Source organism: Sorangium sp. So ce119, from assembly GCF_051524405.1.
Taxonomy (GTDB): domain Bacteria; phylum Myxococcota_A; class Polyangia; order Polyangiales; family Polyangiaceae; genus Sorangium; species Sorangium cellulosum_G.
This window is the reverse complement of the sequence record NZ_CP150311.1, coordinates 747,617-978,302: the sequence shown is the minus strand read 5'-3', so window position 1 is coordinate 978,302 and position 230,686 is coordinate 747,617. Positions and strand designations below refer to the sequence as shown.

Below are 230,686 nucleotides of genomic sequence, written 5' to 3'. Positions count from 1 at the left end.
GACAAGAAGGACAAGGTCGTCTCGCGCAAGGCGAGCGACGACGAGCCGTTCGCGGCGCTGGCGTTCAAGATCATGAACGACCAGTTCGGCAACCTCACGTTCTTCCGCGTCTACTCCGGCACGACGAAGAGCGGCGTCAGCGTGCTCAACTCGACGCGCGGCAAGCGCGAGCGGTTCGGGCGCATCCTCCGGATGCACGCGAACAAGCGCGAGGAGATCGACGTCTGCTACGCCGGCAACATCTACGCTGCCGTGGGGCTCCGCGACACCCGCACCGGGGACACGCTCTGTGACGAGAAGCACCCGATCGTGCTGGAGCGGATGGAGTTCCCTGACCCCGTGATCTCGATCGCGATCGAGCCGAAGACCAAGGTCGATCTCGACAAACTCGGGCTCAGCCTGCAGAAGCTCGCCTACGAGGACCCCTCGTTCCGCACCTTCACGAACGAGGACACCGGGCAGACGATCATCGCCGGGATGGGCGAGCTCCACCTCGAGATCATCGTCGACCGCCTGAAGCGCGAGTTCAAGGTCGACGCCAACGTCGGCAAGCCCGAGGTCGCCTACCGCGAGACCATCGCGAAGAAGGCGACGGACGTCGAGGGGCGCTTCGTCCGGCAGTCGGGCGGACACGGCCAGTTCGGCCACGTCCGGATCGACATCGAGCCGGCCGAGCGCGGCGCGGGCTTCGTGTTCGAGAACGATATCGTCGGCGGCATCATCCCGAAGGAGTTCATCCCCTCGATCGAGAAGGGCATCCGGGACGCGATGGGCCGCGGCGTGCTCGCGGGCTACCCCGTCGTCGACATCAAGGTGCGGCTCCACTTCGGCAGCTACCACGAGGTCGACTCCTCGGGCCCCGCGTTCGAGGTCGCCGCCTCGATGGCCTTCCAGGACGGCGCCAAGCGGGCGGGCCTCGTGCTCCTCGAGCCGATGATGGCCGTCGAGGTCGTCTCTCCCGAGAACTACCTCGGGGACGTCATCGGAGACCTCAACTCGCGACGTGGCCGCATCCTCGACATGGGGCAACGCGCGAACACCCGGGTGATCCGAGCGGAGGTACCGCTCGCCACCATGTTCGGTTACGCGACCGACGTCCGTTCAAAGACGCAGGGCCGCGCAACCCATTCGATGCAGTTCTCTCATTACGCACCGGTTCCAGCAGCGATCCAGGAAGAGATCGTCGCCAAGCAGCGAGGTTAAAGATACGCCATGGCCAAGGAGAAATTCACTCGTACGAAGCCGCACGTGAACGTGGGCACCATCGGTCACATCGACCACGGCAAGACCACGCTCACCGCGGCGCTCGTCAAGGTGCAGTCGAAGCGCCAGCTGGCGAAGGCGATCTCGTACGCCGATATCGCGAAGGGCGGGACGGTCCGTGACGAGACCAAGACGGTGACCATCGCGGCGGCGCACGTGGAGTACGAGTCGGTCAACCGCCACTACGCGCACGTCGACTGTCCCGGGCACGCCGACTACATCAAGAACATGATCACCGGCGCGGCGCAGATGGACGGGGCGATCCTCGTCGTGTCGTCGCTCGACAGCGTGATGCCGCAGACGCGCGAGCACGTGCTCCTCGCCCGCCAGGTCGGCCTGAACCACATCGTCGTGTTCCTCAACAAGTGCGACGCCGTGGACGACCCGGAGATGCTCGACCTTGTCGAGATGGAGGTCCGCGAGCTCCTGTCGAAGTACAAGTTCGACGGCGACAACGCGCCGGTCATCCGGGGCGCGTCGCTGCCGGCGCTTCAGGGCGACCCGAAGTGGGAGGAGACGATCCAGCAGCTCCTCAACGCGCTCGACAGCTACATCCCCGAGCCGGTGCGCGACATCGACAAGCCGTTCCTGATGGCGATCGAGGACGTGTTCTCGATCAAGGGCCGCGGCACGGTGGCCACGGGCCGCATCGAGCGCGGCATCATCAAGGTCGGCGACGAGGTCCAGATCATCGGCTTCAAGGACACGAAGAAGTCGGTCGTGACCGGCGTCGAGATGTTCCGGAAGCTGCTCGATCAGGGTCAGGCGGGCGACAACGTCGGCTGCCTCCTCCGCGGCGTGGAGAAGGAGGAGATCGAGCGCGGCCAGGTGCTCGCGAAGCCCGGGTCGATCACGCCGCACACGAAGTTCACCGGTGAGGTGTACGTCCTCAAGAAGGAGGAGGGCGGGCGCCACACGCCGTTCTTCACCAACTACCGGCCGCAGTTCTACATCCGGACGACGGACGTGACCGGCACGGTGAACCTCCCCGAGGGGGTGAAGATGGTGATGCCGGGCGACAACATCACGATGACGATCGAGCTCATCGCCCCGGTCGCGCTGGAGGAGCAGATGCGCTTCGCCATCCGCGAGGGCGGCAAGACGGTGGGCGCCGGCGTCGTCACCAAGATCCTCGCGTAGGAAGAGCAACATGGCTGATACAACGAAGATCCGGATTCGCCTCAAGGCGTTCGACCACCAGCTTCTCGACAAGTCGACGAGCGACATCGTCGAGACGGCGAAGCGGACCGGCGCGCACGTCGCGGGACCCATCCCGCTGCCCACCGAGATCCGCCGCTACACGGTGCTCCGGGGGCCCCACGTCGACAAGAAGTCGCGCGAGCAGTTCGAGATCCGGACTCACAAGCGGCTTCTCGACATCATCGAGCCGACTCAGCAGACCCTCGACGCGCTGATGAAGCTCGACCTTTCGGCCGGCGTCGACGTCGAGATCAAGAGCTAGGAGTCCAGGTACCATGAAGGTTACCGTTTACAACCTCAAGCGGGAGCAGGTCGGCGAGCTCGACCTCTCGGACGAGGTCTTCGGGACCGAGGTGAAAGAGCACCTCTTCTACGAGGTCGTGAAGGCGCAGCTCGCGTCCCGCCGCTCGGGCACCAAGGCCACCAAGGAGCGGAGCGCGGTCGCCGGCTCCACGAAGAAGCTCTATCGCCAGAAGGGCACCGGCCGCGCTCGCCAGGGCTCGATCCGCGCGCCGCACCACGCGGGCGGCGGCATGGCACACGCCCTGGAGCCGAAGGACTGGTCGTACCGTCCGCCGCGCAAGGTGCGCATCGGCGCCCTGAAGAGCGCGCTCTCCCTCTTCGCGAAGGAGGGCCGGCTCATCGTGCTCGACAGCCTGGAGGTCCCCGAGGTCAAGACCAAGGCGATCGCGGCCACGCTCACGACGCTGCAGGCGGATCGGAAGTCGCTGGTCGTCGACACGGCCGGTAACGAGAAGCTGGTGAAGAGCCTCCGCAACCTGGAGAACCACCAGTACCTGCCGCCGGAGGGGGTCAACGTCTACGATCTCCTCAGGCACGACCACCTCATCGTCTCGAGGGACGCCGCCAAGGCGCTCGAGGCGCGTTGCCTTCGCTAGTCAGGGGAGTCCGCCATGCAGCCCGAGCAGATCATCCGCCGGCCCATCATCCTCACGGAGAAGTCGAGCCGGCTCCGCGACCAAGGCAACAAGGTCATCTTTGAGGTCCGCCGCGAGGCGAACAAGATCCAGATCAAGGACGCCATCCAGACGCTCTTCAAGGTGGGCGTGGTGGACGTCAACACCATGATCATGCGCGGCAAGGAAAAGCGCATGGGGCGCGGCTATGCGAAGCTGCGCAATTGGAAGAAGGCGATCGTCACCCTCAAGGAGGGTGACGAGATCCAGTTCTTCGACGAGAAGGCGGAATAGCCATGGGAATCAGATCCTTCAAGCCGACCTCGCCGGCGCGGCGTTACTACTCGGTCAGCGACTTCAAGGAGATCACCAAGGTCGAGCCCGAGCGGTCGCTGCTCGAGCAGCAGACGTCCACCGGCGGCCGGAACAACAACGGCCGGATCACGTCGCGGTTCCGCGGCGGTGGTCACAAGCAGCGCTACCGGATCATCGATTTCCGGCGCGACAAGATCGGCGTCCCGGCGAAGGTCGCCACCATCGAGTACGACCCGAACCGGACGGCGCGCATCGCGCTGCTCCACTACGTGGACGGCGAGAAGCGCTACATCTTGGCGCCCGACGGCCTCGCGGTCGGGGCGACGCTGCTGGCGAGCCGGAACGCGGACATCAAGCCGGGCAACAGCCTGACGCTCCGCTTCATCCCGCCCGGCACGTCGATCCACAACGTCGAGGTCAAGAAGGGCAAGGGCGGCCAGCTCGTCCGGTCGGCCGGCGTCGCTGCCCAGCTCATGGCGAAGGACGGCGACTACGCGCAGATCCGCCTCCCGAGCGGCGAGATCCGCAAGGTCCACCTCGATTGCCGCGCCACGATCGGGCAGGTGTCGAACTCCGACCACGCGAACATCAGCCTCGGTAAGGCCGGTCGCTCGCGCTGGCTCGGCCGCCGGCCGCACAACCGGGGTGTCACGATGAACCCGGTCGATCACCCGATGGGCGGCGGTGAGGGCCGGACGAGCGGCGGGCGCCACCCGTGCTCGCCGTGGGGTCAGCTCGCCAAGGGGCTCAAGACGCGGAACAACAAGCGCACGGACTCGATGATCGTCCGGCGGCGCGGGACCAAGGGTTAGTCATGCCGAGGAGCATCAAGAAAGGGCCCTTCATCGACGGTCACCTGCTGGAGAAGATCCAGGCAGCCCAGGCGACCAATGCGAAGAAGGTCATCAAGACGTGGTCGCGCCGCTCGACGATCCTACCCGAGTCGGTCGGCCTGACGTTCGCCGTGCACAACGGGAGGAAGTTCGTCCCCGTGTTCGTGACGGAGAACATGGTCGGCCACAAGCTGGGTGAGTTCGCCCCGACGCGCACGTTCCACGGTCACTCCGGGGACAAGAAGTCCAAGGTCGCCAAGGGCGGCCCTGGCGGTCGCTGATCTCTCCGCGGCCAGCGCGAGAGCATCGACGGCAAGCGGGCGGGATCGCAGCAGCGATCCCGCCCGTTCGTCTTTGGAGCGCGGCGCGGACGCCCGGCCGACCTGGAGCCGCTTCAGAACGCGCCGCGCACGCCGACATAGCCGGGCGCGACGAGGAGCTGTGGTGAGGCGGTGGCGCCCTGCGGCTCGCCGGCGCCGCCGCCGGTGAAGCTCAGGATGAACAGCGTCGTGCCGGTGACGAGCCCGAGCGCGCCGACCACGAGGCCGACGTTCGCGACCGTCTTCTGGGTCTTGCCCGCGTCGACGTCGTCCTGGCGCTCGATGGGGCAGGGGCCTCGGCACGTCTCGGCGAGATCGCTGTAGGTGCTGTTCGCCATCAGCCCGGCGATCGTGAACACGCCGAGCCCCGCCACGCCCACGCCGCCGGCGACGTAGGCGTAGGGTCGCAGGTACTCCCTCGGCGAGGGCGACTCCGGCGCGGGCGGGATCGAGCCCTCGTCGAGGAGCATCGCGTTGTCGTCAGGGGCCCCGGGCGGGGCGCTCGCGTCGGCGTCGATCGGCAGCGTCTTCGCTTCGCCCGGCGACAGATCGACGGTCTGCGGGATCGAGGTGATCCTGGTGCGCAGGACGATCTCGGCCTTGCCGGGCTTGACCGGGTACGGCTTGCCCCACCGCTCGCGGGGGACCTCCTTGCCGGCGATCGTGAGCGACGTCGCCGACTCCGGGCGCGCCACCGTGACCGTCACGAGCGCGATCTTGCGCGTGAGCTCGTCTCGCTCCAACTGCGCCGTCTGCTCCGTCTGGGCGTAGCGCGGCTCGGTCTTCGCGCGCGCCGCGGCCTCCGCCGCGACCCCCTCGAACTCGAGGTACGCCTCCGTATAATCGCCGAGCTCGGCGAGGCAGCGCGCGATGTACAGGCGCGAGTTCGGGCTCGCCACCGCGGCGTACGAGGCCCGGAACTGCTCGAGCGCGAGCGCGTAACGCCTGCTCTCGAAGAGGGCAGCGCCCTTCTTGAACAGGCTCTGCGCCCTCTCCACCGCGTCCGGCGCCGGCGTCGACGCGGCGTCGTCCGCGGCCGCCGCGGGCCCGGGGAGCGTGCACAGGCAGAGGCAAGACGCCGCACCGAAGAGCAGCGCACGGAGCCAGGGTCGAGATCGCACGGTGTTCAGATACCCGAGGGGTTGTACTTCTTCTTGGTGGTCGGTTTGCCGGTCGCTGCGGGCTTGGGCGCAGGCTTCGTCGTCGTGGAGGTCGTCCGGGGGCGCGCCGTCGCCGCTGGGCGCGGCGGCTGCGGGGCGGCTGCGGGCTTCGGCGTCGCCGCGGCCCCCTGCGCCTGCGCCGTCTGAGGAGGCTTCTGCGTCGCCTCGGGAGGCGGCTCGGCGGCGGGCTTCGGCGGCTCCTCCGGAGCCGGCGGTGATGGCGGCTGCGCCGCCTGCGGGGGCTCCGCGGTCGCCGGGGTCGCCGGCGGGGCGGCGCTGGCCGCGGGCGCGGCGTTGTCCGCCGTCGCGGTCGCGGGCAGCGCGTCGACGCGCGCCTTGCCGATCTCGGTCGTGTTGCGCTCGTCGCCGCTGCGCGCGACAAGCGCGATGGCGCCGATCGCCACGCAGAACATCGCCGCGCCGGCCACGATGAGCTGCAGCCGCTTGTGCCGCTGCGCTGTCTCGTACGAGCGATCGACCGCCGTGACCTCACCGACGTCGTTGGCCAGGCTCCGGGACCCGCCCCTCGCGAACCGGGCGCTGAGCGCTGCGGCCCTCGAGGCGGGCGGATCCGCCGCCGCGAGCACCTTCGACGCGGGCGTGCCGGCCGCCGGGAGGACCCGCCGGACGGACGCGCCGAGCGGCTTGCCCTCGCGGGGAGAGGCCGGCGCGCCCGCCGCCTCCGCCGGCCCGCCGAGCGGGAGATCGGCTTGAAGCGCCGGCGCGATGATCAGCCGCGGCGGGGTCTGGGGCGGCTGCGCCGGCGCCGCCATCTCCTCGATCGAGATCGGCTCCAGGCTGATGGGGCTCTCGTCTTCCTGCGCCGCAGGCGGGGAGGCTTGCGCTGCGTTCGACCTCGGACCGGCGGCAGCCGCGGCCGGCGCCGCGCCGGCGACGCCGAGCGCGCGCTCGCTCGATCCCGGGCTGACGTCGGCGAGCGAGGCCTGGAGCTCCGGAGAGATCGCCGGGCGGGGCTCCGAGTTCTGCGCCGCGCCGGCGTCGACCGCCGCGATCGCATCGCGGAGCTCCTGCGCGCGCCTCGCCTGGGTATCGCCGATCGCCAGCCGCACAAAGGCGGCCACGTCCTCGTCGGTCGTGGGCTCGCCGAGGCTCGACGCCACCTGATCGATGGCCCGCTGCATCTCGGCGCACGTCGAGAAGCGGTTGTCGCGATCCTTCTCGAGCGCCTTGAGGATGATCCTCTCGAGCTCGGGGTGGATCGCGCTGTTCAGCTCGCGCGGCGGGAGCGGGGCCTTGATGGTGATGTTCTCGACGGTCGAGAGCTCGGTCTCCGCGCGGAACGGGTGCATCCCCGTCGTGAGCACGTACAGCAGCGCGCCGAGCGAGAAGATGTCGCTCCGGCGATCGATGGGGAGCCCGCCGAGCTGCTCCGGCGAGAGGTACGGCGTCTTCCCCTTGATGATGCCCCCGGCGCGCGTGATGTGCAGGCGCCCCTTCGACTTCGCCACGCCGAAGTCGACGATCTTCACGAACCCGGCGGTCGAGATGAGCACGTTGGCCGGCGAGATGTCGCGGTGCACCAGATCGAGCAGCGCGCCGCTGTCGTCGCGGAGCTCGTGCGCGTTGTGGAGCCCCGCGCAGATCTGCGAGGCGATGCGGAGCACGATCCGCTGCGGGATGCCGCCGAGCTTCTTCGCGGCCTTCTGGAGCGTGCCGGCCGTCTCGCCGTCGACCCACTCCATGACGATGTAGAGGACGTCGTCCTCCTCGCCGAGGTCGAGGATCTCGACCACGTTGGGGTGACGGACGCGCGCCGCGACCCGCGCCTCGTCGAGGAACATCGACTCGAAGTCGGGGTCGTCGGAGACGTCCGGCAGCATCGTCTTGATGGCGACGATCTTCCGGAAGCCGCGGGTGCCCTGCAGGCGCGCGGCCCAGACGGCCGCCATGCCTCCCTTGGCGACCGGAATGAGGATCTCGTAGCGGCCGAGGGTGCTCCCCGGGCCCAGCCGATCCACGGCCGACGCAGCGCGGCCCCACAGTTTCGTCGGGCCCTGCGACCCGGTCGGCGTGTGGAGCGTCCTGGAGATCGGCGGCAGGTCGACGCCGCGCGCGCTCTCCGGCGTCACCGCGGTCAGCGGCGCGGGCGCCGCGCCTGCCGAGACGACGGTCGACGCGGATGACGGAGCCTTCTGCGTGGCAGGCGTCGCTGGCGCGGCGGCCGGCGATGGGGCCGCAGGCACGGGCGTCCGCGGAGGCGCGGCTGCGACGGGCGGGGCGGGCGTGGCGGGCGCCGTCGCTGCTGCGGGGCCGCGCGGCATGGCAGGCGCCGCGGGCACCGCCGGCACTGCGGGCGCCACGGGCGCGCGAGGCGTGATCGGCGCCGCGGGCACGGCGGCTGCGCGGGACGCGGTCGGCGCCGCGGGCGCGCGGTGCGCGGCAGGCGCCGGCGGCACCGCGGGCACCCCAGGGACCCGCGGCGGCGGACGGCTCGACGATGTCGCGGGCGCGGCGGCCGGGGACGCCACGACGGAGGTCTTGCCCGGGACCTCGGGAGGCGCCGGCACCGCCCGAACTGCCGGCGGGCGCGGCGGCCTCGGGGGCCCCGGCGGGACAGGCGTCGGCCGCTTCGGCGCCGCACCCTCGGCGGGCGTGGGCGTCACGCGGGCCGTCGCGAGGCCGTCGCCCGCATCGCCGGGCCGCGGTATTGCCGCCCGCTCCTTCACCGCGGCCGCCGGCGGCGTCGGTGTCGCCGCGGTCGCCTCGGGGCCGGCCACCGCGGCGCCGCGGCTCTCCGTCCGCTCGCTCGACGGCTCGATCCGCGGAAGGGTCTCCGCAGGGGGCCGCGGCGCGGGCAGGCCGCGGGCAGGGCCTTCATCCACCGAGCCCCACGCGGTGTCGACGTCGGCGTGCGCCACCCCGGCGCCCGCCGGCGCCGCGCCGTTCGACGCGCCCGCCGCCCTGGTCGCCATGCCGTTCTTCAGCGCTGCCGCGCCGCCCGACGGGCGTAGCTGGCTCGCACCGCCCACGGCGACCGGCGGGGTGCCCGGCGTGGTCGGCGCCCCGCGCGGGCGCGGAGACGGCGCGGTGATGCCGTGCCGCGGTCCGTCGCCGCGGGGGGACAGCGCCGCCTCCGGGATCGCCAGGCCCACCAGCGTCGCCCCGCGCGCGCGTGGCGCCGGCCGCGACTCGGTCGCGCCCGCGACGCCCGCCATCGCCGCGGCGATCATCGTCCTGCGCGGCTCGATCGTCCTGCCGGCCAGCCGGCTCAGCGCCGCGGCCACGTCCTCCGGCGCGGCGATGCGGCCCGCGCCCGCGGCCTCCAGCGCCGCGAGCATCGCCGACGCGCTCTCGAAGCGGAGCGCCGGATCGCGCTCGAGCGCCGTCCGGACGACGTCGCCGACCTCGGCCGGGACGACGCCCGCGAGCGGCGGGATGGGCGCCGTCAGCACCTTCTGGATGACCGCCGTCTCCAGCTTCGACGAGAACAGCCGCTGCCGCGAGAGCAGCTCCCAGAGGATCACGCCGACCGAGAAGAGATCGGCGCGCGCGTCGAGCGGGGCCGCGGTGTGCGCCGCCATCGCCTTGACGCGCTCCGGCGCGGCGTAGGCCAGCCGATCGGGGTTCCTCGTCCCCATCGGCGCGAGCCCGGAGATGGCCCGCGCGACGCCGAGCCCGCCCACCCGCGTGACGCCGTCGACGCCGACGAGCACGTGCGTCGGGTTCAGCTCGCCGTGCACGAGCGCCGGCTCCGCCGCGTGCGCGGACGCGAGCGCGCGCAGCACGTCGGCCGCGATCCGGAGGGCGACCGGGAGCGGCAGCCCCTCGGCGCCGGCCGCCGACACCAGCGCGCCGAGCTGCTCGCCCTCCACGTACTCCGAGACGATGAAGACCTCCCCGTCGGCGATGCGGGCGTCGAGCACCGAGGCAACGTTGGGAAAGCGGAGCTGCTGCGCCGCGCCGGCCTCGCGGAGGATGCTGTCGGCGGTCTCGGACTTCTTCGTGAGGTGCCGGTAGATGCGCAGGATCGTGACAGGCGGCGCGCCCTTCGCGTCGCCCTCGGACGACGCGCGCGCGAGCCACGTGGAACCGATGCCGCCGCCGGACAGCTCTTTCAGCAGCTCATAATTGCCGAGTCGCGAAGCAGAGCCCGCACCGGGCGGCCTGTCGAGCGCCATGGGACTTGCATGCTATCAGGACGGCAGAAGCTGGATCCAGCGTTCATGGCCGGTTACACGGCGGGTTGGCGCGTGTCCGGAGCGCCCTGTCAGGCGAGCTTCGCATGCAGCGCGCGCGGCGCGACGCGCACGCTGGCCAGCGCCGCGCGCCGCGACGCCCTCGCCTCGGCGAGCGCTCGCGCGCGCCTCGCAGCTCGTCCCGCGGCTTGACACACGCCCGCGCGGAGCTCCAGGAAATCCCGCGAGATCGCCGCCAGGAGCGGACGCGGCCGCGGCGCGATCACGCCCGCGACGATGGTCGCTGGCGCCTCCGCGCGCACAGGTGCTCGGGTGTGGGGAGCTCGGCGCGCGCCGATCCCGCCAGCACCGCGCGCGGCAGATCGGGCCAGGCAGAGGCGATCAGAAACCGGAATTGCAAAGGAAAAGCGCGACGTATGTCATGCCCGCGTCAGGGACGACGGTCCGTCGAGCTCAGGGCTCCGATGCGCTGCTCGGGACGGGATGAACGGTCAACGTCACGAACCGGGTGCGGCGCTCGTGGCTGGAGAACGCGCTCGCCGCGACCGGGATCCCGTGCCGGAGCGCCACGGCCACGTGAGGGCCCGGATCGACCCGGATCGCCCGCGACGGCTGCGCCACCTTGCCGTCGAGCAGCACGGTCACGCCCTCGGTCGCGCCCGCGAGGTTCAGCACGATCCTCGGCATCCGCCCCTCGAGGTCCTGGAGGCGCGCGTCGATCTCGGCGAGCACCGCCGGCGTCGCGGGCCGCGCGGTCGCGCGCGCGTCCTGGTACGTCTGCTCGGCCTTTCGCAGCCGGCCGAGCCGTTCGTGGCAGAGCCCGATGTGGAACGTGACGTTCGCGGTCGGCCGGCGGCGGGCGATCGCCTCGAACCGATCGAGCGCGTCTGCCCAGCGTCCAGCGCCCTCGAGGGTCAACCCCCGCGCGAACTGGAGCCGCAGCGCGCGCGTCGCGCCGTCGTCCTGCGCGTCGGTCGCGCCGTCGTCCTGCGCGTGCAGCCATGAGGGGGAGAGCAGCGCCCAGCAAATGAGCCCGAGCGCGGCGGCGCGCCGGCGGGAGCGCCTGCGCAGAGCGGAGGTGGGTGCGGCGTTGATCATCAGAATCCAGGGCTCGTGATGCGGGAGCGCGAGGCCCCGCGCGGCGCCTGCGAGCGCGGGGGCTTGTCCTCGGAGGCGGCCGCGATCTCGGCGCTCACCGGGTCCGTCGAGGCGAGCTCGGGCGAGCCGGGCGCGCCGTCGCAGGTCGCCGCCTCCTGGGCCGGCGCGCCGCTGCTCGCCTTCCCGGGCGCGCCGTCGCCGCGCCGGGACGCGGCGCCGCTCCCGGCGAAGGCCGCGGCCAGCACGGGGCGGAGGCTCTCGCGCGCCGCGCCCCCGGCCTCCGCGTCCGTCTGCTCCCGCAGCGCGGCCGAGGTGAGCGCCGCGACGAGCGCCGCCGCGCCCGCGAGCCGGAGCGTGAGGCTCGCCGCCGCGCGCCGCCGGGCGTCCGGCAGCGGCGCGACGCCGAGCGTGCGCCCGAGCGTCGGCGCCTCGCGCCACCGACGCGCCTGCGGCCGCGAGGCCCAGAGACGGCCGAGCGCGCGCAGGGCGAGCCTCGACGGCGCGGCGCGCGCGATGAGCTCTGGCAGCGCGTCGCGCACGAGGCGCTTCCGCGGCGCGGCGCGCGCGATGAGCTCCGGCGGCGTGTCGATCGCGATGAGCCTCCGTGGCGCGGCGCGCGCGATGAGCTCCGGCGGCGCGGCGAGCGCGCCGCGCGGGCGCGTCGCCTCGACCGACCGCGAGCCCGCGGACCGCGGCGAGAGGATCACGAGCGGCGCGGGCGCGCTCGCGCCGAGGTCGTCGAGCGCGGCCTGCAGATCCGCGCGCAGCGAGGCCGCGTCCAGGTAGCGCCGCGCCGGGTCCTTCTCGAGGCAGCGGCCGACGATCTTCCGGAGGCGCGGCGGGATCGACGACGGGAGCGGCGCCGGCTCGGTGTCGAGGATGCGCCGGAGGACCGCGTGGTGGTTGCCTCCCCTGAACGGCTGCGCGCCGCTGAGCGCCTCGTAGAGCATGACGCCCACCGCCCAGAGATCGGCGCGCGCGTCGATCGTGCGCTTGCCCAGCACCTGCTCGGGGCTCATGTACGAGGGCGTCCCGAGGAGCTGCCCCTCGATGGTGAGCGCGTCGCCCGCGCCGGTGAGCTGGCTGATGCCGAAGTCGACGATCTTCGGTACGACCCCCTCGCCGGGGACCATGGCCATCACGATGTTCTCCGGCTTGATGTCGCGGTGCACGACGCCCTCGGCGTGGGCGGCCGAGAGCCCGCTGCACACCTCCATGAGGACGGGCACGACCTCCTCGGGCGGCAGCGGCCGGTTCGGGATCAGGCGGTCCGCGAACGGCGACCCGCGCAGGAGCTCCAGGGCCAGGAAGAGGTAGCCCTCCTCCTGGAGCTCGCCGGCGTCGACGACGCCGACGATGTTCCGGTGCTGGAACTTGCCGATGATCTTCGCCTCACGGACGAACCGCCCGATGACCTGCTCGTCCTGGATCGCCGGGGACAGCTTGAGCGCGACGTCCCGACCGATGAGCTCATGGCGCGCCCACCAGACGCTCGACATCCCGCCCGAGCCGATCGGCTGGATCAGTCGGAAGCGACCTCCTGCAACGTCTCCGGCATGCAGCATGTGCCCCCTTCGCCCATCGCGCGTGAGAGAAGCCTTCACGCCGACCAAGCACGAGAGCCGAAAAGCACGAGCAAGGCCACCGGGCTGGATCCGCCGTCGCCGTCGGACGGAGCGTGCAGGCGAAACCGCCCGTCAGGGGCGGTATCGCTCGAGGATGTCGTTCGAGAGCTTCACGCCGAGCTCCCGGTAACCGCGGAACGTCAGGTGGACCCCATCGCGGGACGCGCGCGGCGGGCGCTCGCGGTACCAGGCCTCGATCGAGCCCCTCCCGCCCATCGCCTCGTACGTGTCCCAGAACGCGCAGCCGCCCTCCTGGGCGGCGTCGCGCAGGGCGTCACGGATGACGGGCGTGCGCTCCGGCGCGTCCTTCCGGTCCGTGGGCGCGAGGACCAGGCAGTCGACGTCGGGCTCGACCCTGCGGGTACGGGCGAGCAGCTCCGCGAGCTGCTTCGCGTAGAGGGACGGATCCGTGGTGACGTCGCCGGCCTCGTTCGTGCCGTACTCCAGCACCACGAGCTCCGGCGAGCGCCGCGCGAGCTCCGCAGCCCAGGCGAGCTCGCTCCACCGCAGCGCCGTCGCCAGCCGGGCGCCGTTGATGCCGAGCGTGTCGACCACCACCCCGGGTCTCGCCTCCGGGTCGGTCTCGACGACCAGCCCGCAGAGCTCGGGCGCGCCCGACGGCACGACGCCGAGCTTCGTCGCGCCCACGCTCGCCAGCTTCGCGTGCTGCAGCGCGCCGGGGGCGTCGCCCGGGGCTGCGCGGAGGATCTCGCTCGGACCGCCCTCGATCGTCACCGCGAGCTCGTCGGTCGGCGCGCTGGAGCGAAAGCACACGTCCCAGAGCAGCCGCGTGGAGGGCCCGGCCCCGGTGACCGCGATCTCGGCGCGCACCGGGCCCCTGTGCGCGCTGAAGAGGATCCCCCCGAGGCCGAAGACGCCGTCGTCCACCGGCGTGGAGCCGCCCGGCGTCTTCGGGCGCGTCCGCCACTTGCCCTCGGTCGTGAGCCGCGCGCCGTCGTGGCGGTAGGCGGCGTAGCCGAGGTGCACGAAGCCGAGCCCGCCGTCGCCGAAGCGCCGCTGCAGCGCGGTGCGGAGCGCGCCGCTCCAGAAATCCGCGGCGGCGTGCGAGTCGCCGAGCCAGGCGACGCGCACGTGGTCCTTGCGGCGCCCCTGCTCCATCGCGCGGAGCGCCGCGAAGAAGTGGGCGTAGGGCCCGTCCTCGGGGCGCACCAGATCCAGCTCCGGCGGGCGCGCCGGCGCCGGATCGGCCCGGCGCGGCGCGGTCGCGTCAGGCGCAGCGGAGTCGGCGCTGCGCGGCGGGAGCGCCGCCGGCGAGGGGGGCGTGGGGGCCACCTCGGGCGTCGGCGGCGCGACGTGCTCGCGGGTCGAGCTGCAGCCGAGCGCCGCCGCGACGAGCTGCGCCGCGGTCACGAGCAGCGCGACGCAGGAGCGCCGCCGCGGGGCGCGCGGGAGAGCCGCGCTGCGCCCCGGGACCTCCGCGCGGGCCGCGGAGCACGCCGCGCCGCTCACGACAGCGGATCCTCGATGTCGAGGTCGGCGTCCGCGCTCGCCTCGATCTCCTGGCGCTCGCGCCGCTCGCGGACGCGCTCCTGGACGGCGCCGACGAGCACGTCGACGTACGACTCGAAGGGCGGGCAGGCGACCCCCGCGCCGGCGAGCACGAGGTCCGCGTTCCGGGCGTCGTAGCGCACCGGGGTCATGAGCTGCTCGACGAACGCGCGCGGGCTGCGGACGAAGCGCTCGATCCCGGGCGTGCGGAGCAGCGCCTTGGCGAGGTTCGACGGGATGTGGCCGCGCGCGGCCCGGCGGCCGCTCGCCCGGGCGATGAGGTCGAAGACCCGCCGCGCCGAGAGCGGGTGCGGGTCGGCGACGTGGAAGGTGCGGCGCGGCGCGAGCCGGTGCAGCCCGATCGCGTGCGTCGAGCGGACCACGAAATCGATGGGGACGATGTTGAGCGGCACGTCGCCGCGACCCGGCATCGGGATCGCCATGTCGGCCGGCGCCGCCATGATGAGCAGCACCAGGAGGTACAGGCCGTCGAGCCTGTCGATCTCCCCTGTCGCAGAGTCACCCACCACCGTCGTCGGCCGGACCACCGCCACCGGCACGTGGCGCATCGCCCGCCGCACGAGCACCTCGGCGCGCATTCGCGTCTCCTCCACAGGATTGCGGAACGCCTGACCGGCCTCGAGATCATCCTCGTACACCGTACCGGTCCGGTCGCCCGCGACGAACGCGGTCGATTGAAGGACGAGGCACTGGAGCGAGGCGCAGGCGCGCGCGAGCTCGAGCACCTCGGCGGTGCCGACGACGTTGACGGTGTGGGCGGTGCTCCGGTCGGCGCCGGCGTGGCTCACGGACGCGAGGTGGTGGATGCGGTCGACCTCGCGGGCGAGCTGCCGGAACTCGACGCCCGACAGCCCGAGATCCATCGCCGTGACGTCCCCCTCGAGCAGCACCACGCGCTCGCGGTCCGCCGCCGGGAGCGCGTCGCGCTCCGCGCTCGCCTGCGCGGACGACTTCGCGAGCACCACGGCGTAGACGAGCGTGCGCGGCTCCGACGCGAGGATGTGCTGCAGCATCTTCCGCGCGATGAACGAGGGGAAGCCGGTGATGAGCACCACGCTGTCGTGGCCGGGGCGAGGCATCGGCCGGAGCTTACCGCAGCAGTGCGCCTGCTCCGCAGCTTTCCGTTGACGCCGCCTCGGACGAGCGCGGAGCGACGCGGGCGTACGCTGCAGCGCGCCCCGGGGCGCGGGCTTCCCCTATCAGCGACGGCGGTCCGACGTATAATCGCCCGGCTGATGCGCCCGGGAGTCACGGTCGCGGACCGTTTCAGGATCGAAGGCCTGGCGGGATCGGGCGGGATGGGCTCGGTGTACCGGGCCACGGACCTGACCGACGACAGCCCCGTCGCGCTGAAGGTCCTGCACCGGGGGGCCGAGCACCAGGAGAGGCGGCTCGAGCGCGAGGCGCGGCTGCTCGCGGAGCTGCGCCACCCGGGGATCGTCCGTTACGTGGCGCACGGGGTCACCGGGGATGGGCAGCGCTACCTCGCGCTCGAGTGGCTCGACGGCGAGGATCTCGCCGCGCGCGTGGCGCGCGAGCGCCTCGGCGTGGACGGCGCGGTGGCGCTGCTGCGGCGCCTCGCGGGCGCGCTCGGCGCGGCGCACGCGCGGGGGATCGTCCACCGCGACGTCACGCCCGGCAACATCTTCCTGCCGGGCGGCGCGCTGGAGGCCGCCAAGATCGTCGATTTCGGCATCGCCCGCGCCGTCGCCGGCGCTGGACCCGACTCCGTGCCTGGTGGCCTGCCCGCGCGCGCGGGCAGCGTCGGCGTCCTCCGGCAGGGCGAGCGCGCGGGCGCGCGCAACGGGGTGACGCTCGGGACGCCGGGGTACATGGCGCCCGAGCAGGCGCGCGGCGGCGCGCTCGTCGACGCCCGCGCGGACGTGTTCTCGCTCGGGTGCGTGATCTGGCACGGCCTCACCGGCCGGCCGCCGTTCGCCGGCGATCAGGTGATGGCGATCCTCGCGAAGGCCGCCCTCGTGGGCCCGCCCCGGCTGTCCGAGCTGCGGCCCGACGTGCCGGCCGCGCTCGACGACCTCGTCGCCTGGATGCTCGAGAAGGAGCCGGACGGCCGCCCGCGGGACGGGAGCGAGGTCCTCGCGAGCGCGGCGGAGCTCTGCGCCGCCATGGAGCAGGCGAGGGACGCCCGCGACGACGCCGCGGCGAGCGTGCGGCCCGCGCGGGCGCTGGCCGAGAGCGTCGCGGTCGAGCAGCGGCTCATCAGCGTGGTCCTCATCCATGGCGCCCTCGCGAGCGACGTTGCCGCGGCGGCGCCCGCCTCGGACACCGCGACCGGCGCGCCGCGGGCCGAGCTCCCCGAGCTCGCGCCGGAGGCCGCTGCGCCGCGCGCCGGGCCCCACGAGCCCGCGCCCAGGGCCGCGACCGAGGCGGCGATCCGGGCGGCGGTCGCGCCCTTCGGCGGTCGCGTCGACAGGCTCGCTTCCAGGTGGCTCGTCGTCACGCTCTCGGACGGCGAGGCCGAGCCGCAGGCAGCGCCGCCGCGCGCCGCCGGGGCGGCGCCGAGGACGCCGACGGACGAGGCAGCGCGCGTTGCGCGCTGCGCGCTGGCGCTGCGCGCGCTGCTGCCCGCGCACCTCTCCGTCGCGCTCGCGATGGGCCAGGACGCCGCCTCGGGGCGATGGCCCGCGCGGCAGGTGATCGAGCGCGCCGCGGCGCTCCTCGGCGCCCGCGCGCGCGGCGGGCCCGAGCGCGCCGCCGGCGGCGCGAGGGGCGGCGCGCCCGCGCACGGCGGCGTCCTGATCGACGACGTGACGGCCGGCCTCCTCGCGCTCGGCCGCCCCGAGGTGGAGCGCCTCTACGCGGAGCTCTGGGCCGGCCGCGACGCCATCGAGGTCGGGCTCGACGGGCTCTCCCGCGGCGCAGAGGGGGAGCTCGTCCGCGAGGCGCCCGGCCAGGACGCCGCGGCGCGGGCGCGCGTCGACGGCGGCGCGGCGGTGCGCGCCTTCTGCCTCGAGGAGCTGATCCGGTCGATCGCCCGCGGCGACGCGGAGGCCTCGCCCGAGACGGTGCTCGCGATGGCGCACGCCCGCCTCGACGACCTGCACCCGGCCGTGCGGCGCATCCTCCGCGCGGCGAGCATCTTCGGCGAGGCGTTCTGGCGCGGCGGCGTGGCCGCCCTGCTCGGCGGCGCGCAGAGCGCCCCGGAGCTCGACCGGTGGCTCTCCGAGCTCGTCGCGCGCGCGTTCGTCGAGCGGCGCCCCGCGTGCAGGTTTCCTGGCGAAGAGGAGTACGCGTTCCGCCACGCTCGCCTCCGCGAGGCCGCCTACGCGACGCTCACCCGGGGCGACCGGCTCCTCGGCCACCGGCTCGCGGGCGCGTGGCTCGAGCAGGTCGGGGAGCTCGACGCGCTCGCGCTGGCGGAGCACTTCGACCACGGCGGAGAGCACGGCCGGGCGATGCGGTGGTTCCTGCGCGGCGCCGAGCAGGCGCTCGCGCGCGGCGATCTCGCCGCGGCGATCGCGCTCGCCGAGCGCGGGGCGCGGCACGGCGACCTCTGCGACCGGCTGGCCGACGCGGATCCCGACGAGGAAGGCGGCGCCTCGGCCGGCCCGCGCAGCGCGCGCGGCGGCGAGACGCTGGGCGCGCTGCGCCTTGTCCAGGCGGAGGCCCACCGCTGGCGGGGCGAGCTCGAGCAGGCCCAGCGCTGCGCCGCCCAGGCGGCGCGGCGCCTGCCCCGCGGCGCGCCGCTCTGGTTCCGCGCCGCCGACGAGCTGATGATCGCGAGCGGCCGGCGGGGCGACACCGTGCTCACGACCGCCTGGGCGAAGGAGGTCGCCGCGTGCGGCGATCTCGCCGCCGAGGGGCCCGGCGACGAGGGCGCGCGGCGCCCGGAGGTCCGCGCCGAGCCGCCCGCGGCGGGCGTCGCGGTAGACCCCCGGGCGGCGCGGGTGATCGCCCTGTGCTCGGCGGCGCGCCAGCTCTTCCCCGCGGGGCGCTACGCGGAGGCGAACGCGCTGATCGCGCGGGTCCGCGCGCTCGCGGCGGATCACGCGTCGCTCACGCCGCGCGTCGCCGCCGAGGTGCACCGGCTGCTCGGGGCGCGGGCGCGGCACGTCGGCGATCCCGCGGGCAACCTCGCGGGCTACGCGGCCGCCATCGACGCGTTCGAGCGCGCCGGCGACGCCCGCGACGCGTGCAGCGCCCGCGTCAACCTCGGCTTCGCGCTCCTCGAGGTCGGCGACGTCGCGCGGGCCGGCGAGGAGCTCACCGCCGCGCTCGAGGCGGCCGAGCGCATGGGCCTGCGCGCCGTCGCGACGCGCGCCCGGCAGAACCTCGGCCGCGTGCTCACGGCCCGGGGCCAGCTCGACGAGGCGCTCGCGCTCGCGCGGCAGGTCATCCTGGAGTGCCGCGGCCAGGGCAACCTGCGCTTCGAGGGCGGCGCCCGCGTCCACGCCTCCCTCATCGCCCACGCGGCCGGCGATTTCCGCGCGGCCGAGTCCGACGCCCGCGGCGCCGCGGAGCTCCTCGAGGTGGCGCCGCCGTCCCGCGCCGGCGCCCTCGCCGCGCTCGCGCGCGCCCTCACGGCGCAGGGGCGCGTCGACGAGGCGCTCGCCGCGTCGCGCGAGGCCTCCGAGCTCCTCGCGCGCCACGGCGGCATCGAGGAGTTCGAGTCGCTGGTCCTCGTCGCCTTCGTCGAGGCGGCGCGCTCCGCGGGGGACCTCGAGGGCGCTCGCGCCGCCGCGGCGCGGGCCCGCGGCCGGCTCCTCGCCCGGGCCGCCGCGATCCCGGAGCCCGCCCTGCGCGAGAGCTTCCTGCACCGCGTCCGCGAGAACGCGATGCTGCTCTCGCTCGCGCGCATCTGTCTCGGCGAGTCCTCCGTGGTCGTCGCCGCCCGCCGCGCCTCGAGGCCCTGACGCGCCGCTGCGCCCGCGTCGCGCCTCGTCGCAGCCCTGGGCCTCCTCTCGGCCCCCGGCGCCGCGCCTCGGCCGCGGCGCGCCGCGGTCCCGCCGCGCCGCGCCGTCCGGCCATTTCGCAGGTTCGTGGTCGCTCGCGGCAGGAAGGCGCTACGGTTCGTTCGTGATCGTGCATCCGACCTCCTTCCTGCGCCGCCGCGCCGCCGCGGCGCTCCTGGCCACCTTCGTCGGCCTGAGCGCGGGCGCGCTGGGCTGCAAATCGCCGGGCGCGCCGGCCGACGCCGGCGTCGTGGGCCTGAGCCCCGTGCCCGCGCCGGTGGGGCTCGTCGCCGAGGCGTTCCTCCCGACGCCCGACGCCACGTGGGCCAAGGTGCGCGCCCTCGTCGGCGGTTCGGCGGCGCTCCTCCCGGGCAGCGCCGGCGCCCTCACCGCGTCGCTGCTCGGCCTGCCCATCGCCGTCGCGTCCGAGATCGACGGCAGCGTGCCGGTGCTCGGCGCGGCCGTCGAGGCCCCCGACCGGCCGCGCCCCCGGGTCGCGATCGGCATCCACGTGAAGGACGGCGGGCGCCTGATCGACCAGCTCACGCGCGGGGAAGGGGCGCGCTTCCGCGCGGCGCCCGACGCGGCGACCTCGATCGCGCTGCTCGAGCCGCTGCAGGGGACGAGCCCGACGGCCCTCGGCGTCCTCGGCAACTACCTGCTCGTCGCCGAGAGCGCGGGCGATCTGACCACCGTGGGCCCGTATGTCGCGCGGACGATGCCGCAGGCCCAGGTGCCGAAGGAGGACCTCGCGGTCGAGATCCCGCGGCCCGCGATCGAGGGGCCGGTGCTCAGGGCGGCGCGGAGCGCCTGGGACCAGGCCCGCGGGCCCGACGGCGCCCCGCGCCCCACCGCGGTCCCGCTCGCCCCGGCGGTCGAGGGCGCGCTCGCGATGCTCGGCGATCTCGAGCGCGCGCGCGTCACGCTGGTGCTCGACGAGAACGCGCACCTGCGCGTCTCCGGGACGCCGAAGGCCGGGGACGGCCCGGCGTCGAAGGCGTCGACCGATCTCGCGGTGGGCGACGTGAAGCCGCTGCTCGAGCTGCCCGCGGACGCGCTCGCCGGGATCGTGGTCCGCGATCGGGCCGCGTCGCGCGCCGAGAACGTCCCCAAGCTCGTCGACGCCCTCGCGGGGCTCGTCGAGGGCGGCCTCCCGCCCGCGGAGCGGGAGCGGCTCGGCGCCGTCATCCGCGCGGCGTCGGACGCGCGCGGCGACTGGTTCGCCGGCGGGCTCCGGTTCAACGAGGCAGGTCCCACGGCGTTCGTGCGCGCCGCGGTGGGCGACCGCGCCAAGCTCGAGACCGCCGTCCAGGATCTCCTCGGGATCGGGGAGATCCAGCCGGTCAGGGCCGCGCTGCAGCGGGAGGGGCTCCGGATGTCCACCGGCAAGGCGGAGCTCCCGCAGCTCGAGGGCGAGGTGCGGCGCGTGCGGTTCGAGCAGACCGCCGCCGCGGGCCAGCCCGGCGCAGGCCAGCCGCCGGCGCGCAAGGGGCCCGCGGGCGCCTCGGCCGACAAGCGCGGGGCCGGCGCGCCGGGCGCGTCGCAGCCGCCGCCGACGATCGAGCTGCTCTACATCGTCCGCGACGACGGCCTGTTCGCGTCGGTCGGCAACGACCCGGCCGCGGGGCTCCGCAGCGTGGTCGCGGCGCCCCAGGGCGAGCGCCTCGGCGGGGTGCCGGCCATGAACGCCGCGCTGGCCCCGCTCGGCTCGGACATCGCGTTCGCGCTGGTGGTCGATCCGCTGCGGCTCGTCGCGAGCCGCCTCGGCCAGCCGGGCGCGGGCGATCCGGCGCCCGTGGTGATCGCCGCCGGCGCCGCGCCCGCTGCCGCCGGCGCCCCCGCCGCGCTCTGGGCGCGCGCCGACATCGCCGCCACGGCGATCCGGGAGCTCATCCGCCTCGGGGGCGTCTTTTGACGAGCGCGGCGCGCGCCGGCGCGCTCGCGGTCCGCGGGCTCCATGCGCTCCTGATCGCGCTCGCCGCGGGGTGCACCGCGAAGGCGGGCGCCGACTGGGTGCACGACGGATCGAGCGAGCCGCGGATCGCGCGCGGCGGCGGCGGCTGGCTCCACGCGCCCGCGTCCGACGACGGCGGCCGCGACCGGGGCGCCGGCGCTGCGGGCGATCCGCAGGATCGCGCGCGAGCGCGCGTCGCCGGCGCGCCAGGCGAGGCGCCGGGCGATCGGCGCGGCGCCGCGGAGGCGGACCTCGGGCAGGACGGGCCCGCGATCCTCGTGCGCGAGCACGGACGGCCCGCGCGCGCCGCCGACGCCGCGCAGGCGGTCCGAGCGACGCGCGCGACGTCGACGACGCCGGATTCCGGGCCCGGGCTGTTCCGGAACACCTACTACGACTTCCCGACCGAGGGCGACGGGCCGAAGGACGCGGCGCTCTACGACGCGGCCTGCGCGCCGCTCGCGAGCGTCCCGCGCGCGTTCCACGACCAGGTCTGCGTCCAGGGGAGCGGCCGGCTCGCCTCGGGCGACACGGTGAGCTTCGCGCGGCGTGGCTGCGCGTGCGCCGACGTCTGCCCGCGCACAGGCCAGCAGGTTTGCTTCGAGCGGCTGGACCCGCGGCGGTTCCCCTACGGCCGGGGCGCGACCGGGCGCCCGATCACCCCCCTGCGCACGGTCGCGGTCGACTCGAGCGTCATCCCGCTCGGCACATCCCTCTACGTGCCCGAGCTTGTCGGCCTGCCGCTCCCGGGCGGGGGCCGTCACGACGGCTGCTTCGTCGCCGAGGATCGGGGCATCAAGGTCGTCGGGCGGCAGATCGACGTCTTCACCGGCGATCCCGCGGTCACCGCGCGCCTCAACGCCCTCTTTCCGTCGAACCGCGGCGTCCGGCTCGTGCTCAACGACGCGCGTTGTCGGGCGGTCGTCGCCGCGCCCGGGCCCTCCTGACCGGGCGCCCCGCCCTCGGAGCGCCGGGGGCCGGGCGAGGGGCCCGCCGACGGTAAGGTCGGCCGCCCTCCCGCGCGAAATGCGCGTGAAATCCGGAGCCTGGTGAGGGCGCGGAGGTGATACGATTTGCCGCCTTCCGGTGGCCAAATGACCTCACGCGGCGTCATCCCCGAGTCCGTTTTCCCTCCGCCCTCGGAGGTCACGGACGCGCCGGACGAGAAGCAGCGGGCGCGCGCCCGCGTCGGGATGACCGTCAAGAACAAGTGGCGGATCGACGCCCTCCTCGGCGTGGGTGGCATGGCCTCGGTGTACGCCGCCACGCACCGGAACGGCTCGCGCGCCGCGCTGAAGATCCTCCACGCCGAGTTCGCGCGCGACGTCGGCATCCGCGAGCGGTTCCTGCGCGAGGGGTACGTCGCCAACAAGATCGATCACCCCGGCCGGGTCGCGATCCTCGACGACGACATCACCGAGCAGGATGAGCCGTTCCTCGTCATGGAGCTGCTCGACGGCGAGACCGTGCAGCAGCTCTGGAAGCGCAAGAGCCGGAAGCTCCCCGCCGCGGAGGCGCTCTGGATCGCGGGGGAGGTGCTCAACACGCTCGAGAGCTTCCACGCCGAGGGCATCGTCCACCGCGACCTGAAGCCCGCGAACATCTTCATCACGAAGGACAACGCGGTGAAGCTGCTCGACTTCGGCGTGGCCAGGCTGCGCGGCGCGCCCGGCGACAAGACAAAGGCCGGCACGGCGCTCGGGACGCCCTCGTTCATGGCGCCCGAGCAGGCGATGGGGCTGACCGAGGGGGTCGACGGCCGGGCGGACCTCTTCTCGATCGGGGCGACCCTGTACGCGGTGCTCAGCGGCCAGCGCCTCCACCAGGGGCGCTCGGACAACGAGGCGTTCATCCTCGCCGCGACCACGCCGGCGCCCTCGCTCGCGCGGATCGCGCCCGAGCTGCCCGCCTCGGTCATCGGCCTCGTCGACAAGGCGCTCGCCTGGGATCGGCGCAACCGCTACGAGTCGGCCGCGCAGATGCGGCAGGAGGTGCTGCGCCTCCTCGAGGAGCTCGGCGCGTCCGCGCCTCGCCGCAGCGCGCCGCACAGCACGCTGCGCCCCCCGCCGGACGACTCGCCCACGGCCGTCGGGCTGCGGCCGCCCGAGGAGCCCGCGCCCGAGGAGGAGCTGGGCGACGCGGAGCCGGACGACCCCGCGGTCGCGCGGCTCACCGAGGTGTTCCGCCGCGTGGAGCGGCTGCTCCCGGCGGTGCGCCACTACGGCTGGAGCCATCCGGACGCGGACAACAAGCTCCGGGCGGCCTTCCAGGCGATCGTGGAGGCGCTGCGCGCCGACGCGAACCTCGTCCACTGGGCGCTCTCGCCGTACGCCTTCGAGCACCGCCGGCGCACGGTCTGGGAGCCGTCGCACCCGCTGGATCTGGTCCCGTACAACCTCTTCGCGGCCGGCGTGCGGCGCGTCCAGCTCCTACCTGGCATCACGGAGGACGAGCTGCGCGCGCTCTGCGAGGTGCTGCTGCTCGATCCGCTGCGTGACCTCGCCCCCGAGGACGACGTCGCGGCCGCCCTGTGGGAGCGCCGCCTCGAGCATGTGCGCTACGACGTGGTGAGCGTCTTCGTCGAGGGCGACGCGGCCGACCGCGAGCAGTTCTGGCACGAGGCCGACGACCTCGAGGGCATGGCGCGGCGCGCCGCCGAGGAGAAGGCGAACCGCGCCGAGGCGGCCGCGATGGTGATCGACACCGACGCGGCCGCGCTCAAGGCCGCGCGCCGCGCCGCGAGCGCGCTCGCGCTCGACCCCGTCGCGCAGCGCGCGCTCGGCACGCAGCTCGTGCTCAGCCCGGACCGCTGGAGCGAGCGCTTCGTCGAGGTCGTGGCGGACGCCTTCCTGAACGCGAAGCGCTACCAGGACGTCGAGCTCGTGACCGAGCCGATGGCCGCCTCGGCGCGCGATCTCATCCTCGCGCGCCGCTTCGACACGCTCTTCGCGATGCACGACGCGGTCGAGAAGGCGCTGGACGCGCTCGCGCCCAGGCAGCAGGGCGGCGCGCTCGCGGCGGAGTTCACCCGCGGCATGTTCCCGCCCGACACGATGCGGCTGCTCCTCCGCGAGGCCACGCGCGTCCTCATGACGGGCACGCCGGGCGCCGCGGCGCCGCCCGCCCCGGTGGATCTGGATCTCGTCGCGCAGCGCCTCGCGCCGGTGCTGCAGCGGCTCGGCCCCGAGTACCTGCCGGTCGCGATGGAGGTCGTCGGGCAGGTCGGCCACGAGGCCCTGCGCCGCGCGCTGCTCGGCCACCTCGAGCGGACGCTGCCCGGGCACGAGGAGGGGGTCGTCGACGCGCTCATGACGCTGGATCTCGACGTCACCCGCCCGATCCTCAAGATGTTCGCCGCGTCGCGGACGCCGGGCGCCCTGGGCGCGCTGAAGCGGCTCTCCGGGTGCGCGAACGCGGCGCTCCGCTGCGAGGCGATCGCGCACCTCGCGACGAGCCCCGAGCAGATCAGGGACGAACTGCTCTCGCTCGCCGAGTCGGCGCCGCCCGACGTGCGCGTCGCGGCGCTCCGCACGCTGGCGCACCACCAGGTCCGCGCGGCCGGCCCGCTGCTCGTCCGCCGCGTGCAGGACAGCTCGTTCCATCAGCTCACGCTCGACGAGCGGCGCGAGTTCCTCGGCGCGCTCTACACGCTGAACCCGGCGCGCGGCGAGTCGGTCGCCGTCGAGCTGCTCCAGCGGCACGGCCTGCTCGCGGACGACGCGGCGGAGCAGACGCGCTGCCTGTCGGCGGAGCTGCTCGGCCGCGAGGCGTGCTCGCAGGAGGCGCTCGACGCCGCGCTCGCGGCCGCGAAGCGGCGACCCTGGAACAGCCAGCCGCTGCGCGACGCCGCGACCGCCGCCGCCGAGGCGATCGCCGGGCGCCTCGGCAAGCGGATCTCGACGACCGGGGAGCTGCCGTGACCGCGCCCCAGATCGACGTCATCAGCCAGAACATGTCGGAGAACATCCGGCGCGAGCAGGCGCGCGATCTCGCCGCCAGCGTGGTGCAGGCGCTCTTCCGGTTGGTGAAGCTCTCGACGCTGCACTCGATCGACAACCAGGCCATGGTGCGGCAGGTCGAGGAGACGGTCTCGCTGATCCAGGACTTCGGCCAGCGCTCCGGCCACAACGTCTCCATCCTGTTCACCCGCGGCTCGGTCTTCGTCTCCGGGCAGCTCCTCAAGGCGAACCGCGCCGTCTACGAGGGCGCGCTCGAGCTCGGGGACATCCTGGCCCGCTGCGGCTACTCCGAGATCGGCGTCGCCAAGGACGTCCGCGCGAGCGACCTCTACGCGCTCGCCTCCGCGCTCGCCGAGGCCCTCCGGAGCAGCAAGCCGGCGCTCGTCGACCGCCCGGCGCCGCGCGTCCGCCTGCGCGCCGTGGACGAGGCCGTGCTCCGCCGCGAGGTCTCGATCGATCGCGAGGGCGACGAGGCAGCGGCCATCGTGCGGACCTACGCGACGGCGATCGTGATCATCCGCCGCTTCTACGACGACCTGCGGCAGGGCCGCTACACGCTGCGGCAGGGCGTCAAGCGCATCACGCAGCGCCTCGTCGACCTCTCCGCGAACGAGACACCCGCCTTCCTCGGCGTCACCGCGCTGCGCAACCAGAACCACGACGACGCGGGCCGCGCGGTGAACACCGCGATCCTGAGCCTCGCGATGGCCCGGCAGATCACGAGCGACGTCGTGCTCCTGCAGCGGCTCTCCATGGCGGCGCTGCTCTTCGACACCGCGCGGCCGCGGCTCACCGGCGCCGCGAAGAGCGGCGCGGGCGGGCTCGTCCCGCAGCTCAGCGAGCAGCAGGACGCGGACGTCCCCGCGGGCACGGCCGCCGTGCTGACCGCGCTCGGCCTCGTGAACGAGCCCAGCGTGATGCGCACGGTGGTGGCCTACGAGGCGCACTGGGTGCGGCGGCAGCCGGCGCTCGGCCCGGTCTACCGCGGGCTCCGCCAGCCGACCTTGCAGGCGCGCATCCTCGCGACCGCGCGCGCGTTCAACGACCTGTTGACGGCCGCGCCCGGCGAGGCGCCGCTCTCCGCCGACGAGGCGATCGCCAAGCTCGAGCAGGAGGCGGCCGATCCCGCGGACCGCACCGTGCTTCGGCTGCTCGTCGGGGCGCTCGGGATCTTTCCGACCGGCACCCTCGTGGAGCTCTCGACCGGGGAGGTCGCGCTGGTCGTCCAGACGCCGTCGCACCCGGCCCGCTACTCGCAGCCGCGCGTCCGGCTCGTGCTCGACGCCTCGGGCGGCCCCATCGCCGCGCGCGCGCTCGAGGTCGATCTCGCGGAGCGGCCCCGCCAGGGCGAGCCGACGCGGCACATCCGCCGGATCGTCGCGACAAGCGACGACCCCGCCGTCGCCTCGATGCGCGCCTACGCGGCGGTCCAGGAGGCGCCGCAGGCGTCGCACCGCGCGCCGGCGAGCGCGGCGGACCCGCCGGCGATGCGCACCATCCCGGTGCCGCCGCCGGCGTCGCCCCTCAACCACCTGCGCATGCCGCCGCTGCAGCCGATCACGCGGCCCTCGTCGCCCACGCTGCCGATGACCAGCGCGCCGGCGGGGCGGAGGACGCAGCCGCGGCCCGGCGACGCCGGCCGCGGGCCCGCGTCGTCGCCCGACGCCGCGCAGCTGCCCGACGACGGCGGCGCGGAGGCCAGGATGCTCGCGGACCTGCCGCCGGCGCCGTCCGGCAAGCGCTCGCCGACCTTGCGGCCGGGGCGCACCACGGCGCGCTGGCCCGATCCACCGCAGCAGCAGGAGCCCGCCGCCGCGGAGGACCCGTACGCGCTTCCGGGCGCTCAGCGAGAGGAGTCGTGGTCCGTGCAGACAGACAGCGAGCCTGACGAGGTCCCGGAGGAGAGCGCGCGCTCGTCCACGCCGCGCACGCGCGGCTGGGGAGAGCAGCCGCCGCGGCGCGATCGCAGCCCGGAGTCCGAGCTGCCGCCGTCGGCCATGGCCGGCCCGATCGCCGTGCTGTCGCTGCCGGCCGATCCGCCGACCGCGGAGGGCACGCTCGCGCGCACGCCGCTCGTGCACCTGCTCGTGTACATGCTCGACCGGCGCCTCACCGGCACGACGTGCTTCGTCGACCCCGACGGCGTCCGCCACGGCATCTTCTTCAGCGACGGCGTGCCGGCGAAGATCTGGACCGGGACGATCATCGCCCCGCTCGACCGGGTGATCGTCGAGCTCGGCCTGCTCGACGAGGCGACGCTCCGGGAGACGCTCCGCGACATCACGAAGCGGCGGGTGCTGCACGGCCGGCTGCTCGTCTCCCGCGGCCTGCTCGACCGGGAGACGGTCTTCGCCGTGCTCCGCCAGCAGCTCGTGCGCAAGCTGGTCGCGCTCTACGACCTCTCGCCCGCGACGCGGTACGCCTACTACGACGGCCAGAACCTGCTGTCGTCCTACGGCGGCCCGGAGCTCATCGGGTGCGAGCCGCTCGCGGTGATCATGGCGGGGGTCCGGCTCCACGCCGACGATCCGCTGATCGACGCGACGCTCGATCGCATCCAGAGCCGGCCGCTCGGCCTCCACGTCGAGGCCGAGATGAAGCGGTTCCAGCTCCACCGCGACGAGGCGGCCGTGGTCGACCTGCTGCGCACGCGGCGCATGACGATCGCCGAGCTGGTCGGGGCCGGCGTCGCGCAGGAGCGCGTCGTGCGGCTGACGATCTACGCGCTCGCGATCACGCGGCACCTCGATCTCGGCGCCCCCGGCCGGCGCCCCGTGGGGCTCGGCCGCGACCGCGCGGCCGGCGCTCCCCCGGCCGACGCGGGGCAGGCCCCGCAGCGCGAGCCGCCCGGCGCGGCGGCGCGCTCGCCGCGCCCCACCTCGGGCTCGACGGTCCCCGGGCCGCGCCCGGCGCGCGGCGAGGCCGAGGGCCGCGCATCGCCGAGGCACCCCGACGACGCCGCGGCGCCGTCGAGCAGGCGATCGGGATCGCCGTTCGCCGAGCCGGTCGCGCCGCGCCGAACGACGACCGCGCCGCCCCCGTCCGCGGCGCCGGAGGCGCGCGGCGCCGCGGGCTCCGGGCCGGCGGCGTCGTTCGAGCCGCGCGCGTCCGGCGGCGATCCTGGCGGCGCGCCCCGCGGCGCGGATCCGAGGGCGCCGAAGCCGCCGCCGGCCGCTCCCGGCGCCCGCGCGCAGCCGCAGCCGCAGCAGGCGCCCACCGTGAAGATGGCGGTCGTCGGCGCGGAGGGCAGGGCGGCGCGCGGGGGAGGGCGCGCCGAGGCGGCGGCGCCTCCGCCGCCGGCGCGCGCCCCCGAGGCGGCGAGGCCGCAGGCGCCCGCGAAGCCGCAGGCGGCCGCGGCGCTCGCGCCGGATTTCCCGCCGCTGCCGCGCGCCGGGCTGAGCCCCGAGCTCGCGGCGCGGCGCGCCGACATCGAGGCGCGCGCCGCCTCGATCGACGGCGAGAGCTTCTTCGAGATGCTCGGCGTCGCGGAGGACGCCCCTCCCGAGCGCGTGCAGGGCGCCTACTTCGCGCTCGCCAAGCAGTGGCACCCCGACCGGACGCCCCCGGAGTTCCAGGACGTCAAGCCGCTGGTCGCGCGCGTGTTCGCCCGCATCAGCGAGGCGTACCAGACGCTGAGCGATCCGAGGCGGCGCGCCGAGTACCTCCAGGGGCCGAAGGAGGCCCCGTCGCCCGCGGAGGACGAGGAGAAGATCGCCCGCGTCGTCGACGCCGCGCTCGAGTTCCAGAAGGCCGAGGTCCTGCTCAAGAAGAACGATCTCGTGGGCGCCGAGATCCGCGCGCGGCGCGCGCTGAACGAGGACCCGGAGCAGCCCGAGTACATGACGCTGCTCGCATGGATCCAGGCGCAGCGGCGCGGCGAGCCGCCCGCGCTGGCGGAGGGGGCCACGAGCGCGCACTACGACGATCTGATCCAGACGCTCGACGCCGTGCTGCAGAAGGAGCCCCGCTACGAGCGGGCGCTCTTCTACCGCGGCATGCTCCTCAAGCGCTCCGGGCGCGTCGACAAGGCGATCCGCGATTTCCGCCTGGCGGCCGAGATCAACCCCAGGAACCTCGACGCCATCCGCGAGGTCCGCGTGCAGGAGATGCGCAGCCGGACGACCAACGACCCGACCCCCGCGGGCGGCCTCCTCGGCAAGCTCTTCAAGCGCTGAGCGCGCCGCCAGCGCTCGCGCGCGCCGCCGCAGAGGCCCGCGCGTCCACGTCGGCCGCGCGTCAGCGCGCCGCCGCGCGGACCGCGCCGAGCGACCGCAGCGCGCGGCAGACCGTGTCCTCGCGGCAGGGCCCCACGCGCCCCGCGTGCGCCGGCCAGGGCACGTCGCGCACGCGGTGGAGATCGCGCACGTCGGGGCCGCGCCACGGGCCGAGCGCCCGGTCGACGCGCGCCTCGCGCTCGTTCGTGGCCGGCAGCGAGAGCTGCACCTGCGGCACGATGCCGACCTTCTGCACCGGCGCGCCGTCGGGCAGCGCGTAGAGCAGCGTGGTGAGCCGCAGCACGCCGACGTGGGCGTCGTCGTCGAGGTACTCCTGGGCGCACCCCTTGCCGTAGGTGCGATCGCCGATGACCACGCCGCGCCGGTAGCTGGCGATCGCGCCGGCGATCATCTCCGCCGCGCTCGCGGAGTCGCCGTCGACGAGCACCGCGAGCGGCCCGCTCCACCCGCGCTCCGGCGGGACGTCGGGCGAGCGCTCCACCTCGACGCCCCCGTCGCGGCGCCGCATCGGGAACAGCGGCACGCCCGGCAGGAACAGCCCGAGCGCGGCGATCGCCCCGTCGGTCGAGCCGCCGCCGTTCGCGCGCACGTCCAGCATCACGCCCCGCGTGTCGCCCTGCGCCCGCGCCCGGGTGAGCGCCGCCGCGACCCTGTCTCCGAGGTCGTCCGGCACGTCCGGGATGGTGATCACCGCGACCTTGCCGTCGCCGTACCGCACCACGTCGAGCGGCAGCTCCGAGGGCCCCGGCTCTGCCGGCTGCGGCCCGGTCGCCTGCGGCGCGACGGTCAGATCGAGCGGCGCCGCGGCCCCGCGCCGGAGCACCGCCACGCGCGCGGTCGTCCCGGGGCGCACGTCGGCGAGCACGGCGAGCTGCTCGGCCTGCTCGACGCTCATGCCGGAGATGGGCAGGTCCTGGATCCGGAGCACCACGTCGCCGTCCGCGAGCGGCGCGAGCGCGCCCCGGTCGATGCGCACGCCGATCGCGGTGCGCGTCATCTCCTGCCACAGGCGGGCCGGCGGGTGCGCCTCGAGGTCGAGATCGTAGATGGAGACCTCCTCCTCGAGCGGCGCCCACGCTCCGTGCGCGTCGAGCTGCGGCACGTACGCGCGCACCGCCGCCGCGATCACCGCGCGCGCCCAGCCTTCGTCGCTCATCGACGGCGCCGTGCGCTCCCGCACGGCGTCGGCGTAGCGGGCGAGCGGCTCGCCGAAGCGCGCGCGCAGCCCGCCGACCTCGCGGCCGAGCTCGCGCGCGAGGTCCCGGGCGCTCCGCGTCACCTCGCCGTCCTCGAACGGCGCCGAGGACATCAGCTCCCACGCCGCCGCGAGGGTCGCGGGCGGGCTGGCCAGGCCGCGCTGGTAGCCCTCGCCGAAGATCCCGTCGAGCTCGCGCGACCACCGGGCGAGCTCCTGACCCACGCGCAGCGCCACGGGGCACGGCCCGCTCCCCACCGGCGCATGCAGCTCGGCCAGGAGCGCGGCGGCGTCTCGCCGCAGCGACGCGCCCACGGGAGCGTCCGGGGCGACCGACCACAACCCGTGCGGATCCAGCCAGTCGGAGGTCGCTTCGGCAAACTTTGCGGGATCGACGTGGAGCGGCGGGGCGGCCAGCGTGGTGCGGGCCTGGGCGATGATGGCGCGCGCCTGATCGCAGCCGAGCGAGGTCGGCGCCCCGGTCGGCACGGCGATGCCGCGGTCGAGCGCGTTGGGGTCGCAGCCGGCGCCGTCGATCTCCTCGTCCGCCGGCGACAGGGCGTGGAGCAGGGGCCGCGCGATCCCGCGCTGCGCCTTCGCGAGGGGCGGTTCGGCCTCGCGCGAGAGCAAGGCGAGCGTCGCCAGGCTTGCGGCGATGCACGCGACGGAGCTCGCGACGCGTGTCCTCACTGCTCTCCGAATACCACGACGCCGGGCGCAGGGGCAGGGGCGACCGCGGCGGCGACGAGGACCGGCGCGCCTGTCATCGTCGCCGTCGCCGTCGTCATCGTCGCCGTCCTACCCGCGCCCGCGCGGGCCTCCTGGGCGGCGCCGGCGGCCCTGCCGACCCCCGGGCGCCGGAGGCTCGGCGCTGGTGTCGTCCGCTTCCGCCGCTCGCGCGCCGTGGATCTGGGCTCACCGCCGCGCATTCGTGCTCCTCCGCTTTCCCGCAAAGCTTTCGCGTCCCTCCAAGGATCCGAACACGTTGCGCATTCCAGCGCAAAAAAAGGCGATTTCCTAAGGTTTATCCCGGCATCCCGCCTGCATCTGCCCCGGTGCCGCCCACCGGCTTGCAGGGGTCTCCCAACCCAGTCCTCCTTGATCGGGCGCGCGCGGCGGAGAGCAAAGAGACCATGAACACCACCTGGGATCGCGCGGCATTCTCGGCTTATCGTACAGAGCTCGCGAACTACGCCACCCTGAGCCCGGAGGCCGAGCGGGAGCTCGCGCTCCGCTGGCGCGCTGGTGATCGGGGCGCGGGCCGGCGCCTCATCGAGGCGTGCTTGCCCTTCGTCATGACGATCGCGCTCGAGTACCGGCGGTGGGGGCTCCCGATGGAGGACATCGTCCAGGAGGGGAACATCGGCCTCCTGAAGGCGGCGGAGCGCTTCGATCCGGACCGCGGCTGCCGCCTGGCCACCTACGCGGCGTACTGGATCCGGGCGGAGATCCGCGAGCACGTCGCGCGGGGGTACCGGATCGTGCGCCTCGGCTCGTCGAAGAGCGAGCGCCGCGCGCTGCGGATCTACCGCAAGACGCACGAGAAGGACCCGGCGGTGCTGGCCGAGCTGAGCGGCCTGACGGAGGAGCGGGCGACCGAGCTGCTCCCGCTGCTCATGGCGCGCGACGTCAGCCTGGAGCGCTCGCCGACCGAGGACGGCGTGGCCCCGGTGGATCGGCTCGCGTCGAGCTCGCACACGCCGGAGGAGGAGGCCTGCGACGCCGACGAGCGCGAGCAGCTCTCGCGCGCGCTGCTCCAGGTCGTGAACGAGCTATCGCCGCGCGAGCGCCGCATCATGAACCAGCGCTGGCTGACCGACAGCCCCGTGACGCTCGAGCAGCTCGGCGCCGACTTCGGCGTCAGCAAGGAGCGCGTGCGGCAGATCGAGGAGCGCGCGAAGAAGCGGATGCGCGCCCGCATCGAGGAGATCACCCGGGAGCCGAACGGGGAACCGATGGCGAAGAGCGCGTGACACCGCGGCGGCGGCCGCGCCCCCTGCGCGCCCCGCGGGGGCCGTCCGCCGCGCGACGCTCGTCGGAGAGCGCCTAGATCTCGATGACCGTGCCCTCGCGGGCGGCGATGGTGTTCGGGAAGAGCTCCCGGGCGCGCATTTCCTTCTCGCGCACCATCGCGTCGGTCTGGTTCGGGTCGTGGTGGTGCAGGACGAGCTGCTTGGCGCCGCACGCCTTCGCGAGCTCGCAGCCCGCGACGAACGTGGCGTGACCCCAGCCCGTCTTCGGGCCGCCGCCCACCTCGCCCGCGTACTCCTCGGGCGTGTACATGGCGTCGAAGATCAGCACGTCGGCGCCCATGGCGAGCTTCTTCAGCTTCGGGTCCACGATCGCGTAGTGCTCGGAGTCGGTGATGTACACGACGACCTTGCCCTCGTGCTCGACGCGGTACGCGTACACGCCGTTCGGGTGGTTGCCGCGCGCGTTGGTCACGCGCACGTCGTCGTTCGGGCCGATCGTGACCACCTCGCCCTCGTAGAGATCGCGGAAGGTCATCGCGGCGCCCATCTCCGTGAGGTGCACCGGGAAGCTCGGGTAGTCCATCTGCCCGGCGAGCGTCTCCTCGAGCGTCCGGGAGACGTTCAGGCCGCCGTAAAGATGTATCTTGTTGCCGCGCACGAACGCCGGCGTGAAGAAGGGGAAGCCCTGGATGTGATCCCAGTGCACGTGACTGAAGAACATCCAGGCTTCGAAGGGCATCTCCTTGACCAGATCCTGGCCGAGGAGACGGAGCCCCGTCCCGCCATCGAGGATGACCAGCGTCTCGCCGGCACGAATCTCGTAGCAGCTCGTGTTGCCGCCGACTTCGACCGTGCCTGCACCGGGCGTGGGGATGCTTCCGCGAACCCCCCACATCTTGATCCGCATCCTGCCTCGCTCGCTGAACCCCGCCCGTTTCAAGGTAGAGCTATTAGATTCCGAGCGCGGGCAGCGTCAAGCCGCCTGGTGCTCCGGGAGCAAGGAAGGTCGCAGACGTGGAGACCTGGCCGGGGGAGCAGGGGCACGGCGCCAATGTAGTTGCGGGGTAGTCGCCGGCCCCGCGGCGGCCCGCGGAGGCGCCCGAACAGGCGGCGGCGCGGGCGAAGCGCGGGCGGCGGCGCCGGCGAAGCGCGGGCGGCACCGAACGCCGCGGCCGATGGGCTATGGTCGGGCCCATGCCGCTCCAAGCGGACGCCATCGTCGTCCTCGGCTGCAGGATGCTCCCGTCCGGGCGCCCGGCGGCCCCCGGCGCGCGCCGCGCGGCGACCGCGGCGCAGGCCTACCGCGAGGGGGTCGCGCCGCGGGTGATCGCCAGCGGCGGGCGCCGCTGGGGCGCGCAGATCGAGGCGCGCGTGCTCTCCGCCGAGCTGCGGCGCGCCGGCGTCCCGGCGGAGGCGATCGTCCAGGACCTCTGGTCGCTGACGACGCACGAGAACGCGATCTTCAGCGCGGCCCTCCTGCGCCGCATGGGCGCGCGACGGGCGGCGATCGTCACCTGTCCCTGGCACATGGCGAGGGCTCTCCAGAACTTCCGCGAGGTCGGGATCGACGCCTGCGCGCTGCCGTCGCCGCACGTGAGCGCGCCGGCGGTTGCGCGCGCGTGGCAACGCGGTCACGAGGTGGTCTCCATGTGGCTCGACGCGCGCGCGATGCGCCGCCGGCGGATCCTCAGCGAGAGCGCCGACTGGCTGCTCGACGCCGCCCGGCAGGGTGAAACGTGATCATGCCGCGAAGGCGCTCCTCCTCTCTCCTCGCGCTGCTCGCGCTGTCCCAGCCCCTCGCCGCCTGCGACGGGCAGCCGGCGTCCGGCCCCGCGCCCGACGCGGGCAGCTCTGCGGCGGCTCCGGCCGCCGCCGGCGCGGCGCAGGATCGGCTCGGCGCCCTCCTCGCCGCCGAGCAGCGCCGCGCCGCCCTGGAGGTGAGCCCCGCCGACCAGCAGAGCCGCGACGTCGACGTGCGGCGCGCCGCCGCGCGCGCGCTCGCGCGCATCGGCGGCGACGCGGCGCGGCCCGGGCTCGTGCGGGCGCTCGCCGACGAGGACGACGAGGTGATCGCGTGGGCCGCGTACGGCCTCGGGTCCTCTTGCAAGGAGCACGAGGGCGAGACGGTCTCGATGCTCGTCGCGCGTGCTCTTGCCCGCGACGCCGGCCCGGGCCTGTCGGCCGCACCGAGCGCCGCCTCCGCGGGACCTCCGCGGCTCGACGCGGGCGGCGCGCTCGCGCGAGCCATCGGGCGGTGCGGCGCCGAGGCGTCCGAGCCGACGCTGGTCGCGTGGCTCGAGGGGCCGCGCGAGCGCGCGGTCCACGCGGCGTACGCGCTCGGCGATCTCGCGGCGATCAAGCTCAAGCTGCGGGAGGAGACGCTCGTCGCGCTGCTCAACCTCGCCTCGGGCAGCGCGGCCAGCCCGCCGGTGCCAGAGGCGCTCTACCCGATCGGGCGGCTCGAGCACGTCCCGCTCACGGTCATCCCGCGGATCCGCGACGTCGCCGCCGCGCGGCTCGCGGAGGCGGGCGACGCGCGGCTCTTCGCGGTGCGCGCGCTCGGCAGGGGAGGGGAGGCGGCCGTCGGCGAGCTCGCCCGCGTGCTCACCACGCGCGGCGTGTTCTCCGCGAGCGAGCGCGCCGAGGCCGCGCGCGCGCTGAAGCGGCTCGGCGCGCCCGGCCAGCGCGCGCTCGCCGACGCGGTCGCCTCGCTCGTCCCGAGCGCGGACCCGATCGCGCTCACGGGCCTCGTGAGCGAGGACTTCGGCGCGCTGCTCACCGCGCTCGAGGCGCTCGGCGCGGCGGGCGCCGCGCGCAAGCCGCTCCGCGACCTCGCCGCCCTGCCGCCGCCGCCGAGCGCGCCCGCGGCGATCCTCCGCCGCGTCGCGTGGCTCCGCTGCGGCGCGGCCAGGCTCCTCGCGGGCGAGAACTTCCGCGATCCGCTGCTGCTCGGCTGCGACGTCACGGCGCCGGACGACCCGGAGAGCAAGCCGGACGCCGGCGCGCCGGTGCGCGGCTCGATCGGCGCGCGGGCGGTCGTCGAGGTGATCGGCCGCGGCGCCATCACGGGCGCGCGGCTCGCCGCGTTCCGCGCCTACGCCGGGTCGGGGGATCTGCGCGCGCGGGAGGCCGCGATCGAGCTCATCGCCTCGCACGAGGAGATCGCCGGGGCGCCCGAGCTGCTCGCGAAGGCGCTGGCTGCAGAGGCGCCGGGCCTCGTCGCCGCCGCGGCCGAGGTGATCGCGCGCCAGCCGCAGCGCGCGTCGGAGGCCCCGGGGCAGGGGAAGCGCAAGCGCAGGGCGGGGCGCGAGGGGAAGGACGCTCCCGCCGCGGTGACGTCGCCGGCGATCGAGGCCGCGCTGATCGCGATCCTCGATCGCCCCGCCGCGCGCGACGACCCGGAGCTGATCGGCGCTGTCATCGACGCGGCGGGGGCGCTCGCGCTGAGGCCGGCCGAGGCCCGCCTCGAGGAGCTCTGCAGGTCGAGCTACCCCACGACGCGGGCGCGCGCGGGTACGGCGCTCGGCGTGCTCAGGGGCCGCAAGGTCGCGTGCGACGCCGGGCTGCCGGGCGACGCGGGCGCCGCGGGGCGGCCGCTCGTCGCGCCGCCGGTCGGCGAGGTGCCGTCCGAGGCGTCCGCGCTCGTGCGCGAGCCGGCGGTGCTGACGTTCGACACGGACGCCGGCGAGCTCACGATGACGCTCGACCCTGCGCTGGCGCCGATCGCGGTGACCCGCTTCGTCGACCTCGCGCGCCTGGGATACTACGACGGCAAGATCGTGCACCGCGTGGTGCCCGGCTTCGTCACCCAGTTCGGCGCGCCGTTCGGCGACGGCGCCGGAGGTCCTGCCGGCAGGCCGGCGCTCCGCTGCGAGACGTCGCCGGTGCCGTTCGAGCCGCTCCGCGTCGGCGTCGCCCTCGCCGGCCGCGACACCGGATCGAGCCAGCTCTTCGTCATGCACGCGCGCGCGCCGCACCTCGACGGACAGTACGCGGCCGTCGGCGCCGCCGCCGGGCCGTGGGCGGCGCTCGTGGATGGAGACGTCATCCGGAGCGTGAAGGTGCGGAACTGATCGCGTGCGGCGCGCGCGTGTCGCGCCGCACGCGCCACGCGTGGCGCGCCATGCGGTGACGAACGTGCGACATGCGTCGCGCGGCGTGCGGCGTGCGGCGCGCAGGCGGCGTGGACCGCTCTGCCGCGGCGGGGGCATCCATGTCGATTGACAACCGCCCCCGACCGGCGCTTTACAGTTTAGCGTGGTAATTGCCTCCTTTTTGGCCGTGGCGGTGCTCGTGTACACCTACTTCGGGTACCCGGTCGTTATCGGCGTGCTCGCGCGGCTGTGGCCGGCGCAGCGGAAGGAGGATCCGGGCTACCTGCCGACCGTGACGGCGTGCATCCCCGTCTACAACGCGGCGTCGTACCTTCCGGCGAAGGTCGAGAGCCTCTTCGCGCTCGACTATCCCAGCGACAAGCTGGAGGTCCTGCTCTACTCCGACGGCTCGACCGACGACACGGTGCTCGTGGCCCGGCAGCTCGCCGAGCGCGATCCGCGGGTGAAGGTGATCGTGAGCGATGCGCGGCGCGGGAAGCCGATCGGCGTGAACACGATGCTCGGCGTCGCGACGGGCGAGGTGTTGCTGATGACCGATGTCCGCCAGCCCCTCGTGCCCGGCGCGCTGCGGGCGCTCGTGCGGCTGCTGGCCGACCCCAACGCGGGCTGCGTCTCCGGCAACCTCGTCCTGAAGGGCTCGGCGGGCTCTGGGGCTTACTGGCGTTACGAGAACTGGATCCGCCTCCAGGAGGGGCGGTTCCGGAGCATGGTGGGGGTGACCGGTCCCATCTACGCGATCCGGCGCGCCGACATGGGCCAGCTCCCGGAGGGCGTCATCCTCGATGACATGTGGGTGCCGATGCGGCTCCGCCTCGAGGGCCGCGCGATCCTCTTCGCGCAGGACGCGATCGCGTACGACGACGCCTTCGGCGACGAGCGCGAGTTCGGCCGCAAGGTGCGCACGCTCGCGGGCAACTACCAGCTCTTCTCGCTGCTGCCGGCGCTCCTCGTTCCGTTCAGGAACCCGTCCTGGTTCGAGGTCTTCTCGCACAAGCTGCTTCGCCTCGTGTGCCCCTGGGCGCTCGTCGCGCTGCTGATCACGTCGACCGTCGCCTGGCTCGGCGCCGAGACCAGCGGCGACGTGTCGTGGACGCTCTACGCGACGCGCGCGCTGTTCGGGGGTCAGGCGGCGTTCTATCTGCTCGCCGTGCTCGGGGGCGCCGCGGGCAAGCTCGGCGCGCTCGCGCGCACCTTCGTGGTGCTCAACGCGGCGGCGGTGGTCGGCCTGTGGCGTTTCCTCCGCGGGTCGCAGAAGGTCACCTGGTAGCGCGAGGGCGCGAGGGCGCTCGGCGGCGCGAGGGCGCTCGACGGCGCGAGGGCGCGCGAGGACGCGACGGCAGCGAATGCGCGACGTCGTGAGCGCGGAGCCGTGACCTCGCCGGTCACGGCTCGATCAGACCGACGAGCTCGTGGACGACGCGCTGCGATCGGTAGAGAGCGAGCGACGACGGGAACAGCCGCTCGACGCCGTCCGGCGGCAGCGACTGGAACCTGACCGGCGCGGGGAGGACGTCGAGGCCTGCGCGCTCGAACATACGGAGCGACCGCCGCATGTGCAGCGCGCTCGTCACGACCACCGCTTTCTCGGCCGAGAGCCCGCGGGCGATCCGGGCCGAGTGGATGGCGTTCTCGCGGGTGTCGCGCGACTCGGTCTCCAGGATGATCTTCTTCCTGGGCACGCCCAGCTCGACGAGCAGGTCGGCCATGCTGCCGGCGAGCTCGGTGGGCGCGCGCTGGACGTCCCGTCCCGAGATGATCACGTGGCCGAAGCCGTGCTCGCGGTAGACGCGCACGGCGCCGAGGCTGCGCTCGAGGCCAGCCGCCGACTGCCGTTCCATGGCGGGCTCGCCGAACTCGTCGGCGTCGATCCCGGCGGTGAGGATGATCAGGACCCGCCGCTCGGGCGGGGTCCCGGCGAGGTTTGCGCGCAGGTCCCTCGGCGGCGTGCTGATCCGACGCGCGAGCGAGCTCGAGACCCAGGGCATGGAGAGCAGCCACAGCGCGAGCCAGGCGCTCCACGCGAGGGTTCGGCCGACCTTCGACCGGCGCGCGCGGTAGCTCCAGTCGCCGCCGGAGAGCGCGAGGCCGAGCCCCGTGGCGACGAGGATCAGGAACAGGGGATCGACGAGGCGGGAGATGGGCAAGGCGAGGCTCGCCGTGGGGCGCTCGGTACGTGTCTATGCTGGCGCCGGGCAGCGAGGCGAGCGAAAAACGTCGCGCGAGGACGCGGGACGGACGCGCTCAGGGCCTCGCCCGTGTCCCGGGCGAGGCATCCTCTTCATCTGGTGGGTTGATGCTCAACGCGGCCGGTGCGCTCGCCGGCGCCGGGCAGCGGCGGAGGCGAGGGCGAGCCCTGCGAGGGCTGCGGGCAGCCACCGGTCGTGGCCGTGGCCGGGCGTCCGGCAGCCGCATCCGCCGTCGTCGCGGGCTCCGTCGGCGGCGCCGCCGGTCGGGTTCCCGCCGACGCCGTCTCCACCGCTGCCACCGTCACCGCCGCCGCTGCTGCTGCTGCCGGTCGTGTCGGGCGGAGCTCCCAGATCGATCGGCGCGTCCTCGCTTGCGACGAGGATGGGCGGCGCCTCGCCGGTCTCCTCGTAGATGGCCATGAGCTCTTCTCCCTTGTTGTCCGTGACGTTCGCGGATCGCAGGAACTCGACGTACTCTCTGATCATCGACTGGTAGTAGACGCGCGCCGAGAGCGTCTGGGCGCCGAAGGCGTCGGCCGGCACGGTGAGCGTGAACCTCGCCTCGTCGTGGTTGCGGTATCCGCCGTTCCCGTCGCTGAAGTCGATCTCCTGGCTCGGCTGGGTGGTCTGCGACGGCACGAAGCCCTTCGGCGGGATACGGGTGTCCGAGATGATCATGTCGTGGAGCGCGAGGTGGTCCCCCTTCTCGCCGGCGCCCGCCTCGCTGTTCCACCGCCCGTGCACCGCCCGGTACTCGTGGGTCGCCGGCGCGTGCTGGATCTCGCCCGTATCGGCGTCGTAGCCGCCGATCAGCGGCCGCTCGACCCCGGCCTCATCGACGAGGAACACGGCGATCCAGGCGCGCCGGCTGTCCGCGTAGCCCGTCGGGAACTTGTGACCGGTGAGGTTCTCGACGCGCACGGCGACGGTGATCTCGCCCCCGGGTTCAGCCTGCTCGGGGGCCTCCACGAGCGTGACCGAGGCGGCGGAGGCGAGGCTCTCGAGGGTGCGGTCCAGCGCGAGCTGGAAGGAGGTGGCGCGCTCCGCGGCGCGGGTCGGGTCGGCCGCCATGACGGCCTGGATCCCCCAGTGATTGCCGCCGACGATCAGGTGGTCGCGCGGGTCGGTGCGGAGCGGCGCGTTGTCGGCGACGGTCCACTCCCCGGCCTTCCTGCGCATGTGGCAGTCGATGCAGCTCTTCTCGCTCGGCTTACCATCGCCGAAGTCGCTGGAGGCCCACTCCTCGTAGGTCGTGTCGAGAGGGAACTCGATGTTCGTGTCCTGCCCGCTCGCGTCGCGCAGCATCACTTCCGGGTTCGTGACCTGGTGACATTGGCCACAAAACCGGGAGTCGGCGAGCATGGGGGCCTGCTCGCCGACGTGAGACCTGGAGGCAATGTTCTCGTAAGGGCCGTACATGACGGGTGTGTTGATGAACCCAGCGGCCTCCGGTGAGTGATCGAAGACGAGCTGCGCATTCCCGAGGAAGTACGACTCAGTGTCATCGGGGCCCTTGGTCGGCAGCGCGCGGTGGCAGACGTTGCAGCTGACGCCTTGGCCGTCGACGACCACGCCGTCGCCGCCGGCATCGGCGTCGAATCCCGAGCCGTCCGGAGGTGTCGCCCTCCCATTCAGGAAGCCGATCGGTGAGTGGCAGCGCAGACAGAAGGTGCCGATCCCCGCGGCGTCCTGGTTCGCGATCGTCAGGGCCGCCTTGAAGACGGGATCGCGCCAAGCATTGGCCATCATGGTGCCTGCCCATGTGTCCATGGGCATGTAATCCCGAGCGTCCTCGGATTCTGCTAGATGGCAGCCGTCGCAGCGCTCGGCGGTGCCGAGGTTGTTCGGTTGTGGCATGTCGCTCGGCGTGGTGCCCTGGAGGTCATCGATCCCGGCCGCTGCCTCATGGCTTAGCAGCCCGATCGCGAGCGCCCAACCTGCCGCCAATTTGAAGGTTCTCTGCATGGATCAAGTCCAGACTTGTCAAGCTGCGCTTCAGGAATGTTACCAGCGATGACCCATCGCGCGCGTCCCTAGGGACGCGGTGCAATCTATTCCGGATCGATCCGGAAGACGCTCCCTCCATAGGAGACGACGTACAGCTCGCCGGCTGCGTCCTCGCCGAAAGAAGCCAGACCCTGGATGGTGCTCTCGGAAGCGAGGTCCTGGCTGAGCGAGCTGCTGGGCTCGATGAGGCTGTCCTTCCAGGTGAGCATCCAGATCCTGTCGGTGGCGAAATCGCCGAACAGGTATTTGCCGCGAAGCGCGGGGATCCTGCTGCCACGGTAGACGTATCCGCCGGTCACTGAACCGTCGCCGCGGTTGTGATCGTAAGAGTGGACGGGCGGCGTGATCGTCGGCGACGTGCACCCCGGCGGCTCGTCTGCCTTGAGGCAGGTGCTCCCTTCGGTGACGCTCCATCCGTAGTTCTTGTTGCCCTGGCCGCGCGGCTCGATGTTGATCTCCTCGAAGAGTCGTCCGCCGACGTCGCCGATGTACAGATCACCTCTGCAGCGATCGAAGGTGAAGCGCCACGGGTTGCGCAAGCCGTAATCCCATACGTCCGGATCTCCACCGGTGAGATTGCCGTCCGGGGGCGTCGGATACCCGTCGACGTCGATGCGCAGGATCTTGGCGTATTTGACGCTGATGTTCTGGCCGTTGTTGTTCGGGTCCGGATTGCTGCTATCGCCGCCTCCGTCACCGACGCCGATGTAGAGCATGCCGTCGGGGCCGAAGGCGAGCATCCCGCCGTTGTGATTGCCCACGAGCACCGGTATCGAGAAGAACTCGCGTTGTGACTGCGGGTCCGCTTGATCCGGGTTGCCCGTCGAGCGCCTGTACTCCCGGAGGACCAGCGTGCGTGACCTCGTGTTGAAATAGACGAAGAATCTGCCGTTCTCCGCGTAGTCCGGATGAAACGCGAGCCCGAGGAGCCCTCGTTCGTCGTCGTTGCCGGGGGTTTGATAGACTTCCGCGGCGATATCGAGGAACGGAGCGCTCTGCACCGCGCCGCCGCTGACCAGGCGGATCTTTCCACGCTGCTCCACCACGTAGAGCCGGCTGGCGTCTTCCGGCTCGCTCGTCGCGAACAGAGGAAGCTCGAAGCCGCTCGCTACTTCCGTGAGCTTGAGCGGCGGCACGGTCCCGCCCGGCTCGTCGCAGTCGATGGTCCCGTGCCCACCGGCGCCAGTCCCGGTCGCAGGGCCGGCTCCGGTTCCGCTGGTCCCGCTGGTCCCGCTGGTCCCACTGGTCCCGCTGGTGCTCGATCCCGATCCGCTGCTCACCGGCGCGCCCGTCGACGCGCCGCCCCCGGAGCCCGGTCCGCCGGGACCGGATCCTCCACCGCCGCCTCCTCCCCCGCCAGCTCCGGTCTCGCTGCCCCCGCAGCCATTCAGGGTGACGCCCAGCCCAAGGAGGGCGGCTGCGATCGGCATGAAAGACAAAAGGAAACGCTTCTGGTCCATCATGCCGTAGGAGGCTATCCGAACAGCGCGCCCCTTGGTATAACTTTCCACCGCTTGGCGCCGCGTCTCCGCCCTGCCAGAAGCATCCGGAACCGGCGGGCGCGACTACAATGCAAGACCCTTCCCTACTGTTGCTCGAGATCCTGTCGCGCCGGATTCCGCCGGCCGCTGCATCCTGGTTGGAGCGCGTCGAGGCGGTGACTGGTGTGCGTCAGGGGGCAGAGCGCGCCGCATCGACGCACGACGCGTCTGCCTGGTTCGATCGCGACCGCTTCCTGGCGACGTTCACCGCGGCGGCGCGCGCGTTAGGGAAGGCGCCGCTCGTCCTTCAAGCGGACGAGCGGGACGCCCTGAAGGCTGCCGGCGTGTCTGCGGCGATCGACGGCTGGCGGCTCGATGAACTCGGCCGGGCAACGATGATCGCGCTGGTTTCGAGGGACCTGCCCGCATCGGATCTCGATCCGCTGCTGTGGGCCTGTTACCAGCAGGGCGACAGCCGGGAGCGGCAGGCGCTCCTGCGGGCCTTGCCGTTCGTGACCGGCGCGGAGCGCTTCGTCCCCCTCGCGGTGGATGCTTGCCGTACGAACGAGCTGCCCGCCTTCGAGGCGATCGCCTGCGAGAATCCTTACCCGGCGGCTCACTTTCCGGATCTCAATTTCAATCAGATGGTCCTCAAGGCCATGTTCATGGGCGTGGCGCTCGCCCGGATCGTCGGGCTGGAGCAGCGGCGATCGAGCGAGCTCGCCAGGATGGCGGAGGACTTCGCGAGCGAACGGAGGGCGGCTGGCCGGAGCGTCCCGGCCGACATCGGCCTGCTCTCCCTGGAGCACGAGCACGAGCGCGCGACGCGGATCCCCGAGTGAGGCCGCGCGAGTCGGAGGGACCAGTGAAGCTATTCGATCCTCATATCCACATGACATCGCGAACGACGGACGACTACCAGGCGATGGCCGCCGCGGGCATCGTCGCCGTCCTCGAGCCCGCTTTCTGGCTCGGCCAGCCGAGGACACACGTCGGCACGTTCGAGGACTACTTCGCGTCCCTGCTCGGCTGGGAGCGCTTCCGGGCCAGCCAGTTCGGCATCCGCCACCTCTGCACGCTGGCGCTCAACCCGAAGGAGGCCAACAACCCCCGCGTGGCGCAGGGCGTGATCGACCTCTTGCCGCGCTACCTCGACAAGGAGGGCGTGGTCGCTGTCGGGGAGATCGGGTTCGATGACATGACGCCCGAGGAGGAGAAGTACTTCGTCCAGCAGGTCGAGCTCGCGAGAGAGCACGATCTTCCTATCCTCGTGCACACGCCGCACCGCGACAAGAAGCGCGGCACCGAGCGGACGCTGGCTCTCGTGCGGGAGCTTCGGTTCCCGGAAGAGCGCGTGCTTGTCGACCACAACAACGAGGAAACGCTGCCGCTCGTGCTCGCGACCGGCTGCTGGGCCGGTCACTCCATCTACCCGAACACCAAGATGGACGAGGACCGGATGGTCGCGCTGGTCAAGAAGTATGGCGCGGAGCGGATCCTGATCAACAGCGCGGCGGATTGGGGCGTGAGCGATCCCCTGAAGGTGCCGAAGACGGCGGCGCGGATGCGCGAGAACGGGATCGCCGACGAGGTGATCGAGCGGATCGTGTGGAAGAACCCGCTCGCCTTCTTTGCCCAGAGCGGTCGCCTCGATCTGACCGAGTTCGGCGAGACGCCCGCCGTGGATCAGCGCGCGCTGTTCGAGGGCAATTCGGTCTTGCGGGGGCAGACCCCCGTCGTGCAGAGCTGAACGAGCAGACCCATGCACCGCACCGTCGTCCTCAACGTCGTAGGGCTCACCGGCGAGCTCCTCGGCGACGCCACGCCGAACCTGCAGCGGCTCGCTCGGGAAGGCGCCATGCGTCCCCTGCAGACCGTGCTGCCAGCGGTCACGTGCACGGTCCAGTCGACCTTCGCGACAGGCCTCCTCCCGAGCGGTCACGGCTGCGTCGCGAACGGCTGGTACTTTCGCGATATCGCCGAGGTGAACCTGTGGCGCCAGGCGAACCAGCTCGTGGCGGGAGAGAAGATCTGGGAGGCTGCGCGCCGGCGCGACCCGACGTTCACCTGTGCCAAGCTGTTCTGGTGGTACAACATGTACAGCTCGGCCGACTACGCGGTGACGCCGAGGCCGATCTACTGGGCGGACGGGCTCAAGCTGCCGGACATCTACACGGAGCCGGCGTCGCTGCGCGATGAGCTCGTATTCCGGCTGGGTGAGTTCCCTCTGTTCAACTTCTGGGGGCCGAACGCGGACATCCGATCGACGGAGTGGATCGCGCGGTGCGCGCGCCACGTGTATGACACGCGACGGCCAACGTTGACGTTGGTCTACCTCCCGCATCTCGACTACAACCTGCAACGGCTGGGGCCGGATCACCCCGAGATCAAGAATGACCTCCGCGCCGTCGACGCTGTCTGCGGCGAGCTCATCGAGCATGTGCAGAAGGACGGGGCGCGCGTGATCGTCCTGTCCGAGTACGGCATCACGCGCGTGTCCGGGGCAGTGCACATCAACCGAACGCTCCGAGAGCAGGGGCTACTGCGCGTTCGTGTTGAACGTGGGCTCGAGAAGCTTGACGCCGGCGCGTCCGAGGCATTTGCCGTGGCAGACCACCAGGTGGCGCATGTCTACGTGCGTCGTCCGGAGAGGATCCAGGAGGTGAAGGCGCTCCTCGAAGGGCTGCCCGGGGTGGACTTCGTTCTCGACGCTGAAGGCAAGCGTGCTTCCGGGCTGGATCATGCGCGGTCGGGCGAGCTTGTCGCGGTCTCACGAGAGGACCGATGGTTCAGCTACTATTACTGGCTTGATGATGAGAAAGCCCCAGAGTTCGCGAGGACCGTCGACATCCATCGCAAGCCAGGGTACGATCCTGTCGAGCTCTTTGCTGATCCCGAGCTACGCTTCCTGCCAGCCAGCGTAGGCTGGCGGCTCCTCAAGAAGAAGCTCGGGCTACGCTATCTGATGGACGTGGTCCCGCTCGATACGGCACTGGTGAACGGATCTCACGGGCGCGTGAGCGAGCGTCTGGATCGAGGGCCGCTGGCCATTTCCAGTTGTGGTTCGCTGCTGCCAGATGAGCGTGTTCTTGCCGTCGATGTCAGCAGGATCGTGCTCGATCATCTCTTTGACTGATGCTCGTACCCGCGATTTCGTGCAGCAGTCCCACGTGGTCGGCATGATGTGACGTGATGCTAGATTCCAAGCCTCGCGAGGAACAGAGCGTCAGCCTCTGCCTCCAACGTGCCCGTCTCGAAGTCAATCCCGCTAGAAAATGAGCCTGTAACGACGATCTCGTTGCTCGGGTCTGTCTCGACAGCGACGCCGAACGAAATTCCGTGGGCTCCGTAGGATTTCGCCCAGAGCGTGTTCCCTGACGCATCGAGCTTGAGCACCCATGGAGACGGAAGCTCGTAATGTTCCAGGATCTCGTGGTCCACCCTCAGCTCTTCGGCGAACTCGCCGATGAGTACAAGGTTGTTGGAGCTGTCAGCGCTGATGCCGGCTATCGCGTTGTGGCCGGTTCCTTCGAAGTCGCGGCTCCATCTGTGGTCTCCCGACGTGTCGAACTGCGCGACAAAGAAGGCGGTGTGTCCTTCCGGTGACGTGAGGATCCGGTCGTCTCCGAATTCGATGCTTTCGCCGTAGTTTCCCGTCGTCGAGATGTTTCCCAGCGTGTCGACGTCCAGCGCAGACGGATGGCCGTTCGCGAAGCTATGGCTCCAGGCGGGGGTGCCGTCTCTGTCGAGCTTGGCCAGGAACATTCCGGAGCCATCGAGCTCCGGCAGGTCGCCGAAGGTGATCGCAGCCCGGTGCTCGCCAGTGATGATGACGTTCTCGCCTCGGTCGACGGCAACGTCGATCAACGCGTCATCGTCGGAGCTGCCGAGCTTCCGCACCCATCCTCCTTGCTCGGCGCTCGTGGAGCCTGTGCTCCCGTCGAGCTTGGCGACGTACATGTCCAGCGTGTTCGCGGGAACCGATACGAGGGTTGTGTCGTCGAGCTCGATGTTGCCCCTGAACGTCCCTGCAATGATGACGTCCCCGTGCGGGGTGCTCTTGATCTTCGGACGAACAGTCCTGACAAACTCCTCGAACGTGCGTTCGTTGATGGGGTTCGCTGGGAAGCTGCGGCTCCAGGCGTGCTTTCCGCTGTTGCTGAATTTTGCAACGAAGACACCAGGACCGACGTCGAAGCCGCCGAAGTTGATCGTGCCGCTGCTGACGCCAGTCACGATGACGTTGCCGGAGGCGTCCACGCTCACGGATGTCGCTTCCTGAGCCGCTGCGTCGCCGAACGTGTGACTCCAGAGATGATTTCCGGATCGGTCAAAGGCGGCGACGAACGCGTCTGCTTCGCCGGCGCTCGCGAGTGGCTCAGCGCCGAACTGTATGGACTCGAAGAAACGGCCTGCTGCGATGATACTCCCTTCTTTGTCCGTCGCCAGGGAGTGGGCGACTGCTTCCTTGCCGAAGGACTGTGCCCACAAGGTGCAGTCGAACCCATCGCAATTTTCATCCTCGTCGAACGCGCAGCTCTCCTGGTCAGGCAATTTTTCGTTCTTGCACGCGCCCCACGCGCTTCCATCGCCATTGCAGGTCCGTAGGCCAGATCTGCACGATCCGACGTCTGCCGTGTCTTCCGGGCCGCTATAGCATTGCTCCATCGTCCTGGGAGTACATACGCTCGCGCTGTCGTCCCCGCCTGGGCCCTGAGCCCCCGAGCCGGAGGCGTCTTCGAAGTCGTCAAGGCCGAGGACGAGCGCGCATCCGGACCCTGCGAAGATGAGCGCAAGGAGACCAGCCTGAAAGCTTCGAGCGCGATGTGACATGATGGAACTTTTCTCCGGTGGATCGAGATGTTGTATCCCGGTCTTGATCAAAGATGAGGCTGGCTGAGCTGCCGACCCAGATGCCCGTCCTCACGTCCCCCTGACCACCCGCTGCATCGCCAGCGTCAGCGGGAACCCCAGCATCGCCAGCGCCGCCGCGCCGCCGGCCCCCGGCGCGCCCGTCCTCGCGATGAGCACCGCGTCGAGCAGCGAGATCCCCGCGATGAGCGTCACCACGGCGCGCGGGATCCGGTCCTTCCGCGTCCCACGGAGCAGCCCGACCGCGTGGATCACGCAGCCGACGAGCGCCCCGTAGGCGACGATCCCCGTCATCCCCGTGAGCGGCGTCCCCATCGTATAGAGAAACGGCACCGCCATGAAGCCGAGCGCCCACAGGCTGCGGGCCGCCAGCAGGTTCTCCTGCTTCGCGATCGCCGTCAGGCCGATCAGGTAAAACAGCAGCGCCATCCCCCCGCCGAACAGCGCGATCCCGAGCTGCCCCCCGGCCGCGAGCGCCGCCGTCACATAGGCCAGCACGCGGCACAGCCCCATGAGCGCCGGGCTCAGCGGATTGCCCTTGTGCCAGGCGTCGTACAGCACGATCGCCCCCGCGAGCAGCGCGCTCGCCACGGCCGGCGCGGCGCCCCGGCTCTCCGCGTACCCATGGCCGCCGACGATCAGCACCCCCGCGCCGAGCAAGCCATACCCTACCGCGAACACCTCGCGGGCGCTCACGAGGCCGGACGGGATCGGCCGCTCCGGGCGCTCGCGCGCGTCGATCTCCCGATCGAAGGCGTCGTTCAGGAACATCCCACCCACGTACATCAGCGACACCGCCAGCCCCACGAGCGCCACCTCGCGGGCGCGCAGGCCGGCCCCCGACAGGGCCATGCCGCAAAGCACGTTCGTCCAGACCGTTGGCAGGTTCGAGACGCGGCCGAGCCGCAGATACACCCGCGCGCGTGACGTCATCGTCATGCTCCTCCTCCGCCAGCCGCACCGACTCCAGCGCCGACGCCATCGCCCGCGCCCGATCCGCCCCGCACCATCCGCTCCTCCACCCAGCGGAGCTCCCTCGACACCGCCTCGACCACACCCCCGCGCCGCTGGTCCTCCGGAAGGACATCCCAGGTGTAGGTCTCGACCTCGAGGTGCTGCGTCGCTGGCTGCTCGCTCAGGTGCGACAGCAGCGCCGCCAGCTCCGGTTGCGTCGTCCCGAGCGCGCCCTCGATCCCCCGGAAGACCGGCACATGGAAGTGGACGCGCCACTCCTCCGGCCTCGACCCCGGCGGCGCCGCCGGCGCGCCCTCGAGCGCGGCCAGCGCCTCGGGCAGATCCAGGTAGCGAACGAGCTCGCCCCCGCCGCCGCCCGCGCCCCCGCCGCCGCCCGCGCCCCCGCGCCGCTCGACCACCTGGTGCAGGTACACGACGTCCTCCGCATACGCGCGCAGCCTCGACATCGTCGCCGGATCGCGCTCCGCCACGCGCGCGCGCAGGCCGGCGCTGATCTGCACCTTGTGCACGCCGATGCCCGCCGCGCGGAGCGCCGCGAGCGACGCGGGCGCGTCCTCGAACTCCACCGCCATGTGGCACGCGTCGAAGCAGAGGCCGAGGTGCGCCCGCAGCGCCTCCTCCGCGTCCGGAAGGCTCATGCCGGTCAGCGCCGCGAGCTCCCGCGCGCGCTCCCGCGCGAACACGCGCTCGGTGAAGAAGGCGATCGCCTCGGGCGTCGTCTCGAGGAAGCAGCACGGCTCCGGCTCGAGCGCCAGCGCGATCCGCTTGCCCGTGCGGCGGTGAACGTCGACGAGGTGCGCGGCGTGCCTCACCAGCCGCCGCGCCATCGCCTCGGCGTCGTCGGGCGCGCGCACCCGCGGCCGGAAGGCGCCGGGGACGGTGCTCACGCTGCCCATCAGGCCCTCCTGGGCCGGCAGCAGCGCGGCCAGGAGCGTCGCCAGGCGATCGCTGTACGCGAGGCGCTCGTCGTCGAGCCAGTCGGGCAGGTACACGCGCTCCTTCACCGGCGCGCCGTGGAACCGGCCATAGGGGAAGCCGTTCAGCGTGAACACGTAGAGGCCGTTCCGCGCGAGGAAATCGCGGAACGCCTCGAGCTCCGCCGGCGCGGCGAGCTCCGCGGCCGCCCTCGCCGAGAGCCGCAGCCCCACCCCGCACCGCGGGCGCTCGACGCCGCCGCCCGCCCCTCCGCCACCTGCGCCGCGTCCGCCGACCGCGCCCCCTCCGTCGCGCGGCGCGCCTCCCCCGCCGCCGGCCGCGCGCGACCAGATCGCGAGCAGGTGCGTCTCCAGGCTCTGCTTCACCTCCGCCCACGTCTCGCCCGGGTGGATGTTGGTGCAGTACGTGAGGTGCGGCGCCCCCGCGCACGCGAGCCTCACGACCGCGCCGCTCCCGCCGCGCCGGCCGCCGCGTGCGTCCCCCGCCTCCCGGCGCGCTCGCGCAGCCGCGCGATCGCCGCGACGATGTGCCGCTCCTCCATCGCGTGCACCTCCCGCGCGCGCCCGACGTCCTCGAGCAGCGTCACCGTGAGCTCGCCCCCGAGGTGCTCGCGGAACTCGTCGAGCCCATCGAGCACGCAGAGCCGCTCGCCCCGCTCACCGCCCCCGCGCGTGAGCGCGAGCGCGTCGTCCCACAGCGCGAAGCCGAGCGCCTCGAGCGTCGAGAGCACCGCGGCCGCCGTCGCCTCGCTGCAGAGCCCGGCCAGCTCGGCGTAGACGGTGTCGATCGCGATCCCGATCGCGACCGCCTCCCCGTGACGCAGCCGGTGCCTCGTGAGCGACTCCAGCTTGTGCGCAGCCCAGTGCCCGAAATCGAGCGGCCGCGCGCTCCCGAGCTCGAACGGGTCGCCCGCGGTCGCGATGTGCTGGAGGTGGATCTCCGCCGACCGACGCACCAGCGCCGCGAGCGGCGCGAGCGACCCCGACGCGAGCGCGGGCGCATGCTCGGTCAGCCACGAGAACAGCCGCGCGTCCCGGATGAGCGCGACCTTCACGGCCTCCGCCATCCCGGCCACCTTGTCGCGCAAGGACAGCGTCTCCAGGAAGCGCGGATCGATGAGCACCGCGAACGGCGGCGCGAACGTGCCGAGCAGGTTCTTCTTCCCGAACGCGTTGACGCCGTTCTTCACGCCGACCCCCGAGTCGGCCTGGGCGAGCACCGTCGTCGGGATCCGCACCACCCGCACGCCCCGGTGCACCGTCGCCGCCGCGTAGCCGGCCATGTCGAGCACCGCGCCGCCCCCGACGATCATCACGAACGACTGCCGATCCATCCCGAGCGCGTCGAGCCGCGCCTGCAGCGCCGCCGTCGCCGCGCCGTCGTTCTTCGACGCCTCTCCGCCAGGGACCACGATCGGCTCGGCCACGAGCGAGAGCCGCTCCGCGCGCGCGCCGACGTACCGCGCGATGTCCTCCGCGATGGACGGCCAGGCCGCGGCCACGCCGCCGTCGATCACCGGCAGCACCCGGTGCCGCCGGCGCGGCTCCCTCGCGGCGATCGCGGACGCGAGATCGTCGTTGCTCGGCGAGAAGACGCCCTCCGTGAAATAGACAGGGTACTCGAAGGGGACCGCGATCCGTTGGAGATGAAGCAGCATCAAAGCCGAGCTTTCAGAGCGACCATCGGGCCGTCAAGCCGGTTCCTCGCGAGGATCCCGCGCCTTGTCGCGGGATGAAAACTTCCCCTTGGCGGCGGACGGCCTTCCTGCAATGCTGGCGCCGCTCGGTGAGAACCGCGCAACCGCGCGGCCGTACCGCCGAGATCGCCACGATCGAAACCCCGTACTGCCTGACTTCCTCCTCGATGCAGACGCCTATGGAAGGCACAGCCCGTCCCACGAAACGGTCGTTCATGAGAGGAACGCTTGTGGCTGCGGCAGGGCTCGCGCTCGCCGCGCTCTCCGCCGGGTGCTCGCCCACGTACATCTACAATCCGGCGAACTACGCGAAGGAACACGACCCGCGTAAGCACGAGTACGTGATCGGGGTCGGCGACCAGCTCCGGGTCAACGTCTGGCGCATGTCCGACCTGTCGAGCGACGCGCTCGTCCGGGCCGACGGCGTCATCACGATGCCGCTCATCGGCGACGTCTTCGTCTCCGGCAAGACCCCGACCCAGGTGCGCGAGGAGCTGAAGAAGCGGCTCTCGGAGTTCGTGAAGGACGAGACCGCCGTGATCACCGTCGCCGTGACCGGGATCAACAGCTACCGGTTCGTGGTCAGCGGCAACGTCGCGCGCGCCGGCATCTACGCCTCGAACTACTTCGTCTCCGTCTCCGAGGCGCTCGCGCTCGCCGGCGGCCCCAACCAGTTCGCCTCGACGGACCAGATCCTGCTCATCCGCATGGATAGCCCCGGGAAGTTCCGGCACATCCCCGTCAATTACGACGATATCGCCTCGCGGAAGCGGCCTGAGCAGGACCTCGTGCTCAAGGCGGGCGATACCGTCTTCGTGCCCTGATCGTGGCCGGCTCCTCCGCGCTCGCCCGCAAGGCCGTCCTTGGCGCGGTCTGGACGATCGCGACGGGTCTCGGCTCGCGCGTGCTCGGCCTGATAGGCACCCTCGTGCTCACCCGGTTCATCGCGCCGGATGTGTACGGCGAGGTCTCGGCCGCCTCCGTCGTCATCATGACGGCGCATTTCCTTTCGAGCCTCGGCATCGGGCAGTACATCGCGTCGCGGCCGAACCTCGACCGCCAGATGCTCTTCAACGCGACAGTCTACTTCCACGCGGCGGGGGTGGTCGCCATCGGCCTCATCTACCTCCTGCGGGAGCCGATCGCGGTGCACCTCGTCGGCGCGCCGGGGATGCTCGAGTTCATGCCCGGGCTGATCCTCGCGATGTTCATCGACCGGCTCTGGTACGTCCCCGACCGCCTGCTCATCCGCGAGATGCAGTTCCGGAGCGTCAGCCTCCGCAACGCGGCCGGCGAGCTCACCTACACCGCGGCGTCGGTCGTCCTCGCGATGCGCGGCTGGGGCGGGAACGCCATCGTCGTCGCCACGCTCCTGCGCGCTGTCGTGCGCGTGGTCACCACGGTCCCGGCCGTGAAGCTCGCGGAATGGCTCACGCCGAGCCCCCTCTCGCGCGAGAAGGCGCGCGAGCTGTTCGCCTTCGGCATCCCGCTGAACTTCGGATCGCTGGCGAACTTCGGGGCGTCCAAGTGGGACAACCTCGTCATGATCCGCCTCTTCGGCGAGCACGTCGGCGGCCTCTACAACCTCGCGTGGAACCTCGCCGACATCCCGGCCTCCCAGGTCGGCGAGCGCATCGGCGACGTGCTCGTCCCGTCGTTCTCGAAGCTCGAGCCGGAGCAGCGCAAGACCGCGCTCGTCCGCGCGCTCACGCTGCTGTCGCTCCTCATCTTCCCGCTCGCGGTCGGCCTCGGCGCGGTCGCCCCGACGATCCTCGACGACACCTTCTTCAACGAGGCCTGGGAGCCGGCCGGCCCGCTCCTCGCCGTGCTGTCGGCGCTCGGCGTCACCCGCCCGATCGGCTGGGTCATGTCCTCCTACATGCAGGTCTACGGCCGCACGCGGACGATCATGATCCTCGAGTGGCTCAAGGTCGGCGCGATCATCGGCGGCATCGCGCTGCTCGGATCGTTCGGCGGCGTGCTCTGGGCCTGCGCCGGGGTCGGCGTGGCGTTCGGGGTGCACGCTCTGGCGAGCCTCTGGGTCGTCCAGCGCGCCGACGGCGTCCCCTACATGCGCCTGCTGCGCCCGCTGATCCGCCCGCTGATCGCCTGCCTGCCCATGGTCGTGGCCGTGCTCGCCGTGCGCTACGGCGTGCGGCAGCTCGGGCCCCTGCCGCGCGGGTTCCGCCTGGGCGCCGAGGTGGTCGCGGGCGGTCTGGTCTTCATCGCGTCCGCGCTGTTCATCGCGCGGCAAGCGTCGCGCGACTTCCTCCAGCTCGCCCGCGAAGCGGTGCGCCGCCGCCGCTGAGGTGTTTCCCGATGCTGAGGTGTTTCCCGACGTCACCGGCCCACCTCCATCAGCGGGACCGCTCCCCGACGGCGCCGGAGATCCGCTTCGACACTCGAGCGAATTTTGGGGTCCTGTGGTAGCGTCGGGCCCCTCTCTTCGAACATGGGTCGGGATCCGCGTGGCGGTTCCCCTCCACCACTGGAGATAAACGGAAATGGCAGAGACGCATCCCGCTGCGGTCGAGAGCCTCCTGGCGAAGATCACCTCACGCGAAGCCCAGGTGGGCATCATCGGCATGGGTTATGTCGGCCTGCCGCTGGCGCTCACGTTCATCGAGAAAGGCTTCCGCGTGCTGGGCTTCGACGTTGACCCCGAGAAGGTCACCGCGCTCGGCGAGGGGAAGAGCTACATCAAGCACCTCGATCCTGCGCGCGTGGCGGCGGCATCCAAGACGGGTCGATTCGAGGCGACGGCGGACTTCGCGCGGCTCAACGAGCCCGACGCCATCCTCATCTGCGTCCCCACCCCGCTCACGGCCCAGCGGGAGCCCGACATGAGCTACGTCGTCGGCTCCTCGCAGAAGATCAAGGAGCGGCTGCGCAAGGGGCAGCTCGTCGTGCTCGAGTCCACCACGTACCCCGGCACGACCGACGAGCTCGTGAAGGGCATCCTCGAGCAGTCGGGCCTGCGCATGGGCGAGGACTTCTACCTCGCGTTCTCGCCCGAGCGCGAGGACCCGGGCAACCGGGATCACAGCACAGCGACGATCCCGAAGGTCGTCGGCGGCGTCGACCGCGCCTCGCTGGCCCTGGCGCAGGCGCTCTATTCGCAGGCGATCGCGCGCACCGTGGCGGTCTCCTCCGCCCGCGCGGCCGAGGCGGCGAAGCTGACCGAGAACATCTTCCGCGCGATCAACATCGCCCTCGTGAACGAGCTCAAGGTGGTCTACGACTCCATGGGCATCGACGTCTGGGAGGTGCTCGACGCCGCCTCGACCAAGCCGTTCGGCTTCATGCGGTTCAACCCGGGCCCGGGCTGGGGCGGTCACTGCATTCCGCTCGACCCGTTCTACCTCGCCTGGAAGGCGCGCGAGTACGGCGTGTCGACGAAGTTCATCGAGCTCGCCGGCGAGGTGAACGTCGAGATGCCGCACTACGTCGTCAACAAGCTCCAGCTCGCGTTGAACGATCGCGGCAAGGCGCTCAAGGGCACGAAGGTCCTGCTCCTCGGCGTCGCCTACAAGAAGGACATCGACGATCCGCGCGAGAGCCCTGCGTTCGAGATCATCGAGCTCCTCCGCCGCCTCGGCGCCGTGCTCAGCTTCCACGACCCGCACGTGCCCAAGCTGCCGCGCATGCGCACCTGGCCGCACCTGCCGGAGCTCTCGTCCCTGCCGCTCAACGAGGACACCCTCAAGGGCCACGACGCGGTCCTGCTCGTCACCGACCACTCGGTGGTCGACTACGACCTGGTGCTCAAGCACGCCGCCCTGATCGTCGACACCCGCGGCGTCTACCGCGCGGAGAACCAGAAGGTCATCAAGGCGTAGGGGAGGGCGCCCGCGCGGCGCCTTCTGCCCACCTGCACGGCGCGCTCCCGTCCGCCGCGCGCGCGCAAAGGTGGCGCGGCGCGGCGCGGGCGGCGCGTGCCGGTCCTCGCGACCGCGGGCCGCCCCACGCCGCGCGTCGGCTGCCTCGCCCGCAGCACCGCGATGTGTCGCGAAATACCCGCGCTGTGGGCGGCGCTCGGCGGGGCTGCTCGCGCCGCGCCTTCTGGTTACAGGTCACGGACGAGGCGCTTTCCGCGGTCGCGAAATTGCCAGCATCCCCTTGATGTCAGGGCGCCGGTTCGGTACCCATCGAAGACGGTCCATGTCCACGCCGCCGCCCATGGTCGGGCCAGGTCGAACGATGTCGCCTGCAGATGAGAGCCTGGGCGCTGCGCCATCGAGCTCGGATTGGAAGGGGCACCTGGAGATCCGCCTCGGCGATCTCCCGGGGACGCGGCGGCCGCTGACCGAGTCCCATATCGTCATCGGCAGGGCGCCGGGCGTTCAGCTCACGCTCGACCACTACACGGTCTCCCGGCGCCACGCGGAGCTCTTCTGCGATCCGTTCGGCAGGTGGTGGATCCGCGACCTCGGCAGCACCAACGGCACGCTCGTCAACGACGAGCGGATCAACGAGAAGGTGCTGAAGCCCGGCGATCGCATCGGGATCGGCGACTACATCCTCGAGTTCCAGCTCACGGCGCGGGCCCCCCGCGTGCCGCTCGAACCGGGCGGCCTCCATTTCGAGGAGGACAAACCGACCGCGATCCGCAAGCTCGGGGAGCTCGACCCGCCGCGCATCGCCGCGAAGCACCTGTTCACCCTGATGGACCTGTCGCGTCGGCTCCTCAGCATCGAGGACGCCACGGACCGGTTCGACGCGCTCTGCCAGCTGATGGTCCGCGAGGACTTCCACGGCAGCATGGCGCTCGCCCTGCGGCTCCGGCAGAACGGCGCGCTGACGATCCTGTCCGGGCCGCACCGCCCGTTCCAGTCGCTCCGGCGCGAGGACTCTGTCGCGCCGCCGTACATCTCGCGCCGCGTGCTCGCGGCGGTGCAGGACACGCGCGAGCCGGTGCTCGCCGGCAACCTGGTGAGCGACAGCGCCACGGTCGAGCTCACGATGTCGCGCGACGTCATGGCGCTCTGGGTCGTCGCGTGCCCGCTGCGGGTCGAGGAGCAGCTGATGAACCTGCTCTACGTGACCTTGCCGCCCGACTTCGGCAGCGTCGAGTGGCTCGGGCTCATCGCGCTCGCGGCCGAGGTCTACCAGCAGGCCGAGTCGGCCTGGGAGGCGCGGCGCCACGCGCAGGCGCACGCGGCGATCGAGCGCGAGCTCGAGATGGCGCACCAGATCCAGCGGACGTTCGTGCCGAAGCGGCTGGAGTTCAAGGCGCTGGACGTGGCGCTCGGCTTCGAGCCGTGCCGGTGGGTCGGCGGCGACTACGTGGACATCGTCCCGATGCCCGACGGCCGCCTCCTGCTCGCGGTCGCCGACGTCTGCGGCAAGGGGCTCCAGGCCGCGCTCATCGGGTCGAGCGTGCACACGATGGTGAGGGCGACGGTCGACGCCGGCCGCGGGATCACGGGCATGATGGACCGGCTGAACGCCTACCTCTGCGAGTACCTGCCGGAGCAGTCGTTCGTGACGATGGTGGCCGTCGCGCTCGACCCGGCGACGGGCCGCATGGAGTGCGTCAACGCGGGGCACCCGCCGGCGCTGGTCGCGACCGCGGAGGGCGGCCTGCGGCACCTCCAGGCGGCCGTCAACCCGGCGCTCGGGATCGGCCTCGTGCCCATGGAGGCGCACCAGAGCGTGCTCGCGCCCGGCGAGGTGCTCGCGATGTACACCGACGGGCTCACCGAGCTGCGCAACTCGTCCAAGCAGATGCTCGGCCTGCACGCGCTCGGCACGGGCTTCGCCAAGCTGTGCGCCACCAGCGCCGGCCGCCCGGTCGCGTCGATCGCCGACAAGCTCACGCAGATGCTCGAGGAGTTCCGCGGCGATCAGCTCCCCGAGGACGACAGGGCCTTCCTCCTCGCGCGCCGCACCTGAGCGCGCGCCGAGCGGCAAACCGGCCGCGCTGGGGGCGTGAGGACGGCGAGGACGGCCGGGCAGGCCGGTGAGGCCGCTCAGGCGACAAGGCGTCAGCGCGCGGCGTCGCCGGCCGCCGCCGGCTCCGAGCCCTCCGGCGGCTCGATCGGCTCCGGATCCCGGTGCGGCGGGCCCACGGGCCCCGCCGAGCCGAAGGGCTGGGTCATCGAGATGCGCGAGCCCGCCTCCATCCGCCGCGGGAACGCGCCCGACACGGACACGAGCAGCGCGTTGCGCACGATGCGCGTGTCCCCCGCGGTCCTCGCCGCGGTGTGCTGGTTCGTGTGCTGGTAGCGGAGCGCGAGCGCGAAATCGGGGATGACGATGACGGGGCTCCAGAGCAGCGCGACGTCGGTGAGCACCGCGGTCGTGTTCGGCCCCGTGACGAGCTCTCCCTCGCCGTTCCTCTCGAGGGGCCGCGCGAGCTGCACGCCGGCCGAGCCCTCGACCGACAGGCGCCAGGAGGGGCGGAGGATGGGCGCGGCGGCGCGCAGCGTGAGCTGGTGCGAGAGCTGGATCTGCTGCAAGAAGACGTTGGGCGCGGCCGCGTACGTGTACGCGAGCTCGGCCTCGCCCCTGTCGTGCGTGTAGCGCAGCGCCGCGAGCCCGGCCGGACGCACGAGCGACACGGCGTCGCCCTTCAGGTCGGTGGCGACGACCCCGCCGACGTCGAGCTGGCTCGAGAAGCGGCGGCCGAGGTCGTGCTGCCAGCTCGCCACGAGCGTGCTGAGGAGCTGGTCGCGGTCCTCGTACACCTCCGGGGCCTCGGGGTCGGCGTCGGGGTTATCCACCTGGACGTTGTCGAAATGGGTGTAGCCGACCGAGAGCGCGAGCGACGCGATGTCGTGGCGGAAGATCCGCTGCGCGCTCAGCGTGTTCGCCGCGCTGTACGTGCGCTGCGGGGGGTCCAGGAACGGGTTGTAGACGAGGAACGTCGCCGCCTGGCCGAGCTGCCAGACCGGCGAGGGCTGGAACGAGAACCCCTCGTTGACCGACCCCTGCACGAAGTTCGTCGTGCCGCCCTCGGTGCCCGTGATCGTCGTGGTCCCCGGCGCCTGCTCGAGCTGGAAGGTGTTGAGCTGGCCCTGCGATCCGGCGGCGCCGAGCGTCAGCGTCGTCCTCGGCGACGTGACGAAGCGGCCGGACCACATCGCCATGTTCGAGTACGAGTTCGCCTCCGAGTTCAGGAAGAAGAAGCTCGCCGCGAAGGTGTAGGACAGCGTCTGCGAGGTGCGCGGCGTCGTGTACGTGAAGATCAGGCCGGGGCTCACGGTCCCGAAGCCGTCGGCCTCGGGCCCAGGCCCGGCCGGCGGCTCGGCCGCGGAGCTCACGTTGTCGGTGACGCCGAGCGACCCGGTGAAGACGCCCTGGAGGTACGCGTCCTGCGCTCGGGCGTCGTGATGGGTGAGGATCGCGCAGCCGAAGGCCGCGACCGCAATACCTCGTCCGGAGCGCATGAGGGCCGCAAGGTAACAATGGAGGCGGCGCGAGGCTACGCCTCCCCCACCTTTCGACGCGGGAAGCCGCCGGCCGCGCGCCGAGCGCTCAGGCGTCGAGCAGGACGACACCGAGGATGGGCGCCGGCCGGAGCTGCTCGATGGCCTGGCGGATCGCCTTGCGGGTCGACTTCTTGACCAGGGACGTCATGACCACGCCGCTCACCGAGTCGGCGATCACGTTCACGTCCATGCTGCCGAGCACCGGCGGCGTGTCGATGATGATGTAGGAGTAGCCCGCGCGCTTGAGGCTCTCGATCGCGCTCGAGAACGCCACCGCGTCGAGGATCGGCGGGCGCTCCTTGCTCGGATCGACGGCCAGGATGTGGACGGGCGTCTGGAGGGTGAGCCTCGGGTCGGGCGACCTGCTGCCCGACGGCCCGTTCCGGTCCGACGACTCGGCCGAGTCGTCGCTGGGCGCCACGGCGGGCGCCGGCGCGGCCTGCTCGACGACGACCCAGGGCGCGTACCGGTTGCTGACGTGGCGCTGGACCTGCTCCGAGAAGCAGCTCGGCGGGTCGAACCGCAGCGCCCTGGCGATGCCTGGCTTGCGGATGTTCGCCTCGACGAGGAGGATCCGCCCGCGGACGGTCTCGCGCAGCGCGAGCGCGAGGTTGATGGCGCAGGTCGTCTTGCCCTCGCCCGGCGACGCGCTGGTCACGGCGATCGTGGTCCCGACGCCCGACGGCAGCTTGCGCCGGAGCGTGCGGTAGGCGTCCGCCTGCGGCGAGTACGGGGCGTGGACCATCACGATGTTCGGATCGACGGCGTCCGGCATCGGGAACGGGCGCACGGTGATCTCGCCCGGGCCGCCGAGGGACTCCTCCGGGAGGAGCCCGGCGGTCTCCGGCCCTGAGGGCAGGGAGCGCATGTGCTCGATGTGGAGCGACGGCGGCTCCTCGAACGTCGGGTCGAGCGACTGAAGCTTCGCGTCCACGGCGTGGTGCGCCGGGGTCGACACCACGCGGTTGAAGATGAGCGAGGGCGGCGAGGCGAACGTGCTGGTCCCCGTGCGCTCCAGCGGCCTCTCGGGCGGCGGCTGCTGCGGCGGCGGCTGCGGCGGAGGCACCTCGCGCACCGTCACCGCGGGCGGCACCACGCGATCGAAGACGAGCGACGGGGGCGAGGGGAACGTCCCGCTGAACGAGCGCTCGAGCGGCGGCGACCCCGCCGGGTGCGCCGGCGCGTCGCGCACCCCCACATCGCGCGCCGGCGGCGCGATGACGCGCTCGATCGGCACCGGCCCCGACGCGCCAGGGCCGCTGGACACGAGCCCAGGGCTGCTCAGCGTGGCGCTCAGATCGATGACGCGCGTCACCCCGGAGGGCACGCCGGGCCGCTCGGGGCCGGGCGGCAGCGCCGGCGCGTGCACGCCGTGCACCGCCACATGGCCCGGGTGCCCGCCGTGGTCCGCGGGCGCACCCCCCGCAAGGAACAGCGTCGCGGCCGACGGCCCCCGGGGGGCCGCCGGCTGCTGCATGCCGGGATGGACGCCCGGCATCGGGCCGGGGCCGAGGCGTAGCCCCATCCCGTGCGGCGGCTGCGCGTGGCCCGAGGGCGGCAGCTCCTGGCGGATGGTCGGCGAGTCGAACGCGGCGTTTGGGTCCTCGTGGCTGGAGCTCGGGCGCTCCGCCGAGACCACGTCCTCGGCGTCGTTCGCGAGGCGCAGGACGCGGGCGATCATCTCCTCGCGCACGTCCGGATCCGGCGCGATCGACCGCCAGTTGCCGACCACGTTGCGGAGCCGGCGCGCCTCGATGACGAGGGCGCGGACCCGCGCGGTCTGCTCCGCGCGACTCAGGAAGTCGCAGACCTGATCGAGCGCCCGCTCCAGAGAAGCGACCGGCGGGGGCTTCCCCGGCTCAGCACCGCCTGTCTCAGCCACGGCGGCCTCGGGACGCGCGCGTGGCGGCCGGCACGATGACGAGCACCGGAGCGAGCGCCATGCGATCGATATCTTCCATGTCGTAAACCCGATCGTCGAACACGATGCCACGCGCCGCGGCGGCCGCGATGCCGGCCGCAATGGACATGAAGAGCCCGCCGATGGCAAGGATCAGCCGCGAGGGGCTCGAGGGCGCGCTCGGCCTGTACGCCGGGTCGAGCACCTCGATCTGCGCCGAGTAGCCGCCCTGCTCCGAGCTCGCGGCCATCTCCGCGCGGAACGACTTGCCCTCGAGGTCGGCGAGCCGCTGCTGCGCCCGCGCCTTCTCCCGGCTGAACCGGGACCACTCCGTCTCGGTGTTGATGATCGCCTTCGCCGTCTCGCTCGCGTCGGCCGCGTTCCCCTTCTTCGCGCCCCTGCGCGCCGCGATCTCCCGCTCGAGCGCGGCGAGCTGGGACTTGATCTTCGCCTTCTCGGCCTCGTCGGTCGCGGCGACCTCCACGATCGGCTCCGGCGGCGGCGGCAGGATGAGCGCCTCCTCGGCGCGCCGCAGCGCCGCCTCGGCGTTGCTCACGCGGGCCGCCGCGGCCCGGACGTCGGGGTGCTGCTCGGTGAAGCGGGACTGCTTGTCCGCGAGATCCCGCCGCGCGGTCGCGAGCTCCTGCTCGGCCTGATCCCGCTGCCGGACGAGGGCGGGGGACGGCGCCCCCCCCGGGGAGCTCGGCGCCGCCTGCTCGGGCTTGCCGGTGAGCCGGGCCCGCAGGCGGGGCACCTGCCGCTCGAGGGCCTCCAGCGTCGGGTCGGCGCCGGTGGTGCGGCTCTGCTGCGCGCGGATGGCGGCGCCGGTCTGCGCGCCGCCGGGCGCGGCCGTCTCGGCGGCGAACTCGGGGTGCTGGGCCAGGAACGCCGCGAGCTCGGCCTCTGCCTTCTCGACGTCCTGCTCCGCGCGCTTCAGCTCGGCGTCGAGGAACTCGTTCGTCAGCTTCGCCTGCGACCTGCGCATCCGCGTCGTCTCCTCGACGAGGATGTCCGCGAGCCGCTGCGTCACCTCCTGCGCCTGCTCGCGCGTCTCGCCTTCGGCCGAGATCGCGAAGGTGTCGGTCGAGCGGGCCTTGAAGGTGATCTTGAGGCGGAGCCGGTCGACCGCGTCGACCATGCCCCGCTTCTCGAGGACGTCGGGAAAGAGGTTGAACTCGGTCACGACCTTCTCGAGGTTGGAGCGCGCGAGCAGCGTCTCCTTCAGCCGCGCGGAGAGGGTGCGGAGCGGGTCGGGGCCGTCCGGCCCGAGGTACGTCGCCTTCACGCCCTCCCGGTAGAAGATCACGGTCTCGGAGCGGTACGCGGGCTTCCTCGACTGGACGACCAGCACCGTGAAGCCCACCCCCGCGAGCGCCACGAGCACCGCCACGTACCAGTGCGCCAGGGTCCGGTTGATCATCGCGCTGATGCTGGGCGGCTGCGGGCCCGCAGGCCGCGCCGACGTATCAGCGGGAAGCGCCCCGAGCGGCTCCTGGGGCGGGGGAAGCCCGGCGGGCTGCTGGTTCATCTTCCAGTTGTCCATTAGTCCCCGCTCCTCGAAGGTTGGCTTGCGCCGCTCGGCCCGGAGCGCAACCACCCCGGTCCGGCAGACGGCTGCCTATGGTAGACGTGTGCTGCCCGAGCGCCAGCTTGTTGCACGCGGCCCTGTGCGCCGCGTCTCTGCGCTTACTCTGCGCCTACTCCATGCCCCGCCACGCTCGCGGACAGGCGTGGCCGCGGTCCAGCGCCGGCGCGACGCCTTCGTCGACGCCGCGCCGCCCTTGCCTGCGCTGCCGCTGTGGCCAGGTCGGCGGCGAGCACGCCGCCCCAGACGTCACGTCGGGAACACCCGGTCGAGGCGCAGCAGGCGGAAGATGGCGCGCGGCTGATCCCTCAGCCCCACGATGCGCACCTGGCCGCCGTTCGCGCGCACCCGCTTGAACAGCGAGACGATCACGCCGACGCCAGAGCTGTCGATCAGCCGGAGCGACGAGAGCTCGAGCGTGATGTTCTGGCGGTTCTCGGCCACCAGCTCGTCAACCAACGTCCTGAACTCCGGTGCGGTCACTGCGTCGAGGGTCCCCTCGAACTGCACGACCGTCTCATTGCCGTTATCGGTCCGCGTATAGCTCATTGGATTTTGATTCCCCCAGCGGCGCGGGCTGCGCCCGATCGGGAGACGCTCCGCATTCGGAAACTGCTCGTCCGATGCCCCGTCGCCTCGGCGAAGTCGACATCGGAATCCTCTTGTTCACTGCTGCCTTCGCTGCCGTCCCCGGCGATGCACGAGCTGCCCTCCCGCCGCTTCACCAGGCGGAGGACATTCGGGCTGCCGGGATGGTAGTCGACCTCATCCATGAAGGATTTGATGATGAACAGCCCCATCCCGGACTCGGGGAGGTCGTCGATGGGAGGGTTCTCGATGGCCGCGGGATCGAAGCTGCACCCCGTGTCCATCAGGCGGATGACGATGCCGTCCGCGTCGGACTCGATCTCGATGTCGACGTCGCCCGGCGGGCCAGCGCGGTATCCATGAATCGCGATGTTGTTGAACGCCTCGCCGAACGCCGAGACGGTCTGGGCCTCGAAATCCTCCTGGCTCAGGCCGGGCGACCCGCCCTCGACCCTCCCTGGCGCGGCCATCTTGCAAGCGGCCGCCACCACGCGGAGGGCGAGGTGGCGATAGGTCAACGAACCTGGTACTCGGAGTCGGATCACGCCCAAACCTCCATCCGAGCTTGTACCCTACCACGTTCTGAACTATGGGAGCCACAAGGTAAACAGTGACACCTGGCGTTCGTGTAGCGAAACGTGCGATCGACATCGCGGGCTCGCTCGTGGGTCTCACGCTGACCCTCCCGCTCTACCCTCTCATCGGCGCGGCCATCTACCTCGAGTCGCCCGGGCCGATCTTCTACATGCAGCGCCGTGCCGGGATGCTCATCGGCACGGAAGTACGGGACGGCGTCGCCTACCCGCGGTTCGTCGAGTTTCACATGCGCAAGTTCCGTTCCATGCGCGTGGACGCCGAGAAGATGACCGGGCCCGTGCTCGCCCAGCAGGACGACCCGCGCATCACCCGCGTCGGGCGCTTCCTGCGCAAGACGCGGCTCGATGAGATCCCGCAGTTCTGGAGCGTGCTCATGGGCGACATGAGCATCGTGGGGCCGCGCCCCGAGCGGCCGGAGCTGCTCGTGAACCTCGCGCTCGCCATCCCGTTCTTCGAGGAGCGCATGCGCGACATCAAGCCGGGCATCACGGGCCTGGCGCAGGTCTCGCTGGGCTACAGCGGGCGCGCCCCGGCGGAGAGCGAGGTCGCGGCGTTCGAGGCGACGCTGACCAACCCGTTCGGCCTCGAGGAGGCGGAGGGCGCCGAGGCCGACGACATGCGGATGAAGCTGCTCTTCGACCTCGCGTACGCCGCGTCGCTCGAGAAGCTCTCGACGTTCCTCCAGATGGAGCTGTCGATCATCCTGAAGACCCCGCTCGTGATGGTCCTCGGCCTCGGGCGCTGAGCCCGGAGGCCGGCCGCCCCGCGCCCCCGGCGCCCGCCTCGCGGCGGCGCCGGCCCCGCGCGTCAGCGATCCCTGATGGGGCGCTGACCGGCGGGGCTAAGCCCTCCTGCTCAGCACGAAGATCACGAGCACCAGGAAGAGATCGGCCAGGATGAGCCGGTACACGTCGCGCTTCTCGAGGCGGATCGAGAAGTTCGGGTCGACGCTCTTGATGGCGCAGTACAGCGCCCCGGCGAGGCCGAAGTAGATCCAGAGCACGTAGTGGTAGGTGAACGAGAGGAAGAAGATCCCGACCATCATCCCGCAGAACCCGGCCATCACCGCCATGGACCAGGCGCGGATCACCGCGAAGTGGGCGCCGTGCTCGTACCGCTTGAGCGCGACCAGCGAGATCTTGAGCGTGAGATAGATCATCGCGGTCCACGCGAACATCCCGAGCGGGCCGAGCTCCGAGAGCGCGAGGAGGTAGGCGTTGTGGGCCGTGAGCCAGTGGTGCTCCGTGAACTGGCGGTAGCCCGCGCCCATCAGCGGGAACATCCGGTAGATCAGGAGGCCCTCGGAGAGGATCTCCGTGCGCTCGTTCGCCGACTCCTCCGCCTCGCCGCCGCCGCGGCCGCCGAGGAGCATGAGCGGCGCGGCGAAGACGGCGCCGAAGATCGCGCCGCGGACGCCGTACTTCTTCACGAAGTAGACGCCGAGCACCGTCGCGAAGACGAGCTGGCCGCCGCGCGACTGCGTGAGGATGATGGCGGTCGCGATCACGAGCAGCGACGCGAGGACCAGGAGCGCGCGCGCGAGCGATCGCTTCTGCTCGAAGAGCGCGAAGCTGAACGGCAGCACGATGCCCGAGGTGAGCGCGAGCTCGTTCGGATCCTGGAGCACGCCGCGCCAGCGCACGCGGCCGTTGATCGTCGACGTCTTGAAGAGGCCGACGCGCTCGCACAGGTACTCGGCCTCGGGATCGGCGCCCGGCCCCTCGCGGCAGTCCACGCGGGCCTCGCAGGCGCGGCCGTCGGGGATGCCCGCCTCGCCGCGCGAGCCGCCGATGGTCTGCGTCATCGCGAGGCACTGAAACGACGAGAACCCCTGGTGGATGGCGACGCCCGCCACGAAGAGGCCCATCACGAGCACGGTGCCGGCGAGCTTCTGGAAGGCCTTGAAGCCCTCGGGGCTGTGCCCGATGAGGAAGAACAGCACGAACGTCACGCTGATCGAGACGAAGCCCTCGGAGAACTCGCCGGGGTTCCGCAGGCCGAGCGTGAGCACGCACCAGAGGTAGACGACGATCGCCCACCGGAGCTGCGGGGTCGCCTTCAGCCGGACCTTGCCCAGGGCGAGGTCGAGGCCCATGCCCATGAACGCGAGGCCGAGCCACAGGTAGAGGAACGGCAGGTTCTCGAACCGCTCGTCCCACTCCTGCGGCCTGCCGTAGATGAAGATGATGAGAAGGATGACCCCGGGGAGCGCGAGCATGTCGAGGGTCCTCAGCGAAGACGCGGTTCGGGTGGAGGGCGACGTTCCGGAGAATCGCGGCCCGCGTCAAGCATGTCGCGCTCGCTCCTCCAGGCGGGAAGGCCGGGCGCGCGGCGTCACGTGCTGAGGCCCATGCGGCGCACGGCCCGGTTCAGGAACGGCACGAACTCGTCCGCCGCCTTCTCGTTGCCCTCGCGCGACGGGTGGTTGTCGGTGCCCCCCTCCGAGCCGTACTGCGAGAAGTTGGACTCGCCCCTGTTCGTGAGCACGTCGTAGTAGTCGAAGACGACCACGTTCTTCTCCGGATAGGTGCTGAGCCAGCCGTCGGGCGACTTGACCCAGTTGTTGAACGAGCGGGCGTGGTCGGCCTGGCGCTGCAGGACCTGGGCCTCGGAGGGCTTGCCGAGGATCTGCTTCGCGGTCCACTTCCAGGCGGGCTCCTTCGAGCGCTTGAGGACGTTCGCGGGGGCGGTGACGTAGACGAACAGCGTGTCCTTCCGCTTCGCGAGCTCGGGCAGGAGAGACGCCAGCGTGGCCTTCGCGTTCCAGACCGTGAGCTCCGGGCCGGCGGGGTTGCCAGGGGCGGTGCCCTCGCCGACAAAGCGGTTGTTGGGATAACAGGACTTGAAGACGACGATCCGGTTCACCACGCCGTCCGGGTGCATCTGATCGTTCATCGCGACCCGGAGCACCTTGTCCATCCTGTCGCGGAACTTGGGCGCCCAGTGGAAGAGGTCGGTGTCCTCGCCGATCGCGCTGCCGTAGGAGGCCTCGTGGACGCGGTAGCCCTGCTCCGTGAGCTTCTTCTTGAGCCCGCCGCCGTTCGGGTGCGTCTCGTAGACGCACGAGGCCTTCTCCTTCTCGGGGCCCGGATCCGTGAGCATCTGGCCGCCGACCGAGTGGTGGATGAAGAGCAGATCCAGCGGGGCGTCAGGCCGGGCGCTCGAGTAGCCGGACAGATCGAGCGAGCCGGCCTTCGCGATGGGGCCCGTCGCGGCGGGAGCGCTGCCCTCGACAGGGATGAACAGGGCGCCCAGCGCGACGACGAACGCGCCGGCAGAGACGAATAGCTTCTTGCTCATGACATCTCCGTAGAAGACGTGGCGGGGGAACCTAAATTATCGCAGCGCGCCGCGCCGAGGACAAGCCGGCGCCCCGCGGGGGCGGTTTCAGAAGGAGAGGACGCCGCCCTCGTCGGCCTTGGTGGCCGAGCCGGGGCGGATGGTGATCTCGTCGCCGCCGCTGCCGGGCTTCTTGCTCACGTCGTACGAGGCGCCGGGGGTGAGCCCCGTGACGAGGTGCCTCGTCACGCCGGCGGGCGCGGTGTACTGGACCTGGGACACGGCGCCGAGGTCGACCGGGAACAGGACCAGGGTGCCCTTCACCGCGGCGCCCGCGAAGGGCGTGCCCTGCTTCGTGCGCACGACCGTCGCCGGGTCCGCCGCCGCCTTGCCGGCGGCGCCCTGGAGCACGTGGAGGAAGCGCGCGTCCCTCGGCATCGGGGACGGCGGCTCGGTCCGCAGGGTCGCGAGCATCGACTCGAACTCGGCCGGCTTGGTGTCCCAGGTGCCCGTCGGCTTGTACGGCTCGGCCGTGACGACGGGGTTGTCGGGCAGCAGCGCGGTCACGAAGAGCTTCTGCCCCTTCGGCGTCGTGACGGTCGCGAGGTTCCCCGCGACCTGCGCGACGCTCGGCGTCTGCAGGAAGAAGCGCTTGAAGCGCCCCTCCTTGCCCGTCGCGGCGCGGTCGTAGATCACGAGGTGATCCGGCTTGAGCCACACGAGCGCGCGGCTGACGTGCTTCACGTCGCCGATGTTCTCGTAGTCGGAGTTGTAGAGCGGGGTCGCGTCGCCGAGCACGTAGACGTGGTCCTGCGCGAAGCTCTTCGCGAGCACCCGGGGATCGTGCGTGTGCACGAGCGGCCACTGGGAGCCGCGCTTCCAGAGCTCGCCGCGGTTCGGGTCGTCGTGGCGGCGGTTCCGGTCGTTCTCGACGGCGAGGGTGTTGTGCTGCTCGGAGTTGCCGAAGAAGGCGCCGTACCCGATGCGCTCCTTCGTGAGCCACTCGCCGCCGCGGTAGAAGCCGAAGCTGAGGCCGTCGCCGTGCTGGTGGTCGATGTGCTCCCAGCCGAGCTGGTAGTGGAGCCACGTCGCGTCGGGCCCCCAGCTCGTCCGCGCGAACACGTGGCCGAGGCCGGCGCCGTAGTGCGTGAGCGGGATCGAGGGGCGCGGGTCGGTCGGGGTCACCGCCGGGTCGAGCAGCAGGAAGTACAGGATCGAGTGCCGCTTGTGCACCTGGCCGAGCGTGGAGCGGGCGCGCCGCGCGAGGCCCGCGGCGCCGCCGGGGCCCGAGTGGATGGCCATCCAGCGGAGCGCGTTCAGGCGCTCGGCGTTGCCGCCGTTCTGGGCGTGGAGGCCGAGCGCCGCGAACGGATCGATGTGATCCGTGTACTCGTAGCGCTGGCCGTCGCCCGTCCACGCGGCCTCGTGGGTCGGCCCGATGCGGCCCTGGGGCGTGGCGGGGCTCAGGCTGTGGAGGTGGGCCGGGATGAACTCGTGCCAGAAGGGGTTGCCGTCGAGGTGCACCTGCGGGCCCCACTTCGCCGGATCGGCCTCGCCCGCGGTCTGGATGGCGAGGAGCGTCTCGCTCACGTAGGCCAGCGTCGCGGGGCCGTACTGGAAGCCCTCCGGCGGCACGCCGCCGCGCGCGTCGTTCCGGAGGACGCTGTCGGTCATGTAGAGCCACGCGCCGGCGACGTTGGCGAAGTAGTCCCGGAGCCGCGGGTAGGCGCCCTTGTGCTTCTGATCCGGCGGGTCGTCGGCCTCGTCGAACGCGAGCGACATCAGCGTGAGGTTGCGCATGTGCGACGTGAAGTAGTTGTTCACGGCGTACCGGCGCTTCCTCGGCTCCTTCAGCATCACCGGGTCGTTCAGCTTGCCGATCGGCTCGGGGTGGGCGTGGCTCGTCGTCGTCGACCTGAGCTGCTCCTCGGCCCAGCGCAGGAAGACGGGCCGTATCGCCGCCTTGTCCTCGGCCGAGAGGTACCCGTAGATCCAGTCGACCGTGAGGCCGAACGACTCGCCGGACCAGCGGGCGCGGTCGCCCGTGGAGAACCTGCGGTTGAAGGGGTCGCTCTGATCTCCCTTGTTCACGCGCTCGACGATGTAGAGGAGGATCTTGCGCGCGCGAGCGGCGTAGTCGTTGCGGGCGGCCTCGTCGCTCGAGATGAGCGACATGAAGGCGAACAGCTCGGCGTGCGCCTCGCAGTAGACGCGGCTGAAGGCGCAGTCGCCCTCGGAGGGGATCTGGCCCTTGTCCATCGCCGCCACGGCCTCGGCCGTGACGGTCGCGAGCTCCTTGAACAGGGGGTTCGCCGGCGTGGCGCGCGCGCGCAGCTTCGGCAGGTCGGCCTCGCGCACCCAGAGCCGCGGGTGCCCCTTGACCGGCGCGGCCGGCGGCGCGGGCGGCGCCTGGAAGCGCGGCGCCGCGACCGCGAGGGCCGCGACGCCGGACTGCGTCTCCTCGGCGCCGGGCTGCGCGCCGGGCTGCGCGCCGGGCTGCGCGCCCGCGCCGCTGTGCACCGCCGGGGGCCCCGGGGTCTGCCGCCGGTCGCAGCCGGCGAAGAGACCCGCGAGGCCGAGCGCCAGCGCGAGCGGCGCGAGCGACCGCCCGCGCGTCATGTCGCGCGTTCCCGGAGATACGCGAACGTGCGCTGCAGGCCCTCCTCCGTGGGGACGAGCTGCTTCCAGCCGAGCGCCTTCAGCTTGGTGTTGTCGAACCGGTTCCCCTTCCAGGAGGTCGAGCTCTTGTACGGGGTGAAGACGGCCGGGAGCTGCCCCTTCGAGTAGGCGTGATAGCGCTCCACGAGCTTCGATATCCCGGTGAGGGCGACATAGGGCACCGAGATCGAGCGGATCGGCTTCACCTCGCGCTTGTAGCGGGCGAGGTAGACGTCGGCCGTGGGCAGGTCGTCGTCGTGGACGTTGTAGACCTGCCCCTTCGCGACCTCGCTCCGGCCGGCGATGGCGATCGCCTCGGCGCAGTTCTCCACGTACGAGAGCGGGAGGATGTTGCGCCCGCCGAGGTGCAGGAACACGCCGAACAGGCTCATCCCGACGCGGCCGGAGAAGGCGTTGCCGCCCGGGCCGTAGATGACGCCGGGGCGGAGCACCGTGAGCGGGAAGCCGTAGCGCGCCTGGTACTCCCAGAACAGCTTCTCCTGCCGGAGCTTCGCCTGCGAGTAGAGGTCCCGCTGCGCGGGCCGCGACTCGAGCGGGGTGTTCTCGTCGACGATGTACCCGCGCGGGAGGTCGGCCACGCCGTAGACGCCGAAGGAGCTGATGAGGATGACCCGCGGCGATCGGCCGGTGTGGACCAGCGCCTCGAGCAGGTTCTTCGAGGCGACCACGGTGTTCAGGAACATGTCCGCGGGCGCGCCGCCCATGGCCGCGGCCACGTGGTAGACCACGTCCACGCCCTCGACCGCGCGATCGGCGGCCTCCTTCGTGGCGAGGGAGCCCACCACGACCTCGAGGGGGACGCCCCGGCGCTGCTCGATCTCCTCGAGGCGCGCGCGGTTGCTCGCCGGGCGGACGAGGCAGCGGATGTCGGTCTCGCCGTGGGCGAGCAGCCGGTCGACGAGGGCCGACCCGAGGAAGCCGTTCGAGCCAGTGACAAGGACTTTCATGTACGCGCCTTCTCCTGCGGGACCTGCCGGAAGATCTCATCCATCATCCACGCGACCCGGATCATGTCCCGGTACGAGATCGGCAGCTCCGCGCCCCGGGTGATGCTGTCGTAGAAGAGCCCGATCAGGCGGTTCATCCCCGAGAAGAAGTGGAAGTCGCTGCGGGCGAACCGCACGACGTTCTTGCCCCCTTCGCGCAGATAGGAAAGGGCCTGATCAAAGGCGGGCACGACGCGGCCGATGGCGCTCGGCAGCTTCGGCGACGCGTCGAGCGTGACCGTGCGGCTCGTGAAGTCGACGTGGAGCGTGTTCTTCGTGCCGTAGACGCGGAGGAAGTGCCCGGGCGGCCGCGCGTGGGACGAGAAGGTCCCGTACGCGCTGACGCGCGCGCCCTGCACCGTGACGCGGAGCTCGTCGAGCATGTCGTCGCGCGCGTCGCCGAAGCGCTTCTCCCGGAGCGCGTAGGCGGTCGCGGTGACCTTCGGCTGCTCGTCGTCCACGAACTCGACGACCTTGTTGAGCAGGTGGTCGATGTTGTTGTGGAACAGCTTGCCCGGGAGGCGGTGGACCCAGTGCGAGCCGTCGCCGAGGAGCGCCGCGCCGAAGGGGCCGGAGAGGTTGTAGCCGAAGCAGCTCTCCACGTGGACGGGGTCGCCGATCACCCCCTCGCCGATGAGGCGCCGCATCTCGACCGCCGGCGGATCGAACTGGTACTCCCAGCCGACCGTCATCTTCTTCCCGGCGGCGGTGCAGAGCTCGATGAGGCGCCGCACGTCCGAGAGGTTCAGCGCGGTCGGCTTCTCCACGTAGACGTGGGCGCCCGCCTCGATGGCGCGCCGCGCGAGGAACAGGTGGGACTGCGGAGGGGTGGTGATGTGGACGACGTCGGGCTTCTCGACGTCGAGCATCCGGTCGAACGAGTCGTAGTGGCTCGGGATGCCGTAGCGCACCGCGATCTGCTCGGCCATCAGGAGCTCTAGGTCGCAGACAGCGACGACCCGGGCCCGCTCCGGCATCTTCTGGATCTCTTCGATGTGCCCGTCGGCGATCTTGCCGCAGCCGACGATCGCGATTTTGAGGGTCATGGGGCGGCGGAGCGTACCGCAACGGGGCAGCCGAGAGCTAGGCTCTCGGGTCGCTCGTCGCGCGGCGAGCGTCGTCGGGGTCAGGCCGCGCGCGGGATCGACGCAGGACGCGCGCGATCACGTGTGGGTCACGCGCGGTGGACGTGCCTGGTGACGATCGCGGCGGCCTCGGGTAGGCTGCGCGGCGCATCATCACAAGGAAGGGCGGTGATTCGTGCGCGTGCTTCATGTTCTTCATACGTCGCTGCCTGTCATTGCGGGGTACACGATCCGCAGCGACTACATCATCAAGCATCAGGCCGAGCACGGGATGCGTCCGGCGGTGGTGACCTCGGCGCAGCAGGGGTCCGGGGACGCGCTGAAGGAGGAGATCGGCGGCATCTCCTACTGGCGGACGCGCGAGCCGTCCGGCAAGAAGCTGCCGGTCGTCCGGGAGCTCTCGCTCGTGCGGGCGCTGGAGGCGCGCGTCGAGGACGCGATCCGGGAGTTTCAGCCCGATCTCGTGCACGCGCACTCGCCCATGCTGGTCGGGCTGCCGGCGCTCGCGGCGGCGCGCCGCTTCCGGCTGCCGCTCGTCTACGAGGTGCGCGACCTCTGGGAGAACGCCTCGGTCGATCGAGGCAAATTCGCAGAGGACTCGGTGCCTTACAAGATCGCGGCCGGCCTCGAGAGCATCGTCTACAAGTACGCTGACGCGACGGTGACGATCTGCGAGAGCCTGAAGAACGCGGTCGCGCCGCGGGTGCGCAGCACGGACGCGCTCTACGTCGTGGGCAACGGCGTCGACTCGGACAAGTTCGCGCCGCGGGAGGCGCCGCCCGGCGCCTGGGAGCGCTTCGGGCTCGCCGGAAAGCGGCTCATCGGGTACGTCGGTACGTTCCAGCCGTACGAGGGGCTCCAGACGCTCATCGCGGCGATCGGCGACATCGCGCGGGAGATCCCGGACGCGCACGTCGTCATCACCGGGGCCGGCGGCCAGGAGATGGAGCTCAAGGCGTTCGCCCGCGAGAGAGGGGTGGAGTCCAAGGTGACGTTCACCGGGCGGGTGCCGCACGACGAGGTGTTCAACATCTACGCGATGGCGAGCCTGCTCGTGTATCCGCGCATCCGGACCCGGACGACCGCGCTCACGACGCCGCTGAAGCCCCTCGAGGCGATGGCCATGGCCCGTCCCGTGATGGTGAGCGACGTCCCCGCGATGGGAGAGCTCGTGCGCTATGGCGAGACGGGGTTCGTCTTCAAGGCCGGCGACAGCGCCGACCTCACGAGGCGGTGCGTCGAGGCGCTGAAGGACCCGGCGCGCCTCGAGCAGGTCGGCAAGAACGCGCGCGAATGGATCCTCAAGGAACGACAATGGCCCACGCTGCTCTCGCAGTACGCGACCATCTACGAGAAGGCGATCGCCGCGCGCCGCGGGCAGGGCAAGGCGCACGTCGCCGAGGCGCGCACGGCGTGAAGGGCCGCGCGCGCCGGCGCGTCGCCCCGCGCCGGGCGCGCTCCCCCCGCGGATGAGCGGGGGGCGGCGCGGGCGGCGCGGCGTGTTTCCAGGAAGTACGCCGTCCGCCCCGCGCCGGGGCGCCGCCGTCTCCCGCCTCCCTGCGCGCGCCTCTCATGGCCGACCGCCGGCATCGCGGCCGCCCGGGGGGCGCGATCCCGGGGCTCGCCTCCTGCAATCCGGGGTATGATTGCGCGGCCCCATCCCGCCCCTTCGGGCACTGGCAGGAGGTCTCTCAACGTGTTCGAGATCAAAGTCGACCGGATCCACGCCATCGTGGATTTCGTCCTCGAGGGTCGTGTCCGCCTCGAAGAGATGGAGAACTTCGTCAGCGAGCTGAGGAAGGCGTGCGAGGGCCTGCAGGGCCGGGAGATCAAGATCAAGGCCGATGTCCGCGGCTTCCGGCCGATGGCGCCCGAGGTCGCGGAGAAGATCCGCGCCGTCCAGGAGTTCGGCCTGGAGCTCGGGGTGATGCGCGTCGCCGAGATCATCGAGAGCGACATCGTGGCGCTCCAGCTCAACCGCGTGGCGCGCGAGAGCGGCACGGACAAGGTCCTCCGGCGCTTCTGGGACGAGGACGCCGCCCACGAGTGGCTCCTCCACGGGGATCCGGAATAGCGGTCCGCCGCGCAGCCGATCGTCAGGCGGCGCCGGGTTGCCTCGGGTCAGCCGTCCTGCCAGGGCTCTGCCTCGCAAGGGGGAGAGCTCAACGCAAAGGCGCAAAGACGCAAAGGCGCAAAAATGCCTGAATTTATTGGTTTTTTTTCTTTGCGCCTTTGCGCCTTTGCGTTGAATTCTCGCTCCGGATCCCTGGCCGGATGCTGGTGCGCTAGCGCAGCGGCGGCGGATCGCACGGGTGCGGCGGCCGGTACCGCTTCAGGACCTCGGCCACGGCGTCGAGCGGCAGGGCGGGGGCGTGGTGGCCGCTGTGGCCGGTCATGTCGACGCCCGCGCACATGGCGTTGAGGATCGCCTCCTCCACCACGTCGACGGTGGCCTCGTAGAGGCCGTCGATCTCGGTGTCGAGGACGAGCTCGGCCATGTGACGCCCGGGCGCGAGGGGGTGCACGCTGAGCGAGCGGCTCGATCGAGGCGCGCTCCACTGCTCCATGGCGACGCGCGGCACCCGGTTCGCGGTGCTCCAGGTGAGGACGATCTCGCCGGAGTTGTTGGCCGCGTACCCGCCGGTCCGGCCGATCGCCAGCGCGGCGCGCCGCGACACGCGCGCGAGCTGACGGTGGATGAGGGGGGCGTCGGTCGCGACCAGCACGATGATCGAGCCGGCAGGGCCCCGCCGCGGGACGTGGGCGAAGCGGTCGCTGATGAGCCGGCCCACCGGGACGCCATCGACGCGGAGCAGCTCGCGGTCGCCGAAGTTCGAGAGCACGAGCGCGCCGACCATGGCGTCGACCCCGCCGACCGGCACGCAGCGGCTCGAGGTGCCGATCCCGCCCGCGAAGTGGAAGGTCTGCATGCCGGTGCCGGCGCCGACGCACCCCTCGGCCACGGCGCCGCCGCGCACGTTGTCGATCGCCTCCTCGACGTCGGCCTGCGCGACGTGCCGCCCCACGGTGTCGTTGAGGAAGCTGTCGTCGCACTCGGCGACGACAGGGATCACGACGTCGTACTCCTTGCCGATCTGCGGGTGGCGATGCAAGAGCCACGCGACGGTCGCGTCGAGGACGCGGCCGACGCAGAGCGTGCTGCAGAGCAGGATCGGGGTCTCGCACAGGCCCCACTCGTTGATCTGCGAGAGGCCGGTCACCTCGCCGGCGCCGTTCAGCACGTAGCTGGCGGCGAACACCCGATCGAGGAACAGATCGCCGTCGGCCGGCATCACCGCGGTCACGCCCGTGCGCACCGGGCCGATGCCGGGGACGAGCTCGCCCTGGCCCTCGATCTTGGTCACGTGGTGGACGCGCACCCCGGCGACGTCCGTGATCGCGTTCTCGGGCCCGGTGGGAAAGCGGCCGATCGCGACGCCGAGGTCGCGCAGCCGAGGGCGCCGGATCGGGGCCGAGGGCGCGCTCACGGGCCAGCGACCTCCCGGCTCGCGGGGGGGAGGGGGGCGAGCTCCGCGGCGAGCGACACGGACCCGGCGAGCGCAGCGTCCGGCGCGGGCTGGGAGGCCGGCTCGGCCGCGCCCGTGGCGCCGGTGGCGCCCGCTGCGCCGGTGGGCGGCGCGGCGGCCGGGGCCGCGGTGGAGCCGGCCGACGCGCCGGCCGCGGGCGCCGCGACGAGGGCTGACTGCGGCGAGGCGGCGCGGGCCTCGCGGTGGCGCTTGAGGCAGCCGGCCATGATCTCGCCGATCAGCGACCGGTAATCCATCCCCGCCACCTTCGCGATCACGCAGAGGTCGCTGAAGTCGGGCGTCAGGCCGGGCAGGGGGTTGATCTCGATCACGTACACCCTGCCATCCTTTGCCATGCGCAGATCCACCCTGGCAACGTCGCGGCAGCCGAGCGCCGCGAACGTGTCGCGCACGACCTTCTCGATGCGGCGGAGCTCGGACGGCGTGACCTGCGCCGGGCACTGGAATCGCACGCGCGGCGTGTCCGTCTGCTTCTCCTCGTAGCCGTAGACGGGGTAGGTGGGCGGGTCGACGAAGACGACCTCCATGGGCGGCAGCACCTTCGGGCGCCGCTCGCCGAGCAGGCCCACGGTGAACTCGCGCCCCGCGATGTACTCCTCGATGAGCGCCGGCTGGTGGTAGCGATCGACGAGCTGCTTCGCCGCCGCGCGCGCCGCGGCCTCGTCCTTGACGACGGACGCGGAGGTGATCCCCTTCGAGGTGCCCTCGGCGTTGGGCTTCACGATCACCGGGTAGCGGAACGGCTTCAGCTTCTCGCGCCCGGTCGTGACCACCTGCCACTCGGCCGTCTCGATGCCGGCGGCCCGCAGGATCTGCTTGGTGAGGCCCTTGTCGAGCGCGAGCGAGAGCGTGGTCGCGTCCGAGCCGCTGTAGGGGATGCCGAGCAGCTCGCAGAGCGCGGGCACCTGCGCCTCGCGGCCGCGGCCGCGGAGCCCCTCGGCGATGTTGAAGACGACGTCGACCCCCGCGGCGGTGAGCGCGCGCGGCAGATCCGGGGTCGCCTCGAGCGAGACCACGGTGTGGCCGTAGCTCTCGATGGCGTTCGCGATCGCCTGGATGGTGCGCGGCGAGTCGAACTCGGCCTCGGAGTCGTACGCGGTGCCGGCGCCCGGCTTGCCGGTCGAGCCTCCCTCCGCCGCGGCCGGCTCGCCCCGCTTCATGTTGTAGGTGAAGCCGACGCGGAGCGAGGTCCGCTTCGCCCGGCGCGGCGCGTTGCTCTCCAGGAGCGGCAGGAGCCCGCGCCGCTGGCAGGCGCTCCGGACGATGGCCCGGATCACGCCGTCGAAATCGACGCCGCGCTGCGCGGCGGCCACGAACACGCTGGCGCCCGGCTGGAGCGTGGGCAGCCCGTCGACCTCGAGGAAGTGCACGTCGTGGCCCTGGTTGCGCGAGGACGACGGCGTGACCCGGAACTCGCAGCGGGCGTGGTCCTTGAGGTCGAGCGCGCGCACGACGCGCGCGGTGAGCGACCGGATGCGCTCGATGGTCTGCGGGGGGAGCTGCGCGGGCCGGCGGGTGACGTGCTCGGGCTTCGCGTGCTTCAGGTTGAAGTCGTAGACGTTGTAGCTGCCCGGCACCTGGGGATCGATCACGAACTCGACGGGCGTGAGCACCCCCTCGGGGACGCCGGCGCCGTTCGGGCGCGCGCCGCCCGCCTCCTTGAGGCCGTCGACGAAGGAGCACGCGACGTCGATGCCGGCGACGTAGTGCTCGACGAGCAGCCCCGCCTCGAAGCGCGCGAGCTGCCGCTCGACCACCTCGGCGAGGTGGTACGCGTCCTCGCAGACGCTCCACTCCCGGTAGATCCCCTTCGAGGAGCCCTCGAAGTTCGGCTTCACGATGACGGGGAAGCTCACGTCGTCGAGCGCGCCGCTCTCCAGCGTGGTGCGGTTGACGAGGCGGGCGCGCGGGGTGGCGACGCCGTAGCTCGCGAGGACGCGCTTCGTGAGCGACTTGTCGAGCGCGACGTTCAGCGCGTAGGCGTCGGAGCCCGTGTACGGGATGCCGAGCTCGTCGAAGAGCGACGGGTAGAACGCCTCGCGCGTCTTGCCCTTGTGGCCCTCGGCCGTGTTGAAGATGAGATCCGGCTGGAGCGCCTCGAGCCGGGCGAGGACCCGGGACGCGGGGCCGCTGACCTCGATGCGCTCCACCTCGTGCCCTGCCCGCTCGAGCGCGCCGGCGATGGCGGCGATCGTCTCCGGGCTGTCGAACTCTGCTTCCTCGGCGGATCCCGTGATCTTCAGGTTGTGCGTCAGCGCGATGCGCATGGTCTCTCCTGTGCCGCTCGTCCCGGCCGCGTCTCCCCCGGTGCTCTGCCGGGGGCGCATGCGCGTGCGAGGTTACGGCCAGCGCGCCGGGTTTGCGGCGGAAAAAGCGGGGAAGCGTGGCGGCGGTCTGTGGGCTGGGCGGGCTCCCGCTCGGGCGGAGGCCGTGCTAGCGACGCCGTGTGGACCGTTTCGCCGCACCCGACGCCTACCCCCCTCCGCCGCCCGAGCCAGGCCTTCCTTACGAGGAGCTGAACGAGCCGCAGGCGCGCGCGGCCCGCCACGCCGAGGGGCCGCTCCTCATCTTCGCCGGCGCGGGCAGCGGCAAGACGCGCGTCATCGTGTACCGGATCGCGAACCTCATCGTGACGCACCGTGTTCCGCCCTACCGGATCCTCGCGGTGACGTTCACGAACAAGGCGGCGTCCGAGATGAAGCGCCGTCTGGAGGGGCTCATCGGGGCCGACATCGTGAAGGACCTGTGGGTGGGCACCTTCCACGCGGTGTGCGCGCGCCTCCTGCGGCGGCACCACGAAGCGGCCGGGCTCGAGAAGAACTTCGTCATCTACGACGACGACGACCAGCGCGCGGTCATGAACCGGGTGCTGAAGGAGCTCAACCTCGACGATCGGCGCTATCCGCCGCGCCAGGTGCTGTCGCGCATCCACGCCGAGAAGCAGGAGGGGCGGGGGCCCGGCGAGTTCGAGCGGAACGGCTACTTCGACGACGCGATCGCGCGGTGCTTCGCGGCGTACGAGCGGCACCTCAAGGCGGCGAACGCGGTGGACTTCGACGACCTCCTGCTCTCGGTGCTGCGGCTCGCGGAGGACCCGGCGAGCCTCGCCGGCGAGGATCTCCGGGGGCGCTTCCGCCACGTGCTCGTCGACGAGTTCCAGGACGTGAACCAGGTGCAGTACCGGCTCGTCCGCTCGTTCTGCAAGAGCCACGACAACCTCTGCGTTGTCGGCGACGACGACCAGAGCATCTACCGCTGGCGCGGGGCGGACGTGCGGATCGTGCGCGGCTTCCGGCGCGACTTCCCGCACGCGACCGTGGTGAAGCTGGAGCAGAACTACCGCTCGGTCGGGCACGTCGTGCGCGGCGCGCTCGGCGTGATCCGCCACGCGTCGGATCGCGAGCCGAAGGAGCTGTGGACGTCGAACCAGGACGGCGCGCAGATCGACGTGGTGGCCGCCGACAGCGAGCACGACGAGGCGGCGTGGGTGGTCGAGTGCGTCCGCGAGCTGATCGCGCAGGGCGTGTCGCCGAACGAGATCGCGGTGTTCTACCGGATCCACGCGCAGTCGCGCGTGCTCGAGGAGGTGCTGCGCGAGGCGCGCATCCCGTACCAGATCATCGGCGGCACGCGCTTCTTCGAGCGGGCGGAGGTGAAGAACCTGCTCTCGTACCTGCGGGTGGTGGTCAATCCCCGCAGCGACGTGGATCTCAATCGCATCATCAACGTGCCTGCGCGCAAGATCGGCCAGAGCACGGTCGACAAGCTGATCCAGGCGGCCGACGCGCTCGGCGTGTCGCTCTACGAGGCGATCGAGCCGCTCGTGGGCGGCGCGGTGCCGCCGTCGGCGGTGCCGCGGTCGGCGCTGCCGACGGGCCGGCTCGAGCCGCTCGCCTCGGCGGCGAAGCGCAGCCTGCTCGGCTTCCGCGACCTGATGCAGGGGCTCATGGCGGAGATGCCGCGCCTGTCGCCGAGCGAGCTCGCGGAGGAGGTGCTCGCGCGGTCGGGCTACGCGAGGATGCTCGAGCAGGACGACAGCGTCGAGTCGGAGGCGCGGCTCCAGAACCTGCGCGAGCTCGTGCAGTCGATCGTGGACTACGAGCAGGAGGCGATCGCCGCGGGGGAGGACGCGACGCTGTCGGGCTACCTCGAGCGCGTGAGCCTTGTGTCGGACGCGGACGCGCTCGTCGACATGCCGAAGGTCGCGATGATGACGATCCACGCCGCGAAGGGGCTGGAGTTCCACGCGGTGTTCCTGACGGGCATGGAGGAGGACCTGTTCCCGTTCCGGAGCCAGGACCCGAACCGGAAGGGCGATATCGAGGAGGAGCGCCGGCTGGCTTATGTCGCGATCACGCGGGCGCGGCAGCGGCTCTGGATCACGCACGCGGCGCGGCGGGCGATCTTCGGCCAGACGCGTTACTGCCTGCCGAGCCGCTTCCTCGCGGATCTCCCGCCCGCGTCGGTGCGCCCGATGGCGACGCCGACCAGCATGATGGCGCAGCGCCGGATGGACGTGGTGGGCGGCGGCGGCGGGTACGGGGCCTCGGCGGGGAGGTTCGGCGGATCGGGGGAGCGCTCGTGGGAGGGCCGGGGCTCGTGGGAGGGCCGCGAGCGGAGGCCCGCGGCGCAGGCCGAGGAGCGGCTCGCGTGGTCGCGGTTCCCGCGGGAGGGCGAGCCGGCGAGGGCGCCCGCGCGCGACGTGGATCGCGCCGAGCGGGCGCCGGGCGAGCGGTACGTGGAGCGGGAGGCGGTCGATGCGGGCGGCGAGGGCGGCGAGGGGCTCGCGCTGCGGCGCGGGATGCGGGTGTTCCACGAGCGGTTCGGGCCGGGCGTGGTGGAGAGCGTGGATCCGGGGGCGGATCCGATCGTCACCGTGAAGTTCTCGGGGTGGGGGAAGAAGCGGATCAAGGCGGCGTTCCTGAGGGCGGGGACGTGAGGGGAGACGGGCGGGGAGTCAGGAAGTTCGCGGTCGGCGAGGCGCGTTGTCGGGGCCGGAAGTCGCATTGCCGATTTCTGTGCGAATTTCTCATGGCGTGATGGTGTATCTTGCGGAATCGAACTCCCTCGAACAGGTGAATCGCCGCACGGGTTGATGTGGGATCAGGGCGAGTGGACGGCAGACCCGTCTGTGCGTCTCCGCTGCTTCCACGCCCGCCTTCCTTCTGGTACGTGAGCGTACCCCGGAGGTCGGATCGAGGGCGCTCGCGCGAGCTCTCGCCCGGGGCGAAAGGGGTATTCCCATGCACAGGAACATCCGTCATGCCGTCGCGTCGGCGCTGGCCGTCGCGCTCCTCTCGACATCGGCAGGCGTCATGGCCGCGCCTCCGTCCGGCGCCCGGGACCGGCTCGTCACGCAGGCGCACACCGCCGTGGACGAGGGGCGCCTCGCCGACGCGCGCGATCTGTGGATGGCGGTGTGGAAGCTCGAGCGCTCCCAGGTGGCGGCCTGCAACATCGGCGCGCTGTCGTTCCGGATCGGTGACATGCCTGCCGCCGTGCGCTGGCTGTCGCTCTGCAAGGAGATCATGCGCGCGCCGAGGACCCCCGACGAACGGGCGCTCCACGAGTCGCGGCTGGTCGACCTCGCCCGCGCGCGCCAGCTCGCCGGCGAGCTCCGCATCGTCGCGCCTGCGGGCGCGACGGTCACGATCGACGGCGCGCCGGCCGAGATCGAGGGCGACAAGCCCATTCCCGTCGAGCCCGGGCGCCGCGTCGTGCGCGCGGCGCTGGACGGCAGGACGGCCACGGCCGAGGTCGACGTCCCGCGCGGCGAGACACGGGAGGTGAGATTGACCTTCTCCCCGCCCGCACCGCAGCGCCCCGAGCCGGAGGCGCCGCGCGCGGCGCCCGCGGGCCCCGCGGCGCCGCCACCGGCCCGCCCGGGGCCGAGCACAGCCATCGTCGTCGGCGGCATCGGGCTGGCCGCCTCGTTCGCGGCGCTCGGCGGCGTGATGCTCGTCGGCGCGGAGAAGCGCGAGGAGGCCATCCTCGCCTCCGCCCGGGCCGCGGGCCCGAACGGCTGCTTTCGCCTGAGCGGGCCAGTGTGCCAGCACGCCGCCTCGGCCCGCGACGACATGCGCACCTTCCGGGCGATCGGCGTCGCCGGCGTGATCACCGGCGGCGCCGTCCTGGCCGCCACGCTCGGGTACACGTTCTACCCGCGTGGCCAGGCCGAGGTCAGGGTGTCTTTGGAAGGCTTTACGGTATCCGGCGTCTTCTGACCACGAAATCGACATCGATCCTGCACGATTGGCGCTGACCGGAAATCGGCGCCTGCGGCGCACGCACTGGCGAAAACTTGCGTGACCGCCGCGGGCCGAGCGCGGCATAGTGGGCCCGTTCGAGGATCAGGCCAACGGCACTTCGGCGGATTGGGGCCGCCGGGGTGCCGGTCAACCCAGCCTTGTGCCGGAGGACTGGACGCACGATGAGCTCTGTCAAGCTTTGTGCCGTGGGACTTTTTTTTCTCACGGTCTTGCCGCTTCCTTTCGCCTGCGGCGGCGAGCCGTATGTGGGGGGCGACTGCGCGACAACGAACGACTGTCAATCGGACGGTCAGACGGCGCCGGGCACGGTCTGCATCAACGAGCGCTGCGAGTGCGCCGAGCCGGGCAAGGTGGTCTGTTGCGCGCGCGGCGAGGAGGCGCCGGACTGCTTTCAGATGTGCCGGCCCTGCGAAGAGTGCGCGGAGGGGACGGCGGAGTGCTCGGGCGTTGTCGATCCGTCGGAGCGGTGCGAGAGCGACGCGAAGTGCCCGGGGCCGCCGGATCCGCGGTGCGGCGCGGGGCGGTGCGTGGAGGGGAAGTGCGAGCTCGAGATCAAGGCGGGTCGCCTGGCCTCGCAGCTCCGCGGCGACTGCAAGCAGGACGAGTGCACGGAGGAAGGGATCGTGGTCAGCGTGCCTGCGTACGACGTGTACAACGACGGCAACCAGTGCACGAACGATCTCTGCGATTACGACCGGCCGCTGAACGCGCTGTTCGACGGCGTGATCTGCCCGATCTCGGGCGCCGGGAGGTGCCATGAGGGGCGGTGCGTGGAGTGCCTCGCCGAGGATCCAACGCTGCACTGCGCTGCGGGGCTGGCCTGTGACGGGGTGTTCTGCGTGCCGGCCCACTGCGTCAACATGGTGTTCGATGCCGGCCGCGGAGAGACCGCCGAAGATTGCGGTGGACCGTGCAAGCCCTGCAACGTCGGGGAGAACTGCGGCTCGGGGACAGACTGTGAGTCCAAGGTCTGCGCGATGGCGCACTGCAAGGCGCCGACGTGCGACGACGGGGTGAAGAACGGCGACGAGACCGGCGTGGACTGCAGCGGGAGATGCCCCCGCCGCTGCCCCAACGGCAGAGGCTGCGAATCTGGCGAGGACTGCGCCAGCGGCGTCTGCTGGGCCGGCGCCTGCGAGCCGCCCTCCTGCAAGGACGGCGTGGAGAACGGCGACGAGCTGGGCGTGGACTGCGGCGGCAAGGCGTGCGACGCGGCGTGCCCGGGGTGAGCGGTTCGCTGAGCATCGGCCGTCGATCGAGCGCTGCACTGGCAAGGAGCACGAGGAGATGAAGTACACGGAGGACACGGGCAACGCCCACCGCTGCCACCCGGACCCGTGTTCGGCGCGCCTGCGTGCGGATCCATCCCGCCGCAACCGTGCGCACCGCGCGCTCAGGGAAGCGGAGTCGCACCTTGGTAGGGGCACACCCACTTCGGATGGCCCGCCGCTCGCATTGCGTCGCTCGTCATGGGCGTCAACCGTTTCGTCGCCACAGGAATATGTGTCCCATCACTTCTATGCTGCATCGCCTCATGCCTGTTGGCGTCATCATCCGAGGTGACTCCGGAGTCGGGCGAGAGCTCGCAGCCGAGCGAATCGGCGGAGATCGAAACGGCCCTGACAGAAAGTCGTCCGGATGAGGCAACAGATGCGAATGGGGTGCTGAACATCATCCGCTGTCCCAAATCCGAAGACGGTATGGCATGCATGATGCGGTGCGCGGAGGGCGGCATCTCGTGCGCAGCGAGGCTGCGGCATCCGTACAAAGGCGATATCGGAGCGGGAGATCTGATCCAGTGCAGAAAGGTCGCAATAGTCAGCAGTTGCTGGTATTACTACTCCAATGGCGATGTGTGCAAATTCGTCACGGGTGGACTCAAGCTGTGTCGTTACGAGGGGGGAAGGCCCTGAAGGAAAGCGTGGAGGGTGAGCTCCGCCTCTCGCGCGAGACGACGCCAGTTGGCACCGAACAGCGATTCAGCGCAGGCGAAGGCGAGCTGGCGCAGCTCGGGTGGCCGCTCACCGCCGGATAGCGCTGCGGCGCCTAGCGCGTGGAGCCGACGCATCCGATCGACATCTTCCACCGTGATGGTCGTGGGTCCCTGCATACGTCCGTCCACATGGTCCATCATCGCAAGCTCGACGGCGTTCATGGTGTTCTCCCAGGCAGTCGGACAAATCCCTGGATCGAGATCGCCGCGTTCGATTGCGCGCGTGAGGACGTGGATATAGCCGACCGCGAAGAGCTCGGCATGATACGCCCAGTCGAGCTCATCTACTATATCGTCGACATCAGGCCGTTCATCATCGGTCATGAGGTTGATCTACTCTTTATCCAGGGATCTGCCAGCCGCGGCAGCGTTCACACCTTGCGCATGCGGTCGCCGCAGATCCGGGCTCGCCCATCATCCCAGCATGAGCTTGGCACCCTCTCGTTCCCTTCCAGCTATATCCACACCTCACCCAGCAGCGGCAGCACGCCCATCTTCACGTCGCGCGACGCGCGGCCCAGGCGCTCTGCGAGGCGCTCCCCCTGCATCGCGGGGAGCGCGACGGCGGGGCGATCCAGCGGAAGAAAGAAGTTGTCCCAGTGGGAGAAGAGCACCGCGCGCGGCGACAGGGCGCGCGCGACGCGCTCGGGGAAGGCGCGTGAGGCGGTCCAGCCGGCCACGCAGAGCAGGAGCAGGTCGGGCTCCCGGCAGTCGAGGCTCGCCTCGACGAGCTCCGCGCTGCCCAGGTGGACGATGAGCCGGCCCGCGACCCGGATCTCCACCGCGAAGACAGCGCCACACCGGTAGCGCTCGGCCCGGAGCGGGATCTGGTCGCAATCGGAGATGTCGCCAGGGAAGGCGACGCGGCCGAACATCAGGCGGGAGTGGGCGCTCGGCAGGAATCGCAGCCGGAACGGGCCGACCTCGGCGACGACCGGCTCGCCGCCCGGCGCGCGCTCGACGTCGCGCGCGCGCGATGGAGGGACGCCGGAGGCGCGGCACAGCGACACCGCGGAGCGGGAGCCGAAGACGGTGGCCCCCGTGCGGAGCGCGATCGCCGGGATGTCGAGCGCGTGATCGAAATGGGTGTGGCCGGCGATGATCGCGTCCGCGCGCGGCGCGTGGCGCGCGACCGCGGCGACGTCGGGGACGAGCCGGCCGAGCACGCAACGGCGGAGCGAGGCGCGCGTGAGATAAGGATCGATGAGCACGACCGCGCCGGCGTGCTCCACGGCGAACCCCGCGGCGCCCAGCCACCGCACCCGGACGGCGCCGGACGGCGCGAGCGACCGCGGAGAGAAGGTGTCGGCGATCATCGGCGCGCGCTCCCGCGGTCGAGCGGCGGGGTGAGCCCGCGCGGCTTGGTCCTCGTCCTCGTCATCTCCATCGACGCGCCAGTGTCCGTGTTTCGAGCGACCGGGGTTCGACCGCTCGGTTACGATTCCGGCTCGTGGCAGACCGAACGCGCGCCGGCAACATCGCCGCCCTCGCCGCGCTGTACTTCGCGCAGGGGATCCCCTTCGGATTCCAGGCGACGGCGCTCCCCATCTTCCTGCGGGCGAGCGGCGTCTCGCTCTCCGCCGTGGGCTTCTCGGGGGCGCTCGCGCTTCCCTGGGTGGCCAAGGCGCTCTGGGCGCCGCTCGTCGACCGCTTCGGATGGGAGCGGATCGGCCGGCGCCGCTCGTGGATCCTGCCGCTCGGGGCGCTGCTCGCGCTCACGTGCGCGGCCGCCGCGTTCGTGCCGCCGTCGCGCCACCTCGGCGCCCTGCTCGCGCTCGTCTTCCTGATGAACCTGCTCGCAGCCACCCAGGACATCGCGGTCGATGGGCTCGCGATCGACCTGCTCGGGCGCGGCGAGCTCGGCCTCGCGAACGCCGCGCAGGTGGTCGGCTACAAGGTCGGGATGCTCGTCGCCGGCGGGCTGCTCGTGTGGGCGAGCGCCTGGATCGGCTGGCGCGGCCAGTTCGGCGCGATGGCGGCGCTCGTCTTCCTCTCGGCCCTCGCCTCGCTCGCGCTGCGCGAGCCGCCGGCGAGCGAGATCGAGGCGCGCGATCGCCGCTCGGTGCGCGAGGTGCTCGCGACCGTCGCCGTCGCCCTGCGGGCGCCGGGCGCGCTCCGGGTCGTCGCGTTCCTCGGGACCTACAAGCTCGGCGAGGCGATGGTCGACATGATGTTCAAGCCGTTCCTCGTCGACGCGGGCTTCCCGCCGCACCGGATCGGCCTCTGGGTGGGCACCTACGGTCTGGTCGCCTCGATCGCCGGCTCGCTCGCGGGGGGCCTCCTCGCGCAGCGCCTGCCGCTGCTCGTCGCCGTCGGGGTGACCTCGGCGCTCCGATCCGCCGCGATGGCCGGCGAGTGGGCCCTCGCCGCGTCGGGCCCACCGGCCGCCGAGGCCGTCATCGCCGTGACCGTGGCCGAGCACCTCTTCGGCGGGGCCCTCACGACCGCGGTGTTCGCCTTCATGATGTCGCGCGTGCGGCGATCGGTCGGCGCGACGCACTACACGCTCCTGGCCAGCGTCGAGGTCCTCGGGAAATCGCCCGCGGTGTGGCTGTCGGGCGCCCTCGCCCAGCGGCTCGGTTATGCAGGGCTGTTCGCCCTGGGGACCGCGCTCTCGGTCGCCTTCCTCGGGCTGCTCTGGCCGCTCCGGACGCGGAGCCCGGGCGAGGGGTGAGCGGGTCTCGTTGCGCATGAACGCTGATGACCCGTGCGCCCATTTCATGATATAACGAGACAGCGCTACGGCTAACAGCTTCAAGAACATCTCGTGATCGCGCTCGTCCGACTCCGCGCGTCGATCGCCCCGCCGGCGGCCCTCATCCGCCTCGGGGTGGGCGAGGTCCTCCCGGGGCGACGAAGCTCGAGGTCGGCCACGATCCGGGAGGCGAACGCCTCGTGACGGCCGTGCCGCCGTACCTTCATGCCGCGCGCGCTGGTTGACGAATAACGACTTATGCGGTCCGCGCTTCGCGCGCAAACGCAACAGTTTATCAGCATCGCCCACGCTTGGTAAATACATTTTCTAATCTATGACGTGCGGCAGTTCGCCGCACGTCGCGGCGCCGTTTTGCGGGCGCCCCAACGAGGAGCTCTCTCATGAAAACCGCCTATCCGTCGATCTTCTCTGCGTTCGCGCTCGCCTGGATGATCTCCGGCTGCATGGCGGCAGCCGAGCCGCAGGAGGATAACGACGCCGCCATCGGCGAGGGCGCGGCGGCGCTCGTCGCCTGCTCGGTGCTGCCCTCCGGGAACATCGTCACGAACGGCAGCTTCGAATCGCCGAACGTCTCGTCCGGCAATTCGTCGGTGTACAGCTCGATTTCCGGCTGGCAGGCTGCCTTTGGTCAGATCCAGGTCCATGACCACACGAACGGCATGAACCCCGCGCAGGGAAGCCAGCACGCCGAGCTGGACGCCCAGAGCTCGAGCGGCATCTACCAGAACCTCACGACCATCCCGGGCGCGACCTACGAGCTCCGGTTCGCCTTCGCCGCGCGCCCGGGCACGAACGCGAGCCATAACATCCTCGGCGTCACCTGGGGCGGCCAGCCGGTCGCCACGCTCACGACCGCCAGCACCGCGTGGGTCTATTACACCTATACCGTCGTGGCCTCCGGCACGACGACGCGGCTCCAGTTCAACGATCTGGGCATCTCGGACGGCCTGGGGACGCTCCTCGATCACGTCACCGTGGTCGCCGCCGATACGGATCACGACGGCGTCTTCGACTCGTGCGACAACTGCCCGGCGGTGCCCAACCCCTCCCAGGCCGACGCCGACGACGACGACATCGGCGACGCCTGCGACGCCCCGTCCGAGCCCCAGTGCGCCGTCGTGCAGCGCGGCACGTACGGGGCCGTGCGGGATGCGCATGTCCAGCCCGGGGTCTCGTGGCCGTACGGCGACTACCCGTACATCGTCTTGAACACGCTGCCGGAGGGCGTGCAAACGGGCGTGCTGGCCTTCGATCTGTCGTTCATCCCGGCGGGATCCGACGTCGAATCCGCGACCCTCTCGCTCTCCCACCCGTGGAAGGCGAGCGCCGGCGTCATCGAGGTGCACCGCGTGAACGGCCCCTGGCAGGAGTCGACCCTCCACGCCGGCAACTTCCCCGGGTACGACGCGGCCGTCGAGGCGACGATCCCCACGGTCGCCGCGGACGCCGTCGCGGCCGCCGACGTGGCGGCCCTCGTCCAGACCTGGGTGGATGGAGCCCAGCCGAACCACGGCCTCGCGCTCCAGGATCCGAACGGCCGGACCGACATCCGGTCGAGCGAGCAAGTGAACGTCGCCCTCCGGCCGAAGCTCGAGGTCTGCTACACGCCGGCCCCGTAGCGGCGGCTCCGGCCGAGCCGCCGAGGGCCGCGCCGGGGCACGATCGCGCAGACGCCCCGGGCGATCTCGGGGTGTCGATCGGCACGCCGGACGCCGGCCACCTCCTCCGCGCTGGTTTGCCGAGAACCTGACGCCGCGCTCCGCCTTTGATAGCTAGCGGAGCCGCGGTGATCTCGCGAAGGAAGCTCGTCCTCGGTCTCGCCGGCGCCGCCGGCGTCGCCGCCCTCGCGTGGGCGCGCTCCCCCGGCCCCCCGCGCGATCGCGCGGCGCGACGCGCGCTCAAGCTCCCGATCGCGCCGAGCGGCTGGCCCCTTCCGGGAGCCCGCGTGGTCGCCCCCGCCGCCGTCTTCCCACCGGACTTCGGGGTCCGTCGCATCTACCTCGACCCGGGCCACGGCGCCCCGGGCAACGCGGGGAACCTCTCCTGCTTCTGCGTCGAAGAGCAGGAGTTCACGCTCTCCGCGGCGCGCGCGCTCGCCGAGCGGCTCAACACCACCGGGCGCTTCGAGGCGCGCGTGGGCAGGACGGCCGACCGGCCGCTGCCCTACCAGGAGCGCGCCGAGGACGCCGCGCGGTGGCGCGCCGAGGCCTTCGTCAGCGTGCACTCGGACGTGCGCGGCAGGATCGAGACGTGGTCGCCCGCGCCCGGGCGGACGTGCCCGCTCAACCTCGCCGCGCCGGGGTTCGCCGTGCTCTGGTCCGACGAGGGCGAGCCGGCCCTCTGCGCCCGCCGGCTCGCCCTCGCCCGCGCCTTCGCCCGGCGCATGGCGGAAGCGGGCCTCATGCCGTACCGCGGCGCCGCCTACAGCGGCCTGTACGAGCCCGACAGCGCCCAGGCAGGCGTCTTCGTCGACCGGCACCCCCCGGGGCAGCGCATCTTCGTGCTGCGACGCCCCACCATGCCCTCCGTCCTGATCGAGACGCACCACGCGCTCGACGCCCGCGAGGCCGCGCGCTGGACCGAGCCCGCCACGCTGGACGCCTTCGCCGCCGCCACCGCCGCCGCGCTGGCCGACACGCTCGGCGGGGGCGGCGCGCTGGCCGAGACGCTCGGCGGAGGCGACGCCCCGGCCTCTCGGCCACCCACCTGAGCAACCCCGGCCGCCGCCCGCCCGGGCGCCGCCCGCCCCGGCCGCCGCCCGCCACCGGCCCTCGCCGTGCCCAGCGCCGCGTCAGGACGCCCGCGCGTGCGGGAGCACCTCCGGAGGCTCCAGGCGCATCGGGCGGAGCCGCAGGCAGAGCGCGATCGCCTCGTCGAGCGTGCTCACCAGGTAGAACTCCAGCGAGCTCCGCACCTCGGCGGGGAGATCGTCGAGATCCGCCTCGTTGTCCGCAGGGATCAGGATCTCGAAGATCCCCGCCCGGTGGGCCCCGAGCACCTTCTCCTTGATGCCCCCGATCGGCAGCACCGTGCCGCGCAGCGTGATCTCGCCGGTCATCGCGATGTCGCTCCGCACGGGCCTGCCCGACAGGGCGCTCACCAGCGCCACCGCCATCGTCAAGCCCGCGCTCGGCCCGTCCTTGGGCACCGCGCCCGCCGGAACATGGAGGTGGACGTCGCGCCGCTGCAGCCGATCGAGCGGCACCCCGAGCTCCGCCGCGTGCGCGCGCGCGTAGCTCAGCGCCGCCCGGCCGCTCTCCTTCATGACGTCGCCGAGCTGCCCCGTCAGGACGAAATCGCCCTTGCCGGGCATCACGCTCGCCTCGACGTGCATGATGTCGCCACCGGTCTGCGTGTAATACATGCCAGTCGCCACGCCCGGCTGATCGTGCTGCAGCCTTCGCTCCGGGCGCATCCTGGCGCGACCGAGCAATTCCTTCACGTCATCTCCGGTGCCCACCACCGCCCGCTCGCTCTCCCCGCCCGCGATCCTGCGCGCGGCCTTTCTCGCCAGGGCGCCGAGGGTCCGTTCGAGCTGCCGCACGCCCGCCTCGCGCGTATATCCGCTGATGATCTCGCCGAGCGCCGCGCCGGTCACGCGGAGCTGCTCCTCGCGCAGCCCGCACTCCCGCCGCTGGCGTGGCAGCAGGTACCTCCGCGCGATCTCGTGCTTCTCCTGCTCCGTGTATCCGGCGAACAGCGCGGTCTCCATCCGGTCGAACAGCGGCGCGGGGATCGTCTCCCGGAAGTTCGCCGTGCAGATGAACAGCACCTCGGACAGGTCGAACGGCAGGCCGAGGTAGTGATCGACGAAGCCGTCGTTCTGCGCAGGATCGAGCACCTCGAGCAGCGCCGCGCCAGGATCGCCCTGGAAGGAGGCGCCGAGCTTGTCGACCTCGTCGAGGACGATCACCGGGTTCTTCGACCCGACCCGCTTGATGCCCTGGAGGATGCGGCCCGGCATCGCGCCGACGTAGGTGCGGCGATGACCGCGGATGTCGGCCTCGTCGCGCGCGCCGCCCAGCGAGACGCGGACGTACTTGCGACCGAGCGCCCGCGCGATCGACTCCGCGATGGACGTCTTGCCGGTCCCGGGCGGGCCGAGGAAGAGCAGGATCGGGCCGCGGGAGATCGCGCGGCTCCGCTCTCCGTCGCCCCGGGCCTGCTCGACGCGCAGCTTGCGGACGGCCAGGAACTCGAGCACCCGGTCCTTCACGTCGTCGAGGCCGTGGTGATCCTCGTCGAGGATCGCCCGCGCCCGATCGAGGTCCACGTGGTCCTCGGTGCGCTGGTTCCAGGGCAGATCGGCGACGAGCTCGAGCCACGTGGTCAGGACCTGCGCCTCGGGCGATGTCTCCCGTCCCATGCGCCGCAGCCGCGCGAGGTCGCGCCGGGCCTCCTGGAAGATCTCCGGCGGAGGGCTGGCCCGCTGCAGCTTGTGCTCCAGACGTGCCGCGACGTTCTCGTCGTCTTCCTCGCCGAGCTCCCTCTGGATCGCGCGGAGCTGCTCGCGCAGGTAGAGCTCCCGCTGCCGCTCGCCGAGCTCCTCCTCGACGGTGGTGCGGATCTTCTCCTGGGTCTCGACGATGCCGATCTGCCGATAGAGGTGCAGCGCGAGGCTGCGCATGCGCTCTTCCGTCGAGAGGGTCTCGAGCAGCGCCTGCTTCTCGGGGGTCGGGAGGTCCAGATAGAAGGCGATGTGGTTCACGAGCTCGGCCGGGCCGAACATGCTGCCGACGAACTGCTTGAGGACGTCCTCCGGCGCGCCGCGGTGACGGCCGTACTCGACGGCGCGCTCGCGCACCTCGCGCGAGAGCGCCTCCAGGGCGCTGTCCTCCTCTGGACGGAGCGGGAGATCCGCGAGCTCGATGACAGGGGCGCGGATCACGCCGTCGACCTCCGTGTAGCGGGGCGCGGCCGCTCGCCGTTCGCAGCAGAGCACGAGCTGGAGGCCCGACCCGAACCGCTGCACCTGGGTGATGCGGGCGATCACGCCGATCGAGAAGAGGCCGGCCGTGGTGGGCTCCTCGGCGGCGTCGCGCTGGGCGACCGCAAAGATGCGCTTGTCTTCTCCCTCCATCCGGAGGGCGGCCTCCACCGCGCGGAGCGTCTTCAGCCGTCCAACCGTGATGGGCGTCGCTATCCCAGGGAAGAGGACGGTGTCGCGCAACGAGAGCACGGGCAACGATCGGCGCTCGGGCATGGTCCGGGGATCGTGCGAACCTCATGCCATGGAGGACCGTACCGAAAACTCCTTTTCGGCGCGGAAGCATCGAGAATCGCGGTCAGACTTGCGCGGAGCGATGGTAGGGTCCGCTCCCGATGCCCGCAGACACCTTCACGTTTCAGGCGGACGACGGTCGAGAGCTCTTCGTGTACCGCTGGCTCCCGGACGACGGGGCGCGCGGCATCTTCCACATCGCGCACGGCATGTCCGAGCACGCGGGCCGCTACGCGCGCCTCGCGCAGGCGCTCTGCGCCGCCGGGTGGGCCGTCTACGCGAACGACCACCGCGGCCACGGCAGGACGGCGCGCGGCGACGACGAGCTCGGCTTCTTCGCGAGCCAGGGCGGCTTTCAGCGGGTCGTCGGCGACATCGCGCAGCTCATCGCCCGCGAGAAGGGCGAGCACCCGGGGCTGCCGGTCGTGCTCTTCGGCCACAGCATGGGATCGTACCTGGTGCAGGAGTACCTGATCGAGCGCGGCGGCTCGATCCAGGGCGCGGTGCTGTCGGGGTCCTCGGGCAAGCCGAACGCGCTCGTGAACGCGGGCCGGCTCATGGCGCGGGCGGAGCGGCGGCGGCTCGGCGAGCGCGGCAAGAGCGCGATCCTCCAGGCGATGAGCTTCGACAGCTTCAACAAGGCGTTCGCGCCGACGCGCACGGGCTGCGACTGGCTCTCTCGCGATCGCGATGAGGTCGACAGGTACATCGCGGATCCGCGCTGCGGCTTCGCGGCGACGGCGTCGCTCTGGGTCGACGTGCTCGACGCGATGGTGGAGATCGCGCGGCCCGAGCGGCAGGCGCGGATCCCGAAGGAGCTGCCGGTGTACGTGTTCTCCGGGTCGCGCGACCCGGTCGGCGGGCCGCTCAAGGGGGTCGCGCAGATGCTCGAGGCGTACCGCGCCGCCGGCCTCCGCAACGTGACGCACCGGTTCTATCCCGGCGGGCGCCACGAGATGCTGAACGAGATCAACCGCGAGGAGGTCACGCGGGATCTGCTCGCGTGGCTCGCGGCGGAGGTGCAGGGCGAGGCGGCGGCCGCCGGCGCCGGGGCCGCGACCGGCTGACGGCGGAGGGGCGGATGGGGAGCAAGGGGCGGCCGTACCGCACGCTCGCGGTGGACGGGTTCGAGGTGCTCATCGGGCGGGGGGATGAGGACAACGACGCGCTGACGTTCGATATCGCCGAGCCGCACGACCTGTGGCTGCACGTGGCCGGCGGCACGCCGGGGAGCCATGTCATCGTGCGCAATCCGGATCGGGGGGAGGTGCCGCGCGAGGTGGTGGAGCGCGCCGCGGCGGCCGCGGCGTGGTACTCGAAGGCAAGGGGCGCCGCGAAGGTGGAGGTCCACGTGTGCCGGGTGGCGGATGTGAGCAAGCCGCGCGGGGCGCCCGCGGGGACGGTGCAGCTCGCGCGGTGGAAGAGCGTGCGCGTGCGGCCGGAGATCCCGGGGTGAGCTGAGGCAACCCGACCGGGAAGGCAACCCGACCCAGGCAACCCGACGCAGGTTGGGGGCAACCGGCAACCCGACCCAGGTTGGGCAACCCGACCCAGGTTGGGCAACCCGACCCAGGTGGGCAACCCGACCCAGGTTGGGCAACCCGACCCAGGTTGAGGGGCAACCCGACCCAGGTTGGCGGCCGGCTGGCAACCCGACCCAGGTTGGCGGCCGGCGGCGACCCAGGTTGGGGCGGCTGGTTGCAGGTTGGGGCGGCTGGTTGGGGGCGGCTGGTTGGAGCGACCCAGGGTGGGGCGGCTGGCGGGGCGGCGACGACCGGATACAGGTCGGCCTGAAGTATCCCAGCACGCTCCACCACCAAGGTGGCGGAAACCGGCGGAAATCGACATCCGCCACCCATCGGCCAGGGCAAGTACTTGAAATGATTCACCTCGCCTCTCGGCACATGGTTTGTTGACGTGCTCCGGCCATGAGCCAGCCTCGCCAGATCGCTCCAGGCGCGACCTACCTCATCACCCGCCGCGTCGTGCGCCGACACCTCCTCTTCCGACCTGATGCGGCCATCAACCAGCTCCTGGTTTACGCCCTCGCGGTCTCGGCCCGCCGCTACGGGGTGGAGGTTCATGCGGTTTGTGCGATGTCGACCCACCTGCACCTCGTGGTGACCGATGTGCAAGGTGTCCTGCCGCGCTTCTTGCAGTTTTTTCATCGTCTCGTTGCGCTCGGTACGAAGGTGCTGCGCCAATGGGAAGGACCGGTATGGGACCATGAAGCGACGAGCCTGGTCCGGCTTCTGACGCACGCCGCGATGGTGGAGAAGATCGCCTACGTCCTCGCGAACCCTGCGGCCGCTGGCCTCGTCCGCCATGCGAAGGAATGGCCGGGGGTCAAGGTACACGCGGGTGAGCTCGGCCTTGGCATGCTGCACGCGCCGCGTCCTGTGGTGTATTTCGACCCGAAGAACCCGCAATGGATCGAGGAAACGACGCTTCCGCTCACACTGCCGCCCGGCATTGAACATGATAGCGCGGAGGCCTTTCGTCGTGAGGTCGCTGACGAGATCGAGCGACAGGAAGCGCTGGCGCATGCGGACGTGCAGCGGCAAGGGCTCGGTTTTCTGGGAGCCGAGCGAGCCAGCAATGTTTCGCCTTACGAGCGTGCCACGAGCTTCGAGGCGCTGCGCGACCGCAATCCGACGTTCGCAGTCGGCCGTGAGCAGGGGGACGCATGGCGAACCGCTGCGGCCGCGGTGCGTTCGTTTCGCGCGTCGTACCGCGCGGCGCTCGGACAATGGTGTGCTGGCGTGCGCAGCGCGCTATTTCCGGCGGGGACGTGGTGGATGCGCGCGTTTCACGGCGTCCTCGTGAACGAAGCGGTGATCGTGGTGTAGAACCGCGCGCGGGAGCGCGGCAGCGAGACGGGTAGGGGTGGATGACGGCTTCGATGTGTTGTCGGGGATCCTCCCAGGGCGCCGCGACAACCCGGGTTGGGTATCCCCTTGGGTCACCTGGGTCGGGTCGCTGGGGCTGGCTCGTCCTTGGTCAACCCGGGTCGGATCGCGCCCCCTTTGCGTCATCCCGGGTCGGGTAGCTCGCCGCTCGCCGCCTTTGGGTCAACCCGGGTCGGGTCGCTCCTTTGGGTCAACCCGGGTCGGGTCGCTCATCCCGGGTCGAGTCGCTCAACCCGGGTCGGGTCGCTCGGGTCGGGTCGCTACCCCGCTACCCCGGGTCGGGTCGCTCTCAACCCGGGTCGGGTCGCTCACTTTGGATCGGGTCGGTACCCGGGTCGGGTCGCTCTGGTCGGGTCGCTTTCGCGGGTCGGGTCGCTGGTCGCTCAACCCGGGTCGGGTCGCTTTGGGTCGGGTCGCTCCGTCGGGCTGGGTCGCTTTCGTCGAGGCTGATTGACAATGCCCCCGCGGCTCCCGCATCCTGACCCCCCGATCACCTCCAAGGCCCGAGGCCGCAGGAAGATGCCATGAGCACCGTTCTCCACCGTCTGGACCAGTGGGCCAACGAGTCCCCCGACGCGCCGGCCCAGCGCTACAAATCCCAGGGTGAATGGAAGACGCTGACGGCGCGCGAGTACCGCGACCGGGTTTACCACCTGGCGCTGTTCCTCGAGTCAAAAGGCTTCGACGCGAGCCAGATCGGGGCCATTCTCTCGTACAACTGCCCGCAGTGGGTGCATGCCGATCTGGCGGCGCTGCTCATCGGGGGCAAATCAGCGGGCCTCTACCCGAACTCCACCGCGAAGGACATCCAGTACATCCTGAGCCACACCGAGGCGACGCTGCTCTCGGTGCAAAACAAGGAGTACTTTCAGAAGATCTCCGGGGCAAATGGCGATCATGCCATGCCCGACAGCGTGCGTTGGATCCTCGTCTTCGACGGCGACACCTCGATCTCTCCAAAGGCGATCTCGTACGAACAGGCGCTCGCCGAGGGGCGCGCGCTCGCCCAGCAGCCGGGCGCGAAGACGTACGCCGACTACCTGGCGAAGATCGACCCGAAGGCCGGCGCGTTCCTGATCTACACCTCGGGCACGACGGGCAACCCCAAGGGGGCGATGCTCTCGCACGACAACCTGGCGTTCACGTCCGACGTCGTCGCGAAGTACTGGGGCCTTCCGTTCGCCCGCGGCTCCATGTTCTCGTTCCTCCCGCTCTGCCACATCGCCGAGAAGCTCCAGTGCGTGGGTGTCGGCATCACGCAGCGCTCCACGGTCAACTTCTGCTCGAAATTCGAGAACGTCTCGACCGAGCTCCCGGACGTGCAGCCCACGCTGCTGCTCTGCGTGCCGCGCCTCTGGGAGAAGATGATGGAAGGCGTGATGGCGAAGGTGCGCAGCGGCAAGGGCGCGAAGAAGAAGCTGGCCGAGTGGGCGCTCTCGGTCGGCGCCCGCGTCGCCGAGGCGAAGTACGCCGGGCGCGCGCCGAGCCCGCTCGATCGCGTACAGCTCAAGCTCGCCGACAAGCTCGTGCTGAGCAAGGTGCGCGCGGCGCTCGGCCTGGGCAAGGCCGAGATGCTCGCCTCGGGCGCTGCGGCGCTCGCGCCGCACATCTCGACGTGGTTCCGCGCGCTCGGCCTCGAGATCCTCGAGGACTTCGGTCAGACCGAGTCGACGGGCGTCATCTGCATGACCGAGCCGGGCGTCGAGAGCGCGGGCACCGTGGGCAAGCCCGTACCGGGCCTCGACTTCAAGCTGGCCGAGGACGGCGAGATCCTGACGCGCGGCCGGCACGTGTTCGTGGGCTATTACAAGGACGAGGCGGCGACCCAGGCCACGCTCGAGGACGGCTGGCTGCACACCGGCGATCTCGGCGAGTGGAACGAGCGCGGGCAGCTCAAGATCCGGGGCCGCAAGAAGGAGATCCTCAAGACCTCGGGCGGCAAGATGATCGCGCCGCTCCCGATCGAGGAGAAGCTCAAGGCGGCCGAGATCATCAGCCAGGTGTGCATGGTAGGGGACGGCCGCAAGTACCTCTCGGCGCTGATCACCCTCACCGAGGTGAAGCTCGCCGAGCTGAAGGACCGCGGGGTCCTGAACGGCGACGCGATCACGAGCGCCGAGGTGGTCAATCAGGTGAAGGCGCACATCGACGCCCTGAACGCGGATCTCGCCAGCTTCGAGCAGATCAAGAAGTTCACCGTCATCGGCCGCGAGTTCTCGGTCCAGGACGGCGAGATGACGCCGACGCTCAAGATGAAGCGCAACGTCATCGAGCAGCGCTTCCGCGGCCTCATCGATCAGATGTATTCCGCCGACTGAAGGAGGCGGGGGACCCCCGCGAGCGCAGAGCGGAAGCCGGGAGATGGATGTGGTCAGCGGCTTCCGCGGGGGCCAGGCAGCCCGAGTTGCCCGGCCCCCGCCGTATCCGCATCAGCCCTTGGCGAGGTACGCCTCGAGATCGTCGGCGCCGCCGACGTACTGCCCATCGACGAAGACCTGCGGCGTCGACGACTTCCCGCTCACGGCCCGCAGCCGGCGCGGCGAGGCCGACACCTCTTCATAGGGCACGCCCCGCTCGTCCAGGAGCCGCTTCGCCTTCGTGCAGTAGCCACACCCGGGCTTCGTGAAGATCAGCACGTCGTGCGGCGCCTTCGACTGCGGATCCAGGTACTTGAGCATCGTGTCCGCGTCCGACACCTCGAAGGGATCCCCCTCGACCTCGGGCTCGATGAACATCTTCTTGATCACGCCGTCGTCGACCAGCATCGAATAGCGCCACGAGCGCTTGCCGAACCCGAGGTTCGCCTTGTCGACGAGCATGCCCATCTTCTCGGTGAACTCCCCGTTCCCGTCGGGGAGGAACTGGACCTTCTCGGCGTGCTGGGCCTTCCCCCACTCATCCATCACGAACGCGTCGTTCACGGACACGCACGCGATCGCGTCCACCCCGCGGCGCTTGAACTCGCCCGCGAGCTCGTTGTAGCGCGGCACATGGCTGCTCGAGCAGGTCGGCGTGAAGGCGCCCGGCAGCGCGAACACCACCACCTTCTTGCCAGAGAACACGTCCTTGGTGGTCACGTCCTTCCACTGACCGTCGACACGCGTGCGAAACGTGACATCCGGGACGCGCTGCCCTTCGAGGTTCTTCAACATGACTCTCGTGCTCCTCCAGTGCTTTTCTGGTTGCGATCGGGGACGGCAACCCTTGTTCAACGTCGTGCGGCGCCCGTGCGGGCTCGCCGCGCCGGCGAGAACTTAACCCCTCGCTCCCACGCCGGCCACCCGTTGCGCGTGATCCCGAAAGCGCGCGCCCGCGGCGTTGATGCGGCACAGCCCGCTGTGGCGCTCTTGCACTCGCCCGCCGTCGGAAAAGGCCCGACAGGCGGTCCCGACGCAGGGCCTCTCCCACGCGGGCGCGCACCCTCGTCCTTTGCGAGGGGCGCGGAGGCGAGGGGTCAGCCGCTCCGCGGCGTATCCACCGCGCGCCACAGGTACCAGCTCGCCACGGTGCGGTAGGGCCTCCAGCGCGCGCCGTGCTGCTCGAGCGCCTTGCGCGCCGGCAGGTCGCCCTGACCGAGCGCGATCGCGAAGCCCTTGCGGATGCCGTAGTCGTCGACGGGCAGCACGTCCGGGCGGCCGAGGCGGAACATGAGGAGCATCTCCACCGTCCACCGGCCGATGCCGCGCACCTGGGTGAGGCGCTCGACGAGCTCCTCGTCCTCCATGCCGCGGGCCTCGGCGAGCGTGGGGAGCTCGCCGTCGGCGGCCCGCCGCGCGAGGTCGCGGAGCGCGAGGAGCTTCGCGCGCGAGAGGCCCGCGCCGCGGAGCTTCTCGTCCGGGGCGCGCAGGATCTGCTCGGGCGTGGGGCCCTCGTGCGCGCGCGGGAAGAGCGCGCGGACGCGCGCGAAGATGGTCGCCGCGGCCTTGCCGGTGAGCTGCTGGTAGACGATCGACTCGGCGAGCGCGCCGAAGAGGCTCGACGTCCGGTCGAGCTGCATGCGGAACGGGCCGACCGCGTCGATGAGGCGCGCCAGCGCCGCGTCGGACGCGCGCACGTGCTCGACCGCGGCGTCCGGATCGAAGCCGAGCGCGCCGCCGCCGCCGTCGTCGGCCTGCGCCGCGCCGCTCGCCTGGGCGCCCTCGATCGCGAGGAGGCGGAGCTTGGTCGTGACGCCGCCGCTCCCGGAGAAGCCGCCGACCTTGCCGCCGGCGGCGAGCACCCGGTGGCACGGCACGACGATCGGGAACGGGTTGCGCCCGAGCGCCTGCCCGACAGCGCGCGCCGAGCCGGGCGCGCCGAGCCGTCCGGCGATGTCGCCGTAGGTCAGCGTGGCGCCCGGCGGGATGGTGCGCGCGACCTCGTAGACGCGGCGGTGGAACGGCGGCACGCGCTCCATGTCGAGCGCGACGGCGGAGAGATCGCTCGCCTCGCCGCGCAGGAGCGCGACGATGGCGTCGAGCGCGCGCTGCACGTCGGGCGGCGGCGGCGCCTCGAGCGCGCCCGGCAAGCGCTGGAGCACGCGCGCGCGCGTCTCGCTGTCGCGCGCCTCCGGGAGCTGCACGAAGGCGACGCCGCGCTCGCCCCAGGCGATACCGCACCGGCCGATCGCCGTGTCGAAGAGCGTGAATCCGTGGGGTGTCATGGTCTGGCGCGAGCGTAGCGCCCGCCGCGATCGGCCTTCTTGGAGATTCTTGCGCTCCGGGAGCGGCGCTCGACCGCGCGGCGCGCGGCGATTGGGATGAGAAATCTGCCGTGGACCAAGGAATGACCTCTGAACGTCTTCCCTGGCGCCCTGGCGGGTTTTCTCCTTCCTCCGTCTGGTCCGACGTGTCTCGTCCGCGTGCTGCCCTAGAGGGCGCGGTCGAGCAGGTCCTGGAAGAGCTTGCGCTCGCCGCGCGCCGCCTGGCGGAAGCCGCGGGGCGAGACGCCGGCCGCGCGGTGGAACGTGCGCACGAAGTTGGAGAGGTCGCCGAACCCGACGTCGAGGGCGATGTCCGTGATCGACCGGGCGCCGTCGGCGAGGAGGCGCGCCGCGCGGCGCAGCCGGGCCCGGACGAGGTACTGGTGCGGGGTCACGCCGAGCACCCGGGCGAAGAGGCGCAGGAAGTGGAACGCGCTGAGGCCGGCCTCCCGCGCGGCGCGCTCGAGATCGAGGGGCTCGTGCGCGTGGGCGTCCACCCAGAGCGCCGCCTCCACCGCCCGGCGGCGGTCGCGCGCCCCGGCCTCCGGCGGGCGCCGCTGCTGCCCGGAGACGACGTCGACGAAGCGGGCCGCGAACAGCATCCCCGCCTCGTCGAGGCCGACGCCGCTCCTGCCCTCGGCCGCCGCCTGCGCGAGCTCGCCGAGCACCATCAGCTCGGGCAGCGGCGGGACGCCGCCGGCCCGCCAGGCGTCGCTCCGGCCGCCGATCGCGTCGACCAGCGTCGGCGCGAGGTGGAACGACAGGCACTCATCGCCGGCGACGTGGTCGTGCGTGCACGTGTATTCGTCGCCGGGGTGGCCGACGAGGAGCGACCCGGCCACGAGCTCGAACGCTTGCCCCCGGACGCGGTAACCGAAGCTGCCCTTGCGCACGTACGAGACGGAGAAGCCGCCGTGCAGCTCGACGAACGCCGCGTCCCCCGGGCCGGCGCTGCACCGGTAGTCGAGCACCGAGATGGAGTCGCGCCGCACGACCGTCGTGACCACCATGCGCCATCGACTCTACCGGGGGCGGCGAGGCGGAGCAACCGGGAGGCGCGCGGGCTCGTCCCTGGCTTCATGAGGGAGAGGCGAGAGGAACCACAGAGGCACAGAGGGCACAGAGGGAGGAGAAGAGAGAGGCTCCGGGGCCTTCCCGGGAGGGTGGCGGATCGAGTACTCGTTCTCCGTGACGCGCCATCACCTCGGCCTCTCCGTGCTGATCTCCTGTCTGGTCCTCGCCGCCTGCAATGCGATCTCGGGTATCGACAGCCTGACCTTCGACGGCGTGGGCGCGGCCGGAGGCGGCGGCGCCCCGCCTGGCCAGGGCGGCGGCGGGTCGGGCGGCGGCGGGTCGGGCGGCGGCGGTGGCGCAGGCGGCGAGGGAGGCGGCGGCGGTGGCGCAGGCGGCGAGGTGGGCGGCGGCGGTGCGGGCGGCGGCGAGTGCGATGGGGAGCCGTGCCCGACGCCGACAGGCGTGGAGGTCGCGGACCAGGGCTACACCGAGCTGCGCGGCCGTGCCGGTACGACGGACCCGGTCATGGACCGATGCCCGGGCAGCCAGGTGATCCTCGGGATTCGAGGGGCCCTGGGGACGCTGGGAGAGTCGTTCATCCATGGCCAGATCCAGGCGCAGTGCGGTCACCTGGAGCTCACCGGAGACGGCTCGTACACGATCTCCACGACCCCCGGCGATTCGACCCCTGTCCAGGGCTCCTTCGGCGCCGAGCCCTGGGAGATCATGTGCCCGGAGAACGAGGTGGTGGTGGGCTTCAGCGGCTGGGCTGGCAGCTATGTGGACCTCCTCTTCATCGCTTGTGCGCCGCTCCTCGTGACGGGACCTCCAGGCGATCTCCGCGTCGAGATCGGGCCCGTCACGTGGCCGGACGGCGTGGGCGGCGACGGGGGCAGCGAGTTCCCGGACACCTTCTGCGGTGCATCCCAGGTCTCCAACCTCCTTCAGACCTTCGTCGTGGGCGGGCCCATCGCCAACTTCGGCCTGGGCTGCACCACGCCCTCGCTCACGTACTGATCCACCGCGTTCGCTCGCGCCGCTCGCGCCGCTCGCGCGCCCGTGGCTCACCGGCGGCGCGCCCGCTCGGAGCGCGCCCGTCCGAGGGCCGCCTCAGGCGGCGCCCTCGAAGCCTGGCAGCGGATCGTAATCCTGGTCGGGGTCGTCCTCCTCGCCGGGCTCGGCGCAGGCCGGCTCGTCCTCGCCCTCTGCGCCCTCATCGGCGTCGTCGAGCAGCCCGTCGAACGGCCCGGGGAGCGGCGCATCCTCGTCGGCCTCGAGCAGCGCCTCCATCCCTTCGACCTCGCCCGTCTCGAGGTAGCGCTCCCAGGCGGCGGGGTGATCCCGGGCGCAGAGCGCCGAGAGCGCAGCGATGCCGAGCCGCACGATGGGCTTGCCGTCGGTGCTGCTGCGAGGCCGCGTCCGCAGCTCGCGCGGGGCGTAGACCGTGAGCTCGAGGGGCGCCACGTCCGCCACGTGGTAGTGGACGTACTCGCGGATCTCGCCGCCCTTCTGGATCGTCACGCGCTCCCGGTCGAAGGTCCAGCCGAGCGCGCGGACGTGCCGCTCCAGCGCCTCCTCGTCGGCCGGGAACACGTGCAGATCGATGTCGCTGCCGCGGCGGATATGGCCGGTCGAGACCGAGCCGATGAGCCGCGGCGAGAACGGCGCGAGCGCGCGCATGGCCTCCAGCGCCACGATGCGCAGCGCGAACAGCCGGCGCGTCCGCCCGCTCCCCTCGGCGCGCTCGGCGAAGAGCAGCAGCGCCTCGCGGATCTCCCCGTTGGACGGCAGGTCCGCGGGGCGGTGGCGCGCCCTTCGTCCCTCCACCTGGCCGAGGATCCGCTTCGCGGCCATCCGCTTGGCCGTGAAATACTGATCCACGCCCTCCTCAGCCATGAGGCGCGCGGCCTCCGCGGCGATGCGGGCCCGCAGCCCGCCGAAGCGCTCGGCGCTCATCGCGGAACCCGCGCCGCGCGCGTCGCCTGGGCCGCCTGCGCCCCCGCAGCGGCGAGCGCCGGCTCGAGGGCCTGTCGCAGCCGGAGCATCGCGCCCCCGATCAGGCGGCCGCCGCGCGGCGCGCCGAACAGGCGCTTCTGCACCACCTGCTGCGCCACCCCGAGGCGGCGCGCGATCTCGCCCTGCGACAGCCCGTCGAAGAAGTAGGCCTCGACGACCTCGCGCTGCTTCGCGGTCAGCGCCGTCTCGACCGCGTCCCGCACCGCGGCGCAGAGCCGCGCCCGCCCCGGCGGCTCGGCCTCGTCGCCCCAGAGCCGGCGATCGTCGCCCCAGCGGTCGACGTCGTCGCAGAGGACCTCCCGGCGGGTCTTGCGGCTACGCGAGCGGCTCCTTTCGCAGATCATGGGTAGGGGCGGGCTCGCCGCCGATCGAGAGCAGGGTCCAGTCCGCGCCGTCGAGCAGGACCTCCACGGCGGCCTCCGGGCGCAGCACGGTCGCCGCGGGCGAGCGGCCGCCGAGGTCCCAGCGCCGCAGCCGGGTGAGGTCGGCGAGGGCCCGCGTGCGCCGGAGCCGCCGCTTCGTCGCGGCGGGCGCGCGCAGCAGGTGGAGGTGGTGCCGCACGAGCCAGACCACCCGCGGACAGACGAGCTCCGCGAGCACGTCGGCCCCCTCCTCGGCGTGGTCGGCGGAAGCGAACGCCTTGCCGACGTCGTGGAGCAGGGCCGCGGCCCAGAGCCCGCGATCCGCGGTCTCGCGGCGGGCCAGGTCGAAGACCTGCAGGGAATGGAAGAGCGCGTCGCCCTCGGGGTGCCAGCGCGGGTCCTGCGGCACGCGATCGAGCGCGAGGAGGAGATCGAGGAGTTCCTGGTGCATCACGGAGAGGGCGGTCGGGCCGCCCGCGGGCTGCGGGCGAGCGGTGCCCTTTCACCCTGGGGCGCGGTCACACCCACCGGAAGGCCGCGCGCCGGGCGAGCGGAAGGATAGCGCGGGCGCGGTCACTCTGCGTAGCAGACCTCGAGGCGCGGGCGGCGCGACGCCGTGGGGTCTTCGCTGGCTCGCCATTGCGTGGAGGCGGTCGCGTCCTCTTCCAGCGCGATCCCGTAGTTCGGGACGCCGTTCACCCAGTCCTCTACCAGGCCCGTGACATCGGCGGTCCGATCGCCGGAGCCATTGCCGGAGATGATCGACGCGAAGCTGAGCGAATCCCAGCTCTGATTGTAGCTGGACCAGCTCACGGTCGTCTCGCCCCAGGGCGCGAGGGCCTCGTGGAGGCGGACGGTGGTCAGCGGCATCTTGTACACCTGATTGATCGTCAAGGTGGCCGAGAAGACCGGCGCGCCTGCGGGGATGAACGAGAGGTCGAACCAGAGCAGCGCAGCGCGGAAGCCTCCGGTTCCGCCGCCGCCGGTGTAGATCGACGAGTACGCCCCGTCCGTGTAGGTCGGCGACCCCGACCAGAGCGTCGCGTCCCAGACCGTGCCGAAGACGCCGCGCTGCACGGTCCTGCACACGGGCGAACCTCCCGAGCCGGCGCCGCCGGCGCCGCCGCCCCCGCCCGACCCCGCGCCGCTCGCGCTCATCGAGCTGCCCATCATGACGCTACCCGTGCTCGCGCTGGTGCTGCTCGCGCTGGTGCTGGACGCGCTGGTGCTGGACGCGCTGGTGCTGCTCGCGCTGGTGCTGGATGCGCTGGTGCTGCTCGCGCTGCTGGTGCTGCTGCTGGTGCTGCTCGCGCTGCTGCTGCTGCTGCTGCTGCTGCTGCTGCTGCTGCTGCTGCTGCTGCTGCTGCTGCTGCTGCTGCTGCCGCCGGGCGGTGCGTAGGTGAGCGTCAACTCCATATCGAAGGACAGGTCGGTCGAGTTGGGAGCCGACTGTTTGACCATCACGGCGATGATGTTGCTGCCGACCACGAACGAGCTCGGGGAGAGCGTCACCGTGGTGAGCTCGTCCTCGCGTGACTCCGCGGCTGCATAGTCCCCGTAGGCCGTGCCCGTCACCCGCTTCGAGGCCACCTGGGCCCCGTTGAGCCACACGAGGATGCCGTCGTCATGGATCAGCTTCAGCGTCGCCTGCGCGACGGGCCCGTCGATCGGGATGATCTTGCGAAAGTAGGCGGTGGGGTACGACGGCGTGGCCTGGTAGAGCGTCGTGCTCTCCCCGCCGTCGCCGTAGCCGAGCTGTCCCCAGCCCCCCTGCCACGAGGAGTCATCGAACGCGAGGCTCCGCCAGGCGGTGCCCCGATCGACGCCCGAATCGTCGTAAACCCAGTAATCGCCGAAGTAGATCGCCGTGCGGGGAGCGCTCTGGATCGCGAAGCCGGCGTTGCTCTCGTCGGAGAGCAGCGCGTCCTCGCCGTCGGAGACGCGCACGAGGGCCCTCGTCGTGTCCACGGAGGGGACCACCCAGTTGTAGCGGCCCGTGTTGGCGACGTTGCTCGCGATCGTGGTCCAGGTCGCGCCGTCGTCGGTCGTGTACTCGATCCGCACCGTGGGGATGTTCCCCGACGTCGCCCAGCGGATCGGGTAGATGCCGCCCGGGGGCAGGCGCTCTCCGCCGTCGGGCGCGGCGACGTCGAGGGCGATTCCCTTCACGATGGCGAAGCGATCGCTGATCACACCATCGTAGCGGATGTTGGACAGCGTGAGCCGGTTGTCCTCGACGTCGAGGAGGCACGAGCCGCTCTGCTGCTCGCTGAAGTACATGAGCGGGTGGCCTCCCGAGCCGCCCACGTAGGTGCCGTGGCCCGCGACGACGTGGACCGCCCCCTCGTGGCTCCCTTTCCCGGGGAACTTCACGTAGGGGCCGTCGCCGAGCGGCTTGCCGTCGTGCCCGTCGATGATGTGCCCGTCCGCCGTGGTCGGCGTGTCGTACGCGCCGTCCACGAGGAACGAGCGCTCGTAGTTGTGCGAATGGCCGGCGAGCACCAGGTCGACCCCGCCCGCATCCAGGATGGGCGCGAGGTTCTCCCGGTGCTCGATGATCAGCCAATCCTCGTCGGAGTCGTGGGTGCCCTTCGTGTACATGGGAAAATGCATGTACGCGACGATCCAGTCCTGGTCCGTGGCGGCGAGATCGGCGGTGAGCCAGGCCGCCATCGCGCCGTTCGAATAACGCGAGGAGCCGTAGCCGTCGAGGACGACGAAGTGGACGTTCGCGTAGTCGTAGGAGTAGTAAGCCTCCGTCCCCGAGGGGACCCCGCCGGCCTGCCCGGCAGCGGGGAGCACGTAGGCCGTGTAGTAAGGACCTGTCTGCGTCGGCGAGTCGGAGCTCAGGCCCTCGTGGTTGCCGAACGTCGGCCACACGACGGTGTTGCGAAGGATCGTGGCGTACTGAGCGAAGAAGCCGTTCGTGAACTCGTCGGTGGTGCCGAAGTTGTAGGCCATGTCCCCCATGTGCAGGAACAGGTTGGGACGGTACGCGCCGACGACGTTCAGCATCGCGTCCCGCGTCGCCCAGGGCGCGCTGCCGCTGTAGCCGGTATCGCCGACGATCCAGGCCCGGAACTTCTTCGGCGTGGTCACGGGCGGCGCGGTCTCGAAGTAGAAGGAGGAGGAGCCGCCGGCCAGCACCGTGCTCGATGTGCCGACGCTGTAATAGTAGCGGGTGTTCGGCGCGAGGCCCTCGATGAGCACCTCGTGCTGGGTCACGATCGCGCCGAGGTCCACCGTCTGCGTCAGGGCCGCCGGATCGGTCCCGTAGCGCACGCGGCTATTTGTGCCCGCGTCGGTCGTCCACACGACGTAAACCGAGCTGGGCGTCAACGACTGTAGATAGGGCTGCCTCACCACCGACTGAGCGGCCGCCTGGCCGGCCCAGGCCATCGTCACCGCGACCGACGCTGCGGCCAGATGTCCGGGGTTAAATTTCATTGTTTCACCCTCCGCGTCTCCTGATTCATCCCGCTTTGCCTCCAGCGAACGCCCGCCACGAGGCGAGCCGAGCGCCTTCCTGGCGCGGTCACGCCGGCGATCGCTTCGCGCATGAGACCTTGCGCGATCAGCGCATCGGACGTGAACGCGCCGCTACCACCTTATCGCAGACACCGATGAGCAATCATCTGAAATCGGAGAGCTCCGCCCCGGCGGCGGCACCTCCGGTCTCTGCACGACGCGGGAGGGAAGTCGGGGCGTGTCGAGAGCACGATGCGATTCCGTCGTACCTGTCGAGCGGACGTGACGCGCTCGAGCGCGCAATCTGGTCATCCGGTCATCCGGTCATCCGGTCATCCGGTCATCCGGCGCCGACGATCGTGCGCCCGTGGGCCCTGCGCCCTGTTGCGTCGGCGTGCGTTCGCCCGGAGGATGCGCTCTCGGGGCTTTGCCGCGGGGTTGCCTCGAGCGGCAGCGGCAGGTCCACCTTGCACAGGCTTCTTGCTCCTTGTGAGGCGATCAAGCGACCCGCAGCGCGCCACGGCGCGAGCACATTCTGGAGGACCTCAAACCATTGTCGTCGAGCAAAGAGGGCGCGGCACAACCGCGGGAAGCTACCATGAAACATGTTTCGATTGGTTGAGGGAAATGTGTCACTTCGATTGCTCGTTCTCCGTGCGGAGCCTTGGCGCATGACGGCGGCGGCCCGCGCGGCCACGGTGGTGGCCGCCGTCGCCGCCGTCCTGCTCGTCGGCGAGCGACAAGCGCTGGCGGACGTGGGGGAGCCGGCCGAGGTCGAGGCGCGCCGGCTCATTCACATGCTCGGCTATGTCGCCATGGACTATGGCGGCTGCGTGGCGAACGGCGCCGTCACGAGCACCATCGAGTACGAGGAGCAGCTGGCGCTGCTCGGCGAGGCGATCCACATCGCCAACCGCATCCAGCCGTCCGCGCTGGAAAGCGGGGCGGGCGACCTCGCGCAGGGCATCGCCGGCGTGCGCGCGCTCGTCGAGGCAAAGGTCTCTGCGGATCAGGTGGCCGTGTCGGCCAGGGCCGCGCGCGACAGGGTCGCCGCCGGCTTCCGGCTGGCGGAGGCGCCGCTTTCGCGGCCCGACGCGGAGCGCGGCGCGGCCCTCTACCAGGAGAACTGCGCCATCTGCCATGGCCCGACCGGGCACGCCGATACGCCGCGCGCGGCGAGCCTGGTCCCGCACCCGGCGAACTTCCACGATGCGGTCATCGCCGAGCAGCTCGCGCCGGTGGGCGTCGAGTCCGCCGTTCGATTCGGCGTCAATGGTACGGCCATGGTGCCGTTCACCTTTCTCTCCGCCCGCGACCGCTGGGACCTCGCCTTCCACGTCGCCGCCCTCCACCACCCGCAGCCCGGCGCCGCCCCGCAGCCGCCCGATCGGCCGGACTACTCCGTGGTCGAGCTCGCGGTCCGCTCCGACGCGGACCTCCGCGTCGAGCTCTCGGCGCGCGGGATCCCCGCCGAGCGGCACGGGGCGCTCCTCGCGGAGCTCCGGCGGCGCGTCGCCTACGGTCCCGAGGCTGCGTCGCGCCCCCTCTCCATCGCGCGCGCCGCGCTCGACCGGGGGCGCGCCGCGCTGCGCGAGGGCCGGACCGTCGACGCGCGCGACGCGCTCGACACGGCCCAGCTCGACGGCATCGACGTGGCGGAGGCGAGCGTCTCCACCGTGAAGGAGGCGCTCGCGAACGAGCTCGGCGACGGCGTCTTCGCCCTGAGAGCGGCGCTCTCGGCCGGCGCGACAACGGAGGAGCTGGACGCCGGTACGGCGACGCTCCTGCGCGACGCGACCTATGCCGAGGTGGCGCTCGCGCGATCGGGGCGCGCGCCGGATCGGCGCGTCGCCGGGGTCTCGTGCCGCCTGATGCTGCGCGAGCTCGCCGCGGCGGCGCTCTTCCTGGCCGCGCTCGCCGCCGGCGCGTCGTCCCGGAGCAGGCGTGTCGTCCACGTCGCGTCGGGCGCGGCGCTGCTGCTCGCGCTCGCCGCGTGGGGCGCGGCGGCGCTGCGGCACGTGGCCGGCTTCTGGCGAACGCTCGCGGCAGGCGCGACGACCTCGCTCGCGGTCGCGGCAGTCGCCGGCGCGGCGGTGCTCGCCTGGCGACGCGGCGCGCGGCAGGCGCGCTCGCCCGCTCCGTCGCGGGACGACCGAGCGTTCGTGTTCGCGACCGCGCTGCTGGCCGGCTTTGGCGCGGCGTTCTCGGGGTTCGGGGCGGCGCTCGGGGTGTCCCTCTCCGTCGCGCCGCCCGCCGTCGCCGGTGTCCTGGTCGCGCTCGCGCTGCTCGTCGTCGGCGCGGCGCTGGTCACCCGCGTGAGCCGGACGGCCGCGCTCCGGCGGGCGGCCTTCCCCGGTTGGCTCGCCTGCCTGCTCTGCGTGCCGCTCGCCGGCCGCGGTGTGGCCGCCTTCCAGCTCTGCGGGCTGTTGCCGGTCCACGGGCTGCCCCTCCCTCGCTTCGCCGCGCTGGGGATCTACCCCGCGGTGGAGACGTGCCTCGCCCAGGCGGCGCTGCTCGGGCTCGCGCTCGCCGGCGCCGCCCGCGGCCGCCGCTCCCCCGGCGGCTCCGACGCCCAGGGGGTTGCCGCTCGAGCTGGCTGATGGCGCCCCGCTCGCGGCTCTCCGGGCCTCGCGAGCACCTCCAGCGCGGTCGTCCCGACGAGGAGACGACGGTGGTCGCGGACGTGCTGCGCGACGTCGACGTCTCCCTCGCCGGCTGCGAGCGCGCGGAAGCGATTGCGGTCGATTGCAGAAGCGACCGAGGAAATGACGCTGGAAACCCTTGCGTCAACGATCGCCTCGCCTGCTTCAAACGGCGGATGGCGGACGGCCGACAGCGGATGGACTGACCCTTGACATGGAACCGTCGCGGCTGTCTGCTTGTCGGTGCGCTCTTGCTTTCGCATCGCCACGGGGGGTCGGCATGCATCTCGGATCTACCATCGCGGATCGCTTCGTGATCGAGCGGCTCGCCCGGCGCGGAGGAATGGGCGCGGTCTATCGCGGCCTCGACCGGCGCACGGGGCAGCCCGTCGCGATCAAGATCCTGGACGAGCCCTGGGACGCGAGCCTCGCGCGGTTCGCCCCCGATGCGCTGATCCTCGCGCGGCTCGACCACCCGCGCCTCGTGCGCCATGTGGCCGAGGGGGTGCTCCCTTCAGGCGAGCCCTACCTGGTCATGGAATGGCTCGACGGTGAGGACCTCGCGTCGAGGCTCGCGGGAGGTCGGATGCGCGCGCAGGACAGCGTGGCGCTCGCCCTGTCCATCGCCGAGGCGCTGGGCGCGCTGCACGAGCGCGGGATCGTCCACCGCGACCTCAAGCCGAGCAACATCTTCCTCGTCGGAGGCCGCATCGATCGGATCAAGATCCTCGATCTCGGCGTCGTCCACGCCGAGGCGCTCACGCGCCTCACGGCCACGGGGACGCCGCTCGGCACGGTCGCGTACATGGCGCCCGAGCAGGCGCTCGGCGCGAAGGAGATGGACGCGCGCGCGGACGTGTTCGCGCTCGGCTGCGTGCTCTTCCAGTGCCTGACGGGCGGGCCCCCGTTCGCGGCCGCCACCATGGCGGCCGTCCTGACGAAGATCCTGTTCGAGGTGCCGCCGCGCCTGCGCGACAGGCTGCCCGGCGCGCCGCCCGCGCTCGACGCGCTGCTCGCGCGCATGCTCTCGAAATATCCCGGCGATCGGCCGCGCAACGGGCTCACCGCCGCCGCCATGCTGCGGGCGCTCGGCGATGTGCGCGTCCCCGACGTCGGGCTCCGGAAGCCAGAGGCGATGAGCGGAGCGCCGACGCTGGCCAGGACGACGGCGGTGGAGCGCTCCCCCGCGCTCACACAGCAGGCGCAGCGGGGCGCGGCGGTGAGCCAGAACGGCGCCCCCGTGGACGCCAGGGGGAGCCAGCCGCTCGTCGACGCGGCGCTCGAGCGCGAGGCCGCCGTGCACGGCGGAGCGCTCAAGTGAGCAGGCGAGACTGACCAGGTACGCCGCCGTGCTTTCCGGCGTCACGCGGAGTGTCTCGCATCGGCGCTCTGAATCTGATTCTTGAGAATCGCGGGGCGCCACCCGCAAGGACCAGACTCACGTCAAAAGAGCTGATGGCGTGCAGTTCGGCCTGGCCATCTCACCCGTATCGTGGATATAGGTGTCTGGCGGGAGCGAGCAGTCGTGGACAGGCTATCGCAGGTAAATCGCCGGGCGGTCTGCCATGAACACGCACCCCCCCTCGGGCCGATTGTCCCATTCGGCCCGAGGGTTCTTTCGAGCGCGAGAGCGCGCGCCGAGCATGCGCCCTCCGCCGTGCCCGGGGAATCCGCCGAGCTCGCCGCCGGCGGGCGCGGCGCGAGGTGCTCCAGCGAGAGGTCGCGCGGATCGGGGAGACCTGCGGGGAGCCGAGCGACCGCGGCGAGCGCGCGCGAGCGCCTGCGGCCAGGGCGCATGATCGGCTGGAGATGCGTTACGCTCGCCCCATGACGAGCTCGCCTTCATCACCTGTCCCTGCGATCCTGCGGACCTCACGGCGCGACCGGCGGCGTCCCCTCGGCGAGGCGCTCGCGCGCGCGGCTTCCATCCTCGGCCTGTGCGCGCTGCCCATGTGCGATTCCCTCGACAACATCGACGTGGAGGTCGGCGGCAGGGCGGTCGTCCCGGCGGGGACGATCCTCGACGACGTCCTCGGCGTGCTCGACTTCGATGCTTTTCAGAGCATCGATCTCTCGGCGGAGTTCGAGAACCAGGGTGTCACCAAGGACGACGTGGACTCGGTGCAGATCCTGGCGTTCACGCTGCGCGTCGAGAGCCCGGAGAGCGGGAGCTTCGATTTTCTGCGCTCCGCGTCGTTCTTCGTCGAGACGGAGGGGCAGCCGCGGGTGCTCATCGCGAAGCTCGACGAGGTGCCGCGCGGCGCGCGCGAGCTGTCGATGGATGTGGTCGAGGGCGTGGATCTCAAGCCCTACGTGGTGGCGCCGAGCATGAAGATCACGAGCGAGGCCCGCGTGAGCGGTCGTCCCGACGAGGAGACGACGGTGGTCGCGGACGTGCTGCTCGACGTCGACGTCTCGCTCCCCGGCTGCTAGCCGGGCCCAACCGGTCCTCCTGCCGAGCGGCCTGGTCCTCGCCACGGACGGCGCGGTCGCCGCGGATCGCAGCGTGGTCGCGCCGGCGAGCAGGCCGGCGACAGCCCTGATGCATGCTGCCTTTCGCATCAGCCCCGCCACGCTTCAATCAGGGAGGGTGGCTGTCACGAGCTCGACCAGGTCGGCCAGGCTCGCTCCCGTGGCGTCGGCGGTCACGCCGAGCTCCTCGGCCGGCAGGCCCAGGCGGTTGACCCAGAACGTCGGATAGCCGAACCACCGGGCGCCCGCGGCGTCCCAGCCGGCGAACGGCACGAACAGGATCTCCTCGCGTTCGTGGCCCAATGCGTCGAGCGCCATCCGGTACGCGCGGGGATCCGGCTTGTACGTCCTCGCCCGATCGGTGCTGAGCACGTGCTCGAACAGGCCTCCCAGGCCGGCGCTCTCGATGGCAGCGTCGAGCATCCGCGGCGTGAAGTTCGACAGGAACGCGAGCCGGACGCCCGCGGCCTTCAACGACCTCAGCGCCGGCGCCGCGTCCGGCCACGCCCTGAGATCGAGATAGGCCCCGAGGAGCCGCGCCCGCTTCTCCTCGCCGAGGTCGAGCTCCAGCAGCCGCTCGGCGAACACCAGCGCATCCCCGGTCACCTGCCAGAAATCCGCGTACTTCCCCGACGCGACCCGGAGCCACGTGTACTCGAATTGACGGGTGCGCCAGGCCTCGCTCAGCAGAGCGCCGTTGCCCGGGGAGAGCTCCTCCGCGAGCGCGGCGATCGGCCGCGGGTCGAGGACCGCAAAGGCGTCGAAGGCGATGGCCCTGATCTTCGAGGGCGACGCCGGCGGCGGCCGCGCCGGCCCGCCCTCCGCGGCGCACGAGGTGGTCATGGCCAGCGGGGCCGAGCCCAGGAGGCCTGTTGCGGTGACCCCGGCGACGAGGTCGAGAAACTCACGGCGACGTGAAAGCATGCGGGCCTCGATCGGGTGATTGGAATTGAACATTTCGAGAGCGCTGGAGCGCGAGAGCACGCGCCGAGCATGCACGCCCCGCCGTTGCCCGGGGATCCGCCATCGCCGTATACTCGCCATGCATCCTTGCATGACGTGGAGCGCTCTCCGGCAGCAGCGCCCCGCGCGCCGGAGCCATGCTCGACTGGGACGACCTGCGCTACTTCCTCGCCGTCGCGCGGCACGGCACCCTCTCCGCCGCCGCGCGCGCGCTGAAGGTCACGCAGCCGACCGTGGGGCGGCGCATCGACGCGTTCGAGCGGCGCCTCGCGGCAAAGCTCTTTCTGCGCTCGCCGTCCGGATTCGCGCTCTCGGCCGCGGGCGAGAGCGTGCTCGGGCACGCCGAGCGCATGGAGCAGGGCGCCCTCGCCGCCGAGCTCGCCGCCGGCGGGCGCGACGCGGGCCTGAGAGGCCACCTGCGCGTCACGGCGTCCGAGTGGCTCGCCGTGCGCGTCCTCGGGCCGCTGCTCGTCCCGTTCCTCGCGCGGCACCCCGCCATCTCCGTCGACCTCGTCGCGGACGCGCGCTGGCTGAGCCTCCCGCGGCGGGAAGCGGACATCGCCCTCCGCCCCGCGCCGTTCGAGCACCACGAGGTGTTCCAGCGCGAGGTCGCGCGGATCGGGTTCGGCCTCTACGCGTCGGAGACCTACCTCGCCGAGCGCGGCCCGCCGGACTTCGACCGGCAGTGCGAGGGCCACGCCCTCGTCACGATGAGCGACGATCCGCCGGCCGTCGCCGACCTGCCGTGGCTCAGCGCCGTCGCCGGGAAGGCCCGCGTCGCCGCCAGGACCAACGGCCGCGAGGCCCAGGCGACGATGGGCGCCGCCGGCGTCGGGCTCGTCTGCCTGCCGCGCTACCTGGGCGACGCGACGCCGGGCCTGCGCCTCCTCTCGCCGCCCTCACCGCCGCCCGAGCGCGCGCTGTGGCTCGGGGTGCACCGGGACGCGCGCGCGGCGCCGCGCGTGAAGGCGCTCGTCGCGTTCGTCGTCGACGCGCTCGCCCCGCTGCGGCGCGCCCTCCGGCCCGAGCCGCGCCCGCGGCCGATCATCAGGTGACGAGCGTCCGGGCTACGGGGCGCCGTCGAGCTGACACGCCCGGTGGTCCTTGAAGGCCTCCGAGCAGACGTCCTTGAACGACGTCTCGCACGTGGACGCGCTGGAGCCGAGGCACTCGAAGAGCGGATCGAGCCAGCGCGCGATCTGCTCGCAGGACGTCATCGACGAGATCTGGATGCCGGCGCTCATGCAGTCGAAGTACGGCGCCGTCAGCGCGTTGCACGGGCGCGGCGCGGTGATCAGCTCCGCGCAGGCGTCGCGGCAGCCGTTCGACGGGCACGCGCGGTCGAACAGCGCGCAGAAGGCGCCGCACGAGGCCATCTGCGCCTCGACCGGATCGGCGCCGCCGGCGCTCGACGACTGCGGGCCCGCGACCGCGGTGGTCGTCACCGGGCCCGCGCCCGCGCTCGACGGGGCGGCCGGGCCCGACGCGGCGCCCGCCGTCGCGCTGGCGCCCCCGGACCCCTCGTCGCCCCCGGGGGACCCGTCGACGACGACGCCCCCGCCGCACGCGCCCGCCCCCGCGAGCGCGACGAGCGAAGCCAGGCCGGCCGAAAGCAGCGTCGTTCTCATGCCGCGAGTCTACACCGGCCCGGGCAGCGCCGGGGCGCGCGCCGCGTCGATCACGCCGCGCGCGCCGCCGATCACTCCACGGCCTGCGACTGCTCGATCGCGTCCTCGCGGCGCTCGCGGCGGTTGCACGCGAGCACCTTCTTGCGGACGCGCACCGCGTCGGGCGTGACCTCGACCAGCTCGTCGCCGTCGATCCACTCCATCGCCGTCTCGATCGTGAGCAGCCGCGGGCTCGCCAGGAGGACGTTCTCGTCCTTGCCGTGGTTGCGCACGTTGGACAGCTTCTTCTCCTTGATCACGTTGACGTCGGTGTCGTTCGGCCGGTTGTGCTCGCCGATGATCATCCCCTCGTAGACCTCGACGCCGGGGACGATGAAGAACATCCCGCGCGGCTGCAGGTGGTGCAGCGCGTACGGGGTCGCCACGCCGGCGCGATCGGCGACGATGGCCCCCGTCGGGCGGCGCATCATCGGGCCGCCCCAGGGCGCCCAGCCGTCGAACATCGTGTTGAGCAGGCCGGTGCCGCGCGTCGCGGTCAGGAACTCGCCGCGGAAGCCGATGAGCCCGCGCGACGGGACCCGGAACTCGAGGCGGGCGCGCCCGAAGCCGGGGTTCGTCATCTTCACCATCCGGCCGCGCCGGCCGCTGAGGCGCTCGGTCACGATGCCGACGTAGGTGTCCGGCACGTCGACGACCACGAGCTCGATCGGCTCCATCACCTCGCCGTTGATCTCGCGCGTCACCACCTCGGGGTTCGAGAGCTGCATCTCGTACCCCTCGCGCCGCATCGTCTCGACCAGGATCGCGAGCTGGAGCTCGCCGCGGCCGAGCACCACGAACGTGTCCGGCACCTCGGTCGGCTCCACCCGGATCGCGAGGTTCTTCATCGCCTCGCGCTCGAGCCGCTCCTTCAGGTGGCGGCTCGTCAGGTACTTCGACTGCTTGCTCTTGCCGGCGAACGTCGACGTGTTCACGCCGATCTTCATCTTGATCGTCGGCTCCTCGACCACGATCCGCGGCAGCGCCTCGGGCTGCCCGAGATCCGCGATCGTGTCGCCGATCGTGACCGAATCGAGCCCCGCGATCGCGACCACCTCGCCCGCGACGGCGCTCTCGACCGGGACGCGCTTCAGCCCCTCGTAGGCGTAGAGCATCTTCACGTAGCCGCGCGACTGCCCGCCCTCGCCGAGCAGCGCGACGTCAGCGCCGGACCGGGCCGTGCCGCGGACCACGCGGCCGACCGCGAGCCGGCCCACGTAGTCGTCGTGCGTGGTGTTGCAGACGATGACCTGGAGCGGCCCGTCGGGGTCGCCCGAGGGGCCGGGGACGCGCTCGAGGATGGTCTCGAAGAGCGGCTGGAGGTCCGTGGCCTCGTGCTCGAGCTCGCGCTTCGCCTGGCCGAACTTCGCCACGGCGTAGAGCGTCGCGAAGTCCTGCTGCGGGTCGCTCGCCTCGAGGTCGCAGAAGAGGTCGAACACCTCGGAGAGCACCTCGTGGGCGCGCGCGTCGCTGCGGTCGATCTTGTTGATGACGACGATGACCGGGAAGCCGCGCTGGAGGCACTTCGAGAGCACGAACCGCGTCTGCGGCAGCGGGCCCTCGGCGGCGTCGACGAGGAGCAGCGCCCCGTCGGCCATCATCAGCGTGCGCTCGACCTCGCCGCCGAAGTCGGAGTGGCCGGGCGTGTCGACGATGTTGATCTTGACCCCGCGGTACCGGATGCTGGTGTTCTTCGCGAGGATGGTGATGCCGCGCTCTCGCTCGAGGTCGTTCGAGTCCATGACCCGCTCGGCCACGACCTCGTTCTCTCGGAAGGCGCCGGACTGGCGGAGCATGTGATCGACGAGGGTCGTCTTCCCGTGGTCGACGTGGGCGACGATGGCGATGTTGCGGAGATCGTTACGCGGCATATACGGCGGCGGCCGTGTAGCACGCGACCCACGGAGGAGCGAGCCCATCCTCGCCAGAGCCCGAACGTCCGGCCCGCGCGGCAGACGTCGCGCGCAGGGCGCGCGAGGCAGGGTTAGCGAGCGGGGTGAGCGGGAGCGTTGACAGCCGAAGCCGCGCCGCAATAGGGTGCGCGCCGCGTTGGTGCCTGGGCCCTTGCCCAGGCTGAATAGGGAACCCGGTGAGATTCCGGGGCTGCCCCGCAGCGGTAAGCGAGAACGACCTCCACGACGAGCACTGGCCCGAGAGGGCTGGGAAGCGGTGGACAGTAGGAAGTCGGCAAGGCCGAGACGCTCGCAAGCCCGAAGACCTGCCATCGCCCGGCGATAGAGAGACATCTGGCGCCGGTTTGGCCTGGGAGCCTCGAGGGAGGCGGAGAGGTCCGAGCCGCCGCAGCCGTCCGCGCGCGTCCCGGAGTCCGACCCGCCCCCCGCGCGACCTCCCGTTCGCCCGCGGGGGCGAGAGGTCGGCCCGGCGCGGTGTGCGACGGACAGGCCTCTTCTCCTCGCGGTGCTCGGCGCGAGCGGCCCGGAGCCGCCCTGCGCGCCGCCACCGAAGGAGGACGCGCATGCCGCGCGCGACGATCACGAAGCGGAACGGACGCTGCTTTTCACGACACCTGCTCGCCGCGCTCTCCACCTCGCTCGCCGCCGCGCCGCTCGCGCGCGCCGAGGGCGAGGTCCCCGAGGCGCCCGCGGTCGCCGACGCGGCCGCGGTCGCCGAGGCGGCCACGGGCGCGTCCCCCGACGGCGACGCGGGGACGCCCACGGACGGCGGCGGGCCGATCGAGGTCACCGTCCACGCGGAGAGGCCGGGGAGCGAGGCCGCCTCGCGCGTCTCCGTCGGGCACCGCGAGCTCGAGCTCAGGCCGAGGCTGCGGCCGGGCGACATCGTCGAGGCGGTCCCGGGGCTCTTCGCCGTGCAGCACGCCGGCGGCGGCAAGGCGAACCAGTACTTCCTCCGCGGGTTCGACGCGGACCACGGGACGGACGTCGCCTTCTTCGTCGACGGCGTCCCCGTCAACATGGTCAGCCACGGCCACGGGCACGGGTTCACCGACCTCTACTTCGTGATCCCGGAGCTCGTGACGGGGCTCGACGGCGCCAAGGGGCCTTATACAGCGAGCATCGGCGATTTCGGCACCGCGGGCGCCGTCAACCTCCGCTTCGCCGAGAAGCTCGACGAGAGCCACGCGCAGCTCAGCGTGGGGCAGTACGGGATCCGGCGCGGCCTCGTGATCGCCTCGCCGGATCTCGGCGACGCCTGGCGCGCGGTGGCGGCGGCGGAGGTCTACCGGAACGACGGGCCGTTCCTCAGCCCCGAGCGGCTCGAGCGCTTCAACGTGGTCCTGAAGGCGACGCACGATCTCAGCCCGACCGGGAAGATCCAGATGACGTGGATGTCCTACGGGTCGACCTGGCACGGCTCCGGTCAGGTCCCCGCGCGGGCCGTGTGCGGCGAGGGCGAGCAGGGCCACCCGGGCCCGCCGCCGCCCGCGTCCGAGCCGCCGTGCATCGATCACTTCGGCTCGGTCGACCCGACCGAGGGCGGCGCGACCGAGCGGCACATGGCCTCCCTCGCGTACACGACGGCGTGGCGGGACGCCGACCTGAGCGCGATGGCGTACCTCGTTCGCTACCGCTTCACGCTGTACTCGAACTTCACGTTCTTCAGCGAGGACCCCGTCCACGGCGATCAGATCGAGCAGAACGACGACCGCGTCGTCGGCGGCGCCGATCTCCGGCTGCGCCGGAGCTTCGAGTACCGCGGGGCGAAGCTCACGACGTCGCTCGGCGCGCAGATCCGCGCCGACGCGATCGACAAGTCGCTCCACCACGACGAGGCGCGCGAGCGGATCGAGGAGCGGGGCAGGGCCCACGTCGACGAGGGCCAGATCGGCGTCTATGTCGAGGAGGACGCCCGGATCCGGCGCTGGCTCCGCTTCGTGGCGGGGCTGCGCGGGCAGTGGATCGACGTCAACGTGGACGATCGGCGCGAGGATCTCGGCGCGACAGGGAGCCGGTCGAGCGGCTTCCGGGCACAGATGCAGCTCTTCCCGAAGCTCACGGCGATCGTCTCCCCGGTCGATGGCCTCGATCTGTTCGCGCACTACGGGCGGGGCTTCCACTCGAACGACGCCCAGGGCGTGGTGCTGGGCGAGGGCGGGGCGACGCTCATCACCCCCGCGACGGGCTACGAGCTCGGCGCGAGGGCCACGCCGCTGCGCGGCCTGACGCTGAGCGCGGCGGGGTTCCTCCTCGATCTCGACTCCGAGCTGGTCTGGAGCGGGGACGCCGGCGTCACCGAGCCGTCGGCGCAGACGCGGCGCTACGGCCTCGAGATCGGCGCGCGCTACCGGCTCGGGAGCTGGCTCTTCGCCGACGTCGACGCGACCTTCACGCGCGCGCGGTTCCGCGCGAACGCGGGCAACGGGAGCGCGGTGGCCCTCGCGCCGACGCGGACGCTGACCGCGGGTGTCGGCGTCCGCCCGACGTTCGGCGCGTTCACGCCGTTCGCCGCGCTCCGGGTCAAGTCGATCGGCGCGCGGCCCGCGACCGAGGACGAGTCGCTGACCGCCGAGGGGTTCACGGTGATCGACGCCAACGCGGGGCTGCGGTGGAGGGACGTCGAGGTGGCCGTGGACGTCCAGAACCTCCTCGACGCGACGTGGCGCGAGGTCCAGTTCGCGAGCGAGTCGCGCCTGCCGCACGAGCCGGCCGCGGTCACCGGGATCCACTACTCGCCGGGGTGGCCGTTCACGGCGATCGGGCGGGCGACGCTGTACTGGCGGTGAGCGGCGCGGCGCCGCGCCCGTTGCGAAGGCGCCGGCCCTGGGCTTCCATGCCGCCCGCCCGTGTCCTCGCCCCCGCTCTCCCTGCTCCGCACGCCCCGCGCCCGCGCGGAGCTCGTCGCGAACGGCTGGGAGCTGTTCTCCGCGCTCCTGTTCCTCTCGGCGGTCGTCCCCGCGGCCCTCACGACGCCGTGGCCGGCCATCCTCCTGCTCGCCTCGATGGCCCTCTCGGCCGCCCTCTCGGGCGCGCTCGTCCGGCGCGGCGACCGCGGCTTCGCCATCGCGGCGGCGATCCGGACCCTCTCCTGGCCGCTCGCCGTCCTGCCGCTCGCCGGCCGGGGCGCCCCCGCCGCGCCCCCCTCCTCGTGGCCCAGCCCGCTCGGGATCGGCCAGGCGACCCCGCCCGCGTGGCTCGGCCTCCTCGTCACCGCGGTCGCCTTCGGCGTCATGGCCGGCGGCATGCGCCGCGCCATCTACCGCGCCGTGCTCCGCGCCGACGCGGCCGACGGCGGCGCCTCCGAGGCCGCCTCCGCGCGCGCGCTCGCCGCGGCGCTCCGCCCGCGGCTCGCGGAGTCGGCCACGGCCGCCGGCATCGTCGGCGGGCACGTGATGCTGCTCTTCGCCGTCGCGTTCCTCCGCACCCAGAGCCAGGTCGTCTTCCAGGCGTGGTTCGAGGTCGTCCCGCTCCTCGCGCTCTCCGGCACCCTCGGCTTCACGCTCGCCGTGCGCCCCGCCACGCGCGCGATCGTCGCCGCCCTCGAGGCCGGCCCCTCCGGCGACAGCGCGCTGCTCGCCCGCGGCCTCGCCCGCGCCGAGCGGCTCCCCGACGTGCTCGCGTACCTCAACTTCGCGCTGTGGCTCGCGTGCACCGCGATCGGCGTCGCCTACGTGCGCCCCGGCGCCGCCTTCACCCTCGCCGACGGGCTCATGCAGCTCGGCTTCGGCGCGCTCTTCGGCTTCGGCGTCTCGTTCTACCAGCGCGCGTGGCACAAGGACTCGGTCGCGCGGGCCGTCGACCTGCTGCGCGCGTGGACGGGCGCGCAGGAGGGCGACGACGCGCTGCGCGGCGCGGCGCCCATGCCCCTCCGGCGGCGCATGCTCCGCGACTTCGGGCTGCCGCTCCTGTTCACGGGGCTCCTCTCGCTCTTCTCGTCGATCGGCCTCTACCGCGCGCTCGCGACCGGCTCGTCCTTCAACGAGGACTTCAACGCCGTCACCGCGCTCTTCGCGTCGTTCTCCCTCCTCGTGCTCGCCGCCCTCGGCGTCGTCGCGCGGGCGGCGCGCGAGCTCTCCCGGCCCATGGCGCAGCTCGCCCGCGCCGCCGACGAGGTCGCCCGCGGCGAGCTCGACGCTGTCGTGCCGGAGCTGTCCGGGCCGCGGGAGGTCGTCGGCCTCGGCGAGAGCGTCGAGCGCATGCGCCAGGCGCTGTCCCGCACCATCGCCGAGCTCGAGCGCGAGCGCGCCGGCCTCGAGGAGAACGTCGCCGCGCGCACCGCCGAGCTGACGCGCGCGCTCACCGAGCTCCGCCGGGCGCAGGCCGCGCTCATCCAGGGCGAGCGGCTCGCCTCGATCGGCGAGCTCGTCGCCGGCGTCGCGCACGAGATCTACAACCCCCTGAACGCCATCGCCGGCGCCGCCCAGCCGATCGAGGAGCGCGCCGCCGAGCTGCGCGCCGTCCTCGACGCCTACCGAGCGGCCGAGCACGAGCTCCCGGAGGACCGCCGCCGCGCGCTCGCGGCGCTCCGCGAGCGGCTCCAGGCCGAGGCGGCGCTCGACGACCTCGTCGGCATCTCGACCCTAGTCCACCGGGCGGTCGAGCGCAGCGTCCGCATCGTCACCAACCTGAAGAGCTTCTCGCGCGTCTCGGGCGAAGCGCTGCCCGTCGACCTGCACGCCGGGCTCGAGGAGACGCTGCTGCTGCTCGGCCCGCGGCTCCGCCAGGCGCGCATCGAGGTGATCCGGCGCTACGGCGAGCTGCCGCCCGTCACCTGCCGGAGCGGCGAGATCAACCAGGTGTTCATGAACCTCCTCGTGAACGCCATCCAGGCGCTGGAGGACGCGAGCGCCGCCGCGCCCTCCTCGCCGGGCGCCGCCCGACCGGACGCCGCGCCGTCCACCCCCGCCTCGCCGATGAGCGCCGCCTCGGCCGGCGGGGGACCGGGCGCGGGCGGGGCGGCCCCGCGCGCGCCCCGCGCGCCGGCGATCTGCGTCGAGACCTGGATCGACGAGGACATGGCGGCGGTCGCGATCGTCGACAGCGGCCCCGGCGTGCCGCCCGACCTCGCGCAGCGCATCTTCGATCCGTTCTTCACCACGAAGCCGCGAGGGCAGGGGACCGGCCTCGGGCTCTCGATCTCGACGGACATCGTCCGTCGGCACGGCGGCACCCTCACCCTCGCGCCCTCGCCGGCGGACGGCGGCCGCGGCGGAGATCCGCGCCGCGGCGCGCTGGCCGGGGCGCGCTTCGTCTGTCGCCTGCCCCTCGATCCTCGCCCGGGCAGCGCCCGCCCGCAAGCCGACGCGCCCCCGGCCGCGCGCCCCTCCGCGGACGCTTGAATGCGCGCGCAAGCGGCGCCGATCTCCCACCCCGCCCCCACGCGGAGCGCGCGCGAGATTCATCTCCACCCGATCGCGGGCCCGTAGACCGGCTGTTTCAAACCGGATACCTTCAGCGAGCGATCCGACTCACCGCACAGCGCAATAAGGCCCCTTAGACAGGCGAAACGCACTTCGGGGAGCGCTGAGGAGAAACGAAGGCACCATGGAGCGCGCGATTCAGCGACCGGCAGGTCCCAAGGCTTCGAGCACCGATCCGTTGATCGGGAAGGTCGTGGCCGGCCGGTACCGGCTCGAGGCACGGCTTGGCGAAGGCGGCATGGGCGTCGTTTACCGCGCCCGTCACGTGCTGATCGACCGGGTCGTCGCCCTGAAGCTCATCCGGCCCGATCTCCGCGGAGAGACCCATCTCCGCGCGTGGATGCTGCGCGAGGCGCGCGCCGCAAACCGCGTTGATCACGCCCACATCATCGATATCCACGACATCGGCGAGACCGAGGAGGGCGAGCTCTACCTCGTCATGGAGTACCTCGTCGGCACGCCGCTCTCGGCGGAGCTCGCGCGAGGCCCGATGCCGATCGCGCGATCGGTGGACATCCTCGAGCAGATGTGCGCCGCGCTCGCGCGCGCCCACGACCTCGGCGTCGTGCACCGCGACCTGAAGAGCGACAACATCCTGCTCACCCACCGCGGCGGCCGGAAGGACTTCGTCAAGATCCTCGACTTCGGCCTCGCCGCCATCGCGCGCGACCCGCGCCTCGCCCCGAAGGGCGCGGTCTTCGGGACGCCCGAGTACATGTCGCCCGAGCAGGCCCGCGGCGAGGAGGCGACGGCGCAGTCCGACCTCTACGCGCTCGGCGTGCTCTTCTTCGAGATGCTCACCGGGCAGCTCCCCTTCCGCGCGAACGACCGCGACACGCTCCTCGAGATGCAGCGCACCCACGCGCCGCCGCGCCCCCGCTCGATCCGCCCCGACGCGCACGCGCAGGGCGAGGCGATCGTGCTGCGCCTGCTCGAGAAGGACATCCGCAAGCGCTACCGCGACGCCCACCACCTCCAGGAGGAGCTGAAGGCGCTCCAGCGCGGGCTGCCGGCCCACGCGTGGGAGGTCGAGGGGGGCGACGGCGTGCCGGTCCCGCCGCCGCCGCCGCCGCCGCAGAGCGCGGGCGTCATCGAGTGGGCGAGCCGCGCGGCCCTCTTCTCGCGCATGGTCTCCCGCGCCTACCCGTCCGGGCAGGTGCCGCAGGAGGTCCAGAACGGCCTCGCGCAGGCCTGGGACCTCGCCGCGCGCGCCAACAAGCTCGAGGGCGAGGTCGCGAGCCTCACCCGCAAGCTCGAGGCGCTCGAGCGCCGCGGCCGCGCGCTGCGCGCCGAGATCGGCCGCAAGGTCGAGGAGCTCGCGCACGAGGAGTCGCGCGTGATGCGCGAGGCGATGGCCGACGGCGAGGACGTCGAGAAGGTCCGCGTGGAGCTCGCCGCCGCCGAGAAGCTGGCGCTCTCCGCGCGCCAGCTCGCCGACGCGGCCGCCCGCCAGGGCAACCACGACCCGCTCGTCTACGAGCGCGCGGGCGCGGCCGGCGCCACCGCGCAGGCGAAGCGCGAGCAGCTCGGGCGCTACGAGCACAAGAAGAACGCGCGCGAGGCGAACGCGCGCGACCTCCGCCGCCAGATCGACGAGCTCCGCGCCCAGCTCGCCCGCTACGCCGAGGCCCTCGAGGAGGACCTCGCGCAGGGGCGCGAGCGCGTCGCCGCGCGCACGCGCGAGGGGCTCGCGTACGAGAAGTCGTTCAGCGAGGCGTCGAACCTGCTCTTGAGCCACCTCCGGAACAAACCGGAGTGTCGGGATCTCGTGGCGGAGCTCCTCACCTCGCACGCGAGCCCCAACGCCGACTCGGGCTCCGATCAGCGGCTGTCGGGCTCGGACCGGCGGCAGAACGCGACCGAGCGCAACTGAACGCGACGAGCGCAACGGAACACGACAATTCGTGAAGGAGCGCGGTAATGCGCGCTCCTCTCCGCTGCCTCACCCCACGCCACGATCCTACGTAATCTCCCTAAGTGATCTCCTGACGCAGCGGCGACGACAGGAACTCTCGTCGTGCGCGCGCGTCGCACCCTCTCGACGGCGTCTGCGACGCATGGTACCTAGCGCGCGCCTCGGCGGTCCCGGTCGAGGTGGAGGGGCGCGCTCGGCAGATCCGAGCACTCCGACACACCACCGGCCGCCGAGGGGCGAGGCTGTGCTGAAGCGTCGGCGTTAGAGCAAGAATCCATCCGGCAGCGCGCCGGTTTCCCTTCCCCTTTACGCAGGCGGCCAACCCCTCGGAACCACGAAGCAGCGGGCGGCGACGGCGCCTCCCTCTGCCTCGGCATTTGCGATGGAGGCACACCGTCCATGAACGTCATCCGGTCTCAAAAGGCCTGGCTCGCACCGCTGCTGGCCGGGCTCGCTGCGCTCGCCCTGCTGCTCAGCGGCGGGCTCGCCAGCGCCAGCGAATCTGATCTGGTCCTCCCCGACCTGAGCTCCCAGTCGTTCGGCGGCGTCGACGGCCGCACGCTCCTCCTGGGCGGCATCGGCGTCTGCGCCCTCGGGTTCGTGTTCGGGATCGTCATCTTCTCGCAGCTCAACAAGCTCCCGGTCCACCGCGCGATGCGGGAGATCTCGGAGCTCATCTACGAGACCTGCAAGACGTACCTCGTCACGCAGTTCAAGTTCATCCTGGTGCTCGAGGTCCTGATCGGCGCGGTCATGGTCCTCTACTTCGGCGTGCTGCGGCACATGGAGGCCACGAAGGTCGTGGTCATCCTGCTGAGCAGCCTGGTCGGCATCGCCGGCAGCTGCGGCGTCGCCTGGTTCGGCATGCGCATCAACACGTTCGCGAACTCGCGCGCCGCGTTCGCGAGCCTCAAGGGCAAGCCGTTCCCGACGTATGCCATCCCGCTCAAGGCGGGCATGAGCATCGGCGCGGTCCTCATCAGCACCGAGCTCATGCTCATGCTGATGATCCTGCTCTTCATCCCGGCCGACTACGCCGGCCCGTCCTTCATCGGCTTCGCCATCGGCGAGTCGCTCGGCGCCTCCGCGCTCCGCATCGCCGGCGGCATCTTCACGAAGATCGCCGACATCGGCTCCGATCTCATGAAGATCGTCTTCAACATCAAGGAAGACGACGCGCGCAACCCGGGCGTCATCGCCGACTGCACCGGCGACAACGCCGGCGACTCGGTCGGCCCGAGCGCCGACGGCTTCGAGACCTACGGCGTGACCGGCGTCGCGCTCATCTCGTTCATCCTCCTCGCCGTCCCCGACCAGGCCACCCAGGTCCAGCTCCTCGTCTGGATCTTCGTGATGCGCATCGTGATGGTCCTCGCGAGCATCGGCTCGTACCTGCTCAACGAGGCGATCGCGAAGGCGTCCTACGGCGACGCCGACAAGATGAACTTCGAGGCCCCCCTGACGCGCCTCGTCTGGCTGACCTCGATCGTGTCGGTCGCGCTCACCTACGCCGTCTCGGCGTTCATGATCCCGAACATCGGGGGCGACTCGTCGCTCTGGTGGAAGCTCTCCTCGATCATCACCTGCGGCACCCTGGCGGGCGCGATCATCCCGGAGATGATCAAGATCTTCACCTCGACCGAGTCGCGCCACGTCCGCGAGGTCGTGACCGCGTCGCGCGAGGGCGGCGCCTCGCTGAACGTGCTGTCGGGCCTGACGGCCGGCAACTTCAGCGCGTACTGGATGGGCATCGTCCTCGTCGTGCTGATGGGCACCTCGTACCTCATCGCGTCCCAGGGCCTCGAGCAGCTGATGATGGCGGAGAGCGTCTTCGCCTTCGGCCTCGTGGCGTTCGGCTTCCTCGGCATGGGCCCGGTGACCATCGCGGTCGACTCGTACGGCCCGGTGACCGACAACGCGCAGTCGGTCTACGAGCTCTCGCTCATCGAGAGCGTCCCCAACGTCGAGGCCGAGCTGAAGAAGGACTTCGGCTTCACGCCGAACTTCGACAAGGCCAAGCACTACCTCGAGGAGAACGACGGCGCGGGCAACACGTTCAAGGCGACGGCGAAGCCGGTGCTCATCGGGACGGCGGTCGTCGGCGCGACGACGCTCATCTTCTCGATCATCGTCGTGCTCACGAGGGGGCTGACGGCGAACGTGGACAAGCTCTCGCTGCTCCACCCGCCGTTCCTGCTCGGCCTCGTGACGGGCGGCGCGGTCATCTACTGGTTCACCGGCGCGTCGACCCAGGCGGTCTCCACGGGCGCTTACCGCGCGGTCGAGTTCATCAAGGCGAACATCCGCCTCGATGGCGTGGAGAAGGCCTCGATCGCGGACAGCAAGAAGGTCGTCGAGATCTGCACGCAGTACGCGCAGCGGGGGATGTTCAACATCTTCCTCGGCGTCTTCTTCTCGACGCTCGCCTTCGCCTGCCTCGAGCCGTTCTTCTTCATCGGCTACCTCATCAGCATCGCGCTCTTCGGGCTCTACCAGGCGATCTTCATGGCGAACGCCGGCGGCGCCTGGGACAACGCGAAGAAGCTCGTCGAGGTGGAGCTGAAGGAGAAGGGCACACCGCTCCACGCGGCGACGGTCGTCGGCGACACCGTGGGCGACCCCTTCAAGGACACCTCGTCCGTCGCGATGAACCCCATCATCAAGTTCACGACCCTGTTCGGCCTCCTCGCGGTCGAGCTGGCGATCGAGATCGACCGCACGACGAGCCTCGTGCTCGCGGCCATCTTCTTCGTGCTCTCGATGGTGTTCGTGTACCGCTCCTTCTACTCGATGCGCATCAAGTCGGGTGAGAAGGAGACCCCCGCCGCGGCCGGCGCCCGCGTCACGGCCTGATCCGGCCGTCCCTTCCGCCTCTCCTCCCTCACGCGCGTTGACGTCCCCCCGCCGCCGTCCGGTCCCTCGGCGGCGCGCGGGGAGGGCCTTGCACCCAGCGCGCTCGCACTATAGTGACCCCTCATGCGAGCGCTCTGCCCCTCCTGCGGCCTCCATCACGAGGTAGTCCGGGTCCTCGACGACGGACACGGTGAGCAGCGCAAGGACGTTTACCAGGTCGCGCCGCTCCAGGGCTGTGAGCGCACCTGGATCTCCGACAAGGAGCTGCTCGAGGCGCACGCGCGCTTCGATCAGGACGTCGTCGTGCCCGACGACGACGACGCGTAGCGCGGCGCCCCGCGTCGGTGCTGTCGCCCCCTGGGACTCCGTGATCTCGCCGTTCGGCAGAGCGCGCGTGAGCCGCGTGCGCGCCTCGCGCGCTCGTGACGCGCGCGACGTCTGACAAGAAGTCGTCGCGCTCGTCGCACCCGGGCGACATCATCGCCGGGCATCGTCTGCGGCCATTACCCGGCGGAGACGATGAGATGATGAAGAAGCAGTCCCTCAGGTCGGCGTTCCTTCTGGTGCTCGCGGGCGGCCTCGCCGCCCTCGGGAGCGGCTGTGGCGAGGAGGGGGCGCAGGGCGCGCCTGGCCAGGACGGCGTCCGAGGCCAGGACGGCGCGGACGGCGTCCAGGGCGCGGACGGCGCGCCCGGCGAGGACGGCGCGCCCGGCGAGGACGGCGCGCCCGGCGCCGACGGCGCGCCCGGCGCCGACGGTGCTGACGGCACGGACGGCGCGCCGGGCCAGGACGGGCAGCCCGGTCCGAAGGGCGATCCCGGCGAGGACGCGCCGCCGCGGACCAGCGCCGCGAGCCTCGCGGACTACGTGAAGGAGCGCGTGGAGCTGTTCGCCGCCGGCGCCTTGCCCGCGGGCGAGCAGTTCCCGCTCCACGCGGCCGCGACCGACACCATCCGGGCGCTCGCCGGCGTGCGCTCCGACGTGCTGGTGAGCTGGCTCGATCCGCTGACGTTCAGCACCGCGCCGGACGCGCCTCGCTTCGGCGCCAACAACGATTACATCGCCTTCTTCGGCCAGGGGTGGGACGCCACGGCGGGCAACGCGCCGCAGTGGAACGGCTCGGGCACCGCGGGCTGGCTCTGGGTGAACCACGAGTACGTCTCGGGGAAGAGCCCCACGGTCAGCTCCGCGCCGACCGGGCAGCACCTCCTGCTCGCCCGGCACCTGAGGGCGCTCGGCGTGCTCACGAACGACGTCGCGTCGAGCGTCTGGTCGCAGGAGGACGTCGACACGTACATCCGGTGGGAGAAGAAGCAGGTCGGCGGCTCGTGGCTCCGCGCCGTGCAGGACCCGTCGACCGGCGCGTGGTCCGTCGATCGGAGCGCGGCCGCGGTCCGCTACGACGCCACGAGCGCCACGCGGACCCGGGTCGCGGGGCAGGCGCTGCTCGGCCCGGGCAAGGACGACGCGACCGGCGAGGCGCTCCCCGGCGGGGTCGTCGCCGGCATCATGGGCGACTGCGCCGGCGGGCTGACGCCGTGGGGCACGGTGATCTCGGCCGAGGAGAACGTGCAGGACTACTTCGGCGATCTCGAGGCGAGCTGGTCGGGCGACCAGAAGTTCCTCACCGGCAGGGGCTTCGACCCGGGCGCCAACGTGAGCCCGGTCGTCGAGGCGAGCGCGACGGCGGAGTTCGGGCGCATGGCCGACCAGAACGGCCGGCAGCTCCGCGACCACTACGGGTACCTCGCCGAGATCGACCCGGGGCAGCCCGCGGGCGAGTTCGAGGGCGCGACGGCGCCCGGCGTGGGCCACATGAAGTTCGGCTTCATGGGCCGCGCCCGCTGGGAGGCCGCGACGTTCGCGGTCGACGGCGACTGGAAGCTCCTGCCGGACCAGCCGATCGTGATCTACGGCTCCGACGACCGCCGCGGCGGCCGCATCTACAAGTACGTCACCGCCGGCAAGTACACGGCCGGGATGGCGCGGGCCGAGATCCGCGCGCTGCTCGGGGCCGGCAAGCTCTACGCGGCGCACTTCGAGGGCCTCGACAACGCGACAGGCGACACCCTGCTCGCGACCGGCGCGGCCCCGACCGAGGCGGCCCCCGGCGTCGGCCGCTGGATCGAGCTCTCCGTGAGCAGCGCGGCGGTCGCGCCGAACGCGGCCGCGCTCGGGGCGGCGGCGACCACGGTCGGCGAGGCGCTGCGCGACGTGAGCTGGAACGGGATCGGCGGCTTCGCGACGGACGACGACGTCCGGCGCGCGCTGTTCACGGCGAGCAACAAGGTCGGGATCATGGAGCTGAACCGGCCCGAGGACATCGAGTGGAACCCGCGCGATCCGAGCGGCGCGCCGCGGATCTACGTCACGTTCACGAACCACACGCGGCCGACGGCGCTCGACCAGCGCGGCGTCCTCTTCGCGCCGGAGGTCCACGCGACGGCATCCCCGAAGCGCGCGGACGAGGTGGGCTCGATCTTCGCGCTGGAGGAGGAGGACCCCGCGGCGCCCGGCGCGTCGGCGACGTTCCGGTTCTTCGAGGTGTGGCACGGGTCGAAGGGGCAGGGCGACTTCGACGCGGCCTGCCCGGACAACCTGCTCCTCGATCGCGAGGGCGGCGTGTGGTTCGGGACCGACGGCAACTTCGGGACGAACCCGCACGCGGACGCGTTCTACTACCTCGATCTCGACCCCGCGCACCGCGAGGGCGCGTCGGGCGTGGTCGCGCCGAGCTTCGGGAAGGCGTTCCGCGTCGTGGCGATGCCGAGCGACGCGGAGGCGACTGGCCCGCAGTTCACCCCGGACATGGGCACGATCTTCATGTCCGTGCAGCACCCCGGCGAGGACGCCTACAGCGCCTGGCCCGCGGGCAATGACGCGCTGTCGAGCGTGATCGCGGTCAGCTTCCTTCCCGAGTGAGCCCCGTGCGACGCATGCGCTCGATGTGCCCGACGCGCCCCGCGCGCCCCCTCCGTGAGCGCCGCGAGGGCCTGCTGTCCGCGTCGCTGGCCCTGGCCGCGGCGTCGGCCGTCCTCGCCGCGGGATCGAGCTGCGGCGGGGACGCGTACGACCCGCTCGCGACCGCGGCCGCGCGCGCCGGGCGCCCGGGCAACCTCGAGGCGTCGATCCCGCCGATGTGTTACGCGAGCACGGCGGGCGGCGCGAACGGCTGCTGGACGTGCCACACGACCGGGTTCGGCCCGAACACGCTCGCGGATCACGATCTCCAGCGCGCGTACAGCTTCTCCGACGCGGCGCGGACGAACCCCTGGACCCACCTGCTCGAGGACCTCGCGGCGGCCGCCGCGCGGACGAGCGACGCCGAGATCCTCGAGTACATCCGGGAGGACAACTACGCGCCGCTGCGCGAGGCGCTGCGGGCGCTGTCGGAGCGCCGGGATTACCCGGGTTACGTGCCGGATCTCGACCTCGCGGCCGGCCTCGACGACGAGGGCTTCGCGGCCGACGGGAGCGGCTTCCGGGCGGTGCGGTACAAGCCGTTCCCGGGCAGCTTCTGGCCCACGAACGGCAGCGCCGGCGACGTGTTCATCCGGCTGCCGGCCGCGTTCCGCGAGGACGCGTCCGGCGCCCCGTCGCGCGAGGTCTACAAGCTGAACCTCGCGCTCCTCGAGGCGGCGATCGCGTCGCCGTCGCCGCTGCCCGGGGCCAGCCAGGCGGGGCCCGCGGGCGCCCCGGAGGGGCGGGAGGTCGAGCCGGTGAGCGAGGTCGTCGCCGGGGTCGATCTCGACGGCGACGGCGCGATCGAGGCCGCGGTCACGCGGATCCGGCGCCTGCCGGCGCGCTACGCGGGCGGCGCGGCCGGGGTGCCGGTGCGCGCGTGGATCTACCCGCGGGGGACGGAGCTCCTGCACTCGGTGCGCTACCTCGACCCCGACCGGCCATCGCTGCTCGCGGCGCGGATGAAGGAGCTGCGCTACGCGCGCAAGGTCGACGAGCCGGACGACTGGGCGATCTCGCGCGCGTACGAGCGCGAGGCCGAGGAGAAGGAGGAGGGCTTCCCGCCGCGCTACGCGGGCGCGCCCGAGGTCGGCCTGCGCAACGCGTTCGGCTGGCAGATCCAGGGGTTCATCGAGGACGAGCGGGGCCGGTTGCGGCTGCAGACCACGGAGGAGCACCGCGCGTGCATGGGGTGTCACAGCGCGGTCGGCGTCACGGTGGACCACACCTTCTCGCTGGCGCGCAAGGTGCCCGGCGCGGCCGGCTGGCGGCACCAGGATCTGCGCGGCATGCCCGACGCGCCGCAGGCCGGCCACGCGGAGCCGGAGGTGCTGACGTACCTGCGCCGCGCCGGCGGGGCCGACGACTACCGCGGGAATGCGGAGATGCTCGCGCGCTTCTTCCCCGGCGGCGCGCTCGACGAGGCCGAGGTTCGCCGCGGCGCCCCCGGCGGCGATCGCGACCTGGCGTACCTCGTGGCGCCGTCGCGCGAGCGGGCGCTCCTGCTCGACAAGGCCTACCGCGCTCTGGTCCGGGCGCAGCGCTTCGAGGCGGGGCGCGACGTCATGCTGGGGCCCGCGACGGGGATCCTGCGCGTCGTGGACGGGGAGTCGACGGGCCTCGGCGAGGCGCAGAGGGTGTATCTGGACGGGAGGGTTCACCTTGCCTGGTGAGGGTTGGGGGGCTTGAGGAGAGTCGAGGGCGTTTCTTCTCGTGTCGCCTTGGCGCCGTGTGAGCCTGCATCCCTCCCGGTCCCCCGGTCCCCCGGTCCCCCGGTCCCCCGTCTCCCGTCTCCCGTCTCCCGTCTCCCCCTTCCCTCTTCCGTCTGGCCTCTTCGTGCGCGTGCGCGTGCGCGTGCGCGCTCCGATTCGTCCTGTTCGCCCCGGCGATTTCACTTTCCTCCCAGCGGTAAGGCCTTCCACCAATTCGAGAGGATGGTCCTTCTCGATGATGTCGCGCACGCGCACGCGCACGCGCACGCGCACGAAGAGGCCAGACGAAAGACGAAAGACGGCAGAGGGGAGACGAAAGACGGCAGAGGGGAGACGGAGGCCGGCAGAGGGGAGACGGAGCGCGGAGGCCGGTAGAGGTGGTCGCGAGCGCTTACATGTTGCCTCTCTCCCTCTCCCTCTCCCCGCTTTTTCTCATCCAATCCGCGTTAAGTCATCAGAATAATTGATCTTTCCCCTCCGCAGCGTTCTCCCAATCCGCCGCAGCGCAAGCGCGCTCGCCCCCGCGCGCTATGGTGCCGCCCCCTTTCCAGTTCCGGTCTCCCTGTGAACGTCGCCCCCGCCCCTCTCGCCGCCGACAGCGCGCGGTCCGAGCTGCGCGCCCTCGCGCGCCTCGCGCTGCCGATCGCGGTCGCGCAGGCGGGGCTCGTCTCGATGACCCTCGTCGACGTCGCGATCGTGGGGCGCGTCTCGGTCGACGAGCTCGCCGCCTGCGCCATGGGCAGGACGCTCGTCCACACCTGCAACGCGCTCGGGATCGGCATCTCCGCCGCGGTCGATCCGCTCGCATCGCAGGCGATCGGCGCCGGGCGACCCGGGCAGGCGTGGGCGGCGCTGCGCGCGACCCTGCGCGCCAGCGTGCTCGTCAGCGTCATCGCGTTCGCTGCGGCGCTCGCGGCGACCTTCGCGCTCGCGCCCATCGGGGTCGACCCCGCGCTGGTCCCCGGCGTGCGCCGGTACATCCTCGGCCACGCGCTGTGGATCTTCCTCTGGCCCGTCTTCCTCGCCAGCAAGAGCTTCCTCCAGGCGCACGGCGCCACGCGGCCCGCGCTGATCGCCGTGATCGTGGCGAACGCCGTCAACCTCGTCGCCTGCAACCTCATGGTCCGCGGCGACGAGGTCCTGCGCTGGGTCGGCCTCCCGCCGCTCGGCCTGCCGCAGCTCGGCGCCCTCGGCGCGGGGCTCGCCGCGAGCCTGGCCAGCGCGGTGCTCTCGTCGATCGTGCTCTGGTCCGCGCGGCGCCGGCGCGGCGCCTCCCAGGACGACGCGGGCGCGGTGCCGGTCGCGGCGGTCTACCGGCTCGGCGTCCCGATCGGCCTGCAGCTCCTCGCCGAGATCGGCGTGTTCGGCATGACGGCGCTGCTCGCGGGGCGGCTCGGCGCCACCGTCGTCTCGGCGCACCAGGTCGCGATCGGGCTCGCCGCCTTCGCGTTCATGGGCGCGATCGGCGTCGGCGGCGCCACCGCCGTCCGCGTCGGGCACGCCGTCGGCGCGGGCCGGTCGCCGCTGCGCCCCGGCCTGCTGGGCGTCCTGCTCGGCGCGGGCATCATGTGCGTGAGCGCCTCGACGTACGCCGCGTTCCCCCGCGCCCTCATCGGCGCGTTCACCCCCGACGCGGAGGTCCTCGCCATCGGCGTCCCGCTGCTCCGCATCGCCGCGCTCTTCCAGATATTCGACGGCATCCAGGCGGTCGCCGCCGGCGCGCTGCGCGGCGCGGGCGACGTGCGGTTCCCGTTCTGGGCCAACCTCGGCGCCCACTGGGCCTTCGGCCTGCCGCTCTCGATCGGGCTCGCCTTCGGGCTCGACCTCGGCGTCCGCGGCCTCTGGTTCGGGCTGACCGCGGGGCTCATGGCCGTCGCGGCGGTGCTCACGGCGCGCTTCCTCCGGCTGGCCCGCGCGCCGGTGGCGCGGGCGCTGCCGCGCTCCGGGTGAGGCGCGCGATCAGTTCGACGCGCGCGGCGCCGGCGCCTCGGGCGCGGCGCCGGCGCGGGGCGAGCCCTCGAGCGGCCTCCCCGGCGCGAGCGGCCCCGGCGTCTCGGGCGGCTGCTCGGCGAGCGGCCGGTTCTGCCCGTCGACGCGGAGCACGCGCGGCACGTGCCGCCGCGCCTCGGCGTCGTCCATGTCCGCGAACGTCGCGATGATCACGAGGTCGCCGGGCTGGTTCAGGTGCGCCGCGGCGCCGTTGATGCAGACCACGCCGGAGCCGCGCGCCCCCTCGAGCGCGTAGGTCGTCAGCCGGGAGCCGCGCGTCACGTTCCAGATGTCGACCGCCTCGTAGGGCAGGATGTCGGCGGCCTCCAGGAGGTCGGCGTCGATCGTGACGCTGCCCTCGTAGTGCAGATCCGCGTGGGTCACGGTCGCGCGGTGGATCTTGCTCTTGAACATCCGTCGGTTCATGCGTGCTGCCCTCTGCCCCCGCTCCGGCGGCGCCGCGCGCCCTCGGGCGGGCGCCGGTGGAACGCCCGACGCGCGCCTCGCTCGCCGCAGGAAGAACAGCTTTCCTCTTAGTCCAAGTGGCCGTCAGTCAAGGAACAATCGCTGCCGGAGGAGCCGGCCTCCCGCCAGGTGGACGGCGCGCTCGTCGGGCAGCGCTCCTTCGTCGTCCGCGTCGTCCGCGTCGTCCGCGTCGTCCGCGTCGTCCGGCAGCGAGCCCGGCTGGCCGATCACGAAGACGACCTCCCACGCGCCCGCCGCGACGTCCTTGAAGAGCGCCTCGCGCGTGCCCGAGATGCTCGCGCCGCCGCGCTCGTCCAGATCGATCGCCACGGGCCACGGGCGCGCGCTCCCGCCCTGCACCAGGAACGCCTTCACCTCGACCGGCGCGTGCACGCGGCCGCCGGGCGCCAGCGCGATCGTGAGCCGGGCGCCTCGGCCGACGTGGGCGACGTGGGCGACGTCGGCCGAGGCGCCCGGCTCACGATCGGCCTGCAGCGGGACGTCGCCGAGCGTCGTCGCGAGCGAGTACCGGGGGAGCGGCGCTGCGCCCGGCGCGAACGGCGCCGGCCGCAGCGCGAGCAGCGATACGAGCGCCGCCGCCGCGACCCAGCCGACCGCGCCCGCGACCGACCGCGCCCGCGACCGCCGCGCGGTCCGCCGCTCGACGCGCAGCTCGGGGCACAGCGGGCGCTCGCGCGGCGCCAGCACGACGGCGCGCGGCGCCAGGACGACGGCATCCGCTCCGTCCAGCGCGCACGCGGCGGCCGGTCCCGGCGCCGCGCTCGAACATGCGCCGCGCGGGGGCTCCAGCGCGCCGGGCGGCTCCGACGCGCCGGGCGGCTCCGACGCGCCGGGCGGCTCCGATTCGCCGCCGATCGTACGGCACACCGGCGCGTCCGAGTTGAGCGGCGAGCTCGTGCCGCTGAGCGAGTCGGCGTCGGCGCCGAGCTGCGGCGGCTCGACGACATCGTCCGGCTCCTCCGCCTCGCTGTCCCACTCGTGGGGGCCCCGGATGCGGATCCCCGATTTCCGGTCGACGATCGGGCTCGACAGCGGCGCGGGCGCGTCGCCGCGCGGCTCCCGGAGCTGCGCGACGAGCTGGTCGGCGAGCCGGGCGCGCGTCTCGTCGTCGAGGGGCACCCGGGCCTCGCGCTCCGCCCCTTCCTCGCCCGGGCGCGCCGCGGCGCCGCCCTCGGCGCCCTGCTCGCCGCCCGGGAGCGCGTCGTCGGCGAGCTTGCGCCTGCGCGGATCCTTCCCCGGATCCTGCTGCGCGATGCGCGTCAGGGCGCGCAACAGCTCATCGTCGTCCATCAGCGGCTCTCCGTGTCGGGCCACGCTGCGCCGCGCCCGAGCTGCCGACGTCGGGGCAGCGGAGGAGGTGGGAACCAGGGAGCCAGGAGGGGGAGGAGTCGCTCACCGAGCTCCAGGGCGGGGTCCCGTACGCCCCGATTCGCCTCGTGGATCAGCGCGAGCGGTAGCTCAGGCATCTGATTCCCTTCCCCTGCGGCTTGAAACGCCCCAGTTTGCCAACGACGTTATCCGGTCCGCTCGGCGCCCGTCAATGGACCCGAGGCGCGCCGGGGCGGCGCGCGCTCGTGTCGCTCATGTACGTATTCCGCTGGCCGACGCGTTTCACGTGTCACGTGTCCGGTGTCGAATCATTGTGTTCGTGGCTCACTTTTTCTCGCCACCGCCAGCGCTTCTCTTCTTCTCGCCCTTGTCGCCGGTCGCGTCGCTTGTGTCGCCCGTCAAGATGCGCACCGTGTCACCGGCAATCTCCAGCGCTGCTGGCTTCCCGCCGTAGTGCGAGGCCATGCCGACGTCGATCCGCCAGACCTTGTCCCCGCAGGCCGAGGTGATGCCGTTCCGCTGGACGGTGTGGCCCACGACCATGCGCTTCGCGGACATCGCGGCGAGCGTCTTGTCGAGCGCCGCGCAGGGGCTCGATCCCGGGGTGGGGGGCGGGTCGCTCGAGTAGAGGCGCGCCCACACCGGGCTGTCCTCGGCGACGACGACGGCCGGCGGCGAGGCCTTGCCCTCCATCCACGCGCGCACCTCTCGGTTGATCCTCCCCACGCCGTAGCGCGTGTGCGACGGGAGCACACCGCCGTGCGCGAAGACCGTGTCGCCGACCGTGATGATCACGTCGCGCGCCGCGAGCTTCTTCGCGTAGGGGCCGCCGGGCACGAACGCGGCGGCGCGGGCCCGCGCGGGCGGCGGCACCGGGGCGAGCCGGGAGGCTGCGGCGTCGAGCCCGGGCGCGTCCTCGAAGTCCTTGAAGCCGCCCTCGGTGACGTAGCGGAAATCGAGCTGGACGTTCATGATCTCGTGGTTGCCGTTCAAGGCGTAGACCGCGCCGCCGGCCGCGCGCGCCTCCTCGGCGAGGCGGTCGAAGAGGTCCACGATCGCCTGCTCGCCGTCGCCGCGGTCGAGCTCGTCGCCCGTCTGGACGAGCACGAGCTTCCCGCCGATCCAGCGATCCGAGCCGTCGATCGCGCCCGCGATCCGGAGGGCCGCGCGCGTGGCCGCGATGTCGCCGTGCACGTCGCCGATGGCCACCACGCGCTCGGCGGCGGGGCGGGCATAGGAGCGATCGGCGTCGGGCGGCGGCGCGGGATCGGCGCCGGCGGAGGCCGGGGCGGGCGTCGAGGCGGCGGGGGCGGGTCGCTGCGCCGGCGAGGCCGGGCGCTCGGCGTCGCAGGCCGCGGCGAGCAGCGCGGCGAGCAGCGCGGAGAGGCGGGGGGCGGCTGACATCGGACGCGGTCCTCCGGGGTGGTTGCGCTTGGTGTACACCGCGGGCGGCGCCCGCGCCGCGCCGTGCGGCGGGGCGCCGTCGCGCGATCGGACGGGGAGGTTCAGGCCGGGAGCTTGGCCGAGAGGAAGGATTTCAGCTTGATCAGGTTCTTCGCGTCGCGGCTGAAGGTCGGGGCGGTGTAGCTCGACGCCCAGCCGGTGATCTCGTGCAGGAACGACGTGCGGACCTGCTCGTCGGCCAGGATGTCGTCGACGGTGCGGCCGCGCGCGGCGCCCTTCTCCAGCGAGCGCACGTAGCTCTTGAGCCGGGCGTTGTCGGCGCCGAGCAGCTCCGCGATGAGCTCCGCGTCGCGGGCGAGCCGCGCGACGGTCGGCGCATGGTCGCGCAGCTCCGGGCTCTCCGCCGCCGCGAACGACGCGGCGACGCGCAGCACGAAGGCGTCGTCGAGGAAGCCGAGGTCCTCGATGCCGTCCGGGATGAGGTCGAGCGACTTGAAGAGGTAGTTGAGGCCGCCCGCCAGCGAGCGGCGCGCGGGCTCCGGGATGTCCGGCGAGGCGAGCAGGCCCGCCAGGTCGGCGGCGTCGGCGGCGAGGCTGCGCAGCCACTCGGGGAACGTATCGAGACAGCGGTCGTCGAGGTCGGTCATGGGATCCTCCCGGCGGGAGCGGGAGGGTAGTCCGACCGGCGCGGCGCCGTCCACGCCGTCGATGCAAACGACGGCGGGCGCGGCGGCGCCGGAACCGGATCTTCACCGGCGGGCCCGCAGCTCGGACAGGAGCTCCTCCGCGTCGATGCCTCCCCCCGTTCGCAGCTCGGCGAGCCCCGCCGCCAAGGCCGCGTGCAGCTCGGCGCGCTCCTCGTCGTCGAGCTCGTCGCCGGGATCGGCCACGACCCGCTCGATCACCGTGCCCCTGCCGCTACCCACCGGTCGCCCCGACGCGCCCCGTGACGCTCGCGCTGGCGCGGACGCTCACCTGGATCCGCACCGAGGCGCTCGTCGACGCCTCGGCCGCCCCGGCGACGCACGCGAGCGCGCGCGCGCCCGCGTCGCCCACGATCCGCGGCAGCGCGGCGCCGACCTGGACCACCGTCTGGGCGTCGCCGAGGAGCCTCCGGCCGAGCGCCACCTCGGCGTGCAGCAGCGCCGGCAGGTTGGCCTGCAGCGTCGCCGCGAGCCGCGCGGCGATCTCGGCGCCCTGCGACGGGCGCACCTGCACGAGCGCCGGCGTGCAGGCCGCGTAGACGTCCGCGTGCGCGCGGCAGCTCGCCTCGCACTCGGCGTCGGCGCTCGGGGGCCGCACCATCCCCGCGCACTGCGGCGCCTGCCAGGTGCCCTCGCAGCGCGCGTGGCAGGTCGCGTCGCAGCCGCCGTCGCACTCGCCGTTGCAGTACCCCACGCAGCGCCCCTGCGCGTCGTACGCCGAGCACTGCCCGCGGCACTGCCCGGCGCAGCGCCCCTCGCACCGCCCCGCGCAGCGGCCCTGGCAGTAGCCCGAGAGCCGCGCGGGCTCGCACTGCGCCACGATCTGCCCCGGATCGAGCTGCACGTCGCACGCGCCGCTGCAGCGCGCCCCGGCCTGGGCGTTCGCCTGGCACGCCGGCGGCGTCACCGCGACCTGCACGCCGGCGCCCTGGCGCAGGATGGCGTCGATCGCCGCCGCGACCGGGTCGCAGGCGCCGCTCGCCTGGCCCCCCGCCTCGTCGCGCGGCGCCATCTGCGCGGGGTGGATCCCGAGGTCCGCGCCCATCCGGCGGCAGGCGTCGGCCACCTGCGCCTCGATCGCCGCGGACACGTCGGCCATGTCCTTCGCGGCCTGCACGAACGTCCTCACCTTCGCGTTCGCCCGCGCGTCCGCGGAGAACTGGGCGCCGAGGACGTCGCCCGGCCCGCGCAGCTCGGGGCAGACGGCCTCGCCCACGCCCTCCAGGTGACCGAGCTCCGCGCAGCTCAGGCCTGCGGCGGACGCGACGACCGCGAGGGCGGCGAGCCCCCGCACCGACCGGGCGACATGCGTGCGCATGCGGGCCCTTACCACGACCGCCCCGGCGGCGCGCGGCGGTCGCGAGGCCTACCCGCCCGCGCCGCCGCCCGCGCTCCCGCCCGCCGGCCGCCAGCCGAGGATGCGCAGCGCGTTCCGCGAGAAGACCTTCTCCACGTCGTCCCGCGACATCCCCCGCTGCCGGAGCCGCGCGGCCAGGGCCGGCAGCGCGGACGCGTCGCCGAGCCCCTTCGGCGCGATGATCCCTCCGTCGAAGTCCGAGCCGATCGCGACGTGATCGACGCCGGCCACCCGGACCATGTGGTCGACCTGGGCGATCACGTCGTCGAGGTCGGCCTCGCTCGCGCCGTTCACGAACGGGGCGTGGAAGTTGAGCCCCGCGACCCCGCCGCTCCGCCCGATGAGCCGGAGCTGCTCGTCGGTCAGGTTGCGCGGCCGGTTCGCGATCGCGCGCGCGTTCGAGTGCGTCGCGACGATCGGCGCGCCGTGCGCCGCGGCGATCGGGACGAGATCCGCGAACGCGGCGTCCGAGATGTGCGAGACGTCGATGAGCGCGCCCTGGGCGTACACGCGCTCGCAGAACCGCTTGCCGAGCTCGGTGAGCCCGAACGCCGCCGGCTCGCCGGTCGCCGACGACGAGAGCCGCGTGTTCTGCGCGTGGTTCGGGCTGATGAGCCGCACGCCGCGCGCGATGAAGCGGTCGATCTGCGCGATGTCCGCCGCGAACGCGCCGGCCCCCTCGATCGAGAGGAAGGTGCTGATCTTCCCCGGCTCGGCCCGCGCCGCGCCGAGCGGGAGGAGCACCGGGTTCGCGGCGATGATCGCCTCGATCGTCGCGAGGATCGCGCCGGCGTCCTCGATCTGCGGGCCCTCGGGCCGCGCGCGGTCAGGCAGGTAGATCGGCAGGACGATGCCGAGGTAGTTGCCCGCGACGAGCGTGTCCCTGCGGGCGTGGCCCTCGTCGAGGCGCGCGGCGCGCCCCTTGAAGTGGACCTGCCAGGGCACGTCGACGTGCAGATCGACCACGTGCACGGGCGGCTCGCGCGCGCCGCCGCCGCGCGCGCCGCCCGGGTCGCCGCGCAGGCTCCGCGGGGCGCCCAGGGCGCCGGCGGCGCACGTGACCGCGAGCAGCGCGCGGACGCGGCCCGCGGCGCTCATCCGCTCACCAGCACGCCGATCGCGAAGCCGACGGCGAGGCACACGAGGCCGATGACCCCCACGAGCCACCAGGGCGCGCCCTCGGAGGCCGCGGCCTCGGAGGGGAGGGGGACCTCCACGACCCGCACGTCGTAGTGGCCGCCCGCGAGCGTCGGCACGCCCGTGGGCCGCTGCGCGCTGATGTACGTCGACCCGGCGGCCACCGGGGCCACGGGAGGAGGCGCCGCGGGGAACGTCGCCGTCGGCGCGATCGACGGGGTCGCCTGCGTCGGCGGCGTGGTCCCGCGCGGCGGGGGCACCGTCGGGGGCCGCGGCGCGACATGCATGCTCGCCGTCGCGCCCTGGGCCGGCTGCGGCGTGTGCGGCTGCGGCGTGTGCGGCTGCGGTGGATGATGCGGCGGCGGCGGCAGCGAGGGCAGGTGGTGCGGCGGGGGCGACGCCTGCGGCTCGGACCACGCGCCGGGCATCGCGACGCCGGTGCGGTGCGCGATGGCGCCGAGCGTCTGCGCCATCTCCTCGGCCGTCTGGAAGCGCCCGTTCATGTCCTTGGAGAGGGCGCGCTGGAAGAACAGGCTCCAGGCCGCGAGGTGCGGCGCGACCTGCTCGATCGGGCGCACCTCCTTCGCGAGCACGGCGGTGAGCCGCGCGAACTCGTTCTCGGCGGGGAACGGCTGCGTCGCCGTGAGCATCTCGTAGAAGATCACGCCCACGCTCCAGAGATCGGTGCGCGCGTCGACGCCCTGCGCGTTCTTGATCTGCTCGGGGCTCATGTAGCCGGGCGTCCCGAGGAGCGTGCCCGCGCGGGTCTTCAGGCCCATGCCGCCGGCCGCGTCCATCACCTTCGCGATGCCGAAGTCGAGCACCTTGACGCGGAAGCCGCCGCGCGGGTCGCGCACGAGGAACAGGTTCTCCGGCTTCAGATCGCGGTGGATCACCTTGTGGCCGTGCGCCGCCATCAGCGCCTGGAGCACCTCGTGGATGATCGGCACGGCCTGCTGCGGGGGGATGGGGTTGCCCGCGCTGATGTACGCGGAGAGCGGCACGCCCTGCAGGAGCTCCATCACGAGGTACGGCGTGCCGTCCTCGGCCCGCGCCGCCTCGAAGACCGAGGCGATGTTCTGGTGGACGAAGCCCTTCGTCGCCTCGGCCTCGGCGAAGAAGCGGTGCAGGACCTGCTCGTCCTGCGTGAACTCCGGGTGCAGCACCTTGATCGCGCGCTTGCCCTCGCCGCGCAGGCCGTCGGCCTCGTAGACCGCGCCCATGCCCCCCTCGCCGAGGAGGCGCACGATCCGGAAGCGCCCGTTCAGAACGGCGCCCACGAGCTGATGGGAGGGGCTCGAGGGGTCGACCACGCGGGGACTGTACCAAAGCTCCCGCGTGGCCCGCTCGCCGAAACCTCGGCGCCGGGCGCGCGAGCAAGCTGTTGACGTGGGCGCGCGTCCACCATCCACGCGCGTCGACGTCGAGCGCGCGCGTCAGGGCGCGGCGTTCGCGACCGCCGAGCGCGCCGCCGGGCTCGCCGGCAGCGGCGTGCGCAGCGCCTCACCCGGCTGCGCGCCGCCGTAGAGGAGCTCGTAGACGGCGAGGCTCGTCATCACGCGCTTCGTGTAGAGCCGGGTCTCCTCGTACGGGATGCGCTCGACCCACAGGTCGAAGCTCTGCGAGGGGCGCTCCGCGATCCACCGCTTCGGCGCGCCGCCGCCCGCGTTGTAGGCGGGGATGGCGAGCAGCGGGTTGTCCGAGAACTGGCCGCGCAGCACCGAGAGGTAGCGGCAGCCGAGCGCGACGTTGATCTCGGGGCGCTTCAGCGCCTCGGCGCTCCACGGCAGCCCGAGCGGCTTGGCCATGCGCTTCGCGGTCGGCACGATGAGCTGCATCAGCCCGTACGCGTCCGCGTGCGACGCCACCTTCGGGTCGAAGGCCGACTCCTCGCGCATGATCGCGTAGGCGAGGGCCTCGGGGATACCGCTGCGCTTCGTCTCCGCGGCGACGACATCGGCGAACGGGCGCGGGTACGCGAGCTCCCAGGCGGCGCGCCAGCGCCCGACCGGGTAGTGGTCGACCCACTCGACGTTTCCCGCGATCTCGGCGCGGCCGTCGCCCGGCGCGGCCATCGCGGTGCGCAGGATGCTGTACGACTGCGGCAGCGCGCCCGCGCGCGCGAGCAGGAACGCCGAGGCCCACATCACCTCGCGCGGCGCCGTGCGGCTGCCGACGCCGAGCAGGTCGAGCTCGCGCCGCGCGAGCCGCGCCTCGCCCTGGCGCGCGAGCTCGACCGCGCGCGTGAACGCGGGCTGCGCGAACGCGGGGCTCCGCAGCTCGGTGTAGGGCGCGCTCGCGTCGCGATCCATGGCCGCGGCGAGGGCGCGCTGGGCGGCCGCGGGGTCGATCTCGGCGAGCCGGGCGTGGGCGAGCGCCATGTAGAACGACAGCGGGTAGTCGCGGATCACCTGCTCGAGCAGCGCCTTGCCCTTGTCGGGCGAGCCGGTCTCGATGTGGGCGCGGCCGAGGTAGTACGGGAGCCTGCCGGCGGCCTGGTACGCGCGCTCGTGCGGGAAGCGCGCGAGCGCGCGCTCGAGCGGCCGGACCGCACCAGCCCAGCCGCCGCGCTCCATCTCGAAGAGCGCGAGCTCGAACAGCCCGTCGGCGACCATGTCGCCCGACGGGAAGTCGTCGGGCATGGCGGTGAGCATCTGCACGAACTGCGCCTGGTCCCCGAGCGCGAGCAGCGCCCGCGCCCCGAGGTAGCGCGCGTCGTCCGCGAGCCGGTGATCCGGGTACTCCTTCTCGAGCAGCGCGAAGCGCGCGGCCGCCTCCGCGTGCCGGTCGACGCGGAGCGAGGCGCGCCCGGCGTTGTAGAGCGCCTCGGGTCGCCGCGGGGCGGGCGCGCCCGCGCCGGCGGCGCCGCCGCTCACCGCGGGCGCCGCGGGCGCGACGGCGACAGCCGTCGCAGCCCCGGCCAGCGCGGCTGCCGTCGCGGGCGCGGCCCCGGCCGGCGCGGCGGCTCCGGCCGTCACGGGCGCGGCCCCGACCGGCGCGGTCGCCGCGGCCGGCGTGGCGCCGGCAGGCGCGGCCGGCCCGCAGCGCTCGATCGCGGTGCCGTACACATCGGCGGCCTCGGGCCTCCGCCGGAGGCGCCCGAGCGCCTCGCCGCGCGCGGCGAACGCGTCGCAGGCGAAGGGCGAGGGCGCCTGCGCCTCGGGCAGCGCGACCAGCGCGTCGGCGACGGCGAGCGCTTCCTTGTCTTGCCGCGACGCGAGCAGGGCGCGCGCGCGGGCGAGCAGGTCGGCGGGGCCGGGGTCGAGGAACGGCTTGCGCCGCGCGAACGGCAGCGTCGACAGGGCCTGCTCCTGGATCTCCTTCGCCTCGCCCGCGCCCGCGCCGCCCGGCGCCTCGTCGATGACGCGCCGGGCGATCCGGAGCGCCTCCTCCGCGCGCTGCTCGCCGGGGTGGCGGAGCAGCGCGCGGGCGAAGCGGAGCGCCTCGGGCACCCACGTCGACGCGGGCCAGCTCCGGCCGAGGTACGCGTGCCAGTGCGCGGCCGCGCCCTCGATGTCCCCCTTGTCGGCGAGCGCGCCCGCGATGATGCGATCGATCTCGTCGGCGATCGCGACGTCCGACGCGACGGCGCGCGCGCGCTCGAGCGCCGCGTCGGGCTGACCCATCTTCGCGAGGAGGTCGGCCGCCGCGAACCGCGCGTGGTCGGCGAGCGGCCCTCCGGCGGCCGCGGCCGCGTCGTACTCCCGCGCGGCGCCGGCCGGGTCGCCCGCGAGCGCGCGCAGCCGCGCGAGCTGGTAGCGGAGCGACGCCGCGTCCGCGGGCGGCAGGGGTGTGGCGAGCGCCTGCGCCAGCGCGGCGGCCGCGCTGGCGTACGCCTCCTGCTCGACGAGCTTCTGCACCGGCGCGAGCCGCGGGTCGCCCAGCACGGGGGTGAGGCGCTCCGGATCGAACACCGGGGCCTCGCCCGCCGCGCCCGGCACGACCGGCCCCGCCGATGCTGCGGGCGGCGAGCCCGTCGGCTGCGGGGCGGCGGGGCAGAGCGGCGGGCAGGTCGCGCCGCGCTGCGCGGCGGGCGTGCCGGCGCAGGAGGCGCCGAGCGCGGCGGTCAGCGCGAGCGCGGCGGCCAGCGCGAGCGCCGCGGCCCCGGAGCGGGCATCCAGCCTGGGCATGCCCGCACCATACTCCGGATCGCGCGCTCGCACAGCGATCCGGCGCCGATCCGGGGGCGCGGCGCGCCGGCGAGCCCGCGGCGATCAGGGCGCGGTGGAGACCACCGTGGCGGCGACCGCGGCGAAGCGCAGCAGGTCGTCCGAGCGGCCCACGAGCTCGAGGTTGAACGTCGTGCCCTCCGTGAGCTCTCCCGAGGCCCCGACCTCCAGGGCGCCGGAGGTGGCGTCGGGCGGGATCACGAGCGGCGAGACGACGAGCCCCTCCGGAGGCGCGTTGACGATGACGTCGATCGGCGCGTCGAAGCCGTTGATCCGACGGATGGTGAGCGGCACCGACGTCAGCCCGCCATACGGGATGTCGACGGTCGCCGGGACGACGAGCAGCGCGAAGTCGGCCGCCGCGGCCGTGCCCCCGCCGCCGCCGTCGTCGCTCCCGCCGCCGTCGCTCCCGCCGCCGTCGCTCCCGCCGCCGTCGCTCCCGCCGCCGTGGCCTCCGGCGCTGCTCGTCGTGGTGCTCCCGTGCCCGGCCTGTCCGCCGGCGCCCTCGCTCTCTGGCGGGTCGCTGGGGCACCCGATGGCTGAGAGGATGGTCACCAGCGTCACAACAAAGCTGAAGCCATGCTGTAAACGCATCCCGTCTTGTCTCGTTCTGAAGAGGGTTGTCGTGCGTCCGAGGTGCGATGTTCCGGGCGCAACCCGGTCACGCTATCGCTGCTCCGGCGCGGGCTGCAAGCGGCGGCGCGGCAGCGGTCCGGGGTGCGGTCGCCGGCGCGCCGTCTCGTGAGAGGGCGCGCCGGCGTTCGGAGGTGGTGTGTGGAGAGGGGAGGGGAGAGGGGTGTTGATTACTGCGCTTCGCAGGCGAGGTAGACGCGGATGGACTCGACGGTCTCGGCGGGGAGCGGCGAGCCGGGGGGCATCGAGCCATCCTTCACGCGCTCGTAGATCTCCTCGGCCTCGGCGGTGACGGACGCGGCGTCGTCGACGTTGACGGAGTCGGGCGCGCCGGCGCGGGCGACGGGGCCGACCTTGTCCTTGGAGTGACACGAGGTGCAGCTTGCCTGGAGCGTGTCGAAGCCCGCCGTCACCTGGGCATCGGGGCTGGGCGGGCACTCACCGAGCGCTCCCCCGGTGTTGTTGTTCCCGTCCGGCGGATCATCCGAGCCGCCGCAGCCCGGGAGAGCGCCAATGAAGAGGGGGGCAAGGCAGAACAAGAGAATCGTACGAACGTGCATCCAAGCACCTCAGTTGCGAGTTAGGGAAGCGTGGTGAGCCGGGGGTCGAGCCTCCGGCGGTGCAGGCCGGCCTGGCGCCGCGCGTGGATGGTGCCTGGCGCCGCGCACCGGGTCAACAAAGACGGAAGGGCGTGTATTGAAGGGGTCCGGGGTCTCGTCCGGGGAGGCGATCTTCCGCAGATGGACGGCATCCAGGGTCGTCCGAGGCGGCAACCTTGTACAAGTTCGAGGTGTCGTGGCTCGTCCGAGGCGGCAACCTTGTACAGTTTCGAGGCGCCGCCCGTCGTTTCAGGCGGCAACCTTGTACAGATTCGAGGCGCCGCCGGTCGTTCCAGGCGGCAACCTTGTACAGGTTCGAGGCGCCGCGGGGCGTCCCACGTGGCAACCTTGTGTGAGGGGCGGCACCACCGGCTTCGTTCGAACGGGGCGGCTACTGCGGCACGTCCGGGACCGGCGTGTCGAGCTCGAGCTCGGGGAGCACCTCGTCGTCCCCGTCCACGGCCGGCGCGCCCTTGCCGTTCTTGCCGGCCGCCCGCCGGGCGGAGGCCTGACGCAGGCGGTCGAGCGGGGCCAGCGCTGTGCGCGCCGACTGGACCGTCTCCGGCCTCTCGCGATCGACGCTGGCGACGACCTGAAGCAGGTAACCGCCGATCGCGCTCACGAGCTCCCGGAGCGGCCCGCGCAGGGCGGCCACGTCCGTCGGCGCCTCGTGCGCCTTCGTGATCCCGAGGACCGCGCCATAGGCCTCATGGGCGGCGCGCACCTCGGCCAGGAACTCGGGGTCCGTGATGGCGACAAGGTCCTTGCCGAGCGCGTCGTCCTCGGCGATGCGGCCGAGGAGGGCGTTGCTCTCGGCCCACTCGAGATCCATGGCGAGCTTGAGGAACTCGAGGCCTTCCGGGAACAGGCGAGTATCGTGAGCCCGCGCAGCGCCCAGATATCGTTGGAGCACGCCTGATCATCGGGGGGCCGTCTCCCGGGCGGTCAGATGCTCGATCTCCACGCGACGCTGCGCGCACGGACCCCATCAACGGGGCGGTGCAAGTCAGGCTCCGAGATTTCAGGTTGGGTGATCGAGCACCTGGATGCGCTCATGTGCTGGCCTTGCACCGAGCCCGCACGCGCGCCGCTCCGACATCCTGGTTGTGGCCGGGATACGCCTCGTGCGACGCTCGAGAGCGCCATGGGCAGGGTCACCGCTCTTCACATGGACACGATCACGGAGAAGTCGGGGCACCAGATGACCGGCATGGCCGTCAGCGTGTGCCTGACGCCCGCGGCGCCGAGCCCGCTGCCGATCCCGTACCCGACGATGGGCACCGTGGCCGAGGGGATCATCGATCCATGCATGCGGACCAAGATCGAAGGGGCGAAGATCCTCACGGTCGGCGGCTGCATGAAGGCCTGTCACGGCAACGAGCCAGGCACACTCAGAGAGGTGGTCAGCCTCAACACGGGGGGGCCGTGCTTTCCCTGGCTGGGCGCGCCCAACGTCCTCATCGAGCTCGGCATGGCCGGAATCACGGGCAGCATGGGCCAGATGAACAAGAGCATCACCGTCGGCGCCGGGGTGAGCGCGAGCAACGCCGCGGGCGGCGGCGGCGGCGGCGGCGGCGGCGGCAGCAGCGCCGGCGGTCCGGGCGGCGGCGGCCCGCAGGGCCCGAGCAACGGCGGCGGTGGTGGCGGCGGCAGCAGCCAGGGCGCGGGCCCGCCGCGCCCGCCCGCGCCGCCGGGGGCGGATGGCCAGGCGTCCGCGGGGCACCCGATCGACGTCGTGAGCGGGGCCATGTACACGAACCCGGTCGCGGATCTCGAGCTGCCGGGGCCCCTGGTGCTGACCCTGGAGCGAAGCTACTCGACCGCGGCGGTGCGGCATCGCTGCGGCATCGGGTGGGGGTGGTCGCACGATCTCGCCTGGAGCGCCCGGCGCCGCGGCGATGAGCTCGAGCTCGCCGCGCCGGGCGGTCGCGCCCAGGTGCTCTCCTGGCCCGCGCAGGATCAGGTCCTGCTCCTGCCGTTCGGTGTCCGTGTCGCCGCCGTCGGAGAGGATCTTCTCCTCGAAGACGACGACGGCCTCGTGCGGGTGCTGCGCCGCGCCGCCCCGGAGGAGCGCTTCGCGCTCGTCGAGCTCCGCGACGCGTTCGGCAACAAGGCCACCCTGGAATGGCGAGGTGATGAGCTCACGGGCATCGTCGACGCCGTCGGGCGGCGCGCCCGGCTCGAGCGCCAGGGGCTCTTCGCCTGGTGGGAGGTGATCGCGACCGACGAGCAAGGCACCCCGCACACCCGCCGCGCCGTGACCTACGAGCTCGACGACGCGGGCGATCTCGTGCGGGTCATCGACGCGGGCGGCGCGGAGATCCGGTACGAATACGACGAGGAGCATTACGTCGTCCGGGAGATCTTGCCCGACGGGCTCACCTATCACTTCAGGTACGAGGCGATCGAAGGCGCCCGACGGTGTGTCGAGACCTGGGGCGAGATCGCCGGCCGCGACGTGCTCGCGGAGCTCGGCGCGCCCCGCCTCCCGGGCGCCCGGGGCATTCACCACACCCGGCTTTCGTATGACCCCGCCCGCAGCAGGACCGTGGTGATCGACGGCGAGGGCGGGACCCACACCTACACGGGCAACGCGCTCGGCCTCGTCACTTCGTACGTCGACCCGCGCGGCCACGCGCGCTCCTACGCGTACGACACGATCGGCAGGCTGCTCTCGGTCCGCGACGGCGGCGGGCGGACCACGCGGTGGTCGTACAATGCCGCGGGGCACCTCGCGAGCGTCACCGAGCCCGACGGCGCGACCTGGCGCGACGCGGTCGACGCGGAGGCGCAGACGATCGTCCGCACGCGGCCCGACGGGAAGAAGACCCGCTACAAGTACTCGAGGGGCTTCCCCACCGGGAGCGTCGACTGGCGCGGTCGCGAGCACGCCCTCCAGTGGGACGCGCACGGCCTCGCGCGCGCGTCGACCGGGCCGGACGGCGCCGAGTTCACGTACGACTACGACGCGCACGGCAACCCGCTCCGGATCGAGACGCCGGCCGGTGACGCCTACGAGTACGTCTTCGACCTGTTCGGGTGCCCCGTCGAGGCGCGCACCCCGAAGGGCGGCGTCTATCGGTTCGCGTACGACTCACGCTTTGCGCTGGTGCGCCTGGTGGAGCCGAACGGCAACGTCCTGGAGCTGGAGATCGACGCCGGCCGCCGCGTCATCGCGCGCTCCGACGCGAGCGGGATCACGCGGTACCGCTATGTCGCCGGCGCGCTCGTGGAGGTGGTGCGCCCGGACGGCAGGCGATTCCGGCTCGGCTACGATGCGCTCCTGCGGCTCCGCTGGATCGAGAACGCCGCAGGCGAGCGCCATGTGCGCGAGTACGACGGCGGCGGCAACCTCTCCCGCGAGACATCGTTCGGCGGCTCGACCACGGCGTACGAGTACGACGGATCGAACCTCCTCGTCCGGACGACCCACGCCGACGGCGCGTGGATGCGTTACGAGCGCGATGAGGCCGGTCGCGTCACGAAGCTCGAGACCTCGGGCGGGCTCGTGGAGGAGTTCCACTACGACGCGCTCGGCCACCTCACGCGCGCGCGGAACGCGGACGTGATGATCACGTTCGAGCGCGACGAGGACGGCCGGGTCGTCCGGGAGGTCCAGGAGGCCGGCGGGTTCGCGTTCGCCGTCGCCCGCCGCTTCGACGACGCGGGCCGCGTGCTGGACCGCCGATATGCGACGGGGTGGTCGGTCGAGGTGCGCCGGCGCGAGGAAGACGGCGCGCCGGCGTCGCTCGAGGTCGCCGCCGGCGAGGCGGACGGGCTCGCCTTCGCGCGGGACGCGCGCGGCGAGTCGCGGCGGACGCGGCTCGACGGGACGTGCGCGCTCGCCTGGTCGCGCGACGTCCAGGGCCTGCCGGAGAGCGTCACCATCCTGGATGAGCGGGGCGAGCCCGTCCGGGCGCGCGCGTGGACGTGGAGCCGGGTGGGCCCGGTCGCGGCGGTCACGGACAGCGAGCGCGGCGCGCGCCAGTACGACCTCGACGTCGAGGGCAGGCCGCTCCGCGTCCATGGCCTCGGCGCCGACGAGCAGCTCACGTACGCGGCCCAGGGAACGCCGATCCCGTCGCGCGGCCCCGCGTGGTCGATCGGCGGGGATGGCCGCCCCCTGCGCGCGGGCGGCGCCGAGATCCAGTGGGACGCCCGCGGCCGCCTCGCAGCCCGCGTCGGCCAGGGGCCGCTGCAGACCTGGCGCTACCAGTACGACGAGCGCGACCGCCTCGTCGCAGCGGTCCGCGGCGACGGCCTCGCCGTCCGTTACCTGTACGACCCCCTCGGCCGCTGCGTCGCGCAGGCGCACGGCAACGGCGAGAGCACCTGGTTCGGCTGGGACGGCGAGAGCCTCGTCGAGGAGCGCCCCACGCGGGGGCCGTCGATCCAGCGCGTCTTCGACGACGACGGCTTCACGCCGCTCCTCGAGGCGCGCGACGGCAAGGACTGGCGGATGGTCGTGACCGACGCGGCCTCGACGCCCTGGCTCTACCTGCACCGCGATGGGCGCGCGTCGGAGATCGATCTCGGCGCCTTCGGCCGCGTCACGCGCGCGACGGGCGATCCCGGCGCGCTCCGGTTCGCCGGGCAGCGCGCCGACGCGGTGACCGGCCTGCACTACAACCGCCACCGCTTCTACGACCCGGCGACGCACGTCTTCCTGACCCCCGACCCGCTCGGCCTGCTGGGCGCGCTGCAGGAGATCGGGTTCGTCCCCAACGTCACGATCTTCATCGACCCTTCCGGGCTCACGACGATCGTCGTGGGCGCGCCGGCCGACGCGACCATCCAGCAGCATGTCGCCATGATCCAGGCGCAGAATCCTGGCGCTCGCGTGCTTCGCTACGATCAGCTCACGCCGGGCAGCCTGGCGCGAGAGGATCACGTCATCGTATCGACGCACGGCGCGCCCAACCTGGTGGAGTGGGGCAACGGGTACATCGACGGCCGCCAGCTCGGGCAGCGGCTCACGGCGGCAGGGTTCCGCGGCCAGAAGCGGGGGCGAAAGCGGCGCGTCGAGCTGTCCGCGTGCAACAGCGCGACCCCCGGGGCCGGCAACGGGCCGAGCGTGCTCCAGGCCGTCGCGGACGAGACCCGGGCGATCGCGAGCGGCGCGCGCTCGGCCAACCCGGCCGCGACCTACGCGGGCACCACGTCCGTCGGGCCAGGCGGCCACCAGTGGGGCCCTGGCATGATGGCGCCGAACTGGACGGGCGGCACGACGCCGTACGTGCATCAAGGCACCTGGGTCGAGACGCGCCCCGGCCCGCAGGGGGGCCGCGGCCGGCGCCGGCGCTGATCAGCCCGGAGCGAGGAGCGAGACGAGCCCGTGCGTTTCATCAATCCTTATCCGTACGGTCACCCTCCGCGAAGCGAGGATCTGCAGAGCGCGCTGGCGGCGGCGGCCGCGGGCACACTGGTCGGCGCTGACGAACGCGTGCTCGCCGAGCTGGACCGAGCGGCGCTGAAGGCCCTCGGAGGGGCGCTCGAGATCCGCGAGGACAAGCCCTGCTTCGACGAGCGTTGCCGCGCGCCGCACGGGCTGCCGCAGCTCGGGATCGTGCTCGCGGCGGAGGGCGGGCCGGTGGGTCGGGCGGACCTCTACCCGGAGAACCATTCGATCTACTGGCGGGGCCTCGACTGGAAGCAATGGTGTGGCTGGGCCGAGCTGAGCGCCCCGCGCGCGCTGCTCGAGTGGCTCGCCGCGCACGGCGTACCGGAGCCGCTCGAGGACGTGACGCGCTGGAGCAGCCAGGAAGGCGAGAGCGCACGGCGTGAATGGCGCAAGACGATCCCGCCGAACCTCAAGGGCCCCTGGTGCGCCTCGATGGATCGCCTCCTGGACCCCTGGCACATCCTGGAGGCGGCGGCGTGGATCGAGCAGGCTGGCGCGAGCATGCGCAGGGCCCGAGGGCTCCTGGAATGGTACGGGGCGGGGTCGGGGCCGTTCGCGCGCCGGCCCGATTACGAGTTGCTCCCGCGGCTCCTGCTCGGCCGCTTCTCCGGCGAGGATCTCCAGCGGGCGCTCCAGTCCCAGCCGAGCGACCGCGCGCTCGCGGGCGCCGGGCGCCATCTCCTGGACGTCGGGCCGCTCTCCCCGGGCGCCCACGCCGGGCTTGTCGAGCCGCTCGATGCGAGGCTCCGCGAGGCGATCGTCGAGGCGGTACGCAGGTTCGCGTCCGGCGAGGACGCGGATCTGCTCCGCGAGCGGCTCTTCCCGGCGCCGTTCGTCCCGCCGGAGCCCACCACGCTGGTCGGCGCCTCGATCACGCTGCACCTGCGCCGCCCGGTGGCCGCCGGCGACGCGACGGTCTATACGGTGGATTTCCAGGACATCGTGCGCCTCGAAGGGGGCGCGCGCTCCGTCCTCGGCAAGCTCCTTGGCGACGCCGTCCTCGCGGTCCGGGGCGGCCGGCTGCTCGTGGGCAAGGGCGGCGGCGTGCAGGAGCTCGACGCGCGGGGGAACCTCGTGGCCATGCACCCGGCCGCGACGCCCGAGCAGGTGGCCACCGCGCGCGCGCTCACCGCGGCCTGGTCCGCGCCGGCCGCGGCGCCGCCGCTCGGCGAGCCGCTCGGCCCTGCGCCAGAGGAGCGCGAGGCGTTCGAGGCGCTCGCGCACCTCGGGCTCCGCGCGCCGCCCTCGGCGCGCGCCGTGGGGCGCGATCACCTCGAGGCGGGCGGGCGCGCGATCGTCCGCCGCGGCGAGGCGGGCGCGCCGCCCCGGCGGATCCCGCTGCCCGGGCGCGCCGTGCTGCACGCCTTCTCGGCGTCGCACCTCGTGCTCGCGCTCGACGCCGGCGATGCCTGCCGGATCGCGTGGGTGGAGGAGGGGAGCGATGCGCTGCGTCTGTCGCCGCTGCTTCGGATCGCCCCGCGGGCGCTCCGCTTCCTGCTCGCCACGGGCGACGCCGCGCTGCTCGGCGTCGACCTGGACGCCGGCGAGGTCGTGCTGCGCGTCGGCATCGAGAGCGCCGGTGGCGGGCGACCCGGGCGGTGATGAGCGCTCGAGGTGCCGAATGCAAGCTGCCGGGAACAGGAGCCGCACGATCTCCCTGGTTCGCTCGGCGCTCCCGGCCCGGCGCCGAGCGGGCACAGGAGCGGCGCGAACCGAGGAAGAGCCCATCCCGGAGGCGGCGCCGGGACGGGTGCGCCGCCGTCCGCTGGTTGCCCGCATCGTGAGCCCGCGCAGCGCCCAGAGTTCGTTGGAGCACGCCTGGTCATCGGGGGGCCGTCTCCCGGAGTTCACGCGCTGGTGCTGGAGCTATTTCGGACGCGTGCGCCGCCTCGGTGCTCGCTCTGGGCAGCTCGAACCAAAAGATGCTCCCCTTGCCCACGACCGTGCGGAGGCCCACGCGGCCGCCGTGCGCCTCGGTCAAGCGTTTGACGGTGGCGAGGCCCAGGCCCAGGCCCGGCACTCGAGCGCCTTGCGCTCGGACGTGAGGCTCGAACACCATCTGCTCGAGGGCCGGCGCCACGCCGGGCCCCGTGTCCTCCACCTCGATCCGCACAGCGTCGCTCGCGTCGAGCACCCGGATCACGACGCGACAGATCGCCGAATCGCCGACGTACTTGAGCGCGTTGCGGATCAGGTTGGCGAGGATGCTGGTCAGCACGCCGGGGTTCGCGATCACCGCGCACGGGGCGAAGGGGTCGACGCGGAGCTCCACGCCGAGCTCTACCGCGATAGGGACGAGCTCGCCCATGAGATCGTCGATGACGGGGCTCACCTCGGCGCGCGCGCCCGGTTCCGGCATCGCGCCCGCGCGAGCGAACTCCAGGAGCCCGTCGGTCGTGCGCTTGATACGCGCGATGGCCCGCCGGCCCCGTTCGAGCGCCTTTCGTGCCGGATCTCCCTCGCCGCACCGCCGCGAGGCGACGTCCAGCGAGAGCGCGACCGAGCCGAGGGGGCTGAGCACGTCGTGCGCGACCCGGCCGGCGAACTGCTCCAGCTCATCCGCTCGACGCTCCAGGAGCACGCCCTGCCCCCAGAGCAGCCTCACCTGACGGCGGATCTGCACGGCGGCCGCCGCGCAGGCCAGCAGCGCGAACGTCACGCTCGCCGTGTTGAGCACGAGCGCGATCCGACGAGAGCGAACGCGGTTGGCTGCGATCTCGATCGCCAGACGGCGCGCCTGCCGCGCGTTGAGCTCGACGCTCGCCATCACGGCCTCGCTCGTCTCGTTGAAGTCCGCTCGCAGCGTGTCCATGAGCTTGCTGGCCTCGTCCGGATGGCCGTTCGCCAGCAGCGAGAGGACCCGGTCGGTGTCCATGGCGAGCTTGCCGAGCTCCTGAGCGACGGTCTGCCACTGCTTGAGCTCTCCCGGATAAACGGGCATGCCGAGGTAGGCGTCGAGGCTCCGGGATAGATTGGCACGCGCCTCGTCGAGCTCGTGGCGGTCGAACGGGCGGCCCAGCGCGGCGTTGTTGACGAGATCGCTCAGGAGCGCCTGGTTATGTCTCAGCTCGGCGCGCGCGGCGGCCAGGTGCATGATGCTCGGCGTGGCGTTCTCCGCCAAGCTCCTGGCCGCCGCGTCGATCTCGGCGGCTCGGTGCTCTGCGTAGCCGGCCGAGATCACGAAGCTAGCGATAGCGACGAAAAACGCGGCAAATAGCGTCAGCAGGATCGACGGCAGCTGACCGAGCATAAGAGAAGACTTCGGCCCCGCCGGGGCGCTCCGCCGTCGCATCTCCATGCCGGGATGCTGGTCTGCCGTCCGCCCCAGCGCAACACGGGAGGAGCGCCGGAGCCGCAGAGGATCGCCCGCGCTGCATCGGCGGATGTCCCTGGGCGCGCGTCGAGGAATGATGAACGAGCAACCGCTCTGGTCGTCGTCGCCCTCGTCTTCCCCGGCGTGGTTCGGCCCCACGCGCCGCCGACCCTGAAGTCGACGATCCTGGATACGCCGTCTGCCGCGCCCGTGTCCCTTTCGGCTAGGACACCGATGATGAGGCAGCCCTGAGAAAACGAACCACAGAGGCACAGAGGGCACAGAGTTTTTTTGTGGTTGTTCCTCTGTGCCTCTGTGGTTCAAATCTCTTCATTCATGGGTGTTTCAAGCGGATCGGCGCTCTAGCCTAGCCGGCCCGCCGCCGCTCCAGGTGACTCTTCATCGCCTTGAGATCCCCGTGCACGGCCTTCTTGAAGCTGCCGATGAACAGCCGCCCCACCGTCTCCATGAACCACCCCATGCCCGCGATCTCGCCATCCATCTTGAGCAGCGTGCCGGCGCCCTGAGGCTCGAAGACATAGCGAAACCGGTACTCCCCGCGTCCCGTGGTGCCCTTCTTCCCGTCGATGAACAGGTCAAGGCTCTTGCCCGGCTCCGCCGCCGTGACCTCGAACTGCTCGGTCGATTCCTTGCCGAACATCTTGCGGGTCTCACGCCAGATCGCGCCCTTGCCGGCGACTCCGTCCGTGAGCTTCTCCACGCGCACGAAGTTGGGCATCCAGTCGCCGAACGCGTCGATGTCGGTCGCGAGCCGGAACACGTCCTCCGGGGACGCATCGAATCGCTCTTCAATCGTGAACCGGAGCGGCATCTTCGTTGTTCTCCTGGGTGGGCCCGCGCACCGGGCGCCATCGTGCCGGAACCGCTCCTTCCCCGTCAACGAGCGCGTCGGGCCCGCGCCGCCGCCTCGACGGCGTCCGCTGCGCCGGGCGGCCCGGCCGCGGACACCCGCGCTCAGCCCTTCTTGCCAGGAAGCAGCAGCCCCCGCTCACCCGTCGCGCCCTGCATCGGGCGGTGCAGCACGATCTTCCGCCCCGCCTCGCGCCCGTGCGCGTGCGCCGCCGTCCGCTGGTTGCCCGCGTGCCGCAGGTGCTGCACGTGCGGGTGGCGCGACCGGTAGTAGGTGTCGAGGTCGGCGTCTCGCACCCAGACGAGCCCCTGCTCCGCGGACGCCTTCCGCTCCGTGTTCAGCTTCTCGAGGAACCCGATCATCACGCCGGCCAGGTAGGTCCGCCGGTCCTTGTTGCCCTTCACGCCGTGCGTCCGCTTGTGCTCCCTCCAGAGCTGCTCGGCCGTGTGGTGCAGGAACGCGTGCACGTAGGCCGCCATCTCCAGGTTCGCCGGCGTCCCGCAGATCTCGAGGACGCTGCCGCGCTTGCCCTCGAGCGGCGCGTAGACCGGCACCCAGATCGCCTCGACGAAGAAGTGCTTGCCGAGGATGCCCCCCACGATCCGCTCGCTCTCGCCCACGCGGCCGCTCGGCTCGCCGAGGTGGCGGAAGCCGTACTGCCGCGCGGCGCGCGCCTTCGCGACGTCGAGGTTGTACTTGAGCATCAGCCGCTGCGCCGCGCCCATCGCCGCCTGCGCCTCGTGGGCGTTCGGGCTGTCGGCGAGCGCGAGCAGCCGCGCGATCCGGTCGAGGATCCGGGCGTCCGCCGCGGCGTCGCTGCCCGCCGCCGCGCCGGGGGCCGTCGGCGAGACGCCGACGGCCGGCATCCCGGACGCTGTCGCGTCGATGCCGAGGCGCGCGCACACCTCGCGGAACGCCGGCCCGTGCGCCGCCTCGTCCGTCACGCCCAGCACCTCGTGCACGTACTGGTGCGCCATCTCGTGCTTGAGCACCTCGATCACGACGCCCCACGGCTGCGTCAGGACGAGCGGCCGCGAGATCTCGATCGCGCGCGGCTCCGAGATCCAGCGCCCGAGCCGGCTCGCGGCGTCGGACAGCTCGATGGACGCCGAGCGCAGCTTCCGCCGGAAATGCGTGTAGTTGAGGGTCTGGTAGGCCCCCATGAGCTCGCGCACGAGCGCCGCCTCGAGCTCCGCGCTGAGCCTCGCCGCCGTCTCGCGCGGCGGCTCGGGCGCCGGCGCGTGCGGCGCGTGCGGCGCGTGCGGCGCGGCGGCGGACGGCCGCGGCTCGGAGCTCGCGGCGGCGGTGGAGGTCTCGGCCGATGGCGCCGCGGCCCCGGGGGCCTGCTGGGCGCCGCGCATCCCGTTCAGGAAGAGCTGCTCCGCCATTTCGGACGCCTCTCATGGCACGCCCCGGGCGGCTGTCGAAGGGATTTCTCCACCCCGGCGCGCCCCCCGGCCGGCCGGACACGTCATCGGCCCGCCACCGCCCCGCCGCAGAAACGTTCCCGATACGCCATGTCCTCGCTAGAATCGCGCGCCCCACGTGTCCCGGTCCAACGCGTTCAACGATCCTCAGGCGGCAGAGACGGACGTCTCCAGCCGCTCGTCGCGCGGGCTGACCCGCGATCTGGGCGCGGAGCGCGCCACGGCGCGCTCGCGGCTGCGCGCCCTCGCCCGCGCCCGGCGCCGCTACGGAAGCCTGTTCCTCGCGCTCCCGTTGCTCCTCGTCGTGATGGCGGACGTCCGCGTCCGCGGCGATCGGCTGCTCGCGCTCGGCGGGAAGCACGTGGCCAGCTACCTCGGCGCGATGGCCGAGAGCGCCGCGCTCTGGGGGCTCCTGCTCTTCGCGGCCTCGGCGCGGCGGGGCGCGTCGCGCTGGATCGCGGCGCTGCTCTTCGTGGTGCTCGCGACGCTGTCGCTCGGCGGCCAGCTCTACTTCCACCGCCAGTACGCGACGTACCTCAACCTCGACGCCACGCTCTTCGGCACCTCGCTCTCGTCGAGCCTCTTCGGCCAGCTCCGGGCCGACGGGGAGAACTTCCTCCGCTCGGTCCTCCCGCCGCTCCTCCTCGCGATCGCGCTCGTCTGGCTGGGCCGGCGGATCGTGCGCCCCGGCCGCACCGCGCGGGCCCGCGCCGCCCGCCTCGCCGCGCCCGCGGCCGTGGTGGCCGCGTTCGTCCTGCCGTGCTCGTACCGCGCGGTGCAGGCCTCCACGCCCGACGTCATCTACTTCCACGCGATCGGCGGCCTCATCAAGGAGCTCGTCGGCGTCCAGACGACGGCGCAGGTGCGCCCGGGGCTCCGCACGCCGCCCGCGCTGCCGCCGGTCACCCCGGCGCCCGGCCCGCGCCGCAACGTGCTCTTCATCCTGACCGAGAGCGTCCGCGCCGACGCCACCTGCTCGGCCCGCGCCCCCGCCGGTGAGCGCGGCGCCCCCGCCCCGTGCCCGGGCACCCCGCGCATCGACGAGGCGGCGCCGGGCCGGCTGCCGCTCACGCAGATGCGGTCGAACGCCTCGACGACGGCGATCGGGCTCGCGGTGCTCTGGTCCGGCCTCCAGCCGATCGCGACGCGCGAGGAGCTCCACACGGCGCCGCTCGCCTTCGACTACGCGGACGCCGCCGGCTTCGACAGCGCCTACTGGACGAGCCACCACATGATGTTCGCCAACTCGCGCCTCTACGTGCAGGACCTGCCGGTCTCGCACCAGTGCGGCGCGACCGAGCTCGACCCGCTCGCCGACATCGATCTCGGGGCGGACGACCGGCTGCTGTCCGCGCACGTGCGGTCCGAGCTCCTCTCGCTGCGCGAGCCGTTCCTCGCGGTCGCCCACTTCGGGAACACCCACGTCCCGTACCTGGTCGACCCGGAGCAGGCGCCGTTCCAGCCCGCGCTCGAGAGCAAGGCGCCCGACGACAACGACGCCTACCACAACTTCTACAGGAACGCGGTCTACCGGCAGGACGCGGCGATCGCGGAGCTCATCCGCTTCGTCCGGAGCTCTCCCGTCGGCGATCGCACGGTGATCGTGTTCACCTCGGACCACGGCGAGGCGTTCCGCGAGCACGGCCAGCTCGGCCACACGGGCTCGATCCTCGACGAGGAGATCCGGGTGCCCGGCTGGGTCGACGCGCCGCCGGGCACGCTGACGGCGGCGGAGGAGGCGGCGCTGCGCGCGGCGCGGGACGAGCTCGTCTTCCACACCGACGTGGCGCCGACGCTGCTCGACCTGATGGGCCTGTGGGACGAGCCGGCGCTCGCGGGGTACCGGGCGGCGATGGTCGGGCGCAGCCTGCTCCGGCCGCTCGCGGCGCCGGCGGCGCTGGCGCTCACGAACTGCACCGGGATCTGGGGCTGCGCGTTCAAGAACTGGGGGATGATGCGCGGCAACATGAAGCTCGAGTCGCGCGCCTGGGACACCGCCTGGCACTGCTACGACGTGCTCGCCGACCCCCGCGAGCAGCGCGACCTCGGGCCCGCCGCCTGCGGCGACCTGCCCCGGCTCGCGGACGCGATCTACGGCGGTCCGGCCGGCAGCGTCGATGTCCCGGCCCACCTCCGCGACCTCGCGTCGAGGCCTCGCCGCGACTGACCCGGATGACGCCGGACATCGACCGAGACGGCGGCGCGCCCAGCGAGCCGCCCGCAAGCCCTTCCACCGCGCCCGCCGCGCCCGCCGCGCTTGCCGGCCGCGCCGGCAGCTCCGAGCGCCCGCGCGCGGCGCGCCGGGCCGCGCGACGCCGTCGCCGCCTCGCCGGCCTCGCGCTCCTCGCCGCGCCGGCGCTCTGGTTCCTCGCCGCCGACGTGCTGCGGCGGGGCCGCCACATGACGACGTTCGACCGGCTGCACGCGGCCGGATACGCCGCGACCGTGGTCGCGTCGCTGGGGTTCTGGGGCGTCCTGCTCTATGTCGCCTCGGGCCGCCGCGGCGCGATGCGCGGCGTGACCGGCGGGCTGTTCGTCGCGCTCTTCACGCTCGCGTGCGGCGTGCAGGGGGGCTTTCACGCCCTCTACAACATCTACTGTTCGATCGACTCCCAGATTCACTCCCAGTCGATCCCGTGGTCGGTCGTGGGCACGCTGCCGCTCGGGGATCCCCGCGTGATCGCCCATCTCGCGGCCGCGCTCGGTCTGGCGCTCGGCGCGCTCCGGCTGTCCCGCCGCCTCGTGCGCCCGCGGCGGCTCCGGCGGCGCGTCGCCGCGGCGTTCGTGCCGCTGGCGCTGGCCGGCGTGACGATGATCCCGGTGAGCTACCGGGTGATCCAGTCGTCGTCGGCCGACATGATCTACTTCCACGGCGTCACCGCCGTGGTGAAGGAGCACCTCGGCATCACGAACGAGTCGCCGGATCTGCGGGTGCAGCGCCGCGACCCGGAGCGCGTGCCGCGGCTCGAGGCGCGCCCCGCGCGGCCGCGGAACGTGCTGCTCATCCTGCAGGAGAGCCAGCGCGCGGACGTGACGTGCGTCGCGTACGACCCGGCCTGCGACCGGGCGACGCCGTTCTCCAACGCCGCCGCGCCCGGCCGCATGCCGCTCCTGCAGATGCGGGCCCACGACTCGACGACGGCCATCTCGATCTCGAACATCTGGTCCGGCGTGCTGCCGACCGAGCGCCAGGAGGTGCTCGGCTCCGCTCCGCTGCTCTGGCAGTACGCCCACGCGGCCGGCTGGGACACCGCGTACTGGACGAGCCAGAACCTCATGTTCGGCAATGCCCGGCTCTACGTGCAGGACATCCCGGTCTCGCACCGCGTTGTCGCAACCCAGCTCGATCCGGGCGCCGACCTCGATTACGGCGCCCACGACCGGCAGCTCACGGATCACGTGATCGAGGAGTGGGGCGAGCTCGTCGAGCCGTTCTTCGCGGTCGTCCATTACTCGAACGTTCACTTCCCGTACGTGAGCGATCCCCGGCATTCGCCGTTCCAGCCCAGCGAGCTGAGCAAATCGCCCGACAAGAACGAGCACTTCTTCAACTACTACAAGAACGTCGTTTACCTGTCGGACATGGCGGTCGGCCGGCTCATCGAGCACATCCGCGGGACGCCGAGCGGCGAGCGCACGGTCATCGTGTACACGTCGGATCATGGCGAGTCGTTCCGGGAGCACTGGCAGCTCGGCCACACGAGCTCGCTCTGGGACGAGGAGATCCTGGTGCCGGCGTGGATCGACGCGCCGGAGGGGACGCTCGCCCCGAAGGAGCGGGCGAGCATCGCCGGCGCGAGGGACGCGTTCGTGTGGCACCTCGACCTCGCGCCGACGTTCCTCGACCTGATGGGGCTCTGGGACGAGCCGCGGCTCGCGCCGTTCCGCGCCCGGATGATCGGGCACCCGCTCACGCGGCCGGAGCGCACGGTGGCGCCGGTGCCGCTGACGAACTGCACCTGGGTCTGGGGGTGCTCGTTCCGCAACTGGGGGATGATGCAGGGGCCGCTGAAGATCGAGGCGCGCGAGTGGGACGGCGAGTTCCACTGCTTCAACGTGCTGGAGGATCCGCTCGAGCTGACCAACCTGGGAGAGCAGGCGTGCGCGCCGCTGCCCGATCTGGCGCGGTCGCTCTTTCACGAGATGCCGAACGTGACGCCTCCCGACAGGAAGCCGGTCGACTGGGGCGGGTGAGCCCGGCGCGATCGCCCAGCGTTCCGGAACGTGGTTTCAGGGAGCCAGCCACGCCCGCCTCGATCGGCGCCACGTGCTGGAACGATCGATTCGCCACCCGCGTCGGTCTTCGCCTCTGCGCGACACTGGCACAAACCGGCTGAGCCAACCTGAGCCACGGCGATGGCGGATCGCTGAAAGGAGCCTGCAAATCGCGGAGATCCGTGTTGGATCGCGGATTGCTCCTGGGCAGGTGCTCGTGCGCGGGGACCGGCGGCAGATAGTGGCGCATGCGGCCGGTGGTCCCGAGCGGTGGCTTCAGGAGGACAACAAGATGACCAGGATGCTTAAGGGACTTGGGGTGTTCGCGGCGGTAGGCGGGCTGTTCGTGACCGGGATCAGCGGTTGCAACATGCCAGCCGGCGATGACGCAGAGCTCGGCTCGCTCAGCCTGCCGCTCGCGGCGCAGGCGCCGTCCGGCGTGAGCTACCGGCTTCGCAACGCGACGTTCCAGATCCAGAGCGATTACTACTGGTATGACGGGGTGTCGGTCGGCAGCAGCAGCAGCGGCGTCGGCGGGAGCCCCGGCAGCACCACCAGCAGCAGCACCGGTTACTTCCCCGGTGGGACCTCGTTGACGATCAACTCCGAGGACGAGGATCCGGACGCCAGCTCAATCCTCGTCGATCTGGAGCAGGGCTCGTACTATGTCCAGCTGCTCCCGGGCTGGCACCTCGAGAAGGTCGAGGGCGGCACGGCGACGGCGGTGGACGCCACGCTGCTCTCGTCGCAGATGATCTACGTCTACGTCTCGCCGCACTCGACGACCTGGGCTCAGTATCAGTTCGGTATCGGGGACAGGGCGCTCTGGCTCAACGGCAAGCTGAACCTCAGCATCAACGTCTACGAAGATCCGGACGAGTACTACGGCTACGGCCAGGGTGGCGCCGGCGGCGGCGACTGGGGCACGGGCGGGGCCGGCGGCGCCATCGCGGTGTCCGTCGGCTCTTCGGGCGTCGGCGTCGGCGGCGGCGGCGGCTTCTAGTCTTCGTCCGCGGAGACCACGGCAGCAGGCGCGGCGGCCCTGGCGGCGGATGCGCCGACGGGCCGCCTCGCCGGGACTGCCGCGCTCAGAGATCGCGGATCGCGATCGGCCCGATGTAGTCGATCTTCCCGACATCGATCCCGTTGTGCCGCAGGATCGAGTACGCCGTGGTGGCGTGGAAGTAGAAGTTGGGGAGCGCGAACTGAAACACGAAGTCCGGGGCCTTCATGCCCTTGCCCGGCATGAAGAAGAGCGGGATCATGCGGTCGCCCGCGCCCTGGAACTGCTCCGGCTTCAGCGCGTTCACCTGCTCGAGCGTCTCTCCGATCCGCGCGCGCAGCTCCGCGATCGTCTCGTCTCCCGTCTGAGGCGCCGGCGGCTCCGCGCCGACCAGGAGCGCGCTCAGCCGCAGGGGCCAGGAGATGACGTTCTGGATCTGACGCCTGAAGTTCCACTGGTCGGGCGCGAGGCGCGCCGTGAGCAGCACCTCGGGGTCGTACTTCTTCTGCTCGGCGTGGGCTCGCGCCTTGTCGAACCAGGTCGGCACCTGGCCGAGCATGCGGGCCATCTGGGGGAACGAGCTGTCGTAAAGGCTCATGATCTTCTCCTCGTCAGCGGTATACGCCAGCGGTGGCAGCCGGCGCTGCTGGTCGCCCCGCGGCCTCCGCGCGTCAACCCCGCGCGAACGCGCGCCACGCCCGCGCGCGCCGGCCCGCTCCACGGCGCGCGGCGGCGTCGAGCGCTCGATTGTTTTTACGCTCAACTATTTGAAATCGCTTAACAATTCGAAGGGTGGCGACCCTTCGCGCCGAGGCGCTATGCTCGACGCGTGCCCACCGCCGCACCGAAGCCAGGCCCAGCCACCGCCGCGGATCTCCTGGCGATCCCCGAGGACGAGCGCTCTCACGAGGTCGTGGACGGCGAGCTCGTGCAGAAGGCAGTGCCCTCGTTCGAGCACGGCGATGCGCAGTCCGCCATCGTCGCGCACGTCAAGGCCCCCTTCCAGCGGCGCCCCGGCGGCCGCTGGCCCGGTGGATGGTGGTTCGCCACCGAGGTCGAGGTCGAGCTCACGCCGGATCAGGTGTACCGGCCCGACGTCGTCGGCTGGCGTCGCGAGCGCTCGCCGGAGCGCCCCAGCGGGAGCCCTGTCCGGCTCCGGCCCGACTGGGTGTGCGAGGTGCTGTCCCCGGACGACGCGCGCAACGACACGGTCAAGAAGATGCGTGTCTATCAGCGCTGTCAGCTCCCACACTACTGGATCGTCGATCCCAGGGAGGAGACGCTCACCGTGTACCGGTGGACCCCGGAGGGATATCTGGTGGCGCTCCGCGCGGAGCGGGGCGAGCGTGTCAGGGCCGAGCCCTTCGACGCCATCGAGCTTCAGGTCGGCGTGCTGTTCGGGGACGAGCGAGAGGACGAGTGACCGGCCACGCGGAGCCCCGGCCGGCGGCGCGGCCCGCCGGGGCTCCGCGGATCGCCCGCGAGGCGCTCACTCGATCGGGTGGAAGACGCCCTCCGGGTCCATGGTCCACATCTGCGGCGGCTCCCCGGGGATATCCGACGTCCGGATGTAGATGAACCGGATGCCCTTCTCCTCCAGCTCGGCGAGGAGCGCGGGGTCGACGCCGGGCTCGAGGCGGGGCTCGAAGATGAAGTCCTCCGAGAAGTTGTGGTGCGCCGGGCGGTAGGTCTGCGCGTGATAGCCCCTCAGCACGATCGGGCTGCTCGTCAGCCCCTCGATGCGCGTCTCCACCCACTTGTGCAGAGGCGCCGTGTACCCCGCCGTGGGGCCCGACGGGTACGGCGGCCAGTAGAACGACGTCTGCACAACGACGCCGCCGGACTCCGGCGAGAGCGAGCGCTCCTGGAGCAACGAGCCCTCCGCGGGATCACCCTCCGCAGGGCAGTCGCCGAGCCGCACCGCCTCCGACGACACGGGGACCGGCGTGCCCTCCCAGTCGAGCGTCGGCGCGGGCGTCGCGTACTCGGCGCCGAGCGTCAGCCCGAAATCGCGCAGCGCGACAAGCGGGCCGAGCGACGGCGGCAGCAGATCGGGCACGCTCTCGGCGGCGAGCGCATAGGTGGTCGCCGCAGCCCCTTCGCCGTCCACGAAGGCGTCGGTGGCCCTCCCGTCGGCGTACGTGTGCGCCGCGCCCGGCCACGCCGCGGGGCTGCCCGTCAACGTCGCCACCGCGCCGCCGGAGACGTAGTCGAGGGTCGCGTCCGCGAACAGCGTGCTGCCGAGGGCCGCCGGCGTGAGGAACGCGCTCTTCGTCGAGAGGCGCGCGCGCACCTTGAGCCGGTGGTTCGCGAACACGTCGCCGAACTCGCCCTGGAACGTGCAGACCTCCCGCGGGTCGTCGAGCAGGTAGGGCGTGAGGCTCGGCGTCGTGTCCGGCAGCGAGACCTCGCGCACCTGCTTCACCACGAGCTCACCGGGCTTCATCTTCTTGTACTCGTAATCGAGCAGGTACGACGTCTTGCCCGGGTGCGCCTCGACGAACCGCTGCTGGACGCGGCCCAGCAGGCCGGCGAGCGCGCGATAATCGCTCTCCCACTCCATCACGTGACCGCCGAGCGGCACGAGCGTCGAGCCGGAGCGGAGGTCGAGGTAGGTCTCGCCGCCAAAGCTGCTGATGTTCACGACCTCCGGCAGCGCGCCCCCTTCCGGGTTGGTGACGGAGGTCGCCCCGAGCTGCGTCACGAGCTTGATCTCGTCCGTGCCCGGCTCGCCGGGCGCGGTCCCGGCGCCGTGCGAGAGCGTGGCGACGCCGTTCGCCATCTCGTTCTCGTCAGGATAGGAGTAGTGGACGAGCACGCCCATCCCGACCTCGTCCTCGTTCACGCCGTAGAGCAGCCGGGCGAGGAACGCGTTGTCGTTGTAGAAGCTGGCGTACACCTTGCGGATCGCGCGGAACACGCCCCGCTCGCTCTCCTCGTCCGCGTCGCAGAGGCTCGGCCCCGCGTCGTCGGCGTCCTGGTCGTCGGCCAGGCAGCCGCTGTAGCTGTCGTAGAGGCCCGCGCCCGTGAAGACGGCGCTGTCCTCCACGTTCGTCGAGCTCCGGAACCGGATCTTCCTCGTCGGCGAGAAGCCCGCGATCGCCTCCTCGACCGCCTGCCGCTGACCCGCGGAGAAGGCGGTATCCTTGGTGATCCGGTCCCGGATCGCCGCGAGATCGGCCTTGAGCGCCGGCATGTCCGGCGGGTAGGTATGCCCGCCGAGGCGCTCCGCGATCTCGGCGCGCAGGGTGCCGCCGCCGGGCATCGTCTGGTCGAGGAAGTCGTCCCAGAGATCGAACGACAGCGCGACCGCGACGTCGGAGTTCTCCGGGATGGCGTCCCGCAGCAGGCCATAGTTCGCGGCCTTGCCGCCGAAGTGGACGATGTCCGCGGGGCCGAGAGCCTCGGTGGATCCGAAGTAGGCGCCCAGGGGCTGCTTGGGCTGGATCCCGAGATCGCCCGGCTGCTTCAGCGCGAGGAGCTGCTCCCGGTCCGCCGGGGCGATCTTCCCCTCGGCGCCGAGGAGCGCGGCGCGGCACACGACCCCCCACTCCAGCGAGGCCCGCAGCGCGACCTCCTCGCCGTCGAGCGCCTTGGCCGCCTCCGCGGCGGCCGGATCGCCGATGTACACGAACGGGATGCCGAACGAGGTCGCCAGGAGGGCGGTGTGCGCGTTCGGGGTCGAGGGAGACAGCGAGATGATGCCCGCCACATAAGGCACCTCCGCAGGGATGGAGTCGGTGAGGAGGATGTCCTCGGCCCGGAGATCGCCGCTCGCGTAGGCGGCGTCGATCATGTCCGGCGGCACGTAGCGGAGCCGGCCGACGGCCCAGCCGGTCGAGTAGCACTGATCGCCGTTCAGCCACCGCTCGACCGAGCTCACCGGGAACCCGCTCTGCTCGAAGAACGCGCTGTTCTCCGCGGCCGACGCGGCCTGCTCGTGGGTCGGGAAATAGAAGGGCTTCGTGCCGTCGGGCGCGACGATGCTGTCCCTCACGAGCTCGAGGACGACGCGCGCCATCTCGGGATCGTAGGCGTCCTGCCGGACGAGCTGGATGCCGTACTCCGGCTCGGTGCTCGCGAACGGGGAGATCAGCACCGCGCCGAGGATGGCTTTCTGTCCCTCCGCGTGCAGGGAGACCTGGTCGTACTCGTCCAGCTGCATGCCGAAGAACGGGTCGAGCCGCGCCGTCGCGAACTCGCCGTGGAACGGGAACTTGTTGCTGTCCTGGTAGTAGACCTTGGTGGGATCGTGCAACAGCACGGTGAACTTCACCCAGCCCGGCCCGTCGTACGCCGAGTAGGCGACGAACGGGTCGAAGGGGAAGTCGAGCTGGTTCTTCCAGTCCTCGGATGGGGTGATGTCGATCGGGTAGGTCTCGACGGGCCATTCAAAGCCGACGCCTCCTCCCTCGCCCCCGTCGCCCCCACCTTCGCCGCCCGTGCCGCCTGCGCCGCCCCCGCCGCCCGCGGCGCCGCTGCCCCCCGAGCCCCCCGATGAGCCGTCGCCGCACGCGGCGAGATTCCCTGCGCCGAGGAGCGCGAGCGCAAGGCAAGCCAGTCGACCGATTCGTTGAAACCTCATGGGCAACAGCGAGGTACAACTACCGTGCCAGCGTCTAGCCAAAAACCGCATCGCGTCCGGGGGCCGCGCGGCGGGGCGTCGATGTCGCGAGATTGGCGCATGCAGGCACAGCAGTGGTGGCGGGCGGGCGCGATGGCGATCCGGCGTCGGCGTCGATTTTTCTTGGGGTTTCAACCGGTTCGGCGTTCTAGGATACGGCGATGACGGAGCGAAGAGCGGCGCTGATCTTCAACCCTGCTGCCGGCCACGCAGGCGATGCCGTCGAGTCGCTCCCGGAGCGGCTCCAGCGCGATTTCGCGCTGAGCGTCTACGAGACGAGCGCGGATCGCAGCGCGGCCGCGTGCGCCGAGGCCGCCCGCCTGGAGGGCGTCCCCCTGGTGATCGCGGCGGGCGGCGACGGGACGATCTCGAGCGTGGCGTCGGCGCTCCTCGGCACGGACACGTGCCTGGGCATCCTGCCGCTCGGCACGGCGAACTCGATCGCGAATACCCTGGGCATCCCGGACGACCTGGAGGGTGCCATCGAGGTCCTCGTCCACGGGGAGCCGACGCGCATCGACGCCGCCCGCGCGAACGGGAGGACCATGATCTTGCTGTCAGCGGTCGGGCTGCACGCGGACACCGTGGGCGAGACGCCGCAGGACGCCAAGCAGCGCTGGGGCGTGCTCGCGTACATCAGCACCGGGCTGAAGAAGCTGATGAGCCTCGAGCCGTTCCAGGTCGACATCGAGACGGAGGATCAGCGGATCCACTGCCGGGCGGTCGCGGTGACGGTCGCGAACATGGCGCCCGCGCGCACGGTGCTGGCCCAGGGCCCGCCGGTGCTCTCCCCGGAGGACGGGCGGCTCGACCTCACCATCGTGTCGGCCACCACGCTGGTCGAGGCGGTCGCGACCGGCCTGCACCTCTTGCGCACCGCGCTCGACGGCGAGCCGGCGGAGCGCGACAACATCGGGTTCCTCGCCGCCCGGCGGCTCCGCATCACCACCGACCCGCCCCAGCACGTGCTCATCGACGGCGAGGAGGTCGGGACCACGCCGCTCGTGGTCGAGTGCCTGCCGCGCGCCCTGACGGTCATGGCGTCGAGCCGCGAGGTCGTCCCCGCCCCGCCCCCCTCCGCGGAGGTCGAGGTGAAGCTCGAAGGCCTGCCCGAGCTCGAGGTCGAGCCGAAGGCGTGACCCGGCCGCGCCTTTCTCCGACCTCCCCGGCGTGGTAGGGCGAGCGGCGATGAGGCTGACGGCGGGCGCCATCGAGCTGCCGGCGCTGGCGAGCGCCCATTCTCATGCATTCCAGCGCGGGATGCGCGGGGAGGCGCAGCGGCCGGGGCCGTCGGGGTCGGACGACTTCTGGTCGTGGCGGACTGCCATGTATGCGCTCGCCGAGTCGCTCACGCCGGAGTCCATTCACGCGATCTCGAAGGTGGCCTATCGCGAGCTCCGCGCCGCGGGCGTCCGCACGGTGGGCGAGTTCCATTATGTGCACCACCAGCCGGGCGGCGCGCCCTACGCGGACCGCACGGTCCTCGCGGACGCGGTGATCGAGGCGGCGCGCGCGGCGGGCCTCCGGATCGCGCTGCTCCGGGTCGTCTACGCGCGCGCGGGCGCGGGCCGGGAGCCCGAGGGGGCGCAGCGGCGGTTCTCGGACGCCTCGCTCGACGCGGCGCTCGCGGACGTCGAGGCGCTGCGGGCGCGCTACGCGGGCTGCGAGGACGTGCGCGTCGGCGTGGCGCCGCACAGCGTCCGCGCGGTGCCCCCGGCGTGGCTCGGCGAGGTCGCGCGGTACGCCGCGGAGCGCGGGCTCATGGTACACATGCACGTGGCCGAGCAGCCGGCCGAGATCGAGGCGTGCGTCGCCGAGACGGGCCGCCGCCCGGTGGAGCTCCTGGCCGAGCGCGGGGTCCTGAGCGAGCGCTTCGTCGCGGTGCACGCGACGCACCTCGCGCCGCACGAGCCGGCGCTCCTCGGCGCGGCGCGGGCGTTCGCGTGCCTGTGCCCCACGACCGAGCGCGACCTCGGCGACGGGCTGCCCGACGTGACGGCGCTGGCCGCGGCGGGCGTGCGGCTGTGCGTGGGCATCGACAGCCACGTGATCACCGATCCGTTCGAGGACCTGCGCGGCGTCGAGCTGGGCGAGCGGCTGCGGACCGGCAAGCGCGTGACGTTGCGGCCGGAGGGCGGCGGGGGAGAGAGCGGCGGAGGGCAAGGCGGCGCGACGCCGGCCGAGGCGCTGTGGGACATCGGCTCGCGGCTGGGGGCGGAGGCGTGCGGCTTCGCGGACGCGGGCGGCACCGTCTCGATCCGCCGCGACGCGCCGGCGCTCGCGCTCGTGCGGGAGGAGCGGCTGCTCGACGCGGTGGTGTACAGCGGGAGCCCGGCGATCGTGGACGACGGCGCCGCGCCCTCCGGCTCGCCCGCGCGTTGATCGAGGCGGCGCGGCGGTCCGTCGCGGGCCAGGGCGCCCCGACGCGCCCGGGCCGGGCGGGCGAGCGCGCAAGGCGCTCACGCGTCGCGGTGGCGTGGTTTGTGAGGTCCTGTTTCCCGGGCTGCATCGCGGTGGTGCCATGCAGGGGAAACGCAGGAGAGATTGGTGTGACTGGACGCCGCTGGCGGGGCTGCTGCCGCTCGGCTTCATCCTGCTCCTGAGCCTCCATGAGATCCGCGCCGTTCATCGCCAGAACATCGCGGCGACGCTGCAGGCGGTGCTCGCGACGACCCGCGAAGGGCTCTTGACCTGGACGCGGCAGACGAAGTCCACCGTGGGCTTCTGGGCGAACAGGCCGAACATACGGCGAGCGGTCGCCGCGCAGCTGGAGCATCGCGGCCGTGACGGGCCGCTCCGCGATTGCCCGCACCTGGAGGAGCTGCGGCGCGAGCTGAACGAGATCGTCCAGAAGAACGAATACCTCGGCTTCGACGTCATCGCGACGGATGGCATCCATATCGCCTCGGATCGCGGCGACTTCGTCGCCACCAGGATCCTGAGCGACCACGACCCGGACACCGTCGCCGCGGCCCTGCGCGGAGCCACCGTCCTCGGCGCGCCTTTCTCCATGCGATCTCCCGTCGACCGAGGCGTCCCCATGCTCCTCGTCGCGGCGCCGGTGCGCGCCGCCGCCCAGGGAGGCGAGGTCATCGCGGCGCTCGCCTTCCGCATCGATCCGGGGAAGGAGCTCACGGAGATCGCTCAGCGCGGGCAGGTCGGCGCGGCAGGGGAGACGTACGCCTTCGACGAGCGCGGCCGCATCGTCACGGAGATCAGGTTCGCCCAGTCCCTGCGCGACATGGGCCTGCTCGCGGCCGGCGAGCGCGCGAGCATGAACGTGGAGGTGCGCGATCCAGGGAGCGACGTGCCGTACGGCTCGCGGCGCTCCTTGCCTCGAGCGGAGCAGCCGCTCACGCGCATGGCGACAAGCGCCGTCGCGCGGAACGCCGGGGTCGATGTCGACGGCTACCGCGATTACCGCGGCGTGGAGGTCGTCGGTGCATGGCTGTGGGATCCGGATCTCCACCTCGGGCTCGCGACCGAGATCGACAAGGCCGACGCCTTCGGCGTGTACCACGCGACGCGCCGCGTGGTCCTCGCTGCCTTTGCCCTGGCGCTGTTCACCGCGCTCATCATGACGCTCCTCCTGCAGCAGCGCGCGAGGGACCTGGCCAGCGGCGTGTCGCGCGAGCAGGGGTTGCGCAGGGAGCTCGAGGACCGGATCCGCCGCCTCGAGCGCGCGGAGACGGATCTCAAGGACGCCATCCGGCTCCGCGAGGAGTTCCTGCGGTTCGCCTCGCACGAGCTGCGCACGCCGCTGACGAGCCTGCGGCTCCTGTACGAGCACATGGTGCGATCGCGATCTCAGTCCATGGTGCAGACGATGGGCGCGAGCGAGCTCGGCCGCTTCCTGAAGGTGTCGTCGCGCGAGCTCGCCCGGATCACGCAGGTCATCAACAACATGTTCGTCGTGGCGAGCTTCGCGACCGGCCCACCGGCGCTGAACCTGGAGAGGACAGAGCTCAACGAGCTCGTGCGCAAGACCGCCCGGCAGGTGACAGAGCAGCTCGAGGCCGACGGATGTTCCCTGGAGCTCCTGCTCGACCGGCCTGTGTTCGGCTACTGGGACCGAGCGCGCGTCGAGCAGGTCATCACGAACCTGCTGTCGAACGCGTCACGGCACGGGGCTGGACAGCCGATCACGCTGTCGGTCAGTCTGCAGGAGGGCTTCGTGGTGATCTCCGTGCGCGATCGCGGCGTCGGCATCCCGCCGGGGCAGCGGGAGAAGCTCTTCGAGCCCTTCCGATGGAAGCCGGACGCGCACGGCGGTCTCGGCGTCGGCCTCTACGTCTGCAAGATGATCGTCCGGGCGCACGGCGGCGAGATCCTTGTCGAGAGCGGGGCCGGCGAGGGCACGACGTTCCGCGTCCGGCTGCCGCTGCCCCCGGACCTCGGGGGAGGCGACGTCGCTCCGGCGTGCGAGCCCGGGGGAGGACGACCGAGCGCCCGTGAAACGGGATGAGCCGCGCCGACAGGAGCCGTGTCCTACGGCAGCTCCGCCAGGGGGCCCTTCCGGTACGCCGTGTCGTTCCCGAAGTGCGCGTCCTCCTGGCCGAAGGCGCGCAGGATCGACGTGTAGACGTTGTGCAAGGAGACGTCGGTCTCGTAGTCGGACTGCGTCGGGTCCGCGCTCGCGCGCTTGTTGTAGTTGACGTGCCGGCCGCCCGGCCACCTGCCGCCTGCCTTGCCGGCGAGCAGGACGGGGACGTCGCGGGGCGAGTGTCCCCCGCCGCACCCGAACTCGCTCGTGAAGAGCACGACGCTGTTGTCGAGCATCGTGCCGTCGCCCTCGGGGGTGCTCTTCAGCCCGTCGAGCAGGCGCGCGAACATCTCCATGCGCCAGGCGCGGTTCGCGAGGATGGTCGCGCGCCAGTCCTCTAGTTTGTCCGGCTCCGCGCCGCTCGGGCCGACGTCGAGGCCCGCGTGGCCCAGGCTGTGGCCGAGATCGGTGCTGTAGGGCTGAGGCAGCCAGGGCGTCAGGACGTCGGCGATCTGGAAGGTGGCGACGTGCGTGAGGCCGCAGCGCAGCGCGTGCAGGAGGATATCGACGAGGAGCGGAGCGGCCTCCTCGATCCCTCCCCCCGTGTAGGATCCGTATCCCTGGAACACGGGCGCGCCGCGGACGTCCGGCTTCGTGCACGCCGCCAGGTTGGCGACGCCGTCGAGCTTCTTCTCCAGGCTCCGGATGTGCTCGGCGTGCGCGTCGAGCAGGTGCCTGTCGGCCGCGCTCACGCGCCCCTTCAGCGCCGCGAGGTGCTCGCTCACGCCGTCGAGCACGCTCTTGCGCTGGGCGCGAATGCGGAGCTGCTCGGGCGTGGGCCCCGACGAGGACTCCGCGACATCCTTGAAGAGCCGGTCGAAGGCGCTCGTCGGGTCCTTCTCGGTGGACACCTGCTCCCCCGCCGCGTTGTACAGCGGCTCTCCGTAGTTGTGCCCGTCGATCATGAGATCGATCGACGAGAACGGCGTCGGGCTCTCGCTGGCGAGCCGCGCTGCGATCACCTGATCGATCGAGGGGCCGAGCGCCCTGGCGTCGTCGCCTCCCGAGGTCGTGTCGGCGCAGGTGAGCACGGTCGCGTTGGAGCAGCCGTGGTGACCGCCGTAGTCTCCCTGGACCAGCCCGGCGGCGTCGTCGACGCCGCGCAGCAGGGTGAGATCGCCCTTGAGGGCCTCGAGCGGGGCCATCTCCTCGCCGAGGACCTCGAGCGCCTGGCCCTCGTCGCCGGGAGCCCAGAGGTCGAGCAGGCTCCAGGCGCCCGGCTTCCACGGATCCCCCTTCGATCCCGAGTTGTGGCGCGACGTGATCGTGCCGCCGTGGCTGAAGAACACGATGAACCGCCTGGCCCTGCCGTCGGCGGCCCAGACGTCGCCGTGCGTCGCCTCGAGGAACGGAAGCGCGATGCACAGGCCGGTGGCGGTTCGGAGGAAATTCCTTCGGCTGAAAGCGGCGCGGCTCATGGGGTCACTCCTCGGGGTGGCGCAGGTGCAAGAAGGCGTCGCTCGTCGTGAGGGCGAGGATGAGGTCACGCAGGCTGCCGCCGCTCTCGGGCGCCGGCGTGGCCGCCTCGATCGACGCGAGATCCTGATCGACGGGGATGCGGCGGAGCGCCGTCCGGAAGAAATGCTTCGTGAGGCACGCGCGCGCCGCGGCGCTCGCCGCGAGGGCCGCCGACATCTCGACGGCGCCGTCGACCTCCACGCCTCCCGCGTCCGGACCGACCGCAGGGAGGCGCCCGCGCGCGTCGATGTCGAGCGTGTACGGGGCGGCCGCGTCCCCGCCGGTCTCCTGCGACTGCCACCGCCCGAGCGCGTCGTAGTGCTCGAACGCGAAGCCGATCGGGTTGATGGTCGCGTGGCAGCTCACGCAGTTGCCGCTCGACGTCTTGGCCTCGACGTCCTGGCGGATCGTCCGGTGGACCAGCTCGCCGTTCTCCTCGACGACTCCGCCCTTGACCGGGACGTCGCTCGCGTTGGGCGGCGGCGGGCCGAGGGGACGACAGAGCACCTCCTCCAGGATGTACGCGCCGCGGCGGATCGGCGATTTGACCTCGATGCTGCCGAACACGCTCAGGAAGGCGGCCCGGGTGAAGATCCCCGCGCGCTGGTCGCCGGGGAGCGAGACCCAGGCGAACGCGCCGTCGCCCGCGGGGCCCTCGACCCCGTAGAGCGCGGCGAGGGGCCCGTTCACGTACGCGTCCGTCGTCGTGAGCAGCGTCTCGAAGCGGCCGTCCCCCTCGAAGAGCACGCGCTCGGCGAGCGCCTCGATCTCGGTGCGCATGGCGGCGCGCAGCGCGGGTGAATCCTCGGGGTAGAGCTCGGGGCTCTTCGGCGCGTTCTCGAGCGATGCGTGCTTGTTCGTGCCGTCGAGCTCGAGCCAGTCGGCGAAGAAGCGCCTCGCCGTCGCCCGGGCGCGGTCGTCCGAGAGGAGCCGCTCCGCCTGCGCGCGCACGCCCTCCGCCGTGTCGAGCGCGCCGGACTCCGCGGCGTCGAGCAGCGCGTCGTCCGGCGTCGTGTTCCAGAGGAAATAGGACAGGCGCGCCGCCCGCTCCCAGCCCGTCAGCGGGCGAACGCCGGAGGCGAGCGCCTCGCCCCCGTCCCCGTCGCGGCCGAGCTCGACGAGGTAGTAGACGCCGGGCGACTGGATCATCGTCTTGAGCACGACGAGCAGGGCGTCCTCGAACGACTGCTCCTTTCGCGCCCGGGAATACTGGCCCTTGAGCATCGCGACCTCGGCCTCGTCGAGCGAATGCCGGAAGGCGCGACGCCCGAACGTACGCACGAAGTCGTCCACGCACACTTCGTCCTCAGGACCGCTCGTGTCGCACGGGAACACCGCTGTCCCCCACGAGGGGCGTCGGGCGACGATCGCCTCCGCCGCGGCGTTGAGCTTGTCCACGGCGAGCAGCGAGGTGACCTCTCCCGTGTCCGCGTCCAGGTCGAGATCGAGCGCCGGATCGCCGAACAGATCGCGCATCGAGCTCGTGAACTGCTCCGGCGTCATCCGGCGCATCCCCGCCGGAGCGACGTCGACAAGCCCGCCCTCGGCCGACGGCCCGTCGCCGTCGCTGTCGCCGGCGCGGCCGACGCAGCCCGCGGTCGCGCCGGACGCCGCGAGGACGAGCGCGCCGAGGAGCGCCGTCGCGCGTCGCCTCGACGCGGCGAAGAGCGCGCGTTCTTCGAGGGGTTTCACGCCGTTCGGCTCCGTCCGATCCATGGCTTCAGTCCTCTCGCGGTCACAGGAAGAGCAAGGAGGCCGCTACCGCCACCAGCGGATGATCATGGCTTCCGCCCTCGCGCCGTCGCGGGGAGATCAAGAAAGCCGCACCTCGCCAGCAGAGCAATGAAGCAAAGCAAAGCTTCGCTCCTTGTCAATCAGTTACATCTTGAGTGAGATGATCCATGAGCGCGACGCGATTATTCCGCGATCATTCCGCGATCATTCGCGTGAATTCCGCGTGTCGCGCTCATCGGGCCCGCCGAACACCGGTATCGAGGGGTCGTGGAGACGACGCTCGTTTCCATCGTGGATACGTAGTCGGCTCACCGGTGCGATACCAGCGCACAGGAGGCATGGGGCTCATGCATCCTGTGCATGTCGAGCTCGCGGCGACGCGGATCGAGCGTGCCGGGGTCGCCTCCTCGTCGGGGGAGGCGGCCCCGGAGGGGCGGCGCTCACCCCAGCGCGCCCACCGCGAGCTGCGCCGCCCTCAGCGCCGCCGCCACGACCGCGCCCACCTCCCACGAGCGCGCGAGCCACCACTGCACCTCGGCGCCGCTGCTCCACGGCGCGACCCACGCCGGCGGCTGCACCAGGTCGGCGACGGTGAGGACCCGCTCCCGCCGCTGCGCCTCGCGGTAGCCGCTGCCCCCGCCGCCGACGTGCTCCTCCGCGCGCACGTACGCGAACAGCCGCGCGCCCCGGCCCTCCGGGACGAGCGCCCCGGCCGCGGCGAGCGCCTCGGGCGCCGCGGGCAGCTCGACCTCGGCGCCGCCCTGCTTCACGCGGAGCGCGCCGCCGCCGGCGCGCTCGACCCGCGCGCGCACCCAGCCGTCGGGGCGCTCGCCGCGGAGCAGCGCGCGGAGCGGCGTCGGCGCGGGGCTCGGCCCCAGGCGGGGCGCGCGCTGGCCGCGGAACACGCGCGCGGCGAGGAGCCACAGCACGATCGGGAACAGCGACAGGAGCAGGTTCAGATCGAGCGCGCTCATCACGCCCGCCGTCCCGTCGAGCACCGGGAACGCGAGCACGCCCGAGGCGGCGAAGGCGCCGACGGCGATGGTCGCGCCGAAGCCGCCGACCACGCCGAAGGCGACGTTGCCGACCGCGATGACGCCGACGGCGACGTTGCCGATCGCGATGAACCCGCGCGCGACGTTGCCGATCGCGATGAAGCCCGTGACGACGTTGCCGAACACGAGGAACCCGTTCGCCATGTTGCCGGCGTCGACCCAGCGCGCGCGCTCGACGTCGCGCGCGTGCGCCGGCGCATCGCCCCGAAGCGCTCCTCGCGATCGGCTCATTCCGTCACCTCGAACGCGGTGCGGCCGACGAGCTGGCCGTCCTGGGTCTCGACGTCCACCGTCCAGTGCCCGGCCAGCTTGCGCGGCAGGCTCCCGCCCACGAGCTGCGACTTGAGCCGCACCGCGCCCTCCGGGCCCGGCACCCGCAGCGTCTCCTCCGGCGCGCGGAGCACCTCGCGCCCCTCGTGCCGCCAGACGTGGAGCAGGCGGTCGCCGTCGCCGCCCGGCACCACCACGTCGGTGACGGCTCGGAGCTCCCGGATGACAGAGAAGTGCAGCGATTTCACGGACATGGCGAGGCGGCCGTCCGGGAGTATAGAAGGGCCGACGGCCGCGGACGAAAGGTGCATCGGCACCGGGGGGATGAGCTCCCGCGTCCCGTAGGCGAGGCCGACGCCGGCGGCGGCCGCCACGACGAGGAACACCACGCCCAGGCGGCTCCAGAGGGCGCCGAACGGCAGGTGCAGCGTGCAGAAGCCGAGCACGGACACGAGGGCGGCGGAGAGCAGCGTGTAGAGCGTCCGGGTGTTGGGGAGCAGCGCGGGGATGACGAGGTTCAGGCACGCGAACAGCGTCACCCCGTAGAACACCGAGGCGAGCGTCTTCCAGCGCATGAGCACGCGGTCGAAGACGAGGTCGAGCGTCGAGAGCACGGCGCAGGCGCCGAGGAGGAGGACGAACCAGCGGTTCGGGGCGTCGAGGCTGGCGCTCTTCCAGTAGAACGGGAGGAGGAAGAAGAGCATGCCCTGATAGAGGTTCTTCAGGACATACGTCATCACGAGGAAGCGCAGCCGGGCGCCGCGCCACGCGGTCGCGAAGTCCTGGCGGGCGCCGGTGCCGAAGAGCCGGAAGAAGAGGAGCACGAGCAGCCAGGCGACGCTGACCGAGATCGCGAGGAAGCGGGCGTGCTGGAACCCCTTCTGCGCGAAGGTCACGACGAAGGCGCCGAGGCTGAGCGCATAGGCGGTGTGCAGCCACCAGAGCTTCTTGTGGTGGCGCTTGAAGAAGGCGCGGGCGGCCGACTTGACGTCCTGCGGCCGGCCCTCCGCCTCCGCCGCCTCGGCGTCCAGCTCGACGAAGGACGCCTTCGGCTCGGCCTTGACGGTCGGCGCGTCGTCTTCCTCGGCGGGGCGCGCCTGCCGCGCGGGCATCTTGAGCGTGCGGTCCTCGGGCTCCGCGCCCCTCGCCTGCCGCGCGGGCATCTTGAGCGTGCGGTCCTCGGGCTCCGCGCCCGCGGCGCCGGCCCTCGGCGGCATGCGCAGGGTGACGTCGTCGATGGCGCCGCGCTCCCGGTCGCCGGGCGCCGCGGCGCCTCCGTGCGGCGCGCCGGCGGCGCGGGGCGGGGCAGCGCCCGGCGCGGGGCCGGGCTCGTCGCTCGGCATGTACACGATGGTCGGCGCCTCCCCGAAGGCGTCGGGCACGCGCGCCTTCTGCTGGACGGCGGTCGGGGCGCTGGAGGAAGGCGGCGACGGCCGCGAGGGCGCGTTCGCGTGGGCCTCGGGGGCGGAGGCGTCAGGGGAGCGCGGCGCGGGCTGTTTCATGTCCGGGGCGCAGCGTACCCGACCGGCGGCCCGCCTTCGAGCGGCGGGCGACGGGGGGGGCGGGCGGCCGCGGCGTCCCGCAGCCCGGCCTCGCCCGGGCGCCCGTCTCCACAGGGCCGGCCCGCAGCGGAGATGCCGGCTCGACGGCCGGGACCTCGCCGCCGCTGCTGCTCACGCGCAGTCCAGCAAACGCCTGTTCGTCGGCGACGAAATTATCGACAGGTCGGAGCGGCTTTGCGCGGGCTCATCCCCTGAACGCTCGACGTGAATCGACCCGAGGGGTAGGCGAGGGGCTGGTAAGAAGAGCGCGCGCCTCGCGCGAGGAGCGGAGAAGGCGAGAGCAGGGCGCGGCGCCTCAGAAGGCGGCGTCGCGGAGCTTCGCCTTGTACTCCGCCTTGTACAGATCATGGCAGGCCTTGCAGCTCGCCTTGGCGCCGTCGATATCGCCCTTCTTGGCCTTCTCCGCGCCTTCCTTCGAGATCGCGACCCACTTCGGCATCCCGGGCGGCGGCTTCGACGCCACATAGTCCAGCGCCGACGCGATCTTCGCGCCGTCGCCGCTCGTGGTCGCCGACTGCATCACCGTCTTCATCCAGCCCTGCATCGGACAGGCCTTCTGTCCTTTTGCGCCGCAGCCGAAATCCTTCCCCTCGGCGACCGATGCGGGGACGTCCGCCGCCCCGCCCGCGGCCCGCGCTGCGCCCGCAAAGCCGCCGGCAAAGCCAATGCTGACGCTCACGATCATGGCCCCCATCAGCTTCATGCTTATCGACATCTGGCGTCTCCTGATCCGGTGAAGGGCAAGCTCAACACCCCAGTGCAGATCAGAAATGTGATCGTTCACATCCGCGGCGTCAATCCAAATCGGCCGATGATGGGGCGAGCTCTTGGCCGGAGCGCGCGCTCGAGTCGCCGCGCACGAGAGGCGATACCCAGGGCGCCGGCCGCCTGCGGCATCGAGCGCCAGCCGTCCGCGCGCAGATCGGCATCGAGCGCATCGAGCCTGCGATCACCGCGGTCTGGCGCCTGCCCCCCCCGTGACGCGGCGCTCCGGAGGAGCCCGCCAGTGTTGTCCTCCCTACCGGGCTCGAGGATCCCGCTCGGGCCGGTCGATTGGGTTTGACACCAGGAATGTGATCGTTCACATTTCGAAAGGGGTATACTTGTTTTTTTGCCCTGGGGGGGCGTCCTGCGTGCCTTTGCGCGGGCCATCCTCTCATCTGACGGCGCCCCCGTCGAGTCAGCACCAGGGGTGCGGGGCGCCAGCAATTCCGCTCGCGAGAGGATTCAACGTGCGCCTTAACACAACGTGGTACCGAGCAAGAAGAATGACCCTGTCGGCGATGGCGCTGGGCATCGTCGCCGCGATTCCCTCCCCCGCTCGGGCGGACAACCCGATCGTGCAGACCTTCTACACGGCCGACCCCGCTCCCATGGTGCACGAAGGCGTGTTGTACCTCTACACGTCACACGATGAGGACGTGTCGGTGAACAACTTCTACACCATGAACGACTGGAGGCTGTACTCCACGACGGACATGGTCAACTGGAGGGACCACGGCGCGGTCGCGAGCTACAGGACCTTCAGGTGGGGAACCGGCGACGCGTGGGCCCCGCAGGGGATCGCCAGGAACGGCAAGTACTATCTCTACGTGCCGCTGAACAACGCCACCGGCGCGAGGATCGGCGTCGGCGTATCGGACAACGTGGCGGGCCCGTTCATGGACCCGCTGGGAAAGGAGCTGGCCGCGACCGGATCCGGCAACATCGACCCGACGGTGTTCGTCGACGACGACGGACAGGCCTACATGTACTGGGGGAACGCCACCCTCCGGTACGTGAAGCTGAACTCGGACATGATCAGCACCTCGGGGAGCATCACCACCGTGCCGTTGAGCGGCTTCACCGAGGGGCCGTGGATCTACAAGCGCGGGTCGCTGTACTACCTCGTCTACGCCGCCATCTCCGGGAGCGAGAAGATCAGCTACGCGACCAGCAACAGCCCGACCGGGCCCTGGACCGTCCGCGGCGACATCATGGGCGCTGGCCGGACCTTCACCAACCACGCCGGCATCGTCGACTACAAGGGTCACTCGTACTTCTTCTATCACAACAGCGCATTGCCGGGCGGCGGTGACTTCAAGCGCTCGGTCTGCGTGGAGGAGTTCACGTACGGGGCCGACGGCAGCATTCCGAATATCTCGATGACGATGCAGGGACCGTCCGCCGTCGACACGCTGGATCCGTTCAGGCAAGTCGAGGCCGAGACCATCGCCTTCTCGTCCGGGCTCAAGACCGAGGTGTGCACCGACACCGGCGCCGGCATGAACGTCACGTCCATCGGCAATGGCGATTATATCAAGGTGAAGAACGTCGAGTTCCTGGACGGCGTGACCTCCTTCGAGGCTCGGGTATCGTCTGCAGCCAGCAACGCGAAGATCGAGCTCCACCTCGACAGTGAGAACGGCACGCTGCTCGGGACGTGTGACGTCTCGGGCGCGTCGTCCTGGACCACCAAGACCTGCGCGGTCAGCGGGGGCAGCGGGAAACACGACCTGTTCCTGAAGTTCGTCGGTGACGGCGGCGACCTCTTCAAGTTCAACTGGTGGCGGTTCACCGGGCCCACCATGCCGGGTGACGGGGGCGACGGTGGCGGCGGAGGCGGTGTCGGCGGCAGCGCCAGCGCCGGGGGTACGACCTCGGGCAGCGGAGGCAGCGGCGTGACGACCGGCACCGTCGGCTCGGGCAGCGGCGGCAGCGCCGACCCCTCCGGTGGCCCAGGCAGCGGTGGTGGCCCCGGCGCTGGCGGTCACGCGGACAGCACGCAAGCTGCCGGTGGGAACGGCGCGACAGGCGACGATTCTGGCGGCTCGTGCGCTTGCCGGACGGGCGCGAGCACCGGGAACGGCGGGCTCGCCGCCGCTCTCGGGCTGGCCGCTTCTGCGCTCGTTCTTGGGCGTCGGCGCCGGTCCGGCGCCCAGCGATAGGGCTTCTTTCTCCCACGCGCTCGAGCGCGGGTATCACACCTTCAGGCGCGGAGGGCTCGACGCCGTCCGCGCCTGAAGGCGTGCTCGGGTTGTCCAGCAGGTGCCGCTCGGGCGCCTCGGCACCACCGACGACATCGCGGAGGTCGTCTCGCTCCTCGCGTCGGATCGCGGGAGGTGGCTGACCGGCGGGAACTATCGAGTCGACGGCGGGATGACAGCGCGCTGACGGTCAGGCCTTCATCGGGCTGCCGACCTCGTCGGCCGCGCTCCGGCCCTCACGTGTGTAGGTGAGGAGGCGCGCTTGTGCTTGCGAAGGCGCCCGCGTAGTCCACGCGAGCACGACGCGCTGCGGACGCGAAAACTTTATGCTGTAAGCGCAGTGAAGAAGCATGAAGGGCGTGTGATCGTCTGGCGTCGAGTCGAGCTGCCCGTATACTCACTTCATGCGTTACACTATGATTCCTTTACTTGCCGTCTTCGCTGCTTCCAGCGCCTGCCTGGCCCCCACGGAGACCGCGTCGGAAGGCGCCTGCGAGGGGGAGGAGTGTGGGAGCTCGCTCGACAGGGCTGCTGAGTCGGCGCCGGACGGCGACTCGGCGGTCGAGCGCGGCGACGGTGACACAGGCGTCGCGACGGCGGACTCCGGCGGCGCTCCGGCCTTCAGGCACCCCGGCGTCCTCGTGTCGCGCGGTCAGCTCGACTTCGTGAAGGCCAAGATCGCTGCTGGACAGCAGCCGTGGAAGGGCGACTTCGACAAGGCCAAGGCCACCAGGTACGGGCGGCTCCCGTACACGCCGCAGCCGGTCGAGGTGATGAAGTGCGGCAACGGCTCGAACCCGCTCGATCAGGGCTGCACCGCGTCGCGAGACGACGCCGTCGCGGCGTACACGCAAGCCTTGATCTGGTATTACACCGGGAACCAGGCGTACGCCGACAGCGCCATCTCCATCCTGAACGCCTGGTCGTCGACCTTGAGGGAGATCGTCTTCGATCCGGCCAAGGTGCGCACCGATCCCGGTCAGAACAACGGCCCGCTGCAGGCCGCCTGGCTCGCGGAGCTGTTCCCGCGCTCGGCCGAGATCCTCCGCCACGCCGGCGCTGGATGGCGGGAGAGCGAGGCCGCGCGGTTCGGGAGCATGCTCACCGACGTCCTCGTCCCCAAGATCCGCGATGGATGGGGCTACCAGGCGAACTGGAACCTGTCGATGGCGGACGGGATGATCAACATCGGTATTTACAATGACGACCGCGCGCTGTTCGATCGCGGCGTCGCCATGTGGCGCGAGCGCGTGCCCTACAACGTCTACCTGGCGAGCGACGGCCGGCTGCCGAGGCGCCCGCCGGGGTACAGCACCGACGCCAAGCTGCTGGAGCTCTGGTACGGCCAGTCGGACTTCACGGGGCGATCTGGCCATACGCAGGAGACGTGCCGCGATCTGCCACACACGCAGATGGGGCTCGCCTCGACCGTCTACGCGGCAGAGACGGCGGGGCTCCAGGGCGTCGATCTCTACGGAGAGCAAGAGGAGCGGATCAAGGCGTCCTTCGAGTACGTGGCGAAGCTCCTGAACCGGTCTCCGTCGACGACCGACATCAAGCTGCAGGTAGAGGCCTCGTTGTGCGGCGGCGAGCTGAAGGTCAAGGACGTCCCGGTCTGGGAGACCGTCTACAATCACTACGTTCGACGCGAGGGCCAGACGATGCCCGAGAGCCGCAAGGTGCGCGACCGCATCCGGCAGCAGTCCGGCAATTTCAGGGACGTGACCAACGTGCAGATCACGTGGGAGGCGCTGACCCACGGCGACACCGGCAGCGCGGGATACCCGTAGCCCACGAGGACCCCGGCCGCCGCGGCTGCGCTCAGGGCCGCATGAACCACCGATGGCCGCGGAGCAGCATGCGGGGCCCACGCGCGCGGTCTTCGTGGATCGGCGAGACGCCCGCCCACGACGCGAGCGCGCCGAGGGCGATGTCGCGCTCGGACGGCGAGAGATCGGCCAGGCGGGAGAGGTGGTTTCCACCCGGCACGACGAAGCGGTGCGAGTCCCGGGCCTCCGCCACGTCGAAGGCGGCGGCCGTGTACGGGTCGTTCTCACCGTAAAGGAACATCAGCCGCTCTCCCTCGGCGCTGAGCCAGGCGGAGATGTCCTGCATCGCCCCGGGATCGAAGACCGGAGTCTTGCCGGGTCCAGGGATGATGAACGACGTTGCCGTGTCGGCGTCGGGGTACACGAGGAGATCGGCGAGGTGATCCGTCGCGATCGCCGGATAGCCGAGCTGCACCGCAGCTTGCCAGTAGTAGGGCTCGTACACGAGCAGCGAAGAGTCGCTGTAGAACGAGGGTTGGCTCACCTGGTCGAGGAAGGCCCAGACGTCCTCGTCGTCCGACGCCGCGGTCGGGACGGCGTCGCAGAAGGACGCGTCCAGGTACTGCCAGAAGGCAAAGGCGGAGTCGACCACCGCGGTCTCCAGGACCCTCTCGACGCCGAGCAGGTCGTAGGAGAAGCCCTCTGTCTCGGCGTCGGCCTCCATGCGCGCCAGCATCGCCGGGCGCCTCAGCAGCACCTCGCGCTGGAAGTCCCGGAGCGCGCCCTGGCAGGCCGCATCGCCGCGCTCGGCCAGGAACTCGAGGTAGCGCGGGTCGGGGTTGCCCATGCTGTGCGGCGCCACGTAAGCCACGGTGCCGTCCACGTCGTCGGGATAGAAGCGACGATGGTAGACCGAGGCCATCCCGCCCTTGCTCCCGCCGGTGGAGATCCACTTGCCCTCGTAGAAGGGCCGCAACGACGCGATGACGTGGTGAACGTCCGCGGCCGCTTGCTCGATGGTGAGCTGCGACCAGTCCGCAGGCTCCGGGCGGGAAGGCGTGAAGAAGCGGTGCTCGACGCGGATCTGGTTGCCGGCGAGCAGCTCGGTGGGCTCCTCGAGCCACTGGTACTCCGGCCAGATGTCGTAGCCTTCGGTCGCGATCACCACGGGCGCGGCGGGGTCCCGGTGGTGGAGCACGAGGCGCTGGCGAAACCGCGCGCCGTCCGGATCGTCGTGATCCGCGGGCTGATCGATCTCCATGACGAAGTAGCGGTAGCCCGGAAGCTCCGATTCCAGCTCCTCGACCGTGAGCCCCTCGACGGTCTCGAGCTGCTCGAGGATGTCGTCCGAGCCGTGGGGGTCGGCGCCGCCCGCGCCGCCGCCGCCCTCGGCCTGGGGGTCGGCGCCGCCCGCGCCGCCGCCGCCCTCGGCCTGGGGGCCTGCGCCGCCCGCGCCGCCGCCGCCCTCGGCCTGGGGGTCGGCGCCGCCCGCGCCGCCGCCGCCCTCGGCCTGGGGGCCTGCGCCGCCCGCGCCGCCGCCGCCCTCGGCCTGGGGGTCCACGCCGGGGTCATCTCCGCAGGCTACGAGCGATAAAGTGGCCGAGGTGAAGGCGAGCAAGATCAGGTATCGGGTACACATGACGGCGGAGCCTACATGAACGAGGCGCTCGTCCGGAGGAGCGCCGCCGTCGGGAAGCTGCCTTTCACGACCTGGTCGCGCCGTCAGCGCTGCGCCGGCTCGCTCTGCGTGCGCCGGCGTCAGCGCGTCGAGCAGGGGCTCGGGTCGGTGCGGTCGGCATCATGGTCCAGGCGCCGCCTGGGCTGCCGCATCCCATGCAGTGGGGCGATCCGCTGATGGGACCGAGAGCGAGCTACTCCACGGTGAGGAACGCGACGCTGCTGGCCAGGTCGGGGATGCAGAGGACGCGGCGCTCCGGATCGAAGCCGATGTCCGCGGTCGAGCCGAGGGCGTGATCCGCGGCCAGGTCGTACGCGAGCGCCCAGGCGCCGTCGGCCTCGACCCGGTAGATCTTGCTCGAGGTCCACTCGGACACCCAGAAGGCGTCTCCGTCCTTCTCGACGCCGTCGAACTTGCCAGCGATGTCGCCGATGCGCGCGACGGCCGTGCCCTCGATGTCGATGGAGAGGACCGACCCGAGCTCGCCCTCCGCGCTGAGCTCTCCGGTGCCCACCATGATGAGCGATCCGCCGTCGACGAGGAGGCCGTTCGGGCCGGCGACCTCCTCGAACTCGAGGAAGACCTCGGCGCTCTCGGGGTCGCCGGCGTCGAACCGATAGACGACCTGCGCGAGCGAGTCGGAGGCGTAGACCTGACCCGTGGCCTCGTCGACGGCGACGTCGTTGACGAACTGGCCCCCTTCCATCGGGTACTCGGTGGCGGTGGCGTCCGAGAGGGAGATGCCGACGACCTTGTCGACGTCGGCCACGTAGAGGACACCGTCGAAGACCCGGATCCCCTTCGGATCGACGAGCCCTTCGAACCACGTCGCGTCGAGGACCATCCCCTCCTCGTCGAGCCGGCTGATCCAGCCCGCCTCGCCGTCTCCCCCGATGTTCGACACGTACCAGACCCGGTCCTCCGGATCCCAGAAGCAGCTCTCCGGTGTGGAGAACCCGTCCACCTGCCGGAAGCCGTAGGCCGGTCCGCCGCCGGCGCCGCCGGCGCCGCCGGCGCCGCCCTCGCCGCCCGTGCCCGCGGAGGTGGTGGCCGCCTCGCCGCCCTCACCGCCCGCGCCCGAGGACGTGGTCGCCCCGCTCGAGGTCGTGCCGGTTCCGGGATCGCCGGCGTCGTCGTCCCCGCACGCGCCGAGCAGCGAGGTGATGCAGAGGGTGGCCAGCGCGAGGTGATGTCGATGCAAGTTCATGATTTCCCTTACCTTTGTCGCCCCTTCACAGCCGTACTTACAGGGGTTCGCGCGCCAGCGTCAACCGCGCTGCGCCTCCGTGAGCTGCGCGCAGGGGTCGCGGCGCTGCCCGCGCGCCGCGCGGGGCGGGGAAGGGAGGCAGGCCCTCCCCGAGGGGCGGGCCTGCCGGCGCGATCGAGCGCGCCTCGGCTTACTGGACCTGGATCGTGAACTCGTCCGCGAGGCGGCCGTCCACGTCCTTGAAGTACGCGGTCGCGCGCTTCGGGTCCCCGTTCACGTTGAAGCGGATGAACAGGGCGCCGTAGTCGGCGGTGCCCGACATCAACGTTCCGTTCTTCACCCACTTGGGTTTGTAGTTCCCGGGGACGACGCCCCCCTCGCCGCGATCGCCCGGCGGGTAGACGCAGTACTGGTCCGGGCCGCACGTCGCGCCGCCGCACGACCCAGGCTCCTCGCCCGCGACGTCCGGCCCGCAGGCCGCGAGCAGCACGGCGAGGGCGGCGGCGCTCACGATCGCCGCCGCGCTGTGCCTTCCATCGAGCGCGCGTGTCGTCGCCGGTAGACTCATGTCGATTCCGCCTCTCGAACAATGTTGAAGAAGAGAGAATTGAACCACAGAGGCACAGAGGGCACAGAGGGAGAGAAGAGAGAGGAGAAGAGAAGCTCTTGTCCTTCTCTCTTCTCTCTTTTTTTTTCTTCTCTCTTCCTCTGTGCCCTCTGTGCCTCTGTGGTTTTTTTTTTTTTTCTCTCCTGAGATCGGGGGACGAACCTGGGCGACCGGCGACTGGCGCGGCGATCGGTCGCGTCTTGGTACAGCGAACGGGATGAAGACGACCGTCAGGACGCCAGGAGAGCTCAGGAATTCGTTTCCTGGCGCTCATGGCGTCTGGCGGTTATCTCGTTCCCGTCGGAGCTCCGCTATAGAGGAAGCGAGCGGCCTCTTGTGCAACAAGTCCGTGTCGTGAGGGGGCGAGGCCTCCGCGCTGCGTGTCAGTCGCGCTCCGGGCCATCGAGGTCGGGTCGCGCGCTGCCCATGCCGATGGCCCACGCCATCGTGTAGCGCGCGTTGATCTCGCACCGCGGGTTCCAGCGCAGGGCGCCGCGCTCGTCCTCCCAGCGGAAGGCGTCGATCCCGAAGGGGCCGAAATAGCCCGCGCCGGCGAGCGCCTCCCCGGCCTCGAGCGCGGCCTCGACGAGCCGACGGCGCTCGCCGCCGTCGAGATCGCCCTCGCCGGCGAGGGCGGCCCCCAGGTAGGCGCCGTTGCCGTCGCAGCGCTGCACGCACGGGGCGCCGAGGCGCACCGCGCCGCCGCGGGCGACGTGGCCGTGCAGCGAGAAGTCGCCGCGGCGCTCGACCCAGGGCTCGACCTGAAGGCCGCCGTCCGGGGAGGCGGGGGCGAGCGACGCGACGGCCCAGGGGCGCGCGTCGGGCGGCAGGACGCCGCGGGCGACCCGGCGACGGCCGCGCCCCGCGAACCCGAACGGGCGCTTGAGCAGCCAGTGACCCGACGGCGTCGGCGCCGCGATCGCGGCCTCGAGCTCGGGGAGCGTGGCGACGTAGCGCGCGCCCGGGAGCGTCTGGCCGAGATCCGCGCAGAACCTCCGGTGGTTGACGCGGCGGAGCACGTCGAGCGGCGGCGCCTCCGCGGGGGTGACGCCGGCGCGGCCGAGGAGGCGCCGGGCGCGGGGCGTGGGGCACCACGCGCGGCCGATGAGCGGGGTCCCGGGGGGCGCCAGCGGCACGAGCGGGGAGGGGAGGGCGGGGCTGAGCACGACGTCGCCAGGGCGCAGCAGGGCGGCGACCCGGCCGGCGAGCTCGAGCGCCCGGGCGGCGACCGCGGCGCGCGGGGTGTAGCCCGCGGGGCGCGCCAGCTCCTCGTCGGCGTCGAAGTTCAGGACCCAGGCGCTCGCTCGGTCCATGAGGCCAGCGCGTCGAGGAAGGACTCGGTGAGGCCCGACCGGCTGCGGTCGCGGCGGTTCATCGGCTCGCCCCGCATGAGCAGCGGCGAGAGGGGCGCCGGGATGTGGCGGACCCAGGTCTCGAAGTCGACCGTCCCGGCCGGCGCGGCAGCGCCCACCCCCGGCGGCGCGCCTTCGCTCGGCCCGGGCGGCGCGGCAGCGCTCACCCCCGGCGGCGCAGCTTCGCCCGGCCCCGGCGGCGACGCATGCCCGGCGCCCGCGCCCGCCTGCGTGAAGCGGCGGAACCAGCGGACACCGAAGCGCACGTGCGGGATCTCCTCGGCGCAGACCCGCTCGGTGAGCGCGGCGCCCTCGTCGTCGCCGATGGCGCGGAAGCGCTCGGCGAAGCGCGCCGTGTGGTCGAGGTTGCCACCCTCGAGGCCCATCCCCATCACGGCCACGAACTGCGCGGGCGACGCGGCGGCGGGCACCCGCGACCAGAACCAGTCGCGGACGGGGAAATCGCCGAAGCTGTGGCCGATCGCGGCGAGATAGCGGGCGTAGAGCTGCATGTGGCGCACCTCGTCGAGGGCGATCCGGACGAGGCCGCCGCGGAAGGCGCGCGGCGTCTCCGGGAAGGCGAGCAGCGCCCACGCCATGAGCTCCGCGGCCTGGAGCTCGTGGTGCAGGAAGGCATGGAAGAGCTGCGCGCGGCGCGCGGGGTTGCGCAGCGCCTCGGGCCCGGGGCTCTTCTGGGCGCGCGCCGAGATGCGCAGCGCGGCCGGCCGGCCGGGGCGCTCGAGGCGGCGCGGCGGGGGCGGCGCCGTGTCCGACTCCCAGGCGGACGGCACGGGCGGCGGAGCGAGCTTGTGCTCGAGGTCGGTCGAGAGGACGTAATCCCAGGCCCAGCGCTCGACGGTGCCCGGCGGAGGCGCGTCGCTGGGCGGTGCAGAGAGAGACGGCATGGCGCGGCAGGGCAGGGCGGCGCTGCTCTCCTACCACAGCTCGGACGGGCCCGCGCGCGCCCGCGCAGCGCGGCCCGCGACCGCCGCGCCGGGCCAGCGCTCGCCCGCGCCGCCGAGCGCTCGCGGCCGCCCTGTCACGTTGACAAAGGCGGCCGCGCCGAGACGACATTTTGCCGGGGAATAAACCAGAACATGGCGATTTGCGCGGGAGAAGACCAGCCGCGGAGGGTGGCTTACGGCTTGCTCTGAGGGATCGCATGAAGGCGGAGCGGCGTTCCCAGGCGGTCGACAGGAAGGGCGAGGAGCAGACGGTGCTTGTCATCGGGGGCAGCGGGGGCATGTCCAGCCGCTACCGCGATGTGGCCGAGAAGCACGGCTGGTCGCTGCGCCACTACGAGAACCGCGTGCCGCCGGGCGCGCGCCGCGGCGTGGGCAGGATCGCGCTGGTCGTGATCATGGTGACGATGGTGTCGCACGCGCTGCGCGACCAGATGCAGAGCCTCGCGGCGGAGGGCGCGCCCGTCGTGTACCTGCGCAGCGCCTCGGTCTCCGCGCTGCGGGCCGCCCTCGAGCAGCGGACCGGCTGACACCGGGTCAACCTTCCGCGCCCGGGGAGGATCGCCCCGGCGCCGACGGCCGACAGCGGCCGACAGCGGCCCCAGCCGCTTCCAGCCAACTCCTCTCCTCCCGCCTTCTCCTCACCAGCACCAGCGCGCCTGTCCCGGGTCGCCCCCGAGCAATCCCCTCGAATTCTTCGGAAAGTTCACAGGGAGGCGGGGAGGCGGGGAGGAAAATCTTCGAATCACTCCCCGCCTCCCCGCCTCCCTGTTCAATTTCTCCGCTGAAAATGGCTGCTCGATGAGGGGATTCCGGGGCGCCGGAGCCTGCGCCGAGGCGCGCGCCGTCGCGGCGCCCCCGCTCTCCATGTCACGGTGACAAGGACCTTCGCGTCGGGAGGACAAATTGCCCGGATCGGGCCGGGAATAGAGCGCAAACTCGATGTTTGCCCGGGAGATCGCGCGCCGCGGGGCGTGGCTCGCGCCTTGCTCAAGCCCCCTTCGAGGGAGATCGCATGAAGGCGGAGCGTCGTTCTCAGGCGGCCGACAGGAAGCGCGACGAACAGACGGTGCTTGTCATCGGGGGCAGCGGGGGAATGTCCAGCCGCTACCGCGATCTGGTCGAGCAGCACGGCTGGTCGATGCGCCATTACGAGAACCGCGTGCCCCCGGGGGCGCGCCACGGCGCGGGGAAGGTCGCGCTCATCGTCATCATGGTGACGATGGTGTCGCACGCGCTGCGCGACCAGATGCAGAGCCTCACGGCGGACGGCGCGCCCGTCGTGTACCTGCGCAGCGCCTCGGTCTCGGCGCTGCGGGCCGCCCTCGAGCAGCGCGCCGCGATCGAGCAGCGGGCAGCCTGAGCCGCCGCGGCGGGCGCCGCGCCGCCCTCAGCGCACGCCGACGAGCCGCTGCATCAGGCGCTGGAACTCGGGGACCGAGAGGTTGATGTGCTCGACGACACGGCCGTAGAGCGTGGCCGTGGGCACGTTCCGGCCGCCGAACTCCCGCTCGAGCTCGGAGAGCTGCCAGAGGATGATGCGCTCGGCGCGCGTCAGGCCGTCGCGCACGTCCGGGAGATTGTCGTACGGGGATCGACTCGTGGACATGATCTGGCTCCGATCAGACCCGCGCCGCCGCGCACCGGCGCTCCGGCTTCCTCGCGCGCTGGCCCGATTCCATTTCCGCTTCCGGGCGCGGTGGTAGCGCGTCGCGCGATCGCCGTCGAGCCGCCGCGGGCCGGCGAGCACGCCGCGCCGCCGAGCCCCGGGCAGGCCGCGAGCTCGCACGGCCGGCCCATGACCTCCGCCGGGGGCGTGCCCCGCGCCGGCGTCAGAATAGTGTCGCTGGAATCTTGAGGGCCCTCTGCGGCGGCGGAGCCATGGGCGCCCGCGGTCACGTCCACGCAGGACGACCGCAGGGTTGAGATGTGGTGACGCCTCGCCGCATGTCCCTGGATGTGCCCCTCCGGTGACGGCAGCCGTGATAGCCGTGTAGATCGGGAGACCAGCGCGAGGCTCGGCCCCCGTGCGCTCCGGTCGGGCGCACCGAGACAGAGGAGGAACCATGCGCCGTACTGGCAAAGCTGGCTTGTTCCATCCACTTGGCCTGTTGCTGGGCTGTGCGCTGCTCCCCGACGCCGCGCGCGCGGCCACCACGGGGATCGCGTACACCCTCAGCCACGCGGGCTGCGGCGCGAACGGCTTCGCGCTGTACATGAACGGCGCGCTGCTCTGCAGCGCGACCCCCGATGTCGGTCAGACCGACGGCGATGGCGCCGGCATCGGCGACGCGTACCAGGTCTGCGCGTCGGCGCCGTCCGACATCGATGGCGACGGGGTCTGCGACGCGATCGACAACTGCGTTGTTCAGATGAACCCCGACCAGGCAGACGGCGACGGCGACGGCGCCGGGGATGCGTGCGATGCCTGCGTTGGGTGGGGCCAGTACGACAACGACGGCGATGGGCTGTGCAACGAGGCGGACGGCTGCGACGACGATCACGACCCGGACCAGCGCGACAGCGACGGCGACGGCACGGGAGACGCGTGCGACGGCTGCCCGACCACGCCGGACCCCGCCCAGAAAGACCGCGACTACAACGGCATCGGCGACGCGTGCGACGCCTGCACCGCGGCCGGATCGTCGGACGTGGACGCCGATCGGGTGTGCGCGCCGGACGACAACTGCCCTCACACCCCCAACGCGGACCAGGCGGACGGCGACGACGACGGCGTGGGCGACGCGTGCGACGCGTGCGCAGGGCCGGGCGCGTACGACAGCGACGCCGATGGCCTGTGCGACGGAGAAGATAACTGCCCTCACGTCGACACGCCGGACCAGAGCGACAGCGACGCGGACGGGGTGGGCGACGCGTGCGACGACTGCGCAGGGCCGGGCGGGGGAGAGCGCGACGCCGACGGCATCTGCGACGAGATGGACAGCTGCCCTGACGCCCCCAACGCGGACCAGGCGGACGGCGACGGCGACGGCGTGGGCGACGCGTGCGACCGCTGCGCGGGGCCTGGCAGGTGGGACGGCGATTCCGACGGCGCCTGCGACGAGGTGGACAACTGCGGTAACCCCAACCCGGATCAGGCCGACAGCGACGGCGACGGCGTGGGCGACGCGTGCGACCACTGCGCGGGGCCGGGCGAGTATGACCGCGATTTCGACGCCGTCTGCGACTCGGTGGACAACTGCTTTCGCCAGGACAACCCGGACCAGCGCGACAGCGACGGCGATGGCCTGGGCGACGCATGCGACAACTGCCCGGCGACCCCCAACCCCCGCCAGGAAGACAGCGACTGGAACGGCAGCGGCGACGCGTGCGACGCCTGCCCGGCGGTGGGCCAGGAGGACGCCGACGGCGACGGCGTGTGCGACGACGTCGACAACTGCGTGGTCGTCCACAACCCCGACCAGGCGGACGGCGACGCCAGCGGGCTCGGCGACGCCTGCGAGCTCGTGTGCACGACCGTCCAGCGCGGCGTCCACGGCCAGGTGGCGGACGCGACCCTCTGGCAGCGGTACCCGGACCACAACGATGGAGGCTCGTCGTACTTCCACACGGGCCTGAGCCGAGGCAGCCCGAAGGTGTCCCTGGTCCGCTTCGAGCTCGGCTTCATCCCGTCCGGCGCCACCATCACGTCCGCCACGTTCGGCGCGAGGCTCTACAGCTCCGGCGCGAACGAGATCCGGGCGCACCGCGTCGATGTCCCGTGGGACGAGCTCGCGGTCACCTGGAACAGCCTCGCGGGCAGCTACGACCCGGCGACCGAGGCGACGCTCGTCGGCGCGGCGGACGACGCGGCCACGGCGGACGTGACAGCGCTCGTCCAGGCGTGGGTCGACGGCGCGCATCCCAACCACGGCTTCCTCCTAGAGGAGGACCCGACGGCGCTCACCGCGTACCGCTCGAGCGAGCACGGCGTCCTCGGCGATCGTCCGTGGCTCGAGGTCTGCTTCACCCGATAGCGCTCCTGGTACGGCCTGGCGGACCCGGGCCGCCGAGCGCCGCGCCTCCGGCTCACTGCACGACGCCGAGCACGCGCTGCTGCCGCGCGAGCTCCGCCGCGTTCTTGATCGCCTCGAACAGCTCGCGCGAGGCCGGCAGGCCCCGGATCACGAGCTCGGGATCGCTCGCGTCGCGCGTGAACACGCGGATCTCGGCGATGTCGAGCAGCCGCTCCAGGAACGACTGGCGGAGATCGATGTCGTGCACCCGCCAGAGCTGCAACGTCTCGACCCGCCGGGTGAGCAGGCCGGCCTCGTAGTCGATGGTGCGGTCGGTGATCTTGTAATGGAGGCTCTTGCGCTTCCAGTGCAGGACCCCGAGCCACACGAGGCCCACCAGCACGAGCGAGAGCACGCCCGCCGCCACGTACGACCAGAACCACGCCTTCCAGCTCGGCGTCCCCTCGAAGATGACCCGCGCCCCGCCCGGCGAGGGGGCGAGCGCGCCGCCGGCGGGGGCGAGCGCGCTGCCGGCGGAGGCGAGCGCGCTGCCCGCCGGGGCGAGCGGCGCAGCGGAGGCCGCGGCGGCCACGGGCGCTCGCTCGTCGAGCATGCTGCCGCAGTAACGGCACTTGATCGCGGCGTCCTGGATCTGCTCCGCGCAGAAGGGGCACGGTTTCACGCGGGCGATTGTAGTACGGCGCGCCGCCGGGAAGCACGCGCGCCGCTCGGCGCCGCCGGTCGGCCGGGATGTGGTTTCGATCACGTTTGTGCGCCGAGGCGGACCGCGCCGGTGGTCGCCGCGGAGCTCCCGATGGGCGGCGATTGCATTCGCCGGTGACCCTCGTCAGGATCGGCCCCACATGGCACGCGACGCGCCTCCGTCAGGCCGCCCGGTGGAGTGATCTCGATGAGCAACGTCAAGGGCAACGCGCTGGGGGGGTTCAAGAGCTTCGTGGCCGCGCAGCACGGCGCCGCCGGCGTGGCCCGGTGGCTGGAGTGCCTGAGCCCGGAGGACGCCGCGCGCGTGGGCGGCATCGTCCTGCCGCACATCTGGTACCCGGTGAGCCTCTGGAACAGCCTCGTCGACCGCTACGTGGCGCTGTACGGGGACGGTCATCCGCAGTGCTTCCGGGCGGTGGCCCACGCCATCGCCGAGGAGGACCTGCAGCGGTTCTTCACGGTGCTGCTCAAGGCCGCGTCCCCCGAGACCGTGCTGCAGCGGTCCTCGTCGCTCTGGGAGCGCTACTTCGACGAGGGCACGATGGAGGCGACCTCGGTCGCCGCGAGGCGCTTCTCGGTCCGCCTCACCGCGTCGCGCCTCCCGGACCGCGGCCCCGGGCCGGTCACCTGCGCGGTGGGCGTCCCGGCGTGGCAGGAGCGGATCATGGCGCGCATCGGCGTCAAGGAGAGCCGCACCTTGCACACGCGCTGCCGCTTCCGCGGCGCCAAGGCGTGCGAGTTCGAGGTGACGTGGTCGTGAGCGGGGCCGGAAGGCGCGCGCGGCCGCGGAAAGCGCCTGCCCGCTCGTCGACCAGCTTCGCGCGTCAGGAACCCCGCCAGAGAAACCGGTCGATGCTGAGCGGTCGCCGGAAACAGTAGCGATTTTCATGGTTTTCGCCTGTTTCGCCCCCGAGGGCGGCTCCGGTGTGGCCCAACGGGGCGCCCTTCCGCCGCCGCATCGCCTGCGGTCAAGGGCCCGCGGCATCACCGATCGGGTCGGCGCCCGGCCCGGCGGCGCGGCGCCGAGAAATTGCAGAAACGACGTCCCCGAATGCCTCTGGAGTTAGCGACTCGGGGCTCCTTGCCTGACGGCGCTCCTTCACCCGCAATTTGCGCTCGCCCTCAAGCTTTTGTGCGCAAACGATTGACCAGCAAATCACCCTGAATGATTTGGTCTTTGAGTTGCGTCAACTCATCAACGTCCCAGTTGCAGCTCAAGTATCGGCCCTTGGCCCAATCAGCCTTGCCGGAGCAAAGCCAAACAGCGAACCCGGCTGGCAAATCAGGTTCGTCGATAAGGCCGGCGTGAATTTCCTTGGGCATGTTCTTCGCGAGCCCGGTGGAAACACCTCCTGGATGGATGGCAAAGCATTTGACACCCTCCTCGCCATGATCAACGTTGACGAACTCGCAAAGACGGTTGATCGCGTGCTTGGATGTCTGATAGTCCGACGCCGAAGGCGTTACCAGTTGAGCGCCGATGGAGGAGACGAGGATCAGATGGCCACCTGTTGATCCTGTGGCAAAATGCTTCTTGGTCGATTCGATAAGATATGGGATGGCAAATCGAATCACGTAATATGTGCCTTTTAGGTTGACTTCCCATGTCTTCCACCAGCTGGCTGTGTCAGACTCACCAATCTTCTTCCACTGGTCGAGATAGCCGGCATTCGAATCGACCACATCGATGCCGCCAAATTTGGTCACACAATCCATGATGGACGCCTTGACCTGCTCTTCGTCTGTCACGTCGCAGACCGAATATTCACACTGCGTCTCTGGATTCGCCTCGCTCACTCGTTCTTTTGTTGCTTTAAGCCCATTTTCTGACCTCGCGGTGATATAGATCGCTTTAGCGCCCGCGTGAGCGAAAGCCACCGCGGTAGCCTGACCAATACCCTGCGATGCACCGGTGATAAAAATGGCTTTGCCCGATGCGCTCCCGCTCAATGTAGTCTTGGGATCGAGGGCAGGGTATAGCGAGTGATGAGCCTTGACATCGAGAAACTGTGTTTGAATGGAAGACATGAGACTCCTTGTGTGTCTTATGCTGCTACAGTGTTTGAATGTCTATACGATCCCTGTCGTACGGAGCGGCGAGCCCGGGCGCCGATAGCGCGAGGACGATCTGTCCGTATTCGAGAGCACGGAACGCGGAGCGTGTCAACGCGAAGGAGACAGCGACGTCGAGGATTCTATAAGGTGCTTGAGGACGATAACCCGGCGATACGGGCGCGATCCATGCGATCGATGTGGGGGAGCGGGGGCAGTTGCCCGCGCGCGGCCGCGCCTTTATCGACGATCTGAGGCGGACGGTGAGGTTGAGCCAGGGCTCGCTAGGCGCGCTGGACGAGCACGCCGAACAACGCCCCGTCCTGGGCGAGCCTGCGCCGCCACGGAAACGGAAACGTCAACACCAACGGACGGTGCGCCACCTCGGGCAGGACGTCCTCGATCAGGTTCGCCGCCGTGGCACACATGCGTCGGCCCAGGCACGACGGGAAGAAACCGCGTCCTTTACAGCTGAAGGCCACCAGCCGACTCTCTTCGCCGCGCTCGCACCGGAGCCGCGCGAACCCGCGGCAGAGCAGCCCGCAGTCGAGGTAGGCTTCGAGCACAGGCCTGGTGCTTGCCGGCGTCACTTTCCGGATGCCTCCAGGGCGCTTCGGCACGCAACCGCCGCGCGCGGGCGATCCCAGTAGAGCCTGCGGGCACTGGCGAGCGGCAAGGCTCCGGCAGCGAGTCGACGCGAGCGGCGGGCTCGACGTTCGGCCCAAGCTTGCTCACCCCTCCGGTGCCACCCGCAGTCCGAGCAGCCGACCGAGCGCCTCGTGAACGACCCGGGCCCCCACCTCGTCCCCAGATCACCAGGTCGTCGCTCGTCCAGAACGACTGCGTCCGGTGGCTGAGCTCGGGCGCGCGCGGACGCCAAGGGCCTGCGCCAGCGCCTTGCCCACGTCCTCGGAGAGGCTCGCGCAGTGGCGGGCCGGCCACCCCGGGATCACGTCCGGAGCCTCGTGCCCCAGGGCGAACCGCTCCAGAAAGATGCGCCACGAATCCGCGAAGACGAAGCGCTCCCCCACGCCGTCGTCGGCGAGGATCGCGCCGTCGGAGGCCATGAAGCACAGGCCCCTGGAGAAGGCGCCGATCGGCACCAACCCGTCGCGGGGCAGGACGCCGCCCTCGATCTCGAGCGCGGGGCCCACCCGCGCTCTCAGCGCGTGAAGTTTTGGACGGCCCAGACTTTGCCGCTGCTCGTCGTGTGGAAGCCGCAGGCGACCTGGGTGACGGAGTCGTCGGTCATGTTGATGAAGTGGCCGTACATTTCGTAGCAGTCGCCGGTGCAGTCTGCGGTGGGTGGCGGGCCTTCATCCCACATCTGTTGCATGCACAGGCCGATGACTTGCTTGTTGGAGGAATAGCCAGGGCAGGAGTTTTGCGAGCCGCCGGGCTCACAGATTTTTGCTCGGATGCCGGCGTGAGCCATGTTGTGCTCGGCGTCGTATTTCGCCATCTCGTTGGCGCAGGCTTCGCCGTCTTCGCGGCGCTTGAGCGCCGGCAGGCAAGCGCACTGCGTGAGGAACTGGTTGATGCGATCGACGCAGTCTTGCGCGAGGTCGCCGGTGCTCGGCGGTGGGTCCAGCTTGCAGGCGAGGTTCTTGACGCAGGCACCGCCGCCGCCGGCTCCGCCGCTCGCCCCGCCGGCTCCGCCATTCGCTCCGCCAGCTCCTGCCGACGCTCCGCCGCTCGCCGTGCCCGCGCTTTCCGAGGAGCCGCCGGCTGGCTCGCCGCCCGTCGACGCTGCGTCCATCGCGGCTCCTCCTGTCGTTGCGCCGCCATTCGTCGCATTGCCGCCGGGGCTCGTCGCGCCTCCGTTCGGTTGGGTGACGCCGCCAGTGCCGCTCGTGCCCGGGGCGCCCGCGGCGGCGCCCCCTGCGCCTCCCGAGCCGCCGGGCTCGTCTGGCGAGCTGGAGCAGGCGAATGCGAACGCGAGCACGCTGAAGGAAGCGATACGCATACCCGCAACTGTGGAGCTGCTGCGACTGACCGATCAAGTAAAAAGAAAGATGATGCGAGGCGTTCGAAAATTCCGCTGTGTATGCCACGTTCGAGGGCGAGTACACGCTCCCGCTCGAGGCAGGCGCGGTCGAGCTGCGCGAGCTCGAGCTCGCCGGGCGGTGGGCGAGCAGAAGGTTTACCTCACGGAGCTGGAGTCCATCGTCGAGCGCTACGTGGCCTCGCTCGGCGAACGGAAGAGCGAGCTCGCGGGCGCCGAGGCGGCGAGCCACCACAGGAAGATCGCGGAGCTCGCGAGCGCTGAGCTCCCCGGGTACGAGCTCGCCTACATGATCGACTACGGGGTCTACGGGCTCGCGAACGCGGTCGCGAGCGAGTGAGCGCCTCCCGCGCGGTGCGGCGCGGCGCGGTCGATCAAGCGCGCCGCGCGCACCTCACCGGTAGATCGACTCCGAGGGGATGTCGACGTCCACCAGCGTGTCCATGCCGTCGATCACCTCGACGGACGGGACGCGCACGACGTCGCTCCTCGGGTCTCCGTCGAAGTCCTCGAGCCAGACATCGACGTCATGGTACCCCGCGTCGAGGCCGTCGAAGGTGACGCCGAATTCCTCGCAGTTCACGCGCGCCTTGTAGACGAAGCCCTCCTCGCTTTCGACGCGGACCGCGAGCAGATCCACGTCGTCGTCGGAGCACTGCCGCGCGTCGCTGAGGCCGTCGATCGCCGTCGTTACGGTGAGCGAGCCGCTCCCGAGGTCATCGACGTGATCATGGTCGTCGTCGCCATCGACGACGATGCATCCCGCGAGCGAAGCGGCGGCGAGCGTGAGGCCAGCGAGACCGGAGAGCACCTTCGAGAGTTTCATGGGGATCGTCTTTCCTTATCAAGCGAGGTCTGGCGCTGTCGCGCCGATGCCCATGTATTCAGCAAGCGCTATACCATCGGCGCGCGCGGCGCCGGGCGCCGGCGGCGCGCGCCGGCGCCGCCGGATGGCACCGCTGTTGCTGCGATGAACCTCATCGAGATGACCATGCCTGTCCTCGACCCTTCGTCGCCCGGAAACTCCGCGCATCCGCTGCGGCGCGGCAAGCTCGCCGCGCTGGCCACGCTCGCGCTCCTCGGCGGGACCGGGTGCGTGGCCGAGGTCCACACCAGGACCGTCACGCCTGCGCCGGCGACCGTCACGTACCAGGAGTTCGCGGTGGTCGAGGAGCCGGTCGTTCACATCGCCGAGGCGCCGGTCCACATCGAGACCTACCCCCGCGTGGTCTACCGCGGGACCTGTGTCTACTACGTGGATGGCCGCTGGTACTATCCGGCCCACCACGGCTCGGTCTATTCCGTTCGAGTCGATGATCTCGCGTCCCGGCTCCGGGCCGGCAAACACGCCGCCGGAGGCTGCGCCGGTCCGCGCCGGGACGAGTGATCATCGAGCATTCCGCTGCGCCGAGCGGAGATGCTTCACGGCGCTCAGGGCGTGGTGACGGTTGGCGTGTAGCTTGTGCCGGTCTTGTTCGCGCAGAAGCCGAACGAGGTCGTGGCTCCGGGCGCGAGGTTCGCATTCCAGCTCAGCGGAGTGATCTGATACTGACCGGCGGAAGTCGCCTGAAAGCTCCCGCTGTGGCTGCTCGTCAGCGTGGATTGATTCATCGCGAGCGACACGGACCAGGTGGAGATCGCAGTCGTGCCGCCGTTGTGAACCGCGACATCCGCGCAATAGCCCGTGCTCCAGTTGCTGGTCAAGGTGAGCGTCGCGGTCCACGGCGTCGTGCTCGCGCCGCACGGGATCTGGCTCGTCGACCAGGACGTGTTCGGATCGATGAAACACAGGTGCCAGGTCGAAGGCGGGCCGTTGAAGTCCGTCTCGCTCGGCGGCAAAAGGCTCGTCACGCCGTCGTGAACGAGGCTCGTGTCGATGAAGCCGAGCTGCGGGAACGGCTGGTCCTCGAGCGGAGAAAAGTTTTCGACGATCGGGCCCCACCAGCCGCAACCGGTCACACTGCAGTCTTGTTGCGGACCCGTGAACGCGTGCACGTACTCGAGATCCCACTGACTCGTGCAATAATTCCAGAACAAAACGCGGTTCTCCCAGCCGCTCGCGGTGGAGACGGTGGCATTGGCGTAGTACAGCGTCTCGTGGTTCACGCCGGCGCCGTCCGCCATTTGCGTGAGCTGGCAGGTGTTGTCGCTGAATGGTCGCGTCCAGATCCAGGAGGGCGCTGTCTGACCGCCCGCGCACGGATCGGTCGCCGAGCACGACCAGTCGAAAATGCCGATGTGATGCACGCTGGCCTCGCGGTACCAGCCGACGACCTCGACGGTTTTTTCCGTGCGATTCGTGGCCGTCGTGAACAAGTCCGCCGGTACGTCGAAGCCGAGACCCTCCGGATACACGATCATGTGTGTGTAGAGCGTCGATGATTCGGTTACGGGCAGCGCGCCGCTCTTGTAACTCACGCCCGCGCCGAGCCCGCCCGGCACGTGGTCGGGGATGCTCACGTGCGAGCGCGCCGCACGCGCCTCGGCGCGCGGCGCGGGCGGCGCGCCGTCCGCCGTACCGCGCAACGCCTTGAGATTGGGCGGCAGCCGCTCCGGCCTGCGCGCCGATCGCCGATCGCCGCGCTGCGCCTCAGCGCGGCGATCGGCGATCGGCGCGCACTGCTGCGTCTCCGGATTCTGCAGCAAACCGGCTGCGCAACGCCCGCCGCCTGCGAGCGCATGCGCCTCCGAGACGACGTCCGCCTCGCCGGATGCGTCCGCGCCGCACGCGAGGAGAACCAGGGGTGCCGCGAGGTACAATGAAGAAGAAAAGGCCGACATCATCGAAACCGTGACTCGTTGCATCGTCGCTCCTACTTCGGTCGACACACACTTTTGGTGAGCTCACGCGCAGTGAGCAGGCTGTACATTTCATGGCTCAACGGAGGGCCTGATTCCAATGAATTGGCATAATAACCCCCATGCAATAGATTCATCTCGCCATGAGCGACCCGGAACGTGCCGCGGCGGCGCGCCCCCGGCGCGCCAGAGGGGCCGCGTGCCTCGCGGCGCCTCCGGTCAGGCCGGGACGCCGACTCGGCCCCTCTCGTCCCGCCGCGCCTCCGGGTCATCGCCCGCGAAGACGATCTTGAAGACCACGAACGCGGCCCACGGCGCCGCCAGGTGGGCGCGCCGGGGGCGAGTACGCTGGCCGAGATCGAGGCGCGGCAGTCGCGCCGCTGCAGCAAGGGCCGACGCCCTCGGCCTGCCGTTCCTCTGCTCGTCAGCGGTTCTCGACGCGCTCACCGAACAGCCAACGGAATGGGTCGCGCGCGCAGTACCACCGACACAGCGGCGCGAGCGGCAGCGCTGACAGGCCCGCTGGATCGCGGCTGGCCTCAAGGCGCGTAGACGATGTCGCCGTCATCGAAGAAGCCGCCGGGGATCGAGACGCCGACCGCGCCGTAGTAGTTCACGTCAACGGCGTCGACGCCCGCGCCTGGGTTGCCCAGGTCAGAGAAGGCGAAGCGGTTCGCCGCAGCGAACGTGCCGCCCGAGCTCCAGCACGTGCCATGGCCATCGAAAGTCCAGCTCCCGCCGCTCACGGTGTGGGGACGGAAGCGCAGGTAGCGGCAGGTGACGGGGGCTTCGCCGGGATTGTGGATGATGATCGTGAAATGCCCCCTGAGCGAGCCGTCGGCCTGCTGGCTCACCGAGCCCATGAAGCTGGCATAGCCGCGCACGCCCCATCCGGAGAGCGTCGGCAGCGGCCCGGCCGCCGCAGGGGACGTGAACGCTGTAACGGCCAGGCCGGCGGCCATCGTGAGCGACAGGACGAGGGAGCGGGTCTTGTGGGTCGTGTTCGTGGGCATCATCGTCTCTCCTTGATCGTTGCAGCAAGTCTCGCGGGCGGCTTCCTTCGTGCGGAGACCAGGCGGACACTGGCATGATGCGTACCAGGGCCCACGAGGGGAGCGGGTCGAGCGGGGAGGCTGGTTCAGCCGAGATCCTGGAAGGGGCGCGGCGCGAGGGACGCGGGTTGGAGGGACGCGCCTCCATGTCTGGTGGTGGCTCGCGGCACCACCGAGGGCGCGCGAGCCGTCGTGCCTTGGTGAGAGGGCGTCACAAGCAGCCTTCGCCCTGTCACGTCTCCCTGAAATTGCCGGCAAAGCACCGGATCACACCGCGGTGAAGGGCTCGCGGCATCACCGGTCCCACCGTACGGCCACAGAGCGCAGGCGTGTCTACTGGAGCCTGTGGAGCAACTCCGTGTCCTGGTCGCCCAGCAGGTAGGTGGCGATGAAGGTCGCGGGGGCCGAGCTGGAATCGTTGTCGAAGCGCTCGATGGGCGTGCTCGCGGGCTCGAAGATCGTCTGCCCTGCCGTGTAGTACCTGGCCGGTTGGCCTTTCACCTGAAACAGAATACGCCCTTCGGTCACATGGCAGACGACCGGACCGGGGTGCGTGTGCGGCCCGGCCCTGAACCCAGGGGGCAACGTCAGCCGCTGCACCTCGACGCGGGTCACGGCCTTCCCGCCCGCGACCGCGTGAGTCCCGAGCGAGGCGCGCTCCAGGACCGAGTCCCGCGTACATCCCGCGCCGGCACAGAGCAAGGCTGTCGCCATCGCGAGCGCAGCCCGGGAGAGGCGGCGCCCGCTCCCAGGGAGCGCTCTCCCCGGACGCCGCGTGCGACGATGGCTGTCGGCGAGATCGCGAGGGAGGTTCCCTTCGCGCAGCGGCGGCTCGCTATGCCGCGGTGAGACGTGAGCGAAACGCATGGAATGTGGGTCCTTGTGCTCTGTCAGGCGGCTCCGGCTCGCCTTGACGCCACCAGCATGACGGAGCACGATCGTGCTGAAAATCAGGAACTTTGGTACGGATAGTTCAGAAAAGCGGGACGTTTGGCATGCACCGCGTCACCTTCGATCTCGACGTGCTGCGCAGCTTCGTCGCGGGGGTGGAGCTGGGCAGCTTCGCCAGGGCGGCGAGCCGGGTGGGTCGGTCGACCTCGGCGGTGAGCGCTCAGCTCAAGAAGCTGGAGGAGCAGGCGGGCACGCCGCTCGTTCGCAAGGCCGGGCGCGGTCTCGCGCTGACGGAGGCGGGCGAGACGATGCTGGCGTACGCCCGCCGCCTGCTCGATCTGAACGACGAGGCGGCGGCCGCGGTCCGCGGCGTCGATCTCGAGGGCTGGGTCCGGCTCGGCCTGCAACAGGACTTCGGTGACGTGCTGCTCTCCGGGGTGCTGGGGCGGTTTTCGCGCGCCCACCCGAGGGTGCGGATCGAGGTGCGGGTCGCGCGCAATGCGGAACTGCTCGAGCGGGTCACGTCGGGCCGGCTCGATCTCGCGCTCGTGTGGGGCGACGGGATGGGGGCGCCGCATGGCGAGCGTCTGGCCGAGCTGCCGATGCGCTGGATCGGGTCGGCCGCGGGGGGCCCTGCGCGGGCCGGGGCGGAGGGCGAGTCGCTGCCGCTCCTGGCCATCGAGGCGCCATGCCGGTTCCGGGATGCCGCCGCGGCGGCGCTCGATCGCGCTGGCATCCCGTGGCGGCTCGCGTTCACCAGCCCGGACCTGGGCGGGCTCTGGGCCGCGGCGGCGGCAGGGCTCGGGTTCACGGTGCGCACGCCGATCGGCCTGCCCGCCGGCGTGCGCGCGCTCGGCCCCGGGGAGGCCGGGCTGCCGGCGCTGCCCGCGCTCCCCCTGGCGCTGCACCAGGCAACGGCGGAACCGGAGCTCCCGACCGCCCGCCTGGCGGCCCTCGTGGTGCAGGCGCTGCAACGTCCCGTCGAGATCGCTCGTGGAGTCCAGCCGATCGCCTCGTGACGCGAGGTAACGCGCAGCTGCGCCGGCGCTTGCGGCGCGAAGCGTCAGTCCCGGTCCGGCGCTCCCAGGGGGAAGAGCGGCCGGAACGGCCGCGCGTCCTCCACCGCGCGGGCGAAGGACGGGCGCGCAAGCAACCGCGCGCGGTAGGCGCGCAGCACGGGGAAAGCCTCGGAGATCCGGTGCGTCCAGTCAGCGTAGAACAGCGAAGGCGCGGCCGCGCAGTCCGCCATCGTGAAGTCCGCGCCAGCGGCGGCCCAGGTCCTGCCGGCGAGCTGCCCTTCGAGCCAGGCATAGGCGAGCTCCAGCTTCGTCGCAGCAAGGGCCAGTCCTTCCTGGCGCTTCACCGGATCACCCGTCAGCGCTCCGTCTACCGCGTGCTGCACCGGGCTCATGACGTGCAGGTCGAAGAAGCGGTCGAGAAAGCGCACGTCCAGCGCGGCCATCGGGTCTGCGGGCAGCAGGCGCGCTGGCCCGGGATGCATGAGCTGCAGGTACTCGATGATGATGCTGGTCTCGACGATGTTGCGCTCGCCGTCCACGAGCAGCGGAAACTTGCGCAGCGGCCAGCGCCGCAGCCACTCGGCCGAGTGCTGCGGGGTATCCGGCCCGAGGCAACGGAACTCGAAGGGGGTACCGCTCTCGTACAGCGCAATGAGTGCTTTCTGCGTGTACGAGGAGAAGGGATGACCGTACAGCACGAGCGACATCGTGGGGCTCCTGGTTCAGACCGATTGCATTTTGCAAGTGGTAGGGACCCTACCCCTACCGCTTGCAATATGCAAGTACTAGTCTCAGGAGAATGGCCGTGCCGCAGACAGGACGATCCGGCTGCCCGATCAACCTGACGCTCGAGCAGCTCGGCGACCGCTGGAGCCTGATCGTCATCCGCGACGTCATGTTCGGGAACAGGCGCAGCTACGGCGAGCTGCTCGCGCAGAGCGAGGAAGGCATCGCCTCGAACATCCTCGCAGACCGGCTGAAGCGCCTGACCGCGTCCGGCCTGCTGACGCGACGCTCCGATCCGAAACACCGGCAGAAGGGGATCTACAGCCTCACGGAAGCGGCCATCCAGCTCGTGCCGCTGCTCGCGCACATGGGCGCCTGGGGCCGCCGCCATACGCGCCCGAGCAGGGAGCTGTCCGTGCGCGCGGAGCTGCTGGAGAAGGGCGGCGCTCCGCTCTGGAACGCCTTCATGGACGAGCTGCGCCACCTGCATCTCGGCGCGCCGCGTCCGGCGCGCTCGGTGTCCGGCGAGCTGCAGGCCGCCTACGAGAAGGCACTGGCGCGCCGCGCCCGCTGAGGAAGCCCGTGCGGCGATCGCGTGGGGCGAAGCGCAGGCTCGGGCGCTCAGCAACCGCCCTGCGCGTCCACCACGTTCACGAACGGCTCGCCCTGCACACGACGACTCCGGAGCCCGCTGGGCGTCATCGTGCGTTGACGGCAGCGTTGCCCTGGCTCCGCTCGCCGAGGAGCGCGTCCAGCTTTTGATAACAGGCTTCCATGCCCTGATCCATGCCGGAAGCGAGCGCGCCGTCGCGGTCTTCTTTCGAGTCGTAGGTTTGCGTGATGCTCATCGCAGTGCCGGCGCCCTGATCGGCGAACTCGTGCTTTTCCACGAGCGAGCCAACGGTCTGGCCCGACCCCAATGCCATCGTTTCCGTGTGAACGGCGTGCTCGTGCAGGGCCACCTCCGTGAACTCGCCCCGGAGCGTCATGACCGGATCGGCTTCATCGCTCTTCCACGACACCGAGAGCTTGCCGCCCACGCGCGCATCACACTCGCAGGTGGCCATGGTCCAGCCCGGCGGCGGCAGCATCCAGCGACGCATCCTGTCCGGAGTGAACATGGCCTCCCACACCAGCCGACGAGGCGCGTCGAACGTGCGGGTGAGGACGATGGTGGTGTCCGTGGGGGTTGAGATTTGCAGGCCCTGGGGTGACGTGGTGTTCATGGTGTTGTGACTCGTGACAGACGACCGAGAGGGGTCGGAATGGGTTGAATGGCGGTGAGACGCTCAGGTCCGGCGGGCACGCGCTCGCTCCTCGGACTTCATCTCGTCGAGCAGCGAGTCCAGCGCTTCGAAGCGGGCCTCCCAGTGCTGGCGGAACGACCCGGTCCAGAGCGTCGCTTCCTTGAGCGGCGCGGCCTCCAGGCGGCAGAAATGCTGCCGGCCTTCGACGCGGCGCCGGATGAGCTTGGCGTGCTCCAGCACGCGCACGTGCTTCGTGGCCGCCGGGAAAGTCATCTTCAGGGGCGCGGCCAGCTCGCTGAGGTTGCGCTCCCCGCCCGAGAGTTGCCGGATGATCGCCCGCCGGGCCGGGTGGGCCAGGGCGTGAAACACGAGGTCCAGCCGGGGCGAGCGATCCAAAACCATGTGGTTTACTATACCAAATGGTTTCACGAGATCAACCACGAAGATCGTCCCGCGCGCACGGTCGGCGTCGCTCGCCGGCGTGGACGGGCCCATCGCGCGTGGACGACGGCTGGTCGTGCAGGAGCGTGAAGCCCGACGGGGGAGTCACGTCCGGAGGATCGGCGACGACCTCGAGCGCGGCGAGGAGCAGATCCTCCTCGAGCTGCGCGCCGCTACTGCTCTGCGCCGACCTCGTCGAGGAACTGGTTGTAGGCGTCGACCTTCGTCCACGGGACCACGTCGACGCCGAGGTCGAACTGGCTGCCTTCGACGAGGTGCGGCGCGAGGATCTCCTTGAGCGCGTCGAGGCCGATGCTCTTGATGCCGTAGACGACGTAGGGCCCGAGGTACCCCTCGTAGTACTGCCGCTGGACGTGCGTGGCCTTGATGCGACCCTGGCGCATAAACCCGGCGGTCTCCGGCGCGAAGTCGAAGGTGACGATGGGGAGGTCCGGCGCGTCCGCGGCGTCCGCGGCCAGCACGCATCGATACGAGTCGATGAACATTCCGATCAGGCCCACGACGGGCGGGTCGGCGTCCTCGATCTCTCCTCTCATCAAATCGACGTCCATGGCTTCGTCATGATAGATGGACTGATGTACCAGAACGTGGTAACCGGCATTCTCGAACACGCCCCTGGCGCCCTTGGTTCGATTGACACCGTCGGCCCAGATCGGGTCGGCCCAGCCGTGGATGAGCACCGTGCCCGGCCCCTCGGGCAGCATCTCGAGCAGGGTGTTCCCTGCCACGGCCCCGGCATACTCGTTGAGTATCCCGACGTAGATCTGGCGCTTCGAGTTCGCCAGGTCGGCGTCGAGCGTCACCACGGGGATCCCCTTCGCGACGGCCTCGTCGAGCGCGGCCGCGTTGCCTTCGCCGACGGGCGTGATGACTATCCCCTCGGCGCCTTCCGCCACCGACTGTTTGATGTGTTGAGTCTGGAATTTCGTCAATTCCTCTAGCTCTGTCTCAGCACTGTAAGGCGCGAGCACGTTCCCCGTGGCCCTCCCGGAGACCCCGAGCTCACCCATGGCTCGGTTCGCGCCCGTGGCGATCGGCGCAAAGAAGCCGTCGAGGGACTTCAGCAACACCGAGATCTGCATCGGTTCGATCGAGCTCTTGTTGATCTCGGCGACGAGCTCGTCGATGGTCGCCTCGATCTCGAGCGGGATGAACTCGCTCCGAGGAAGCGGCGTTCGCTGGATGGGCGCGGCTGTCTGCGCCGCGTCCGGATCGCTCGATCCGCATGCCGCCGTCGTCAGCGTGAGGCCGATGGCCGCTGCCCAGTTTCGCCCAATCATCGTCATGAGATCCCCCTGCTACGTTGTCGCTCGTTCGTACGTGGTTCGTGCGGTCGCGCGCGGCACCCTTGTGCGCAGATCAGACCTGATGCGCGCCCGGCGTCCGGAGACGGCCCACTCGATCACGACGATCGAGTCGGCAGCGGGACAAGCGGCCAGCGCATCACGTGCCTGTTCCCCCCGGAGCGATGCGACGCGACAGGTCACATCGAGTCCTTGCGCGATCTGATGGACATCGCATCACAGCAAGGAGCCGCATGTCAAGCGGCGTCCAGGGTGAAATCTTCCAATCTGGATGGCTGGATCACGCCAAGCTGCTGTGGAGACCTCTGGGGTCAGGATCCATCCTCGGAGATCGCGTTCCTTGTACGTGGATGGCGGCTCCTCAGCCGAGAGGTGAGCACGAGGACGCCGAGGCGGATCCGCGCCGCGTCGGAGCGGACGCTGGCGCCGGCCGTGGATGCCCATCGCGAGCATGCGTCCACACACGATGTTTTCGTGTTGCTCTGTGAAATCAAACTTTTTGCCCCGCAACGCGTCGAGGTGGACCGTGCTCTACCCCCATGACGACGACGCCTGTAACGCCCGACGTGACGACCCCTACAGGAACCTCGCCGAGCTCACTCGCAACGCCAAGGAGCTTCGACGGCAGATCCGCGATGGCGACCCGACCAGGCGCGTCCGCCATGGGATCGCAGGCATCATGCTCCTCCCGCTCGTGACAGTGATCGGCTGCACCGATTCACCCGTCCACGACTTCTCCGTCAACGACTTCCATGACGCCATCCTTGGCGCGCTCTGTGCGGACCTCACCGCATGCTGCGGCGTGACGGTTCCTGCAGACGCGTGCGTGGACCAGCTCCGATCCTCGATGGGCAGGCACCCCGAGCTCCTGGCGGAAGCTGTCGCGGCAGGGCGGATCGAGTTCCGCGAGGGTCCGGCGCACTCTTGCATCGATCAACTGCGAGCGCTGTCGTGCCCCGACTTCGAGGCAATGGGAGCCGCCGGGGCGTGGCCCGCATGCCACGGCGCGTTCGTCGCGAAGGTCGCGACGGGGGGCGACTGCGCGGTGTCCGCGGAATGCGCAGACGCGGACACCTACTGCGAGGTCGCGACCTTTGCGCACCTCGGTACGTGCGTGGTGAAGCCGGGGGCCGGCGATCCATGCACGCGCGAATGTGGCGATGGCCTCGTGTGCCCGAGCAAACGTGGCTCTTTTTGCGTCGCGGCGAAGCCCGACGGCCAGGCATGTGCGAGCGACCTCGCGTGCCTGAGCGGCTACTGCAAGGACTCAGGGGGTGAGACCATCTGCAGCGACCCCGAGGCCAACGGGCAGCCGTGCGCCGATGGCAGTCAGTGCAAAGAGGGCAACTGCGACACCTCGAGCGACCCACCCGTCTGTGCGCCGAAGAGGCCGAACGGCGCGACATGCACCACGGGCGACGAATGCGCGAATGGCGCGTGCGTGGACCCTCAAGGTTCGGGCGTGTACACGTGCGCTTCGGCGGCGTCCGGATGCTCCATCTCCCTCTGATCGGCATGACCGTTTCGCGGGAGCCGCCACGCTTGCGCTTCGGAGCGGCGTCGTCGTCCGCCTTCGTGGGCTCTTCTGGCTTCGCAGGGCGCGGTCCGATGCGCTTGCGCCATGGACGGCGGATGGTTGACGGCAGCGACGGCAGCCCACGGTGGTGATCTCGCTCACGCCAGGGTCTCGCCGGCGCGCCGAGCACCGTCTCCGGCGGCGCGCCGCCGGAGCACGGCCGCGCCCCGTCACGGGGACCGACGCAGCGGCAGACATGATCGCGGCCATCACGGCTTGACCCACCACACCTCGGTGGAACTCCCGGCGCAGGCCTCCTGCTCGAGCGCGACGCCGTCATCCTGGCTGTAGCTGGCGAGGTTGAGGCACTTGCCCGAGTGCTTGGCGGCGAGGTGCGTCCCGCCGTCGTTCGCCTCGACCCGCCATGCCTGGTTGTCGCCTCCGTTGCAGCGCCACTGGACGACCGCGGCGCCGTCGCGCTTGCTGGCGCCCTTGACGTCGAGGCATTTGCCCGATTTGCGGTTGACGATGTTGTAGTATCCGTCGCGCCTCGGCACGAGCTTCCAGCGCTGGTTGTCGTTGCCGTTGCAGGACGAGGTGACCACGCCGGCGCCGTCGGCAGCGCTCCCCTGGACGACGTCGAGGCACTTGTCGTTCTCCTCGCTCACGATCAGGCCGGAGAAACCCCAGTCGTAGGCGAGGCGAACGCCGAAGATGTCGGTCTCGCTGAGCTTGCCGTTGCCGTCCCTCGGGTTGCAGTAGTTCATGGCGGAGTCGAGATCCCAGCTCCCAATCACGAGGTCACCGTCGGCGCCCTGGCGCTCTTCCACGCAGGAGCTCGGCGTGTCGAAGCGGTTGTGCTCGTGAGCGAACCCGAGCGCGTGGCCGAACTCGTGGACCGCGAGGCCGCGGATGCAGTACTCCTGCGCGAGCTGGCACTCCGTGCCCCACTCGTTGAAGGTGAAGTTCAGGACCAGGCCGGCGCTGACGCCGTCGAGCTGGTTGCCGAGGTACTTCGCGTGAGGCCGGGTGTCCTCGATCCGGATGTGGATGCCCGGCGAGTCGCTCTCGCATGTCCCCCAGCCGGTGAAGTTGATCGACGAGACGGCGTCCCAGGTCTTCGTGACCTGGTCCTGGGCCCAGCCGCGCTCGGCGTCGTCGTCGCCGGGGTTCTCCCAGCAGACGGGGATGTCGCGGTCCTGCCAGAGGTTGAGCGACGCGGCGAAGATCGCGTCGGAGCCGGTGTCGATGTATTCGCTGCTCTCCTCGACGTCCGCGGCCACACATGCTGTGAGGGCTGAAGCTCCAAGGCACAGACCGACGATTCGCCTCGAGGTAATCATGGGTTACTCCAGGGGATGTCCGCGGCGCGAGCTGCGCTGGAACAGGGCAGCTCATGCGGGCCGACAAGGGTTGATGCGGCCGTCGAACAGCGGTTCTGCCGTCGTGCGACGTCGCCCAGGTCCGGTGACCGTCGCCCGTGGATTTAGCAAGGTCGAGGCCAGCGAGCTGGATGCGCCTGCGGGACAGCGGCTCCGGCGAGCGAGCCTGCCTCCGGGCGTCCGCTCCTGGCCAGGCGCGCGGGGTTCGAAGGCGTCCCGAGGCGGCGACGTCCGCCTGGCCCCCCTGTTCAGCGGCCGACGCGCGCCGCGGCCCGATGGCAATCCTTGCCATCGCACCACGGCAAGCATTGCCTCACCGGCAAGCCTTGCTGGCCGGTCATCGCCGGCGTGGCGCGCAGGCTCGGTTGGCGCCAGGACTCAGGTCAGAGGTCGGCCGGCTCCGGCGCGTGGGGCGCAGGCGGCGCTGCGGCCACGTCTTCGGGCCTGCCGCCGTTCCGCGCAGCTCGCGCCGTTCACCGCGCGCTCGGCCCGACAGGGCGGCGAGGAAGCGCTTGCCGCCGAGCGCGTCGAGGCCGTCCTTGCGGATCCGCTGGATCCGGAGCTCGCTCTCGGACCATTGCAGCATGTCCGTTGTACACCATGTCCCACATCGGGAGCGCTCCTGCTGCCCGCGGCATCATCTCCCCCGGGCATGTGAGGGTTGCCAGCGAGTTTCAGGGCGGCGGAGCGCGCGCGAGGCCATCAAGCGGCGCTTGACCTCCCGGAGCCGCTGAGACCACATGGGGAGCCATGCGCACCGTCCCGGTCCAGCCCGGCGACATCCTGGCGGGCAAGTACCGCGTGGAGCGTCTGCTCGGCACGGGGAGCATGGGGGTCGTCGTCGCGGCGGTCCACGTCGAGCTCGGCCAGCGCGTGGCCGTCAAGTTCATGCGCTCGGTCCACGACGTCGCCGCCGGCGCGCGCCCGCGCTTCCTGCGCGAGGCGCGCGCGGCGGTGCGGCTGCGCAGCCAGCACGTCGCCCGCGTGTTCGACGTCGGCACCCTCGAGGGCGGGGCGCCGTACATCGTCATGGAGTTCCTCGAAGGGCGGGATCTCGCCGCGTTGCTCAGGGAGCGCGGGTCGCTCTCGCTCGACGACGCCGTGGAGTACGTCCTCCAGACGTGCGAGGCCGTCGGCGAGGCCCACGCCGCCGGGATCGTGCACCGCGACCTGAAGCCGGCGAACCTCTTCGTCACGCACGACGTCAGCGGCTCGCCGTGCATCAAGGTCCTCGACTTCGGCATCTCGAAGATCAGCGGCGCGGACCTCGCCCTCACCGATGACGACCAGACGCTCGGCTCCCCCTACTACATGTCGCCCGAGCAGATGATCTCGTCGAAGGACGTCGACGCGCGCAGCGATCTCTGGGCGCTCGGCGTCCTCTTGTACGAGCTCCTCGCCGGGCAGACGCCGTTTCACGCGGACACCTTGCCGGAGTTCTACGGGCGCATCCTCGCGGCCCGGCCGACGCCGCTCCGCGAGCGCCGCAGCGACGTGCCCCCGGAGCTCGACGCCGCGATCCAGCGGTGCTTGACGCACGATCGCGAGCAGCGCTGGAGCGACGTGGCAGCCTTCGCCGGCGCCCTCGCGCCTCACGCGCCCGCGCGAGCGCGGGGCTATCCGGAGCGGGTCTCGCGCGTGCTCGACCTGCAGCGGCTGTCTTCGTCGGGATCCAGGGACGAGCCGGCGGCGCGCCGCGTGGAGCCGCCTCCGCCGCCGGCCAGCGCCGAAGCCGCCGAGGAGACCGCGAAGCTCCCGCCGAATTCCGTGGAGGAGACGGCGCACACCCTGTCCCCGCCTCGCAGCACCTCGTCGTCCTACGAGCTGCTGGGGGCGAAGCCGCGCCGCCGGGCGCTCCTCCTCTTCGCCGGCGCGCTCGTCGCGGGCGCGGCGCTCGCGGCGCTCGTCGGCGGTAGGCGAGAGGGGGCGCCACCCCCGGCGCCGACAGGCGCGCAGGCGGCCGCCTCGGGGTCGCCGGACGCGGCCCCGCCGGCGCCCGATGAGCCGCAGGCTCCTCCCTCCACGATCGCCTCTCACGGCGCGAGCGCGACGGCGCAGGCGGAGCCCACCTCGCCTCCGGCGACGGCGAAGGCCACGCGGAAGGCGACGAAGCCCCTCCTGCGGGCGAAGCCCCCCGCCGAGGGCCCTCGCACCCCGAAGCCTGAGCCGACGTTTTCGTACGATGAGCGGCGCTGACACGGGGACAAGGGCGAGGGGTGCCGATATCCTCCGGGCGGTGCGTGGCCCAGGCCCGATGCGTGTGAAGCGCGGCGTCATCGCTGCCAGTGCGCTGGTCCTGTCGTTATCGCTCGCGCCGCGCGCCCTCGCGGACCCGACCGCCGAGGACCGGGCGGCCGCCGACGTGCTCTTCCGCGAGGGGCGCGCGCTCATCAAGCAGGGCAGCTACGCCCTCGGGTGCTCGAAGCTCGTCGCCAGCCAGAAGCTGGAGCCGATGGCCGGGACGCTGCTCGCCCTGGCGGATTGCTACGAGCTCAATGGGGAGACGGCGAGCGCCTGGGCGACCTTCAACGACGCCGAGGCGATGGCGCGCAAAGCGGGCGATCCGCGGCGCTCGAAGGAGGCGGCGCGGCGCGCGGGTCTCCTCGAACCGCGGCTCTCGAGGCTCGTCATCGAGGTGGCGCCGGAGGCCCGGGTCGAGGGGCTCGAGGTGCGGCGCAACACGAAGCTGCTCGATGCGGCGCTGTTCGGCTCGGCGATCCCGGTCAATCCGGGCGAGCATGCCATCGAGGCGGCGGCGCCTGGCAAGAAGGCATGGAGCGCGAAGGTGCTCATCGAGCCGATGGCCGGGCAGAGCACGGTACGCGTCCCTCGACTCGAGGACGCGCCCCCGCCAGGAGCGGCCACCGCGCCCGCGCCGGAGCGGCCCTCGCGCGCGCGTGCGGCCACGAGCGCCGCGCCCGCGGCGAGCTCGTGGAGCGCGCAGAAGACCGTGGGGCTCGTGCTGGGCGGGGTGAGCTTGGCCGGGATCGCGGTAGGCGCGGTGTTCGGCGTCGATACGCTCTTGAAAGTCGGTGAGGCGCGCAGCCAGCACGGGTGCACCGACGACGACCCTCCCCGTTGTGACGCCGAGGGGATCAAGCTCCATCAGGCCGCCAATACGACCGCCAACATCTCCAACGTGGCGTTCGCGGCGGGAGGCGCGGCGCTCATCGCGGGCCTGGTCGTGTTCCTGACCGCGCCGTCGAGCGAGGCCGCGCCGAAGGCGGCGCTGGAGGTGCGCCTTCAGCCCGCGGTCGGGGTGGGGACGGCGGGGATGTCGTTGCGAGGTAGTTTTTGAGATGCGAGAGATGCGACCATGGAAGCTCGTCATCGCCGGGGGCGCTCTGCTCGTCGCCGGCTGCCAGCTCGTCGCGGGCGTGCGCACCGACGCGGAGCTGGACCAGGAGGGGAGCGGCGGCAAAGGGTGCACCGTTCCTTCCGACTGCCCGGGCGGCGCCTGTCAGGACGGCGTCTGCAAGCCGGCCGAGGCGAAGTGCGTGCTGGACCTCGATCCGTTCGACATCCTCACGTCCGAAGACCTCGGAGGCCATGATGTCGACGCCTCCTCGCTCGTGCTGGCGAGCGGCCCCGGTCGCGTCTTCGTCTCGGTCATCGACAAGACGGCGAGCCGGCTCGTGATCGGGACGGTGCACGAGCTCCGGGACCCTGTCGGATCCAAGGCGGAGTTCCCCCTCGCCGACGGAGCGGCCCTCGTTACCGGCCGCGAGTCGGGAGGGCAATTGACCCTGCTGGGCAGGGTGGGGTCCGACATCGGGCAGCTCGTCTTCCTCACGACCACCGACGGCGTCTCGTCGGAGGGGACGTTCCAGCGGTTCCCCGCGCTCGCCCCGGAGTGCTCGAGCCCCAACGTCGCCGCGTCGATGGCGTTCGCCCAGGCGGGCGATGAGATCTTTTACGCCGCGACCTGCGAGGCGCCGGGCGGCTCGACGCGATCGCTCGTCGTCGGCGGGTCGGCCGGGCCTGCGCCGACCCTGGTGGCCCAGGGCCCGCGTACCGACGCCTCGCTCAACGTGCGCTTCTACACGGTCACGAGCGGCCGGCATCTCCTCCTGCTGGACGACAGCGCGACCGGAGAAGCGTTCTTCAGGACGGGCGCCGCCGCCGCCGATCTCGGCGTGGCGCACCAGATCCAGTTCAGCCCATCTCCTGAAGAGGTCGAGTCTTTCTTCGGAGCGTTCCCGCTGCCGGAGGGCGATGGGGTCACGCTCTTGATCGCGCACATCATACCTCCGCCGAGGCTCGCCGTCTCGGCGGAGGTGGGCGTCGTGAGGGACTTCTCGTCGCTCGTCGAGGTCCCCCCGCCCGGCTTCACCCCTGTCTTCGAGCTCAAGAACGTGAGCCAGTACAACCCCCCGGGCCCGCCCGTGAGCGACGGCGAGAACGTGTATGTGACGTTGGTGCCGCACCCTGGAAAGACCGTGAATCTGGGCTGGTTTACGCGGACGGGTGAGTCCTTGCTCCCTCAGGAGCATGTCTTCTCCCTCCCGGACGGCAGCAGCGCGCAGATCCTCAGCTCGACCGTCGCGCAGCTCGGCACCAAGCTGCTCGTCGCCTGGATCGAGCAACTCGACGGCGCAACGTCGGTGCGAGGCCAGCGGCTGATCTGCGCGCTGTCATGAGCGCAGACGCGCCGCGCGCGGCGCTCACCCTGGAAGCGGTCGCGAGACCCTAGGTGCGCAGGAGTCCGGCCACCTCTGGCCGGCGGCGGACTCCTGGCGGGCGGAGCTACGAGGCGTTCCGGCGCGACTCGTTGCTCTTCGTCTCCGACGTCGACGTGGCGCCGAGCGAGGTCGCGCCGCCGGACGTGCCCGCGGCGACGAGCTCGCGGCGACGCACCGGCGCGATCAATCCGGCGCGCCCGAGGTGTCGACCTCGTGGGCACCGATGTCAACCGCACCACCGACGGGCCGCGGGGTCCCGTCCAGATCGTCCGGCACGGCGAGGTCGAGGAGGGCCCCACGGTTCATCGCTGGCGAGCCGAGCCTCAGGCGATAGTCGTCGCTCGCCGGGTCGACGAACAGCGCCTCCGGCGCCACGACGAACGAGTGCCTGTCTTGCCCTGTCGCTCGTTGCCACGCCGCGAGGCTGATGATCGTCGCCCCCCCATCCCTGCTGAAGCGGTTCACGACCACGTTGTGATCGCTGTGGAAGCAAGGATCCTCCGCGCCGCCGGGGTAGATCAGGATGGAGCCCCTGTCGAGGCGCGGCGTGTAGAGGATGTTGTTCACGATCCTGTTGCACCTTGGGTTGGCGATGCCGTCCGGCGATGCGGGGATGTTGATCACCCAGCGGCTGCCCTCCGCCATCACGATGGTGTTGTTGTAGACCTTGTTGCGGCTGGAGCCTTCGCTGCCGTCGATCGCGTAGAGAGATATCCCGCTCGCGTGATTGCTGAAGAGCAGGTTGTTCCGGATGACGCTGTCGCTGACGCCGTCGCAGTTGATGGCCGAGGCGCCCGCGACGCCGTTCTCCCAGATGACGTTGGCCTCGACCGTGGCGAAGCTGATGAGCCCGTCGCCGGGCGTGAAGTTCCTGTCGCCGTTCATGTGAACGCCGGCCGATTGGTTGTGGTGGAGGAGATTGCCGCGAACCACGGGGAAGTCGCCGCTGTTGCTCGTGTAGACGCCGTGCTCGCCGTTGGACTCGGACTCGTTGCCCTGGATGACCGTAAAATCGCTGAACGCCGTGAAGATCCCGGTTCTCCCGCTGTCGTGGACGTGGCAGTTCTGGACCGTGATGTCGCGCGTGCCGCGCAGGTCGACGCCGGATCTGACGGCGCCAGGGATATCGAAGCCGTCGATCACCCAGTGCTGAACGACGCCGTCGAACAGCTCGACCTCGATGTTGCTGCCATGCTGGTTGTTCGGCCCCGCGGTGGCCACCACGGCTCCCCAGGGCGGCACGGCCCGCAGGGTCTTGGGCCGGCCGGCCTCGCCCGAGCGCTCGATGCGACACCCCGCGTAGACTCCTGGCAATACGATGGTCGTGTCGCCAGGACCCATGGTGTCGACCGCGTGCTGGAGCGTCGCCCACGCCCTTCTGGCGGCCAGGCCGTCGTTCGCGTCGTTGCCGACGTCGTCGACATAAAATGTCCTCGCCGCCGCCGGCCCGTGGATCAGGGCGACTGCGGTGAACGTCAACAGGGATAGAGCACCGTTGATACCCATCTCCAAGCTCCTTGTGAAGGATGTTGGCCGTCACGGACGAATGCACACACACACGCGCGAGCTCTCATGAATGTCCCGGGGCGCCGACGTCCTGCGGCGCGCTGGGCGCCATCGGCGTTGCGCTCGAAGCGCGCCCAGCACGTCCGAAGTCGCTTTGTCCGACCCGCTCCGCCGTGACGTCGCGCCACGGTGGATCGCAAGCCTGAACATCGACGCCGCCGGGGACGTTGACAGAGACGCCCGTATCGGTCCTGCGCGAAGATCTCTTGTGCGAATTTCCTGAGATTGCCGAAAGACGGGCAGAGGATAAACCCGGGCAAGCACGGTCGCAATGCGCAAATGCATCGGGTCGCGGCGAAGGCCACGACGTCGTGGACGCGCATCGGTTCGCGCGCGACGGCGGGTGAACGGAGCGCGTCCGGCCGTGGTGCGCGCTCCGGAAGGAGGGGTGTTCGCTGGCGCAGACGTCTCGAACGGGAGCTCAGCGACCTTGCGCGCCGCGCGCTTGTCGTGGTGGACCTGACGGCTCGACTCGTGCCCGGCCCGATCGGAGATCCACGTCTCGGTGCGCCCGTTCGCTGACTTGATGGTGATGAAGGTCGCACGGGTCAATGCCTCGACGGCGGGCGCCGTGCCGCCGGCGCGGGAGAGCAGACATGTGTCCTGTCGTTCGAGCGGCACAGCCCTGCGCGAGTCGCGCTAAGGGTACGTGTCGAACGCCCACCATTCCGTCGCCATGTTGTCGTCGGTGATGATCGGGGCATCCTGCGTCCGCCGCAGGATCGACTCCCGGCTCTCCCAGGTGGGCCCGCCGCGCCAGTCCTGCTCTTTCAGCAGATCGAGCTGCGCGGCGCGGCTGCCGGCGGGCAGCACGGGGAGGCCGTCGAGCTGCCAGGCGTCGAGCTTCCTCTCGAAGCGCGCGTGGTCGATGGCGATCGGATCGTCGCTCGCGATCAGCATGTTCTGGTAGCGGAGGGCGTGGGGGAACACGGTCGCCCCGGTCTTCTGAGCCGCGGTGGACATCGTGGTGTTGTAGTAGAGCGCGCCGCCCAGCTTCAGGTGCCGGCGGGACAGCTCCAGCATCTCCCGGGAGAGCAACATCGAGGCGTACGAGCGCCAGTACACGAGCGTGTTCTCGACGATGACGTCGAAGCGCCGCGAGGTCCGCCCCAGGTAGCGCCGGCCATCGTCGATGAGGAGCTCCACCTTGGGGTTGTCCAGCGCGCTCGCGACGACGGGCGCGCGCCGCGCCGCCTCGACGAACCCGGGGTTGATCTCGACCACGGTGAGGTGCTCGACGTCGGGATCGTTCGCCAGCACCTGAAGCCAGGAGCCGGACCCGAGGCCGATCATGAGGATGTCGCGCGGCCGGGGGTGGAACGCGGACACCAGGTAAGCCCGCAGCACCCGGTTCTCGTCCTCTTCCGGCAGCGGGCTGACGTTGGCGATGCCCTCGTAGGATCCGCCGCCGTACACGGTGCCCGACCGGGAGATCGTCACGACGCCTTCGCGACGCTCGATGACGTGGGCGAAGCGACCGTGTTCGCGGTACTCCTCCCCGTAAAGGAGCTTCTCGTAGAGGTCACCGTACAGCGCTTCCGCCGACCCCACGAAGGACGCGACGGCGGCGGCCAGGATCGCGCCGCTGAACACGCGCGAGCGCGCCGTCCTCGACGCGGAGAGCATGAGCGTCGCGCCGAGCGCGGCGCCAGCCATCGCGAGGGCCACGTTGAGCTCGCGCAGGGGCAAGACATCCAGCAGCACGAGGCCGGTGACCAGGCTGCCCAGCGTCGAGCCCACGATGTTGCCGACGTAGACGTAGGACAGCCGCGCGCCGGCCAGCTCGTCCGCGCGGATCCCGAAGTGGCACAGGAGCGGAAACCCCGCGCCGAGGCAGGCGCTGGCGAGCGCGAAGACAGGCAGCGTCGAGGCCGGCTCCACGCCGCGGCCGACGAGGTGCGCGACGGCGGGGGCCACGAGGAAGGCCGCGAGAGCCCCGGCGAAGATCACCCCGCCCACCCGGTAGAGCTGCCCGGAGCGCTCCGCCGCCGCGCTCCGGCAGTAGCGACCGGCGAGGAGCGAGCCGACGGCCAGACCGGCGAGGTAGGTCGCGAGCAGAAAGCCGAAGGCGTCCGGCGCGCCTTCGGTCGCAAAGCTGTAGACCCGGACCCAGAGGACCTCGTGCGAGAGCGCGAGACAGCCGCCGAGCGTGGCGACGAGGACGGCAACGAGGAGCCTCATGGCGCGCCGCGACGCCGCCGGCGCAGCACCATCACGAGCACGCCGACGAGGACGTTGAGCGCCGCGGCGACCTGCGCGGTGGCCCGGAGGCCCAGCCCGCCCAGCAGGTAGCGCGCCGCCAGGAAGGCGCCGAACGCCGCGCCCAGCGTGTTGATGAAGTAGAGGTTACCCAGCGAGCGACCGACGTTATGCGACCGCGACGTGGCGTGCCCGACAAGGAGGGGAAGCGTGGCTCCCATCAGCATGACCGGGAGCACCACGAGCAGGAAGGCCACCCCACCGGTGGCGACATGGCCAATGCCGTGCGTGATGTCTGCGATCAGCGCGAAGAGGCGGAGGCTGAAGGCGCCGTAGAGGCCGATCCCGAGCTCGGCGAGCGCGAACAGCGTCACCGCAGCTCGCGGGTACCGGCGCGAGAGCGCGCCACCCACGAGGCTCCCGAGGCCGAGACCCAGCATGAACGCGGTGACGACGATCGTGACCGACAGGACGTCGACGCCGTAGATCGCGTGGAGCGCGCGCTGCCAGACGACCTGATACACCAGCGCTGCCGAGCCCGAGAGGAAGAACACCGGGAAGAGCCAGGGCTCCAGGGCTCGCGCCTCCTGCTGCTCGGCGGCCGGCGGGGCGAGCTGGGTCGCGAGGGGCTGCGCGGGCATGCTTGCGTCCCTCGAGGGAATCCGGGGGGATCTACCCGCGCGGCGGGAGCTGGGCGCGGGGCGCGGGCATGGACAGGGCGGGCGCGGGCCGCTGGAACACGCGCCGCAGCGCGGCCGCGGCGGCGTGATAACCGCACATGCCGTGGACGCCGCCGCCGGGCGGCGTCGAGCTGGAGCAGAGGTAGAGCGAGGGGTTGGGCGTGGAGTAAGGGCTGAGGCTCGCGACGGGGCGCGCGAAGATCTGGAGCCAGTCGTTGGCGCCGCCGGCGATGTCGCCGCCGACGTAGTTCTCGTTGTAACGCTGCCAGTCGGCGGGGGCGCGGGCGGCGCGCGCGCGCACGAGATCGCGGAACCCCGGGGCGAAGCGCTCCATCTGCGCCTCGATGCGCGCGGTCATGTCGACCTCGCAGCCGGGCGGCACGTGGCAGTAGACCCAGGCGGTGTGCTTGCCGGCGGGGGCGCGCGTGTCGTCGAACAGGCTCTGCTGCGCGACGAGGCAGAAGGGGCGCTCCGCGGGCGCGTCGCCGGCGAGCGCGCGCTCGGAGGCCACCAGCTCGTCGAGCGTGCCGCCCACGTGCACCGTGGCCGCGCGCGCGGCGGCGGGCGACTTCCACGGGATGGGGCCGTCGAGGGCGTAGTCGATCTTGAACACGCCGGGGCCGTGGCGGAAGCGCTCGAGTCGGCGGCGGTAGCCCGCCGGGAGCCGGTCGCCGGCGATGCGGGCCATCGCGGCCGGCGTCGTGTCGAACAGGTACGCACGCGCCTCGGGGAGCTCGTCGAGCGACGCGACGGTGCGGCCCGTCTCGATCTCGTCGCCGCGCGCGCGCAGGATCGCGGCCAGCGCGTCCATGAGCGCCTGCGAGCCGGTGCGCACCACCGGCCAGCCCACCGCGTGCGCGGCGAGGGCGAGCACGATGCCGAAGGAGGCCGAGAACAGCGCCTCGAGCGGCAGGAACGAGTGCGCCGCGCAGCCGCCGAACAGCCCGCGCGCGGCGTCGCCGCGGAACGTGTCGCGCGCGAGCCCCTGCGCCGAGCGGATGGCCGAGAGGCCGAAGCGCGCGAGCAGGAGCGGGTGGCGCGGCGGGATGCGCAGCGGGCCGAGCAGCTCCTCGAAGAGGGCGCCTTCGCCCGCGAGCAGCGGCGAGAGCAGGTCGCGCCAGGCGGCCGCGTCCTCCTCGCCCAGCGTCTCGGCCATGCGATCGAGCTCGGGGTAGAGCACGCCGGCCCGCCCGTCGGGCAGCGGGTGCGCGAGCGCCGCCTCGGGGTAGATCCACGCGACGCCGTGCTCCTCGAGCGGCAGCGTCCGCAAGAAGGGCGAGATCACCGCGGTCGGGTGGATGGCGGAGCAGACGTCATGGCGGAAGCCGGGCCCGGTGAGCTCGGCCGTGCGCGCGCCGCCGCCCACGGTGGCGCGCGCCTCGATCACGCGCACCTGGAGGCCGGCCCCGGCCAGCGCGACGGCCGCGGCGAGCCCGTTCGGTCCCGCCCCGATCACCACGGCATCCAAGGCGCGAGTCCCCGGGGCAGCCGGCATGGGAGAAGGCGGTACCCGATCGCGGGGTGGACGGGAATGAAATTCTGCAGCGGCGACGGGCCGCGGGCTCGGCCGTGATCGGCCGGGCACGGCGACGATCTCGCCGGCGCCTGCCTCACCAGCATCCGCGCCGGCGTGACCGATGAAGGCCGTCCCGCGCGGCTCGCAGTCGGCCGAGGAGAGGGCGTCTAGGGCGCCAGCGGGGGATAGATCTTGCCGTGATCGCGAGCGCCCCAGCAGTACACCGTGCCGTCCGTCTTCCGCCCGCACGTGTGTTCGCCGCTCGCGGCGATCTCGACGAAGGTCCCCTTGGGATCCGTGGACTCGCCGAACCAGTTGCTCCCCCAGCAGTCCACGGCGCCGCCCGCCTTCATCCCGCAGGTATATCCGGAGCCCGCGCTGACCTGGACGAAGGTGCCTGTGGGCGCCGTGGTCTGGCTGCCCCAGCAGGACACCGTGCCGTCCGACCTCACCCCGCAGCTGTGACTGACACCCGCGCTGATCTGGACGAAGGTGTCCGCGGGCTCCGCGGCCTGGCCAGAGGCGTTGGAGCCCCAGCAGTCCACTGCGCCCCCCACCCTCAGGCCGCACGAATGAGAGCCGCCCGCGCTGACCTGCGTGAAGGTCCCCGACGGCGGCGTGGCCCTGCCGCTGTCGTTGCTCCCCCAGCAGTACACCGTGCCGTCCACCCTCACGCCGCAGTTATGAAAGCTCCCCGCCTCGAACTGGGTGTACGTCCCGGGGGGGTCCGCGCCCTGGCCGGAGCTGTTCCAGCCCCAGCAGTCCACCGTGCCGTCCGTCTTCAGCCCGCACGTGTGTAAGTTGCCGCCGCTCACCTTGGTGAAGGTGCCAGGGGGCGGCGTCGATTGCTCGTAATTATCGCGCCCCCAGCAAGCGACGGTGCCATCGGTCCTCACACCGCAGCTGTGGTCGTAGCCCGCGGCGATGCTCGTGAACACCTCCGTCTGCGTCGCGGACTGCTCCGAGGAGTTGTCTCCCCAGCAAGCCACGATGCCGTTCGTCATGAGCCCGCAGGTGTGCTGGTTGCCCGCGTTGATGGCGATGAAGGTGCCACCGGGCGGCGAGGACTGGCCGTAGGTGTTCCGCCCCCAGCAATCCACGGTGCCGTTCAGCATCAGTCCGCAGTTGTGGTATTCACCCACGCTGATCTGCGTGTAGGGCCCGGGCTTGTCCACAGCCTGGCCGTCTCCGTTGAGGCCCCAGCAGTCCACCGAGCCACCCGACTTCAGCCCGCAGCTGTGGTCCGCTCCGACGCCGACCTGCGTGAAGATCCCCGTCTGGTCCGCGGCCCGACCGCCGCTGTTGTTTCCCCAGCAGTCGATGGTGCTGTCCGTCTTCAGCCCGCAGCTATGGTAGTAGCCTGCGCTGACGTGCATGAAGCTCCCCGCCGGAGCCGTGGCCTGGTTCTCGTCGTTTCGCCCCCAGCAGTGGACCGTGTGGTTCGCCTTCACGCCGCAGTTGTGCAGCCCGCCCGTGCTGACCTGGATGAATTTGCCCGTGGGGTCTGCGCCCTGGCCATGGCTGTCGGACCCCCAGCAGTTCACCGTCCCGTTGTTCCGCACCCCGCAGCTGTGGTTCCTGCCCGCGGCGATCTGCCTGTAAAGATCGCTCGGCTCCGTGGACTGGTTCAAGGTGTTGTCACCCCAGCAGCGCACCTGACCGGTGTTGGTCAGCACGCAGGCGTGCGAGCCGCCCGCCGAGACGGCGGCGCGCCCGAAGATCGTGCTGCTGTTCGGGTCATACCCGTTTGTCCCCCAGCAGTCCACGGTGCCATCCATCTTCAGTCCGCAGTGGGTTCCGCCCCCCGAGGCGACCTGGGCGAAGTTGCCCGAGGGAGGCGTGGTGCCCCCGTACGCGGTGTCCCCCCAGCACTCGATCGTGCCGTCCGTCCTCAGCCCGCAGGTGGTGGCGAAGCCTGAGGCGATCTGGGTGAAGGTGGTGGCGGAGTTCGCGGGCAGGTCGCCCATGGTACCCCAGCAGTTGACCGTGCCGTTCGTCCTCAGCCCGCAGGTATGATAGCCGCCTGCGCTGATCTGTACGTAAGTGTCCGAAGGGACGGCGGCGCTCGTTCCCCAGCAGTGCACCGCGCCGTTGCTGCTCAGCGCGCAGGCGTGAGCGTCGCCCGCGCTGACCTGTACATAGGTGCCCGTGGGCGGCGCTTCGTGGCTGAGGTTGATCAGCCCCCAGCAATCGACCGTGCCATCGGTCCTCACCCCGCAGCTGTGGTAGCCGCCCGCGCTGACCTGGAGGAATGTACCCCCAGGATACGTGGACTTTCCCCCGTCGTCGGAGCCCCAGCAATCGAGCGAGCCGTCGGTCTTCACCCCGCACACGTGGCGATCGCCGGCGCTGATCTGGCGGAAGGGGTAATCGACGTCCTCCGGGACCTCTGCCGCGGGGTTGGTCCCGAGACCGCAGCAGAGCGCGCCGCCCCAGCACTCGACCATCCCGTCCGGCCTCAGCGCGCAGGCGTAGTTCACCCCCGCGGTCACGATCGGCTCGTCGGTCACGAGCCTGCGCGGCGTGTCCTCGCTGTCGAGGCCCTGCGAGATCGCGGCGATGTCGTGCTCCCCCGTGCCGTGTTCGCTCGGCATCTCTCCGACACACCCGAGCAAGGACGGCGCGATGAAGCTCAGCGCGAGCCAGGAGCCGAGCCTCCGGCCACCCCTCTCGCGCACGGTCATGGTCAATGGTTTTCTGGGCATAGTTGCGCTCATGAACTGCAACCTTCAGGCCAGGCCCAGGCAAGCACGTTCAGGGGCGGTCCGCGCGTCAACGGTGGTCCAGGTCCGCCGGAGCAGCGGACGTGCCAGTCCGGAGCGGCGCGCCCTCGTCCGAGGTGGCGCGACGCTCCCCGCGATCCGCAGGCGCCCGCGCGTGGCCGGACGACTTGGCACCCTGGCACGGTGCATCTGGCACGTGCCAGCTGGCACCTGCCCGATGCCACCCTGGCACGTGCCACCTGGCACGTGCCGCGCACGCGGGCACACGTAGCCTTCTCCTGCGGTTCTCGGAGCGCGCGCGGACCATCGAGCTCGCAGCAACTGGCTCTGGAGGGGCGCACAGGACCTTTGGTACGGCTCCTGCAAAAGCCGAAGTCGCTGCAGCGAACGTCGCGTCCCTCCGCGGACGCCCTCGCCCACCGCTGGACGAGGGCCTCCGAGGTACAGGCTGCGCGACGCTTCGTGGCCCCGCAGCGCAGGCCCCGCGCCGAGAACCGCGTGGACCTGCACGAACCTATCCTTGGGAAATTAGCATGAAAAGCATTCATCGTGTTGCCCTCAGTGCCACTGCCATTCTCCTGGGCCTCGGCTGCAGCGCCGGCGACGGCGTCGCTCCGGACGACATCGAAGGAGGCGCCGACGTCGCCGAGGAGGGCCAGGAGCTCTACGTCGAGACGGGGAACATCTGGGATACGCTCTTCATCCCCGTGTGCTGGGAGAACGCCGCGAGCTCGACCACCGAGAAAGGATGGGTGCGCGACGCGGTGCTGGACACCTGGGAGGCGGCCTCGGCGGTGCGTTTCCAGGGCTGGGGCACCTGCGCCAGCGGCGCCGATGGGATTCGCATCAGGGTCTCTGACGAGCAGCCCCACACCGATGACCTCGGCGACGCGCTCGACGGCGTGACCAGCGGGATGGTGCTCAACTTCACCTTCAACAACTGGAACTCGGTCTGCCAGACGAACCGCGAGAGCTGCATTCGAAGCATCGCCGTGCACGAGTTCGGCCACGCCCTCGGCTTCGCGCACGAGCAGAACCGCCCGGACACGCCGAGCTCGTGCGACAAAGCTTCAGGCCATTATGGCGACCACACCGTCGGCGCGTGGGATCTGAGCTCGGTGATGAACTACTGCAACCCCACATGGAACAACGGCGGGGTGCTCAGCGCGACCGACAAGGAAGGCGTGATGCGCTACTACAGCGGCTTTGCGGTGTCCTGGGCGGGCACGAGCGCGTGGGATTCCATCAACGCGTCGGATGCCCCGCTGTCCGAGCTCCGGGTGGGTGATTTCAACGGAGATGGCAAGGACGACATCTTCCGCGCCGACGGCTCGGCGTGGTACTACTCCTCCGGCGGCACCGGGGCCTGGACGCTGCTCCGCAACTCCGGCTACACCATCTCCGACCTCCGGTTTGCGGACTTCAACGGGGATGGCAAGACCGACGTGTTCAACGCCGACGGCTCGGCGTGGTGGGTGTGCTTCGGCGGCACCGGCAGCTGGACGCAGCTCAACGCCTCGAGCGCCGCCCTCTCGGACCTCCGGTTTGGGGACTTCAACGGGGATGGCAAGGACGACGTGTTCCGCGCCACCGGCTCGGCGTGGCAGATGTCCTCCGGCGGCACCGGCGGCTGGACGCAGCTCAACGCGTCCAGCGTCACCGTCTCCGACCTCCGGTTTGCGGACTTCAACGGGGATGGCAAGGACGACGTGTTCCGCGCCACCGGCTCGGCGTGGCAGATGTCGTCCGGCGGCACCGGCGCCTGGACGCAGCTCAACGCGTCCAGCATCCCCGTCTCGGACCTCAAGTTCGCGGACTTCAACGGGGATGGCAAGGCCGACGCGTTCCGCGCCACCGGCACGACGTGGCAGATGTCCTCCGGCGCCACCGCCGGCTGGTCGACCTTGAACACCGCCAGCTCGACGCTCTCCCAGGTCGCGCTCGGCGACTTCAACAACGACGGCAAGGCGGACGTCTTCAAGGCCTGGCACTGAGCCGATCCATACGTCCCACCCGCGGGGCGTGCCGCGCCCGTCCGTCACACGTCGCACAAGCCGTCTTGACGGACGGGCGCACCGGCGCATTCTGGCAGCCATGTCGCCACGCCGCGCGCCCATCGCTCCGCTCGCCCTGCTCACCTCCCTCCTCCTCGCCGCCCCCGCCGCGGCGGCCGTCGTGCCGGTCGGCACCACCGACGAGCTCGTCGCCGCGATCGGCGCGGCCAAGGCCGGTGACGAGATCGTCCTCGCCTCGGGCACCTACGCCTTCGACGGCGTCTCCTGCGCCGCCGCAGGCACCGAGGCCGCGCCGATCGTCGTGCGCGCCGCCGAGCCGCTCGGCGCGATCATCGAGCTGTCGGGCCTCGAGGGCTTCAAGGTCAGCGGCCCGAACTGGCACTTCGAAGACCTCGACATCCGCGGCGTCTGCGCCGACGACGCGGACTGCGAGCACGCCTTCCACGTGGTCGGCGCCGCGAGCCGCTTCACCCTCCGCCGCTCGAAGGTGCGGGACTTCAACGCCCAGCTCAAGATCAACGCCGCGCAGGTGGACGGCGTCTGGACGGCCCCCGACGACGGGCTGATCGAGCGATCGGAGCTGTTCGACACCCACCCGCGCAGGACCAGCAATCCCGTCACCAAGATCAACATCGACGGCGGCAAGCGCTGGAGCGTGCGCGACAGCTACCTGCACGACTTCCAGAAAGACGGCGGCGACGCTGTCAGCTACGCCGCGTTCATGAAGAGCGGCGGCTCCGACGGGCTCTTCGAGCGCAACCTCGTCGTCTGCACCACCAGCGGCTCGCCGGACGGCGTGCGCATCGGGCTGTCGTTCGGCGGCGGCGGCACGGGGGCGCAGTACTGCGCCCCGGCCTACGACCCCGACGTGCCCTGCGAGGTCGAGCACACCGGCGGAACGATGCGAAACAACATCATCGCGAGCTGCTCGGACGTCGGGATCTATCTGAACCGCGCGGCGGACACGCGGCTTCATTTCAATACGCTGATCGCGACGAGCGGGATCGACTTCCGCTTCGCGACGACCAGCGGCGTCGCGCGCGGCAACGTGCTCACGGGCAAGATCCGCGACCGCGACCGGGCCACGCACCAGGAGAGTGACAACCTGGCCGAGGTAGGACTCGAGACGTTTCAAACGTGGTACGAGAATCCAGGTCTCGGCGACCTGCACCTCAAAGGGGATGTGGCGTCGCTCGTCGGCGAAGCGCCCGCCGAGGCCGCGGTGACCGACGACTACTGCGCGCGCGGGCGGCCGGGCAGCGGGAGCTTCACGCTCGGCGCGCTCGAACATTCGCTCGGCGACTGCGCGACGGTGCCACCGCCGGGGCCCTCCGGCGAAGGGGGCGCGGGCGGCGGCGCCACCGGCTCGGGCGGGATGGGCAGCGGCACCGGAGCCGCGGGCGGGATGGGCAGCGGCACCGGAGCCGCGGGCGGGGGTGAGGCGGGCGGCACGGGCGAGGGCGCAGGCAGCGGCGCCGGCGCGGCCGGCGGGGGCGGCGACGCCTCCAGTGACGGCGAGGGCTGCGGCTGCCGCGCCGCGGGCGTCGGCGGGGATGACGCCCTTGGCCTGCTGACGGCGGTCCTCGCCGCGTTCGCCCTCCGGCGACGACAGGCCTCCTCATCGCGGAGCGACGCCAGCTAGTTCCGCGCATCAGAAATCCTGCCAGGGATCTGCCTCGCGAGCGAAGAGAGATTTCAACGTAAAGACGCCAAGAGCGCAAAGACGCAAAAATGCAGAAAATTGTTTCTTGCGCCTTTGCGCCTTTGCGTTGAAATTCTTCCTCGGCCATTCCTGGCAGGACTTCGGGCGGGCGGAACTAGGCGGAGCGCTCCGCAGTCGGCATCGCGGAGCGACGCCAGCTAGGCGGAGCGCTCCGCGTCGGCGACGAGGAGCTTCACGTAGGCGGGATCAGGTAGGGGTCGTCGCCGTGCGTGGTTCCCGGGCGCGAAGGTGCGCCGCGCCGGGCTCCAGGGCAAGCGGGGGGCGCCGGCGTGCGCTGCCAGGCGAGCCGCTCCGCGCCGAGGAGCGAGCCCGTCGCTCGCCCCGGTCGCGGCCGGGCCGAGCGCCGCGCGGGGAGCGGGGAGCGGCGGTGTTGCACCCGGTTGCACCCGGTTGCACCCAGGCCGGCCCGCCGCGGCGGAGGACCTCCACGAGCGTGACGACCACGAAGTAATGCGCCGGAGCAGGCCAGGGGCGAGCGGGGGGGCCCTCGGTGCTCTGGCGCGGCGCGCCCCTGTGGCCCTGCGGTGTTGCACCCGCCGGAGGCGACCGCCCCCGCGCCGTCGCAGCGCGCGGCGGCGCACCGCGGGGAAATGGCCGATCTCTCGCCTGGCGCGGCCGTTGCTAAACGCTCTTGCGTCGCGACGACGCGATGAGCCGGGGCGCCGAAGAGCGCCCGATGCCGTGGCGCCAACCCATCGGAGTCGTTCTTCTCAGTTCTGTAGATGGGCAAGCAGCCCTTGCAGAGCTCGGACGCTGACATCCTGCGCGCAGCGCCATGCATCGTCGTGCGCGGCCGGTTTTCACAATGATTTCTCGTCAGTACGAGAGCTGCACCAACACCACAAGGAGAGACGACATGATCGAAGCAAATCACGGGACTCGGCGCGCATGGCCTCTGTGGGCCGCCGTCATGACGGCAGCCACGCTCATCGGATGCGCTCCGATGGATGACAAGGCCCCAGAAGGTGCAGTCGAAGTCGATGGCGAAGTCGATGGCGAAGTCGATGGCGAAGGCGAAGGCATCGACGTCGTGCAGCAAAGTCTGTCCACTCGTCTGTATGCCCGACAGGAGCTGAAGATCCGGGGAGCGTTCACCGAGTATGCCTCGTACCAGATCGTTCCCTCCTGGAACACCTCGGATGAGCATCCGGATCCGACCACGGTTCCAGGCATCAGTCGCAGCGGACGATGCAGCGATGGCTACGAGCGAAGCTCGGCATCGGTCATCAAGACCTCGGGCAACGGCAATTGCAGCTTCGAGGGCTGGCTCAGCCCGGGCGATCCCACCGATTGCCGCGCGGAAGTCAAGCTCGACCACAGCGCCGGAGGCGACAACATCTGGAACGGAGCATGCCTGGTCAAGATCTACGAAAAGCCGTCCCTCGTTCGTGCCAACAGCTGCCTGAATCGCTGCGACCAGTACAACACAAACGCCGTATGCCAATGCGACCGCTCCTGTGACTACCACGGAGATTGTTGCCCCGACTTCGGCGACGTCTGCTTCTGAGCGTCCACCGCATGCCCACGAGGGCGTGCCCCGGACGCTCACTCGTCCAGTGGTTGCGGGGCGAGCTGCTCCTCGAGGGACTTGGTCTGCGGCAGGACCAGGTCCCTCGAGGCAGGCTCCGGAATTGCTGCGGCGGGGCAACGACGGCCGGGACGACCTCTGCGTCCCGGAGCCGCGCGCGCTCCCATGGCTGGGACCGCGGCTATCTCCGGAATCGCTCCGCGTCGATCCCGTACCGCTTCAGCCAGCGCTGGATCTGCATCCGCGCCTTGCCCATCTCGCTCGCCACGGCGGAGACGTTCCCCTTGTGCACGCCGAGCAGCCGGACGAGCTCCTCCTGTCGCGCGGCGTCCCCTGCCTTCAGCCCTTCCAGCGCGCGCTGCACCGCAGGGGGAAGGTGCTCCAGCCCCACCTGCCCTTCGTCCCCCGCGAGCACGACCGCTGTCCCCAGGCACTTCTCCAGCTCCCGCACGTTCCCCGGCCACTCATGGCGGAGCATGGCCCTCGCCGCGCGCGGGTGGAGCCGGACCCGCGCGGCGTGCTCCGGCGGGAGGCGGGCGAGGATCGCGCCGGTGAGCAGGCCGAGGTCCTCGCGGCGCGCGCGGAGCGGCGGCAGCTCGATCTGGTGGCCGGCGAGGCGATTCCATAGATCGGCGCGAAACGCGCCGCCCTCGACCATCCGCTCGAGGGATCGGTGGGTGGCGGCGATCACCCGGAGATCGACCGCGACCGAGCGCGCGCCGCCGATCGGGCGGACCTCGCGCTCCTGCAGGGTCCGGAGCAAGGCCGCCTGCGCGGGCGCCGGCAGATCGCCGATCTCGTCGAGGAACAGCGTGCCCCGGTCGGCGCTGCGGACGAGGCCGAGGCGATCCTCGGTCGCGCCGGAGAAAGCCCCCTTCTTGTGGCCGAAGAGCTCGGCCTCCACGAGATCCTTCGGGATCGCGCCGCAATTGACGGCGATGAACTCGCCGGTCCGCCCCGAGAGCGTGTGGAGGGCGCGCGCCATCACCTCCTTGCCGGTGCCGGTCTCGCCTTCGAGGATCACCGACACCGTCGAGCGCGCGATCGGGACGATCCTGTCGAACACGCGACGGAGCTGAGGGAGCACGGTCGCGAGGCCCGGGACCTCCGCTTGCGCGGAAGCCAGGTCGAGCACGCGAGGATCGTCCGGATCGCAGGGAATGGCCTCCCGGTAGAGGAAAAATGTCTGCCCGAGCTCGATCAGGTCGCCGTCCTCGAGCTCGGCGCGGGTCGTCCGAGCGCCGTCGACCAGCGTGCCGTTCTTGGAGTTGAGGTCGTCGACGACCCAGCGCTGGAGCAGCTTGCCGAGGCGCGCGTGGGTCGAGGACATGCGGCGATCGTCGGTGCGAACCGCGAGCCGGCGAGCGCCGGCCATCGCCTGGATCTCCCGGCCGGCCCCGCGGCCGATGACGAGCTCGTCGAGCCCCGCGAGCGACAAACGCAGGGGAGGGGCGAGCGGGCGGTGCGCCTCGAGGACGATGAACAGGTGCGGGCGGTGGTGAGCGTCGCCGAGCTCCTTGACCTCCTCGGTGGAGGAGAGCGTCCCGGTATCCGGACCGTCGATCATCGCATTTTGTACATACACCACCTCCGGGCTGGCGTCGCCGAGGCGCGACCGGGCGCTGGGCGCAGCAGGGGTGCGATCCTGCAAACCGCGCCGCGCAGACCGAGAGCCCCGAAGGGGGGGCGAGCGTGGCGGGCATGGGTCTTGTAAGGGCGCCAGGCATGAGCCCTGGACGCACCTTCGCCTTGTTCGCCCTCGTGCCCGCCGTCGTCACCATGGGGTGCATGACCGGAGATAGGATGGCTGACGAAGTTACCGCCTCGACGCGGCAGTCCCTGAGGCGCCCGGAGTTCGAGATGCCGCAGAATGGGCTCGAGCCCAGCGCGCTCTCCCGGAACGAGGCGCTGCTGGCGGCGCTGATGGACCACAAGCTCAGTACCACGGCGCTCGAGACGATCCTGTCGACGGCCCCCCGCATGGCCGAGCTCTTCCTCGATGCAGGCGCAGACGACGCCGACGAGCTCATGGAGGTGATCGTCTCGTGCGCGCTCGATCCCGAGGAGGACGTGGAGGCCACGATCCACGACGAGAAATTCGCCTGGCGGGGCAAGCTCGGCCTTTGCGGCGAGAAGTCCCCGCTGGGTAGCTGGGGGCAAGAACCACCCACACAAGGCTGCCTCGAAGCGGTCTCGAGCTGTGTCCTTGCGCGGATGAACGCCCTGGAGAGGCAGGTCCCCATCTCGATCCGCGGCCAGGATGCCAGCCTCTTCGTGCTCCGGGACAAGGTCCATGTCGAGCGCGAGCTCCGCGACCGGACGCCGATCGCCAGCTTCGAGGCGTGCACGGCCGGCGGCACCGACGGCAGGGAGGAGCGCGACTGCGGCTGGCAGGCGGCCTATGTGGGCAGGTGCGAGCCCAGATCCTCCGTGAAGCTGGAGCGCGAACCCCTGCTCGAGGATCAGACCATGGTGCGTGTGTGCAAAGGCATTTACGGTTGCGATCACGAACAGCCGGACGTCGCGAGCTCCCGGGCCCTACCTTACTATGCAGGCTTCGTGGCAGGCTTCGCCGAGAAAGAGGAGATCTCCTTTCCTTGCCCACCGGGCGGCCTGTTCAGCGTCATGCTCGCGTCGCCGGACCTCAAGAAGGAGCTGCCGCCGGAGCTCGACGTGCGCCCCTCTCGCGGCACCCCTGCCAGATATCCCGCCAGGGAGGAGGAGGTCTTCACGTATCGCGAGGGCTCGTTCTTCGGCGACGTCTTCCGCGGGCCGAAGAATGGATACGCCTGCTACAGCGACATCTGGAGCCACGGGAAGGCACACCTCACCGATCGACTCTGCGCAGGCCCCAGCGACGAGGGTTGTCTCCTGCGCGAGCCCTATCCTTGTCGAGCCGCGCCGAACGGCGACGCGGACACCGCGCCCGGCTACACCCAGCTCTGCTTCGGGGAAGGCGAAGCTCCCGGCTCGGCGTACCTCGACTGCGAAGGGGAGCAACGTGTCCGTCCTCCGTGGCAGCACGGGATCACCGTCTTTCTCAGCGACCCTTGCGCCCTCTCGAGCGACAGGAAGCTCTGCTTGCTGGCGAACGGGTGTGCCCACAGCGAGTGCACCACGGGGGCCGCGCTCGACGAGGGATGCAGCCCCGTCGTGGAGAGCGTCTGCGCCGAGGAGCCCCACTGCTGCAGTAGCCGCTGGGACGACCGGTGCGTCACCGCGGTGAAGACCGCGGCGAGGAGCCTGCAGTGCGTCGAAGGCACCTGCGGCCACACGCTCTCCACGGCAGGCGGCGCGCTCACCCCCGGCTGCGACGCGCCAGCCCTCTCCTCGCCTGGCTGCGTGGCCAGGATCTGCGCGACGGATCCCTACTGCTGCGCGAGCGCCTGGGACAGCATCTGCGTGAACGAAGCCGAGAGCGTGTGCGCGCTCGCCACGTGCTCCCACGACGAGTGCGCGACCGGAGCAGCGCTCTTCGCCGACTGCAGCTCGCTCGCGACGAGCATCTGCGACGTGGATCCTTACTGCTGCACCACCGCGTGGGACAGCCTCTGCGTGCGCGAAGTCGAGACCGTGGGCCGCCAGACCTGCCGCTGATCCCGAGCAGCGCTCCGCTCACCGCGCGCGCAAGATCGCCCCTCGCACGACGCTCTCCGAATACACCACCTCCGGGCTGGCGTCGCCGCGGCGCGATCGGGCGCTCCGCGCAACAGGGGGTGCAACCCTGCAACCTGCGCCCCGCAGGCCGGGAGCCGCGATGGGCGCTCGACGGGGGCGGCACGGGTCTTGTAGGGGCGCGGGCATGAGCTTTCGACACGCCCTCGCCTCGTTCGCCCTCGTGCCCGCCGCCCTCGCCCTGGGGTGCTGGTCTGACGATGTGCTGGAAGGAGAAGTCACCACCTCGACGCGGCAGGCGCTGCGCAATCCGAGGTTCGAGATGCCCCAGAACGGGCTGGATCCGGACGCGGCCAGGATCAACAGGGCGCTCCTGGCGGCGCTGCAAGGGTCGACGCTCGACGATGCGGGGCTCGACGCGAACCTGGATCTGCCAGGCGTCGCCGGCCTCTTCTCCACGGGGACGACGACGAGCGCCGAGCGGCTCATGGAGGACATCGTCTCCTGCGCGCTCGACGCGACGCAGGTCGTGACGGCCGCCGTCAGCCCGGCCGCCCCGCCGTTCAGGTGGAGGGGTGAGTTCGGCCTTTGCGGCAGCGCGGCGCCCGCGTCGCTGGGGAACTGGGGAGACGCCCCGCCCACGCAGCATTGCCTCGAGCTCGTCTCCGCCTGTGTCCTCGCGCGGATGAACAAGCTCGACAGGCAGGTGCCCATCTCGATCCACGTCCCCTGGGGCGAGTTCGAGCCTTCGCCCAGCGTCCGGGTCCAGGGCACGCTCCGCGATGGGACGAAGATCACGAGCCTCGATCCCTGTGCCCCCGGCGCGGCGGGCCCGACGGGTAGCTGCGGCTGGCAAGCCGATTTCGTGGGGATCTGCAGGCGGGGCGAGGCGGTGGCGCTGCGGCGCAACGGCGCGAGCGTCGTGCGCGTGTGCAAGGGCATCCACGGCTGCGAAAAGGACCGGGAGGTCCCGGGCTACCCTGGGTCTCGACCCTACGCAGGCTTCGTGGACCAGTTCGCCTCGAGCCAGGCCATCGAGTTCGAGTGCCCGGACGACGTGGGCGTCGGCCCGAGCGGCCGACCCGGGCATACCTACTTCAGCCTCATGGTGGCGCCGCTCCCTGGGAGGGCCCTCCCGGCCGAACCCATCATCGCGGGATCCAGCGACACCTTCACCTATCCCGCCGGGGAGCGCGAGGTGTTCACCTATCCCGAAGGCGCGTTTTACGGCGACATCTTCTCCGGGTCGAGCGAGGACCTCGGATACGTCTGCCACAGCGAGCTCTGGCGAACGGGGAAAGCCTACCTCGCCGACCGGCTGTGCGCAGATCCGAGCGACGCGAGCTGCGACGCGATCGGCGGACACGCCGCCTGTCGCGACGTCTGCGCGCACGGGTGGGACGTGATGCCAGCGGAGGTCTACTCGAAGTGCGAGGGCGGCGCTCGTGTATGGAACGGCGTCACCGTCTTTCTCAACGATCCCCACGACATCTCCAGCGATCCGGCGGCCTCCGCGATCGTGTGCTCCCCGCACGACGAGTGCTCGCCCGGCGCGCCGCTCCCCGATGGGTGTAGCTCTGTCGTGACGAGCGTCTGCGCCGTGGATCCCTACTGCTGCGACACGGAGTGGGACGGCCTCTGCGTCAGCGAGGTCCTGAGCGTGGCGAACAGCCTGAAGTGCACCGTCGGGCGCTGCGACCACGCGCTCTGTGCGGAA

Annotated in this window: 166 protein-coding genes, 2 pseudogenes and 1 riboswitch (2 of these 169 cut by a window edge); of the genes and pseudogenes, 80 read left to right on the top strand and 88 right to left on the bottom strand. The window is 71.8% G+C overall.

Annotated elements, in window-relative coordinates:
• The 7 genes in view from fusA to rpsS are tightly spaced (at most 15 nt apart) and all read left to right on the top strand, a layout consistent with a single transcriptional unit that may run on beyond the window.
• Window positions 1-1,203 carry the 3' portion of an elongation factor G gene (fusA, locus tag WME76_RS48020; protein ID WP_437962925.1) on the top strand. It extends 912 nt beyond the left edge of the window, so 1,203 of the gene's 2,115 nt are visible here — the last part of the coding sequence; its start codon lies off the left edge, out of view; it ends in the stop codon at window positions 1,201-1,203.
• A 9-nt stretch (window positions 1,204-1,212) separates the two neighbouring features.
• A complete protein-coding gene (gene tuf / locus WME76_RS48015; RefSeq protein WP_433933685.1) occupies window positions 1,213-2,403 on the top strand; it encodes an elongation factor Tu in 1,191 nt (396 codons plus the stop codon).
• A gap of 10 nt (window positions 2,404-2,413) precedes the next feature.
• Window positions 2,414-2,725: a 30S ribosomal protein S10 gene (gene rpsJ / locus WME76_RS48010; protein ID WP_012233476.1), complete on the top strand. Its 312-nt coding sequence runs from the start codon at window positions 2,414-2,416 to the stop codon at window positions 2,723-2,725.
• Window positions 2,726-2,738: 13 nt separating this feature from the next.
• A complete protein-coding gene (gene rplD, locus WME76_RS48005; RefSeq protein WP_061606796.1) occupies window positions 2,739-3,362 on the top strand; it encodes a 50S ribosomal protein L4 in 624 nt (207 codons plus the stop codon).
• Between the two features lie 15 nt (window positions 3,363-3,377).
• Complete coding sequence (locus WME76_RS48000; RefSeq protein ID WP_020733177.1) at window positions 3,378-3,674, top strand: 50S ribosomal protein L23; 297 nt, start codon at window positions 3,378-3,380, stop codon at window positions 3,672-3,674.
• A gap of 2 nt (window positions 3,675-3,676) precedes the next feature.
• Complete coding sequence (gene rplB / locus WME76_RS47995) at window positions 3,677-4,507, top strand: 50S ribosomal protein L2 (RefSeq protein WP_437962924.1); 831 nt, start codon at window positions 3,677-3,679, stop codon at window positions 4,505-4,507.
• 2 nt (window positions 4,508-4,509) lie between these two features.
• The gene (gene rpsS / locus WME76_RS47990; RefSeq protein WP_020733179.1) at window positions 4,510-4,809 is read left to right on the top strand and encodes a 30S ribosomal protein S19; all 300 of its coding nucleotides are present in this window, start codon (window positions 4,510-4,512) and stop codon (window positions 4,807-4,809) included.
• 113 nt (window positions 4,810-4,922) lie between these two features.
• Here rpsS and WME76_RS47985 read toward each other — a convergent pair whose 3' ends face one another.
• The 6 genes from WME76_RS47985 to WME76_RS47960 form a co-directional block, all read right to left on the bottom strand.
• Window positions 4,923-5,969 carry a tetratricopeptide repeat protein gene (locus tag WME76_RS47985; RefSeq protein ID WP_437962923.1) on the bottom strand — a complete coding sequence of 349 codons (1,047 nt, stop codon included), beginning with the start codon at window positions 5,967-5,969 and terminating at the stop codon, window positions 4,923-4,925.
• A gap of 5 nt (window positions 5,970-5,974) precedes the next feature.
• Window positions 5,975-10,147: a protein kinase domain-containing protein gene (locus WME76_RS47980; RefSeq protein WP_437962922.1), complete on the bottom strand. Its 4,173-nt coding sequence runs from the start codon at window positions 10,145-10,147 to the stop codon at window positions 5,975-5,977.
• A 471-nt stretch (window positions 10,148-10,618) separates the two neighbouring features.
• On the bottom strand, window positions 10,619-11,263 hold the full coding sequence (locus tag WME76_RS47975) for a tetratricopeptide repeat protein (protein WP_437962921.1): 645 nt from the start codon (window positions 11,261-11,263) through the stop codon (window positions 10,619-10,621).
• On the bottom strand, window positions 11,263-12,828 hold the full coding sequence (locus WME76_RS47970) for a protein kinase domain-containing protein (RefSeq protein WP_437962920.1): 1,566 nt from the start codon (window positions 12,826-12,828) through the stop codon (window positions 11,263-11,265). Before WME76_RS47970 ends, WME76_RS47975 begins: the two co-directional genes overlap by 1 nt.
• Before the next feature lie 132 nt (window positions 12,829-12,960).
• Window positions 12,961-14,358: a GDSL-type esterase/lipase family protein gene (locus WME76_RS47965; protein ID WP_437962919.1), complete on the bottom strand. Its 1,398-nt coding sequence runs from the start codon at window positions 14,356-14,358 to the stop codon at window positions 12,961-12,963.
• The gene (locus WME76_RS47960; RefSeq protein ID WP_437962918.1) at window positions 14,355-15,497 is read right to left on the bottom strand and encodes an SDR family oxidoreductase; all 1,143 of its coding nucleotides are present in this window, start codon (window positions 15,495-15,497) and stop codon (window positions 14,355-14,357) included. Before WME76_RS47960 ends, WME76_RS47965 begins: the two co-directional genes overlap by 4 nt.
• A gap of 156 nt (window positions 15,498-15,653) precedes the next feature.
• On the opposite strand from WME76_RS47960, the gene WME76_RS47955 reads away from it, so the two are divergent.
• The 5 genes from WME76_RS47955 to WME76_RS47935 all read left to right on the top strand — a co-directional run bounded on the left by WME76_RS47955 (window position 15,654) and on the right by WME76_RS47935 (window position 29,419).
• Window positions 15,654-19,292: a protein kinase domain-containing protein gene (locus tag WME76_RS47955; RefSeq protein WP_437962917.1), complete on the top strand. Its 3,639-nt coding sequence runs from the start codon at window positions 15,654-15,656 to the stop codon at window positions 19,290-19,292.
• 163 nt (window positions 19,293-19,455) lie between these two features.
• Complete coding sequence (locus tag WME76_RS47950) at window positions 19,456-21,246, top strand: hypothetical protein (protein ID WP_437962916.1); 1,791 nt, start codon at window positions 19,456-19,458, stop codon at window positions 21,244-21,246.
• Complete coding sequence (locus WME76_RS47945) at window positions 21,243-22,232, top strand: 3D domain-containing protein (protein WP_437962915.1); 990 nt, start codon at window positions 21,243-21,245, stop codon at window positions 22,230-22,232. The genes WME76_RS47950 and WME76_RS47945 overlap by 4 nt, the downstream gene beginning before the upstream one ends.
• A gap of 147 nt (window positions 22,233-22,379) precedes the next feature.
• Complete coding sequence (locus tag WME76_RS47940; RefSeq protein ID WP_437962914.1) at window positions 22,380-25,205, top strand: protein kinase domain-containing protein; 2,826 nt, start codon at window positions 22,380-22,382, stop codon at window positions 25,203-25,205.
• Entirely contained in the window at window positions 25,202-29,419 is a 4,218-nt protein-coding gene (locus WME76_RS47935; RefSeq protein ID WP_437962913.1) for a DnaJ domain-containing protein, read from the top strand. The genes WME76_RS47940 and WME76_RS47935 overlap by 4 nt, the downstream gene beginning before the upstream one ends.
• 61 nt (window positions 29,420-29,480) lie before the next feature.
• Here the strand turns inward: WME76_RS47935 and WME76_RS47930 are convergent, their stop codons facing one another.
• Window positions 29,481-31,364 (bottom strand): S41 family peptidase, encoded by a 1,884-nt coding sequence (locus WME76_RS47930; RefSeq protein WP_437962912.1) that lies wholly within the window; start codon window positions 31,362-31,364, stop codon window positions 29,481-29,483.
• Between the two features lie 443 nt (window positions 31,365-31,807).
• Between WME76_RS47930 and WME76_RS47925 the strand changes: the two genes are divergently transcribed.
• The gene (locus WME76_RS47925; RefSeq protein ID WP_437962911.1) at window positions 31,808-32,647 is read left to right on the top strand and encodes a sigma-70 family RNA polymerase sigma factor; all 840 of its coding nucleotides are present in this window, start codon (window positions 31,808-31,810) and stop codon (window positions 32,645-32,647) included.
• 73 nt (window positions 32,648-32,720) lie between these two features.
• Here the strand turns inward: WME76_RS47925 and WME76_RS47920 are convergent, their stop codons facing one another.
• On the bottom strand, window positions 32,721-33,554 hold the full coding sequence (locus tag WME76_RS47920) for an MBL fold metallo-hydrolase (protein ID WP_061615851.1): 834 nt from the start codon (window positions 33,552-33,554) through the stop codon (window positions 32,721-32,723).
• Between the two features lie 287 nt (window positions 33,555-33,841).
• Between WME76_RS47920 and WME76_RS47915 the strand changes: the two genes are divergently transcribed.
• The 3 genes from WME76_RS47915 (at window position 33,842) to WME76_RS47905 (ending at window position 38,029) form a co-directional block, all read left to right on the top strand.
• On the top strand, window positions 33,842-34,387 hold the full coding sequence (locus WME76_RS47915; RefSeq protein ID WP_437962910.1) for a YdcF family protein: 546 nt from the start codon (window positions 33,842-33,844) through the stop codon (window positions 34,385-34,387).
• 2 nt (window positions 34,388-34,389) lie between these two features.
• Window positions 34,390-36,720: a peptidylprolyl isomerase gene (locus tag WME76_RS47910; RefSeq protein ID WP_437962909.1), complete on the top strand. Its 2,331-nt coding sequence runs from the start codon at window positions 34,390-34,392 to the stop codon at window positions 36,718-36,720.
• A 184-nt stretch (window positions 36,721-36,904) separates the two neighbouring features.
• Window positions 36,905-38,029 (top strand): glycosyltransferase family 2 protein, encoded by a 1,125-nt coding sequence (locus WME76_RS47905; RefSeq protein ID WP_437962908.1) that lies wholly within the window; start codon window positions 36,905-36,907, stop codon window positions 38,027-38,029.
• A 115-nt stretch (window positions 38,030-38,144) separates the two neighbouring features.
• Here the strand turns inward: WME76_RS47905 and WME76_RS47900 are convergent, their stop codons facing one another.
• The 3 genes from WME76_RS47900 to WME76_RS47890 all read right to left on the bottom strand — a co-directional run bounded on the left by WME76_RS47900 (window position 38,145) and on the right by WME76_RS47890 (window position 42,235).
• Window positions 38,145-38,906 carry a YdcF family protein gene (locus WME76_RS47900; protein ID WP_437962907.1) on the bottom strand — a complete coding sequence of 254 codons (762 nt, stop codon included), beginning with the start codon at window positions 38,904-38,906 and terminating at the stop codon, window positions 38,145-38,147.
• A 153-nt stretch (window positions 38,907-39,059) separates the two neighbouring features.
• A complete protein-coding gene (locus WME76_RS47895; RefSeq protein WP_437962906.1) occupies window positions 39,060-40,697 on the bottom strand; it encodes an MYXO-CTERM sorting domain-containing protein in 1,638 nt (545 codons plus the stop codon).
• Between the two features lie 302 nt (window positions 40,698-40,999).
• Window positions 41,000-42,235: a PQQ-dependent sugar dehydrogenase gene (locus WME76_RS47890; protein WP_437962905.1), complete on the bottom strand. Its 1,236-nt coding sequence runs from the start codon at window positions 42,233-42,235 to the stop codon at window positions 41,000-41,002.
• A gap of 386 nt (window positions 42,236-42,621) precedes the next feature.
• Here WME76_RS47890 and WME76_RS47885 point away from each other — a divergent pair, with 386 nt between their 5' ends.
• Genes WME76_RS47885 through WME76_RS47875 form a run of 3 tightly spaced genes read left to right on the top strand, consistent with a single transcriptional unit; the run spans window position 42,622 to window position 45,572 of the window.
• Window positions 42,622-43,278, top strand: coding sequence for an EboA domain-containing protein (locus WME76_RS47885; RefSeq protein ID WP_437962904.1), 657 nt, complete (start codon window positions 42,622-42,624; stop codon window positions 43,276-43,278).
• Between the two features lie 23 nt (window positions 43,279-43,301).
• Window positions 43,302-44,186 (top strand): TatD family hydrolase, encoded by an 885-nt coding sequence (locus tag WME76_RS47880; RefSeq protein WP_437962903.1) that lies wholly within the window; start codon window positions 43,302-43,304, stop codon window positions 44,184-44,186.
• Between the two features lie 12 nt (window positions 44,187-44,198).
• Window positions 44,199-45,572 (top strand): alkaline phosphatase family protein, encoded by a 1,374-nt coding sequence (locus tag WME76_RS47875; protein ID WP_437962902.1) that lies wholly within the window; start codon window positions 44,199-44,201, stop codon window positions 45,570-45,572.
• A gap of 59 nt (window positions 45,573-45,631) precedes the next feature.
• Here WME76_RS47875 and WME76_RS47870 read toward each other — a convergent pair whose 3' ends face one another.
• The 4 genes from WME76_RS47870 to WME76_RS47855 all read right to left on the bottom strand — a co-directional run bounded on the left by WME76_RS47870 (window position 45,632) and on the right by WME76_RS47855 (window position 50,876).
• Entirely contained in the window at window positions 45,632-46,990 is a 1,359-nt protein-coding gene (locus WME76_RS47870; RefSeq protein WP_437962901.1) for a hypothetical protein, read from the bottom strand.
• 369 nt (window positions 46,991-47,359) lie between these two features.
• Window positions 47,360-48,247: a UbiA family prenyltransferase gene (locus tag WME76_RS47865; protein ID WP_437962900.1), complete on the bottom strand. Its 888-nt coding sequence runs from the start codon at window positions 48,245-48,247 to the stop codon at window positions 47,360-47,362.
• A complete protein-coding gene (gene eboE, locus WME76_RS47860) occupies window positions 48,244-49,659 on the bottom strand; it encodes a metabolite traffic protein EboE (RefSeq protein WP_437962899.1) in 1,416 nt (471 codons plus the stop codon). The genes WME76_RS47865 and eboE overlap by 4 nt, the downstream gene beginning before the upstream one ends.
• Window positions 49,656-50,876, bottom strand: coding sequence for a 3-dehydroquinate synthase (locus tag WME76_RS47855; RefSeq protein ID WP_437962898.1), 1,221 nt, complete (start codon window positions 50,874-50,876; stop codon window positions 49,656-49,658). The genes eboE and WME76_RS47855 overlap by 4 nt, the downstream gene beginning before the upstream one ends.
• Before the next feature lie 254 nt (window positions 50,877-51,130).
• Between WME76_RS47855 and WME76_RS47850 the strand changes: the two genes are divergently transcribed.
• The 4 genes from WME76_RS47850 (at window position 51,131) to WME76_RS47835 (ending at window position 56,810) form a co-directional block, all read left to right on the top strand.
• On the top strand, window positions 51,131-51,739 hold the full coding sequence (locus tag WME76_RS47850) for a polysaccharide biosynthesis/export family protein (RefSeq protein ID WP_437962897.1): 609 nt from the start codon (window positions 51,131-51,133) through the stop codon (window positions 51,737-51,739).
• Between the two features lie 2 nt (window positions 51,740-51,741).
• Window positions 51,742-53,223 carry an oligosaccharide flippase family protein gene (locus WME76_RS47845; RefSeq protein WP_437962896.1) on the top strand — a complete coding sequence of 494 codons (1,482 nt, stop codon included), beginning with the start codon at window positions 51,742-51,744 and terminating at the stop codon, window positions 53,221-53,223.
• Window positions 53,224-53,419: 196 nt separating this feature from the next.
• Window positions 53,420-54,754, top strand: coding sequence for a nucleotide sugar dehydrogenase (locus tag WME76_RS47840; protein ID WP_437962895.1), 1,335 nt, complete (start codon window positions 53,420-53,422; stop codon window positions 54,752-54,754).
• 361 nt (window positions 54,755-55,115) lie between these two features.
• On the top strand, window positions 55,116-56,810 hold the full coding sequence (locus WME76_RS47835; RefSeq protein WP_437962894.1) for a SpoIIE family protein phosphatase: 1,695 nt from the start codon (window positions 55,116-55,118) through the stop codon (window positions 56,808-56,810).
• 92 nt (window positions 56,811-56,902) lie between these two features.
• Here WME76_RS47835 and WME76_RS47830 read toward each other — a convergent pair whose 3' ends face one another.
• The 5 genes from WME76_RS47830 to WME76_RS47810 form a co-directional block, all read right to left on the bottom strand.
• Window positions 56,903-58,306 carry a hypothetical protein gene (locus WME76_RS47830; RefSeq protein WP_437962893.1) on the bottom strand — a complete coding sequence of 468 codons (1,404 nt, stop codon included), beginning with the start codon at window positions 58,304-58,306 and terminating at the stop codon, window positions 56,903-56,905.
• A gap of 88 nt (window positions 58,307-58,394) precedes the next feature.
• Window positions 58,395-60,230, bottom strand: a complete 1,836-nt coding sequence (locus WME76_RS47825) for a hypothetical protein (RefSeq protein WP_437962892.1) — start codon at window positions 60,228-60,230, stop codon at window positions 58,395-58,397.
• Complete coding sequence (locus WME76_RS47820; RefSeq protein WP_437962891.1) at window positions 60,223-61,791, bottom strand: GumC family protein; 1,569 nt, start codon at window positions 61,789-61,791, stop codon at window positions 60,223-60,225. Before WME76_RS47820 ends, WME76_RS47825 begins: the two co-directional genes overlap by 8 nt.
• 291 nt (window positions 61,792-62,082) lie before the next feature.
• Complete coding sequence (locus WME76_RS47815; RefSeq protein ID WP_044985570.1) at window positions 62,083-62,382, bottom strand: STAS domain-containing protein; 300 nt, start codon at window positions 62,380-62,382, stop codon at window positions 62,083-62,085.
• The gene (locus tag WME76_RS47810) at window positions 62,379-62,966 is read right to left on the bottom strand and encodes an ATP-binding protein (RefSeq protein ID WP_437963032.1); all 588 of its coding nucleotides are present in this window, start codon (window positions 62,964-62,966) and stop codon (window positions 62,379-62,381) included. The genes WME76_RS47815 and WME76_RS47810 overlap by 4 nt, the downstream gene beginning before the upstream one ends.
• Window positions 62,967-63,031: 65 nt before the next feature.
• Here WME76_RS47810 and WME76_RS47805 point away from each other — a divergent pair, with 65 nt between their 5' ends.
• Window positions 63,032-63,763, top strand: coding sequence for a sugar transferase (locus WME76_RS47805; RefSeq protein ID WP_437289037.1), 732 nt, complete (start codon window positions 63,032-63,034; stop codon window positions 63,761-63,763).
• Window positions 63,764-63,859: 96 nt separating this feature from the next.
• Here the strand turns inward: WME76_RS47805 and WME76_RS47800 are convergent, their stop codons facing one another.
• From WME76_RS47800 to WME76_RS47780, 5 genes are all read right to left on the bottom strand, one after another.
• Window positions 63,860-65,236 (bottom strand): O-antigen ligase family protein, encoded by a 1,377-nt coding sequence (locus tag WME76_RS47800; protein ID WP_437962890.1) that lies wholly within the window; start codon window positions 65,234-65,236, stop codon window positions 63,860-63,862.
• Between the two features lie 116 nt (window positions 65,237-65,352).
• A complete protein-coding gene (locus WME76_RS47795; RefSeq protein WP_437962889.1) occupies window positions 65,353-66,318 on the bottom strand; it encodes a hypothetical protein in 966 nt (321 codons plus the stop codon).
• 87 nt (window positions 66,319-66,405) lie between these two features.
• Window positions 66,406-68,916, bottom strand: coding sequence for a hypothetical protein (locus WME76_RS47790; protein ID WP_437962888.1), 2,511 nt, complete (start codon window positions 68,914-68,916; stop codon window positions 66,406-66,408).
• Window positions 68,913-69,923, bottom strand: a complete 1,011-nt coding sequence (locus WME76_RS47785; RefSeq protein WP_437962887.1) for an NAD-dependent epimerase/dehydratase family protein — start codon at window positions 69,921-69,923, stop codon at window positions 68,913-68,915. Before WME76_RS47785 ends, WME76_RS47790 begins: the two co-directional genes overlap by 4 nt.
• Entirely contained in the window at window positions 69,920-71,008 is a 1,089-nt protein-coding gene (locus WME76_RS47780; RefSeq protein WP_061613920.1) for a Gfo/Idh/MocA family protein, read from the bottom strand. The genes WME76_RS47785 and WME76_RS47780 overlap by 4 nt, the downstream gene beginning before the upstream one ends.
• 214 nt (window positions 71,009-71,222) lie before the next feature.
• Between WME76_RS47780 and WME76_RS47775 the strand changes: the two genes are divergently transcribed.
• Both WME76_RS47775 and WME76_RS47770 read left to right on the top strand, forming a co-directional pair.
• Window positions 71,223-72,464 (top strand): glycosyltransferase, encoded by a 1,242-nt coding sequence (locus WME76_RS47775; RefSeq protein WP_437962886.1) that lies wholly within the window; start codon window positions 71,223-71,225, stop codon window positions 72,462-72,464.
• A 279-nt stretch (window positions 72,465-72,743) separates the two neighbouring features.
• On the top strand, window positions 72,744-73,121 hold the full coding sequence (locus WME76_RS47770; protein ID WP_061612387.1) for an STAS/SEC14 domain-containing protein: 378 nt from the start codon (window positions 72,744-72,746) through the stop codon (window positions 73,119-73,121).
• 211 nt (window positions 73,122-73,332) lie between these two features.
• Here WME76_RS47770 and WME76_RS47765 read toward each other — a convergent pair whose 3' ends face one another.
• Both WME76_RS47765 and WME76_RS47760 read right to left on the bottom strand, forming a co-directional pair.
• Entirely contained in the window at window positions 73,333-74,535 is a 1,203-nt protein-coding gene (locus WME76_RS47765; RefSeq protein ID WP_437962885.1) for a P1 family peptidase, read from the bottom strand.
• Complete coding sequence (locus tag WME76_RS47760) at window positions 74,532-76,862, bottom strand: D-alanine--D-alanine ligase family protein (protein WP_437962884.1); 2,331 nt, start codon at window positions 76,860-76,862, stop codon at window positions 74,532-74,534. Before WME76_RS47760 ends, WME76_RS47765 begins: the two co-directional genes overlap by 4 nt.
• Window positions 76,863-77,041: 179 nt before the next feature.
• Here WME76_RS47760 and WME76_RS47755 point away from each other — a divergent pair, with 179 nt between their 5' ends.
• From WME76_RS47755 to WME76_RS47745, 3 genes are all read left to right on the top strand, one after another.
• Window positions 77,042-79,534 carry an ATP-dependent helicase gene (locus WME76_RS47755; protein WP_437962883.1) on the top strand — a complete coding sequence of 831 codons (2,493 nt, stop codon included), beginning with the start codon at window positions 77,042-77,044 and terminating at the stop codon, window positions 79,532-79,534.
• A 304-nt stretch (window positions 79,535-79,838) separates the two neighbouring features.
• The gene (locus WME76_RS47750) at window positions 79,839-80,819 is read left to right on the top strand and encodes a hypothetical protein (RefSeq protein ID WP_437962882.1); all 981 of its coding nucleotides are present in this window, start codon (window positions 79,839-79,841) and stop codon (window positions 80,817-80,819) included.
• A gap of 230 nt (window positions 80,820-81,049) precedes the next feature.
• Window positions 81,050-82,093, top strand: coding sequence for a hypothetical protein (locus tag WME76_RS47745; RefSeq protein WP_437962881.1), 1,044 nt, complete (start codon window positions 81,050-81,052; stop codon window positions 82,091-82,093).
• 662 nt (window positions 82,094-82,755) lie between these two features.
• Here the strand turns inward: WME76_RS47745 and WME76_RS47740 are convergent.
• Complete coding sequence (locus WME76_RS47740; protein WP_437962880.1) at window positions 82,756-83,181, bottom strand: hypothetical protein; 426 nt, start codon at window positions 83,179-83,181, stop codon at window positions 82,756-82,758.
• A gap of 131 nt (window positions 83,182-83,312) precedes the next feature.
• The gene (locus tag WME76_RS47735; protein WP_437962879.1) at window positions 83,313-84,173 is read right to left on the bottom strand and encodes an MBL fold metallo-hydrolase; all 861 of its coding nucleotides are present in this window, start codon (window positions 84,171-84,173) and stop codon (window positions 83,313-83,315) included.
• Window positions 84,174-84,307: 134 nt separating this feature from the next.
• Between WME76_RS47735 and WME76_RS47730 the strand changes: the two genes are divergently transcribed.
• From WME76_RS47730 to WME76_RS47720, 3 genes are all read left to right on the top strand, one after another.
• Window positions 84,308-85,531 (top strand): MFS transporter, encoded by a 1,224-nt coding sequence (locus WME76_RS47730; RefSeq protein ID WP_437962878.1) that lies wholly within the window; start codon window positions 84,308-84,310, stop codon window positions 85,529-85,531.
• A 422-nt stretch (window positions 85,532-85,953) separates the two neighbouring features.
• Window positions 85,954-87,192, top strand: a complete 1,239-nt coding sequence (locus WME76_RS47725) for a DNRLRE domain-containing protein (RefSeq protein WP_437962877.1) — start codon at window positions 85,954-85,956, stop codon at window positions 87,190-87,192.
• Window positions 87,193-87,359: 167 nt separating this feature from the next.
• Window positions 87,360-88,283, top strand: a complete 924-nt coding sequence (locus tag WME76_RS47720) for an N-acetylmuramoyl-L-alanine amidase (protein WP_437962876.1) — start codon at window positions 87,360-87,362, stop codon at window positions 88,281-88,283.
• An 81-nt stretch (window positions 88,284-88,364) separates the two neighbouring features.
• Here WME76_RS47720 and lon read toward each other — a convergent pair whose 3' ends face one another.
• The gene (gene lon, locus WME76_RS47715) at window positions 88,365-90,776 is read right to left on the bottom strand and encodes an endopeptidase La (RefSeq protein ID WP_437962875.1); all 2,412 of its coding nucleotides are present in this window, start codon (window positions 90,774-90,776) and stop codon (window positions 88,365-88,367) included.
• Between the two features lie 119 nt (window positions 90,777-90,895).
• Here lon and WME76_RS47710 point away from each other — a divergent pair, with 119 nt between their 5' ends.
• The 4 genes from WME76_RS47710 to WME76_RS47695 all read left to right on the top strand — a co-directional run bounded on the left by WME76_RS47710 (window position 90,896) and on the right by WME76_RS47695 (window position 96,021).
• Window positions 90,896-91,861, top strand: coding sequence for a lysophospholipase (locus tag WME76_RS47710; RefSeq protein ID WP_437962874.1), 966 nt, complete (start codon window positions 90,896-90,898; stop codon window positions 91,859-91,861).
• Window positions 91,862-91,875: 14 nt separating this feature from the next.
• Window positions 91,876-92,250 carry an NFACT RNA binding domain-containing protein gene (locus WME76_RS47705; protein WP_437962873.1) on the top strand — a complete coding sequence of 125 codons (375 nt, stop codon included), beginning with the start codon at window positions 91,876-91,878 and terminating at the stop codon, window positions 92,248-92,250.
• Window positions 92,251-92,722: 472 nt separating this feature from the next.
• Window positions 92,723-93,643, top strand: a complete 921-nt coding sequence (locus WME76_RS47700) for a transposase (protein ID WP_437962872.1) — start codon at window positions 92,723-92,725, stop codon at window positions 93,641-93,643.
• Window positions 93,644-94,227: 584 nt separating this feature from the next.
• Window positions 94,228-96,021 carry an AMP-dependent synthetase/ligase gene (locus WME76_RS47695; protein ID WP_437962871.1) on the top strand — a complete coding sequence of 598 codons (1,794 nt, stop codon included), beginning with the start codon at window positions 94,228-94,230 and terminating at the stop codon, window positions 96,019-96,021.
• 111 nt (window positions 96,022-96,132) lie between these two features.
• Here the strand turns inward: WME76_RS47695 and WME76_RS47690 are convergent, their stop codons facing one another.
• The 3 genes from WME76_RS47690 to WME76_RS47680 all read right to left on the bottom strand — a co-directional run bounded on the left by WME76_RS47690 (window position 96,133) and on the right by WME76_RS47680 (window position 99,394).
• Entirely contained in the window at window positions 96,133-96,855 is a 723-nt protein-coding gene (locus tag WME76_RS47690) for a glutathione peroxidase (RefSeq protein ID WP_437962870.1), read from the bottom strand.
• 302 nt (window positions 96,856-97,157) lie between these two features.
• Window positions 97,158-98,345, bottom strand: coding sequence for a methylated-DNA--[protein]-cysteine S-methyltransferase (locus tag WME76_RS47685; protein WP_437962869.1), 1,188 nt, complete (start codon window positions 98,343-98,345; stop codon window positions 97,158-97,160).
• Between the two features lie 206 nt (window positions 98,346-98,551).
• Entirely contained in the window at window positions 98,552-99,394 is an 843-nt protein-coding gene (locus tag WME76_RS47680) for a helix-turn-helix domain-containing protein (protein WP_437962868.1), read from the bottom strand.
• Between the two features lie 178 nt (window positions 99,395-99,572).
• Between WME76_RS47680 and WME76_RS47675 the strand changes: the two genes are divergently transcribed.
• Window positions 99,573-100,415: a hypothetical protein gene (locus tag WME76_RS47675; RefSeq protein ID WP_437962867.1), complete on the top strand. Its 843-nt coding sequence runs from the start codon at window positions 99,573-99,575 to the stop codon at window positions 100,413-100,415.
• Window positions 100,416-100,508: 93 nt separating this feature from the next.
• Here WME76_RS47675 and WME76_RS47670 read toward each other — a convergent pair whose 3' ends face one another.
• The 4 genes from WME76_RS47670 to WME76_RS47655 all read right to left on the bottom strand — a co-directional run bounded on the left by WME76_RS47670 (window position 100,509) and on the right by WME76_RS47655 (window position 105,223).
• Window positions 100,509-101,354 (bottom strand): nucleotide-binding enzyme, encoded by an 846-nt coding sequence (locus WME76_RS47670; RefSeq protein WP_437962866.1) that lies wholly within the window; start codon window positions 101,352-101,354, stop codon window positions 100,509-100,511.
• Window positions 101,351-101,758, bottom strand: coding sequence for a sigma factor-like helix-turn-helix DNA-binding protein (locus WME76_RS47665; RefSeq protein ID WP_437962865.1), 408 nt, complete (start codon window positions 101,756-101,758; stop codon window positions 101,351-101,353). Before WME76_RS47665 ends, WME76_RS47670 begins: the two co-directional genes overlap by 4 nt.
• Window positions 101,730-102,227 carry an HD domain-containing protein gene (locus WME76_RS47660; protein WP_437962864.1) on the bottom strand — a complete coding sequence of 166 codons (498 nt, stop codon included), beginning with the start codon at window positions 102,225-102,227 and terminating at the stop codon, window positions 101,730-101,732. The genes WME76_RS47665 and WME76_RS47660 overlap by 29 nt, the downstream gene beginning before the upstream one ends.
• A gap of 122 nt (window positions 102,228-102,349) precedes the next feature.
• Window positions 102,350-105,223: a DNRLRE domain-containing protein gene (locus tag WME76_RS47655; RefSeq protein WP_437962863.1), complete on the bottom strand. Its 2,874-nt coding sequence runs from the start codon at window positions 105,221-105,223 to the stop codon at window positions 102,350-102,352.
• Window positions 105,224-105,915: 692 nt separating this feature from the next.
• Between WME76_RS47655 and WME76_RS47650 the strand changes: the two genes are divergently transcribed.
• The 4 genes from WME76_RS47650 (at window position 105,916) to WME76_RS47635 (ending at window position 110,319) form a co-directional block, all read left to right on the top strand.
• Window positions 105,916-107,844 carry a c-type cytochrome gene (locus WME76_RS47650; RefSeq protein ID WP_437962862.1) on the top strand — a complete coding sequence of 643 codons (1,929 nt, stop codon included), beginning with the start codon at window positions 105,916-105,918 and terminating at the stop codon, window positions 107,842-107,844.
• 71 nt (window positions 107,845-107,915) lie between these two features.
• Window positions 107,916-108,092, top strand: coding sequence for a hypothetical protein (locus WME76_RS47645; protein WP_437962861.1), 177 nt, complete (start codon window positions 107,916-107,918; stop codon window positions 108,090-108,092).
• Window positions 108,093-108,166: 74 nt separating this feature from the next.
• On the top strand, window positions 108,167-109,207 hold the full coding sequence (locus tag WME76_RS47640; protein WP_437962860.1) for a serine/threonine-protein kinase: 1,041 nt from the start codon (window positions 108,167-108,169) through the stop codon (window positions 109,205-109,207).
• Window positions 109,208-109,713: 506 nt separating this feature from the next.
• Window positions 109,714-110,319, top strand: coding sequence for a hypothetical protein (locus WME76_RS47635; RefSeq protein ID WP_437962859.1), 606 nt, complete (start codon window positions 109,714-109,716; stop codon window positions 110,317-110,319).
• A gap of 144 nt (window positions 110,320-110,463) precedes the next feature.
• On the opposite strand, the gene WME76_RS47630 is transcribed toward WME76_RS47635, so the two are convergent.
• Complete coding sequence (locus WME76_RS47630; protein ID WP_437962858.1) at window positions 110,464-111,282, bottom strand: haloacid dehalogenase type II; 819 nt, start codon at window positions 111,280-111,282, stop codon at window positions 110,464-110,466.
• Window positions 111,283-111,458: 176 nt separating this feature from the next.
• On the opposite strand from WME76_RS47630, the gene WME76_RS47625 reads away from it, so the two are divergent.
• Complete coding sequence (locus WME76_RS47625; protein ID WP_437962857.1) at window positions 111,459-112,376, top strand: LysR family transcriptional regulator; 918 nt, start codon at window positions 111,459-111,461, stop codon at window positions 112,374-112,376.
• Window positions 112,377-112,388: 12 nt separating this feature from the next.
• Here the strand turns inward: WME76_RS47625 and WME76_RS47620 are convergent, their stop codons facing one another.
• On the bottom strand, window positions 112,389-112,949 hold the full coding sequence (locus WME76_RS47620; protein ID WP_437962856.1) for a hypothetical protein: 561 nt from the start codon (window positions 112,947-112,949) through the stop codon (window positions 112,389-112,391).
• Between the two features lie 71 nt (window positions 112,950-113,020).
• Complete coding sequence (gene typA, locus WME76_RS47615) at window positions 113,021-114,907, bottom strand: translational GTPase TypA (RefSeq protein ID WP_433933806.1); 1,887 nt, start codon at window positions 114,905-114,907, stop codon at window positions 113,021-113,023.
• Between the two features lie 114 nt (window positions 114,908-115,021).
• Window positions 115,022-115,228: riboswitch (cobalamin riboswitch) on the top strand.
• A gap of 236 nt (window positions 115,229-115,464) precedes the next feature.
• Here typA and WME76_RS47610 point away from each other — a divergent pair.
• The 8 genes from WME76_RS47610 (at window position 115,465) to WME76_RS47575 (ending at window position 131,714) form a co-directional block, all read left to right on the top strand.
• Window positions 115,465-117,690 (top strand): TonB-dependent receptor, encoded by a 2,226-nt coding sequence (locus tag WME76_RS47610; RefSeq protein ID WP_437962855.1) that lies wholly within the window; start codon window positions 115,465-115,467, stop codon window positions 117,688-117,690.
• Window positions 117,691-117,750: 60 nt separating this feature from the next.
• Entirely contained in the window at window positions 117,751-120,243 is a 2,493-nt protein-coding gene (locus WME76_RS47605; protein ID WP_437962854.1) for an ATP-binding protein, read from the top strand.
• Window positions 120,244-120,448: 205 nt separating this feature from the next.
• Window positions 120,449-122,197, top strand: a complete 1,749-nt coding sequence (locus WME76_RS47600) for a serine/threonine-protein kinase (protein ID WP_061616903.1) — start codon at window positions 120,449-120,451, stop codon at window positions 122,195-122,197.
• Between the two features lie 441 nt (window positions 122,198-122,638).
• Window positions 122,639-125,092 (top strand): sodium-translocating pyrophosphatase, encoded by a 2,454-nt coding sequence (locus WME76_RS47595; protein WP_437962853.1) that lies wholly within the window; start codon window positions 122,639-122,641, stop codon window positions 125,090-125,092.
• A 123-nt stretch (window positions 125,093-125,215) separates the two neighbouring features.
• Entirely contained in the window at window positions 125,216-125,419 is a 204-nt protein-coding gene (locus tag WME76_RS47590; RefSeq protein ID WP_437962852.1) for a hypothetical protein, read from the top strand.
• Between the two features lie 197 nt (window positions 125,420-125,616).
• On the top strand, window positions 125,617-128,013 hold the full coding sequence (locus tag WME76_RS47585; RefSeq protein WP_437962851.1) for an alkaline phosphatase PhoX: 2,397 nt from the start codon (window positions 125,617-125,619) through the stop codon (window positions 128,011-128,013).
• Window positions 128,014-128,036: 23 nt separating this feature from the next.
• A complete protein-coding gene (locus WME76_RS47580; protein ID WP_437962850.1) occupies window positions 128,037-129,725 on the top strand; it encodes a hypothetical protein in 1,689 nt (562 codons plus the stop codon).
• Window positions 129,726-130,328: 603 nt separating this feature from the next.
• Window positions 130,329-131,714: an MATE family efflux transporter gene (locus tag WME76_RS47575; protein ID WP_437962849.1), complete on the top strand. Its 1,386-nt coding sequence runs from the start codon at window positions 130,329-130,331 to the stop codon at window positions 131,712-131,714.
• A 9-nt stretch (window positions 131,715-131,723) separates the two neighbouring features.
• Here WME76_RS47575 and panD read toward each other — a convergent pair whose 3' ends face one another.
• The 12 genes from panD to WME76_RS47515 all read right to left on the bottom strand — a co-directional run bounded on the left by panD (window position 131,724) and on the right by WME76_RS47515 (window position 144,484).
• Window positions 131,724-132,179: an aspartate 1-decarboxylase gene (gene panD / locus WME76_RS47570; RefSeq protein ID WP_437962848.1), complete on the bottom strand. Its 456-nt coding sequence runs from the start codon at window positions 132,177-132,179 to the stop codon at window positions 131,724-131,726.
• Between the two features lie 123 nt (window positions 132,180-132,302).
• Complete coding sequence (locus WME76_RS47565) at window positions 132,303-133,529, bottom strand: hypothetical protein (RefSeq protein WP_437962847.1); 1,227 nt, start codon at window positions 133,527-133,529, stop codon at window positions 132,303-132,305.
• A 363-nt stretch (window positions 133,530-133,892) separates the two neighbouring features.
• Window positions 133,893-134,972 (bottom strand): metallophosphoesterase, encoded by a 1,080-nt coding sequence (locus WME76_RS47560; protein WP_437962846.1) that lies wholly within the window; start codon window positions 134,970-134,972, stop codon window positions 133,893-133,895.
• A 101-nt stretch (window positions 134,973-135,073) separates the two neighbouring features.
• A complete protein-coding gene (locus WME76_RS47555) occupies window positions 135,074-135,619 on the bottom strand; it encodes a DUF1232 domain-containing protein (RefSeq protein ID WP_437962845.1) in 546 nt (181 codons plus the stop codon).
• Window positions 135,620-135,721: 102 nt separating this feature from the next.
• Window positions 135,722-135,898 carry a hypothetical protein gene (locus WME76_RS47550; protein WP_437962844.1) on the bottom strand — a complete coding sequence of 59 codons (177 nt, stop codon included), beginning with the start codon at window positions 135,896-135,898 and terminating at the stop codon, window positions 135,722-135,724.
• The gene (locus WME76_RS47545; protein ID WP_437962843.1) at window positions 135,891-136,994 is read right to left on the bottom strand and encodes a hypothetical protein; all 1,104 of its coding nucleotides are present in this window, start codon (window positions 136,992-136,994) and stop codon (window positions 135,891-135,893) included. Before WME76_RS47545 ends, WME76_RS47550 begins: the two co-directional genes overlap by 8 nt.
• A 48-nt stretch (window positions 136,995-137,042) precedes the next feature.
• Window positions 137,043-138,131 carry a dipeptidase gene (locus WME76_RS47540; RefSeq protein ID WP_437962842.1) on the bottom strand — a complete coding sequence of 363 codons (1,089 nt, stop codon included), beginning with the start codon at window positions 138,129-138,131 and terminating at the stop codon, window positions 137,043-137,045.
• Window positions 138,128-139,483 (bottom strand): serine/threonine-protein kinase, encoded by a 1,356-nt coding sequence (locus WME76_RS47535; RefSeq protein WP_437962841.1) that lies wholly within the window; start codon window positions 139,481-139,483, stop codon window positions 138,128-138,130. The genes WME76_RS47540 and WME76_RS47535 overlap by 4 nt, the downstream gene beginning before the upstream one ends.
• 123 nt (window positions 139,484-139,606) lie before the next feature.
• Window positions 139,607-142,300: a transglycosylase SLT domain-containing protein gene (locus WME76_RS47530; protein WP_437962840.1), complete on the bottom strand. Its 2,694-nt coding sequence runs from the start codon at window positions 142,298-142,300 to the stop codon at window positions 139,607-139,609.
• A gap of 84 nt (window positions 142,301-142,384) precedes the next feature.
• Window positions 142,385-142,894 (bottom strand): hypothetical protein, encoded by a 510-nt coding sequence (locus WME76_RS47525; RefSeq protein ID WP_437962839.1) that lies wholly within the window; start codon window positions 142,892-142,894, stop codon window positions 142,385-142,387.
• 248 nt (window positions 142,895-143,142) lie between these two features.
• The gene (locus WME76_RS47520; protein ID WP_437962838.1) at window positions 143,143-143,511 is read right to left on the bottom strand and encodes a c-type cytochrome; all 369 of its coding nucleotides are present in this window, start codon (window positions 143,509-143,511) and stop codon (window positions 143,143-143,145) included.
• Window positions 143,512-143,962: 451 nt separating this feature from the next.
• Window positions 143,963-144,484 (bottom strand): hypothetical protein, encoded by a 522-nt coding sequence (locus tag WME76_RS47515; RefSeq protein WP_437962837.1) that lies wholly within the window; start codon window positions 144,482-144,484, stop codon window positions 143,963-143,965.
• Between the two features lie 255 nt (window positions 144,485-144,739).
• On the opposite strand from WME76_RS47515, the gene WME76_RS47510 reads away from it, so the two are divergent.
• Together WME76_RS47510 and WME76_RS47505 are read left to right on the top strand one after the other, a co-directional pair.
• A complete protein-coding gene (locus WME76_RS47510; protein ID WP_437962836.1) occupies window positions 144,740-148,876 on the top strand; it encodes a PAAR-like domain-containing protein in 4,137 nt (1,378 codons plus the stop codon).
• 30 nt (window positions 148,877-148,906) lie between these two features.
• A complete protein-coding gene (locus WME76_RS47505; protein WP_437962835.1) occupies window positions 148,907-150,574 on the top strand; it encodes a hypothetical protein in 1,668 nt (555 codons plus the stop codon).
• A gap of 220 nt (window positions 150,575-150,794) precedes the next feature.
• On the opposite strand, the gene WME76_RS47500 is transcribed toward WME76_RS47505, so the two are convergent.
• From WME76_RS47500 to WME76_RS47490, 3 genes are all read right to left on the bottom strand, one after another.
• Window positions 150,795-152,222 carry a sensor histidine kinase gene (locus WME76_RS47500; RefSeq protein ID WP_437962834.1) on the bottom strand — a complete coding sequence of 476 codons (1,428 nt, stop codon included), beginning with the start codon at window positions 152,220-152,222 and terminating at the stop codon, window positions 150,795-150,797.
• 430 nt (window positions 152,223-152,652) lie between these two features.
• Window positions 152,653-153,117, bottom strand: a complete 465-nt coding sequence (locus tag WME76_RS47495) for an SRPBCC family protein (RefSeq protein WP_437962833.1) — start codon at window positions 153,115-153,117, stop codon at window positions 152,653-152,655.
• A gap of 143 nt (window positions 153,118-153,260) precedes the next feature.
• The gene (locus WME76_RS47490) at window positions 153,261-154,544 is read right to left on the bottom strand and encodes a SprT-like domain-containing protein (protein ID WP_437962832.1); all 1,284 of its coding nucleotides are present in this window, start codon (window positions 154,542-154,544) and stop codon (window positions 153,261-153,263) included.
• A 157-nt stretch (window positions 154,545-154,701) separates the two neighbouring features.
• On the opposite strand from WME76_RS47490, the gene WME76_RS47485 reads away from it, so the two are divergent.
• The 3 genes from WME76_RS47485 (at window position 154,702) to WME76_RS47475 (ending at window position 159,801) form a co-directional block, all read left to right on the top strand.
• Entirely contained in the window at window positions 154,702-156,750 is a 2,049-nt protein-coding gene (locus WME76_RS47485; RefSeq protein WP_437962831.1) for a sulfatase-like hydrolase/transferase, read from the top strand.
• A 5-nt stretch (window positions 156,751-156,755) separates the two neighbouring features.
• Window positions 156,756-158,777: a sulfatase-like hydrolase/transferase gene (locus WME76_RS47480; protein ID WP_437962830.1), complete on the top strand. Its 2,022-nt coding sequence runs from the start codon at window positions 156,756-156,758 to the stop codon at window positions 158,775-158,777.
• A 313-nt stretch (window positions 158,778-159,090) separates the two neighbouring features.
• Window positions 159,091-159,801, top strand: a complete 711-nt coding sequence (locus WME76_RS47475; RefSeq protein WP_437962829.1) for a hypothetical protein — start codon at window positions 159,091-159,093, stop codon at window positions 159,799-159,801.
• An 85-nt stretch (window positions 159,802-159,886) separates the two neighbouring features.
• On the opposite strand, the gene WME76_RS47470 is transcribed toward WME76_RS47475, so the two are convergent.
• Entirely contained in the window at window positions 159,887-160,399 is a 513-nt protein-coding gene (locus WME76_RS47470; RefSeq protein ID WP_437962828.1) for a DUF1993 domain-containing protein, read from the bottom strand.
• 231 nt (window positions 160,400-160,630) lie between these two features.
• Here WME76_RS47470 and WME76_RS47465 point away from each other — a divergent pair, with 231 nt between their 5' ends.
• A complete protein-coding gene (locus WME76_RS47465) occupies window positions 160,631-161,224 on the top strand; it encodes a Uma2 family endonuclease (RefSeq protein ID WP_437962827.1) in 594 nt (197 codons plus the stop codon).
• A 66-nt stretch (window positions 161,225-161,290) separates the two neighbouring features.
• Here WME76_RS47465 and WME76_RS47460 read toward each other — a convergent pair whose 3' ends face one another.
• Window positions 161,291-164,386: a PEP/pyruvate-binding domain-containing protein gene (locus WME76_RS47460; RefSeq protein ID WP_437962826.1), complete on the bottom strand. Its 3,096-nt coding sequence runs from the start codon at window positions 164,384-164,386 to the stop codon at window positions 161,291-161,293.
• Between the two features lie 200 nt (window positions 164,387-164,586).
• Between WME76_RS47460 and WME76_RS47455 the strand changes: the two genes are divergently transcribed.
• The 3 genes from WME76_RS47455 to WME76_RS47445 all read left to right on the top strand — a co-directional run bounded on the left by WME76_RS47455 (window position 164,587) and on the right by WME76_RS47445 (window position 168,890).
• Window positions 164,587-165,564, top strand: a complete 978-nt coding sequence (locus tag WME76_RS47455) for a YegS/Rv2252/BmrU family lipid kinase (protein WP_437962825.1) — start codon at window positions 164,587-164,589, stop codon at window positions 165,562-165,564.
• A gap of 49 nt (window positions 165,565-165,613) precedes the next feature.
• Window positions 165,614-166,807 carry a formimidoylglutamate deiminase gene (locus WME76_RS47450; RefSeq protein WP_437962824.1) on the top strand — a complete coding sequence of 398 codons (1,194 nt, stop codon included), beginning with the start codon at window positions 165,614-165,616 and terminating at the stop codon, window positions 166,805-166,807.
• A gap of 139 nt (window positions 166,808-166,946) precedes the next feature.
• Window positions 166,947-168,890 (top strand): sensor histidine kinase, encoded by a 1,944-nt coding sequence (locus WME76_RS47445; protein WP_437962823.1) that lies wholly within the window; start codon window positions 166,947-166,949, stop codon window positions 168,888-168,890.
• A gap of 23 nt (window positions 168,891-168,913) precedes the next feature.
• Here WME76_RS47445 and WME76_RS47440 read toward each other — a convergent pair whose 3' ends face one another.
• The 5 genes from WME76_RS47440 to WME76_RS47420 form a co-directional block, all read right to left on the bottom strand.
• On the bottom strand, window positions 168,914-170,386 hold the full coding sequence (locus tag WME76_RS47440; protein WP_437962822.1) for a DUF1552 domain-containing protein: 1,473 nt from the start codon (window positions 170,384-170,386) through the stop codon (window positions 168,914-168,916).
• 4 nt (window positions 170,387-170,390) lie between these two features.
• Window positions 170,391-172,142 (bottom strand): DUF1592 domain-containing protein, encoded by a 1,752-nt coding sequence (locus tag WME76_RS47435; protein ID WP_437962821.1) that lies wholly within the window; start codon window positions 172,140-172,142, stop codon window positions 170,391-170,393.
• 458 nt (window positions 172,143-172,600) lie between these two features.
• Window positions 172,601-173,446: a hypothetical protein gene (locus WME76_RS47430; RefSeq protein ID WP_437962820.1), complete on the bottom strand. Its 846-nt coding sequence runs from the start codon at window positions 173,444-173,446 to the stop codon at window positions 172,601-172,603.
• Window positions 173,443-174,987 (bottom strand): DUF5924 family protein, encoded by a 1,545-nt coding sequence (locus tag WME76_RS47425; RefSeq protein WP_437962819.1) that lies wholly within the window; start codon window positions 174,985-174,987, stop codon window positions 173,443-173,445. The genes WME76_RS47430 and WME76_RS47425 overlap by 4 nt, the downstream gene beginning before the upstream one ends.
• A gap of 355 nt (window positions 174,988-175,342) precedes the next feature.
• Window positions 175,343-175,831 carry a hypothetical protein gene (locus tag WME76_RS47420; RefSeq protein ID WP_437962818.1) on the bottom strand — a complete coding sequence of 163 codons (489 nt, stop codon included), beginning with the start codon at window positions 175,829-175,831 and terminating at the stop codon, window positions 175,343-175,345.
• Between the two features lie 484 nt (window positions 175,832-176,315).
• Between WME76_RS47420 and WME76_RS47415 the strand changes: the two genes are divergently transcribed.
• The 3 genes and pseudogenes from WME76_RS47415 (at window position 176,316) to WME76_RS47405 (ending at window position 179,803) form a co-directional block, all read left to right on the top strand.
• On the top strand, window positions 176,316-177,974 hold the full coding sequence (locus tag WME76_RS47415; RefSeq protein ID WP_437962817.1) for a glycoside hydrolase family 43 protein: 1,659 nt from the start codon (window positions 176,316-176,318) through the stop codon (window positions 177,972-177,974).
• Window positions 177,975-178,068: 94 nt separating this feature from the next.
• Window positions 178,069-178,200, top strand: a pseudogene (locus tag WME76_RS47410) (SDR family oxidoreductase); the annotation flags it as partial.
• A gap of 229 nt (window positions 178,201-178,429) precedes the next feature.
• Window positions 178,430-179,803, top strand: a complete 1,374-nt coding sequence (locus WME76_RS47405) for an alginate lyase family protein (RefSeq protein ID WP_437962816.1) — start codon at window positions 178,430-178,432, stop codon at window positions 179,801-179,803.
• A gap of 31 nt (window positions 179,804-179,834) precedes the next feature.
• Here the strand turns inward: WME76_RS47405 and WME76_RS47400 are convergent, their stop codons facing one another.
• From WME76_RS47400 to WME76_RS47380, 5 genes are all read right to left on the bottom strand, one after another.
• A complete protein-coding gene (locus WME76_RS47400) occupies window positions 179,835-181,421 on the bottom strand; it encodes a S28 family serine protease (RefSeq protein ID WP_437962815.1) in 1,587 nt (528 codons plus the stop codon).
• A 232-nt stretch (window positions 181,422-181,653) separates the two neighbouring features.
• On the bottom strand, window positions 181,654-182,667 hold the full coding sequence (locus WME76_RS47395) for an SMP-30/gluconolactonase/LRE family protein (RefSeq protein ID WP_437962814.1): 1,014 nt from the start codon (window positions 182,665-182,667) through the stop codon (window positions 181,654-181,656).
• A gap of 190 nt (window positions 182,668-182,857) precedes the next feature.
• Complete coding sequence (locus tag WME76_RS47390) at window positions 182,858-183,235, bottom strand: hypothetical protein (protein ID WP_437962813.1); 378 nt, start codon at window positions 183,233-183,235, stop codon at window positions 182,858-182,860.
• 422 nt (window positions 183,236-183,657) lie between these two features.
• A complete protein-coding gene (locus WME76_RS47385) occupies window positions 183,658-184,587 on the bottom strand; it encodes a hypothetical protein (protein WP_437962812.1) in 930 nt (309 codons plus the stop codon).
• Window positions 184,560-185,531: a DUF455 family protein gene (locus tag WME76_RS47380; protein ID WP_437962811.1), complete on the bottom strand. Its 972-nt coding sequence runs from the start codon at window positions 185,529-185,531 to the stop codon at window positions 184,560-184,562. Before WME76_RS47380 ends, WME76_RS47385 begins: the two co-directional genes overlap by 28 nt.
• A 257-nt stretch (window positions 185,532-185,788) precedes the next feature.
• Here WME76_RS47380 and WME76_RS47375 point away from each other — a divergent pair, with 257 nt between their 5' ends.
• Together WME76_RS47375 and WME76_RS47370 are read left to right on the top strand one after the other, a co-directional pair.
• Window positions 185,789-186,118: a DUF2325 domain-containing protein gene (locus tag WME76_RS47375; protein ID WP_437962810.1), complete on the top strand. Its 330-nt coding sequence runs from the start codon at window positions 185,789-185,791 to the stop codon at window positions 186,116-186,118.
• 485 nt (window positions 186,119-186,603) lie between these two features.
• Window positions 186,604-186,951, top strand: coding sequence for a DUF2325 domain-containing protein (locus tag WME76_RS47370; protein ID WP_437962809.1), 348 nt, complete (start codon window positions 186,604-186,606; stop codon window positions 186,949-186,951).
• A gap of 27 nt (window positions 186,952-186,978) precedes the next feature.
• Here WME76_RS47370 and WME76_RS47365 read toward each other — a convergent pair whose 3' ends face one another.
• A complete protein-coding gene (locus WME76_RS47365; protein WP_437962808.1) occupies window positions 186,979-187,197 on the bottom strand; it encodes a hypothetical protein in 219 nt (72 codons plus the stop codon).
• A 481-nt stretch (window positions 187,198-187,678) separates the two neighbouring features.
• Between WME76_RS47365 and WME76_RS47360 the strand changes: the two genes are divergently transcribed.
• Window positions 187,679-189,565 (top strand): thrombospondin type 3 repeat-containing protein, encoded by a 1,887-nt coding sequence (locus WME76_RS47360; RefSeq protein WP_437962807.1) that lies wholly within the window; start codon window positions 187,679-187,681, stop codon window positions 189,563-189,565.
• A 52-nt stretch (window positions 189,566-189,617) separates the two neighbouring features.
• On the opposite strand, the gene WME76_RS47355 is transcribed toward WME76_RS47360, so the two are convergent.
• Window positions 189,618-190,226, bottom strand: a complete 609-nt coding sequence (locus tag WME76_RS47355; protein ID WP_437962806.1) for a PH domain-containing protein — start codon at window positions 190,224-190,226, stop codon at window positions 189,618-189,620.
• Between the two features lie 228 nt (window positions 190,227-190,454).
• On the opposite strand from WME76_RS47355, the gene WME76_RS47350 reads away from it, so the two are divergent.
• Window positions 190,455-191,027, top strand: a complete 573-nt coding sequence (locus WME76_RS47350; protein WP_437962805.1) for a hypothetical protein — start codon at window positions 190,455-190,457, stop codon at window positions 191,025-191,027.
• A 362-nt stretch (window positions 191,028-191,389) separates the two neighbouring features.
• Here the strand turns inward: WME76_RS47350 and WME76_RS47345 are convergent, their stop codons facing one another.
• The 4 genes from WME76_RS47345 to WME76_RS47330 form a co-directional block, all read right to left on the bottom strand.
• Window positions 191,390-192,295, bottom strand: a complete 906-nt coding sequence (locus WME76_RS47345; protein WP_437962804.1) for an SDR family oxidoreductase — start codon at window positions 192,293-192,295, stop codon at window positions 191,390-191,392.
• Between the two features lie 308 nt (window positions 192,296-192,603).
• A complete protein-coding gene (locus WME76_RS47340) occupies window positions 192,604-192,909 on the bottom strand; it encodes a transposase zinc-binding domain-containing protein (RefSeq protein WP_437962803.1) in 306 nt (101 codons plus the stop codon).
• 222 nt (window positions 192,910-193,131) lie between these two features.
• On the bottom strand, window positions 193,132-193,473 hold the full coding sequence (locus tag WME76_RS47335; RefSeq protein WP_437962802.1) for a hypothetical protein: 342 nt from the start codon (window positions 193,471-193,473) through the stop codon (window positions 193,132-193,134).
• 8 nt (window positions 193,474-193,481) lie between these two features.
• On the bottom strand, window positions 193,482-194,078 hold the full coding sequence (locus WME76_RS47330; protein WP_437962801.1) for a CAP domain-containing protein: 597 nt from the start codon (window positions 194,076-194,078) through the stop codon (window positions 193,482-193,484).
• A 367-nt stretch (window positions 194,079-194,445) separates the two neighbouring features.
• On the opposite strand from WME76_RS47330, the gene WME76_RS47325 reads away from it, so the two are divergent.
• Window positions 194,446-194,664 carry a hypothetical protein gene (locus WME76_RS47325; RefSeq protein WP_437962800.1) on the top strand — a complete coding sequence of 73 codons (219 nt, stop codon included), beginning with the start codon at window positions 194,446-194,448 and terminating at the stop codon, window positions 194,662-194,664.
• Between the two features lie 54 nt (window positions 194,665-194,718).
• Here the strand turns inward: WME76_RS47325 and WME76_RS47320 are convergent, their stop codons facing one another.
• On the bottom strand, window positions 194,719-195,150 hold the full coding sequence (locus WME76_RS47320) for a hypothetical protein (protein ID WP_437962799.1): 432 nt from the start codon (window positions 195,148-195,150) through the stop codon (window positions 194,719-194,721).
• 144 nt (window positions 195,151-195,294) lie between these two features.
• Between WME76_RS47320 and WME76_RS47315 the strand changes: the two genes are divergently transcribed.
• Complete coding sequence (locus tag WME76_RS47315) at window positions 195,295-195,711, top strand: hypothetical protein (protein WP_437962798.1); 417 nt, start codon at window positions 195,295-195,297, stop codon at window positions 195,709-195,711.
• Window positions 195,712-195,755: 44 nt separating this feature from the next.
• On the opposite strand, the gene WME76_RS47310 is transcribed toward WME76_RS47315, so the two are convergent.
• Window positions 195,756-197,129, bottom strand: coding sequence for a cellulose binding domain-containing protein (locus WME76_RS47310; protein WP_437962797.1), 1,374 nt, complete (start codon window positions 197,127-197,129; stop codon window positions 195,756-195,758).
• 364 nt (window positions 197,130-197,493) lie between these two features.
• On the opposite strand from WME76_RS47310, the pseudogene WME76_RS47305 reads away from it, so the two are divergent.
• Window positions 197,494-197,607: pseudogene (locus tag WME76_RS47305) on the top strand (ABC transporter substrate-binding protein); the annotation flags it as partial.
• 55 nt (window positions 197,608-197,662) lie between these two features.
• On the opposite strand, the gene WME76_RS47300 reads toward WME76_RS47305, so the two are convergent.
• Window positions 197,663-198,139, bottom strand: a complete 477-nt coding sequence (locus tag WME76_RS47300; RefSeq protein WP_437962796.1) for a hypothetical protein — start codon at window positions 198,137-198,139, stop codon at window positions 197,663-197,665.
• A gap of 369 nt (window positions 198,140-198,508) precedes the next feature.
• Window positions 198,509-198,889, bottom strand: coding sequence for a cupin domain-containing protein (locus WME76_RS47295; RefSeq protein ID WP_437962795.1), 381 nt, complete (start codon window positions 198,887-198,889; stop codon window positions 198,509-198,511).
• A 281-nt stretch (window positions 198,890-199,170) separates the two neighbouring features.
• Here WME76_RS47295 and WME76_RS47290 point away from each other — a divergent pair, with 281 nt between their 5' ends.
• Entirely contained in the window at window positions 199,171-200,085 is a 915-nt protein-coding gene (locus WME76_RS47290) for a LysR substrate-binding domain-containing protein (protein WP_437962794.1), read from the top strand.
• 44 nt (window positions 200,086-200,129) lie between these two features.
• Here WME76_RS47290 and WME76_RS47285 read toward each other — a convergent pair whose 3' ends face one another.
• Entirely contained in the window at window positions 200,130-200,792 is a 663-nt protein-coding gene (locus WME76_RS47285; protein WP_437962793.1) for a glutathione S-transferase family protein, read from the bottom strand.
• Between the two features lie 92 nt (window positions 200,793-200,884).
• Here WME76_RS47285 and WME76_RS47280 point away from each other — a divergent pair, with 92 nt between their 5' ends.
• Complete coding sequence (locus WME76_RS47280; protein WP_437962792.1) at window positions 200,885-201,385, top strand: winged helix-turn-helix transcriptional regulator; 501 nt, start codon at window positions 200,885-200,887, stop codon at window positions 201,383-201,385.
• A 124-nt stretch (window positions 201,386-201,509) separates the two neighbouring features.
• On the opposite strand, the gene WME76_RS47275 is transcribed toward WME76_RS47280, so the two are convergent.
• From WME76_RS47275 to WME76_RS47265, 3 genes are all read right to left on the bottom strand, one after another.
• Window positions 201,510-202,037: an SRPBCC domain-containing protein gene (locus tag WME76_RS47275; RefSeq protein ID WP_437962791.1), complete on the bottom strand. Its 528-nt coding sequence runs from the start codon at window positions 202,035-202,037 to the stop codon at window positions 201,510-201,512.
• Between the two features lie 63 nt (window positions 202,038-202,100).
• Window positions 202,101-202,553 (bottom strand): ArsR/SmtB family transcription factor, encoded by a 453-nt coding sequence (locus WME76_RS47270; RefSeq protein ID WP_437962790.1) that lies wholly within the window; start codon window positions 202,551-202,553, stop codon window positions 202,101-202,103.
• A gap of 119 nt (window positions 202,554-202,672) precedes the next feature.
• On the bottom strand, window positions 202,673-203,806 hold the full coding sequence (locus WME76_RS47265) for a substrate-binding domain-containing protein (protein ID WP_437962789.1): 1,134 nt from the start codon (window positions 203,804-203,806) through the stop codon (window positions 202,673-202,675).
• Between the two features lie 544 nt (window positions 203,807-204,350).
• Here WME76_RS47265 and WME76_RS47260 point away from each other — a divergent pair.
• Window positions 204,351-205,334, top strand: coding sequence for a hypothetical protein (locus tag WME76_RS47260; protein WP_437962788.1), 984 nt, complete (start codon window positions 204,351-204,353; stop codon window positions 205,332-205,334).
• 275 nt (window positions 205,335-205,609) lie between these two features.
• Here the strand turns inward: WME76_RS47260 and WME76_RS47255 are convergent, their stop codons facing one another.
• Entirely contained in the window at window positions 205,610-206,623 is a 1,014-nt protein-coding gene (locus WME76_RS47255) for an RICIN domain-containing protein (RefSeq protein ID WP_437962787.1), read from the bottom strand.
• Window positions 206,624-207,472: 849 nt separating this feature from the next.
• Between WME76_RS47255 and WME76_RS47250 the strand changes: the two genes are divergently transcribed.
• The 3 genes from WME76_RS47250 to WME76_RS47240 are packed head-to-tail and all read left to right on the top strand — an operon-like array spanning window position 207,473 to window position 211,362.
• Window positions 207,473-208,918: a protein kinase domain-containing protein gene (locus tag WME76_RS47250; protein ID WP_437962786.1), complete on the top strand. Its 1,446-nt coding sequence runs from the start codon at window positions 207,473-207,475 to the stop codon at window positions 208,916-208,918.
• 58 nt (window positions 208,919-208,976) lie between these two features.
• Window positions 208,977-210,020, top strand: a complete 1,044-nt coding sequence (locus WME76_RS47245) for a hypothetical protein (RefSeq protein ID WP_437962785.1) — start codon at window positions 208,977-208,979, stop codon at window positions 210,018-210,020.
• Window positions 210,021-210,030: 10 nt separating this feature from the next.
• Window positions 210,031-211,362, top strand: coding sequence for a hypothetical protein (locus WME76_RS47240; RefSeq protein WP_437962784.1), 1,332 nt, complete (start codon window positions 210,031-210,033; stop codon window positions 211,360-211,362).
• A 225-nt stretch (window positions 211,363-211,587) separates the two neighbouring features.
• Here WME76_RS47240 and WME76_RS47235 read toward each other — a convergent pair whose 3' ends face one another.
• The 5 genes from WME76_RS47235 to WME76_RS47215 all read right to left on the bottom strand — a co-directional run bounded on the left by WME76_RS47235 (window position 211,588) and on the right by WME76_RS47215 (window position 220,049).
• Entirely contained in the window at window positions 211,588-212,910 is a 1,323-nt protein-coding gene (locus tag WME76_RS47235; RefSeq protein ID WP_437962783.1) for a NosD domain-containing protein, read from the bottom strand.
• 699 nt (window positions 212,911-213,609) lie between these two features.
• Window positions 213,610-215,151 carry a hypothetical protein gene (locus WME76_RS47230; protein ID WP_437962782.1) on the bottom strand — a complete coding sequence of 514 codons (1,542 nt, stop codon included), beginning with the start codon at window positions 215,149-215,151 and terminating at the stop codon, window positions 213,610-213,612.
• Window positions 215,148-215,810: a fused MFS/spermidine synthase gene (locus WME76_RS47225; RefSeq protein WP_437962781.1), complete on the bottom strand. Its 663-nt coding sequence runs from the start codon at window positions 215,808-215,810 to the stop codon at window positions 215,148-215,150. The genes WME76_RS47230 and WME76_RS47225 overlap by 4 nt, the downstream gene beginning before the upstream one ends.
• Before the next feature lie 31 nt (window positions 215,811-215,841).
• Window positions 215,842-217,344, bottom strand: coding sequence for a phytoene desaturase family protein (locus WME76_RS47220; RefSeq protein ID WP_437962780.1), 1,503 nt, complete (start codon window positions 217,342-217,344; stop codon window positions 215,842-215,844).
• 188 nt (window positions 217,345-217,532) lie between these two features.
• Complete coding sequence (locus WME76_RS47215) at window positions 217,533-220,049, bottom strand: RTX toxin (RefSeq protein ID WP_437962779.1); 2,517 nt, start codon at window positions 220,047-220,049, stop codon at window positions 217,533-217,535.
• Between the two features lie 572 nt (window positions 220,050-220,621).
• Here WME76_RS47215 and WME76_RS47210 point away from each other — a divergent pair.
• The 3 genes from WME76_RS47210 to WME76_RS47200 all read left to right on the top strand — a co-directional run bounded on the left by WME76_RS47210 (window position 220,622) and on the right by WME76_RS47200 (window position 225,333).
• The gene (locus WME76_RS47210) at window positions 220,622-222,082 is read left to right on the top strand and encodes an FG-GAP-like repeat-containing protein (protein ID WP_437962778.1); all 1,461 of its coding nucleotides are present in this window, start codon (window positions 220,622-220,624) and stop codon (window positions 222,080-222,082) included.
• Window positions 222,083-222,182: 100 nt separating this feature from the next.
• The gene (locus WME76_RS47205; protein WP_437962777.1) at window positions 222,183-223,745 is read left to right on the top strand and encodes an MYXO-CTERM sorting domain-containing protein; all 1,563 of its coding nucleotides are present in this window, start codon (window positions 222,183-222,185) and stop codon (window positions 223,743-223,745) included.
• A 937-nt stretch (window positions 223,746-224,682) separates the two neighbouring features.
• Window positions 224,683-225,333 (top strand): hypothetical protein, encoded by a 651-nt coding sequence (locus WME76_RS47200; RefSeq protein ID WP_437962776.1) that lies wholly within the window; start codon window positions 224,683-224,685, stop codon window positions 225,331-225,333.
• Between the two features lie 202 nt (window positions 225,334-225,535).
• On the opposite strand, the gene WME76_RS47195 is transcribed toward WME76_RS47200, so the two are convergent.
• Window positions 225,536-226,921 (bottom strand): sigma 54-interacting transcriptional regulator, encoded by a 1,386-nt coding sequence (locus WME76_RS47195; RefSeq protein ID WP_437962775.1) that lies wholly within the window; start codon window positions 226,919-226,921, stop codon window positions 225,536-225,538.
• A gap of 236 nt (window positions 226,922-227,157) precedes the next feature.
• Between WME76_RS47195 and WME76_RS47190 the strand changes: the two genes are divergently transcribed.
• Window positions 227,158-228,951: a hypothetical protein gene (locus WME76_RS47190; protein ID WP_437962774.1), complete on the top strand. Its 1,794-nt coding sequence runs from the start codon at window positions 227,158-227,160 to the stop codon at window positions 228,949-228,951.
• 205 nt (window positions 228,952-229,156) lie between these two features.
• Window positions 229,157-230,686: the 5' portion of a hypothetical protein gene (locus tag WME76_RS47185; protein ID WP_437962773.1), read on the top strand. It continues 156 nt past the right edge of the window; the window shows 1,530 of its 1,686 coding nt (coding positions 1-1,530); the start codon lies at window positions 229,157-229,159; its stop codon lies off the right edge, out of view.

Coding starts and splice junctions, on each gene's coding strand:
- tuf (WP_433933685.1), top strand. CDS start 1,213: ATGGCCAAGGAGAAATTCACTCGTACGAAGCCGCACGTGAACGTGGGC.
- rpsJ (WP_012233476.1), top strand. CDS start 2,414: ATGGCTGATACAACGAAGATCCGGATTCGCCTCAAGGCGTTCGACCAC.
- rplD (WP_061606796.1), top strand. CDS start 2,739: ATGAAGGTTACCGTTTACAACCTCAAGCGGGAGCAGGTCGGCGAGCTC.
- WME76_RS48000 (WP_020733177.1), top strand. CDS start 3,378: ATGCAGCCCGAGCAGATCATCCGCCGGCCCATCATCCTCACGGAGAAG.
- rplB (WP_437962924.1), top strand. CDS start 3,677: ATGGGAATCAGATCCTTCAAGCCGACCTCGCCGGCGCGGCGTTACTAC.
- rpsS (WP_020733179.1), top strand. CDS start 4,510: ATGCCGAGGAGCATCAAGAAAGGGCCCTTCATCGACGGTCACCTGCTG.
- WME76_RS47980 (WP_437962922.1), bottom strand. CDS start 10,147: ATGGCGCTCGACAGGCCGCCCGGTGCGGGCTCTGCTTCGCGACTCGGC.
- WME76_RS47975 (WP_437962921.1), bottom strand. CDS start 11,263: ATGATCAACGCCGCACCCACCTCCGCTCTGCGCAGGCGCTCCCGCCGG.
- WME76_RS47970 (WP_437962920.1), bottom strand. CDS start 12,828: ATGCTGCATGCCGGAGACGTTGCAGGAGGTCGCTTCCGACTGATCCAG.
- WME76_RS47960 (WP_437962918.1), bottom strand. CDS start 15,497: ATGCCTCGCCCCGGCCACGACAGCGTGGTGCTCATCACCGGCTTCCCC.
- WME76_RS47955 (WP_437962917.1), top strand. CDS start 15,654: ATGCGCCCGGGAGTCACGGTCGCGGACCGTTTCAGGATCGAAGGCCTG.
- WME76_RS47940 (WP_437962914.1), top strand. CDS start 22,380: ATGACCTCACGCGGCGTCATCCCCGAGTCCGTTTTCCCTCCGCCCTCG.
- WME76_RS47925 (WP_437962911.1), top strand. CDS start 31,808: ATGAACACCACCTGGGATCGCGCGGCATTCTCGGCTTATCGTACAGAG.
- WME76_RS47920 (WP_061615851.1), bottom strand. CDS start 33,554: ATGCGGATCAAGATGTGGGGGGTTCGCGGAAGCATCCCCACGCCCGGT.
- WME76_RS47915 (WP_437962910.1), top strand. CDS start 33,842: ATGCCGCTCCAAGCGGACGCCATCGTCGTCCTCGGCTGCAGGATGCTC.
- WME76_RS47910 (WP_437962909.1), top strand. CDS start 34,390: ATGCCGCGAAGGCGCTCCTCCTCTCTCCTCGCGCTGCTCGCGCTGTCC.
- WME76_RS47895 (WP_437962906.1), bottom strand. CDS start 40,697: ATGATGGCCAATGCTTGGCGCGATCCCGTCTTCAAGGCGGCCCTGACG.
- WME76_RS47875 (WP_437962902.1), top strand. CDS start 44,199: ATGCACCGCACCGTCGTCCTCAACGTCGTAGGGCTCACCGGCGAGCTC.
- WME76_RS47865 (WP_437962900.1), bottom strand. CDS start 48,247: ATGACGATGACGTCACGCGCGCGGGTGTATCTGCGGCTCGGCCGCGTC.
- WME76_RS47855 (WP_437962898.1), bottom strand. CDS start 50,876: ATGCTGCTTCATCTCCAACGGATCGCGGTCCCCTTCGAGTACCCTGTC.
- WME76_RS47850 (WP_437962897.1), top strand. CDS start 51,131: ATGAGAGGAACGCTTGTGGCTGCGGCAGGGCTCGCGCTCGCCGCGCTC.
- WME76_RS47840 (WP_437962895.1), top strand. CDS start 53,420: ATGGCAGAGACGCATCCCGCTGCGGTCGAGAGCCTCCTGGCGAAGATC.
- WME76_RS47835 (WP_437962894.1), top strand. CDS start 55,116: ATGTCGCCTGCAGATGAGAGCCTGGGCGCTGCGCCATCGAGCTCGGAT.
- WME76_RS47830 (WP_437962893.1), bottom strand. CDS start 58,306: ATGCGCTCCGGACGAGGTATTGCGGTCGCGGCCTTCGGCTGCGCGATC.
- WME76_RS47820 (WP_437962891.1), bottom strand. CDS start 61,791: ATGGACAACTGGAAGATGAACCAGCAGCCCGCCGGGCTTCCCCCGCCC.
- WME76_RS47815 (WP_044985570.1), bottom strand. CDS start 62,382: ATGAGCTATACGCGGACCGATAACGGCAATGAGACGGTCGTGCAGTTC.
- WME76_RS47800 (WP_437962890.1), bottom strand. CDS start 65,236: ATGCTCGCGCTCCCCGGGGTCATCCTTCTCATCATCTTCATCTACGGC.
- WME76_RS47795 (WP_437962889.1), bottom strand. CDS start 66,318: ATGAGCAAGAAGCTATTCGTCTCTGCCGGCGCGTTCGTCGTCGCGCTG.
- WME76_RS47790 (WP_437962888.1), bottom strand. CDS start 68,916: ATGACGCGCGGGCGGTCGCTCGCGCCGCTCGCGCTGGCGCTCGGCCTC.
- WME76_RS47785 (WP_437962887.1), bottom strand. CDS start 69,923: ATGAAAGTCCTTGTCACTGGCTCGAACGGCTTCCTCGGGTCGGCCCTC.
- WME76_RS47780 (WP_061613920.1), bottom strand. CDS start 71,008: ATGACCCTCAAAATCGCGATCGTCGGCTGCGGCAAGATCGCCGACGGG.
- WME76_RS47760 (WP_437962884.1), bottom strand. CDS start 76,862: ATGCGCATCGCGCTGACGCACAACCTGAAGATCACGGGATCCGCCGAG.
- WME76_RS47750 (WP_437962882.1), top strand. CDS start 79,839: ATGCACAGGAACATCCGTCATGCCGTCGCGTCGGCGCTGGCCGTCGCG.
- WME76_RS47740 (WP_437962880.1), bottom strand. CDS start 83,181: ATGACCGATGATGAACGGCCTGATGTCGACGATATAGTAGATGAGCTC.
- WME76_RS47735 (WP_437962879.1), bottom strand. CDS start 84,173: ATGATCGCCGACACCTTCTCTCCGCGGTCGCTCGCGCCGTCCGGCGCC.
- WME76_RS47725 (WP_437962877.1), top strand. CDS start 85,954: ATGAAAACCGCCTATCCGTCGATCTTCTCTGCGTTCGCGCTCGCCTGG.
- lon (WP_437962875.1), bottom strand. CDS start 90,776: ATGCCCGAGCGCCGATCGTTGCCCGTGCTCTCGTTGCGCGACACCGTC.
- WME76_RS47710 (WP_437962874.1), top strand. CDS start 90,896: ATGCCCGCAGACACCTTCACGTTTCAGGCGGACGACGGTCGAGAGCTC.
- WME76_RS47705 (WP_437962873.1), top strand. CDS start 91,876: ATGGGGAGCAAGGGGCGGCCGTACCGCACGCTCGCGGTGGACGGGTTC.
- WME76_RS47700 (WP_437962872.1), top strand. CDS start 92,723: ATGAGCCAGCCTCGCCAGATCGCTCCAGGCGCGACCTACCTCATCACC.
- WME76_RS47695 (WP_437962871.1), top strand. CDS start 94,228: ATGAGCACCGTTCTCCACCGTCTGGACCAGTGGGCCAACGAGTCCCCC.
- WME76_RS47690 (WP_437962870.1), bottom strand. CDS start 96,855: ATGTTGAAGAACCTCGAAGGGCAGCGCGTCCCGGATGTCACGTTTCGC.
- WME76_RS47685 (WP_437962869.1), bottom strand. CDS start 98,345: ATGACACCCCACGGATTCACGCTCTTCGACACGGCGATCGGCCGGTGC.
- WME76_RS47680 (WP_437962868.1), bottom strand. CDS start 99,394: ATGGTGGTCACGACGGTCGTGCGGCGCGACTCCATCTCGGTGCTCGAC.
- WME76_RS47670 (WP_437962866.1), bottom strand. CDS start 101,354: ATGAGCGCCGAGCGCTTCGGCGGGCTGCGGGCCCGCATCGCCGCGGAG.
- WME76_RS47665 (WP_437962865.1), bottom strand. CDS start 101,758: ATGATCTGCGAAAGGAGCCGCTCGCGTAGCCGCAAGACCCGCCGGGAG.
- WME76_RS47660 (WP_437962864.1), bottom strand. CDS start 102,227: ATGCACCAGGAACTCCTCGATCTCCTCCTCGCGCTCGATCGCGTGCCG.
- WME76_RS47655 (WP_437962863.1), bottom strand. CDS start 105,223: ATGAAATTTAACCCCGGACATCTGGCCGCAGCGTCGGTCGCGGTGACG.
- WME76_RS47650 (WP_437962862.1), top strand. CDS start 105,916: ATGACGGCGGCGGCCCGCGCGGCCACGGTGGTGGCCGCCGTCGCCGCC.
- WME76_RS47640 (WP_437962860.1), top strand. CDS start 108,167: ATGCATCTCGGATCTACCATCGCGGATCGCTTCGTGATCGAGCGGCTC.
- WME76_RS47635 (WP_437962859.1), top strand. CDS start 109,714: ATGACGAGCTCGCCTTCATCACCTGTCCCTGCGATCCTGCGGACCTCA.
- WME76_RS47630 (WP_437962858.1), bottom strand. CDS start 111,282: ATGCTTTCACGTCGCCGTGAGTTTCTCGACCTCGTCGCCGGGGTCACC.
- WME76_RS47625 (WP_437962857.1), top strand. CDS start 111,459: ATGCTCGACTGGGACGACCTGCGCTACTTCCTCGCCGTCGCGCGGCAC.
- WME76_RS47620 (WP_437962856.1), bottom strand. CDS start 112,949: ATGAGAACGACGCTGCTTTCGGCCGGCCTGGCTTCGCTCGTCGCGCTC.
- typA (WP_433933806.1), bottom strand. CDS start 114,907: ATGGGCTCGCTCCTCCGTGGGTCGCGTGCTACACGGCCGCCGCCGTAT.
- WME76_RS47610 (WP_437962855.1), top strand. CDS start 115,465: ATGCCGCGCGCGACGATCACGAAGCGGAACGGACGCTGCTTTTCACGA.
- WME76_RS47600 (WP_061616903.1), top strand. CDS start 120,449: ATGGAGCGCGCGATTCAGCGACCGGCAGGTCCCAAGGCTTCGAGCACC.
- WME76_RS47595 (WP_437962853.1), top strand. CDS start 122,639: ATGAACGTCATCCGGTCTCAAAAGGCCTGGCTCGCACCGCTGCTGGCC.
- WME76_RS47590 (WP_437962852.1), top strand. CDS start 125,216: ATGCGAGCGCTCTGCCCCTCCTGCGGCCTCCATCACGAGGTAGTCCGG.
- WME76_RS47585 (WP_437962851.1), top strand. CDS start 125,617: ATGATGAAGAAGCAGTCCCTCAGGTCGGCGTTCCTTCTGGTGCTCGCG.
- WME76_RS47580 (WP_437962850.1), top strand. CDS start 128,037: ATGTGCCCGACGCGCCCCGCGCGCCCCCTCCGTGAGCGCCGCGAGGGC.
- panD (WP_437962848.1), bottom strand. CDS start 132,179: ATGAACCGACGGATGTTCAAGAGCAAGATCCACCGCGCGACCGTGACC.
- WME76_RS47565 (WP_437962847.1), bottom strand. CDS start 133,529: ATGGACGACGATGAGCTGTTGCGCGCCCTGACGCGCATCGCGCAGCAG.
- WME76_RS47560 (WP_437962846.1), bottom strand. CDS start 134,972: ATGTCAGCCGCCCCCCGCCTCTCCGCGCTGCTCGCCGCGCTGCTCGCC.
- WME76_RS47555 (WP_437962845.1), bottom strand. CDS start 135,619: ATGACCGACCTCGACGACCGCTGTCTCGATACGTTCCCCGAGTGGCTG.
- WME76_RS47545 (WP_437962843.1), bottom strand. CDS start 136,994: ATGCGCACGCATGTCGCCCGGTCGGTGCGGGGGCTCGCCGCCCTCGCG.
- WME76_RS47540 (WP_437962842.1), bottom strand. CDS start 138,131: ATGAGCGCCGCGGGCCGCGTCCGCGCGCTGCTCGCGGTCACGTGCGCC.
- WME76_RS47530 (WP_437962840.1), bottom strand. CDS start 142,300: ATGCCCAGGCTGGATGCCCGCTCCGGGGCCGCGGCGCTCGCGCTGGCC.
- WME76_RS47510 (WP_437962836.1), top strand. CDS start 144,740: ATGGACACGATCACGGAGAAGTCGGGGCACCAGATGACCGGCATGGCC.
- WME76_RS47500 (WP_437962834.1), bottom strand. CDS start 152,222: ATGCTCGGTCAGCTGCCGTCGATCCTGCTGACGCTATTTGCCGCGTTT.
- WME76_RS47495 (WP_437962833.1), bottom strand. CDS start 153,117: ATGCCGCTCCGGTTCACGATTGAAGAGCGATTCGATGCGTCCCCGGAG.
- WME76_RS47490 (WP_437962832.1), bottom strand. CDS start 154,544: ATGGCGGAGCAGCTCTTCCTGAACGGGATGCGCGGCGCCCAGCAGGCC.
- WME76_RS47480 (WP_437962830.1), top strand. CDS start 156,756: ATGACGCCGGACATCGACCGAGACGGCGGCGCGCCCAGCGAGCCGCCC.
- WME76_RS47475 (WP_437962829.1), top strand. CDS start 159,091: ATGACCAGGATGCTTAAGGGACTTGGGGTGTTCGCGGCGGTAGGCGGG.
- WME76_RS47470 (WP_437962828.1), bottom strand. CDS start 160,399: ATGAGCCTTTACGACAGCTCGTTCCCCCAGATGGCCCGCATGCTCGGC.
- WME76_RS47460 (WP_437962826.1), bottom strand. CDS start 164,386: ATGAGGTTTCAACGAATCGGTCGACTGGCTTGCCTTGCGCTCGCGCTC.
- WME76_RS47455 (WP_437962825.1), top strand. CDS start 164,587: ATGACGGAGCGAAGAGCGGCGCTGATCTTCAACCCTGCTGCCGGCCAC.
- WME76_RS47450 (WP_437962824.1), top strand. CDS start 165,614: ATGAGGCTGACGGCGGGCGCCATCGAGCTGCCGGCGCTGGCGAGCGCC.
- WME76_RS47445 (WP_437962823.1), top strand. CDS start 166,947: ATGCAGGGGAAACGCAGGAGAGATTGGTGTGACTGGACGCCGCTGGCG.
- WME76_RS47440 (WP_437962822.1), bottom strand. CDS start 170,386: ATGAGCCGCGCCGCTTTCAGCCGAAGGAATTTCCTCCGAACCGCCACC.
- WME76_RS47435 (WP_437962821.1), bottom strand. CDS start 172,142: ATGGATCGGACGGAGCCGAACGGCGTGAAACCCCTCGAAGAACGCGCG.
- WME76_RS47430 (WP_437962820.1), bottom strand. CDS start 173,446: ATGAGCCGATCGCGAGGAGCGCTTCGGGGCGATGCGCCGGCGCACGCG.
- WME76_RS47425 (WP_437962819.1), bottom strand. CDS start 174,987: ATGAAACAGCCCGCGCCGCGCTCCCCTGACGCCTCCGCCCCCGAGGCC.
- WME76_RS47415 (WP_437962817.1), top strand. CDS start 176,316: ATGACCCTGTCGGCGATGGCGCTGGGCATCGTCGCCGCGATTCCCTCC.
- WME76_RS47405 (WP_437962816.1), top strand. CDS start 178,430: ATGATTCCTTTACTTGCCGTCTTCGCTGCTTCCAGCGCCTGCCTGGCC.
- WME76_RS47400 (WP_437962815.1), bottom strand. CDS start 181,421: ATGTGTACCCGATACCTGATCTTGCTCGCCTTCACCTCGGCCACTTTA.
- WME76_RS47395 (WP_437962814.1), bottom strand. CDS start 182,667: ATGAACTTGCATCGACATCACCTCGCGCTGGCCACCCTCTGCATCACC.
- WME76_RS47390 (WP_437962813.1), bottom strand. CDS start 183,235: ATGAGTCTACCGGCGACGACACGCGCGCTCGATGGAAGGCACAGCGCG.
- WME76_RS47385 (WP_437962812.1), bottom strand. CDS start 184,587: ATGGACCGAGCGAGCGCCTGGGTCCTGAACTTCGACGCCGACGAGGAG.
- WME76_RS47380 (WP_437962811.1), bottom strand. CDS start 185,531: ATGCCGTCTCTCTCTGCACCGCCCAGCGACGCGCCTCCGCCGGGCACC.
- WME76_RS47375 (WP_437962810.1), top strand. CDS start 185,789: ATGAAGGCGGAGCGGCGTTCCCAGGCGGTCGACAGGAAGGGCGAGGAG.
- WME76_RS47370 (WP_437962809.1), top strand. CDS start 186,604: ATGAAGGCGGAGCGTCGTTCTCAGGCGGCCGACAGGAAGCGCGACGAA.
- WME76_RS47365 (WP_437962808.1), bottom strand. CDS start 187,197: ATGTCCACGAGTCGATCCCCGTACGACAATCTCCCGGACGTGCGCGAC.
- WME76_RS47350 (WP_437962805.1), top strand. CDS start 190,455: ATGAGCAACGTCAAGGGCAACGCGCTGGGGGGGTTCAAGAGCTTCGTG.
- WME76_RS47345 (WP_437962804.1), bottom strand. CDS start 192,295: ATGTCTTCCATTCAAACACAGTTTCTCGATGTCAAGGCTCATCACTCG.
- WME76_RS47330 (WP_437962801.1), bottom strand. CDS start 194,078: ATGGACGCAGCGTCGACGGGCGGCGAGCCAGCCGGCGGCTCCTCGGAA.
- WME76_RS47320 (WP_437962799.1), bottom strand. CDS start 195,150: ATGAAACTCTCGAAGGTGCTCTCCGGTCTCGCTGGCCTCACGCTCGCC.
- WME76_RS47315 (WP_437962798.1), top strand. CDS start 195,295: ATGAACCTCATCGAGATGACCATGCCTGTCCTCGACCCTTCGTCGCCC.
- WME76_RS47310 (WP_437962797.1), bottom strand. CDS start 197,129: ATGCAACGAGTCACGGTTTCGATGATGTCGGCCTTTTCTTCTTCATTG.
- WME76_RS47300 (WP_437962796.1), bottom strand. CDS start 198,139: ATGATGCCCACGAACACGACCCACAAGACCCGCTCCCTCGTCCTGTCG.
- WME76_RS47295 (WP_437962795.1), bottom strand. CDS start 198,889: ATGGCGACAGCCTTGCTCTGTGCCGGCGCGGGATGTACGCGGGACTCG.
- WME76_RS47290 (WP_437962794.1), top strand. CDS start 199,171: ATGCACCGCGTCACCTTCGATCTCGACGTGCTGCGCAGCTTCGTCGCG.
- WME76_RS47285 (WP_437962793.1), bottom strand. CDS start 200,792: ATGTCGCTCGTGCTGTACGGTCATCCCTTCTCCTCGTACACGCAGAAA.
- WME76_RS47280 (WP_437962792.1), top strand. CDS start 200,885: ATGGCCGTGCCGCAGACAGGACGATCCGGCTGCCCGATCAACCTGACG.
- WME76_RS47275 (WP_437962791.1), bottom strand. CDS start 202,037: ATGAACACCACGTCACCCCAGGGCCTGCAAATCTCAACCCCCACGGAC.
- WME76_RS47270 (WP_437962790.1), bottom strand. CDS start 202,553: ATGGGCCCGTCCACGCCGGCGAGCGACGCCGACCGTGCGCGCGGGACG.
- WME76_RS47265 (WP_437962789.1), bottom strand. CDS start 203,806: ATGACGATGATTGGGCGAAACTGGGCAGCGGCCATCGGCCTCACGCTG.
- WME76_RS47250 (WP_437962786.1), top strand. CDS start 207,473: ATGCGCACCGTCCCGGTCCAGCCCGGCGACATCCTGGCGGGCAAGTAC.
- WME76_RS47245 (WP_437962785.1), top strand. CDS start 208,977: ATGCGTGTGAAGCGCGGCGTCATCGCTGCCAGTGCGCTGGTCCTGTCG.
- WME76_RS47240 (WP_437962784.1), top strand. CDS start 210,031: ATGCGACCATGGAAGCTCGTCATCGCCGGGGGCGCTCTGCTCGTCGCC.
- WME76_RS47235 (WP_437962783.1), bottom strand. CDS start 212,910: ATGGGTATCAACGGTGCTCTATCCCTGTTGACGTTCACCGCAGTCGCC.
- WME76_RS47230 (WP_437962782.1), bottom strand. CDS start 215,151: ATGAGGCTCCTCGTTGCCGTCCTCGTCGCCACGCTCGGCGGCTGTCTC.
- WME76_RS47225 (WP_437962781.1), bottom strand. CDS start 215,810: ATGCCCGCGCAGCCCCTCGCGACCCAGCTCGCCCCGCCGGCCGCCGAG.
- WME76_RS47220 (WP_437962780.1), bottom strand. CDS start 217,344: ATGCCGGCTGCCCCGGGGACTCGCGCCTTGGATGCCGTGGTGATCGGG.
- WME76_RS47215 (WP_437962779.1), bottom strand. CDS start 220,049: ATGACCGTGCGCGAGAGGGGTGGCCGGAGGCTCGGCTCCTGGCTCGCG.
- WME76_RS47210 (WP_437962778.1), top strand. CDS start 220,622: ATGAAAAGCATTCATCGTGTTGCCCTCAGTGCCACTGCCATTCTCCTG.
- WME76_RS47205 (WP_437962777.1), top strand. CDS start 222,183: ATGTCGCCACGCCGCGCGCCCATCGCTCCGCTCGCCCTGCTCACCTCC.
- WME76_RS47200 (WP_437962776.1), top strand. CDS start 224,683: ATGATCGAAGCAAATCACGGGACTCGGCGCGCATGGCCTCTGTGGGCC.
- WME76_RS47195 (WP_437962775.1), bottom strand. CDS start 226,921: ATGATCGACGGTCCGGATACCGGGACGCTCTCCTCCACCGAGGAGGTC.
- WME76_RS47190 (WP_437962774.1), top strand. CDS start 227,158: ATGGCTGACGAAGTTACCGCCTCGACGCGGCAGTCCCTGAGGCGCCCG.